Consider the following 230,001-nt stretch of genomic DNA (forward strand, 5'->3'; position numbering starts at 1 on the left):
TGGACGTGGTCTACGCCGACTCGATCACGCCGGGCCAGATGGATTATTCGCCCACGCTCACCAAGGTTTCGTCGCTCAAGCCGGACGTGATCTACTACACGGGTTATTTCTCCGAAGCGGGCCTGCTCGTCAAGGAAGCACGCCAGGTGGGCCTGAAAATGACCTTCATGGGCGGCGACGCCACCAACGACCCGACGCTCATGAAGACGGCGGGCCCGGCCGCGGACGGCATGATCATCACGACCTCGCCGCTCGCGCAGTTCCTTTCGGGCGCGCACGACTACGTGGACCAGTACACGAAGACCTATGGGCAAGGGCCGGGACCGTATTCCGTGTATGAATACGACGCCGTGGGCGTGACGGCCAAGGCGATTGCCGACGCGAAATCGACCAAGCCCGCCGATATCGCTGCGGCGCTGCACAAGATCACGAATTATCCGGGCCTCACCGGGCAGATCGGCTTCAATCCGAAGGGCGATCGCAGCCGCGCCGTGTACATCACGATCATCGTGCGCAACGACCAGTTCGAGCCGTATCAGCGGCAGGATGCAAGCGGCAAGTGGGTGGCGATGAAGTAAGCGCCCCGGGCCGCCCATGAGCACCTTTCTCCAGTTCGTCGTCGAGGGGCTGACGATCGGCTCGTTCTACGCGCTCGTCGCCCTCGGCTACACGATGGTCTACGGCATCATCCGGCTCATCAACTTCGCGCACGGCGATCTCTTCATGGTGGGCGCGTTCGTGGGCTGGACCGCGCTCTCCACGCTCGCGGCCGGGCGCCTGCCGCTCGCGCTGGCGCTGTTCGTGGCTTTCGCGGCGGCCATGCTGGCCACGGGCGTGCTGGGCGTGGCGATCGCACGGGTGGCCTACCAGCCGCTCTTGCGCGCGCCGCGCCTGTCCATTCTCATCACCGCGCTAGGCATTTCACTGCTGCTGGAGAACGGCGTGTTGATCGCCTATGGCGCGGGCTTTCGCACCTATCCGCATCTGCTCACGCATACGGGCTTCGACGTGATGCAGGTGCACGTGACCTTCGCGCAGATCGGCATCGTCGCGGCGAGCTTCGCGCTCATGATCGCGCTCTATTTGTTCGTACACCATACGTTTATCGGCACGGCCATGCGCGCGCTCGCGATCGACCAGGACGCGGCGCGCCTCATGGGCATCGACGTCGAGCGGCTCATCCAGCTCACGTTCTTCATCGGCTCGGCGCTGGCCGCCGTGGCGGGCGTGATGGAAGGTCTCTTCTACACGCAGATCAACTTCTTCATGGGCTTCGTGCTCGGGCTGCGTGCGTTCACGGCGGCGGTGCTGGGCGGTATCGGCAACATTCCGGGCGCGATGGTGGGCGGCTTCCTGATCGGGCTGCTGGAGGCGTTCGGCGCGGGCTATGTGTCCTCGCAATGGACCGACGTGTTCGTGTTCGGCGTATTGATCGCCGTGCTCGTGGTGAAGCCGACGGGGTTGTTCGGCGAGCGCGTTGTCGAGAGGATGTGAGCGATGCGCGCGCGGGCTTCGCAGACCTCATGGGTCGCCGCCATCGTGCTGATCGCGGCGGCGATCGCGATTCCCTCGTTCGCGAGCGGCTATATCGTCGATGTCGGGCTCACCATCATCACGTATGCGATCCTCGGCCTCGGGCTCAATATCGTGGTGGGCTATGCGGGGTTGCTCGACCTCGGCTACGCGGCCTTCTTCGCTATCGGCGCGTACACCACCGCACTGCTCGAAACGCTGCTGCATTTCACGTTCTGGGAAACGCTGCCGTTCAGCATCGCGTTCGCGGGCGTTTCGGGCATCGTGATCGGCTATCCCACGCTGCGGCTGCGCAGCGACTATCTCGCCATCGTCACGCTCGGTTTTGGCGAGATCACGCGTATCGTCGCGACCAATCTCGACATCACGGGCGGACCGAACGGCATTTACGGCATCGAGCCGCCCAGCCTGTTCGGCTACGAGATCAGTTCGCCGCGCGCGGTGTATCTGCTCGGCATGGCGTTTTTCATCGTGGTGCTGGTGTTCGCGGTGCGCCTTGGGCGCTCGCGCCTGGGGCGCGCGTGGACCAGCATTCGCGAAGACGAGGCCGCAGCGGAAGCGGTGGGCGTCGCGACGCTGCGCGCGAAAATGCTCGCCTACGTGATGGGCGCGCTGATCGGCGGGCTGGCGGGCAGTCTCTTCGCCGCGCGCTTCGGCACCATCGATCCCACGGCGTTCACCTATCTCCAGTCGGTCACGATTCTCATCGTCGTGGTGATGGGCGGGCGCGGCAGCATTCCCGGCGTGATACTCGGCGCGGTGATCGTGGCGGGGCTGCCGGAGCTGCTGCGCTTCCTGAACCTGTGGCGCATTTTCGGCTTCGCCGTGGCGCTCGTCGTGCTCATGTTGTTGCGCCCGCAAGGATTGTGGCCCGCGCACGTGCGGCGCGCGGCGCCCCGGCCCGAGGAGGAGAGGGTGGCCCACGAGGCGGAGGCGGCGGAAGCGGCGGGGCACGAAAGCGCGCCGGCCGTCGCCATTGCCGACACCAGCGCGATCGACGCCGCCACCGCGCGCGAAACGCTGCTCGAAGTGCACGGTCTCGAACGCCGCTTTGGCGGCGTGCGCGCCATAGGCGGCATCAGCTTCGAGGTACGCAGCGGCGAGATCCTCGCGCTGATCGGCCCGAACGGCGCGGGCAAGACCACGGTGTTCAATTGTCTGACCGGCGTGATCCGGCCCACCGGCGGACGCCTTGTCTGGCGCGGCGAGCCGCTTGTGGGCGGCGCGCCGCACCGCAACGTGCATCGCGGCATCGCGCGCACGTTTCAGGGCATCCGCTTGTTCAACCACATGAGCGCGTTCGAGAACGTGCTGATCGGCATGGATCACCGTCTGCACACGCCCTTCGTGGCGGAACTGCTGGGCACGCGCGCCGCGCGCAACGAAGCGGCGGAGCACGGGGCGCTGGGCCAGCGCTGGCTCGATCTAGTGGGGCTCGGCGCGCGCGCGAGCGAATATGCTTCGGACCTGCCGTATGGCGATCAGCGCAGGCTCGAAATTGCGCGTGCGCTGGCGAGCCAGCCGCGCCTGCTGCTGCTCGACGAACCGGCCGCGGGCATGAATCCCACTGAAAAGCACGCGTTGATGGCGCAGATCCGCCGCATTCGCGACCTGGGCGTGACGGTGCTGCTGATCGAGCACGACATGGCGCTCGTGATGGGTGTGTCGGACCGCATCATCGTGATGGACCACGGCGAGATCATCGCCGAGGGCGCGCCCGCGCAGATCCAGAACGATCCCGTGGTCATCGACGCCTATCTGGGTACAGCCGAGGAAGACGACGGGCCCGATGCCACCGGCGGGGAGAAGTCGCTATGGAGCTAGGCGCGGGCAACCCGCTCCTCGACGTTCGCGACCTGCGCGTGAACTACGGCAACATCGAAGCGCTGCACGGCATCTCGCTCGATGTCGGGCCGGGCGAGATCGTCGCGCTGCTCGGGGCCAACGGCGCGGGCAAGACGACGACGCTGCGCACGATCTCCGGGCTGCTGCGCCCGCGTGGCGGCACGATCGCGTTCGAGGGGCAGGCGCTCGTCGGGTTGCCGTCGCATCGCGTCGTCGCGCTCGGCATCGGGCACGTGCCCGAGGGGCGGCGTATTTTCGGCGGCCTCACCGTGGAGGAGAATTTGCGCCTGGGCGGCTACCTGCTGCGGCGCGACGCTGCCGCGCTCGATCAAGGGATTGCACAGGCCTACGAAACATTTTCACGACTGCACGAGCGCAAGGACCAGCTTGCCGGCACGCTGAGCGGCGGCGAACAGCAAATGCTCGCCATTGCGCGGGCGCTCATGCTCAAGCCGAAGCTCGTGCTGCTCGACGAGCCATCCATGGGCCTGGCGCCCAAGCTCGTGCGCGGCATTTTCGAGGTGATCGCGCGCATCAGCAGCGCGGGCACAGCCGTTCTGCTCGTGGAGCAGAACGCACGCCAGGCGCTGCGCATCGCGAGCCGGGCTTACGTGCTGGAGGGCGGCCGTGTGGCGCTTTCGGGTTCGTCGAGCGAGCTGGCGGGCGACAACCGCGTGCGCGCGACGTATCTGGGCGGCAGTGCGTTACCGCCGGGGCAGGCGTAGCGCATCGCGCCCAAAGCCGCTCACATCTGCTCACATCTGCCGGAACAAATGCGCGTACTGGCGGCTCACCGCGAGCGCGCCGGCGTGGCCGCGCAGGCGCAGCGTCATCTTCCCGAGCGCGCTGACCGAGGCGCTTTCCACCTGATCCACGTTGACCACGGTGCTGCGGTGCACCTGCCAGAAGCGCGCGGGGTCCAGTTGCTCGCACAACTCGCGCAGGCTCGTGCGGATCAGCAGCTCGCCGCCGTGCGTCGTGACCACGACATATTTGTCGGCGGCTTCGAAGTACAGAACATCTTCCACCGGAACCATGCGGATGTCGTTGCCGCTGGAGGCGCGCAGATAACGCAGCGGCGCCGGGCCTGAACGAGCCTGCGCGCCCGCACGCGCTTCGCGCACGTCCTGCGTGATCGTTTCCAGTTGGCGCAGCACGCGCTGAAGGTCGGCTTGCATCTGCGGAGCGGTTCCCGGCTCGCCCGCCGCGCTCCCGGAAGATCGCGCGAGCCGCTCTCGCAGCCGCTCCACCGTGCGCGCGAGCCGCGCCGCCTCGACGGGCTTGAGCAGATAGTCGATGGCCGCGGCGTCGAAGGCTTCCAGCGCGTAGGCGTCGAAGGCCGTCACGAACACGATTTGCGGCGGCGCGGCGAGTTGCGCGCACGCGCGCGCGACGTCGAGGCCGCTCGCGCCCGGCATGGCGATGTCAAGGAAGGCCACATCGGGCGCGAGCGCGCCAATGCGCTCGATGGCGTCATGGCCGTTGCCGACGCTCGCCGCGATATGCAGATCCGGCCACGCGTGCGCCAGTTCGCGTTCGAGCGCGGCGGCGATCAGCGGCTCGTCTTCGGCGATCAGCGCGGTGGGCGCGGTGGGCGCGGCATGGGCGGGCGCGCGGCGTTTCATGGCGTGGTTCCCGTGGCTCCCGCGTTGCCGGGCGCGCCGGAGTTGCCCGCGTCGTCCGCATCGTGAGCGGGCAGCCGCACGCGCGCAATGAGTCCGTGCGGCGCGTTCTCGATCAGCGTGAGCGAGGCGTTCTCGCCATAGAGCGCCGCGAGCCGCTCGCGCACGTTCGCGAGGCCGACGCCCGCGCCCTGCGTGCCGGGCGTCGCGCCAAAGCCCGCGCCCGTGTCCGCGACGCTCAGTTCGACATGCGAGCCGTCGCGCCGGGCGCTCACGTCGATCCGTCCGCCCTGGACCGCGCCCTGAATGCCGTGCTTGAGCGCGTTCTCCACCAGCGGCTGCAACAGCATGGGCGGCACCGCGAGCTTCACGCAATCGCGTGGCAAATCGAAGGCGTAGGCGAGGCGCGGGCCGAGCCGCATGGCATGCACGGCGAGCATCGATTCGAGCACCGCGAACTGGAGCGCGAGCGTTTCGCTTTGCGTGCGGGAGGCCTCCAGCGTCGCGCGTAGAAAGCGGTTGAGGCTCGCGAGCAATTCGCGGGCGCGCGGCGGGTCGGAGGCGATCAGGCTGTCGAGCGTCGCCAGCGTGTTGAACAGAAAGTGTGGTTCGATCTGCGCCTGAAGCGCTTGCAGGCGCGCGCCGAGCGCGGTGCGCTCGGCGGCTTCCTTCTGCCAGGCGGTGCGCGCGACCTGCTCGCTCAGCTCCGCGATGCGCGTGCGCGACCAGCCGTACCACGTGGCGATCAGTGTGGCGCTGAGCGCGATCCAGCCGGTCAGGGCGAGATCCTTCGCCGCGAACGTCCGGCGCACGTCGAGCCCCAGCAAGAGGCTGGCGATGCCGCGCCCGAGCGCGGCGCCGAACACGATGGCGAGCACCATCACCAGGGCGAGGCGCGGGACCGTGAGCGCATTGCGGCGCTGTAAAACGAAGCGGCCGACGCCGAGCAGCAGCATGATCGAGATCCCGATCGCCTCGCTGAACACGAAGTTGTCGAAGAAGCCTTTGCCTTTGCCGATGCCGGCGGCCGTGAGCGCGAAGGCGATCAGCGCGTTGCCGATCACGACGATCACGCCTTCGCGCGCGAACCCGGCGAGCAGGACATGGGCGGCCGGCGGGCTCAGGCGGGCGGCGGCATTCGGAAACTCGACGTGCGTGCCAGGCATCATGCAATCCAGCCGGTGACGATGAGGTTGAGCAGCCGGTGCGGCGTCGCGACGGCGGCGACCCCGGCCGCGACGAGGGCGAAGAACGAACCGCGCATGGCCCGGCGATGGCCGCGCACGTTGCCGTGGCGGATCGCCCAGATCGCACGCGCGAGGCTCGCGAACGTGAGCAGCGACAGCCCGTGTACCCAGGACAAATGCCCCGGATGCAGCTCGCGGATGTCGAACGAAATGAGCGCGGTGGCGCACATCGTCAGCGCCCAGAGGCGGCCGAGCCATTTGTGCCGTGCGCCGCCTTTTTCGGTCAGCATCACGGCGGTTCCGAGTATGACAGAAAGTGTCGCGGTGACGACGTGTGCGGCAACGATGACAGGCATGCTGGCCCTCCGTTTGCAGGTCGAGGAGACTCGATGGCCGCAGTGTGGAGGGCGGGGGAAGGGCGGGCGAGCGGTTTGCGACGAAGCGCGGGAAAGGCGGCGCGAAGGGTGGGCGGCAGGGCGCGAGTGGATCGATGAAGCGAGTCAGGCGGGCGGATAGGCGTCGAGCGCCTTTGCCATCTCGGTCGTCCCGCTCCACCCGAGACCTTGATAAAGCGGCCGCCCCTGCTCGGTGGCATGCAATATCGCGTACGTCACTCCGCGTTGCGCGAACGCTTCGTCGGCGAGTGTCATCAGCGTGCGCGCAAGGCCGCGGCGCCTCGCCTCGGGCTCCACGTAGACGTTGAGCACATACCCGCGCTGATCCGTTTCGGGATGCAGAGGATGCGGCGGCCAGTCGATCAACATGAGCCCGATGCCCGCGAGCGCCGCGCCGCGCTCGCTCAGCACATAGCCGAAATACGCGCCGCTGGCCAGACGCGGCGCGAGCCATGCGCGAAAGTGCGTGGTCATCGAGCGCAGTGCGGCCTCGTCGCGGCCCGCCTCGCGGAACATCGCTTCGCGGTGCCGGCAAATCAGTTCGAGGTCTTGAACGTCGATCGGGCGCACATCCATGCGGTCTTCCCCGGAAGAAGGAAACTCAGGAAACGGACCGCACAGCGTACCTCAGCTAGACCGGCGCTCTGCCGATTTCGCGCAGGATTTCGTCGAACGACGCCGGTTTGACGAGATGCCGGTCGAAACCCGCCTCGCTCGCGGCCTCGCGGTCGCGCGCCTGGCCATAGCCCGTGAGCGCGATCAGCAGCACGCGCGCGGTGGCGGGCGCGGCGCGCAGCGCCTTGGCGACGGCGTGGCCGTCCATGCCTGGCAGGCCGATGTCGAGTATCGCCACGTGGGGCAGGAAGCTTTGCGCGAGCGCGAGCGCGGCCGGGCCGTCGTGGGCCACGCGCACGTCGTGGCCTTCGAGTTCGAGCAGCATGAGCAGCGACGCCGCCGAGTCGATGTTGTCGTCGGCGATCAGCACGCGGCGGCGCGGCGGCTCGGGTTGCGCGGCGGTCTGGGGCGACTGGGTGTTTGCCGACGCGCATTGCGGCGCTTGCGCGATCGGCAGGCGCACGACGAACTCCGAGCCGCGGTCGATGCCGTCGGAATGCGCGCGCACCGAGCCGCCATGCAGCTCGGCCAGCTCGCGCACGAGCGCGAGACCGATGCCGAGGCCGCCGTCGGCGCGCTTGAGCGCGTCGCGCGACTGCATGAAGAGCTCGAACACGTAGGGCAGCTCGTCGGGCGCGATGCCGATGCCGTTGTCGCGCACGTGGATCGCCACCTCGAACGCGTCCGATTCGAGCCGCAGCGTGATCGCGCCGCCTTCGGCCGTGTACTTCGCGGCGTTCGAGAGCAGATTGCTGATGATCTGCGCCACGCGGATCGCGTCGCCCGTCACGTGGCAAGGCTGGCAGTCGATCTCGACCGTGAGTTGCTGCGACTTCGCGTCGAGGAACGGGCGGCTCGTTTCCACGGCGATATCCACGATCTCGCGCAGGTCGAGCGTGCTCATTTGCAGCGCGATCTTGCCGTGCGAAATGCGCGACACGTCGAGCAGGTCGTCGACGAGACGGCCGAGGTGCTGGACCTGGCGGCTTGCGATCTGCCGCGCGTCGGCGCGCATGGCGTCGTTCGCGCCGTGGCGCGGGTCGAGCAGCTCGATCGCGTTGCGAATGGGCGCGAGCGGGTTGCGCAACTCGTGCGCGAGGGTCGCGAGAAAGCTGTCCTTGCGGCGGTCGGCGTCGCGCAGCGCCTTTTCGGCGGCGTAAAGGCGCAGCAGCGCGCGCACGTTGGCCACCAGCTCGGCGGGATCGACGGGCTCGGTGAGGTAGCTGTCCGCGCCGCCGTCGAGCGCCAGGATCTTGTCGCGCGTTTGCACCGCCGCAGCCGAGGTTTGCAGCACGAGCGTCGAGTTGGTCAGCGGGTCGGACTTGATGAGGCGGCACACTTCGATGCCGCTGACGTCGGGCAGCTTCACGTCGAGCAGCACGAGCGCCGGCGCCTGCTCGCGCACGGCTTCGAGCGCGCCCTGGCCGGTGGCGGCCTCGATCACGGCGAAGCCCGCGTGACGCAGCACGCGCGACTTCACGTAGCGTGCGCCCTCGTTGTCGTCGACGTTGAGGATCAGCGTGGTAGGCGCGTTCATGGCGTGGCGCCGTCCGACGTTTCAGGTTCGTCTTCGACCGGCGCGGCAAGGTGCACCGGCACGCTCACGCGAAACGTCGAGCCAACGCCTGGCTCGCTGTCCACGCCCACTTCGCCGCCCAGCAGCGCGGCGAGCTTGCGGCACAGCGGCAGCCCGAGGCCCGTGCCCTTCACGCGTTGCTGGAGAAGATTCTGCACCTGGCCGAATTCCTCGAAGATGATCTGGTGGTGTTCCGGAGCAATTCCGATGCCCGTGTCCGCCACGAAGAACGTGATGTGCTCGCCAGGCGCTCCGCCGGGTTCGCCAGATTCGCACTGCGCGCCCACGCGGATATGGCCGCGCTCGGTGTACTTGAGCGCGTTCGAGACGAAGTTGCGCAGGATCTGCGTGAGCTTCGGTTCGTCGGTGTAAAGGAGCGGCAGGCCTGCCGTGGCGGCGAATTCGAGCGTCACGTGGGGCGTGTCGAGCAACGGCGTGAGCATCGTGCGCAACGCGGCGAAGAGGTCGGCGGGGTCGAACCACGCGGGCGAAACTTCGGTCTTGCCCGCTTCGATCTTGGCCAGGTCGAGCAGGTCGTTCACGGTTTCGCCGAGCGTTTCCGCAGACGAAAGGATCAGCCGGACCTGGCGGTCCTGCTCCACGCTCAGCTCGCCGTCGAGCCGGTTGAGCAGCAGGTTGGCGAGCGCGCGGATCGAGCTGAGCGGCGTGCGCAGCTCGTGGCTCATGTTGGAGAGAAAGCGCGTTTTCATCAGGTCCGCGCGGCGCAGTTCCTCGGCGCGCTCGTCGAGCTCCGCATAGAGCGCGACCACGCCGCGATTGGTCGCCTCCAGCTCCTGGGTGAGGCGCGCGAGTTCGTCCTGGCGCTCGCGCAGTTCGTCGAGCGTCGAGACCAGTTCGCGGTTCTGCTGCTGGACTTCGGCCAGCGAATCGTCCCGTGGATCGCGCTCGCAGACTTCGCGCAGGATACGCTCCAGCTCCGCGCCGCGCACTTCGGCCCGCTCGGCGGGCAAGAGGCGCGCCATCGCGACCGTCGTGCCCGCGCCCGGCTCGGAACGGATGTCGAAGCGGTCCATGAGACGGCGGCTGCCCGTAATGCCGAGGCCCGGGCCCGGACCGTTCATCGGCGTGCACGCTTGCGTGCCGTCGAGCACGGCCGCGAGGTCGCGCACGCCGGGGCCGCGATCGCGCACTTCCACGCCGAGCGCTTGCCGCGGCCCCTCGCCTTCGAGTGCGAAGGTCGCTTCGCCGCCGCCCGCGTATTCGAAGGCATTGCGGGCGATCTCGGAAACGGCGCTGGCAATACGGGTCTGGTCGAGCGGCGAAAAGCCGAGCCCGGCCGCGAGCTCGCGCGCGCGGCGGCGCGCGACCACGACGTCCTGGGCGGTGTCAAGCCGGATGCGCAGCAGGGGCGTATTCATGGGTCAACTGTACTCCGGGGCGGGCGCGCACCACGACGACGGTGGCGTCGTCGCGGCGGCGCGCGAAGTCTCGGTAGAGGACGGCCGCGATCACGACCGCCGGCTGGTTGGCGAGGCCGGGCCACGCTGCGAGGTCCCAGCGCGTGCCGATGCCGTCCGAGTGCAGGATGAGGAGCGCGTTCGCACCCCAGGCAACCTCGAACTCCTGGGTGCCGCGCATCGTATGGCCGACGATGCCGTTGCGCGACACGAGCTGGTAGCTTTCGCGCGCGGCGGCGTTCGCACCGGCGCTGCCGCTCGCGGAACGCGCCGCGCGGCTTTCCACGGGGTGGCTCGTGCCGTACGCGACGGCCGAGATGTTGCCGGTGCCGCAAAACGCAAGCGCGCCGCGCGCGAGATCGAGGCGCACGAGCGCGAGCGCCGCGCCGCGCGTGGGGCGCAGCGCAGCGTGCGAAAGCTCCATGAGCGCCGCGGGCGCGAGGCCCGCGCGGCGGCGCAGCACGTCGAGCGCGGCGGCTGCGGCCTCGTGCGCTTGCGCGCCGTGGCCGAGGCCGTCGGCGACGGCAAGCGTGAAGCCGCTCTGGTCGGCCTGCGCCTGCCAGCCGTCGCCGCAGACTTCCTCGCCGGGGTAGGGCACGCACACGGCGCCGATCTCGGGGCTGGCGCGCGCGGCATGCGTCGCGCCCGCGCCGCTCGCGTGCACGAGGGCGCGCAGCACGACGCCCGCGCCCGGCTGCGAGTAAAGCGCGAACTGGCTGGAGAGCCGCCGGATCGCGCCGAGCCCCGTGCCCGCCGTGCCGGCCGTGGAGTGGCCGTCGGTGAGCGCGGCGCCCAGGTCGGTCATGCCGGGGCCCCGGTCGAGCGCGATCAGTTCGACCGCGCCTTCGAGCGCGCGCACGAGCAACTCGCCGTGCCCGGCGTGCTTGAGGATGTTGGTGGCCGCTTCGGTCAGCACGATCGCGAGACGTCCGGCATCGGTCTCGTTGAGCGCGGCGCTGCGCGCGGCCTCGGCCGCGCCGCGCCGCGCATAGGCCACGCTGCTCGCGTCGCTGATCTCGAAGGATCGATGCATGCCGCCGCCGGAGCCGGCCGCAGTGTCTAGCGTACTTTCCATTTCGTGATGGTGACTGTCGTGCCGTTGCCCGGCGCCGATTCGATCGTGAACTCATCGCACAGGCGCCGCGAGCCGCCTAAACCGAGGCCGAGGCCATTGCCGCTCGTGAAGCCGTCCTTCAGCGCGCGCTCGATGTCGGCGATACCGGGGCCCTGATCGACGAAGGTGAGCCGCAGCCCCACGCGCACGCCGCTCGCGAGCACTTCGAGCCGCGCGTCGCCGCCGCCGCCGTGCTGCAACGTGTTGCGCGCAAGCTCGCTTGCCGCGGTCACAAACTTGGTTTGCTCGATGAGCGAGAAGCCCTGCTCGATCGCGGCGTCGCGCACGATCTGCCGCAGCCGCACGATTTCCTCATCGGAGCGCAGGCTCACTTGCGCCGCGAGCCGTTCGTTCATGTCGTTGCTATTCATGATCGAATGCAAGAGACGTGCTAACGCTAACGCGGCTGGCGCTGCTTGAGCAGCGCCATGCCTTTCTCGACGTTCAGTGCCGTGCGCACGCCCGTGAGCGTGAGGCCGAGTTCGACCAGCGTGATCGCCACCGAAGGCTGCATGCCGACGACCACTGTTTGCGCGTCGAGCACCATGGCCATGGCGGCCGTGTTGCTGATCATGCGGCCTATGAACGAGTCGACCACGTCGAGCGCCGAGATGTCGATGAGCACGCCCTTGGCCGACTCCTTCACGATGCGCTCGGTCAGGTCGTCCTGGAGCGCGATCGCGAGGCGGTCGTGCATGTCCACCTGAATCGCGACGATCAGGCAGTCGCCAAGGCGCAGAATCGGAATGCGTTCCATCGTGGGCGTTCCGGGTTCGTCAAGCCGCGGCCTTCGGCGTGCTGATGGTCGCGCCGATGCGTTGCAGCGCGATCACGAAGGCGTCGGCGAGCGTGGACTTGGTGGTGACGTTGGTGAGATCGACGCCCAGATGCACGATGGTCTGCGCGATCTGCGGGCGAATGCCGCTGATGATGCAGTCCGCGCCCATGAGGCGCGCGGCGGCCACGGTCTTGAGCAGATGCTGCGCGACGAGCGTGTCCACGGTGGGCACGCCCGTGATGTCGATGATCGCGAGGCCCGCGCCCGTGTCGACGATCTTTTGCAGCAGGCTTTCCATCACGACCTGGGTGCGCGAGGAGTCGAGCGTGCCGATGAGCGGCAGCGCGAGGATGCCTTCCCATAGCTGCACGACCGGCGTGGAAAGCTCGAGCAGTTCCTCCTGCTGGCGCGCGATGATCGCTTCGCGGCTGCGCTGGAAAACGTCGGTGGTGTAGAGGCCGAAGCCGTCGAGCAGCAGGTTCACCTGCCAGCTCAGCTCGGCGAGTTCGCCTGGCCTGCCGGCATACGCCTCGCGCAGGCGCGCGTAGACCGGCTCCTTGAGCGAGAACACGAAGGTGGCCGTCTCCACTGGCGTGTAGCCCTGGCGCGCGCGGTGCGCCGACATTTCCGCGAGGAACGCGCGCACCGGCTCCCACTCGGGGCGGCTTGCATCGAAGGTGTCGGCGTTCGGCAGGGTGTCGAGGAAGACAGCGAGGAAGGTGGTGAACTGCTCGCGCACTTCCCCTTCCATCGCGAGGCCGCGGCGCAGCGCGTTGGGTAGATGCAGGCGCAGCCAGTCGGTGAGAAGCGTGTCGCGCTGCTGGCCGAGTACGTCTGCAATGCGGGCTTGTTCCGGTGTGTCCATGCGATCTCCTGGGCGATGAGCCTGGGCAACGAGCCTGGGCAATGAGCCGCGCCTCTCGCTGCGAGACGAACCGCTGAACCTTACACCATCGTATCGATTGAAGCGATTACGTGGGCAAAAAGCGAATGCGGGCGAGCGCGTGTGCGACCGTGTGCTTTTTGCGTGCCCGGGGGGTGTCCGGCGCTCCGCGCAACCGCCGCCGGGCCGCGCGGCACACGGATGCGCCGCTTTGCCGTGGCGCGCTTGTAGTTTTTACACGCGCTATGCATGCCGGGTACGCGGGTTGCGGTTGCCGTCGCGACCGCTGGCGCGGGTTCGACGGGTGGTATGCGACTTGCTTCACAGCGTGCGTCAACAACGATCCGATCGACAATGAGGAGCACCGCAACCATGGAGCCCGAACCCGCTTCGACCCAGCCATCGCCATCGACCTTCCCCGCTTTGCTCTCGCGCCTGTCGTTTTGCCTCGCCTGGCTGTTCGGCCTGGAGGCGTTCCTCGCGGACGACGACCCTTCGCACGCCGGCCGTCCGGGCTAAGGCGCGCGCCGCGCACGACCGCACAACGATTCGCCGGTCGGCCCGCCGACCCGTTAGACTGACCTCTGGCGTGCGCTTCGCGCCGCGCCGGCGTGCCGCGCGTGGCGCATCCCCGCGTTCGTGCCCGCTTTTTGCCAATCCTCAGAGAATTCGATGACCAGGTCATTCCGCTTTGGCGCGCTGCTTGCGTGCTGCCTGTCGTTTTTGCCCGCCACGGCGGCGTTCGCCGACGTCGACCAGTCCGACCCGCAGGCGCTCATCAAGACCGCCACGCAGCAGGTGCTCGACGAAGTGCGCGCGAAGTCGATCGCGCCCGACGATATCGGGCGCATTCAGGACATCGTCAATCGCGACATCCTGCCTTACGTCGATTTCAGCCGCACCACGCGCCTCGCCATGGGGCCGCACTGGCGCACGGCCACGCCCGAGCAGCGCACGCAGATCGAGCAACAGTTCCAGTTGCTGCTGATCCATCTCTACTCGGGCGCGATCGCGCAGCTGAAACCCGACCAGAAGATCGACTACCCGCCCGTGCGCAGCTCGCCCGGCGACACCGACATCGTGGTGCGCACGCTCGCGCAAACGAGCACCAATCCGGTTGAAATCGATTACCGCCTTTACAAGGCGCCGCAGGGCTGGCGGCTTTACGACCTGAACGTGCTCGGCGCGTGGCTGATCCAGACCTACCGCCAGCAGTTCAATGAAAAGATCCAGCAGGGCGGCGTGGACGGGCTCATCCAGTTCCTCACCGCGCGCAACCAGGAGCTCGTGTCGGGCAAGGCGCAGTGACGCCGTGATCCGATGATGCGCGACGGCGGCTTCGCCTGCCGGCGCGCATGAGTGTGGCCCCGGCACGCGTGCAACGGCGTTTGCCGCGCGCGCGCCATCTGCGCGCAGTACCATTTCGAGGCGCGTTTTGTGCGCGTGAATGGGTCGCGCGTTTGCCTTTGCCGTTCGTTACCTATTTTTCCGATTCGATCCGACATGAATTTCCCGCTGCCGCCGCAGGGCCGACGCAACCGGGTGTTTCCGCCAAGCCCGCCGACGCTGCACAGCCTCGCCTCCGTCATTACCGGCGTGGTCGTGGTGTGCGGCCTGTACTTCGGGCGCGCGGTGCTGATTCCCATCACGCTCTCCGTGCTGCTGAGCTTCCTGCTCGCGCCGCTCGTGACGACGCTGCGGCGCTTTCATCTGCCGCAGTTCCTCGCCATCCTCGTCGCGGTGCTTTCCACCGTGCTGGCGCTCGCCGGTGTGGGCGCGCTGATCGCCGCGCAGATCTACCAGCTTTCCGCCTCGCTGCCGCAGTACCAGGAGGAGATCGAGCAGAAAGTCGAAACGGTGCAGCAAAAGACCGTGGGCCGCGCCGACTCGCTGATGTCGCGCGCCGCCGCCACGCTGCAACGCGTGACGCCGACGCCGCCGCCCGCGCCGCCGCAGCCGCGCGGGCGCGCGGCGCGCAACCAGCCGCAGCAGCCCATGCCGGTGGAAGTGCACACGCCCGCGCCCACGCCGTTGCAGCTCGCGCAAAAGGCGCTCGCGCCGGCGGTCGCGCCGCTCGAAACGGGCTTTATCGTGCTCGTGGTGACGATCTTCATCCTGTTCCAGCGCGAGGATCTGCGCGACCGGCTCATCAGCGTGTTCGGCTCCAACGACCTGCACCGCACCACCACGGCCATCAACGACGCCTCGCAGCGGCTCTCGCGTTACTTCGTCGCCCAGCTCGGCGTGAACGTGACGGTGGGGGGCGTGATCGCGCTGGGGCTGGCGGGCATCGGCGTGCCGGGCGCGCTGCTGTTCGGCGCGGTGGCGGCGCTCATGCGCTTCGTGCCCTACATCGGCATCTGGATCGCCGCGATCATGGCCACGCTCGTTGCCGCGGCCACGCAGCCGCAATGGACCATGGGCGTCACGACGCTGATTTTCTTCATCGTCGTGGACGTGGTGGCCGGGCAGTTCGCCGAGCCGATGCTCTATGGCCGCCGCTCGGGGCTCTCGCCGCTCGCGGTGGTGGTGGCGGCGATCTTCTGGAGCTGGCTGTGGGGGCCGATCGGGCTCGTGCTGTCCACGCCGCTTACGCTGTGCATCGTCACGCTCGGCCGCTACGTGGACCGCCTGAATTTCCTCACGATCCTGCTTGGCGACCAGCCCGCGCTCACGCCCGCGCAAACCTGCTATCAGCGCCTGCTCGCCGACGACCCGCACGAGGCGCTGCTCCAGGCCGACCGGTTGCTGGCGACCATGCCGCTCATCGACTACTACGAGCAAGTGGTGTTCGAGGGGCTGCGCTTCGCGCGCAACGACGCCTTGCGCGGCGTGCTGCCCGCCGAGCAGGTCGCGCGCATCAACCAGGCGCTGCTCGACATCGTGGAAGACCTCGAAGCCGTCGACGATTCGCGCCACGCGAGGGTCGCGGAGTCGAGCGCACACAAGGCGCTCAGGAGCGGTGGCGACAGGCCGGCGGAGTTCAAGCTGGCGCCTGATGCGGGCGAGGTGCTTTGCGTGCCGGGGCGCGGCGCGTTCGACGACGTGGCGGTGGCGATCGTCGGACAGTTGCTCCTGCGCCATGAGATTCCCTGCACGGCCACGACTTACGACGAAGTGCGCGCCACGCGCGCGGCGATGGTGGACGGGCAGCGTTCTCCGGCCATCTGCGTGGTCTCGCTCGACGCGCCCGAGTCGGCGCCTTACCTGCGCAATCTCGTGCGGCGGCTGCGCGAGCGCGCGCCCGTCGCCACCATCGTGGTGGGCATCGGCGCGATGCTGCGCGACGACGGCGCGGGCATTGCCGACGACCCCGACACGCTCTTTCCGGCTTCGCTGCGCGAGCTCATCGCGCAATGCGGCGCGGCGCTCTCGCCCGAGCGCGAACCGCCGTCGGAAAAGAGGGAGGCAACGCAAGATATGCAGGATCAATACAGCGCCGGGGCGAAATTGTGACAGTCATGCGCGCGTCACATTGAACCCCGAAGATATGCGGCCCTGTGCCCCCTGGTTGCGGCATTCGAGTTACTAGGAGACAACGATGCTGAGTCCGCATGAATTCGCCACGCTGATGCTGGTCCGCCATTCGCCGGACCAGATCGACATGAACCGCCATGAACTGGATACGCTGCTCGAGCGCCAGCTGGTCGCGCTCGAACACTGGACGGAAGGCCATCGCCAGCTCTCGCTCACGAGCGCCGGACGCTCGCTGCTCGAAGCGGTGGGGCGGCTCGACTACGTGACCGGCTTGCCCGGCGCGCTGGGCGGCGAGCCGCTCGCGGCCGGCCTTTGATTGACCCTTCGCGCGCCGACGTCCGCTCCGGCGCGCTGCTGCATTACCGGTTTTCTCGCCGCCGCGACATGCGCCACGCATCGTCTGCTTAAGCATTTATTGAGTAATGCCAGGTAATGGTGCGATGGATCACGTCCAGCGTATTTGAGCGTCTTGTGTCCCTCGTCAGAGGCTGATACGCTCCCTTATTACAGCCGCGCGATCAAGGGATCGCCGCTACGCCCCTTCCTATGGAATGCGAATGATCGTGCCAATCTTGGGACGCGGTATTCAGCACGCATCGAACGTGCATCAAGTGAGCATCAAGCGCGGCAGGGTGCTCGCGGCGCGCGTCTTTCATTCGGCCGACTGGCGTTTTCCTTTACGGGTTTATCCCCATCGCACCGCTTTATGGTGCTCGTCAAACTGACTCCGTCCTCCAGAGTCTCCTCAACTCACCTACCCCCCTAAAGTAAAAGGAGGATCTATGGCTAAGCGTATCGCCTACGTGACCGGCGGCATGGGCGGCATCGGTACCGCCATCTGCCAGCGCCTGCATAAGGACGGCTTCACGGTGGTCGCGGGCTGCGGCCCGAATTCGCAGCGTAAAACGCGCTGGCTCGATGAGCAGAAGGCGCTCGGCTACGACTTTGTCGCATCCGAAGGCAACGTGGCCGACTGGGACTCCACGGCCGTGGCGTTCGAGAAAGTGAAGAAAGACGTGGGCGAGATCGACGTGCTGGTCAACAACGCGGGCATCACGCGCGACGTCGTGTTCCGCAAGATGACGCACGAAGACTGGACCGCCGTGATGGACACCAACCTCACGAGTCTCTTCAACGTCACGAAGCAGGTGATCGACGGCATGATCGAGCGCGGCTTCGGGCGCGTGATCAACATCTCGTCGGTGAACGGGCAGAAAGGCCAGTTCGGTCAGACCAACTACTCGACGGCCAAGGCCGGCATTCACGGCTTCACGATGGCCCTGGCGCAGGAAGTCGCGACCAAGGGCGTGACGGTCAACACCGTTTCGCCGGGCTATATCGGCACGGACATGGTGAAGGCGGTGAAACCCGAGGTGCTCTCGAAGATCGTCGACAGCATTCCGGTGCGGCGCCTGGGCGAACCGCTGGAAATCGCCTCGATCGTCGCCTGGCTCGCCTCCGACGAAGCCGGCTTCTCCACCGGCGCCGACTTCTCGCTCAACGGCGGCTTGCACATGAGCTGAGCGTGCAGGGTGCTTGCGCACCCAACGAGGTTCCGGAAGCGGGAGCGGCGTCATGCCGGCTCCCGCTTCGTGTTTTGGGGCGGCCGCGCATGGTTTGCGCGATTGACGTGAGCGGCGAGGGCGTCGAAAGAAAAACGCGCCGGAAGCGGACTTCCGGCGCTCAAGTTCGACTCTGCGTGGTCCCTGACAGTGAGGGACAGGGTATGGGGCGTGGCGGCGGGCCTGCAAGTCGTTGGGCCCGCCGTCTTGCTCCATAAGTGAATTATCGGCTGGACGCGCCACAAGTTGAGTGCGTGGAAACGCCTATATCAAGGCTTGTTTCAAGGCCTGTTTCCAGGCCTATCCCGCGCTTCACCAGTCGATGCGGTGGCGTGCCTCGGTCTCGCGGTGGCGGCGGTCGTCGTCGCTGTGCAGGTAGAGGCTCGTCGTGGTGAGCGAAGCGTGGCCCAGGTTGTCGCGCACGAGGCGCAGGTCGAGATCGCCGTCGGCCATGTGGGAGCCCGCGCTGTGGCGCAGCCAGTGCGCCGACGCGCGTTCGAGTTGCGCCGCGCGCGCCGCGAAGTCGCTACCCGCGCCCGCTTGCGCGCCGCGCTGGCGCAACCGTTCGGCTGCACCCGCGAAGATGTCTTTCACGATCGCATGGAGCGCCGCGCGTGTGAGCGGCTTCGGCGGTTGGGCTGCCTGGGTTCCCGCTTTTGTGCCGATCGGCAGCACGAGCGGCGTGGTTTCGAGCGCCATGGGCAACGCGGGCAAACCGCGCTCGCGCCGGTAGCGCACGAGTTCCTCCATCAATTCGGCGGTGGCGGGCACGAGACGGCGGCGCTCGCCTTTGCCGAGCACGTCGAGCCACCAGCGCTCCTTGCCTGCCGCGTCGCGGCGCGAGAAGAAGTCGCCCATCGTGTTCGTCCCCACTTCCGAGATCCGCAGGCCGCCCAGATAGAGCAGCGTGAGGAGCCAGCGCGTGCGGCCGTGGTGCTCGCGCTCGCGCGTGCTGTCGCGCGGCAGGCTGTCGACATAGGCCTTCACCTCGTCCCAGAGTTCGCGCTCCAGGTAGCGCGTGATGCGCGGCTGCGCGCGGCGCGCGCGCTGGCGCGAGAGCGAAAGCGGATTGCCCGCGAGATAGCCCGCGCTCACGAGCCACGAGAACAGTGCGTTGAGGATCACCATGGCCTGGCGTTGGCTCGTTGGCGAAAGCGGCCCGTAGAACGGACGCCAGCGCGCGTCGCTGCGCGGGTGCTTGCGCCCGCCGCCCGCCACCCAGCGCGCCGCGGGCTGCGGATCGGCGATAAAGCGCTGATACGCGAGCAGATCCTCGTGCGTGAGCGACGAGAGCGGTTTGCCGAGTTGCACGATGGCCCAGAGCATCAGGCGCTCGGCTTCCTTGCGGTAGTTCTCGAAGGTGGACTTCGAATCGGCCACGCGCGCGAGCCAGGCGCGCACGGCGTCGAGATCGTTCGCGGCGGCGATCTGCATGCGCCCCGGCGCGCGATTCACGCCGTCGTGGCCGTCGAGGTCGGCGGGGAGTTCGAGCGCCTCGATGGGGCGCGGGGCAAGCAGGGCGGTTTGCATGGCGAAGCGGGAAAGCGAAGGCGGCAAAAAGTGTTACAGACTATAGCGGATGAGGCGGGGATGCGGCGGCACGGTTCACACCGTCGCCACCAGAATCGATTCCCCGCTCGCGGGCCGCAATCCATCGCTACGTCCTGCGAAATAACGCGCGGTGAGGTCCGCCGTCGAAACATGCCGCGCCTCGCGCAGCCCCGCTTCGCGCGCGAGCGCGAGCATCTCGTCGGGCGCGAAGAAGCTCACGAACGGCGTGCCCGCCGCGCGGGCGCGCTCGTAGATGGCCGCGTGCTGCGAGCGCTCGGGTTCGTCGATGAGTTCGAGCGGCAACAGGAAGGTCTTGGCAAGCGTCGAGCCCGGCGCAAGCTGTGCGATCTGCCGCAGCGTCGCGAGATTCGCCGCGCGCGTGAGGTACATGGAGACGCCCGTGGACGCGATCACCGCCGCGCGCGCAACGTCGAAGCCGTTGGCGCTCAGTTGCTCCCACCACGATTCACCGCCTTCGAAATCGACCGGCACGAAGCGCTGCCAGTTCTGTTCGCGAAAGCCGAGTTCGTCGAGGCGCTGGCGCTTCCACGCCTGGGTGCCCGGCTTGTCCACTTCGTACACGTGCAGGCGCGAGGCGGTTTCGGGGCGGCGCTGTGCAAACGTGTCGAGGCCCGCGCCGAGAATCGCGTACTGCGCGACGCCCTGCGCCGCCTGCTCGATCACGAGATCTTCGACAAAGCGCGCACGGCCGACGATAGCGGCGCGGTAGCCGCGCGTGCCTGCCGGGTGCATGTCGGGGCGCTCGCGCCAGTTCGCGTCGGGCGCGGCGATCTGCATGCCGATTTCGTCTTCGAGCACATGGGGCGCGTCGTCGACCTGGACGTGCAGCGCGCGCCAGAGCGCGACGCGAATGGCGGTGGAATCGGGAGCGGTGGCGCTTGCGGGCATGGTTCGATCCTCCGGGGTGGCTTTCGTCGGGCGATTATCGCGCGCCGGGCCGCGCCTGGCCCGCACCTGGCCGGCCTGACTTTTGGCCGCGCTGGCCGTAGATATCGGCGCTCACCTGGCGCAACGTCTCGATCATCACGCTCGCGGCCGGCGTGAGCAGCCCGTCCGCGCGCGTGATGATGCCGAAGTCGTCCATCTGGCAGTCCATCGGCACGGGCAGGATCGCGACCATGCCGTGCGCCGCGTAATAGTGCGCCACGTCTTCGGTGAGCACGGCGATCATGTCGCTCTGCTCCAGCACGCGCGTGATGAAAAGGAGCGCGGGCGTTTCCACCACGTTCGAAGGCGGCGCGAGGCTCTCGCGCTGGAACATCAGTTCGAAGCGGTGGCGCAGCACGCTGCCCACGGGCGGCACGACCCACGTGGCGCGCGCGATGTCGGCAAGCGCGATCGGCGCGGCCGGTTTGCCTTCCGGGTCGCCCAGCATGGGATGCCCCGGCTGCACCACGGCGCACACGGGCTCGCCCGCGAGCGGCTCGTAGCGCAACTGGAGCTTGTCGTGCTCGGCGGAAAGGCGGCCCAGCACCACGTCGAGTTTGTCCTGTGCGAGGTGTTCCAGCAGCACGTTGCTCGCGTCGATCTCCACGCTCACGCGCAGGTTCGCATGCGTGCGCTTGACCGCCGCCACCGCGGCCGGCAGCACGCGCACGCCGGGCGAGGTGATCGCGCCCACCGCCACGTGGCCGAGCCGCCCGGCCTTCAGCGCGTTCAGTTCCTCCTGCGCCTGGTCGAGGCTGCCGAGCACGGCGCGCGCGTGGCGAATGAGGGCGTCGCCATAGTGCGTGGGCCGCATGCCGCGCGGCATGCGCTCGAACAGCACCGCGCCGAGCATGTCCTCGAGCTCGCGCAGCAACTTCGAGGCCGCGGGCTGCGTGATGTTGAGCGCCGCCGCCGCGCGGTGAATGTTGCCTTCTTCGGCCAGCGCCACGACCAGCAGCAGTTGCCGCGTTTTCAGCCGCGTGCGCACGTACCAGGGGCTCGTATCGAGCATGTTTTTGCCTGATTTCCCAAATAGTTTTAGGTGTTTATACCAATGCTGATTTCGGTATCGGAAGCGTCCATTTTTTCATTAGAAGGTTATCAGAGTTCTCCATAGACTGTGCCGGACCAATCGCTCGAACTCCTTGCTCTCCAAGACGAACACGATGTCGGATACCAAACCCAAACTGCGCTCCCAACAGTGGTTCGGCACCACGGACAAGAACGGCTTCATGTACCGAAGCTGGATGAAAAACCAGGGCATTCCCGATCACGAATTCGACGGCCGCCCGATTATCGGCATCTGCAACACCTGGTCGGAACTCACGCCCTGCAACGCGCACTTCCGCAAGCTCGCGGAGCACGTGAAGCGCGGCATTTATGAAGCGGGCGGCTTCCCGGTCGAGTTCCCGGTGTTCTCGAACGGCGAATCGAATCTGCGTCCCTCGGCCATGCTCACGCGCAATCTCGCTTCCATGGACGTGGAAGAGGCGATTCGCGGCAACCCCATCGACGCCGTCGTGCTGCTGTGCGGCTGCGACAAGACTACGCCCGCGCTGCTGATGGGCGCGGCGAGCGTGGACGTGCCCGCCATCGTCGTGACGGGCGGCCCGATGCTCAACGGCAAGCACGAAGGCAAGGATATCGGCTCCGGCACCGTGGTCTGGCGTCTGCACGAGGAACTGAAGGCGGGCGAGATCAACCTGCATCAGTTCCTGTCGGCCGAAGCGGGCATGTCGCGTTCGGCGGGCACCTGCAACACCATGGGCACCGCCTCGACCATGGCCTGCATGGCCGAGTCGCTCGGCGTTTCGCTGCCGCACAACGCTGCGATTCCGGCGGTGGATTCGCGCCGCTACGTGCTTGCGCACATGTCGGGCATCCGCATCGTGCAGATGGCGCTGGAAGACCTGAAGCTTTCGAAGATCCTCACGCGCGAAGCGTTCGAGAACGCCATTCGCACCAACGCGGCCATCGGCGGCTCGACCAACGCCGTGATCCACCTGAAGGCGATTGCCGGCCGCATCGGCGTGGATCTCGAACTGGAAGACTGGCAGCGCATTGGCCGCAACACGCCGACCATCGTCGACCTTCAGCCCTCGGGCCGCTTCCTGATGGAAGAGTTTTATTACGCGGGCGGTTTGCCTGCGGTGCTGCGGCGCCTGGGCGAAGCGAACCTGCTGCCGCATCCGGATGCGCTCACCGTGAACGGCAAGTCCATGTGGGACAACGTGCGCGAAGCGCCCAACTACAACGACGAAGTGATCCGTCCGCTGGACAAGCCGTTGATCGAAGATGGCGGCATCTGTATCCTGCGCGGCAATCTCGCGCCGCGCGGCGCCGTGCTCAAGCCTTCGGCGGCCACGCCCGAATTGCTCAAGCATCGCGGCCGCGCCGTGGTGTTCGAGAACTTCGACCATTACAAGGCGACCATCGGCGACGAATCGCTCGACGTGGACAAGGACTCGATCCTCGTGATGAAGAACTGCGGCCCGCGCGGCTACCCCGGCATGGCCGAGGTCGGCAACATGGGCCTGCCGCCCAAGCTGCTGCGCCAGGGCGTGAAGGACATGGTGCGTATTTCGGATGCGCGCATGAGCGGCACCGCGTACGGCACGGTGGTGCTGCACGTGGCGCCCGAAGCGGCGGCGGGCGGCCCGCTGGCGGCCGTGCGCAACGGCGACTGGATCGAACTCGACTGCGAATCGGGCCGCCTGCATCTGGACATCAGCGACGAGGAACTGCAACGCCGCTTGAGCGATGTCGATCCGGCTGCCGCGCCGGGCGTGGCCGAGCAACTGGGCAAGGGCGGCTACGCGCGCCTTTATGTCGATCACGTGCTTCAGGCCGACGAAGGCTGCGATCTCGACTTCCTCGTGGGCAAGCGCGGGGCGGCGGTGCCGCGGCATTCGCACTGACACCATGATCGCGGGCCGGCCGGTGCCCGAAACGCGCGAATGATGCAAACGACGCGAACCGGCCGGCAGCAACACGACAAAAGCTGGGAAGGAGACAGAGACGATGACGAACCCGCAGGTGCTGCAACCCGATAGCCTCGCGTCGAGCGCGAGCGTGGGCGCTGAGGAAAAGCATATCGTCGGCCACATCGCGCGCCGGCTCGTGCCGTTTCTCGCGCTGATTTACGTGGTCGCGTACGTCGACCGCACCGTGGTCGGCTTCGCCAAGCTGCACATGAACGCGGCCGTGGGCCTTTCCGACGCCGCCTACGGCCTCGGCGCAGGCCTTTTCTTCATTGGCTATTTTCTGTGCGAGGTGCCGAGCAACCTCGCGCTCTCGCGCTTCGGCGCGCGCGTGTGGTTCGCGCGCATCCTCTTCACGTGGGGCGTGATCACGATGGCGATGGCGCTCGTGAGCGGCCCGAAAAGCTTCTACGCGCTGCGCTTCTTGCTGGGGGCGGCGGAGGCCGGGCTCTATCCCGGCATTCTGTACTTCCTCACGCACTGGTTTCCCATGCGCCACCGCGCGCGCGTGATCGGGCTGCTCGTGCTTGCACAGCCCATTGCGGGCATCGTCACCGGACCGATTGCGGGCGCGCTGCTCGAAACGCACGGCTTTCTCGGCATGTCGAACTGGCAGACGCTGTTCGTCGTGAGCGGCCTGCCCGCCGTGCTGCTGTGCATTCCCACCTTGCGCCTCCTGCCCGAGTCGCCCGCGCATGCGAAGTGGCTCGGCGACACCGAACGCCGCTGGATCGAGCGCGAACTCGCCGCCGACCGGCGCGCCTACCAGCTCGACACGCATCGCAACCCGTTCAGCGCGCTCAAGGACCGCCGCGTGCTGCTGCTGGCGTTGCTGTTCCTGCCGTTTCCGCTGTGCATCTATGGTTTGTCGCTCTGGTTGCCTACCATTATCAAGGCGTTCGGCGTGAGCGATTCCACGGCGGGCCTGCTTTCCGCGGTGCCGTATCTGTTCGCGGTGGTGGGCTTGCTGACCGTGCCGCGCCATTCGGACAAGCATCGCGAACGCTATGGCCACATCGCCGTGGTCTCGGCCGCCGCGGCGCTGACGATGGCCGCGAGCGCGTGGTTCCACGCGCCGGCGCTGCAATTGCTGTTCATCTGCCTGACTGCTTTCTCGATCTACTCGATTCAGGCCGTGGTCTGGGCGCTGCCCGGCGAGTTCCTCACCGGCGCGAGCGCGGCCGTGGGGATCGCGACGATCAACTCGCTCGCGAATCTCGGCGGCTATCTCGGCCCCTATGGCATCGGGCTCATCAAGGACGCAACGGGCAGCCTGGCGGCCGGGCTTTACTTTCTCGCGGCCACGCTGGTGTTCGCGGTGCTCGTGACGTTCGCTGTGCGCGCCGTATTGCGCACGCCGCAGCGCGCCCCGCAGGAAGAACTGGCGAGCGAATCGTGAGGCGCGGCCTGACACCTTTTCTCAAGCAGGACTGAAGACATGACTACGAGCCGTACGCCCCGCTACCGGGGCATTTTCCCTGTGGTGCCGACCACCTTCACCGAAACCGGCGAGCTGGATCTGGCCAGCCAGAAGCGCGCCGTCGATTTCATGATCGACGCGGGCTCGGACGGGCTGTGCATCCTCGCGAACTTCTCGGAGCAATTCTCGCTCTCCGACGACGAGCGCGAACTCATCACCCGCACCGTGCTCGAACACGTGGCGGGCCGCGTGCCCGTGATCGTGACGACCACGCACTACGGCACGTCGATTGCCGCCGCGCGCAGCAAACGCGCGCAGGAGCAGGGCGCGGCGATGGTGATGCTGATGCCGCCGTATCACGGCGCGACCTTCCGCGTGCCCGAGCAGCAGATTTACGACTTCTACGCGCGCGTGTCCGACGCGATCGACATTCCGATCATGATCCAGGACGCGCCCGCGAGCGGCACGGTGCTGAGTGCGCCGTTCCTCGCGCGCATGGCGCGCGAGATCGAGCAAGTGTCGTACTTCAAGATCGAAACGCCGGGCGCGGCGAACAAGCTGCGCGAGCTCATCAAGCTGGCGGGCGACGCGGCCGAAGGCCCGTGGGACGGCGAAGAAGCGATCACGCTGCTCGCGGACCTGAACGCCGGCGCAACCGGCTCGATGACGGGCGGCGGCTTTCCGGACGGCATTCGCCCGATCATCGAAGCCCATCGCGAAGGCCGCGCCGACGACGCGTTCGCGCTCTACCAGAAGTGGCTGCCGCTCATCAATCACGAAAACCGCCAGGCGGGCCTGCTCGCCTGCAAGTCGCTGATGAAGGAAGGCGGCGTGATCGACTGCGAGCTGCCGCGCCACCCGCTGCCCGCGATGCATCCGGAAACGCGCAAGGAACTCATCGGCATTGCGCGCCGCCTCGATCCGCTCGTGCTGCGCTGGGGCAAGTAAATCATTCGTCATCCATAACAAAAAAATCTCCTCATATGAAGGGGCGGAGGTCGTCATGAAAGCGTCGTATACGTTGGGCATCGTCGGCGTGGGCAAGATCGCGCGCGACCAGCACTTGCCCGCCATCGCGGGCAATCCGGGCTTCGAGCTCGTGGCGAGCGCGAGCCGCAACGCGCAGGTTGAGAACGTGCGCAATTACACCGGCATCGACGCGCTGCTCGCCGCCGAGCGCGACCTCGACGCCGTTTCGCTGTGCGCGCCGCCGCAGGTGCGCTACGCACAGGCGCGCGCTGCGCTCGAAGCGGGCAAGCATGTGATGCTCGAAAAGCCGCCGGGCGCGAGCGTGAGCGAAGTCGAAGCACTGCGCGAGCTTGCGCAAAGGCGCGGGCGCACGCTGTTCGCCACGTGGCATTCGCGCTGCGCGAGCGCCGTGGAACCGGCGCGCACATGGCTTGCCGAGCGCACCATTCGCGCGGTGCACGTGCGCTGGAAGGAAGACGTGCGCCGCTGGCATCCGGGCCAGCAGTGGATCTGGGAGCCGGGCGGCCTCGGCGTGTTCGATCCGGGCATCAACGCGCTTTCCATTGTCACGCGCATCCTGCCGCGCGAAGTCCTGCTGCGCGGCGCGACGCTGCACGTGCCGAGCGATTGCGCCACGCCGATCGCCGCGGAACTCGACTGCATCGACACCGACGGCGTGCCCGTGCGCGCTGAGTTCGACTGGCGTCATGGTCCGGTCGAGCAGTGGGAAATCGACGTCGAAACCACGGACGGCCTGCTTTCGATTTCGGAGGGCGGCAAGCGCCTCGCAATCGCGGGCGAGCCCGTCGCGCTCGAAGCCGAGCGCGAGTATGGGGCGCTCTACGAGCGCTTTCACTGGCTCATCGCCCACGGCACCGACGACGTGGACGTGCGCCCGCTGCGCCTCGTGGCGGACGCCTTCCTGCTCGGCAAGCATGTCGAAGTCGAGGCCTTCGGCCACTAATAACGCTTTGCGCACGCATCAATTCAGCACGACACACACGTAGCAAAACCACACCTGAGGAGACAGGAGCATGACCAGCAAGATTCGCCGCTTGACCCTTCGTGCCGCATTCGCGGCGATGTGCATCGCCCCGCTCGGCATGAACGTGGCGGCGCACGCCGACTCGCCCGTGAAGATCGGCTTCCTCGTGAAGATGCCGGAGCAGGCATGGTTCATCAACGAGCAGAAGGCCGCCACGGCGCTGGGCCAGAAGGAGAACTTCTCGGTGGTGAACATCGGCACGCCGGACGGCGAGAAGGTGCTCGCCGCCATCGACAACCTCGGCGCGCAAGGCGCACAGGGCTTCGTGATCTGCGCGCCCGACGTGCGTCTCGGACCGGCGATTCAGGCGCGCGCGAAGCGCTACAACATGAAGTTCGTGACGGTGGACGACCAGCTCGTGGACTCGTCGGGCAAGCCGCTCGGCAGCGTGCCGCACCTGGGCATGTCGGCGTTCAAGATCGGCAATCAGGTGGGTCAGGCGATCAGCGACGAAATGAAGCGTCGCGGCTGGAAGCCGGAAGAAGTGGGCGCGCTGCGCATTACCGACTATGAGCTGCCCACGGCGAAGCTGCGCACGGACGGCGCGACGCAGTCGCTGCTGGCCGGCGGCTTCAAGAAGGAAAACATCTTCGACGCCCCGCAAAAGACCACCGACGACGAAGGCGGCTTCAACGCGGCTTCGCCGGTGCTGGCCCAACACCCGAACATCAAGAAGTGGGTGGTGTTCGCGCTCAACGAAGAAAGCGTGCTGGGCGCCGTGCGCGCGACCGAGCAACTGCATATTCCTTCGGCCGACGTGATCGGCGTGGGCATCAACGGCGCGGGCGAAGCGTTCGCCGAGTTCCAGAAGAAGCAGCCCACGGGCTTCTACGGCACGATCGCCGTGAGCTCGACGAACCACGGCAAGGAAAGTGCCGAGAATCTCGTCGACTGGATCCGCAACGGCAAGCAACCCGCCGCCGACACGCAGACCACGGGCAAGCTGATGACGCGCGAGAACTGGACGGCCGTGCGCAGCGAGCTGGGTATCTAAGGACTGCGTAAAAGCGCACAGGAAAGGGCAGGGATGCAATGACTGAAACCATGATGGACGCGGGCACAGGGGCACACGTAAAGGCGAGCGCTCAACAGGGGAAACGCGCGTATCTGGAGCTCGACGGCATTACCGTGAGCTTTCCGGGCGTGCGTGCGCTCGACCGCGTGGCGCTGGAAGTGCGTGCCGGCGAGGTGCATGGCTTGATGGGCGAGAACGGCGCGGGGAAATCCACGCTGCTCAAGGTGCTCTCGGGCGTGAACCAGCCGCAGGAAGGCACGCTCAAGCTGGGTGGCGTGGAGCATCGCTTCACGACCACGAAGGCGGCGCTCGAAGCGGGTATCGCGATCATCTATCAGGAACTGCATCTCGTGCCCGAGCTGACGGTGGCGGAAAACCTGATGCTCGGGCAGTTGCCCAACCGCTTCGGTGTGCTCGACGAAGGCACGCTCGTCCAGCGCGCGATGGATGAACTCAAGCGCCTTGGCGAGCGCATCGATCCGCGCATGCCGGTGAAGAATCTCTCGATCGGCCAGCGTCAGATGATCGAGATCGGCAAGGCGCTCATGCGCGACGCGCGCGTGATCGCTTTCGACGAACCGACCAGTTCGCTCTCGGCGCGCGAGACGGAGAACCTCTTTCGCATCATCAACGCGCTGCGCGCCGATGGCCGCGCGATCATCTACGTGACGCACCGCATGGACGAAGTCTATGAGCTGTGCGACCGCGTGACGGTGTTCCGTGACGGCAAGCGCATCGAAACCTTCGACTCGGTGGCCGACCTCGACCGCAATCGCCTGATCGCCGCGATGGTGGGCCGCTCGATCGAGGACGTGTACGGCTATCGTCCGCGCGAAGCGGGCGAGGTGTTGATCGAGGCGAAGGGGCTGCTCGGGCCCGGTCTTGTCGAACCGGTGTCGTTCGCGGCGCGGCGCGGCGAGATCGTCGGCTTCTTCGGCCTCGTGGGCGCGGGGCGCTCGGAACTCATGAAGCTGATTTACGGCGCGACGCGCGCCACGGCCGGTCACGTCGAACTCGACGGCAAGCGCGTGAATTTCGCGAGTCCGCGCGACGCCGTGCGCGCGGGCCTGGCGTTATGCCCCGAGGACCGCAAGCAGGAGGGCATCGTCGCGATCGCCTCGGTGGCCGACAACCTCAACATCAGCGCGCGCCGCCACTTCAGCCCCGCGCGCTTCCTGCTCGACGCGCGGCGCGAGCGCGACCTCGCGCAGGACTACATCAAGAAGCTCGCGATCAAGACGCGCAACGGCGACACGGCCATCGGCACGCTCTCGGGCGGCAACCAGCAGAAGGTGATTTTGTCGCGCTGGCTGGCCGAACGCATCGAGGTGTTCCTGATGGACGAGCCCACGCGCGGTATCGACGTGGGCGCGCGCGCCGAGATCTACAACCTGCTCTACGAGCTCGCGGAAGCGGGCAAGACCGTGATCATGGTGTCGAGCGATCTCGCCGAAGTGATCGGCGTATCCGACCGCATCATCGTCATGCGCGAAGGGCGCATTGCGGGCAGCCTGCCGAAAGCCGAGGCCTCGCCCGACGAATTGATCAAGATGGCGCTGCCGCGCTAACGCGGACGCTTTTTGCCTTGCCGGTTTCGCACGAAGCGTATTCAAGCGACGTTGCGCGACCGATCCGAAACGATGAACCAGAAATGAGTGAAGCCATGCAGCCACAGGGCACGCCTACCGTCAACGAAGCCGCCGCGCCGCTTACCCCGCAGCGCGCGCGGGCGTGGGACATGATCAACAAATCGGGCATCGTGGTGGTGTTCGTGGTGCTGTTCGCGGTGCTATCCGCCACGGTCCCCGACTTCCTCACGACCCGCAACATCCAGGGCCTGCTGCTCTCCGTCACGCTGATCGGCTCGATTGCCGTCACGATGATGTTCGTGCTCGCGCTCGGCGAGGTCGATCTTTCGGTCGCCTCGATCGTGGCGTTCTCGGGCGTGGTGGCGTCCACGGTCATCACGCAGTCGCATAGCGTGCTGCTCGGCATTGCCGCGGGCGTGCTCGCGGGCGGGGCGGTGGGCCTCGTGAACGGCGTGCTGATCGCGCGCTTCAAGATCAACTCGCTGATCGCCACGCTGGCAATGATGGAAGCGGTGCGCGGCCTCGCGTTCCTCACCTCGAACGGCGACGCGGTGATGATCTCGGAGGAACGCTTCTTCGACCTGGGCGGCGGCTCGTTCCTCGGTATTTCGTTCCCGATCTGGAGCAACATCATCGGGTTCGTGGTGTTCGGGTTCCTGCTCAAGAAGACCGTGTTCGGCAAGAATGTGCTCGCCGTGGGCGGCAACAGCGAAGCGGCGCGGCTTGCGGGCCTGCCCGTCACGCGCATCAAGATCACGGTGTTCGTGCTGCAAGGGCTCATTACGGGCTTTGCGGGCGTGATGCTGGCCTCGCGCATGAGCCTGGGCGACCCGAAAACTTCGGTGGGGCTTGAGCTTGGCGTGATTTCGGCCTGTGTGCTGGGCGGCGTGTCGCTCACGGGCGGCGTCGCGACGATCTCGGGCGTGCTGGTGGGCGTGCTCATCATGGGCGCGGTGCAGGACGCCATGAGCCTCATGAACGTGCCGACGTTCTACCAGTACCTGATTCGCGGCGGCATTCTGTTGCTGGCGGTGCTGTTCGACCAGTTCCGTCGCAGCAAGCGGGCGGTGTGAGCGGGCGGCTTTGATCGACTTCAACCTCGGGCAAGACTTCACAATTCCGGAAGGTTGATCTGTCGGCGCAGCGTTTCCTGGAGCCGGCGGCGGGGCTAGTATTTCAGGCTGCCGTAAGCCACAGCTTTACGCTCCAGGGAACCCGTCCGATGCAGACAAATGCGAACCCGCCGGTGGAATTGCGCAATGTGACGCTGTGCGCGGTCGATACGATCAACGCGGGGCTCGCCGCCCGCGCGCTCGACCTCTCGATGGCGCAATGCGCCTTCGGCGACGCCATCCTCTTCACGGACGACAGCGTGCCGACGCAAGCGCGCATCGTGACCATCGACCGCCTGCGCTCCCGCGAGGCCTACTCCACCTTTTTGCTCAAGCAGCTTGCGCAACATATCACCACGCCCTGGCTGCTGGTCGTGCAATGGGACGGCTACGTGGTGGACGGGTCGCGCTGGAGCGACCGGTTCCTTGAGTACGACTATATCGGCGCGCATTGGCCGCACCGCAACGACGGCATGTCGGTCGGCAACGGCGGCTTTTCGCTGCGCTCCATGCGCTTGCTGCGCGCGTTCGCGGACGAGCGCTTCGCGATTCCCGAGAGCCCTGTCGAAGACGATCTGATCTGCCGGACCTGGCGCCCAACGCTCGAAGCGGAGTACGGCATTCGTTTTGCCCCCGTCGACGTGGCGGCGCGCTTCTCGTACGAGGGCGATCCCCCCGCCAGGCCGACGTTCGGATTTCACGCCGTGTTCAACATGTGGCGGCACGTCGACGACACCGTGCTCATGAACATCCTGCGTGAAATCGACATCCGGACATTCGCCTCGAACGAGACGCTGTTTCTCCTGGTGGCCTTTTGGCAGCAGGGCAAATTCGCCTGTCTGAAGTCGATGTACGCACGCTACCGCGACCACTGGAGCGCCGAGGAATTCATCGGCGCGCTGGTGAATAACGGGGTGAAGGAAATCGCGGCGCGGCGATTTCAGGCCATCTGCGAGAATGCGTGACCCCGTGCAATCCTGCGCAATCCCACGCAACTCCGCGTGCCTCAAGTTTCCAGCGCCGCTCCGCCAAGAATGGAATTCGCGTCGGCCCGCGCGTTGTCGAGCTGCACCACGCTCGCCTGGCGCGCCGCCAGCGCGTCGCGATGCTCGATCGCCGTGAGAATCGCCTTGTGGCGCGGCAACGAGAGCGCGTGCGTGTTGGGATGGCGGCTCGTGAGCTTGATCGACTCGGAAAGCGCGAGCGAAAGCATGTTGCCGATATACGCGAGCATGTCGTTGTGCGTGGCGGCCATGATCGCGCGGTGGAATTCCAGATCGGGCTCGAGCAGGTCGGCGGCCGTCCTGGCCTGTTCCATGCGCGCAAACGCGGCCGCAATGCGTGCGCGGTCCTCGTCGCTCGCGGAAATCGCCGCGAGCGCGGCGGCGGCGGGTTCGATGATCTGCCGCACGGTCATGAGCGCGCGGAAAAATTCGCCTTCGGGAATGCTGTTGACGGTCCAGTACAGGACGTCAGGGTCGAGCATGTGCCATTCTTCGCGAGGGCGCACCACACTGCCCACGCGCGGCTTCGACACGACGAGGCCCTTGGCGACGAGCACCCGCGTGGCCTCGCGCAGCACGGGGCGGCTCACGCCGTAGGCTTCGCACAGCGTGGGCTCGGCGGGCAGGCGTTGCCCCGGCGCGAGCGCGCCGCTCACGATCTGCATGCCGAGCTCCTGCACGATGCGCGCGTGCATGCTCTTGCGTTTCTCTAGATTACGGTAATCCATGATGGTCCGGCCGGAGGCAACCCGGTCAGAGCGTCCCCCCTGTAGTGGGCTCAGTTCGCGCTGGTGGCGCGCATTGCCCGGTATTCCCGCCGCACGATGTCCATCAGCTCAGCCACCGATGTGTTGGCGCTGTGCTGCTCGTATGTCACGCGGCCTCGCTGCATCAACATGATGCGATCCGCAATGTCGAGCGTCTGCGCATAGTTGTGCATGATCATGATAATCGATAGCCCGCCCTTTTCCTTCAAGCGCATGACGAGATCGATAATCAGGCCGGCTTCGCGCGCGCCCATGGCGGCGAGCGGTTCGTCGAGCAAGAGTATCCTGGCGTTCGAATGCACCGCGCGTGCCACGGCGATGGCCTGGCGCTGCCCGCCCGAAAGCCGCTCCACGGGCAGATCCACCGAAGGCACGTGCACGCCGATGTCGTCGAGAAGCTGGGCGGCGCGCTCGCGCATTTGCTTGTGGTCTAGCAGCTTGAATGGCCCGCGCCGCACGATCTCGCGGTTCAGGAACATGTTGTGATAGATCGAGAGCGAGTTCGCGAGCGCGAGGTCCTGATAAACGCATTCGATGCCGAGCGAGCGCGCATGATCGACCGAACGCAGCAGCGTGTCGTTGCCGTCTATCTGTAGCGTGCCGCCCGTCTGCTGGTGAAAGCCCGTGAGGATCTTCACGAGCGTGGACTTGCCCGCGCCGTTGTCGCCCAGGATGCCGAGAATCTCGCCGCGCCCGAGCGTGAGCGAAACCCCGTCGAGCGCCGTGACCGCGCCGAAGCGCTTGACCAGCTTGTCGCCGCGCAGCGCGAGCGGGGCGTCGGCGGCAGCGGTTGCGCCGCCCAGGGCGCCTTGCGGTTCGTCCATCATCGGCCTGCCTTGCGGCGCAGCCGCCCAACGTGAATATTGAAGACCATGGCGGCGAGAATCGCGGCGCCCAGGATGATGTTGAAGGTGAACGCGTTGATGCCGATGAGCGTGAAGCCGTCGTTGAGAATGCCGAGCACGGCCGCGCCGATCAGGCCGCCCACGATCGTGCCCGAGCCGCCCGTGAGCGGTGTGCCGCCGATCACGGCCGAAGCCACGGCGAGGAACATGATCTGGTTGCCGCCCGCTTGCGGGTCGATCGAGGTGATGCGAAAGCCTTCCAGAATGCCCGTGAAGCCCGCGAGCACGGCGGCGATGATGAAGTTGCCGAGACGCAGCCGGTTCACGTGAATGCCGGCCTCGCTCGCGCCTACCGGATTCGCGCCCGCCGCCTGCGTATGCAAGCCCCAGCGCGTGTGCCGCAGCAGCACGTGCATGGCGAACGCGATCACCACGGTCCAGAGAATCTCGCTATAGCCCCAGGCGCCCATGAAAGCCGCGAACTCGGGCGAGCCGGGCGTTTGCACCGGCGTGCCGCGCGAGACCGTGAGCGTGATGCCGTTGATGAGAAAGAGCGTGCCGAGCGTCGTGACGAACGAGGGCAGGCGCAGCCACACGGTCACGGCCCCGTTCACGAAGCCCACGATCGCGGCCGCCACGAGCCCCGCGATCACGGCGAGCCACATGGGCGCGCCCGCGTCGTTGGCGAACACCATCATGAACGGCGCGAAGGCGAACACCATGCCCGCCGACAGATCGATGTCGCCGCCGATCATCAGCATGATTTCGCCGAACGCGATGATCGCCACCGGCGCGATGAACTGCGAGAGGTTGACGAGACTCGCGTTGGTGAGCAGGAAGTCGCGGTTGGAAAATTCGAAGTACGCCGCGAGCAGTACCGCCACGAGCAGAATGCGCAGCTCGGGCGCCCACGCGGAGAGCCATTGCCCGCGCGGGCGGGCAGCCGCCCGCGCGGAGACTTCAGCCTTGCCGGTTTCGTTCACGGAGTTCATTCAGGCGCAGTTGGTCATGACTTGATTCCACCGCTCATCGGCACGATTTGCGGCTTGGTGGTCTTGCCTTCAAAGCGCGTCGACGTATTGAGGTACGGCTCCACCGTGTCCTTCGTCACGAACTTCAGGCCCGTGTTGGTATCGGCCGGGCCGACCAGACCGCCCGAAGCGAGCGTGACGAACGCCTGCATGACCGTATAGAAGCCTTGCACGTACGGCTGCTGGTCGATCGTGAAGTCAAGGAAGCCTTCGTGAATGAGCTGGACCGTGGTGGGCAGCAGGTCGAAGCCGCCGCCGTGCACGCCCTTGGCGGGCAGGTTCGACTCCTTCATCACCTGGGCGACGCCCTGGGTGCTGCCCGCATCCACGGCGAACATGCCTTTCACGTCCTGGTGGCCGAGATAGAACGACTTGATCTTCGAAAGCTCCTCGTTGACGGTCGCGCCCGTGGCCACGGTCTGGATGTCGATCTTCTTGCCGGACTTCTTGATGGCGTCGCTCGCGCCGTCCAGGCGCGGCTGGATATTGAGCTGGCCGGGCGTGGCGATGAAAAGCGCCACCATGCCGCTGTCGATCAGGCTCACGATGCGCTCGCCCATCTGGTAGCCCGAGAGATACAGGTCCTGGCCGATATAGGCGAGGCGCGGATTCTTCTTGCCGCGCGGCGCGTCGGCGTTATAGGCGAACACCGGAATGCCCGCGTCGAGCGCCGCCTGAATGGGCTTGTCGAAAGCGGTGGGGTCGACGATCGGCACCGCGATCGCGTCGGCCTTCGCGGCGATCGCCGAGTTCACGGCGCGCACCATTTCGCCCGCGTCGGAGGTGGCCGAGCCGGTCCACTGGTAGTCCATGTTCAGCAGCGAGCAGGCGTCCTGAATGCCGTATTGCGTCGGCACGAAGAACGGATTCGTGGTGACGTGGTTCACGAACACGATTTTCCACTTCTTGTGCGAGGGGAATCCCGCTTCGGCCGCCTGCGCCGTGGAGATCAATCCGCCGCCGCCCACCGCGCCGAGCAGCGACAGCGCCGCGCCCAACCCCGCACCCTGCATCAGGCCGCGCCGGCCCGTGTCGATCAAGCTCTTGCCGTCTTTTGCGTCATCCCGATCCTGCGCCATGTCTTCCTCCGGTCTTGTCTTCGTGGTCGATATCGTCGACTTTTCGTCGAAAAGCGTGCAGATGCTGGACAGTACCGGGGGGTCGCGTGCGCGCTGCAATCGTTGGCAAACAGTCGCGTGACGAGGGCGACCGCAGCGAACGCGCGTTCGCCCGGCGCCGACGGTACCGCAAAAAGCTTAGTGCAGCGTGATGAGGCCTCCTAATCCATGTATACCCGTAACGCTTATGCGCCCTTCGCGCCGTGCATGCGCGGCGGCGGCGAGGCGAGCTTTGCCTGGTCCATCGGCGCGGCCGCCTGCGTGCCCGGGCGTGCCGCGCGCGGTGCGCCGCGCCCGCTGCCGGTGGACTTGCGGCGCGCCGCATGGCGCTCGGTTGCGCGCTGCATGAGGCAGAACGCGCAGAGCAGCGCGCCGATCACGATGCGCGTCCACCACGAGCTGAGCGTGCCGTCGAAGGTGATGAGCGTCTGGATCGTGCCGAGGATGCCCACGCCGAACACCGAGCCGATCACATAGCCCACGCCGCCCGTGAGCAGCGTGCCGCCGATCACGGTCGCGGCAATGGCGTCCAGCTCCATGCCTTGTGCCTGCAAGCCGTAGCCCGACAGCACGTAGAGCGTAAACACCACGCCGCCCAGCGCCGAGCAAAAGCCCGAGAGCGCGTAGACGCCGATCTTGGTGCGCGCCACCGGCAGACCCATGAGCAGCGCGGAGCGCTCGTTGCCGCCGATCGCATAGACGTTGCGCCCGAATCGCGTGAAGTGCGCGATCACGATGCCCGCGATCAGCATGGCGATGGCCGTGAGCGAGCCCGTGGTGAGCGAGCCGCTGCCCACCGGTATGCTGAATTCGGACAGCGCGTGAAAGCCGGGATCGTTGATCTGAATGGATTGGGTGGTGATGAGAAAGCAGGTGCCGCGCGCGAGGAACATGCCCGCGAGCGTGATGATGAACGGCTGCAAGCGGAAGAAGTGGATCAGCGCGCCCATGCCCGCGCCATAGAGCGCGCCGCACAGCAGGACGAGCGGCACGACCACGGCCACGGGCCAATGCAGCTTCTCGGTGCCCACGGCGCACAGGATGGTGGTGAGCGCAACGACCGCGCCCACCGAAAGATCGATGCCGCCCGAGATGATCACGAAGGTCATGCCGATGGCGACGATCAGCAGGAACGCGTTGTCCACGAGCAGCCCGAAGGCCACCTGGAGCGAGAAGAACCCCGTGTACATGACCGAACCGAAGCTGAACAGCACGGCGAACAACACGACGGTCACGACAATGGGCAGCACGCGCGGATCGACGATGCGAATGGCGCCGCGCCGGCACGCGGCGAGCGTGTTCGCGAGTGTGTCCGATAAGGACAGGGCAGGGCGGTTCATCCTTGGCTTCCCCCGTATGGGTGGGCTGGCGGTTCAGGCGCGCGCACGGCGTGCGAGCGCAAGACGCTTGAGTTGCTGGAACGCGAAGGTGCGCGCGGCGGGCGACTGGATCAGGCACACGAGCAGCACGACCACGGCCTTCACGACGAGCGTGGCCTCGGGCGGCACGCCGATCGAATAGGTGGTGTAAGTGAGCGTCTGGATGATGAGCGCGCCGAGCACCGTGCCCGCAAGACTGAAGCGCCCGCCCAGCAGCGAAGTGCCGCCCAGCGTCACGGCGAGAATGGCGTCGAGTTCCAGCAGCAGGCCTGCGTTGTTGCCGTCCGCGCTGCGCACGTTCGAGCTGATGAGAATGCCCGCGATGGCGGCGGTCACGCCGCAAAACGCGTAAGCGCCGAACACCACCGCCTGCGACGAAAGTCCGGCCAGGCGCGCGGCCACGGGATTCACGCCGATCGAGCGAATGAACAGACCGAGCGCCGTGCGATTGACGATCAGCGCGGTGAGCAAGGTGACGGCGATCGCGATCCACACCGCGCACGGGATGAGCGCGAAATAGCCGCCGCCCGCAAAGAGATAGCCCGGCGCGCCGATGGGGATGATCTGCCCGCCCGTGAGCAACTGCGCCACGCCGCGCCCCGCCACCATCAGAATGAGCGTGGCGATGATCGGCTGCATGCCCACGAAAGCCACGAGGAGGCCATTCCAGATACCCGCGAGCAGGCCCACGGCGAGCGCCGCGCCGAATGCCAGGCCCACGCGCGAAGGGTCGGCGGCGAGCACGGTGGCCGCCGCCGCGCCCGCGATCGCCACCACCGCGCCCACCGAAATGTCGATGCCGCGCGTGGCGATCACGAGCGTCATGCCGAGCGACACCACGACGAGCGGCGCGGCGCGCATGAGAATGTCGACCGGCGCGCCGAACAGATGACCGCCCAGCATCGTGATGGAGAGAAAGTTGCCGCGATGCGCGACATCCACGACGAACAGCGCGATCAGCGTGACGGCAGGCCACACCAGCGGATGCCGGATGACGAGCGAAAGCCACACGGGAAGAGCGGGGCGCGTCATCGGCGGTCTCCGGCAATGAGGTCGTAGACTTCGTGTTCGGAGCGCGCCGCGCCCGAAAGCTCGGCCACCTTGCGGCGGTCGCGCAGCACGGCGATGCGGTCGCTCACGCGCACCACTTCGCTGATCTCCGACGAAATGAACAGAATGCCGAGGCCTTTGGCGCAAAGCGCGCGCACGCGGTCCATGATCTCGAACTTGGCCGCCACGTCGATGCCGCGCGTGGGCTCGTCGAGGATCAACAGGCGCGGCTTGGTCGCGAGCCAGCGCGCGAGCAGCACCTTCTGCTGGTTGCCGCCCGAGAGCAGGCCGATGGGCTGCTCCGCGTCGCGCGCCTTGATGCCGAGTTGCTCGATATATTCGTTGGCCAGTTCGCGCTGACGCGAGCGGCGGATCATGCGCCACCAGCCCAGTTGCGCCTGGAGCGCGAGCACGATGTTCTCGCGTATCGACAGATCCGCGACGATGCCTTCCTTCTTGCGGTCCTCGGGGCAATACGCCATGCCGTGGCGCACGGCGTCGCGTGGCGACGTCAGCTTCACGGCCCGGCCATTGATGTGAACCGTGCCCGCGTCGGCTTTGTCCGCACCGAACAGGAGGCGCGCGGTTTCCGTGCGGCCCGAGCCAAGCAAACCGGCGAGGCCGAGAATCTGGCCCGGCTGCACTTCGAGGTCGAGCGGATTGAGCACGCCGCGACGCGCCACGCCTTGCGCGGCGAGATAAGGCTCGGTGTCAGCAGTAGCGGTTTCGCCGTGCGCGGCTTCCGCTTGCGTGAGTCTTTCTCCCGCGTTCTGCAAGCCCACCATTTTGGCGACCAGCGTTTGCACCGGCAATTCGGACGCGAGATATTCGCCTTCGCGCTCGCCATTGCGCATGACCGTGATGCGATCGGAAATCGCGTAGGTCTGCTCCAGGAAATGCGTGACGAAGAGAATCGCGATGCCCGACGCTTTCAGCTTGCGCAGCACGTCGAAAAGACGCGCGACTTCGCCTTCGTCGAGGCTGGAGGTCGGTTCGTCGAGAATCAGAATGCGCGCATCGACGGACACGGCGCGCGCAATCGCCACCATCTGCTGCATGGCGATCGGGTAGGTGTCGAGCGATTGCGTGACGTCGAGCGAGAGGTTCAGTTCAGCGAGCGCGGCTTCGGCGCGGCGGTGAATCGCTTTCCAGTCGATCAGGCCGAGACCGCGTTTGCGCGGCTGGCGGCCCGCGAAGATGTTCTCCGCCACCGAAAGATTCGGGCAGAGATTGACTTCCTGATAGAGCGTCTGGATGCCGGCGGCCTCCGCCATCTGCGGCGTCGCGAAGTGCACGGGTTCGCCCGCGACGCGGATCTCGCCGGCCTCGGGCTGGTGCACGCCGGTCAGCACGTTGATGAGCGTGGACTTGCCGGCGCCGTTCTGCCCCATCAGCGTGTGAATCTCGCCGGGAAACAGACGAAAATTGACCCGGTCGAGCGCGCGCACGCCGGGGAAGGTTCGGGTAAGACCGACGGTTTCGAGTATCGGGGAAACGCTCATGGGCAACCGTATAAGAGGCCAGAGCGCGCGGCGCGCCCCGTCAGCCCTCTGAATCGATCAGGGCTACGAAGCAGGCCGCGCCGCTTGCAGCGAGTTTAGTACTTGCGCGACGGCAGCACCTGCGCCGCCACGTCCATCGGGAACACCGTTTCGTTCGTCACGATGCGCTTGGGCAACTGCTTGCCCGCCACGACGTCCTTCACGGCGCTCATGAGCTGCGGCCCGAGCAGCGGGCTGCACTCCACATCGACATTCATCTTGCCCGCAATCATCGCTTCGAAGCCGCCCTTGGTGGCGTCGAACGACACCACGCTGATATCCTTGCCCGGCTTCATGCCCGCTTCTTCCATGGCCTGGATCGCGCCGAGCGCCATGTCGTCGTTATGCGCGTAGACCACGTTGATCTTGTTTCCATACGTCTTCGCGAACGCTTCCATGACCTGCTTGCCGCCGGCCAGCGTGAAGTCGCCGCTTTGCGACGCAATGATCTTGAACTTCGGATCGTTCTTGATCACTTCCATGAGGCCCGAGTGACGGTCATTGGCCGGCGCGGAGCCCACGGTGCCTTGCAACTCGACGATATTGATCGGGCCGGGGTTGCTCTTGTAGTGGTCTTCAAGCCACTTGCCCGCGCGGCGGCCTTCTTCCATGAAGTCCGAGCCGATCATCGTCACGTAGAGCGACTGGTCCTTCACGTCGATATTGCGGTCCGTGAGAATCACGGGAATCTTGGCGCGCTTGGCTTCCTGGAGCACCGGCTCCCAGCCCGATTCCACCACGGGCGAGAATGCAATCACGTCCACCTTTTGCGCGATATATGAGCGGATCGCCTTGATCTGGTTTTCCTGCTTTTGCTGGGCGTCAGAGAACTTGAGGTTGATGCCGGCGTCCTTGGCGGCCGCCTTGACCGATACCGTGTTTGCCGTGCGCCAGGCGCTTTCCGCGCCGACCTGGGCGAAGCCCAACGTGATCTGCTTGTCTTCGGCGTGGGCGACGCCCGCCGCCAATGAAAAAGCGGCCGCCGCAGCGACGATTCCGCTTACCATGCGTGTTGCCAGTTTCATGCGTGTCTCCGATGTAGCCTGATCGTTGTATTTCTTTAATTCATGGCGCTACACCCGCGTCCATCACGGCCGGACAGTATCACGAGAAATTTCGCGCCATCCCAGACCTCCGGCGCGCCTTTCGGTTTGCCTTCGATCGCTCGCCTGCTGACCACAATAGACAAACTATATGCAACCCTTCGAGCCGTATCGATTAGCGTTTTCCCGATCATCCAGACTCATATAGTCATGCTATTTATTGGACTTTCTCACTAAGTGGGCAAAGCCATGAACACCCGTAAGCCCAAGCTTCGCTCGGCCGCGTGGTTCGGCACCACGGACAAAAACGGCTTCATGTATCGGAGCTGGATGAAGAATCAGGGCATTCCCGATCACGAGTTTGCCGGCAAGCCGATTATCGGCATTTGCAATACGTGGTCGGAGCTCACGCCCTGCAACGCGCATTTTCGCAAGCTCGCCGAACACGTCAAGCGCGGCGTATACGAGGCGGGCGGTTTTCCGGTCGAGTTTCCCGTGTTTTCGAACGGCGAATCGAACCTGCGTCCCACGGCCATGTTCACGCGCAACCTCGCTTCGATGGATGTTGAGGAATCCATACGAGGTAATCCCGTGGATGCGGTCGTGCTGCTCGTGGGCTGCGACAAGACCACGCCCGCGCTGTTGATGGGCGCGGCCAGTTGCGATGTGCCCGCCATCGCCGTGACGGGCGGCCCGATGCTCAACGGCAAGCACGAAGGGCGAGATATCGGCTCGGGCACGGTGGTGTGGCAACTGAGCGAGCAGGTGAAAGCGGGCAAGATCTCGATACACGAGTTCATGTCGGCGGAGGCGGGCATGTCGCGCTCGGCGGGCACCTGCAACACCATGGGCACCGCTTCGACCATGGCTTGCATGGCCGAGGCGCTTGGCGTGACGCTCCCGCACAATGCGGCGATTCCCGCCGTGGACTCGCGCCGCTACGTGCTCGCGCATCTGTCGGGCATGCGCATCGTGGAGATGGCGCTCGAAGACCTGCGGTTGTCGAAACTGCTCACGCGCGCGGCATTCGAAAACGCGATCCGCACGAACGCGGCGATCGGCGGTTCGACCAACGCGGCGATCCACCTCAAGGCGATCGCGGGGCGCATAGGCGTGCCGCTCGAACTCGACGACTGGACGCGCATTGGACGCGGCACGCCGACCATCGTCGACCTCCAGCCTTCGGGGCGCTTCCTGATGGAGGAGTTCTATTACGCGGGCGGCCTGCCCGCCGTGCTGCGGCGCCTGGGCGAAGCGAACCTGCTGCCGCATCCCGACGCGCTCACGGCCAATGGCAAGACGCTCTGGGAGAACGTGCGCGAAGCGCCCATTCATAACGCCGAGGTGATCCGTCCGCTCGACAATCCGCTCGTGAAGGACGGCGCGCTGTGCGTGCTGCGCGGCAATCTCGCGCCCAACGGCGCGGTGCTCAAGCCTTCGGCAGCCACGCAAAGGCTGCTCAAGCATCGCGGTCCGGCCGTGGTGTTCGAGAACTTCGACGACTACAAGGCGCGCATCGGCGACCCCGATCTCAATGTTACGGCGGACTCCGTGCTCGTGATGAAGAACTGTGGCCCGAAGGGGTATCCGGGCATGGCCGAGGTGGGCAACATGGGCCTGCCGCCTAAACTGCTCGCGCAAGGCGTGACCGACATGGTGCGCGTGTCGGACGCGCGCATGAGCGGCACCGCCTATGGCACGGTGGTGCTGCACGTGGCCCCCGAGGCGCGCGCGGGCGGGCCGCTCGCGATCGTGCGCGATGGCGACTGGATCGAACTCGACTGCGAGAAGGGCACGTTGCGCGTGGATATCAGCGACGAAGCCATCGTCGCGCGGCTGGACGAATGGGCCGCGAATCAGCATCCGATACCCGCCGATCGCAGCGGCTACCGCAAGCTCTACGTCGAGCACGTGCTCCAGGCCGACGAGGGTTGCGATTTCGACTTTCTGGTGGGGTGTCGCGGGGCGGACGTGCCGAGTCATTCGCATTGACATGACGTCTGGGGAGCCCGCGGCCGCGCGTTCTGGCACGGCCGCGGGCTTCTTTTTTTTCCGATATTTAACGTTCAAATAGCGTTCTTTCGGCATTCCCCTACCTTCGGTTTCCTTATTGTTTAGGCTTTTGCGCAAGGTTTGATGGGGTGCAGTCAAAGGTTTGTCGTGGGTCATTACAGGCGGTCAACGCGGGGGCACGGCTCGCGTTAAGCGGATGCCAGTCGGCAGGCTGGCCAGAGTTCCATTCAGCATCCGCGGAGATTCGCCATGAAACAACGTTGCACCCAAACCGGCTTTCGCTCGTGGGGATGGCGCGCCCTTGGCATGGGCGCGTGCTTCACGCTGGCCTTGCTTTCCGGTTGCGCCACCCGATCGCCATTCGACATGCCCAACTTCACCGTCAACGCCTGCGTGAGTGCGTCCGCCGGTTACTACTGTGTGCAGCCCGGCGATTCCCTCGACACGATCGCGGCCTCGTTCGGACGCCAGCGCAGCGAGCTTGTGCAATGGAACGGCTTGGGCGCGGCCGCGACGGTGAGCGCGGGGCAAATGCTGCGTGTGGGGCCGCCCTCGGGCGTGGCGAGCGTGCCTCATGCGCCTCAATTCGCGGCCCACGCGCCCGCGAACCGTTTTGTCTGGCCGGCGAGCGGCACAGTGGTGCAGGAATTCGGCACGCAGGGCTCTCGCGGCATCGAAATCGCCGGTCGCCTGGGCGCGCCGGTCAAGGCCGTGGATGGCGGGCGGGTTGTCTATGCCGGTAACAAGCTCAAGCAGTTCGGCCTGATGGTCATCGTGAAGCACGACAATCATTTCGTGACCGCCTACGGCAACAACAGTCGTCTTACCGTGGCGGAGGGCGCAACGGTGCAACGCGGCGCGACCATTGCCGAAATGGGCGCGCGCGGCGGCGAATCCGCGCTGTTGCAGTTCGAAATGCGCGAGGACGGACGACCGGTGGATCCGCTGGCGTATCTGCCGGCGGATTCCGGTCCGGTCATGCCGTGATGATAAAACGCCTGTCGCGATCAATCTGAATTCGATTCGATATCCGAATCAAGTTGAATGCCGCGACGAAACGGTTGCCGCTTTCTGCATGGGCTCGCGTGTGCCGAGGCAGTCGAGTCCCAGGAGCGTCGCCTCGACGGCTTCGTCGAGCGGCGTATGAGGCTCGCGCCCGAGTTCGGCCACGAGTCGCGCATTCACGAGTTGCAGCGGCTCGCGCCACAAATAGCGCATCTCCATCAGTTCGCGCAACGTCGTCACGAAGGGCGACATCATGCGTACGAGCCCCCACGAAAAGCGCTTGCGTTGCGGCTCCAGTCCGTGACGCCGCGCGACGCGACAGATGGCTTCGGTGATTTGCGTGCCGTCGGCGTCCCAGTGCCCGGCCATGTGGTAGGTCGCAAACGGCGGTAGCGTGTCGCGCCGCGCGATCAGTTCGAGCATCGTGCGCGCCACGTCGGGCACGTACGACCACGCGTGGCCCACGCCGGGGCTAGCGGGTTCGCGCACGACGCACACCGGTACGCCAGGCTTGACGAGACCCTGCGCGAACCAGCTATTGGCCACGCGCGGCCCGAAAAAGTCCCCCGCTCGCACCACGATCGAGCGCACGCCGCGCTCGCTCGCGGCTTGCATGCGCCGCTCCAGTGCCACGCGAATCGCACCCTTGCGCGTGAGCGGTTGCTGCGGCGAGTCTTCGCGCAACAGCGGAAACGTCTCGGGCCCGTAGTTGTACACGGTGCCGGGCAGCACGACGGTCGCGCCGACTTTGGCCGCCGCGGCGAGCGTGTTGTCGATCATCGGCAGCACGACTTGCGCCCAGCGCTTGTAGCCCGGCGGGTTCACGGCGTGCACGATCACAGCGCACCCTTGGGCCGCGCGCAGTACGTCATCGCGCGAGAGCGCGTCGCCGTCGAGCCATTCGATACCGTCGGCGCGGCGGGCGGAATGTTCCTGTGCGGCGGGCGCGCCGCCGCGCCGCAGCGCGCGCACCTGCCAGCCGGCGTCGCGCAACTGGCGCGCGACTTCGCCGCCAATGCCTCCGCTCGCGCCGAGCACGAGCGCGTGGTCTTGCTGGTTCAGGGGAAGGGCGTTCATGTCGGTTCTCCTTGCGGGTGATCTGTCATGAAGGCCATTCTGCGCCCGGTGCCGGCAATTAAAAATTGCTGAAAACCGATGATCGACTATACATTTATGTATAGCCGTCTCCGGTCCCGATCCGAATGGTTCGGATCGGGATGACGGGTGGCCACAGGAGCATGCCTGTCATGACCGAAAGGGAACCGAGCTGGGAGTGGTACCGGAGCTTTCTCCATGTGCTGGAGACGGGCTCGCTTTCCGGGGCCGCGCGCGCGCTGGGTCTCACGCAGCCGACCGTCGGCCGCCACATCGAAAGTCTCGAAGCGGCATTGGCCGTGACGCTCTTTACACGCTCGTTCGACGGCTTTTCGCCCACCGACGCCGCCAATGAGTTGAGGCCATACGCCGTGGCCCTTGCGTCGACCACGGCCGCGTTGCGGCGGGTGGCGAGCGGTCACGGTTCCGGCGTGCGCGGCACAGTGAGGCTGACGACGAGCGAGATCATCGGCGTCGAGGTTCTGCCGCCCATCCTGGCCGGGCTGCGCAACGACTATCCGGAACTGACGATAGAACTCGTGTTGTCGAACGAGCCGGATGATCTCCTGCGCCGCGAGGCGGATATCGCGGTGCGCATGTTTCGCCCCGTGCAGGAGGCGCTGGTGGCGAAGCGCATCGGCGGGATCGAAGTCGGGCTGCACGCTCACGAACGTTATCTCGCGCAGCATGGCGTGCCTAAGTCGATGAGCGAATTGCCCCGGCACACGATCATTGGCTTCGACCGGGAGACGGCGTACATTCGCTCGCTTCAGGACAGATTCGAGGCATTCAATCGCACCAACTTCGCATTTCGGGCTGACAGCGACGTTGCGCAATTGGGCGCGATACGCGCCGGATTTGGCATCGGCGCGTGCCAGGCGCCATTGGCGGCGAGAGATGCCCGGCTGGTGCGGGTGCTCCGGCGAGAGTTCTCGCTGACGCTGGATACGTGGTTGGCCATGCACGAAGATTTGCGCGGGAGCGCGCGCTGCGCCGTGACGTTCGCGGCGCTTGCCGCCGGGCTGAAGGCGTATATCGGCGGCGATAGCCGGTTGTCGGCGCAGCGATCGGCTGCCCGTTAAAGCGTTTGTAAGAATTGCCGTTATTCCGTGCGCGGCAGGACCGCGTTCCCCGCAACGAAAAGACGACTCTGACAAGGCTTCGACATGGCGAAATTCCTCGGACCCGAGGGCCGCGAGCGCTTGCAGGCTCAGTGGAGAGCAGGTTGGTACCGGGCGAAGGCACTGACCGGGAAGCGGAGCAGATGGCCTGGCTGCTGAAAAGCACCAACGCCTTCGTCCATGTCGTGCGTCCGCGTCTCGCGGTTGCTACGGTCTGAGCGCCAGCAAGCCTTCGTCGCGAACAACGGATGCATCGACAGCAACGCAAGGCGCTTTCGGCATCATGTGGCTAAGGGGTGCGCGTGGAGGGCTTGCTGCTGTGCGGCCCGCTCCTGCGCATGCTGCTTCGCAATGTGATGTCCGACGATGCAGCCACCGACTGCGCCAACGACTGCGTGGTGGCCGGCATAGTGTCCGGCTACGCCGCCCACGACTGCGCCCTTGAGGCAGCCGGCGGCACTGGCTGGTCCGGTCGCGGCCAGTCCCAGGGCGGCAGCCGCAACGAGCGCGCTGATTCGATAATTCAGTTTCATGATGAGTACCTGCCTCGTATTACACGTTGAACCCGCTTAATAGCGCCAATCGCCACGGTCGTGCCACTGGCCTTCACGCCATTGATGCTCGCGACGTTCGTGTTCGCGCCATTCATGTTGGCGCCACTCGCGCGCGCGCCAGTCATCGTTGTCGCGATAGGCCACTGCGACCGGAGCCGGAGGAGGGGCAACGTACGCGGGTTGAACCGGAGCGTAGGCGACGCCTGGGACGCCAATCCCCAAAGCGACATCCACGTGCGCGCTTGCCGCCGTCGACGCGGCAAATGCGGCCGCGCCCAATATCACGCCGAGAACCGTCTTGTTCATTTCCGTCACTCCTTTGCACGTTGTGTGCGTTGCTGGTAAGCACGGTCTGGAGTGTAGAAGGCGGTTCAGGACACAGGTGAAACGGCGTTGCGAGATTGGTAACAGCAAATTAACGAGGCGCTTGTCTGCCGTTGTTCAACGTCGTGCGCGCCTGGAGCGGCGTGAGGTGCGGCGTGCTTATTCGAAGTCGGCCAGTTCGATAACCGGCTCGCACAAGATCGGAAAATTCACCGAATTCGCGATATAGCACTGCTCGTGCGCCGCGTGATGAAGCCGCTCGGCAACGCTGCGGTCGTCGCTCGCGCGGATCGTCACGCGCGGGCGCAGCACGATCTTCGTGAAAGCGCCGCGCTGTGGCGTATCGGCCATCGTGCCTTCGGCGTTGTCTTCATAGGCCAGCACCGCGATGCCCGCGTCGGCGCACAGGTGCAGGTACCAGAGCTTGTGGCAAGCCGACGCCGACGCCACGAGCAGGTCCTCGGGGTTCCAGCGCGCGGCGTCGCCGCGAAAGGCCGGGTCCGACGAACCGGGAATGTCCGGTTTGCCGTTCGCGCGAATGATGTGATCGCGGCCGTACTCGCGATAGCCCGAGGTGCCGGTGCCGCGGTTGCCCGTCCATTGCACCGAAACGCGGTAGGTGTGTTCGCCGTGCGCCATTTCCACTCTCCGTTTGATTGAACCTGATCGCGACCGTTTCGGCGCATTATGACAGCGTGTGGCATTTTGGTATACCATTATGCCGAAATGACCTGAGCGATACCCGCATGGAAACAAAATTCGACTCCACGGCCGACGCGGTCGCCGCTGCGCTGCGCGAGCTGATCGTAGGCGGCGAGCTGGGCGGCGGCGAGCGCCTTGTCGAGCGCGACCTGGCCGAGCGTTTCGAGGTGAGCCGCATTCCGCTGCGCGAAGCGATCCAGCAACTCGCGCGCGAGGGGCTCGTCGAGGTCTTCCGCAATCGCGGCGCGGTCGTGCGCACGCTCACGGCGCAGGACGTGGAGGAGATTTATGGCCTGCGCGTACTGCTGGAAGGCGACGCGATCTTTCGCAGCGTGAAGCGTCTCGACGAGGAAACGCTCGCGCGCGCCGAACTCGTGCATCGCCTGCTCGGCGAGGCCGCGACCACGCAAAAGCAGGGCGAACTCAACCGCGAGTTTCACGCGCTGCTCTACGGCGCATGCGGCAACGCCCGGCAGCTTGCCTCCATCCGCGAATTGCGCGCACAGGTGGAGCGCTACGAGCGTTTGCAGAACACGCTGCTGGCCGATACGCCCTCGTTTCAGGACGAGCACGTGGCGATCCTGCAAGCGTGTCATGAGCGCAATGCGCGTCGCGCGCGCGCCTTGACGGCGGCGCATCTCGACTCGGCCAGACGCATCGTGCTCGAAGTCGTGGAGCGCCTGGCGGCGTAGGCGGCGGTTGCGCGGGCAACGCCGCATGCACGCGGATTGCGCCGGTTTTTACGACATTTTTTCTTGTTGACCTGGCTGCACAACCCTAGACTGGGTGCATCGAAACGAGTGGAGACGCCATGTCGATCTCGCGTGCACCCCAGCGCCCGGGCGAGCGGGTCAACTGCATTCAGCCCGGCATGGGCCGGCTCGTGCTGCGGCGCTTCGATCCGCGCCACGACTCGTGGGAGGCGCTCACGCGGCTGCTGCATCGGGCGTTTGCGCGGCTGGCCGTGCTCGGGTTGCACTGCTCGTGCGCCGACCAGGCAGCGAGCCTCACGCGTGAACGGGCGCTGGCCGGCGACTGCTTCGTCGCCGTCTGCAACGGCAAGATCATCGGCACGCTCACCCTGGAAGGCCGCGATATCGATTCGCAATGCGAACATTATCGGCAGCGCAGCGTGGCTTCGGTTCATCAGTTCGGCATCGAGCCGAAATGGCAGAACCACGGCATTGGCCGCGCGCTGCTCGCTTTCGCGGGGCATTGGGCCGCGGCGCGCGGCTATACGCAAATCGCGCTCGACACGCCGTTCCCCGCCGCACACCTGATCGCGTTTTATCGCGCGCAGGGCTTCGGCCTTGTCGATGTCGTGCGCTTTGCCGGTCGTGGCTACGACAGCGCCGTGCTGAGCAAAGCCGCGGCGGCACGCGGCGCACAAGGGCCCGCGCACCTGCACGGCGCGTTTGCGCACGTCCCCGCGCCGAGCCCGTTTGCATGAAGGCGCGTCGTGCTCACGCCTCACGTGCCCGGGCGCTCTCGCGCTCCAGGTAGCGCAGGAATTCGTCGGCGGGCATGGCTTTCGCATAGAGCCAGCCCTGCGCATATTGCACGCCGTGCTCGCGCAGATAATCGGCCTGCGCCCGCGTTTCCACGCCCTCGGCGACCATCGCCAGGTCGAGGCTGCGCGCCATCTCGATGACATGCGGCACGATCTTGTTCATCTCCTCGCCCTTCGCGTACGAACGTATGAACGACCTGTCGATCTTGATGCCGTCCACGGGCAGGTCCTGGAGATAGGAAAGGCTCGAATAGCCGGTGCCGAAATCATCGATGAAAATGCGGTGCCCGGCCGCACGATACGCCGCGAGCGCGGGTGTGGAGCGGGCCGTGTCGATGAGCATGCGCTCGATGACTTCGAACCAGATCTGCTCGGGGCGCACCGCGTATTTTCTGAAGCAGTCCTTCAAGGTGTCGAGCACGCGCGTGCCCACGAGGTCCTCGCCCGCCAGGTTGATGGAGACGTGCAAGTCACGGCGGCGCGCCAGCACGGAGCCGGCGCCGTCGAACACGGAGTGCACGACCTGGTCGGTAATGGGCTCGATGAGGCCGAGCGATTCGGCCATGGCAATGAAGGTGTCGGGTGCAATCACGGAGCCGTCTTCGAGCTTCCAGCGCACGAGCGCTTCCGCGCCGACGCAGCGGCCGCTTTCGAGCGAAACGATGGGCTGGAGCCAGGCCACGAACTGGCGCTGCCGGATGCCCTGGAGGATCGCGTTGCGCGGCGTACGCAGCTTGCGCCGCCAGCGCATGACGAACCAGGTGCCGAGCAGGCTCGCGACGAGCGCGGGCGCGAGTACGTGTCTGAGTTGCGCGAGCGGGTTGCGGCGCACGCGGTCCTCGGGCTCGTAGGCGACCACGGCGATCGGATAGCGGTGGGAGCGCTCGACCGTGTAATAGCGCCGCTCGAAGTACGCGTTGTTGGTGTTGCGCTGTAGCGCCGCGCGCAAGAGTTCATGGTCCGCGCCTGGTGAGCGCGAGATGATCGTGCCGTCCTGCGTTTCGAGCACGGCAAGCTCGATGGTGTTGTCGAGCGGCACGATGTCGAGATAGAAGCGCGGGTCGATCACCACCACGTGATCGCCCAGGCGCACGTTGAACATGGGCCGCTCGTTGCCGCGCTTGCCCGTTTCGGTCTGCCAGGCGGTGAAGCCGGCGGCGGAGGTCCATTCGGGCGCTGGCAGCGCGGTGTCGACGCGACCGCGCGCCGAGGTGCAGCGCAGCTTGACGCCATCGGTCCAGCCGACTTCGCGGACGTATCGAAACTGTTCCTCGGTCTGGCGCAGTTGCTTCAGGTGGTCGTCCGAACACGGCGTGCCGTCGTAGCGTACAAGCTGACGCAATGCCGTTTCGGCTTCGGAGCTCACCAGTTCCGCGCGCAGCAGTGCGCGATTCGAAAACTCGTCGACCTGCTGGCGTTGCTGGCGCTCCGATACGGCGTCCGAAGCATAGACGGCGAGCGCGAGCGTGCCCAGCACGGCGAGCGCCACGATACAGAACGTCGTCAGGACGGTGAAGCGGCTGTTCATGGCGTACGATGGCGCTCCGGCTGCGCGAACGAAGACGACGCGCAACGCGAAGCCTTTGTCGATCGCCGTGGCCGATGGTAGCGTTTTTCGCGCGCCGGCGACGCGCCGCTGTCCGGCGCGGGTGAGCAAGTGCAGTGCCCGCCGGGGTTTGATTTATGCGCGCGGCATGAATGGATGGGCTTCGGCCATCATGCGCGCGCGGGGTCGATCGATCGGGAATCCTCTGCAACGACGCGGTTGCGGCCGCCTTCCTTCGCGGCATAGAGCCGCCGGTCGGCCACCGACATCAGCGTGTCGTAGTTGGCGGGGCAGTCGGCGGGACTGGCCGCCACGCCCACCGAGATCGTGAAGGCGATGTCGTCGGGATGCGCGGCGTCGCCGGGTGCGGCAGCATTTGCCGCGTGCGTCTCCACCGCGCGGCGTATGCGCTCGGCCACGTCTGCCGCCGTCGCTAGGTCCGCGCCGGGCAGCAGCGCCGCGAATTCCTCGCCGCCCACGCGCGCGGGGATGTCCACGCTGCGCAGGTTCTTGCTCAGGATGTCCGCGAAGATCACCAGCACGCGGTCGCCGGCTGCGTGGCCATAGCGGTCGTTCACGCGCTTGAAGAAGTCGATGTCGAGCATCAGCATGGCCATGGCGGGCGCCGCGCTGTCGTCGCGGCTCGCGCGTTCGAGCGTTTCGCCGAACACCTCCAGGAAGCGCCGCCGGTTCGCAAGGCCCGTGAGCGGGTCGTTGCGCGCGAGCGTTTCGAGCCGCGAGCTGGCTTCGACGTAGCGGCCGAAGATATGCGTGACGATGCGCAGCGTGCCCACGAGCAGCACGGCGATCGCCACCCATGCGACGATCAGCGGGCTGCTGAACACGCGGCGCGCGGCGGCGAGCGTGAGTTCGGTGTCGTCCGTATTGGTGAGCAGGATCCAGTGCGATTCGCCCACATGCTGATAGAGCAGATAGCGGCCGTTGTGCTGCACATAACCCTGTTCGCGCTCCATCCACGCGGGCGCCGAACGGCGCGCGAGGTCGAGCAGTGGCGCATCGAAGTTTGCCGGGCGCTGGGCGGTGATTTTGCCATCGACGAAGTAGACGAGGTCGCCGTTACTGTTCAGCAGTCCGAATTCGGTAGGCTCATTGTCCTCGGGCAGGGTTGCCGAAACGAGCTGCAACGCGAGCAGGCGAGACGGCGCGACGTCCATCACCACCGCGCCGCGAAAGCGGCCGTCCGCGTAGACGGGCGCGCTGAGCGTGGCGATCGACCCGGTCTGCTTCTCTTCCGTATAGATCGGTGTCCAGACGATCTCGCGGTTCGGGTTGTGTTCGGGAAGCTGCAAACGGTAGTACGGCATGGTGCTGAAGCGCCGCAGCAGGTCGGTCACGTGTGCGTCGCGGCGCTCGGGCGAGAGCACATACACGCCGTTGGTGGAGATATAGGCAACCGTGCTCTGGACCGTGTCGGCGTGCTGGCTGATCGCCACGAGCGGACTGATCGCGCGCGTGAGCGCGATGTCGGCCGCGAGCGTGGCGGTGTCGCGGTGAAAGCCCTCCAGTCCCGCGAGCCCTTGCGCATTGGTGCCGAACACGGGCGGGCCGTCCAATGCACCAGGCGTCTCCCATACCGGCTGGCCGCTCGCGTGCAGCGCGGCCTGCACGGCCGGGTCACCAAGCGCCGCGCGCTGCTGGCTGGGCGAGGCGAGCACGTGCTCCGCATAGTCGCGCAGGAACAAAAGGCGCCGGCGTTCCGCCGAGATCAGCGCATCCACGCCCACGGCGCGCACCTCCAGGTCGCGCTGGCGGCTTTGGAGGTCGTAGCGGGTCATGTTGTAGAGCTGCCGCAGGCCCACGAGCGTCACCAGCACCATGGCGGCGAGAAAGCACACCGTCACCACGAGGTGCGGCCGTTTCATGACCATGCTGGAGAAGCCGTGCGGCCGCGTGCGGCCTGGCGTGTGCTGCATGAAGCCCCCGGACACCGGATGAGCGCGCGCATGACGGTGCGGCGTGGCCCGGTGGCGCGGGCCGGGCATCGCGAAAAAGGATAGCATCGCGCGGCGTACGGGGGCGCGTCGCGCGCCGCGCGAACAGGGCGCGCGAATGGGCTGCGTTCAGGCGAGGGCGACGAACTCGCGCACCGTGGCCGCCGTTTCGCCCGCGCGCCAGCCGAGTGCAAGGCGCGCGCGCATGCGTACGCCGGTCACGTCGAGATAGCGCACGCCCTTCACCTGGACCTGCGCGATCGCGGCGGGCACGATCGACACGCCGAGCCCGGCCGCCACGAGGTTCACGACCGAGGCGAGTTGCGGCGCGGGCTGGGCGAGCCGGGGCGTGAAGCCCGCCTCGGCGCAGGCGCGCACGATTTCGTCGTGCATGGCGATGCCGGCGGGCGAGGGCACGAGCACGAACGCCTCGTGCGCGAGCGCGCTGAGCGGCAGGCGCCGCCGCGCGGCCAGCGCGTGGCTGGAGGGCAGCACGATCTTCATCGGCTCGTCGGGCAGCGCGTGGACTTCCACGCCCTCGGGCGGCGTGGCGCCAGGGCGGAAGAACACCGCGTCGAGCCGGCCTTGCACGAGGCCGAGCAACAACGCCGGCGTGTTCGCCTCGTCGAGCGTCAGCGCCACGTCGGGAAAGCGGGTGGTGTAGCGCTGGATCAGCGCGGGCACGACGGGGTTGAACGCAGCCGAGCCGGTAAAGCCCACGCGTATTTGCCCAGACTCGCCGCGCGCCGCGCGCTGCGCCGCCTGCTGCGCGCGTTCGGCACCCTCCAGCACGCGCCGCGCTTCCACGAGGAAGGCCGCGCCCGCCGGCGTGAGGTCGGCGCCTTGCGGCGTGCGCACGAAAAGCTCGACACCTAGTTCGCGCTCGAGCGACTTGATCTGCTGGCTGAGCGGCGGCTGGCCGATGCCGAGCTGTTCGGCCGCTCTCGTGAAATTGCGTTCGGCCGCAACGGCGGCGAAATAGCGGAGATGGCGGAGTTCCATGCTAGTGCTGAAATGTATGGCGTGGGCTGGTTCCATATATTGGACAGTATAGCGTTGCGAGCAGGACAATCGGACGCATTCCAGTCGCTCCCAACAAGGTTGACAGCATGAACTCTCCCATTTCGGCCCCCGCGCGCGACGCTTCAGGCGTGCTGCCGGGCTCCTCCGCTTATCGCCGCATTGGCGTGGCGCTCTTTCTCGCCGGCTTTTCCACGTTTTCGCTGCTCTATTGCGTGCAGCCGCTCATGCCCGTGTTCGCGAGCGAGTTCCACGTGGGCGCCGCGCAAAGCTCGCTTGCGCTCTCGCTTTCCACGGGCTTTCTCGCCGTCGCGATTCTCTGCGCGGGCGCGCTTTCGGAACGGCTCGGCCGGCGCGGCCTGATTTTCGCCTCCATGATCCTCGCCGCGCTTTTCAACGTGCTCGCCGCGCTGGAGCCGGGCTGGCACGGCGTGCTCGTCGCGCGCGCGCTGGAGGGGCTTGCGCTCGGCGGCGTGCCCGCCGTGGCGATGGCGTATCTCGCGGAGGAAATCGAGGCGGGCGGGCTGGGCCTCGCGATGGGTCTTTACGTGGGCGGCACGGCCTTCGGCGGCATGATCGGCCGCGTGGGCATGAGCTATATGAGCGACCATGTTTCATGGCGCGCGGCCATGCTGACGATCGGCGTGATCGACGTGATCGCGGCTGTCGTGTTCCTCTTGCTGCTGCCGCCCTCGCGCCGCTTCGTGCGCCGCGCGGACCTGAGTCCGGCGCATCACGTGGCGCTGTGGCGCAAGCATCTTTCATCGTCCACGCTCGCCGCCGTGTTCGCCACGGGCTGCCTCGCCATGGGCGTGTTCGTGACGATCTACAACTACGCGGGCTTTCGCCTGCTCGCGCCGCCGTTCGCGCTGGACGCCACGCAAACCGGCTTGATCTTCTGCGCGTATCTGTTCGGCATCGTGGCGGCGTCGGTCTCCGGCGCGCTCGCGGACCGCTGGGGGCGCGCGCTGGTGCTCGGCAGCGGCGTCGCCATCGCGGCGATCGGCGTGGCGCTCACGCTCTTTCATACGCTCGCGCCGGTCGTGCTCGGCATCGTCGTGCTAACTGTGGGCTTCTTCACGACGCATTCGGTCGCGAGCGGCTGGGTCGGGCAACTCGCCGACGGCGCAAAAGGCCACGCCACCTCGCTCTATCTGCTCGCGTATTACCTCGGCTCCAGCGTGCTCGGCTCGTGGGGCGGGTGGTTCTGGCAAAACGGACAGTGGACGGCGGTGGCGGGCTTTTCGTTCGCACTGCTTGCGGGTTGCGGCGCGCTCGCGATCGTCATCGCACGCGCGCAGGCGGGCCGGGCGAAGGCCAGTGCCTCATGAGCGTCTGATCTTCGCCTGCCCGGTGCGCCCTAGCCGCGCCACGCGGAATGGCGGATCACGCTACAGAAGTTGCCCGCGTGGAAATGCGGTTCCTTGTCGGCGAGCACGTCGGCCTTCACGTTGCCGAAAGTCGTTGCGGGCTTGTGCTTGATGCCGTCGTAGAAGGTCTGGATGATGTCCTCCTTGAAGTGCTCGGTGCGCGGATGCGCGTGCACCACGGCCTCGCGCTGGGCGTCGCTGAACTGGTCGTAGGCCATGCCGAGCACGTCCATTTCCACGCCCGCGGTCACGAGCGCGACCACTGGATGCATGTGCTGCGGAATACCCGGCGTCGTATGCAGCGCGATGGCGGTCCACACGAGGTCGATGTCCTGCTGCGAAATGCCGTGGCTGCGCAGGAAGTCGCGCGCGGCGTTCGCGCCGTCCACTTCGAAGCGTTCGTGCTCGCTGCTGTGAGCGTGCGTGAGGCCCATGTCGTGGAACATCGCGCCCGCGTAGAGCAGTTCGCGGTCGAATTTCAGGCCGCGCCGCTGGCCCGTGAGCGCGCCGAAGTAGTAGACGCGGCTCGAATGGTGGAACAGCAGCGGCGACTCGGTGTCGCGCACGAGTTCGGTGATTTCGCGGGCCAGCTTGCTGTCGGGGATGGCGACATCGGCGAGGGTCGGGCTCATGATGATGCTCCGTCGTGGTGGGGATGAGCTTCATTCTGGTCCGCGCGGGCGCTGTCCTCAATCGACGCATACCGTCGTTTCCTGCCAAATCGGCCGCAATACGTGCACCGAACCGGCGCACGCAAACGTTCACTTGATCCGCCGCGCATCGAAGGGCGCCGCGAACGGTAAAATTTCTCCGCTGCACCGTATTAGCGGCGATAATCGGCAAAATCGATTCGATCGGCGCGCAATTACGATGCGCCATGCATGGGCCGTGAGGGGTTCCGGCCTGCGAATAAATCGGGCGGTCGAGTCGTTTTGGCCGTACGGGGACGTCCGGGCCGGGGCAATCCGGTCACGGGCATGCGGCAGACGGCGCTTTGGCGCGCAATGGCATCATCACTTCGCGTCGTTGCGTGTCTTTGCGTGTCTTTGCGTGTCGTTGCAGGGCGCGCTGCGCCAACCAGCTCGGTAAAACAAGAAACCACGCGACAGACTATGTATTCGATCCTGCCAGCGTTCGTATCCGCATTATTTCTCGGATTCGGCGTCTACGTGCTCTTGACCGAGGGCCTCACGCGCCTTTCGGTGCCGTTCGCCCTGATGTGCGCGACCACGTTCTTCTGGCAAGGCACGTGGGCCTTCCTGTTCCAGACTTCCGATCCGGAACTCTCCGGCGTGCTGGTCAAGGTCGGCTACTTCTTTATTCTCTTTTTGCCCACCACGTTTTATCACTTCGTGACCGAAGTGAGCGCGCGGCGTGGCGAACGCCCGCTGCTGATTGCCTCGTATGCGCTGAGCGTGCTGCTCGCGGTGCTGCTGCTCGCGAGCGACGCCGTCGTGGACGGCTACGGCACGTTCTTCTTCGGCAAGTATCCGAAGGCCGGCATGCTGCATCCCGTGCATGTGGCGCAAACGGTGCTGCTCGCGTGCCGCAGCGCCTGGCTGCTGTTCGCCGCGCGCCGCCAGACGCAGGCGCACGACCGCCGCACGCTGCTCGACCTCTGCGTGTTGAGCCTCGGCCTCTACGCGCTCGCCGCCACCGACTACGCCGTGAATTACGGCTTCGCGTTCTATCCCGCGGGCGCCGTGTTCATCGCCATCAGTCTCGGCATACTCGCGGTCACGATCGTGCGCTATGGGCTCATGCGCCCTTACCTCATCGCGGCCACCGTGGCGCACGAGGTCGCCACGCCGCTCGCGGCCATCGGCATGCATGCCGAGGAAATCGGCAACGTGTTGCCCGAACTGATGCGCGGCTACCAGCTGGCCGTGCAGCACCAGCTATGCGTGGACGGGCTGTATCCGGGGCAGTCCGAGCGGCTCTCGTCGCTGGCCACCTCCATCCGCCGCCAGGTGGACAGCACGAGCACCGTGGTCGAGATGTCGCTTGCCTCGTTCACGCTCGACCGGCTCGACCGGCGCAGCTTCGAGACCTACCCGGTGCGCTCCTGCGTGAACGCCGCGCTGGAGCGTTTTCCGTTTCGCCCCGGCGAGCGCGACATGGTGGAGGTCGCGCCCATGGACGCGCAACTGAGCTTCTCGGGTTCGGATTCGCTCGTGGTATTCGTGCTGTTCAATCTGCTGAAAAACGCGCTGTTCGCCATTCACGCGGAAAGCGCGGAACGCCCAGGCGATTACGCGGGTCGTGTGGAGATCAGCGCGACGAGCGAAGCCGGCTTTTGCGTGCTGCGCTTTGCCGATAACGGTTGCGGCATTCCCGCCGATATTCTGCCGCGCGTTTTCGATCCGTTTTATTCGACGAAGTCGCATGGGCGCGGCACCGGCATGGGTCTCACGTTCTGCCGCCGCGTGGCCGAGGCGCTGGGCGGCACGATCACCTGCGAATCGCAGGCGCATGTTCATACGACCTTCACGATCCGGCTGCCGGAGCCGGGCACGAGCGCCGACCGCGCGCTGCACGACGCACCGGCGAAACCCCGCCGTTGGCCAGCGGGGCAGGATTTCGCCGGTTGATTCATGCAGCCAGTCTCATGTGATGGCCATCACATGTGCTGGATCATGCCGCCTAGTTGGAACCGGCGGGCAGAATCAATTCGTACTCTTTCACGCGCTCGATGATGCCGGGCGGAAAACGGCGAATACGTTTGTCGGTACCGGCAAACAGAATTTGCTGATAACCGAGCGAGACGGGCCGCCCGTCCACGCAAAAGCGGAACACGAGATACGCCGAGCACTGACGCACCTGGAAGGTGTTGAGATAGCAATCGACGCGCTGGAACGGAAAGGTTTCCTGCACGTACTCCTGGTGCGCGCGTTTGGTGACGAACACACCGCCCGCGGCGAGCAGGTTGTTGTGAATGCACTCATGAAACCAGCGCTCCCGGCAAATGCCTTGCCATTCGAAATAACGGGCGAAATACGTATTCATGAAGGCGTTCGAATCCTTCAGGTAGATATCGATGACATGGTGAAACGTTTTGCTCGGCGTAGCTTCCATGAATTCGTCGGAGAATCCGGCGGTGCCACGGGAAAGGACGGCGGGAATGGATTCGCGTGCGTACATCAGAATGACTCCAGATAGGAACTGCATGCGGCAGTCGCGCATGCCTTCTGAAAGAGAAGGCATACCGGCATTCTCTTCGCCTTCCCCTGAGTTCAATACCGTGCGGCCCACATACGTAAAGCGCTCCATGCGCGCCGGGTGCGATAAACGTTTGCGCGGCGTTTTCAGGTTCGCGCGGCCCGCCTGGCGTTTGCAACGGACGCGGGTTCGGGTTGCTGTGTCCAGGCGTCACGCCTCATAATCGACATGTTTACCTCGCGGCGCGGCAGGCACACAGCGCGCCGCAGCAGGCGCGGCGCGCTTACCGAGATCCAGCATGAGTTCCATCGTCAGACAGCCGGTTTATCATCCCGTCTCCGTCGTATTCATCGACGACAGCCCCGATTTTCTTTACGCGCTGCGCGGCCTCTTTCCCGGCGCGGGCACGGACCGCTATTTCACGAGCACCCGCGAAGCCCTGGCCTACGTCGCCGCGCACGAGTCCCGCCAGGCGGCGCACAACCCCACGGCGGGCGCCGCGTGGTCGGCATTCGAGAAGCGGGGCGGCAACGCGCTGGGCGAAGACGTGATGGCCGACGCGCAGCGCTTTCGCGATATCGCCGCGCTCGTGGTGGACTACGAAATGCCGGACATGACCGGCGTGGAGTTTCTGGCTTCCGTGAAAGACGTGGCGTGCACGCGCATCCTGCTCACGGCCACGGCCGACGAATCGCATGCGGTCGAGGCCTTCAACGCGGGCCTCATCGACTTCTACGTGAAGAAGTCCGATCCCGCCATGACGCGCAAGCTGCGCGGTGCGATCGACGATGCAAAACGCAAGTTCTGCGCGCGGCGCGGGCATATCGGCGTGCATGGCGTGGGTGCGATCTACGCGAACCGGCGCACGGCCGACGTGCTGCACGAACTCGCGCTGCGCGAGCGCATTGTCGAATACTACTGGCGGCCCGAACAGAATGCCGTGCTGACCTTCGACGCCGAAGGCAATGCGGGCGTGTTTCTCGCGTGGGACAGCCGCGACTGGGCGGCGCAATGCGATGTGGTGACCGACGAGGGCGGCCCCGCGGCGTTGCGCGAGGAGATGGCGGCGCGCCGCATCATGCCGGTGTACTGGCCCAACGAAGCGTACCGGCCGGGCATGGCGCGCGTGGAGTTCGCCACGCCCGAGCCGGTGCCGGGCCTTGACGACGCGCATACGAGCTGGACCCGCATCGACGACGCGGGCCTTGCGCCCGAACTGATCACGTTCGCAGCCTGGCGGGCTGCGCAAGGCGCGCAGGATGAGGGCGGCCACCTTGCGTGAACGGAGTTTTCAAATCCGCGAATTAGCGTGGATTTAAAGCCGCTTTAAAGCCACTTTAAAGTCGATTTAAAGTGGCTTTTATCACCGCAATCAGAACGTTTCCCAATCCGCGTTATCGTTCGATGCCGTAACGGCGGGTGCAGCCGTGGCGGTCGCAGGGGCCACTGTTGTGGCCTTGTGCGCGGGGCCCGGTTTTGCACTGGAAAGCGCCGGGCGCTTGAGCGGCGCGGCAGGCGCGGCGGGGCGCACGGCGCGCGCGCTTTGCGCCGGAATCGATGCCGCCGGTTTGGCCGACGCCGACGCCGCCGCTGCCACCGCCATCGGTGCGGACTGCGCCCCGATCCGGAACACCGTCACGACCTCGCGCAAACCGTTCGACTGCGCGGCCATCGACTGCGCCGCCGCCGAAGCTTCCTCCACGAGCGCCGCGTTCTGTTGTGTCACTTCGTCCATCTGCGCGACGGCGCGGTTCACCTGCTCGATGCCGGTGTGCTGCTCCGCCGAAGCGGCTGCGATCTCGCCCATCAGGTCCGCCACGCGGCGCGCCGAGATCACCACTTCGTCGATCGTGCGGCCTGCTTCGTCTACGAGCCTCGTGCCTTCCGACACCTGCGACACCGACTGCCCGATCAGCTCCTTGATCTCCTTGGCGGCGGTCGCGCTGCGCTGCGCGAGGCTGCGCACCTCGCCCGCCACGACCGCGAAACCGCGTCCCTGGTCGCCCGCGCGCGCCGCTTCCACGGCGGCGTTGAGCGCGAGAATGTTGGTCTGGAAAGCAATGCCGTCGATCACGCCGATGATCTGCTCAACGCGCTGCGAGCTGCTCGAAATCTCGTTCATCGTTTCGACCACGCGGCGCACGACCTCGCCGCCGCGCGCGGCCACTTCCGATGCGTTGACGGCGAGCGTATTGCCCTGGCGTGCGTTGTCGGTGTTGTGCTTGACGGTGGCCGTGAGTTCTTCCATGCTCGCCGCCGTTTCCTCCAGCGAGGCGGCCTGTTCCTCGGTGCGCGAGGAAAGGTCCATGTTGCCGGCCGCGATTTCCTTCGCGCCGGTCGTGATCGACTCGGCCGAGGTCTGGATGCGCTGCACGGTCTCGACGAGCTGGCGCTGCATCTGCCGCATCGCGTGGAGCAGGCTGCGCTGATCGCCCGCCGCGAGATCCACGTGGGCCGTGAGATCGCCCTCGGCGATGCGCTGGCAGATTTGCGCGGCATACTCGGGCTCGCCGCCCAGGCTCGCGCGAATGCTGCGGATGAGCCACAGCAGCCCGAGCATCACCGCCACGCCAATCACGGCGACGAGCGCGAGATTGCGGAGCAGTGCGCCTTCGAACGCGTCGTCGATGTCATCGGAATAGACGCCCGTGAAGACGTGCCAGTCCCAGCCCGGCACGACGGCCGCATAGGTGATCTTTTCGACCGGCGCGCTCTTGCCCGGCTTCGGCCACCAGTAGCTGCTGTAGCCGTCGCCGCCTGCCGACGAGCTCTTGATGATTTCGAGCGCGATATGCGTGCCGCGCGGGTCCGTCAGGTCCGCCTGGCTCTTGCCTTCCAGGTCGGGCTTGGGCGGCACGAGCAGGGCCACGGTGTTGCTGTCGTAAATGCCGAAGTAGCCGCTCTGGTCGTCGCCGTAGCGCATGCCGCGCAGCGTGGCGATGGCCAGACGCTTCGCGTCGTCGGCGCTCATGCGGCCGGCCTCCGCTTCTTTCTTGTAATACGTGATCGCGCCCATGGCCGTTTGCGTTTCCTGCTCGAGCAGGGCCTTGCGGTCCTCCAGCATGCCCGTGCGCGTCATGAAGGCGTTCACCACCACCAGTACGACGAGTGCCACCCACAGGAGCGCGACGATGCTCCAGGCTTTCTGATTCAACGTTATCCGCTTCACGTTCGCTTTTCTCCTGCCTTCCTCGATAGTGTTCTCGCGGCGGCCCGGAGCCGCGCCGCCGTCATGTTTAACGGACGTTTTGAGCGGAACCTTAACGTTTGCGCAGGGGTTCTTTGCGGCGGGTGGGGGTTTGCGGCCTGAATGCTTGCGTTTTGCTTACTTCCGGGGTGGCGCCGTCGATGCCCGCACGACCAGCCGCGGCGCGGAAACCACGCACACGCGCGCAGCCGACTGTGCCGGCGTCGTCGGCGCTGCGGGCGTCTCGACCAGCTCCGTCAGCAACGCCACAGCCAGTTCCGCCGCCTCGACCGTTGCGACCGCAACGGTCGTGAGCGCGGGCCGCGATTCGCGCGCCAGCTGGATGTCGGTGATCCCGACCACGGATAGCTCGCGCGGCACGTCGAGCCCGAGATCGGCGGCTGCCTGCATCGCGCCGAGCGCGGGCAGGTCGTTGGTCGCGAAGAGGGCGGTGAGATCGGGGTGCCGCGCAAGCAACTCGCTGGCCGCGGCGTAGCCGCCTTGTGTCGTATCCGGCGCGTAGCGCACGGGCGCGAGCGCGCCGTCCAGCCCGGCCGCCTGCATGGCGGCGACGAAGCCGTCATAGCGCGCCGCGTGGATGCCCGACACCTTGCTGCCGACGATCGCGCCAATGCGTCGGTGCCCGAGTGCGAGCAGATGCTGCGCGGCGAGCTCCCCCGCGAGCCGGAAATCCACGGCCACGCAGGGCAGGCCGGGCGGATCGAGCGGGCGCTCCCACATGCACAGCACCACGGGCGCGCCGCGCCGCTCGGTGGCGCGCAGGTCGGCAAAGTCGAGATTGGCGTTCATCACGAGCACGCCCGCCGAGAGCGTGCCGGCGATCTGCTCCAGGTAGGCGCGCCCCGTTTGCGGATCGCCTGCGGTATTGCAGATGATGAGGAAGCGCCCGCTGCGGCGCAGCGCGTTTTCCACGGCGAGCGCGAACTCGGGGTAGAACGGGTTCGCAATGCTCGACACCATGAGCGCGATGGTGGGCGGCCGTCCTTCGGCAAGCGCGCGCGCCGACAAATGCGGCCGATACCCCAGCGCCTCGATCGCTTCGAGCACGCGCAACCGCGTGGCCTCGCCCACCCGCCCGCGATTGCGCAGGACGTTCGAGACGGTGGCCGGTGTGACGCCGGCGCGGCGCGCGACTTCGCTCAGGGTCGGCATGCGATCTCAAAATATGGGAAGGTGATTCAACATTTGCCTGATCGTGCGCGGGCGCTGCACCATTGGCCCCACTATCAGAACGAGTACCGGAGACACCGCAGCCTGGATCGCAACACGCGATCGCTTTTTACGGCCCGCGGATTAAGCGCTTAATCTCCGCTCCGCGCTGATTAGAACATGGAGGCGGGACGATGGCGAGCATTTCGTTACGCGGCGTTCAGAAGGCATACGGCGAGAATGCGCCGGTGATTCGCAACGTCGATCTGGAAATCGGCAAGAACGAGTTCTGTGTGTTTCTCGGCCCTTCGGGCTGCGGCAAGTCCACCTTGTTGCGCATGATCGCGGGCCTGGAGGACGTGACCGACGGCGATATCTCGATCGGCGGCAAGCTCGTGAACGACGTGCCCGCCGCGCAGCGCGGCGTGGCCATGGTGTTTCAGAGCTACGCGCTCTTTCCGCACATGACCGTGTACGAGAACATGGCGTTTGGCCTGAAGCTCGCGAAAACGCCCAAGGCCGAGATCGACCGCAAGGTGCGTGAAGCGGCGCGCATTCTCCAGCTCGAAGCGTTGCTCGAACGCCATCCCAAGGCGCTTTCGGGCGGCCAGCGCCAGCGCGTGGCGATCGGACGCGCGATCGTGCGCGAACCGGGCGTGTTTCTGTTCGACGAGCCGCTTTCCAATCTCGACGCCACCCTGCGCGGCCAGACGCGCATCGAGATCGCACGCCTGCATCGCCAGTTCGAGCAGGCGAGCGTGGTGTACGTGACGCACGACCAGATCGAAGCGATGACGCTCGCCGACAAGATCGTGCTGTTGCATAGCGGTAAGGATACCGAACGATATGGCAGCATCGCCCAGGTGGGCGCGCCGCTCGACCTGTATCACCGGCCGTCGAGCCGTTTCGTGGCGGGCTTCATCGGCTCGCCGCGCATGAATTTTCTGCCGGCGCGCGTGGCGGCCATCGACCCGAACGGCGTGAGCGTCACGCTCGACGCAAGCGGCGAAACGGTGCGCCTGGCGGTGCAGGGCTCGCGGCTTGCCGTGGGCGCGCCGGTCACGTTCGGCGTGCGGCCCGAGCATCTCGAACCAGTGGAAGAGGGTGCGGCGTCGCGAGATGCCAGGGACACCTTGACGATCACGCGCGCCATCACGCTCATCGAGGAACTGGGCGAGCACAGCTATGTGCACCTGGAGCAGCCGGGCGGCGCGGTGCTCATCGCCAAGGCTCCGGGCGACGCGCGCCTGCAACGCGGCGGCACCGCGCGCTTTCGCGCGAACGCGGGGGCGTGCCATCTGTTCGCGGAGGACGGCTTCGCCGTCGCGCCGTTCGCCACCGTCGATCAACCCGCGTAAGCACACCATGAGAACAGCAAGCGAGGACATTGGGATGCGTCTTGGAGTCTGCTATTACCCCGAGCACTGGCCGGAGGCCATGTGGAAAGACGACGCCGCGCGCATGAAGGCGCTTGGCATCGCGCAGGTGCGTATCGGCGAATTTGCGTGGAGCCGCATCGAGCCCTCGCCCGGCGAATACGACTGGGCCTGGCTCGATCGCGCCATCGACACGCTTGGTGCGGCCGGCCTGCAAGTGGTGATGTGCACGCCCACGGCCACGCCGCCCAAGTGGCTGATCGACCGGCACCCGGACATCCTGCCCGTGGATGCCGATGGCCGCGTGCGCGCGTTCGGCTCGCGGCGCCACTACGATTTTTCGTCGCCCGCGTACTTCGAGGCGTCGCGGCGCATTTGCGAAGCGGTCGCCGCGCGTTACGGCCGGCATCCCGCCGTTGCGTACTGGCAAACGGACAACGAATACGGCTGCCATCAAACCGTGGTCAGCTACTCGCCCGCGGCCGTGCAACGCTTTCGCGAATGGCTCAAGGCGCGCTACGGCAGCATCGACGCGCTCAACACCGCGTGGGGCACCGTGTTCTGGAGCATGGAGTATCGTGGCTTCGACGAGATCGATGCGCCCGTCGGCACCGTGACCGAGGCGCATCCCTCGCACCGGCTCGACTACCGGCGCTTCGCCTCCGACGAAGTGCAGCGCTACAACCGCATGCAGGTGGACATTCTGCGCGCGCATTCGCCGGGCCGCCCCATCGCGCACAACTTCATGCAGCTATTCCTGGAGTTCGACCACTACAAGGTCGCCGCCGATCTCGACGTGGCCAGCTGGGACAGCTATCCGCTCGGCGCGCTCGACCAGCAGTGGTATGCGCCCGAGGTCAAGGCGCGCTATCTGCGCACGGGGCACCCGGACTTCGCTTCGTTCAATCACGACGTGTATCGCGGCATGTCGAAGCTGCCGTTCTGGGTCATGGAGCAGCAGCCCGGCCCCGTGAACTGGGCGCACTGGAACCCCGCGCCGCTGCCCGGCATGGTGCGCCTCTGGAGTTGGGAGGCGTTCGCGCACGGCGCGGGCTGCGTGTCGTATTTCCGCTGGCGGCAGGCGCCGTTCGCGCAGGAGCAGATGCATGCGGGGCTGAACACGCCCGATAACCGGCCCGACATCGGCAGTGCCGAGGCGGCGCGCGTGGCGAGCGAAATCGAGGCCGTGCTCGCGGCGGCCGCAGCCCAAAAGGGCGACCCCGACTTCGACGTGAAGACACCCGTTGCGCTCGTGTTCGACTACGAGGCGAAGTGGCTCTTCGAGATTCATCCACAAGGCGCCGATTTCCACTATCCGCGCTTTGCTGTGGAGTACTACTCGGCGCTGCGCGCGCTCGGCTTCGACGTGGATATCGTTTCGGCGCATGCGCCGCTCGACGGCTACCGGCTCGTGGTGGTGCCGCCGCTGCCCATCGTGCCCGACGACTTCGCGCAGCGTCTCGCGAATTCGGGCGCGCAGGTCGTGATCGGGCCGCGCACGGGTTCCAAGACCGTCGATCTCCAGATTCCCGCCAATCTGCCGCCGGGGCCGCTCGCGGCGCTGCTGCCGCTGCGCGTGTGGCGCGTGGAGTCGCTGCGACCCGACATCAGCGAGCCGGTGAAGTTCGCGGCCGATGGCGCGCGCGCGGGCCACGCGCGCCACTGGCGCGACCTGATCGAGCTTGGTGCGAGCGCGGGCGAAAACGAATCGGCCGCGCCGGAAGTGCGCGCCAGCTTCGAGGACGGCCACCCAGCATGGGTGCAGTGCGGCGCGGTCCACTACCTGGCGAGCCTTTTCGACGACGAAACCACGCAGGCGCTTTTCGCGCGCGTCGCGCGTGAAGCGGGCCTCGCGCCGCAGCCGCTTGGCGACGCCGTGCGCGTGAGCCGCCGCGGCGGCTTCACGTGGGTGTTCAACTACGGGCCGGGCGCGCACACGCTTTCTGCGGATATTCCCGACGAGGCATTCGTGATCGGCTCGCGTACGATAGAAGCGCAGGGCGTGGCGGCTTACCGCTCGACATAAGCGCATTGCGCAATGCCTTCCGATGCAGCATCGACAACGACGTAAAACCAAGGAGACACGCATGATCGGCAAGACCTTCAGACCACGCACCCTGTTCGTTGCCGTCACGCTGGCGGCGGGCGCGTTGGCAGGCGCATTCGCCGGCGCGGCGCAGGCCGGCACGCTCGAAATGAATATCGCGTTCAAGGGCGCGAGCCAGCGCGCCGTGTGGGAGCAAGTCGTCGACGAGTTCAAGAAGACGCACCCCGGCACCGACGTGAAGGTGTCGTTCGTCGATGAAGAAGCCTACAAGGTGCAACTGCCGAACTGGCTCACGACCGCGCCGCCCGACATCGTGAACTGGCACGACGGCGAGCGCATGGCGTATTACGCGAAGCGCGGCCTGTTCGAGGACCTGTCGGGCGACTGGAAGAAGAACGGCTGGGACAACACGTATGCCTCGACGAAGGAGGCTTCCTCGTTCCAGGGCAAGCAGTACGCGGCGCCCACGGTGTATTACTCGTGGGGCATGTTCTATCGGAAGGACCTGTTCGACAAGGCGGGCATCAAGAGCGAGCCGAAAACCTGGAATGAATTCCTCGACGCCTGCAAGAAGCTCAAGGCCGCGGGCATTACGCCGATCGCCGTGGGCGGGCGCGACGCGTGGACGCTCGCGGGCTGGTTCGACTATCTCGACCTGCGCCTGAACGGCAACGCGTTCCACCAGAAACTGATGGCGGGCGAAGTGCCGTACACCGACCCGCGCGTGAAGAAGGTCTACGTCACGTGGAAGCAGTTGCTCGACGACGGCGACTTCATTCCCAATTCGCTTTCCTACGATCTCGACGCGGCGCAGCCGTTCCTGTTCCAGGGCAAGGCCGCGATGATGCTGATGGGCACGTTCATCACGGGCGGTTTCAACCCGACGGTCAAGCAGCAGATGGGCTATTTCCAGTTCCCGATCATCGACTCGAACGTGCCGACCGCTGAAGACGGGCCGGTCGAATCGCTGCATATTCCGGCGAAGGCGAAGAACAAGGCCGACGCGCGCGCGTTCCTCGCGTTCGCTGAGACCCCCGACATCGGCGCGCAGCTTGCCAAGGGGCTGGGCTCGCTGTCGGCCAACAGCAAGTCGCCGGAACCCGAGGACCCAATTTCGAAGATCGGCTTCCAGATCCTCTCGAACACCAAGGGCGGCATTGCGCAGTTCTACGATCGCGACATGACCAAGGAGATGGCCGATGAAGGCATGAAGGGCATGCAGCAGTTCATGTCCGACCCGACGAAGATCGACGCGATCCTGGCGCAGCTGGAGCAGTCGCGCCAGCGCATCTACAAGAAGTAAGCAGTTCGAAGCAGCGGCGGGCGGTGCGGCGTATGCGCCGCCGCCCGCCGTGCAGTCCAGCCACTTTGCATGGGACCGGAGGTTTCGCCGTGAGACAGGCAGTGACCCACTCCGTTGCGCACCGCGTGGACGGCGCCGCGTCGCCGGGCGACGAAGGTGATGCCGGTGGTGATGCCGCAGGCGCGGGCGGCATGCCGCAAGCGAGCGGCCGTGGCATTAGACCGCGCCGCCGCGTGTCGCCCACCGCGCGCCGCCAGCGCCGCGCCGCATGCCTTTTTCTCGCACCCGCGTGCATCATGTTCGCGGTCTACGTGATCTGGCCGATTCTCTCCACGCTGCGCCTCTCGTTCTACAACTGGGACGGCATGAGCGACGCGAGCTTCGTGGGCCTCGCGAACTACACCGAACTGTTTCAGTCGCCCACGTTTTACACGGCGCTGAAGAACAACGTGATCTGGCTCGTGCTGTTCCTGCTCGCGCCGCCCATGGGGCTTGCGATCGCGCTGTACCTGAACCAGGCCGTGAGCGGCATTCGCATCGTCAAGTCGCTGTTCTTCGCGCCGTTCGTGCTTTCGGGCGTGGTGGTGGGCCTCATCTACTCTTGGTTCTACGACCCCACGTTCGGGTTGCTCGCGATGATCGTGGGGCACGGCATCCCCGTGCTCGGCGACCCGCACTACGCCACGCCCGGCATCATTTTCGCGGCGCTGTGGCCGCAAACCGCGTACTGCATGATCCTTTACCTCACGGGCCTCACCACGCTCAACAGCGAGCAGATCGAAGCCGCGCGCATGGAAGGAGCGAAGGGCTGGACCATGCTCTGGCACGTGATCCTGCCGCAACTTCGGCCTGTCACCTTCATGGCCGTGGTGGTCACGGTGATTGGCGCGCTGCGCAGCTTCGACCTCATCTCCGTGATGACGGGCGGCGGACCGTTCGAAAGCTCGACCGTGCTCGCTTACTACATGTACGACCAGGCGATCAAATATTACCGGCTCGGCTATTCGGCCTCGATTGCCGTCGTGCTGTTCGCGATCATGCTGCTCTATATCGTCTATCACCTGCGCCGCCTGCTGCGCAGCGAACACTGACCGCGCCGCGAGGAGCCGACCATGTTCCCGATTCCGCTCGACAAATGGAAGCCCGCGTCGCGCCGCCTGTACAAGCTCTCGCTGCCGCTGGCGCTCGTGATCTGGCTGTTGCCGCTCATCGCCGTGCTCATCACCTCGGTGCGCTCCACCGACGAACTGAGCGAAGGCAACTACTGGGGCTGGCCGAGGCACTTCGCGATGGTCGAGAACTATCGCGACGCGCTCACGACCTCGCCCATGCTGCACTACTTCTGGAACAGCGTGCAGATCACGATTCCAGCCGTGGCGGGGGCCATCGCGCTGGCGGCGCTGGCGGGCTATGCGCTGGCGATCTACCGCTTTCCGGGCAACCCGGCGTTGTTCGCGACCTTCGTTGCGGGCAACTTCGTGCCGATCCAGGTGCTCATGATTCCCGTGCGCGATCTGACGCTCAAGCTCGGCCTCTACAACACCGTGGGCGGTCTGATTCTCTTTCATCTGTCGTTTCAGACCGGCTTTTGCGCGCTATTCCTGCGCAATTTCATCAAGCAATTGCCGTTCGAACTGGTCGAGGCGGCGCGTATCGAGGGCGCGAACGAGTGGACCGTGTTCGTGCGCATCGTGCTGCCGCTCATTCGCCCGGCGCTGGCCGCGCTGGCCATTCTCGTGTTCACGTTCGTCTGGAACGACTATTTCTGGGCGCTGTGCCTGACCCAGGGCGACGAGGCCGCGCCGATCACCGTGGGAGTCGCGGCGCTCAAGGGGCAGTGGACGACGGCGTGGAATCTCGTTTCGGCGGGCTCGGTGCTTGCCGCCTTGCCTTCGGTGATGATGTTCTTCGCCATGCAGAAGCACTTCGTGGCCGGGCTCACGTTCGGCGCGACCAAAGGCTGAGCCTGGGCACGAGCGTGGCGGTTTGACTTCGGCGCGGCGCTACGGTCCAATTCAAGGCCTGTGACGCAAGCAAGGAACGCCTCATGCAACACGATGAACCCGCCGCCGCGCCGGCGGCTTCGACCACGCAGTCGCCAGATCGGTTGCCCGCCGCAATCGTGCGCGATTTCGACGGCGAGCACCTCGAAGCGCGTCTTTCGGACGCGATCCGCCTCTCCACCGTGAGCGAGGACGGCTGGCCGCACGCGGCGCAACTGAGCGCGGGCGAGATCCTGGCCGTGAATGCGAGCACGCTGCTGATCGCGGTCTGGCCGCAGTCGAGCACCACACGCAATCTCTCGCGCGACGGCCGCCTCACGCTCTCGCTCGTGCACGACGGCGCGCTGCTGGAAATCCGCGCGCGGGCGCACGCTCTGGCGCAAAAGCAGACGGCGCTCGAACTGAGCGTGTTTCGCGTGGCGATCGAAGCCGTGACCGAGCATCGCGCAAAATATGCCGAGGTGCTGAGCGGCGTGACGTTCCGGCTCTACGAGCCCGAGCGCGTGATCGCGCGCTGGCGCGAGCAGATCGCGATGCTGCGCGCGCTTGCCTGAGCGAAGCGGCGCCCGCTTCGCGCGGTTGTCATCGTGGATGTGCTAGCGTGTACTGCAACGCACACAAGCGCAACATGCAAGCGCAAACCCGGCACGCAAGCCAACGGAATCACGATGCAGACCACCGAACTCTCGGACTGGCAGCAGTTCATGGCGCTGACCACGCAACTGGACGGCTGGGCCTTTCGCGGCCAGCAAAACGCGCAGTGGCGGCTGGAGAGCTCGCTCACGCGCTACATGCGCGACTACGTGGGCGACCGGCTGCAATGGCGCCAGCGCGAGGAGCGCGCGATCCGCGTGTTCCGCCGCAAGGCGCACAACTTTCTCGCGCACCCGGAGATGCTCCGGGACGACCTGCGGTGTCTCGCGCTCATGCAGCACCACGGCGCGCCCACGCGGCTGCTCGACTTCACCAAGAGCCCGTTCGTCGCGGCCTTTTTCGCGCTCGAACGCGCGACCGGCGACGCGGCCGTCTACGCGCTCAACACGCCCGCGCTCTGGAACAGCCGCGCATTGCCGCGCGCGAACCCTTCGCTCACGCGCGACGTGATCGACCCGCGCGTGCAGGACAACTTCGAACGCTATTTCTTTAGCAACACGAACGAAATTCTCTGGTCGGGCGAGCCCACGGAAATGGATGACCGGCTCGTTGCGCAATCGGGCACCTTCGTCGTGCCGGGCGTGATCGACAAGCCGTTGCAGGCGATTCTCGACGGTTACGAGAGCAACGAGGAACTGCTGCATAAAATCGTGCTGCCCGCGCGCATTCGCATGGACGCGATGAAGTGGCTCTACCGCATGAACGTCACGAATGCGTCGCTGTTTCCAGGGCTTGACGGACTCGCGCGCTCCATTGCCGTGGAGCTGGAGATCGTGTGGTCGGGCATGATCGCACCAGGCAGCGGCTCGACGAATTGAGGCGCCGTACGTTCGATGCCAGGCGGGGTCAGCTTCCGAAATCCGGCGGCGGACCCGCCGCCTGGCGCCTGGCACCTCGCGTATCAGAAGCGATGCCGCAGCCCTGCGTGCACCGCGACCTGGGTTGCGCCCCCCGAAGCAGAAAGCGAAACGATCTGCGCGCGCTCCGCGTCTCCCGCCGCTTTCTGATAAACGGCGAACAGATAAACGTCCGTGCGTTTCGAAAGCCAATAGTCGCCCCCGAGATCGGCCTGATGGTATTTGGGCACGGCGCCCGTGCTGTCGATCTTGCCGCGCGTGTATGTATAGAGCGCGGAAAGCTGCAAAGCCGGCGTGAGCAGATAGCGCGCATTGATTTCGGCGTTTTGCCAGAGCGAATTGCCTGAAACGGCCGCGCTCTGCGTGAACTTCACGCGCGTGTAGACGGCGCCGATGGTGGCGGACCCGAGCGCGTACGAGGCCCCGGCCGCCACCGTTTCGAGCTTTTGCGCGGACTGTAGCGGCACGCTGCCGATAATCGCGCTGTCGATCGTGCCGCGTCCGTCGTACACGGCGGTGAGCGGGTCGTCAATGTGGATATAGCCCGCGCCGAGCGTCAGCCCGCCAAGCGCATAACCCGCGCCGACACTCCAGACGCGGTTCTGTGCAAAGTCGCCAGGCGTGCCGCCGAAGCTGAACAAGCCCTCGAACGAAAAGCCCGCATACTTCGCGCTGCGGAACTTGACCGAGCGATCCACGCGGTACGTGTCGAGCAGATTGTCGAGATCGCCGAAATGCGCGCCATAGGAGCCGAATGCGACAACGCCCGAAAGCGGCGTGACGTAGTCGACGATCGGATCGTACTGGCGCCCGAACATCAACGTGCCGTACGGCGAGTCGAGCCCGACCCACGCCTGGCGCCCGAACAGGCGTCCTCCCTGACCGAGGCTGCCGTTGAACGAATCGAAGCCGCTTTCGAGCACGAACAACGTCTGCCAGCCGCCACCGAGCGACTCCTGGCCACGCAAGCCCCAGCGGTTGTTCTGGTTCACGCCGCCTTGCGTGAGCCAGGCGGAATGGCCGGCTTCGTTGCTCACATAGGTGAGGCCGCTGTCGATGATGCCATATAGCGTGACGCCATCGGCCGCGTGAGCGAGCGCAGGCAGCGCGGCGAGTGGGGCCAGTGAAGCGAGGAGGGTTTTGCGCAGAAGCGAAGCCATGATCGAGGGTCTCCGGTCGAAGTCTTGTTTTGAGTGAGAGGGGGAAACGTCAGGCGCGTTTGCCGTTCCCCGGCGACAGCGCAAGCGTCATTGCGACGCCACCGAGGCACAGCAGCAGGCTCATCAGGTGCCAGCCGTGATCGAGATTGCCGAAGTGCGTCTTGATGAGGCCGATCGCGTAGGGGCTCGCGAAGCCGCCGATCTGCCCGACGCTGCTGATGAACGCGATGCCGCCCGCCGCCGCGGCCCCCGAGAGGTGGGCGGGCGGAATCGCCCAGAACACGGGCATGGCCGCATAGACGCACACCACGGCGATCGAAAGAATCGCGATCATCAGGGCGATGTTCGAGAAGTGCAGCGTGAGGGCGGCGAGCGCGAGCCCTGCGCCGAACGCGCAGAAGGCAAAGTGCCAGCGCCGCTCCATGAGGCGGTCCGAGCGCCGCGCGATCGTGATGATGCCGATGGCGCCGATGCCATAGGGAATCGCGCTATAGAGGCCGACGCTCAGGACGTCGGTGACGCCCAGTTCCTTGATGAGCGTCGGCACCCAGAAGCTGATGGCGAAGGAGCCGGCCGCGAGCGCGAAGTACACGAACGAGAACACGTAGACGAGCGGCTTGCGCAACGCCGCGCCAAACGAATGCGGTGCGGCGGCGGGCAGCGCGGCGCGCTCGGCGGCGAGCGTTTCGGTGACGAAGCGTTTTTCGTCGTCGCTGAGCCAGTCGACTTCGTCGGGCGAGTCGACGAGCGCGAAGTAGCAGACGAGCCCGAGCAGGGCGGCGGGCGTGCCTTCGATGAAGAACATCCATTGCCAGCCCGCGAGACCCGCCACGCCGGCCATGTCCTTCATGATCCAGCCGGACAGCAGGCCGCCGATGAGTCCCGCGAACGCAACGCCCGCGAAGAACCACGACACGACGGTCGCGCGCCGTTCGGCGGGATACCAGAGTGTCAGATACAGCACGATGCCCGGAAAGAAGCCCGCCTCGAAGGCGCCGAGCAGGAAGCGCATGAGATAGAACTGCCACGGCGCGCTCACGAACATCATGCCGGCCGACACGACGCCCCAGCACAGCATGATGCGCGAGAACGTGCGCCGTGCTCCGATGCGCGCGAGCAGCAGATTGCTCGGCACTTCGAAGATCACGTAGCCGATGAAGAAAATGCCTGCACCGAGGCCGTAAATCGCATCGGTGAAACCGAGGTCCTGCTTCATCTGCAACTGCGCGAAGCCGATGTTGATGCGGTCGAGAAATGCGACCACGTACGAAATGAACAGCAGCGGCACGATGCGCCAGGAAATCTTGCGGTAGATCGCGGCGGGCGTGGCGGCCGCTGCGGGTCGAACGGCGCTGACGTGTGACATGGGTCGCCTCAGGAATGCCGGTGAACAAAAAGGGGCCGCACGCCTGCGTTCTTCGCGCGGCTCGCGTGCGGCCCCGGACGTGGCGCGTCGTCGACGCGCTAGCGGGTGATGTGGCGGCCGATCCAGTCGGCCATCGCGTCGGCGGAAAGCGTGACCAGATCGGGCTGGCCCGCGAGATAGTGATTGCCGCCCGGCACCGCGATTTCGGTGAGGCGCGCGCCGGCCGCGTCGCGCCACGCGCGCGCGGTGCTCGGGAAGGTCGAGCCGTCGGCGGTGTGCGTCATGAGCAGTACGGGCACCGAGGTGCGAGCGAGGCTCGCGGGACCGTCGGCCTGCGAGCGCGACGACCACTGCGAGAGCCACGAACGCAGCGTGTTGAGCCGGCCCATGGCGTTGGCGCCGTAGTTCACGGCGCGCGGGTCGCCCCAGATCGAGCCGGCCTTGCGGTCGTTGGTGTCGAGCGCGAGGTCGAGAAAGCGAGGATCGCTATGCGTGCGATAGACGAGAAAGGTCTGGTCCTGCGGACCCTGCGGATTCGCGCGCAACTGGCGCAGGCGCGCGAGCACCCACGCTTCGATGCGATCGCGCCGGGCCAGTTGGGCCGCGCGAAACGCGTCCACGAACGCGGGCTCGAACGGCGCGCGGCGCGTACCGTCGTAGAGATCCCATGCGGGGTCGGTCGCGAGCGCATCGGACTCGTCGATCACGGAGGGGTCGAGCCATTCGGCGATCAAGCGCGCGCGGCCCGCATGCGCGGCCGACAGCACGATGCCGTCGACGGGCGGCAGGTCGGCCGCGCACAGCGCGGTGGGCAGATCATCGGCATAATGCGTCGCGCTGAAGTGCTCGGCCTGGCCCTGATAGAAGCTCGACAGCGCCGCGCCGCCCGAATTGCCGATCAGCACGACCTTGCGATAGCCGCGCGCGCGCAGATGGCGCACGCCCGCCGCGAGGTCGAGCAACACCTGCTCCATCAGCAACATCGTGTCGTTGCCGGCGTAGCGCGAATTGAGGCCCATGCATGCAATGCCGCGCGCCGCGAGCGGTTGCAGCAGATAGTGGCCCATGTAATTCGAGGTCGGATGCATCACGATGGCAGCCACGTCGCGCACCCCGCCTGCGGGCTCGACCAGTGCGCCGTAAATGCGCGGCCGCAGGTTTTGCAGGCCGGACTGGCTTTCCATCGCCACGCCAGGTGGCACCTCGATATCGACGAACGTGACCGGCAGCGTGCTCATGCGCGGCCCTCCGCGTGATCGGCGCGGCGCGCGGCCTTCTCCGCGTTCCAGCCGGCGAGCAGCGCGTGAGCCTCTTGCGCGTGCGCGGCCATGTCGGCGTCGCTCGCGGTTGGCGTGGTCAGCTCCAGCCGGAAGCCATTGGGATCGAAGAAGTAGATCGAGCGAATGATGTGGTGATCGGTGATGCCGAGCACCTCGACGCCGTGCGCTTCGAGGCGCGCGCGCATGGCTTCGAGCGCCGCCACCGAGTCCACGCGCAGCGCGATGTGATTGACCCATGCGGGCGTATTGGGCGAGGGCAGCGCGGCCGTGTCGTCGCCGAGGTCGAAGAACGCGAGCGACGAGCCGTCGGTCATCTGGAAGAAGATGTGCACGTAGGGGCAGTATTCGCCCGTGGAAGGCACGTGGTCGAGCTTGATCAGATGCACGAGCGGCAAGCCGAGGATGTCCTCATAGAAGTGGCGCGTGGCTTCGGCGTCGCGGCAGCGCCACGCGAAGTGATGCAGGCCGCGAATCGGCTCGGGTGGTTTCATGTTGCCTCCGGGGGCCCGGCTGTGCGGGTACGGTTTCTGGATACGGCCGGATGATGGCAAAGCGCACCGCGCAACGTCTGTCCTGATTGCTGATGACGGCGCCGCGAAAGCGGGTTAACACGGATAGGTACGCGCGCGTCGCGCGCGCTCTAATGCTGGACGCCAAGCGAAAGACTGATGAAAGAAAGGTAGGGAGACACCGGTGCGAAGCTATCCACTGCAAGCGGTCCAGAGCGCGCCGCAGATCGCTGCCGCGGATGCCGCGGCCCTGATCGATCACCTCGGCGAAGCGCGCTTTGCCCACACCGTGCTGGGCATCATCGGCGCGCATCTGGCCGCGAGCCATTGCTCGATCCTGCTGCGCTCGCCGGCCGGCGACACCTGCGCGCTCGAAGCCGCGAGCCTGGAAGGCGACGGTGCGCGCCTCGCGGGCGACGCTTATGTGAGCGCGGGTTTCTACGCTCACGATCGCGCGTTCGCCGATCCGTCGCTCTCGGTCAGCGGCGGCGTGCTCACGCTGCAAACGCGCGACGAGGTCTCGTCTTCCGATCACCGCAAGCTCTGCTACGACCGGCTCGGCATCGCGCAGCGCGTGTCGTTCGCGGCGCGTCTGGACGACGGCGCGATCGTCGCGACCAACTTCTATCGCTGCGCCACGAGCGGCGCGCTGGACGAGCGCGCGCTCGAAGCCGCGCAGGCGCTTGCGCAGCCGCTGCTCGCCGCCGTGCGCAAGCACAGCCGTTTGCGCGCGCCGCGCGCAGAAGCGCGCGGGGCTATGTGCACTACCGCGCCCACGGACTGGGCGCGCCTGAGCGAACGCGAGCGCGACGTGGCCCAGCTGTGCGTGCGCGGCTTCAGTGCGAAGGAGATCGCGCGTGCGCTCGACATCGCCGTCACGACCGTCAATACGCTCAAGCAGCGCGCCTATCAGAAGCTCGGCATTCGCCGCCAGAGCGAGCTTGTCGCGTTGCTGAGCGGCACGCGCGTCGCGCCGCTCGACGCCTGACGCGTTACGCCTGACGCACGACGTCATCACACATCGGGACAGACGGCCCACCGCTTCGCTTCGTATCCTTGCACGGCGTAACACAACGTCCAGCAAGGAGACAGCATGGTCCGAGCCAGCACGGACAAGAGCGGGGGCTACGCGCTGCCCGTTTTTCCCTTTAAACGCCCGCCGGAACTCGACGGCCGGCACCGGCGCTATCGCGTTGTCGTGATCGGCGCGGGCCTCGCCGGCCTCACGGCGGCGGTCGATCTCGCGCAGCACGGCATCGACGTCGTGGTGCTAGACGAGGACAACACGGTCGGCGTGCGCGGCGCGTCGAGCCGCGGCATCTGCTACGCACAACGTAGCCTCGAAATTTTCGCGCGGCTAGGCATTGCGCAGCGCGTGCTCGCCAAGGGCGTCACGTGGTCGGTCACGAAAGTGCTCTCCGGCGAGAAGGTGCTCTACGAATACGATCTCGCGCGCACGCACACCTCGTTGCAGCCGCCGTTCGTGAACCTCCAGCAGTTCTACATCGAATGGTTTCTCGCGGATCGCTTCGAAGAACTGAATACCGGCGAGATCCGCTGGTCGTCGCGCGTGACGGGCGTGGCCGCCCACGACGATCACACGGTGCTCGACGTCACGACGCCCGAGGGTGACTATCGGCTCGAAGCCGACTGGGTGCTCGACGCCGAAGGCGCCGGCAGCTTCGTGCGCGAGACGCTCGGCCTCCAGGTGAGCGGCGAGCGCACGCCCGACCGCTGGTGCATCACCGACGTGCGCGTGAGTGCGCCGCTGCCGCACGAACGCTGGACCTGGGTCGACGCGCCATTCAACGAAGGGCGGGGCGTCTGGCAACACCTGATGGCCGACGACGTGTGGCGTCTCGACTTCCAGATGGACGAGCACTGCGACCCCGCCGAAGTGAGCCGTACCGAAGTGGCCGAAGCGCGCGTGCGCAAAATGCTTGGCGACGTGCCATTCGAACTCGTGTGGGTCGGGCCGTACTTCTACCGTACGCAACTGCTCGACTCGTTCCGGCACCGGCGCATTCTCTTCCTGGGCGACGCCGCCCACGTGAAAAGCCCGTTCGGCGCGCGCGGCGGCAACAGCGGCATTCAGGACGCCGACAATCTCGTGTGGAAGCTTGCACTCATATTGCGCGGCGAGGCAGGCGAAGCGCTGCTTGCGACTTATGACGAAGAGCGCCGCGCGGCCGCGCAAACGAATATCCGCGTCACGCAGCGCTCGGGCCGCTTCATGCGCCCGGCCAACGAAGCCGAGCATGTGTTCCGTCGCGCTGTGCTCTCGCTGGCGGGCGAGCACGTGTTCGCCCGCGGCCTGCTCAATACGGGGCGCCTGTGCACGCCGCACGATTATCGAGGCATGTCGGCGTTCGGCGCGCCGGGCGAGGGCGTTGGCGCGAGCGTGCCCAACGTCGAGTTGAACGTGCGCGGTGAAACGTGCTCGCTGATGACACTCGCGGCGCGCTCGCATGGCCGGTTGATGCTGTTCGTCGATGACGCTTGCCCGGACCTCGAAGCGTTGCGTGCGGCACTTGTCGCGCTGCCGGTCGACGTGTACGTGCTCGGTGGCGATATCGCGGCCGACGAACCGGCGCGCACGCATCTTTGCGTGCCGCATGCAGGCGCGGCGCTCATCCGGCCCGACTCGCACCTTGCCGCGATCGTCGCATGCGCCGACGTCACGCAAGTGCGCGCCGCCGTCGCGTGCGCGCTGGGACAACCCACACTCGAACCGGAGAGGCTCGCATGAGTGCCGCCCGACTTCTCGCCACGACCGACGATCGCTATGAAGCGCTGCTCGATCTGCATCAGGACCTCGACGCCGAGGCGAGCGCCTTGCTCAACGCGCGCCTCGTGCTCTTGCTCATGAATGAAATCGACGATGGCGCGCGTCTTGCCGGATTGCTCGACGCCGCACGCCTCGTTTCGCCTTGCCTCCCGGGAGAACTGACATGACCACCGTTTCCTTCGCCTCGGCCGCCGACACGCGCGCGCAACAGGCACGCCTCGTCGAACTGGCCGATCGTGTCTACGGATTCGTTTCGGACTTCGATCCAAATTGCGGCTTCATTGTGGGCGACGACGGCGTGCTCGTCATCGACACGCGCGCGACGCCCACGCTCGCGCGCGAGTTGCGCGACGCGATTGCGAGCGTCACCGACAAGCCCGTGAAATATGTGTTTCTCACGCACTATCACGCCGTGCGCGTGCTGGGCGCGAGCGTGTTCGACGGCGCGACCGTCATCAGCAGCGCGGGGACGCTCGACTGGATCCGCACGCGGGGCGAGGCCGATTTCGCCTCCGAGGCCGGGCGCTTTCCGCGGCTCTTTCAAGGCATCGACGAGATTCCGGGCCTTACCTACCCGCACATGGTGTTCGAGGACACGCTGACGTTGTGGTTCGGCGGCCGCGAGATCCAGTTGCGCCACTTCGGCGCGGGCCACTCGTTCGGCGATTCGGTTTGCTGGCTGCCGGCGGAGCGCGTGCTGTTTTCGGGCGATCTCGTCGAGAATCGTTGCGGCGTCTATGCGGGCGACGGCTATCTTCGTGCATGGTCGAAGACGCTCGCGAAGTTGCGCGCGCTCGACGCCGATGTGCTGCTTCCGGGCCGCGGTGCGGCGCTCAATGGCCGCGCGCAGGTCGAACAGGCGATCGACGGCACCCAGCGTTTCGTCGACACGGTGCTCGACTGCGTGGGCGCCGCGATCGCGCGCGGCGCCTCGCTCAAGGAGTGCTATTTCCAGACGCTCGAAACGATGAAGCCCGTGTTCGGCGACTGGCCGGTGTTTCAGCACGTATTGCCGTTCGACGTTTGCCGCGCCTTCGAAGAACTCAATGGCACCGAGCATCCGCGCATCTGGACTGCCGAACGCGACGTCGAGTTGTGGAAGCTGCTGCACGAGTAAGCGGGAAGTCATACGTTCGTGATGGCCGGGCATGAATGCCACCGTCGCTGCCGTGCCCGTCAACATCACGGCAATTGACGCGGCCTGCTGAAGTGATTTATCGTGGAGCCATGCAACATCATCCGCTATTCCTCGCGAGCCTCACCACCACCACGACCACCGGTAACGGCGGGTCGTCTGGAGGGTGCGCGCGGTAATACCGTGGTTGCTACCACCAAGGGCACCGCCGGCAACGGACGGGGCCCTTGGCGTTTACGGCGCTCCGTGTGTTGTCGAAACACACTGACATGGAGTTATCGTGAACGACATCGATCATCGCATTCTGGGAAGCAGGCTGGATCTGTTCCACCAGCAACAGGAAGGTCCCGGCATGGTGTTCTGGCATCCGCGCGGCTGGGCGCTGTACCGTGTGCTGGAAGAGTATGTGCGCAAGCACATGCGTCGCGCGGGCTTTCGCGAGATCCGCACGCCGCAACTGCTCGCGCGTTCGCTGTGGGAGCGCAGTGGACATTGGGACAAATTCGGCGCGCAGATGTATGCGCTGCCTGAGCGGTCGATGAATGAGCGGTCGATGAATGAGCGCCTGGCCGAGAGCGATCATGAAGACGCGCAGGCCCTTTGCCTGAAGCCGATGAGTTGCCCGTGTCACGTGCAGGTCTTCAATCAGGGGATTCGTTCCTGGCGCGAGTTGCCCGTTCGTTACAGCGAATTCGGCGCGTGTCACCGCGACGAGCCATCGGGTTCGCTGGAAGGGCTCAAGCGCACGCGTGCGTTCGTGCAAGACGACGCGCACGTGTTCTGTACGGAATCGCAGATCGAAAATGAAGTGGCGCGCTTTTGCGCATTGCTGCGTGCCGTCTATGCGGACCTCGGATTTTCGTCGATCGCGGTCGCGCTGGCCACGCGGCCCGCGCAACGGGCGGGCGAAGAGGCCGTGTGGGATCGGGCGGAAGCCTCGCTCGCGGCGGCGGCACGGGCGGCGGGTCTTGAATTCGATATTTCCGGGGGCGAGGGCGCGTTTTACGGACCGAAGCTCGAATTCAAACTGGCGGATAGCCGAGGCCGGCAGTGGCAATGCGGAACGATTCAGCTCGATTTCGTGCTGCCTCAGCGATTGGGCGCGAGTTTCGTCAACGAATCGAGCGCGCGCGAGACGCCCGTGATGGTGCATCACGCGGTGCTCGGCAGCATGGAGCGTTTCATTGCGATACTGCTTGAGCACTACGAAGGCGGGTTGCCTTTATGGCTCGCGCCGGAACAGATCGTGGTGGCGAGTATCAGCGATGCCTATGCGCCTTATGCCATGCGCGTGGTGCAGAGGCTCGATGACGCGGGATTGCGCGTGGTTGCCGATTGCCGGGCCGAGCGACTGGAGCGGAAGATCGTCGATGCGCGGGAATTGCAGATACCCCTGCTGATCGCGGTCGGCGCACGCGACGAACGCGATGGCACGGTCAGTCTCCGCAGGCGCAATGGCGATCAGGCCACGTTGCCGCTTGATGAGGCGATCGCGATGCTGTTGCGCGAAGCCAGCTTGCCGGAGCGGTGATTGCACGTTGCTGCCTGTTGGCCGTCTGTGGCGTGAGATCGCGCCTGGCGGCGACTCAATGCATTCCGGCGTTGTCGGCGCGCAGCGTGGCGAGTATGAAGTCCGAGCGCTCGGCAACGCCGGTTTTCGGCAATGGCGTGAGCGTGTAACCCAACGCCGGGTACGCGGCGCGCAGGCGCTCGTATTCGGCGTTCGCGCTGGCGAGATCGTGGCGGCGCGCGTCGTCCTGAACGTAGATCTCCGGCCAGGGCGGCGCGACAAATACGCGGCGATAAAAGCGCGGCGCGTGCTCCAGCGTCTCTTGCAGCGGTGTGCCTTGCAGATGTGCGAGTGCAACCGCGGCGTCGATCAGACCGCGATCGAAGAATACCCAGCCCGAGGCAGGCGCCGAGGCGAGATCGTCGCGCGCGACGTCGATCACGTGATGGAGGAACGCCGCCAGGTCGAGCCACGGCAGCGCGCGCCCGTACGCGAGCATTTGCGCTTGCACGACACGCCGCCCCGGCTCCGCCACGACGGCGTGACCACGTCGCGCCAGCTCGGCGAGGACCGTGGACTTGCCGCCCCCTGAGCAGCCGGTGAGCACGACGAAGCGGCCGGGCGCGTCACCGGGGACTGCGCTCACGGCGTTTCGGGCCGCGGCAGATTCAGGTCGGGTGCGAGCCGCGTGGCCTTGAATTCCGTGACGTCGTAGGCGGCCAGCTCCTGCTGCGCGAAAGGATCGGCGGCGAGGAGCGCGTCGAGCCGCGCGCGCGGCATATGCGAGGCGATGATCACGCCGCCGTCGCGCGGCATTTTCGGTCCCGCCGCAATGAAATTACCGGCTTCGAATTGCGCGTCGAGGTATTCGCGGTGCGCGGGCAGGGCGTCGTCGATGCGTTCGAGCGAAGCGGTATAGATCAGCGAAACGATATACATGGTCGTGCGAGGTGGTTGGCGACAGACGTGTATGTTAGCCGCACGGCGCGCGCTTGTGGGTCAGGCTGCGCCGCGCCGCGTCGCTCGGCCTCGGAAAGCGGCGGCAGGTGAAGGTGAGCGCGTCGTGCCGTTCGCCGCATTTCACATTGATATCGATTGATGCCACACTGACGCTGCACGCGATCGTTTCACCCATGCGCACGCGGCATGCACATCCGTGGTCGAGGAACGGACGTATGAAAACGGCTGTCGTTGCGACGCGTCGTGACACGACTGTCGTTCTGCCCCTAACCCAGGATATCGAGGAACTCAAATGGAATCGAGGATCCAGAACGCGTTGTTCGCTTCGAAAGTGATGCCGGCCAGTGCGGCTGCGCGGCTGATTCAGCCGGGCATGACGGTGGGCATGAGCGGCTTCACAGGCGCAGGCTATCCGAAAGCTGTTCCTCTCGAACTCGCGCACCTGATCGAGAACGCGCATGGCCGGGGCGAACGGTTCGCCATTCGCGTGCTCACGGGGGCATCCACGGCGCCGGAGCTCGACGGGGCGCTCGCCAAAGTCGGCGGAATCGATTTTCGCCTGCCTTACCAGAGCGATCCGGAACTGCGCGCGCGCATCAATCGGGGCGAGATTGAGTACATGGATATTCACCTCGGCCAGGTGGCCCAGTATGCCTGGTTCGGCTTTCTCGGCAAGATCGACATGGCGGTGATCGAGGTCGCGGGCATCCTCCCCGACGGTCGCCTGATTCCATCGACTTCGGTGGGTAACAACAAGACGTGGATTGATCTGGCGAGTCAGGTGATCCTGGAGGTGAATTCGAATCAGCCCGCGGGTCTCGACGGCATGCACGACATCTACTATGGCACGGCGCTGCCGCCCGAGCGCAAACCGATACCGTTGGTCTCGCCCGGCGACCGGATTGGCGAGCCGTATCTGCGGATCGATCCCGCGAAGGTCGTCGCCGTCGTCGAAACCCACGCGCCCGACCGCCTCGGCCGTTTCGCGGCGCCCGACGAGATCAGCGCGCGCATTGCCGGACATCTGGTCGAGTTCTTCCGGCACGAGATCGCACGCGGGCGGCTGCGTCCGGAGTTGCTGCCGCTGCAATCGGGGGTGGGCAATATCGCCAACGCGGTGCTCGGCGGCCTGCGCGACGGAGGCTTCGAGGGTCTCAGCGCCTTCACCGAAGTGATCCAGGACGGCATGCTCGACCTGATCCGCACAGACACGCTGCGTGTGGCTTCGGCCACGGCCCTCTCGCTGAGCCCCGAGGGCGTCGACGAATTCCAGCGCAACATCGACCACTACCGTAGCCGTATCGTGCTGCGTCCGCAGGAAATCTCGAACCACGCCGAACTGGTGAGGCGTCTGGGCTGTATCGCCATTAACGGCATGGTGGAGGCGGACATTTATGGCAACGTCAATTCCACGCATGTCGCGGGAACGTCGATCATCAATGGCATCGGCGGGTCGGGCGATTTTGCGCGCAACGGGTTTTTGTCGTGCTTCGTGACGCCGAGCATTGCGAAGAACGGCGCGATTTCGTGCATCGTGCCCATGGCAAGCCACGTTGACCACACCGAGCACGACGTGACCGTGGTCGTGACTGAACAAGGGCTCGCGGATTTGCGCGGTCTCTCGCCCAAGCAGCGCGCGCGGGCCATCATCGCGCAGTGTGCGCATCCCGATTATCGTCCGCTTCTCGAAGACTATTTCGAGCGCGCCTGCCGCGAGAGCGCGGGCAAACACACACCGCACCTTCTCGACGAGGCGTTGTCGTGGCACCGGCGCTTCGTGGAGAACGGCGGCATGCGTTGAGGCATCACGCCGCCCGTGTGCGCGCTCATGCGTTCGCCTTCGTGCGCTGAGTGCGGCGGTATCTTGCCATCCCGATAGCCGTTGCGGCGATACCCTCGTCGCGACGTTGCCTCCTCCGGTTCATTGCGCGAATACAGCCAGGGCGCTCGACGAGCGTTTTGGTGACTGGCCGCGAATCGGCCGCGTCCAGGGCAATGGCCGGCAAGCTGCGACCCGTGCGGCGCCACCCCATCGAATATCGTCGGCATGTTAAACGTGACGGCTCGCTCGCGGCCATGCTGAGTGAATTTATTAATTGGTTATTCGGCCACGCGATAAAGGCGTTTCACACGATGCCCGAACACGCACGGTACGACGCAGCCAAATCTCGCCATCGAGCAGGGCGAAATCGTGATGTAGTTTCTCGCGCAACGAATTTCAATATTCGATAAAGGGGAAGTGCCATCGCGGGCGCACTGCATAAAATGCCTTGTCGAATCCAACGGTGACGCGCACCGCAAGACGCTGCATCGTCGTGCCAGGGTCAGCGCCCGCTATTCTCTTCAGTGCGAATCGTATACATTGAGTGATGCGCACATCGTGCGCAACGCTCCGCTTGCCCTGGCGTTTCGCCAAGGGAAAGTCATTCAAAACAATCAAAGAGGAATCGATGCACCCAACCATTGGCAAACTGACTCTCGCCGCTGCAACCACGGCGTTTTTGATCGGCGCCGCCGCGCCCGTGCTTGCACAAACGGAAGCGAGTGCGCCGGCCGTCGCCCAGGCCGCAGCTTCACAGCCGCTTACCAAGGAACAGAAAAAGCAAGCGAAGGCACAGGCGAAGGCGCAGCACAAAGCGGAGCGCAAAGCCGCGCGCGCGAAGAACACCGCGGAACTCAAGAAGCTTGAAGACGCCGGCTACAAGCCCGCACAGATCGATCCGAACTATCCGCAGAACCTGCAAGACGCGCAGAAGAAGGCAGGTGCGGCTGCCGCCGCCAGTCAGTAACGCGCGGCTGCTTGATTGAAATGACCTCCGGGCATTTGGGCGCGTTGCCGTGCAGGCCCAAATGCTCCTTCATCGTGATTTCGAGCGTCTTTCGTGCGCGGCGACTTCTCCGATCACACGAAACCGGATGAATTGTCGAAATCGCAAACGAAAGTATTCAGGAATACTGAAAACAGAAAAAGCTCGTGCGAGCGAGCTTTTTCATTTGCTGCCAAAACGACGGCTTAAATATTCGTAAAGGTGATTCCGCCGTCGACGGCCATCCACTGTGCGGTCACGAAATCCGCATCATCGGAGGCCAGATACACGATGGCCTTGGCGATATCATCGACGTTGCCCAGGCGGCCCAGCGGGGTCGTGGCCACGCGCCTTGCATCACGTTCTTCATTGCGATTTCGAACCGTGCCTTCGGTCGGAACGGCGGAAGGGCAAACCGCATTGACGCGGATATTTCGGGCGCCCAGTTCCGCCGCCGCCGCGCGCGTGATCCCCAGGATACCGGACTTGATGCCCGAGTACACGATGGAGTTCGCGGCTGAGCGCAGCGCCGCCGTCGATGCCACATTGACGATGGCGCCGCCGCGTTGAGGGTCCATGACGGCCGTCGCGGCCTGAATGCCCCAGATCACCGCTTTGAAACCGATGTCGAGCATACGATCGACGGTCTCGGGCGCGATTTCCAGTACCGATTGATAGCGAACCCATGCCGCGTTGCTAATCAGGATATCGAAACGACCGCCCTTTTCGTAGACCGCATTCACGGCCTCGGTGATGCCTTCGCGGGTCGAGACGTTCTTCACGACCGGAAATGCCTGGCCGCCGGCGGCGATCACGGCTTCGACGGTATCGTTGACCAGTTCTTCCTTCAGATCGTTGACACCGACAATAGCGCCACGTGCTGCCAGCCTGAGAGCGGTCGCTTTACCAATGCCGGCGCCTGCTCCGGTCACGAGGGCGTAACGCCCAGCCAAATCTTGTTGCATAGTAGCTTTCTGTTCCCGGTTAATAGATTAACGACCCTTGAAGACCGGCGCGCGCTTTTCCAGGAACGCCATGCGGGCTTCCTTGGCGTCTTCGGTCCTGGCCAGCATCATCGTGATGTCCTGCTCGTGACGGTAGGCTTCACGCTGGGGCATCTGGTCGGTGAAGTTGGCCGCCTTCTTGGCCTGGACGAGCGCGATGGGGGACTTGCTGGCAATGCGGCGAGCCAGTTCCATGGCGTGAGGCAGAAGCTGGTCGGGGGGCAGCACGTCTTCCAGCACGTTACGGCGAAGGAGATCTTGAGCCGTCAACTTATCGCCGGTAAAGAACATGCGACGCACGGTCGAGCGACCGAACAACGTACGCAGCATCGACGCCCCGCCGGCCAGGCCGACGTTGATTTCCGGCATGGCGAACACCGCATTTTCCGAGGCGTACATGATGTCGCACGAGGCCATCAAGCCCAGACCGGCACCCAGCGCCGGGCCGTTGACGGCGGCGATCACGGGCTTTGCGCACTCTTTGATCGAATTGCCGGTTTCGCGCGTCCAACGGTTGTGATCGAGAAAGTCACCGGGGACGTCAGGGTCCGGGCGGTCGCGCAGGTCCGCGCCAGCACAAAAGGCAGACCCGGCACCGGTCAGAACCGCGCAGCGAATATCGTCGCGAAGACTGATCTCGTCAAATACGGCAATGAGACGACGACGCATGGCCCGCGACAGCGCGTTCTTGACCTCGGGGCGATTGAGCGTGACCAGGGCCACGCCGTCCTGAACCTCCAGGGTCACCGTATTTTGGGCGGTTTCTTGCACGTCTGCGCTCATGCGTCTACTCCAGTAATTGATCTTGATTTATGGCCTCTAGGGCACAAGTGATTCTACCGCGGCCGGATTGGCCGATTTTCAACGAAAATCCAAGGCTGAATCATCAAAACCAGGGGTAGTGCAGGGCGCCTGGCCGGTCTTATCATTGCCCGTTCGTAGCGGTCCTCACTTCGTGGGACTCGTAAGCGGAGAACCTGAGTTCCGAGCCGGAGACGCGGGAAGCGACGAAGTCCAGAAACAGGCGGATCTTGGTCGGGATGGACGGAGAATCGATAATCGTCGCGTACATACCGTCTTCGAATGAGGAATTGGTGACCTGATATTCGGGGAGCAGACGCACCAGCCTTCCGCTCATGAGGTCCTTATGCACGGTGTAGTCATCCAGAAGAACAATGCCTTCACCCATGCGCGCGAATTCGAGCAGGGCAATACCGTTATTGCTCACATGACAGGGCTGAAACGCGACTTCGGTTTCAACATTGTCTTTACGGAATCGCCAGGAATAGCCATTTCCCGGTTTGGAATAGGCGACACATCGGTGAAGTTTCAGTTCTTCCGGTGAGGCGGGCTTGTTCCGGCCAAAGAAGTAACCAGGAGACACGACCAGATAGCGGTCACTCCTGAAGAGAATTCTGCGCTTGATCCCCGATTCAACGGGCGGTGCAATCCGGAAATCAATATCGATCTGATCCTTGCTCAGATCGGCGGGGCTTTCACTCAGCACCAATTCGACTTGAATGTCCGGGTACAGCTTGGAGAATTCGCTGATCAGCGTAGGCAGCACGCCCAGGCCGAACATCACGCGCGAGTGAACGCGCAGCGTTCCCGAGGGGGCGGTGGTGATGGAAGTGATGCTCCGATGCGCATCTTCAATGCGCCGCAGAATACCTTCGACATGCTTTGCATATTCGAGCCCCGCTTCGGTCAAAGCGACATTGCGGGTAGTGCGGGTGAACAGTTTGACCTTCAGATCATTCTCGAGATCCAGAACCATTCTCGAAACAGAGGCAGGGGCGATGCCGAATTGACGCGCAGTCTCTGAAAAACTTTTATTTCTGGAGATGGAAAGGAAGAATTCCATCGCACGAAGTCGGTCCACGACGACTCACCTTTTGACTTTCGATAAAGACTGATTATTGCACATTTCGGAATAACGTAACCAGAAAAAACACAAATCCGCCGTCGAGGAACAGCGGATTTGTCGGTAGTGCAAAACAGATCTTCTATTGATCAGTGGAAAGACGCAGCAGCGCCTTGATAGCGACGCAGGAGCGTTGGAATCTTGATCCCGATGAAGATGATCGAGAGCGAAGCCAGCACTGCCGGAACCGCAACCCATGCGACGATTGCGGTCATGGTCCAACCCATGCTCAGCAGAACCGGGCCGAGGAACGTACCGGCGACACCGCCGAAACGGCCAATCGTGAGCATCCAGGCGGCGCCGGTCACGCGCGACGACGTCGGGTACATCTGGGTTGCCAGCGTCGACATCGAGGAACAGGCGCCGTTGTTGGTCATCGCAACCAGCATCAGGAGCATGACCAGGCTGCTACCGTGCGCGCCGGTAATACCGACCACGAGAGCGGCCAGCGTGCAGATCGCGAAGTAACCGGAGATCACGCGCAGCGGGCCAAAGCGGTCCATCAGGATACCGGACAGGAAGATGCCGACCGCCGAGACCAGGTTGAAGTTCATCATCATGTCGGCCATGTCCGCCAGCGCGTGGCCGTCTGCCTGCATGATCGACGGGAGCCACATCTGGAACACGTAGAGCGTGACCAGCGAGCAGAAATAAGCGATCCAGATCAGGATCGTGGGCATGGCCAACTGGCTGCTGAACAGTTCGCTAACCGGCAGACCTTTGCGCTTGACCTGAACGGCCTGGTCGGTCACGAACTTGACGCCGGTGAAATCGGTGCCAGGTGCGAGCTTCATCAGCGCCTTGGCAATACGGTCGTCATTATTGCCTTTGGCGGCCAGGTAGCGAACCGATTCGGGCAGGGTCAGGGCGAGCAGGACCGCGACAACGATCGGTGCGATACCGCCGACGATCAGATAGCCTTGCCAGCCATGGGCCGGAATCACGGCTTTGGCCAACGGGCCCGTGACCGCGCCGCCAAAGGCGAAACCGCAGAGCATGAAGTTCACGGCCATCGAGCGCATGCGCGTCGGCACATATTCCGACATCAAGGTCGCGCAGTTCGGGATCGCCGCACCCAGCCCCACGCCGGTCAGGAGGCGCGCCCACAGAAGTTCAGTGACGTTGGTGCTGTAACCGGCGGCGAGGCTGAAAACGCCGAAGAAGGCCACGCTGGCCACCAGCACGGAACGACGACCGATACGGTCTGCGACAGGAGCGGCAAAGGCAGCACCGATGCCAATACCGATCAGTGCCGCCGAAAGTACCGGGGCCAAATCAGATTTGGTCACGCCCCATTCTTTAATCAGCGCCGGCGCGATCAGGCCCATCGCGCTCGTGTCCAGACCATCGAGAACAATAGTCAGGAAACACAGTACAAACAAAATCAGGTGGAAGAGGTTAAGTGGCCGTTCGTCAATGAACGACTGTACGTCAAGGGTTTTCATGTCCTAATCCCGTTTTACCTACGAATGAGAAGCGCGAATAGCGGCGTGGTCATTGGCTCCATGACCACGCTGCTAATTCTTTATGTTGAACGGTGCCTGTTTAAGGGCTTCCCGGTTCTACAAAATGTGGATGGCCTTTTTAAATTGACTTGTTTTCGGCCAGATAACAGTTACTTTCAGTGAGGGGGCGGTAAATATCTTCGGCGTTCAGCGGGCCGCCAATCTTGTAATAATCGTATTTGGATTTCGACTCGGCGGGTGACTTCACCACGACGGTATACATCGGGAATGCGACTTGGCCGTCAGCACGAACCGATGCGTTTTTAATCGAGAAGTCGTTCACAGGAATCGCCTTCATTTTGCCTATCACTGCGGGGCCGTCGAGCGTGCCTGCGGCCGTGACGGCCTTCAGGTAGTGCGACATGGCGGAGTAGGCCTCGATCTGCATATACGTTGGAATCACGCCGTTGTTGCGAGCCTGGAAGCGTTTCGAAAAAGCTCGCGTTTGCGCATTCTCATCCCAGTAGGCGGGCACCGGGAACGTCAGGTCCTTCGTTTCTTCCAGACCCATCGCCATCAGGTCATGTTCCGTCATGCCGAAGATCGCGATCTTCTGGCCGTTCTTGGTGATGCGGTATTCCGCGGCTTGCTTCAGTTCGTTGTCCAGATCCGAACCCGCACTCAGCAGCACAATGGCCTGTGCGCCCGAAGCTTGCGCCTGCATCAAATACGACGAGAAGTCGGTCGTGCCAAGCGGATGCTTGACCGAGCCAAGAACTTTGCCGCCGAACTGGGTCACGTACTTTTCGGCGTCGGCCTGCATGTCAGACCCAAACTTATAATCGACAGTGATGAAGAAAAACGTCTTCAGGCCCTGCGAAGTCAGATTTTTGACGCCCGCTTTCGCCATCGTGTACGTGTCGAACGTGAACTGGACGTTCATCGGCGAGCATGCCTTGTTCGTCAAGTCCGGCGTGCGCGGACCGATCAGAAGCAGGGGCGTCTGATATTTCTTCGTCAGACTGGACGTGGCCAACGCGATGGCCGAGCCGGAGCCGGAGAGCACCGCATTCACGTGATCGTGTTCGATCCACTCACGCACAATGCCCGTGCCGACGTCGGGCTTGTTCTGGTCGTCCGCGACGCGCAGGTCGATGGGCTTGCCCAGCAGTTTGCCGCCGAAGTCTTCGATCGCCATGCGGATCGCGATAGCGGCGCCCGGCCCGCCGTTACCCGCGTACGGGCCGGTCTGGTCTGCGATGTAGCCGATACGGATCGGTGCTTGATCGGCCTGCGCCAGTCCGGCAGCGCCAACGCCGAACAGCGTTGTGACGCCCACACAAATCGCCTTCTTCAAACTCATCCTGTGTCTCCAACCAGATTTTGTAAATGATGTCCTGTACTTTAATCAGCGCAGGAATTTATATTATTAGTAATGCGAACATACTAGCGTTTGGCCGGTTATGGCGCAATTCAATTTGGCTAGGGATTTCCACTGCCAGCCTCGACAAAAGCGACTTCTTTGATCGTCTCAGTTTGACGTTCGCGACGCCGATCACGCCAGGCGTAAAACGTCCCGACAATGCCCTTGCGAAAAAGCATGGCAATGACGATGAATACAGCACCCTGGATGACGGGCACCCACTCCGAGGCAAACGCCAGATAGTGCTGAATCGAAACGATCACGATGCTGCCGATCACCGGCCCCACCAAAGTCTGGAGACCGCCGACAACGCAAATCAAGAGCGCGTCACCCGAGGTCGCCCAGCTGACGTCGGTGAGGGTTGCCAACTGAAGCGCCATGACCTTGATCGACCCGGCGAGACCGGCTAGCGCGGCAGAAATAGTGAGCGCAATCAGCTTGAAGCGATTGACGTGATAGCCGAGCGACGCGGCTCGCGGTTCGTTATCGCGAATGGCTTTCAGCACCTGCCCGAACGGGGAGTGCACGATCCGATAGATGAACCACATGGCGAGGACGACAAGGCCTAGCGCCACATAGTACATGCGCAGGTTGGAGGTCGTGTCGATGAGCCCGAACAACGGCGAACGAGGCACGTCCTGAAGACCGTTGTCACCACCGAGATCCGGAATGCGGAGCGCGACGAAATAGATCAATTGGGCGAATGCCAATGTGATCATCGAAAAATAGATACCTTGACAGCGAATCGCCAGTACGCCGGTAAGAAAGCCCAGCACAGCGGCCACCGCCACACCGAGCAGGATCGCAGGTACCGCATCCAGACCCCAGAACTTCAAGGCATAGGCCGTGATATAGCAGGACGTGCCATAAAACATGGCTTGACCGAATGCCAAAAGCCCAACGTAGCCGATCAGCAAGTTCAAGGACGCGGCCAGCAGCGTTGCAGTGAGCAGGTCGATCAGGAAGACCGGATAGGCCACGAACGGCGCGCCCAGCAAGACGATGGCCGCGAGCACAAACACAACAGGTGAATATTTTTTCATGGCGATCCTTAGGCTCGGCGGCCGAACAGACCATCTGGACGCAGCAACAGCGTCAGAATCATGAGCACGAACAGAATGACGCCGGCTGCGCTCGGGAAGAAAAGCTTGGTCATACCTTCGATCAGCCCGAACAAGAAGCCCGTGATGATGGCGCCGCCCAACGAACCCATGCCGCCGGTCACGACAACCGCGAAGACGACGATCAGCAGGCTCTCGCCCATCTCGGGGCCAACCTGATAGATGGGCGCGGCCATCACGCCGGAGAAACCGGCCAATGCGGCGCCCAATCCATAGGTCAGGGTCAGGATGATCGGCACATTGACGCCAAAGGTTCGGAGCAGGGCCGGGTTCTCATTCGCGGCGCGCATGTACGAGCCGATCTTGGTGCGTTCAATGAAGAACCAGGTGGCGAAACACACGACCGCTGCCGCGACCACAACCCATACGCGATAGGCCGGGAGATAGCTGATGCCGATGTCGAAGCCGCCCGACATCGGATTCGGATACGGATTGCCGCTCACGCCATAGCGAACGCGATACAAGCCTTCAACGATCTGTGCGATGCCGATTGTCAAGAGCAGCGAATAGACGTGATCGAATTTGTACAGGTGTTGCAGGAATACGCGCTCGATCAAGATGCCGAAGAGGCCGACAACGACCGGAGCGGCGACAAGCGCCCACCAATAGCTGATCTCGAAGCGGTCGAGCATGAACCACGCGAGGAAGGCCCCCAGCATGTATTGCGCACCGTGAGCAAAGTTGACGATGCGCAGGATGCCGAAAATAATCGCCAGGCCGAGACTCAGCATGGCGTAGAACGCCCCGTTAATCAGGCTGACCAGCGTTTGACCCGCCAATGCGGCAGTGGGCACACCGAAGATCATGTCCACAGCGAAATCTCCAATATTTTACTTTTGGCCATGCTTAGACGCCGAGCAGCGCTTCAACGCGTGACGGATCTTTTTCGATTGCCTGGCGGCTGAATTCGTCAACGACGTGACCTTCTTCTATCACGTAGAAACGATCCGCGAGTTTCGAAGCGAAGCGGAAATTCTGCTCCACCATCAAAACCGTGAAACCGCGCTCACGAAGGCCACGAATCGTTTCGCCAATGCGTTTGACGATTACCGGCGCCAGGCCTTCCGTGCACTCGTCCAGGAGCAGGAACTTCGCACCTGTTCGCAGAATCCGGCCCATGGCCAGCATCTGCTGCTCGCCGCCTGAGAGCTGGGTGCCGATACTGTTTTCCCGGGCCTTCAGGTTCGGGAACAATGCGTAGATCTCGGCCACGGAAAGGCCGCCAGGTTTCAGAACCGGCGGCAACAGCAGATTTTCTTTCGTGGTGAGCGATGAATAGATCCCGCGCTCCTCGGGGCAGTAGGCGGCCCCGAGTTTGGCGCATCCGTCGGAGGTCAATTTCGCGCTTTCGACGCCGTTGATCTTGATCGAGCCTTCCCGACGTACCTGGATGCCCATAATCGAGCGCAGGATACTGGTCTTGCCGGCCCCATTGCGGCCCAACAGGCACACGATTTCGCCTTCGCGGACTTCGAGCGACACGCCGTGGAGCGCGCGGGTTTCGCCATAGAATGCCGCGAGATTCTCAATCTTGAGCGTCAGTTTTGGGTCACTCATCGGCGCCCCCCACATAAGCTTCCACAACTGCGGGGTTCGTGGACACTTCATCGTAAGTGCCTTCGGCCAATATCTCGCCAGATTGCAGAACGGTCACGCGGTCGCACAGTTGCGCAATCACTTTCATGTTGTGCTCAACCATCAGAATCGTGCGGCCCTGGGCTACGCGCTGAATCAGTTGCGTCACGGGTTCGATGTCCTCATGCCCGAGGCCGGCCATCGGCTCGTCCAGGAGAATCAATTCCGGATCGAGCGCAATCGTGGTCACGAGTTCGAGTGCCCGTTTGCGGCCGTAGGACAGATTCGCAGCCTTGACGTCGAGCCAGGGCGTCAACTCGACCAGGTCGATCAATTCGCGGGCGCGCTGGTCCAGCGCGCGGAGCACATGCTGACTGCGCCAGAATTGATAGCTCCAGCGTGTCTTTCGTTGCTGCAACGCGATTCGTACGTTTTCCAGCACCGTCATGGTGCCAAACACGGCACTGATCTGGAAGCTGCGCACGAGGCCCATATTGGAGACCTGAGCAGGATTGCTTTTCTCGATGGAGCGGCCGTTAAAACGGATCACACCCGTAGTGGGTCTAAGAAACGTCGTCAACAGGTTGAAGCACGTCGTCTTACCGGCCCCGTTCGGACCGATCAATGCGTGAATCGAGTGTCGTTTGATATTCAAATCGACTTCTTTCACCGCATGAAACCCACGAAATTCCTTCGAGAGGCCTCGCGCTTCGAGGATGTTATCGCTGCTCATGTATCTCCAATATCGCTCTAATTATTTTTTTGACTCGTGGTCATGACCTGCATGACCACCGGTGCTTCATTACAGCGCGGAACAGCGGGAGAGAACGGTTATCGCTTACAGGTAGGCAATTGCCGATCCGCCGTCAACGCGGACGCATTCGCCGTTCACGAACGCGCTTTGGTCCGAAGCCAGGAAGCAGGCAGCGTTCGCGATGTCTTCGGGTTTGCCCAAACGCGGCATTGGCGTCTTGGCCTGGCGGATTTTGCGCGTTTCTTCGCTGACGTTCTTGACCACGCCCTCCGTTTCCGTATAGCCAGGCGCAACCGAATTGACGCGAATGCCACGCGGACCCAATTCGGCAGCGGCGCTGCGCATCAGGCCCAGAACACCGGCTTTGACGCCGCAGTAGATCAGGGCCTTGGGCAATCCGATAAAGCCCGACGAGGACGCGATATTGACGACTGATCCGCCTTCCTTCATGTATTCAGCCGCCGCCTGGATGCCCCAGACAACGGAGTTAAACCCCGTGCCGGTCATCATCGACACGTCTTTCTCCGTGATCTCCAATACCGGGGCATAACGAACCCACATGGCATTGCTGACCATGACGTCGAAACGGCCCGCTTGTTCGACCAGACCACCCGCGGCATTGAAAATGGTTTCGCGTTTTGCCACATCGCCACCGAAAGCATAGGCTTGGCCGCCTTGCGCCTTGATTTCATCGACGGCGGCCTGCGCTTTTTCCAGATCGCGATCCAGAATGCCGACGACCGCGCCTTCGGCGATGAATTTGTCGACAATGCCGCGACCGATACCCTGTGCGCCGCCTGTTACGAGTGCGACTTTGCCTTCCAGTTGCTTCGTCATTTCAATTCCTGATTAAAGATCGTTAAACCGGCATTCGGCCAGGCCACGTGCACCCGTACCCGTAATCGCAACCACAGCGCCTGCGTTCGGGTTCTCGCTCTTCAACGCATTGCCGCTGTTGCTGATGGAGGTGACGAAGATCGTGTCGAAATCCGGACCGCCAATAGCGGGGCAGGTCGGATAGACCGTAGGCAGATCGATCAGCAGATCCAGCCGGCCGTCAGGAGAAAACCGGGCCAACTGGCCCGAGATGACCATTGCCGCCCAAAGGTTGCCCTGTGTGTCGATCGTGGCGCCGTCTGGGCCCGACTTCAGTGACGTCGTGTCCACGAACAGCGTCCGTTCGCTAATGGCGCCGGACGCCGAGTCATAGCGATAACGGCGCAATTGGTGGCTCAGGCTGTCCGAGAAGTAAAGATGCTTGCCATCGGGACTAAAGCAGGTGGAATTGGTGACGCAAATCCCCGTTTCCAGAACCTTCAGATTGCCTTGGCCGTCGAGTTGATACAGTTCGCCCACCGGCTCCCGGCGCCCGAGCGCCATCGAGCCAACAACAAAGCGGCCTGCACGATCAACACGACCGTCGTTGAGCCGCATGTTCGGAGCGGGATGCGCCACATCCACAAAGTGCGTGACGTCGCCGGTTTCGGGATTGAGAAAGCAGAACCTGTCGGCGAGTGCGACGAGAAGACGACCGCTTTCGCACAAGGCTATGGAGCCGATCTGTGAAGGCAGTTCCCATTCGCGCAGGGATTCGGCTTTCAGATCACGCGCTTTCACGAGGCGTGCGTGGGAATCGATCCAGTACAAAATCTGCTTGCGATCGTCCCACAGCGGGCACTCGCCCAGGGCGTCGCGGGAAGTTCCGATAACGTCAATAGAATGATTTGTCATGATGCTTTCTTGCCGGTGCCTTCTACTTCAGCCGCATTCAGCGCCAGAATATCGGCGCGAACTTCATAGAGCGTATCCGTCGGGTAGCGGGAGCCCAACGGACGACGAGCCGTCCCAAACATTTCGGTTTCGGTAGTGGCTTCGATGGGCGTCGAGCGGCTCCAGTCGTAGACGACGGTGCGCGCCGCGACTTTCCATTCGCCGCCGCGCTTCTCGAAACGGTCGATATAGCGCCCATAGAGAACAACTTCCGTGGGCGTATTCGCGATTTTTCGGTCTTCCTGAACAGCGTGGAAATAGCTTTCGGCCAGTGCACGGTCGCCGTGTAATTCGATCATGATGTTGCCGATCATATGAATCATGCGGCCGGCGGTTTTGAGCGATTCCATCGCCCAGTCGCAGAATCCCGAAGCCGTACCTTGATAGGGGCCGTGGCGGTCCGTGGCGTCCTTCCAGTAGGTCGCGCGCAGCGCAATCTCGTCGCCTCGATCCACGCCACGGCAATAGCGATAGAGGCATTCGCGAATCGCTTCGCGGTCAAGCAGGTCTTGCATGGCTTGATTCGGAATTTCAGATTGGCTCATGTCATTCCTGGCGTGGGTGGGATGGTGGCCGGGTCGCCCGGCCACGTACACGGCTTAAAGCGCCGCTTCAGGATGCTTGATGATCACAGCGTCGAGCACTGCGGCACTGGCTTCACGCACGACAAGCGGATTGACGTCCACACTCATGACTTCCGGATGATTCATCGCGAAGTCCGAGAGTTTGACCATTGCCGTGACCAGTGCGTCCATGTCCTTGGGCGCTGAACCACGCCAGCCTTTCAGGAGTGCCGTAGCCTTCACCTTGTCGATCGCCTGACGCGCGCGCGCTTGCGTGAGGGGAGCGGAGACCAGGGACACGTCCTTGTACAGTTCGGTATTGACACCACCGGCGCCCACGAGAATCATCGGGCCAAAGGTTGCGTCGTTGTTCACCCCGAGGATCATTTCGGTGCCGCCTACGATCATCGGGCACACGAGGATGCCGTCGATCTGTGCGTCAGGTACGTGGACATGCACGCTGTCCAGGATCTGCTGGTGGGCTGCACGTACGGCGTCGGCGTTCTTGACGTTCAGAATGACGCCGCCCACCTCGGTCTTGTGCACGATTTGCGGGCTCACGATCTTGAGCACCACGGGGTAGCCCATTGCATCGGCAGCGGCAACCGCAGCATCGGCGTTGATGGCCAGGACATCTTGCGGCACCGGCAGACCGGCTTCGGCCAATGCTTCCTTGGCCAGGGCTTCGGTGCTCACGTCGCCCAGCTTATACGCCTCGCGCTTTGCTTCGGCCGGTTCGTAGAGGTTCGCCCAACGTGCGCGGATCGTTGCGGCCGCACCCAGTGCCAGCGTGGCGCGCGTTGCGTCGTTGAAGACCGGAATGCCGATTTTTTCAAGCTCGCGGTCAACTTCGGGCACGGAGAGCGTGACCACGATGACGTCGCGTTCCGGGTGCCGGGCCTTGAGCTCGGTAAACGGCTGCTCGTAATTGGTCTTGAACGATGCAGGCGCCAGGCCCGCCGACGCCAGATACGCCAGCGTGGTGCCATAGCTGCTGTTCGAGAGCATGATGTCCAGAGCGCGGACCGTGCCGTTCTTGACCGATGTGATTTGGGCGGTCACGTCCAGCGGATTCGCCGCGACGGCGAACGGCAGCAGTTCAAGCATCGCCGTTCTGGCGGCTTCAGGCAGGGCCGGCATCGTGAGGCCGGAATCGCCGCATGCGTCTGCGACCATCACGCCAATGCCACCCGACGACGTGAGAACGCCCAGTTCGTTGTTGACCGGCAGATGACCTGTGGTCGAGATCAGGTACGCGACGTCCAGCATTGCTTCCTGCGACTGGGCGCGATACGCGCCGCACTCGGCGAAAACGGCGTCGTAGGCCGCGTCGTTGCCGGCCAGCGAACCCGTGTGGGTTGCCGCAGCGGCGGCGCCGAGTTCGGAGCGACCGACCTTCATGATAATGACCGGCTTTTGAGCCTTGGCGGCTTTCAGCAGGGCACGACGCAGTTTCTGACCGTCCTTGGCCGATTCAAGCGCGGCCATGATGACCTTGGTGCCCGGATCTTCAGCCAGATAGTCGATGGCTTCGGCGACATCGACGTCGGCTTCGTTGCCCGTGGCCACGATCTTGCTGAAGCCCATGCCGCGCAGCGTGGCCGCGCCGTACAAAGCCGAACCGAAGGCGCCCGACTGCGTAGCCAGCGCGATATTGCCGGCCTTCGGGCTGATGCCGTAGAGCACGACCGAGAACGTCGAGAACAGGCGCGATTCAACGTTTAGCAGACCGAGCGAGTTCGGACCGACCATGCGAACGCCCGAGGCCTTGCACATCGCGGCCATACGGTCTTGAACGGCGCGGCCTTCCGCGTTGATTTCGGCAAAACCCGCGGTCAGGACGACCACGGACTTGACACCCTTCTGGATTGCATCGCGCAATGCCGATTCCACGCCGCCGGTGGGTACCACGATGATCGCTTGATCCGGAACTTCGGGCGTGTCGAGGATCGACGGGTACGCGGGGAGCCCCTGAATTTCCGAACCGCTGCGGTTAATCGGGAACAATGTGCCCTGATAGCCGGATTCGCGAAGGAACCGCAGTACGCGACCGCCGATACGGTCGGGATCCGACGAGGCGCCGATAACGGCCACCGATTTTGCGTCAAACAATGCGCTGAGAGTAGAAGAGGTCATGGTATTCGAATAAGGTCGAGTGCTCCCCGGTCACGCCGGGGAGCCTGAATCAAGTCGGGCTCAGACTTGTGCGACGAGCCAATCGAGACATTGGCTACGGTTGCCGAACCGCTCCGCTGCGGTGCGCGACTGCATGCAGAGCTGGGTTGCAGGCATTTCGACCGTCATACCCATGCCGCCGTGCATCTGGATAACCGCGTGGCCAACGTCCTTGGCAACGCCCGCGCAGAACATCTTGGTCAGCACGACCAGGCGGTCGATCGCGCAGTCATCGCTACCGTTGAAGCCTTCGATCAGGCGAGCGACTTGACCCTTGATGCCTTCGTAGGCCACATAGCAATCCACGACGCTGTGTTGAAGCACCTGGTGGACAGCCAGCGGCTTGCCGAACTGCACGCGGTCGTTGAGGTACTGGATCGTCTGTTCGACCTTGGCGCCGACTGCGCCGACGATCTGGACGCATGACAGCAGTGCGCCGATTTGCAGCGCCTGGTTGACCGCGACGTTAGCCGCCGCGCCGACCAGAACGATTTCGTCGTCGCTGACTTCGAGGCCGTCCACCGCGTAATCGACGATCACCGTACCGTCGATGCCACCGAAGAACCGGGCGCGATCAGCCAGACGCGAACGCGCGATCAGCACCAAAGCCTGACCGTCTGCGGTAGACGCGTTGAAGACGAGGTGCGTTGCAGGTTCGCTTTCGTTCGAACCGCGGATCGCGCCGCGCAGCACGTTGCCTTCCAGGCTGACCGTAGCCGCCTGGAGAGGCGCGCCCGACTTCGATTGCAGAACCGGCGACACCGAAGCTTCGCCGCTCAGCAGTTGCTCAAGCACCGGACCGACGATCGGTGCCGCGGCCGCTGCTTCGAGAAGAACCGGCGCCACGGCACAACGCTCGACCAACGGCGTCACGTTCGTGTAACGCGAGGCCGCTTCAACGATGCCTGCGAGGTCCGTGAGCGTCGCGCCGACGCCACCGTTGTCTTCCGAAACCAGAACCGACTGCCAGCCCAGTCCGAGGGCTTGTTGCCACTTGCCCGAGGCTTTGCCTTCGACGGCGTTGCCCTTCTGCGTTTCAGCCGCAGCGGCGAGGCGCGCCGACGAGTCGAACATGTCGCCCTGGAACATGTTGCTCACCGCATAGCCCGCGCCCATGATCGACTTGGCGATGATGTTCTTCTGGACTTCGGTCGAGCCGCCCGCGAGCGTACGCGAACGGTAGAACAGGTACGTATGGACAAAGTTGCGTTCGAGGTTCAACTCGTCTTCCGTCGTTGCCAGCGGCAGCAGCGGGAGGAGGCGAGCAGCGTACTCGGGCCCGAGCACGTCCATTGCAATCGACGTCACTTCCTGGCTCTGCTTCGAGCACGCCATTTTCAGCGCGGAAGACTTGGACGACTGAAGCGTGCCGGCCATGTCCTCCTTGATTGCCGACAGCAGGATTTCACGCGTACCGTATGTACCGGCTTCGACTTCGAGCAAGCGGTCGAGTGCCTTCAGCAGCGACGGGGTGGCGCCCTTTTCCTTGATCTTGTCCTGAACCAGTTCGGTCACTTGCTGAACGTGACGGAGCAGGCGCGGCATCAGTGCCGGGCTCAGACGTTCGCGGTCGAGCAGGAACTTGCCGTACGACCAGCCCTGGCCTTCGGCGCCGATGCGATTGAACACCGGCACCTTGACGTCCTTCAGGAACACTTCGTTGACGTGGTGCCACTGGTCAATCGTGTGAATCGGGCGAACTTCGATGCCCGGCGTGTTCATCGGGATCAGGAGCAGGGTGATGCCTTCCTGACGCTTGCCTTCGTTGCTCGTGCGCACGAGCGTGTACATGATGTCCGCTTCCTGGGCGTGCGACGTCCAGATCTTCTGGCCGTTGACGATGTAATGCTCACCGGCTTCGTCCAGCACAGCAGCGGTCTTGAGGGAGGCCAGATCGGAGCCGGCGCCCGGTTCCGAATAGCCCTGGCACCACCATTCCGAACCGTCGATGATCGGCGGCAGGAAGCGTGCTTTCTGCTCGTCGGTGCCGAATGCCTGGATCACGGGACCAATGTGGCCAATGCCGTGGTGATACAACTGCGGACAGTCCATTGCCGCCGTCACTTCTTCGAAGATCAGGCGCTGCATGACATCCCAACCCGGACCGCCGAACGCTTTGCTCCAGCCCGGCGCGGAATAGCCGAGGCCGCCCTTGGCCATCGCCGCCGTGTATTGGCTCAGGAGCTTGCGGCCCAGCTTCTTGTTTGCGCGCGTTGCGGCGCGCACTTCGGCGGGCACATTGGCTTCGATATAGTCGGCGATTTCCTTGCGAAACACAGCATAGAATGCTTCGTCCCGCGCTTGATCCATTTCACTCATGATTAACTCTATGCAATCGAATAGGACGACTAAACCAGATTTGGTTTCGTCGCCACAGATCGTTTAACTGTCCGGTTGATTAGCGGCCCACGTACACCGGAGCGCGTTTTTCGAGGAAGGCGCGTTGCGCTTCCTTCGAGTCTTCGGTTTTCGACAGGAATTCGGTGTTGCCCTGCTCGTAGCGATAGGCTTCACGCAGCGGCATGTTTTCGGTCATGCGCGCCGCTTCCTTCGCGAGACGCAACGCGATGGGCGACTTCGAAGCGATTTCGCGGGCGATTTCCATCGCGAAGGGCAGCAGTTCTTCCTTCGTCGTGCACGCTTCCACGAGGCCGAGGCGAAACAGTTCACGACCCGTGACTTTCATGCCCGTGTAGAACATGCGGCGGGCGCGCGATTGGCCAAAAATGCGGTTCAGGAACGAGACGCCGCCCGCCAGGCCGACGTTGATCTCCGGCATCGAGACATATGCGTCTTCCGACGCAACCCAGATGTCCGAGTTCATCACGATGCCGAAGCCGGCGCCCATGGCCGCGCCGTTGATGGCGGCAATGATGGGCTTCGGGCATTCGCGGATCGCATACGCCGATTCACGGACGACACGGTGATGTTTCGGGAACGCGCCAGGCTGCGAGAGGTCCTTGCGATCGCTGATGTCGGCGCCCGCCGAGAACGCGGAACCCGCACCCGTCACAACGATGACCGACACGTCGTCACGCGCGCCGAGCACGTCGAAACAGTCGATGATGTCATTGCGCATTTCGGCGTTCTGGGCGTTGCGCTTTTCCGGACGGTTGAGCGTAACGAGTGCGATCTTGTCCTTGATCTCAACGAGGAGGGTATTGAATTCCATTTTCCTAATTCCTTTGTTAAGTGCGGGTACTGCGCATACGATGAATCAGACGCGCGGAATGTTTGCCATGACAACCTGGCTCAAACCGCCATCGATCAATAGATCCTCGCCATTGACGTAACTGGATCGATCGCTGGCCAAAAAGAGAATCGCCTCTGCCATGTCAATTGAGGTGGCAATCCGGCCACTGGGTACGGCCTCATTGCGTGCGCGCAAACGGCTTTCGTCCTGGTAATAAGCCTCGCTCATTGGCGTGCGTACCAGGCCAGGACTCACGCAATTACTGCGAATGCCATATTGGGCGAGCTCCAGGCAAAGCTGTTTGGAGAGCATCAGGACGCCGGCTTTGCTCACGCTATAGGCAATGCCCTTCGGAATGGCGATGTCCCCGCCAATCGATGCAACATGCACCATGGTTCCGCCTTTGCCCGCATCGCGCATTTGAGCGCCGAATGCCTGTGCGCAGAGGAAAGCGCCCGTCAGATTGATTGACAGCAGACGCTGCCATTCTTCGAGCGACGCATCGAGCAGGGCGACACGGCCACCGCCGCCGATACCTGCGTTGTTGACCAGAACTTGAGCGGGGCCGAGTTCGCGCAACACCGTCTCGGCGGCAAGCGCAACAGAAGCGGCGTCAGATACATCACAGCCGACGGCGATCGCGGTGCCGCCAGCCAGCAGAATGTCGTTGAGGACGTCAGCGCAGATTTCGCTGGTCCGATCCAGGATCGCGACTTTCGCGCCCGCAGCCGCCATTTGCCTCGCCGTTTCCGAGCCGATACCGCCCGCACCGCCGGTGACTACGCAAGTCCGTCCGGAGAAGCCCAGCCAGGACATGGAATTTTCACTGTGACTCATGACCTTGCCCCTCGGCGGATTCGATGATTTCGTTAAGTGAGATTGCGCCCAAGGCAGTGCCATGCACGGAAAGATGCGCGCCAAGCTGAATAACCTGGAGAATCTCCGATGCAGGAATGCCCTTGTTCAAAGCGGCGCGAATATGGAGGCGCACAGCTTCGGGATTAAACGCGGTGAAGCATGCATTCAATGCGATCTGAACGAGCAGGCGTTCGTTATCGCTCAAACCTTTGCCCGTGCCGCCAAATTCAATAAAGTCCATTACCACCTGCGCGTACTCTGCATCGAACCGCGCGAGGTCTTCGATCAATGAGGCAGCGACCGGATGAGCGGCCTTGAATTCGTCACCAATCGGAACGCCGTTGGATTGGCTGTTGTCCGGCTTCTGGGCGCCAAGTTCCTCGGCAAGAATCGCAGTGCCGGCATAAACGGCCTCCAGCCCCTGCATGGCCACCAGATGCAGCACGTCGAGCACATCAAAAGGTGTTGCACCCGCATTCAATGCCCCCTTGAGATGGGTCGTCAGACCCGGCCCGTACATGTGAGCCGATGAAGCGTCGAGCGCCACATAAACAAGTTCCACCATCCGGGGGCTGAGCGGGCCTTTCCTTGCAGGCTGACCCGCATAATCCGCATACCGCTCAAGGAAGGCGGGATGGAGATTCAGAATGGTATCGGTCCAGGGGCGCCAGTATCCGCGTGCGGCAATGAACTTGTCCTTGATCCGTTTTTGTTCCACCGACTGCTCCATCCGCGTCTCCATTTTTTATTGAATACCCGCGATTTAGCGCGCTATCGTCCACGACTGGCCGGTCAGGAATTGCGCCGCCGCGCTCGCCATGTAGCAGGCGATGGGCTGCACCTCGGCGACCGGGGTATGCGCGTGGACTTCGAGCGAGTTGATGCGCAAACCCTTCGAGCCCCATTCGCAAGCCTGTGCCGCGACGAACATGCGTGCTGCCGCTTCGTCACCGCAGGTCGCCCAGTCGTTGGTCTGCGTGGGGAGCAGGAGCGTCAGGCTTGCGTTTTGCGTATGGGATTGAGCGAATCGCTTTGCCGCTTCATGTGCCGCGTTCAGGCGCTGGCCATCCGGTGCGTTCAGCACGGATGCGTCAATAACCGATTGGTACCTGGCGTCCTTATTTTCGGTCTGTAGCGACATCCAGTTTTGGCTGGAGTCCGGGGCATTACCCACGACGGCGATGGTCGTTTCCGTATCCATGGCCAGGACGTCATATTCGGCCGGAGCGCATTGGACGGACCCTCCGTACACCGAAGCCGCACCGTCCACCGACACAGCGGAACCGGAGAGCGGGCGAGCGCCTTCGCTGCCCAGGAAGAACAGGGCTTCGGCCAGTTCGACCGGCTCGGCAATACGACCGAGCGGGGTCTTGCCAGCGGCGCGAGCGGGATCGAGACGGCCCGATTCAATCAGGCGGCGCACGATTTCCGTGCGGACAAAACCCGGGCACAGGGCCGTCACGCCGAGATCCGGACGAGCATGGGCGAGCGCTTTCGTGAATGCGATAACGCCGGTCTTCGTGGGCGAGTAGGCGCCACGGAACGGGATCGCATGCAGCCCGGCGCCCGACGAGACATTGACGACGCGGCCATGCGGCTTGAGCTTCGCTTCCAGCGCCTGGAAAATCAGGCGGGGCGCATCCAGATTCAGACGGACGAGGGGCGCAAACTGTTCTTGCGTCATTGCCGTGAGCGGCAATTGCGTGCTGTCCGACATGCCCGCATTGTTGATGATCGCGTCGAGATGCGGCATATCCGCGGCCAGTGCCGCGATTTCGGTGGACTCCATCAGATTGACGACGCGAATCAAGTGCGGCTCACCCGCCTGCGGTATCTTTTCGATCAAACCCTGCAACGCTTCAGCCTGGTAATCCACCAGCACACAGCGCCAGCCATCTTTGGCGAAGCGCATGGCGGTCGCATAACCGATACCGGAAGCGGATCCCGTAACAAGAACAGTTTTCTGGGCCTGCATAGCCATATCCTTAAGCATTTTCGACATCGGTCGAGAACCTGAAACTCTCGAATTGCTTGCGCAGCGGAAGCTTGTAGAGCTTCCCGGTTGCTGTGTGCGGGAGGGCATCCACGAAGACCACGTCATCGGGAAGCCACCACTTCGCAACGTGATTACGCATGTGCTCCAGCATGGCTTCAGCCGTCACATCCATGCCGTTGCGCTTCACCGCGATGAGCAGCGGGCGCTCCTGCCAGTGCGAGTGGCGCAGACCGATAACAGCCGCCTCTTCAATTGCAGGATGGCTGAGCGCCGCGCTTTCCAGGTCCAGCGACGAAATCCATTCACCCCCCGACTTGATGACGTCTTTCGCGCGATCCGTGATCTTGAGGTAGCCGTCGGCGTTCAACGTTGCCATGTCGCCGGTTGCGAACCAGTCGTTCGCGTCCCATGCGTCGTCCTCGCGGTTGTAATAGGCGCGGGCAATCCAGGGGCCGCGCACTTTCAATTGACCGGTGGTGTGACCGTCATGGGGAAGGCGGTTGCCCTCGTCGTCGAAGATCGCGATTTCGGTGCCGGGCAGCGGACGACCAGCAAGCATTTGAAGGTCGAAGCGCTCATCGAGCGTCAGGTTGTCGTGCCTGGATAGCGGAACGTTCACGGTCACGACAGGACTCGTTTCGGTCATACCCCATGCCTGACACAAGTAGACACCGAAATACTGCTCGAACTTTTCGATAATGCGTCGGGGCGCGGCAGACCCTCCCGAGAGGACGCGGGTCGCTACGATGTCGCGACGACGCTGGTCCGGGTCCACATTCTCCGCGTACTCGAGCAGCGACAGCCAGACGGTGGGGACGCCGCAGGAAACGGTGCACTTCTCGTCGCGAAGCATCGAGTACACGTTCTCGCCAGACAGTTGCGAGCCCGGCAGAATGAGTTTGGCACCGGCCATTGCCGACGAATGCGGGATGCCCCAACCGTTCACATGGAACATGGGGACGATCAGAAGGATGCTGTCGCGGGCACTGATGGCAAAGCTGTCGGCCATGCAGGTGGCCATCGCATGGAGTACGGTTGACCGATGGCTATACAGAACACCCTTGGGCTTGCCCGTCGTGCCCGACGTATAGCACATGGACGACGCGCTATTTTCGTCGAGTTGCGGCCAGGCATAGACGTCACTGCACCCGGCCATCAGCGACTCGTAGCAGGCGAGGCCGGGAACAGCGAGGTCAGGCATCTGGCCGGCTTCGCACAGCGCAATGAAGCCTTTGATATTCGGGCACTGCGGCGCGATCTCCGCCACGAGCTTTGCCAGGCTCACGTCGAAGAACACATGCGTGCTCCCGGAATGATTCAGGATGTAGACGATCTGTTCCGTGAACAGGCGCGGGTTCACGGTCGTCAGGACTGCGCCAGTGCCGCAAACCCCATAGTAGAGTTCGAGGTGGCGGTGCGTATTCCAGGCGAGCGTAGCGACACGCTGACCTACGGCCACACCCAGTGACTGGACGAGATTTGCAACCTGCTTCGCGCGGCCACGAGCGGCAGACCAGGTATAGCGATGGATATTGCCGTCGCCCAGGCTGGATACGATCTCTTGATCGCCATGGTTGCTGGCCGCGTGCTCGATCAAATCGGAGATCAGGAGCTGCCGTTGTTGCATCAGTCCGTTCATTGTCGTCCTGTTTTATCTGTCTAAAGTCTCACTCCATGAGCCCGTTTGCCGAATCAGGCAAACCGGGCCGCAACGTGCCATATACAGGAAGCGCACTGCTCAACCATTGGGGTTAATGCCGAATCTGGATCGGATATATCCCTCCATGGGCGAGGCTACTTTACTACACAGAAGCGCCGCAATCGCGTGAGTATTGATGTCAAATCCGCAATACAGAACGAGACATTCTCTGGGTTGTGTGAGGGTTGCTGAACTGCTTAGAATCCGCTCCAGATTAAGCTCCAGCCAGTAATCCACCTATCATTACAACGGAGATGCCATCGTGGAATTCGGCGTATTTCTTCTCGCGCAGCAGCGCAGCTACGCTCAGACATCGCAGAGCGTCATTCACAATACGATCGAGCAAACGGTCGTGGCCGAGCAAGCGGGCTTCGACGCCGCCTGGTATGCCGAGCACCATTTCAACAACTACTCGCTCTCGCCGTCGCCCCTGATGACGATTGCGCACGCAGCGGCCAAGACGACGAAGATCCGTCTGGGCTCGGCAGTTTGCATCCTGCCCCTGTATCATCCGGCGCGCCTGCTCGCCGAAATCGGGCTGGCAGACACGCTTTCCGAAGGGCGTCTCGAACTGGGCATCGGCTCGGGCTACCAGCAATTCGAATTCGAGCGTTTCGGCTGCAACCTCGCAAACAGCGGTGAGATATTCCACGAGATCTGGGACATCCTCAACAAGGGTCTGAACGAGAAGGTGTTCGACTACAAGGGGAAGCACTTCGAAATGCTGCCGACGTCGGTTGCGATCCGTACGGTGCAGGAAAAGGTGCCGCTCTGGATCACGTCGATGAATCCCGGCACGCTGGGTCGCGCATTCAACGAAAACGTGAACCTGTTCACCACGGTTCTGCACGGCGGCCCCGACGCCCTGCGCGGTTTGCGCGCTCGCCTGGAAGGGCTGGCCTCGGAACTGGGCAAGGATCTCGGCAAGACCAAGATCGGCTTCCTGCGCTGCGGCTTCGCTTCGGACAGCAAGGCCGAAGTCGATGCGTATCTGGATTCGGCACGCTGGGCGCGTCGTATTTCGGAATCGCTCAAGGATCGTCGCATGGACATGGACGACGGTTACCTCGTCAAGGAAACGCCGTGCGCCGCCGACATGACGCTCGACCAGCTCCGCGCCAATCTGCCGGTCGGCTCGGTGAATGAAGTGATCGACAAGCTGCTCACGGAAATCGACATCCTGAAGCCGAACCACATTGCGCTGCAAACGCAGCTTGGTGACTGCGACCAGAAGACGATGCTCAAGCAGATCGAGCTCTGGGGCGACAAGATCATCCCGGCAGTGCGCAAGGAACTGGCGCGCAACGACAAGCTCGCGGCTTAAAAGAACGGAATAGAAAGACTACGGCTATGCGTCTACATTTGACGAACAGTGGTGCGATTACTCTGATTGCGCCGTCGCACTTCAAGCAATTCGAAGTCTTGGTAGACGAGCAGCCTGACTCCCTGCTGAATCAGGCGATTGCGCGAGTTGGCGAACGTGCTGACGACGAGCACGTCTGGGTCAATCCCCAGGTGATTCGATTCCTGTCCGGTAAGGCCGGGGACGCTGAATGGGAAGCCGGCTTCGAAGCCATGGTGGGTTTCGCCACGAAATTCAACTGGGTCAACGAAGACGGCCTGATTCGCGCTCACATCGTGCGCAACGAGACCTCGGCCGGTAGTTCTGTCGACGATTTCAAGGCGGCCATGCGCATGCTACCGGCGGGCGTGTCCGCGATCACGACGGGAGATATCGCCAATCCGAACGGTATGGTGGTATCGAGCTTGACGGCGATTTCGGCTGAGCCGCCGTTGGTCGGCTTCTTCGTGCACCGCGATTCATCCATGCTCGAGCCGCTGAAATCCAATGGCAGGTTCGTCGCCAACATCCTGGGCCAGGCGCACCACGACGTGGTGACGAAGTTCCTGAAGGAGCCGCAGGGTTGCCCGCGCTTTGCCAACGGGCAGTGGGATTCGGGTCTGGACGGCCTTCCCATCCTGGTTGACGCGTTGGCCAATGTCGAGTGTGACGTCATCCACACGACGACCTTGGGCACACATGAGATGTTCGTGGGCAAGATCCGCAAGACGACTACCGACGATGCAGGGTCGCCGATGGTGAACTTCAACGCGGGGATTCGCGGTCTGGCGCAGTAATCGGCGCAGCTGGTTTCCAGAAAACCCTGATTGGGGCGCGCTGAAACGCTGCTTTTTCGAAGCGAGACATGTTCGCGGCCATAGGAAGGGGCAGCGGAGGCGAAAAGCGCCTGATGCGGCATGCGAACCGCTCGAGCGAGAACACCGAAGTCGTCAAGGACCTGCCGCGCATTGAGAGAAGCGTCGCGAACATCGATCATACTTTTTTGTTAATTTTTGAGTTTTAAAAAATTAATGGCGTGAAAAATAGATTCAAGCGCTCGGTTTGCTTTTTGTAGTGCTGTTGTCCAGAGGTTGAAAAAAGCTCGCTTTTTCAAACTCTTTGCCTCTTGCAGATGAGTATCGGTTGTGTTCGATAATTCAATTAATAGAAATAAATTGGAGACATTCAATGAAAAAGACTTTCGCTGCTGCCGCATTGGCAACGTTTGCCGCTGCGGCACACGCACAAAGCTCGGTGATGGTGTACGGTATTCTCGACCAGGCTCTTACGTACACGAACAACACCGGCACGACGAATGCAAACGGCACCGTTACGCCGGCCGGCTCGAAGTTCGCCATGGATTCGCTCTCCGGTACGGCGGGGTCGCGCTGGGGTATCCGTGGTGACGAAGATCTGGGCGGCGGTCTTCACACGATCTTTACCTTGGAATCGGGCATCAACCTGCCGACCGGTGGCTTGGGCCAAGGCGGTCTGACGTGGGGTCGTCAGATTTTCGTCGGCCTGCGAAGCGCACAATACGGTCAGGTGACGATGGGCCGTCAGTACGATTCGGTCTACAACTTCACGATGGTGCTGGATGCCGGTTCGCTGGCCTCGAACGGCGCCTCCATGCATGCGGGCGACCTGGACAACGCCGCAATCAACCTGCGCGAAAACAATTCGATCCGCTACCTGAGCCCGAACATCAAGGGGCTGACGTTCGGCGGCGGGCTTGCCCTTGGCGGCGTCGCGGGTGACATAACCAATGGCCTGCAATACAACTTCGGCGCGCAATACGATACGGGCGTGGGCCTGAAGGTCGGTGCGGCCTATGAGTTCTTCAAGAATCCGACCGGCCCGACGAGCAGCACGGGCTGGTTCACGTCGAATGGCTCGGGCACGCTGCTGAGCCATCAACTGGACGCCGGCTACACCAGCGCGAAGTCATACCAGATCGCGATGGTGGCCGCGCAGTACACGAAGGGCGCGTGGACGTTCGCCGGCTCGTGGTCGAATGCCCAGTTCGGCAATATGACCGCATTCAACGGTGCAGCGGTCACGTTCAACACCTTCGATCTGGGTGCCCAGTACATGTGGACGCCTTTCTTCTCGACGGCAGTGGGCTGGAACTACCAGACTTCGGCTGGCGTGACGAAGACCGACGGCACGAAGGTCGGCAACCAGCACTCGAACCAGTTCTACATGCGTACTTCGTACGATCTCTCGAAGCGCACGATGCTGTACGTTGCGGTTGGCTACCAGGACGCGCGAGGCGTGAACTCGCAAGGCGGCAGCGCCGTGGCCGACATCGACAACATCGTGGATAGCTCGACGGGCAAGCAGGTTGTCGCGCGACTTGGCATTCGTCACAGCTTTTAAGCACCGTAGCCACGCAGTCTGGTGGTTCACGAAGTATCAATCTGTTTAGTTGTACATGTGAATCAATATCCATGACCGTACGTCTGAACAAGACCTCCGGTCATGGACCATTTCCAGCCTTTGCTACCGACGTACAGGCAAAGGCCGATAACCGCGGCACGGCGACACGCATGAGCCAATGAGGAACAACGCAATGTTTAGCTACGACGTCATCGAACATGGAAAGCCGCTACAGGCGAAGCTGCGTGAGACCCCGGTACCGAAAGGTCGGGAAGTCCTCGTCAAGATCACGCATGCCGGCCTGTGCCATTCGGACATCCACCTGTGGGAAGGCTACTTCGATATGGGCGGTGGCAAGAAGGCCATGCTGAGCGACCGTGGCGTGCGCCCGCCGCTTACGCTCGGCCACGAACCGCTCGGTATCGTCGTTGCGTGTGGCGAAGCGGTGACCGAGGTCGCCGTCGGCCAGAAGAAGCTGGTGTTTCCGTGGATCGGTTGCGGCGCGTGCTGGGCATGCGAATCCGGCCGAGCGAACCTCTGCGCGCAGCCGCGCAACATCGGGATTGCCGCACCGGGCGCGTTCGCTTCACATCTGCTGGTTCCGGACGAAAAGTATCTCGTTGACGTCGAAGGCATCGACGACGCGTTTGCGGCAACGCTGGCCTGCTCGGGGCTGACTTCGTATGCGGCGGTGGCGAAACTGCCGCAGACCTGTGCCGGTGACTGGGTCGCCGTGATTGGTTGCGGAGGCGTGGGCATGTCCGCCATCTCGATCCTGCGCGCGCGTGGCGTTGAGAACGTGATCGCCTGCGATGTCGACGAAGAAAAGCTCGCCGCAGCGCGCAAGCTGGGTGCCACGAAGACGTTGCGTTCGAATCACGACCAGGCGGGGGCGGAACTGCTGGAATTGACGGGCGGCCGTCTGGCCGGCGCGATCGATTTCGTCGGCATGCCGCGTACCTTCGCCCTTGCGAATACGGCTCTGCGCAAGGGGGGCACGTACGTGATCGTTGGATTGCACGGGGGCGAGCTTTCCCTGCCCATGCCGCCGATCGCACAGCGATCGCTAGCCATCGTCGGCTCGTTCGTCGGCACGCTCGCGGACCTGAAGGAGACCGTTCAGCTTGCGAGAAGCGGCAAGCTGTTGCCTCCGCCGTTGAGTATGCGCAGTGCGAAAGACATCAACGACGCGTTCGAAGACCTGAACAACGGCCGCGTGGTTGGCCGCACGGTGCTGGATTTTGCCAACATTGAAGCAGCCGGGGCGTAAGCAGATGGACAACGCGTATTGCGAACCCGTCCAGCTTCTGATTGCTGGCGAATGGTGTCCGGGTAGTCAGGACCGGACGATCGACGTTGTCAATCCGGCTACGGGCCGCGTGATCGGAACCGTGGCACGTGCCGGGAAAGAAGACCTCCAGCGAGCAGTCGCGGCGGCTGTACGCGGTTTCAACGTGTGGAAGAACACACCCGCAATCGAGCGTGCTGCCATCATGCGCAAGGCCGCTTCGCTCATGAAAGAGCGTTGTGAGCCCATCGCGCGACTGATGACGCTCGAACAGGGGAAGCCGCTAAACGAGTCGCGCGCCGAGGTGCTGAATGCCGCGGACATCATCGAGTGGTTTGCCGATGAGGGACGCAGAACGTACGGCCGGATCGTGCCGCCGCGCCATATCGGCGTCCAGCAGTGGGTCGTGCGTGATCCCGTGGGACCGGTCGCGGCATTCACGCCGTGGAATTTCCCGATCAATCAGGTCGTGCGGAAGCTGAGCGCGGCGCTGGCATGCGGCTGTTCTGTTCTCGTGAAAGCGCCCGAGGAGACGCCTGCGTCTCCTGCCGCGCTCGTGCGGGCATTTGTCGACGCGGGCGTGCCGGCCGGCGTGGTCGGACTCGTCTACGGCGATCCGGCTGAGGTCTCGCAGTATCTGATTTCGCACCCGGACATCCGCAAAGTCACGTTCACCGGATCGACTGCGGTTGGCAAGCAACTGGCAGCGCTCGCGGGCGCCCACATGAAGCGGGCAACGATGGAACTCGGCGGGCATGCGCCCGTGATCGTGGCTGAGGATGCCGACATCGAACTGGCTGTCCGGGCAGCGGGCGCGGCCAAGTTCCGCAACGCAGGCCAGGTCTGCATTTCGCCGACCCGTTTCCTTGTGCAGAAGAACGTCGTGGAAGCGTTCTCCGTTGCGATGGCAAACTTCGCGAAGGAAATAACGGTTGGCGACGGCTTGAAGAGCGATACCACCATGGGGCCGCTCGCCAACAGCCGACGTCTTGCGGCGATCGAATCGTTTGTCAGCGATGCGCGCGAAAAAGGTGCCACCGTGCTCGCGGGCGGAGAACGATGCGGAAGTGACGGCTACTTCTTCGCGCCGACGGTGCTTGCCGACGTACCTCGTGACGCTGCGGTTTTCAACGATGAACCGTTCGGGCCGCTCGTGGCCATTACGAGTTTCGATTCGCTTGATGAGGCAATCGAGGAAGCAAACCGGCTGCCGTACGGACTGGCGGGTTATGCGTTCAGCCAGTCGTTCAAGACGATTCACGCGCTTTCGCGCTCACTCGAACTGGGCATGCTGTGGGTCAACCAGCCGGCAGCACCGTTCGTCGAACTGCCGTTCGGCGGCGTGAAAGATTCAGGCTATGGGTCTGAAGGCGGCCCCGAGGCGCTGGACGCGTATCTCGTATCGAAAACTGTTTCGGTGCGAGCAGTCTGACCGCCGGTACGCGCGATCACGGTCATTTTCCATGCAATGAGGAACGATTCAATGGCTTCAGAAAACAGGGCGTTGCCGCTTGCCGGCGTGCGCGTGCTCGATCTTTCTCGTGTGCTGGCCGGCCCGTGGTGCGCCATGGTGCTCGGTGACCTGGGCGCGGAGGTCATCAAGGTCGAGCATCCTGGGCGCGGCGACGACACGCGCGACTGGGGCTTGCGCATCGGCCGCACGGAAACGGCCTATTTCAATAGCGTGAACCGCAACAAGCGTTCGCTCACGCTTGATCTGCAAACGCCGGAAGGACAGCAGATCGCGCGCGATATTGCCAGGAATTCCGATGTCGTCATCCAGAATTTCAAATTCGGCGGCGCGGAGAAACTCGGCCTCGGCTACGAGCAATTGAAACGCGAAAACAGCAAGCTCGTTTATTGCTCGATTTCCGGCTATGATCGCGCCGGCCCGGAAGCGGAGCGCCCCGGCTACGATTTGCTCGTGCAGGGCGAAGCCGGATTGATGGCGTTGAATGGCGAAGCCGAACGGCCGCCGCTCAAGTTCGGCATTGCCGCCGTGGATCTTTTCACCGGCATGTACTCGGCGCAGGCGATTCTCGCCGCGCTCTACGAACGCGAGCGCACCGAGCGCGGGCGTCACATCGAAATGGCGCTGTTCGACTGCGGGCTCATGATCACGGCCTATTACGGACTCGAAGCGCTCGTGGCCGGCGAGGACCCGCCGCGCTTTGGCAACGAGCATCCGTCGATCGTACCGTATGGCGTATTCGAAGCCGCCGATGGCCCGCTCGTGGTCGCGGTGGGCAACAACGGCCAGTACGAACGCTTTTGCCGCGAAGTGCTGCTGCGCCCGGATCTGGCCGACGACGCGCGCTTCAAGACCAATATCCTGCGCTCGCAGAACCGCGCCGCGCTGCTGCCCGAAGTCCGCCAGGCCATTGCCGCCGAAAAGCGCGTTGCGCTGCTCGACAAGCTCGCGAGTGCGGGCATTCCATGCGGCGAGGTGGCCGGCCTGCGCGAAGCGCTGCTTTCGCCGCGCGCGACGCAAGCGGGGCTTCTGACCACGCAGCCGCACCCGCATACGGAATCGGGCACGACGCCGGTGCTCGCGCCGCCCTGGCGCTTCGACGGCGAGCGCATGCCCGTGCGGCGCGCGCCGCCGCAACTGGGCGAGGGCACGCACGACGTGCTGCAAGGCGTGCTGGGCTACAGCGCGGAGCGTATCGCCGACCTGGCGAGCCGGGGCGTGGTGTGACCTGACTTGACGCGGCGCGAGCCCCAACGGGGCGACGCGCTGTTCATTCCGCCAGCTCGAAGTCCGAACGCCGCGCATCACGTTGACCTACCGCCGCGTGGCGCTTGTCGAGTCCGATTGGCCATAACGTTCAGCGGTTTCACGCTGCTGTTCGAGGCGATGGCGTTGACGCGCGGCCGCCCGATGCCGCCGCCATCAAGCCGTTCTCCACTCACTCGCGAGCACACCGCACAGCATCTGAACCGATTAGCTCGGTCAGCATCGACATGTCGCCTGCTTCCCGCGAAGTGATCAGCCAACGTCTGCTGAAAGCGCGCATCACCGTCGCGAAACTTCACAACATCGATTTCTTCGCGCTCCAGGATCGTGTGCTGCGCATCGCGACTCGTTCATGGAACGATTGAAGGTATGCCAATTCCCTTCTGGGCCAGCGCCCCAGAACTGAAATCTCTCCTTTTTGGCAAACGTACTTTACTACGTACAAGAAACGCAATCTGAAGAGTATTGATGTCAAATTCTTAATTCAGAAAGCGAGATTCTTGGATTGTGCTGGATTCGTCGAACTACTTAGAATCGATTCCAGTGGAGATCCAGCCAGTAATCGACCATCCAGCTAACCATTACAACGGAGACGTCATCATGGAATTCGGTGTATTTCTTTTGGGCCAGCAACGCTCGTACGCGCAGACTTCGCAGAGCGTGATTCACAATACGATCGAGCAGACGGTTGTCGCCGAACAGGCCGGTTTCGATGCCGCGTGGTACGCAGAGCACCACTTCAACAACTACTCGCTCTCGCCGTCGCCCCTGATGACGATCGCCCACGCAGCGGCCAAGACGACAAAGATCCGTCTGGGCTCGGCGGTTTGCATTCTGCCCCTGTATCACCCGGCACGTCTGCTCGCTGAAATCGGTCTCGCAGACACGCTCTCCGAAGGCCGTCTCGAACTGGGCATCGGCTCGGGCTACCAGCAATTCGAATTTGAGCGCTTCGGCTGCAACCTCGCAAACAGCGGTGAGATCTTCCACGAAATGTGGGACATGATTAACCACGGCCTGGGCCAGAAGGTCTTCGACTACAAGGGGAAGCATTTCGAAATGCTGCCGACGTCGGTTGCGATCCGCACCGTGCAGAAAAAGGTGCCGCTCTGGATCACGTCGATGAACCCGGGCACGCTGGGCCGCGCATTCAAGGAAAACGTGAACCTCTTCACTACGGTCCTGCACGGCGGCGACGACGCGCTGCGCGGTTTGCGCGCTCGCCTTGAGGGGCTGGCCACGGAACTGGGCAAGGATCTCAGCAAGACCAAGATCGGCTTCCTGCGCTGTGGATTTGCATCGGATAACGAATCGGACATCACGGCGTATCTCGATTCGGCACGCTGGGCGCGTCGTATTTCGGAATCGCTGAAGGATCGTCGCATGGACATGGACGACGGCTACCTCGTGAGGGAAACGCCGTGCGCCGCCGACATGACCCTCGACCAGTTGCGCGCCAATCTGCCGGTCGGCTCAGTGAATGAAGTGATCGACAAACTGCTCACTGAAATCGAAATCCTGAAGCCGAACCACATTGCGCTGCAAACGCAGCTTGGTGACTGTGACCAGAAGACGATGCTCAAGCAGATCGAGCTCTGGGGCGACAAGATCATCCCGGCAGTGCGCAAGGAACTGGCGCGCAACGAAGCGGCAGTGTTCGCTTGATCAATCAGTAAGCAAGAAATACGGAGACCTGTCATGCGTCTACATTTGACGAATAGTGGTGCGATTACTCTGATTGCGCCGTCGCACTTCAAACAATTCGAGCTTTTGGTAGACGAGCAGTGTGGCTCCTCGTTGGATGCAGCGATTGCGCGAATCGGTGAGCGTGCCGATGAAGAGCATGTGTGGGTCAATCCCCAGGTCATTCGATTCCTGTCCGGTAAGGCCGGGGATGCTGAATGGGAATCCGGCTTTGGCGCTATGGTGGGTTTCGCCAGGAAGTTCAACTGGGTCAACGAAGAAGGCCTGATTCGGGCTCACATTGTGCGCAATGAGAGCCCGGCCGGCAGTTCTGTTGACGATTTCAAGGCGGCCATGCGCATGCTCCCGGCGGGCGTGTCCGCGATCACGACGGGAGATATCGCCAATCCGAACGGTATGGTGGTATCGAGCCTGACGGCGATCTCGGCTGAGCCGCCGTTGGTCGGCTTCTTCGTGCACCGCGATTCATCCATGCTCGAACCGCTGAAAACCAATGGCAAGTTCGTGGCCAACATCCTGGGCCAGGCGCACCACGACGTGGTGACGAAGTTCCTGAAGGAACCGCAGGGCTGCTCCCGTTTTGCTAACGGGCAATGGGGTTCGGGTCTGGACGGCCTTCCGGTCCTGGTTGACGCGTTGGCCAATGTCGAGTGTGACATCATCCACACGACGGCTTTGGGCACACACGAGATGTTCGTGGGCAAGATCCGCAAGACGACCACCGACGATGCAGGATCGCCGATGGTGAACTTCAACGCGGGGATTCGCGGTCTGATGCAGTAATCGGAGGTGCAGATGGTCACGCAAGACAGGAATTTCAATGCGGCCCAGCAAGGGGCGAACGCAATCACCGAAGGGTTCCGGCACGCGGTCGTCTCTGCGTTCGCGAGCCCCAGAGATTACGGGTTCGAGTTGTCCAGCCATTTCGGTGACGGTGCTGTGGAACTGGTGAATTTCCGGGTGCAAGGAAAGGCCTGATTCCCGAACCATCGTTCCTCTTCAAGCCCTCCTGGACGCAAATCCAGGAGGGCTTTTTCATCACGAGTCTATCGACCTGACCCTCATCTCGTGGCTTGTCCGGGAATGTCAAATCAATTGCGTGCGGCCCGTCGTGGAATGGCAAAAAGAACATCGCTTTTCCACGTTGGAACCGGGTCTGAATCGTTACGCCAAGAAGGGAAGTCTGACTATGACTATTGCGAGTCCGAAGGACGAAATCCGGCGCCTCGCGTGCAGCGGCGAAAAATATACGGTCTTCTGGGGAACCATACCCGTCGTGTGGCGGAAATTCGGTTCGGGCTCACCGCTGGTGCTCATTCACGGCGGGTATGGAAACTGGCTGCACTGGGTCAAGAATATCGAACCTCTCTCGTGGAAGCACACTGTCTGGGTACCGGATCTTCCTTCGATGGGCGAATCAGGCACCATGGTCGAGAATGAGGATCCGATGGCCGCATTGAAGGACATGGCAGCAGCGCTAGTCGCTACGTTTTCCCAATTGGTTGATCCGGAGACGGAAATTGATATCGCGGGCTTTTCATTGGGCGGCGTTATCACTGCCTTGTTTGCACAGCAGTGGACCACGATTCGACGGATGGCTCTCCTCGGGACCAGCGGCCACGGTCAGGGGCGCCGCCAAACGAAAGACATGATTTCCTGGCGCAAGCTCGACGGCCGGGCACAGCAAGACGCATTCCGGCATAACCTCATGTCGTTGATGCTTCAACGCTCCGCCTGCGCCGATGACCTGGCGCTCGAAGTTTATGAAGCGACCTGCCGCGAGTGCCGCTTTCGTGGTGGGAAGCTTACGCGCCAAAGTATCGTACATGACATGCTGGAGACGTTCAGGAGTCCAATTCTATTCATCTGGGGTGAGGGCGACGTGACCGCGAATTACCCGGCCAAGGTCGCAGACTGGCTCTCACGAGGTCGTCGCGGCCGCAAGTGGGCGGTTCTCCCCGGCGGACACTGGATTCAATATGAGAACGCCGATACGGTGAACCAGATGCTTCTCTGCTGGTTCAGTGATTTCGCCAGCTCTTGTGCTTCCGTCAATGTCGACGGAGCCGGGGAAAGCGGTAGCGGCGAGGGCGACGAACAATGAAAACCCAGCCTTGAGCCGGGTTTGCTACTCGTGGTTCACTTCTTGCCGAAGCTTGCAATAATCGCTTTCGATTCAGCGGAATCGAGCAGCGTTTCGAACTCGTACAGTTCAGATCTGAACAACGCGTTCATGCCTTCGAAGGCATGGCTCTTGAGCAGCGCCTTGGTTTTGGCAACCGAGGCTTTGGGCATCGTTGCCAATTTCTCTGCGCGCTCGCGAGCATAGGAGAAAAGCTGTTCCGTCGGGAGCACGCGGTTGACGAGGCCGGTGCGGAGTGCATGCTCGGCGTCGAACGTCTCGGCAAACAACATCGCTTCGGCGGCCAGTCGGTAGCCAGCGGTCATCGGTGCCAGTCGGCTGGACCCGAATTCCGGGCTCACACCGATTTTGGTGAACGGCATGCCGAATTTCGCATTGGCCGCCGCGTACACGACGTCGCAGTGATACAGGAGTGTCGTACCGATACCCATCGCCGGGCCCGCGACAGCGGCGATCAGGGGTTTCGTCAGGGCATTGACCGTATCCATGAAGATCAACACCGGGCGATAACCTTCATGGGTTGCGGATTCGGATTTCAGGTCTTTTCCAGCCGTAAATATATCGGCTTGGCCACGAATGAGAAGCACTCGGACTTCAGGATCGTTCTCGGCTTGGGTAAATGCTTCGCTTAGCCTGGCATAGGCATTGTCGTCCAGGGCGTTCTTGCGCTCGCGTCGATTGATTTCGATTTCGGCAACACCATTGGAAACGGAATAGAGAACGGGAAGTTGCACTGCCTGGCTCCTTGTAGCTTTAAAAATATGCCTGGTCGATGTAATCTCGACTGGGGTTTTGATGTTCAGGTTGATATTTTACGGGCTACGAAGCAGTTTCGATATAGGCGTGGACTTGAGATGTCCGAACGCCGTTGCCGAACGTTGGGGCGTGTCAGTGGCGAGGCGGGGGGGCGAAACGGCATGGGAAGACAGCAAAGAACATTGCCGACGTTCTTTGCTGTCTGAACTTATTGTTGTCTGATTGCGCTACGGATTGACGATGGTGATGGTGCTTCTGATGTTGCAACGCTGGCTCCATTCGGCCTGGCCTCCACCGTTGGCCTGCACGGCTTGCTTGCAGGCCGATCGTCGTTGCGCTTCGAGAACATCGTCGGGGTACAGGATATTGGTGGTGATCTCGGGGCGATACCCGACAGCCTTTAGATCAATCACCTGCTGCCGGACTTCGGCGCGGGTCAGAGGTTGGGGGCCGTCCAGGTAGTTGGGCGACGATTGCGCAAAGGCTGCGGAGCCAGCGAACAGCACACCTAAGCCAGCGATCTTGATGCCGCGTTGCAGATTCATATTCCCTCCGTCGACGTGGGTAATGGTTGACAACGGGACTGCCGAAGGCCAAGGAAGTATAGACCCCTATTCCAAATGAGCAAGGATGGGGGCACGGTGCGATGCGTCAAGGCCCCCGATGCATGATGCGGCGGCCAATCCGTTGCGGCTTCACCTTGTGTGTCCTTGCGGACGTTGAAGGAGCGCGGCGTGCTGCAATAGCATAATCGTCTTGCCATCCACGATCTCGCCACGCTCGATCATGTTGAGCGCTTCGTTCAACGGCACCTCGACCACGTCCAGGTCCTCGCCTTCTTCCGCCACGCCGCCGCCCGCGCCGGGGCGCTCGGCCGGATCGTATTCGCCCATGTAGAAGTAAAGCTTCTCCGTCACCGAACCGGGGCTCATGTATGCCTCGAACACCTTGCGCAGATTCCTCACACGGTAGCCTGTTTCCTCCTCGACCTCGGCGCGGATGCGCTCGTCCGGCGCGGCGTCGTCGAGCAGGCCGGCGGGCGCCTCGATCATCATGCCGTCATGTCCGTTCACGAACGTCGGCATGCGGAATTGCCGCGTGAGCACGACGTTGCCGCTCTTCGGATCGCGCAGCAGGATGGTCGCGCCGTTGCCGCGGTCGTAGGTTTCGCGGCTCTGGCGCTGCCATGTGCCGTTGCTGCGCAGGAAGTCGAAGGTCACTTTTCTCAGCACGTACCAGTCGTCGGACAGCACGGTGGTTTCGATCATCTTCACGCGGTCTTGGGTTGCAATCATGTATTCCTCCTTGGTCAGCTTTCCCTGTTCATGGTATCGTGCAGATTCGTGCAAGATCAAGAAAATTCGTGCAATAGCCATGCTCACAGATCAAAGAAAGAAAGCGATACTCGAAGCGCTCCGGCGCGAGGGTCAGGTGCTCGCGGGCGAATTGAGCGCGAGGTTCGGCGTTTCCGAGGACACGGTGCGGCGCGACCTGCGCGAACTGGCCGCCGAAGGGCTGCTACAGCGTGTGCATGGCGGCGCGCTGCCGGCTTCGCCGGCCGTGGCGCCCATTGCGCAGCGGCGCGGCATGGAGGTGGCGGCGAAGCGGCGCATCGCGCAAAAGGCGGCGGCCATGATCGCGCCGGGGCAGGTCGCGATCGTCGACGGCGGGACGACTTCGGCGCTGCTCGTGGAGAGTCTGCCCGCCGACCTCCAGGCGACCATCGTGACGCATAGCCCAGGCGTTGCGGTGGCGCTCGCGGAGCATCCGTGCATCGAGGTCGTGCTGATCGGCGGGAAGCTCTACAAGCATTCGGTGGTGACGGTCGGGGCGGCGGCCGTGGAGGCCATCTCGCACATTCGCGCGGACCTGTATTTCATGGGCGTGACCGGCGTGCATGCGGAGGCCGGACTGAGCACCGGCGACTTCGAGGAGTCGTACGTCAAGCGCGCACTCGCCGCGCGCGCGGCGGAAACGGTCGTGCTTGCCTCGGCCGCCAAGCTCAATGCCGCTTCGCCATATTGCATCGGGCCCGTCGGCATGGCGCAGACGATCGTGGTCGAGCGTACGGCAGATGCGACGCTGATCGAGCCGATCGAAGCGGCCGGGGTGACGGTGGTGCGCGCTTGAAGGGGCAACTACGCCATATCAGCGACATCGGATGTGGCGCGCGATGAATGGGTTTGCGCAGGTTGCGCCAGCCATTCGATCAGCATGTCCAGCACGGCGGCGCTCGTGAAGATCCCGAAGTGGTTCGTGTCGGGGAGAACCTTGAAGAGGCTCGCAGGAGATTCCCGAGCGAACAGCGTTTGCAGGCGTTCGGCATCGACGGCCTCGTCATGTTCGCCGATCAGCACAATCGCTTTGTCCGCGAGCTTGCGCAAATCGGCAACGTACCGCTGACGAGGGTGATAAGACGTCGTGAGGCGGTATGAATAGGAAAGCGTCTCGGTGCCGTCCCAGAATCGCGCGGGCTTGTTGAAGTCGATGACGGGAAGCGCATTGAATCCGCGAATGCCGAATGCATTCAGAATGACGAGGCCGATCAGGCGCCGCATATGAAGTTGCGCCCAACCTCCGGACGACCCTGTCCTGAGGGTCGGCGAAGCGGGAATGACGGGGCTCGACGCCAGGAACCGCGAAACGAGGTGGCCGTGCGCTCCGCCCGCAAAGCGGACCACGAATCCGCCACCGCTGGAGTGGCCGCCGAGGACGATCGGTCCACGGCGGTTCTGTCTGCGCAGTTCGGCGATCAGGTCGGCAATGTCGTCCTCGAACTGGCCGATGTACTCGACATCGCCCCGATGCCGGCCGGACTGGTAGTGCCCCCGTAGATTCGGCAGGATGACTTTCGCCGCGCCGGATGCGCTCACCGCGCGGGCCAGCGCATGGTAGGAGCGCCCGTGATAGGACGATCCGTGTATGAAGATCAAAATCTGATCGGCTGACGAATCGTAGAAGCGATAGGCGAGTGGCTCGCCGTCCCGCGCGGGGTATCGCAGGAGCGGCGGCAATTCGGCATCGGGCGGCAGTTGCAGCGTCGCAAATCCGAATACGTCGTCGTCCACCGGCGCGCTGCGCGACGTGCTCGCTGCCATCGCAATGGCGGCGAAAATAATCAGGATAACTATAGAAATAAGAATCCCTGCTCCAGGCAATAGTGTCACAAGCGTCTCCAGCGTTCAGTTCAGTTGAGCCATTGCGGAAGCAGGGATTCGCCGCGGCCTGCGCGGTCATTCACCCGTTCCCCGTCACGCCAATGGAATGTAGATGTCGGTCTGCCATTGCTCTTGCGGCGTCTCAGGAGAGATGCTCAGGTAGTGGAAAAACAGCGGGTGATCCCTCAGTTCTTCGCCGCTGCCGGGAAGCCAGTCGCGATAGATCGGGTAGATCGTCTCGCCGACATGGTCGGTCGATCCCGTATGGCGGACCACCGCGCACCGGCCGCCGGGAATGACGAGTTCGTGCACGTTCCACGCATTGGGCCTGACCGGCTCCTCGATCTCGCCGCAAATGTCGAAGCGGAATTCGTCGCCAGGCGTCGTGTCGGGATTGCTGCGCGGAATGCCGAAGGTCCGGCTCGCGGGCAGCGGCGACTGCCCGCTTTGCTTGCGCCAATCGATAAATTTGCGCACGCTTTCATTGATGAGCCCGATCGGCCCGTGATGGCCGAGCGCGGCGACCCGGGTTTCGACGAAATCGACAATTTGTACCTGCATGTTCATTTTCCTTGAAAGATAAGGGACGACAAAAGTCGCACCCCAGACCTGCCAGTTTGGTTGCTGCCGGAATGCACTGGGCGTCATGCCGAACGAGCGCTTGAACGCGCGACTGAACGCTTCGGGGCTGTCGAAGCCCGCATCGAACGCGGCGTCGAGTACCGGGTAGGCTTCGTGTGAAGCCAAACGGTGCGCGGCGCGACGTAAGCGCATGAGCTGCACGTAGCGCGCGACCGGCACCCCCACATACGCCGCGAACTGGCGGTGAAAATGGAACTTCGAGAAATGCGCGATCCGGCTGAGCGCATCCACCGACAGGTCGCCCTCGAGGTTCACGTCGATGTAGGCAAGAATGGCGTCGAAGCGCTTCGTGTAGGCGGTTGCGGCGTCAGCATGAACTAGCATGGTTTCGGTCTGGGTTTGGGTCGTGCGATCTGCAATATGGTGGCTGACGGTGCGAACCTGCGCCTAGCCGATCTTGCTCGATCAGGGTTCATGCATTGTCAACGATTCAAGCGGGCGCGTTTCGAGCGGCCGTTCACTGGCCGGCGCGCTTCGTCCGCAAACTCGTCTGCAAACATCCATTCAGGCAATCCGTCCGTGCCCTAAAGACCTGGCGTGAACCGGCCGTTATCGCAGTCAGGGAGTGAAGTCCCTTCACCAGCCAGGGGCGCCCATGAGCCAAACGCCGAACTCTCTGCCGCATTCCGAATTCGATACGAGCGTCCTGCCGCGCGCCCAGCAGTTTTCCGCGTGGCGCGAGGCGGTCGGCGTCATTTTCGACACGCAAACCGCCGAATCGCGCGACGCGGGGTTCGGCACCCGCGTGAGCGGTTACCTGTTTGGCGACGTGGTGCTAGGCTCGATACGCACGGGCGCGCAGCGCTACGATCGCTCGAACGCGAAGATCGGGCGCGACGGCCACGACCAGTATGTCCTTCAGTTCTACCTGGGCGGCAACTGCCGTGTGCGCGACGGCAGCGGCTCGCAAGCGTGCACGCAGCCGGGCGACCTGTTCATCGTGGATGCGGCCCAGCCCCTCGCAACCGAAGCCACGCGCAGCGAATTCCTCAACCTCGCCGTGCCGCGGCGGCTTCTCGCGCCGCTGCTGAGCGCGCCCGACCAGCAGAGCATGCGGGTGCTGCGCGGCAACGACCCCACGGTCGCGCTGCTTCGCGAGCATCTGGGCGCGCTGTACCGGCATGCGCCCGACATGACGTTGGCAAACGCCCAGGCCGTCATGCCCGCCACGCTCCAGCTCGCCGCTTCCGCGCTCAACGCGAGCGTGAGCCCGGAACATATGCCGGCCGTGCAGCAGTGCGTGTTCGTGTCGATTTGCCGTCACGTGGAAAAGCGCCTCACCGATCCGCATTTGAACGCGGAGCAGGTAGTCCAGACCTTCGGCATGTCGCGCGCCACGCTGTACCGGCTGTTCGAGCCGGAGGGCGGCTTCGCGACGTATGTGCGCGAGCGCCGTTTGCGCCGCTGCCGCGAATGGCTCGCCGACCCTGCGCGCCGCGCCTTGCCGATCGCCGACATCGCCGCCGCTCACGGTTTTGCCGACGCCGCCAACTTCACGCGTGCGTTTCGCCGCTCGATCGGCCTGTCGCCGCGCGCCGTGCGCATGCTCGCGCTCAGCGGCGAGGCGGGGCAATCGGAAAGCGCGGTTGCGCAGGACTGGCGCTTCTGGATGGCCTTGATGCGTTGAGCATGTTTTCGCGGCTCCTGTGCTGTGGGCATTTCGCACGTGAGACAGAAATACAAGTATTTGAGACGCACGGACAGATTTCGCCGCGAGTCCGCTCGCATGCATTGCCCCGTGTGCCGCCACCTGCAAAGATGCTGGCGCCTGCGAGATCCAGGCAGACGGGGGAATCATGAAAAAGAACTTGAGAAAGCCGCGCCAAAGCGGTTTGTACCACCACGAGGCGGCCTATTCGGTCGACCTCGCGCGCGGCGCGTCGCACATCGCGAGCATGCTCTCGGCGGCGACGCAGGTGGCCGCCGTGTACGAAGTCATGCAGGAGTTCGTTGCGACGCACGGACAGGTTGACCAGGACGCTTTTGGCTGGCTGCTCGCCGAGCGGCTGGAGCGGCGCGGCTGCGCCGTTGCGGCGCACAAGGCCCGCGACCTGGGCGTGGCCTGCCTCGCGCACGAACTCGTTGGCGTGGGATGAGCGGGGCGCCGTGATTGGCGGACGTAAGGTCGGGCTAAAGTATTCGTAATGGCTGACGATAAAGCAGTAGGCCGCGCCGACACAACGGCGCGCCCGCGCTCACTCGCGAACAACAAGAACGCATCGGGCCATGACCACGCTATCGTCTCTGAACGTTGCCACGAATCTCGCGGCGGACCTTACGCTTGCGGATTCCGTGAATCCCTCTGTGGCGGCCGACGCCACGAATCTCTCGCGCGAAGCGGCGCTTTCCGCTACGGCTTCGCCTTCGAGTATCGTCACGATTCCATCGGGTATCGGCATTTCGGTGCTCGAAACCTATACGCCCGAAGGCGTCCTGAGCGGCGCCGCGCCCACCGTAAGCTGGGCCAGCGACAGCAACGACGCCGTCACGCTGCGCATGAAAGGCGATTACGCCGCCCAGACCATGGCCGGCCACTTCGCCGGGCTCGGCAGCGCGCTGCTCGATCGCTTCAAGACCACGGGCAGCGACTACGCGCAGTCGGTCAGCGTCACGTCCGCGAGCGGCGTTGGCGGCCTGACGCAATCGTCGTCGGGACCGACCGGGAAAATCGGCTTGACGGTTCGCACGGCGAGCGGCACGACGGTGGAAATCGCGCTGGAGAGCGAGGATGGCGGGCTCTCGGTCAGCATCAAGAGCAGTGCCACGCTCAGCGAGAGCGAACGCAACGCGCTGGCCAAACTCTCCGACGGCTTCCAGCAGGCCATCGACGGTCTGGGCGCCGTGCCGCCCAAACTCGATTTGAGCGGCCTTACGCAGTTCGACACCTCGGCGCTCGCCTCCGTGAACTTCCAGTACAGCGTCACGGGTGACGGCGACGCCAGCATTTCGGCGAGTTATGCGCAGGACAGCGCGTCGCGAAGCCTGAGCGTCACGAGCGCCGCGGGCACGATGAGCATGAAGGTCGACACGAGCAACTCGGCGCTCTGGGGCACGGGCGCGCAGCGCGCCGCTTCCGTGGCAAGCTACCTTCAGCAGTTCGATCAGGCCAATTCGCGTGGGCACGGCAATGCGGCGCTGATGTCGATGTTCGAGGACGGCTTCTCGCAGATGAACGACGACTACGGCACGGCTTCGGGGCAGAGCTTGCCCGGCACGGCCTACGCGCCCTGGCTCCAGCAATCGGATGCGGCGCTGCTCACGGGGCTCGGCGACTTCAGTGCATCGATTACCGATGCATCGACTTCACCCAACCCGATGCGCCCAGGCGAAGTCGATTCGTTCTCCTACCAGGTGTCGCAAACCACGCAGCTCGCCGGTACGGACCAGGAAGGCACGATTTCGCAGCGTCAGCAGTCGCATTTGAGCGCGAGCTACCACCAGGCGCTCTCCGGCGGCGGCAAGCCGGTACTCACGGATTCGACGGCGTCGCAGAACTACGATTACATGCGTATCGACGATTCGGCCCAAAGCACGGTGCAATTGGCGACGCAGCGCGGCGTGCTGCTCAACGCCACGCTGAACCAGTCGTCGGAGCAGAAGACTCGCGATTCGAAGTACGAACGCGGCGAGCTTGTTTCCGACGTGACCACGCCAAAAACCGCATCGCGCTCGGTGGATCTGCGCGCGTTGCTCGAACCGCTGATCGACAATGGCGACGCCGCGCGCGACACCGCCGAATGGCAACAGAAGCTCACGAGCGTTCACGCCATGATCCTGCTGAACGCGTCGAGCTGAAGCGGCGCGTACTCGTGACGTCAGCCGCTGCCGCCATTTCCGCCATTCACATTACGGCGCGAGCCTGAACGCGCCCACGGCATCACGCAACGCGTCGGCTTGTTCGCTCAGGGCCATGGCCGCGGCGGCGGCTTCCTCCACGAGCGCGGCGTTCTGCTGCGAGACCTGATCCATCTGCGAAACGGCGAGGTTGACCTGCTCGATGCCGTCGCGCTGTTCCTCGGAGGCGTTCGCGATCTCGCGGACGATGGTCGTCACGCGCGCGATCGACTCGCCGATCTCGGCCATCGTGTCGCCCGCCGAGCGCACATACTGCGAGCCCGAGGCCACGTGTCCCACGGATTCGCCGATCAGCGTCTTGATCTCCTTGGCGGCGGCCGCCGAACGCTGCGCGAGCGAGCGCACCTCGCTCGCCACCACGGCGAAGCCGCGACCCTGCTCGCCCGCGCGTGCGGCCTCGACCGCGGCGTTGAGCGCGAGAATATTGGTCTGGAAGGCAATGCCTTCGATGATGCCCGTGATATCAGCAATCTTCTGCGAGCTGCCGTCGATATGATCCATCGTCTGCACGGCGTGGTTCACCACCTGTGCGCCGCGATCGGCGACTTCCTGCGCGCTGTTGGCGAGCGTTTGCGCCGTGCGCGCGTTCTCGGCATTCTGCTTGACCGTGGCGGTGAGCTGCTCCATGCTCGCGGCCGTTTCCTCAAGCGACGCGGCCTGTTCTTCGGTGCGCTGCGAAAGGTCGTCGTTGCCGGCGGCGATCTGCCTCGTCGCCGTGGAAATCGACTCCGAGCTATGGCTGACCTTGCGTACCGTGTGCGCGAGCGAGTCCTGCATGCCTTTCAGGCCCGCCACGAGGCGGCCCATTTCGTCGCTCGATCGTGCTTCGAGCGGCGCGCTCAGGTCGCCGCCCGCAATGCGCTGCAAGGCCTGCTGAACGTTGTCGAGCGGCGCGGCAATCGCGCGGTGCAGGCCCACGGCGCACACGCCCGCCACGGCGAGCCCGAGCACGATGAGCGCGATGCTGCCCGCGCGCTGCCATTCGTAGCGATCCTGCGCGCGCTCGAAGGCCTGCTGGCCGTGCGTCTTCTGCCACGCTTCGAGCGCTGCGGAAGCCTTGGTCAGCGCGACCGAAAGCGGCGGAATGCGTTTCATGGCGATGTCGTCCTCGGCCTCGCGATCGTTGCGCTTGACGGCGGCCATCAGCGGCGCGATGCCTTGCTCCAGCATGCCGGAAAGGGCGGCCTGAACGCCGTCGGCAAGCGCCTGTTCCTCAGGCGCGTGCGGCAGTGCGCGGTAGCCGTCCCACGCCTTGCTGGAGGTGTCCAGATAAGTTTGCGCCTTGTCCAGCAACTGCGGCGTGTCCGGCGCATCGGGGTGCAGCAGAATGCGGTCGAGCGTCGTGCGCGCGATGGTGAGGTTCAGGTTCGTCTTGCCGATGCCGATGGCGGCGGCAAGCTGGTTCGAATACGCATAGCCGAGCGCCGTGTTGGTGCGTGCCATGCCCGCCAGGCCGGCAACGCCCGCCGCCACGATCAGCAAGGCCAGCACGCCGACCGCGATGCGCAGGCGCGCAGAGATAGAAAGTCGTGCAAACACGAAGATGGCTCCAGAAACGCCAGGGGCAACATTGCGGAAAAAACAGGGGAGGCTTTGCGTGCGCGCATGGCGGCAAAGCACTGAACTCGTTTACGGCGCGCGGCGGGCGAACTGAAGGGGAAGATGCTCGCGCAATCGTGGTTTTCCCCGTGAGCGCGGCGTGCTACTGCGCGAATATGACGGGGCGATGAATGTCGCGTATTTTCATCGCATCAGTGAACGCGTGATAATGATTCGGAAACCTGATTAATCGAGCGATTGGCGATTGACTCCCTGCGGTTCTTGAGCGCTCGTTTGCGGGCAGCGCCTTCAGCGTGCGACGGATTTGAAAACGCGGTTCTTGTCGAGCGTTGCCGCGTCGGGCGTTTTGGCGCCTTCCTCGGCGTTGGCGGCGGCGCCCGTGTCTTCGAGCGCGGGCCCCGTGTAACGGCCGCGCGGGCGGATAACCTTGCCTACCCGGAGTTGCTCGATGCAGTGCGCGAGCAGCCCCACGCTGCGCGCGGTGACGAAGAGGGCGAACGAGGCGTCGCGCGGCAGTTTCAGTTGCGCGGCGAGCGTGGCGAGCGCGACGTCGATATTGGGCTTCAGACCGGTGAGCGCCACGACCTTTTCGATGAACGAGGCGAGTTCGGCAGGCGGATCGAGCACGTCCAGCAAGGCGTCGGCGCGTGGATCGCCATCGGGGTAGAGATGGTGCCCGAATCCGGGGATGGGAATGGCCGACTGCAAATGATGCGCGACCACGTGTTGTGCGCCGAGCCGCCCCACGTCGTCGAATACGGCCCGCACGCGGCCCGATGCGTCGCCGTGAAGCGGGCCGGAGAGCGTGGAGAGGCCCGTGAGCAGGCAGCCCGGCAACGACGCGCCGGTGGAGGCCGTAATGCGCGCGGCGAATGCCGAACTCGTGATCTCGTGATCGGCCACGAGCACGATGGCGCGGCGAATCAATTCGGCGCCCGCGTGGTCCTGGCCCCAGCCGCGCGCGAGCCGTTCGTGCACGGGCTGCGGGGTGGATGGCGCGCGCTCGTCGCAGCGCGCGCCGAACGCATGCGCAATGACGGCCACGAGCCGGCCGGCCTCGACATGCAGCGCCTGGTCGGTGCGCCCCATCGTGGAGTGGCCGTTGGCCGCAATCGCCGCGAGCGACATGAACGCGCATTGGCGGCCGCGCGCCTCGCCCTGCAACGGGATGTCCGCGGCTTCGAAGCTCACGTCCGCGCGCGCGTTCCAGAGCAGGGTGGCCACATCTTCGAGCGTGGCCGTTTGCGCCATGCGGATGCTGTCCCGGCCCCGGTAATAGGGGCGGCCCTTCGAGAACGTGGTGATGCTGCTGTAGATGCAGGGCTCCGCGCCGAAGATCGTGCCCGCGGCGAGCGCCTCGCGCTTGCGGCCCACCTGCTTCTTGCGGCACAGGCTGGCGACGTCTTCGGCGCGGTACAGGCTCTTGCGCGGGTCGTGCGGATCGGGCATGACCGCGATATTGCCGCGGCTTGCATACGCATAGACGGTCTGCGCCTGCACGCCGAGTTGTCGGGCGGCTTCAGTCAGGGTGATCCAGTTTGGCATGGCGGGGCAGGCGAGGCGATACGGAACTCAGCGTCAATATTGACGCCTTTTCAACGAAATGTCATCTCGGCGGGCCGCCGTTCGAGCACTTCGATGAGGATGTCGCCGGGTGCGCGCACGAAGCAGGCCCGCACGCCCGCGCGAATCGGCTTCACCGCTTCGACGATTTCCGCCTCGCAACGCGTGAGGTGGGCAAAGGCCGCGTCGAGGTCGTCCACGAGCACGCCGAAATGATCGATGCCCTGCGCGCGGCCGTCGCGCGTTTGCGACGCGGTGAGCGCATCGGGTTCGTCACGCACATCAGGCAGTTGCGTGATGAAGAGATTGACTTCGCCGATGCGCAAATCCACGCGGCCCGGCCTGCGCACGATTTCGGCGTTCAGACAGCGCGCGAACCAGGCGGCGGTGGCTTCGGCGTCGGCCGAACAGAGCTGGAGATGGTCCCACTTGAATTCGATCATGCTTGTTTCACCACGTATGGGCAGGGGTCAGAGTTCGATGCGCGAGAGCTTGCCGAGCAGCAGCGAATACGAGAGCGCGCCGAGCAGGCACATCGCGCCCATGAGGTTCAGCGCCCAGTAGAAGTGGCCGGTGTGCTGCGTGATATAGCCGATCATGAGCGGCGTGGTCACGCCCGCGATATTCGCCGCGAGGCTCGTGATGCTGCTCGTGAGGCCCACATACTGCCGGGGCGCGATTTCGGACACGGCGGCCCACGACATGGAGCCGATGCCCTGCGCGAAGAACGCCACGGTGAGAATGGCGATCACGACTTCATTCGATTCGACGAAATTCACGAGCACGATGGAGGCGCCGAGCAAGGTGCCGATGATGAGCGGCGCCTTGCGCGCGGCCGAGATCGACACGCCGCGGCGAATGAAGAAGTCCGAAAGAAAGCCCGCGCTGAGAATGCCCACCGTCGCGCCGATAAACGGCATGGCCTGGAAAATGCCCACCTTGATCATCGACATGTGGCGCGCTTCGATCAGATACGTCATGAACCAGGTGGTGAAGAACACGAGCAGCGTGTTGTTGCAGAACTTGCCGAGGCAGATGGCGAGGATCTGGCGATAGCTGAGCAGCTTGAGCGCCATGCGCCAGTCGAACTTCTCGCGCGGCTTGCGCGCCGATGCCGCAACGCCTTCGTTGATGTGCTTGAGTTCGGCGGCGTTCACGGAGCGGTGCTGATGCGGGTCGCGATACACGCGATACCAGATCATGCTGAAGAGAATGCCGAAGCCGCCCGTCACGAAGAACACCGTGCGCCAGCCATAGGCGCTGGAGATCCACAACAGGAGGCCGGTGAACAAGGGCGTGCCGATGTATTGCCCCATCACGTAGACGCTCGTCGCGAAGCCGCGCTCCTGCGCTGGGAACCACAGCGTCACGGCGCGCGTGTTCGACGGAAACGCGGGCGCTTCGAGCGCGCCCATGGTGAGCCGCGAGCCGAGCAGCATGTGATAGCCGCTCGCGAGCCCTTGCGTGAGCGTGGCGATCGACCAGCCGACGAGCGAAAGCGCATAGGCGAGGCGCGAGCCGAGCACGTCGGTGAGGATGCCGCCGGGCAGCAGCGCAATCGAATAGGCAAGGCCGAACGCCGCGAACAGTTCGCCCATCTGCATCTTGTTGAGCGCGAGGTCTTTCGAGAGTCCCGGCGCGACGATGCCCAGCGCCGAGCGATCGACGAAGTTAAGCACGGTCGCCACGAGCAGCATGCCGAGCACGACGTACCGCACGCGGGTGCGTTTGGCGCTTTCGGCATAGGCCGGGGCTTGCGCAGGCAAAGCTTGTTCCTCTACGGCTTTCATCGGTGTCTCCATGTCTGTTGCCTGTTTTTTTATTGGCGGCGTTCTGCGGGGCTGCGTTGTGCTTGCGTACGCTACCCGCGCCCGACGAACGGCATGGCGCTCGCCATGATCGTCATGTTGAGCACGTTGGCGTCGAGCGGCAGGCCCGCGATGTGCGCGACCGCATTGGCCACGTGCGAGACGTCCATGCGCGGCTCGGGCGCCATGCGTCCGTCGGCCTGCAACACGCCCTGGTTCATGCGTTCGGTAATCGACGTGGCCGCGTTGCCGATGTCGATCTGGCTGCATGCGATGTTGTATGCGCGGCCGTCCAGCGCGATCGATTTCGTGATGCCCGTGACGGCGTGCTTGGTCGCCGAATAGGCGATCGTGTGCGGGCGCGGCGAGTGCGCCGAGATCGAGCCGTTGTTGATGATGCGTCCGCCTTGCGGCGACTGCGCCTTCATCAGACGATACGCGGCGCGCGCGCACAGAAACACGCCGGTCAGGTTGGTCGCGACCACGTCGTTCCAGAAGTCCACTTCGTAGTCTTCCAGCGGCACGGCCCCGGCGTTGCGGCCCGCGTTGTTGAACAGCACGTCGAGCCGGCCGAAGGTGTGCTCGATCTGCGAGAACGCGTGTTCGACCGACGCGGCGTCGCCCACGTCGGCGGGGAACGCCTGAGCTTCGCCACCGGCGCTGCGGATAATCTCCTGCGTTTCGAGCAGCGGCTCGATCCTGCGCCCGATGAGCGCGAGCGCGAACCCGGCTTGGGCGAGCGCGACGGCGGCGGCGCGGCCGATGCCGGAGCCGGCGCCTGTCACAGCGGCGATTTTTTTCGTTGCAGGCATATCCCGTTCTCCCGTTCTTTTCGCAATGGCATTGAACACGGGAAAAAGAATTGCATTCGTGTAAGGCGGCCAGCAATCTTGATTCGTTGAATCAATATCCGAGGCCTTGATGGCCGGGCGTCGCATCAGGGTTTTCCTGATCCGGCCGTCGCGCGCAGCGAGGCGGGTCAAGGCGGGTAAAGGCTGGCGACGGCGCTCGCGCGCAACGCACGCGCTCTCGCGCGCACGCGAAAAGCATTACGGGGACACACCATTCGCCAGAGGTTGATTCGGCGAATCAATATTGACCGGCCGGCGGGCGCTTTCGTAGTCTCTCGACGTCTGTCGATACCCAAAGGAAAAAACCATGCCGGAAAACAATCGCACCAGGCTCCTGATCGCGCGGAAGGTGCCCGCTGCCGTGGCGAAGCGCGCCGAGACCGAATTTCACGCGTTCGTGACCGACGCCGACATGGACTCGCAGTCCGTGGTCGAGTTCTGCAAGCAGCACGACGTGCCCGCCGTGCTCATCGGCAAGAAGTCGGGCTTGCAGGCGGAGCACATCGCGGCGCTGCCTGCGTCGGTCAAGATCATCGCGAATGCGAGCGCGGGCGTCGATCACATGGACGTGGCCTTCGCGAAGGCGCGCGGCATCGTCGTCACGAACGCGCCCGACGCGCTGACCGAATGCACGGCCGACTTTTCCATGCTGCTTGTGCTGGCCGCTTGCCGCCGTGCGTCGGAGTACGAGCGGATCATGCGCCAGGGCTGGGGCAAATCGTTCGGCATGACCGAAATGCTCGGCATGCGCGTGAACGGCAAGACGCTCGGCATTGTCGGGTTTGGGCGCATCGGCCGCGCGGTGGCGAGGCGTGCGCAGGGCTTCGGCATGCGCGTGATCTACACCGACATTCAGCGCGCCGCGCCCGAGGTGGAGAACGGCGCGACGTTTTATTCGAGCTTCGAGGACATGCTGCCGCATTGCCAGGTGCTCACGTTGCACGTGCCGGGCGGCGGCGTGCCGCTGATGACAAAAAAGGAGTTTGGACTCCTGCCGAAGGGCGCCGTGTTCGTGAACGCCGCGCGCGGCGGTCTCGTGGACGAAGACGCGCTATACGAAGCCTTGACCTCGGGGCATCTGTTCGGCGCCGGGCTCGACGTGTACCGCAACGAGCCCAATGTCGACCCGCGTTTCGCGGGCCTCGACAACGTCTTCCTCACGCCGCACATGGCGAGCGCCACGGTGGAAACTCGCGACCAGATGGGCTTTACGGCGCTGGATAACGTTGCGGCGGTGCTCGATGGCCGGCCCGCGCTGAACCGGGTTTGACGGCTGCGGGTTTGACGGCGGCCTTCAGCTTCGGCCCGAATGGCCGAAGCGCTTGATCATGAGCACGCATAGCGTCGGCAGATGAACGACGCCCATGCCGCCCGCGATCACCACCCAGGGCGGCGCGATCGTCCCCGAGAGCATCGCGCCGATCACGCCGAAGCAAAGACCGGCCAGCGACAGGATGGTGTGGGCGAGGAGGCGCTTCGGGCCGGGGACGGTGAAGCGCGGAATATTCGCGTGCACATAGACCACGATCAGCAGGGCGACGGTGGCGACGGCGGGATACAGCATGTTCGAGTCCTCAAATCCTCCAAAGTCTTCGACTGTAGTGGAGGAACGCTTCGGCGTCGATGCCCGCGCGCGGTTTGCGCGTTGTTTCTGCCGTGTCCTGGCCCGAGCGTCAGCGCGCGAGGCTCAGCACCACACCACGTTGTCGTACGCGACCGTGCGTCGATAAACGTTTTTGCCGCGCCAGCTGGAAAACTCCATATACGCGCATTCCAGCACCAGAATCCAGTTCGTGACTCGCATCGCCATCCCCGTTTGTTCGTTCGACTGCGAGACCAGTCTACGGCGCGGGGAGCGCCGCCAATGCCGCGAGCAGGGCGCGATTAAGCGTCCAGTTCGCGGCTTCGGCGGCGGTGGCGCAATCGGGCCGAATCGGGTGCACTCGGGCACGGACAAAGCCCCTCAACCCCGCTCGTCACGCGGCGGCGTAACCGGCTCGACCGCGGCCCAGTACGGCTCGGCGCCGTAGTACGCGTGCAGCGTGCTGCCCCACGTGGCGTCGGCCATGGCGGGCCAGCTGTCCTTGTCGAAGCCCGGCGCTTCCTTCACGCGCTCCGACGACACATTGAGCAGGAAGCACTTGCGGCTCGTGTCGAGCATGAGCGCGCCCCAGGGAATGGCGAGCAGCTTGTCGCCGATGCCGAGAAACCCGCCGCTCGACATCACCGCATAGGCCACGCGCCCGCTTTGCACGTCGAGCATGATCTCCTTGATCTTGCCGACTTCCTCGCCGTCGGAGTTGAGTACGCGGTCACTGTCGAGCGTGCTGGCCGCCATGACGTCGGGGCCTGGGCCCGCGGCGCTCACGCGGCCCTTGCCGACGATGCGCGCGCCGTGGCCCGTTGGCATGGGGGGAGGAGGGAAGGTGGGCATGATGGTCTCCTTCATGGAGCGAACTACGTTGCGAACCAGGTTGAGTCGGCCGGACTCCCGACGATTCCCGTGTCAGGCGGCAGGCGATGCCGCGGCGGTTCCGGCCGCCATGCCCGGCATACAGCAAGCGGCGTACCGCGCGCCGCCGCCTGACGTTCACGAACCGCTCACGCCATGCTCACCAGGCGCTCACGCCGCGCTCACGACCCGCTCGCCGTGCCCTTCTGCGGACTCGCGACGTCATAACGCTTCGCCTGCTCGAAGAACGCGCGCTCCGTGGCCTTGTTCATCACCAGAATGCTGATGCGGCGGTTGAGCGGGCTGTCCGTGCTGTCGCGGTCGAGCGGCAGCACGTCGGCGAGGCCGCGCACCTGGAGCAGCTTGTCTTCGCGCAGGTGCCCGGCCACGAGCGCGCGGCGCGCGGCGTTGGCGCGCTCGCTCGAAAGCTCCCAGTTCGAGTAGCCCGCAAGACCGCCCGAATAGGGCACCGAGTCGGTGTGGCCCGCGATCGACACGCCGCGGTCCACGTCGTTGAGCGCGCTGCCGATCTGCACCAGGATCTCGTACGCGTAGTCTTCGAGCTTCGCGCTGCCGGTGGCGAACATCGGCCGCTTGAGCGAGTCGACGAGCTCGATGCGCAGGCCCTCGTCCGTGATCGACAGGCGGATCTGGTCCTTGTAGGCGCGCAGCTGCGGTTTTTGCTCGATGAGCGTGGAGAGCCTTTCCTTGAGCTGCGAAAGGCGGGTTTTGTCGGCGGCCTCCACCGGCACCGCGTGCGAGAGCGTGGGCCGCGCGTTCGATCCTCCCACGGCGGGCGTCTTGCTCGAAAGATCGTGGCCGCCGCCTTGCACCACGCTCGGGCTCGGGTTCGCCGAATCGGGCTGGCCGCCCAGCATGCTGGAAAGCGGCGTGTTGAAGTACTTCTCGATGCCGTCGCGGTCGTACTGCGAGGTCGAGCCGAGCAGCCACATCAGGAGAAAAAACGCCATCATCGCCGTGACGAAGTCGGCATAGGCGATCTTCCACGCGCCGCCATGATGGGCGTCGTGGGCGCCTTTCTTCACGCGGCGCACCACGAGCGTGGTCTTGCTGCTCTCGCTGTCTCTCGCGGCGCGCCCGCCGGGTATGCGCTCGGCCATGTCGGGACTCCTAAGCGGCTTTCGGCGTTTTGGTGGCGCGCACGGCCTCGTCGAGCTCCTGGAAGCTCGGCCGGTCGGCGGTGAACAGCACCTTGCGGCCGAACTCCACGGCCACGGGCGGCGCGTAGCCGGCGAGCGAGGCGAGCAGCACCGCCTTCACGCACTGGAACGGCTTGCCGGCCGCACGGCCCTTGGCGTTGAGCAGGTCGGCGATCGGACCGACAAAGCCATAGGCGAGCAGAATGCCGAGAAAGGTACCCACCAGCGCGCCCGCGATCATCTCGCCGAGCACGGCGGGCGGCTTGCCGACCGAACCCATCGTGTGCACCACGCCCATCACGGCGGCCACGATGCCGAAGGCGGGCAGGCCGTCGGCCATCTTCTGGATCGCGTTGGGCGCGATCGAGACTTCGGAGTGGTGTGTGTCGAGCTCTTCGTCCATGAGGTCCTGCATTTCCATGGGATTCACGTTGCCGCTCGACATCATGCGCAGATAGTCGACGATAAAGTCGAGCAGATGATGGTCGCCGAGCACGCGCGCGTACTTCTGGAAGATCGGGCTGTTCTCCGGCGCTTCGACGTCGGCTTCGAGCGCCATCATGCCTTCCTTGCGGGCCTTTTGCAGCAGCTCGTAGAGCAGCGCGATCAGCTCCAGGTATTGCGCCTTCGTGTAGCCCCCGCCCTTGAAGCAGGTGGGCAGCGCCTTGAGCGTCTTGCCGAGCGTGGCCGTGGGGTTGCTCACCACGAACGCGCCGAGCGCCGCGCCGAAAATACACAGGAGTTCGAACGGTTGAACGAGTGCGGGCAGATGTCCGCCCACGCCCACGAAGCTCCCGATCACCGAGCCGAGTACCACGATCCAGCCAATTGCAACAAACATGATGTCTACCTTCTCTTTCTCAAAGTCCTGCGGGTCAATCGGTTCAGCGCGGCCGCACGAGGCATTGCAGGCGCGCCTCGTTCGCGGCGCGGTCGACGTCGAGCAAGGCGTCGATTTCGCGCGCCGCCATCGCCTTGCCGAAGAAGTAGCCCTGCGCGTAGTCGCAGCCCTTGGCGGCGAGCGTGCGCGCGAGCTCCGCCGTTTCCACGCCTTCGGCGACCGTGGTCATGCCGAGGCTGGAGGAGAGCGCGATGATCGCGTCGACGATCTTGGCGCTTTCGTTGCACGATGTCATGGAGAGCACGAACGAGCGGTCGATCTTCAGCTTGTCGACCTTCAGCTCGCGCAGGTGCTGCAAGCTCGAATAGCCGGTGCCGAAGTCGTCCAGCGACATGCGCAGGCCCGCGCGGCGGAAATCCTCCAGCACCGCGCGTGCGATGTCGAAATCGCCCATGAGCGCCGACTCCGTGATCTCGATCTCCAGGCGCTCGGGCGGCATGCCTTCGTCGGCGAGGATCGTGAGGAGCAGCGCCGCGAGTTGCGTGTCCTTGAACTGCGCGGGCGAGAGATTGAGCGCCAGGTGATAGCGCGCGGGCCAGCACAGTGCGTCGCGACAGGCGCGCCGCAGGATCGACGCCGTGAATGCGGGCGAGATGCCCATCTGCTCGATGAGCGGCACGAACACGTCGGGCGGGATCCAGCCGCGCTGGTCGTGGTGCCAGCGCGCGAGAATCTCGAAGCCCGTGGTCTGGCCGTCGGCGAGGCGCACGAGCGGCTGGTAGAACGGCCGGATCTCGCCGCCCGCGAGCGCGCGGCGCAGGTCGGTTTCGAGCGTGGCTTGCAGGCGCAGCTCGTCGTCCATCTTCTGCTCGAAAAAGCGGTAAGTGCCCTTGCCCTCGCACTTGGCGCGATACATGGCGATGTCGGCGGCGCGCAGCAGCGCGTCGGGGTCGCCGCCGTCGCGCGGGCAGCATGCAATGCCAATGCTCGCGTCCACGTTGATGCGCACCTTGCCGATGTCGATGGGCGCGCGGGTGGCGGCCAGCAGGCGCTGCGCCAGCTCGCTCGCGGCTTCCACGTGGTCGTCGCGATGCACGCGCGCGAGCACGGCGAACTCGTCGCCGCCCAGGCGCGCAACCGTGTCGCCGTCGCGCACCACGCGGCGCAGACGCACCGCGATCTCGCACAGCACGGTGTCGCCCGCGGCGTGGCCGTGCAGGTCGTTCACGGGCTTGAAACGGTCGAGGTCGATCACGAACACGAGGTAGTCGGGCGAGCGCAGCTGCGTGCGCTCCAGCGCCGCGCTCATCTCGGCCGCGAGCAGGCGCCGGTTGGGCAGGCCGGTGAGCGGGTCGTGGCGCGCGAGCGCTTGCGCATGGGCCTCGGCGGCGCGCGTGGCCTCGTGGGCGATCTTCAATTCATGCGACGTTTCGCATAACGTAGCGAACGCGTGCGCCATCGCGCCGATCTCGTCGGTACGCCGCATGTTCGGCAACGCACGCATGTCCTCGCCATGCGCGAGCCGCACGAGCGAATCGGTCAGCGTTTGCAGCGGGCGCAGCAGGGTGCGCTCCAGGTGGCGCAGCAACGCAAGCCCGAAGGCGAGCGTCGCGAAGGCGATGGCGAAGGCGGCTTCGATCGTGTGGCGAATGCGCAGGCGTGCACGCCCGGCTCGCGCATGCAATGGCCCGGCGGCGAGTTCGGGCGGCGAGACACGGGTGCGCGGCGCTTCGTTGGCGAAGGTGTCAGACGTCTTGCCCAACGTGGCCTCCACGCGCTCGAAGGCGTGATCGAACGCGATCAACTGCCCCGCGAGCAGCGTGGTTTGCATGGTGAACAGCGCGAAGAACAGGCCGATGTAAAGCTTCGTGCGCGCACGGATCGAGGCGCGCAATGCGGCGGGCACGCGGCCATACCAGGGGAGCGCCGCTGCGGTTTCCGGAGTCATGGTGCAGGTTCCGTGTGGCGTCAGAGCCGGCGCGTGCGCGACTGCGCCGCAAGGCGGCGCACCGCGTAATGGCGTGCCGTGACAGCGGGCGTGTGGTGTGCCGGTGCGCGCCGGGCGCGCGGCGCGGCGCTCGTGCGTTCGCAGGTGCCGCGTCCCGCGGCAATGCGCGCCGCCGTGGCGATACGAGTGGACGGCTTCAGTCCCAGGGTTTGCGAAGGGGTTCTCATGATGGCTTGGAACGGGTGGAGCTTTGCCCTCTTTACGGCGGCGCAAAAGCGTTGCTGAAGTCGTCAGGCATCTTTTTTTTGAGGGTTTGATCGATTGCGCCACGGAGTGCGCGACGGCTTGGGAAGCGCGTGAATCAGCCGGTTAAAAACGGCCTATATTTCGGATGCCGAAAGAATAGAAGAACGAAAGGGAATTCGAAGTAATTCAGGGTATGATGCGCGCTGCCCGCACAGGGGGCAGGCCGGCGGCCAATGAGCGTGGCCGCGGCATCCACACCGAACGTTCGTGCCTTTCAGTTTTCACCATGCGCTGCCGTTAACCAGCCAAGGCGCGCCGGGTGCGGGAAGCGCCGCGCAATCGTTTTCCGTTCTGGCGAGACCCACGCGATGATCACTGCTCCGCTTCCTCTGGATGAGGACGCCCGCCTTCGGGCGTTGCGGCAACTCGACATACTCGACACCGATCCCGAGGAGGCGTTCGACCGCATCGCGCGGCTCGCCGCCTTTGCATTCGCCATGCCGATCGTGCTGGTCTCGCTCGTCGACGAAGAGCGCCAGTGGTTCAAGTCGCACCACGGGCTCGCGGCCTGCGAAACGCCGCGCAGCGTGTCGTTCTGCGCGCACGCCGTGCTCAGCAAGCGCTTGCTCGTGGTGGAAGACGCGCTCGACGACGAGCGCTTTCTCGACAATCCGCTCGTGACGGGCGCGCCGAATATCCGCTTTTATGCAGGCTCGCCGCTGTGCCTCGCCGACGGCCAGGTGGTCGGCACGCTCTGTCTGATCGACGCGAAACCGCGCGCCTTCGACGACGCCCAGGCGGCCATGCTGGCCGAGTTCGCGTTGCTCGTGGAGCGCGAGCTGGAATTGCGCCGGCAACTGATCCGCTCGCGCACGGAGCACGAGCGCGACCGCCGCTCGCTCGCCATCAGCGAGGCGCGCTTTCGCACCGTGTTCCAGCAAACGCCGATCGGCAAGGCCGTGGTCGATCTCGACGGCCGCTTTCTCGACGTGAACCAGAAGTTCACGCAGATCATCGGCTACGAGGAAAGCGAGCTGCGCAAGCTCACGTTCGCCTCGGTCACGCACCCGGCCGATGTCGCGGCCGACCTGACCCACGTGGCGGAACTGCTGGCGGGCCGCCAGGCGTCGTACGCCATGGAAAAGCGTTACCTGCGCCCGGACGGCACGTCCGTGTGGGTCAATCTCGCCGTCTCGCTCGTGCGCGATGTGTCGGGCGCGCCGCTGCATTTCATCGCGGCCGTGCAGGACATCAGCAGCCGCAAAAAGAGCGAGGAGGCGCTGCGCAACTATCACGTGGAGCTCGAAGAGCGCGTGCGCGAGCGCACGGCGGAACTGCGCCGCAGCCGCGACGCCTTGCAGACCATTACCGACAATTTGCCCGCGCTGATCGCCGTGGTCGATCGCAACCTGTGCTACCAGTTCAACAACCAGGCGTTCCAGCGCGTGTTCGCCGCCGCGCCCGCCACGCTGCGCGGGCGCAGCCTGCGCGAAACGCTGCGCCCGGACGTGTTCGAGCAGTTGCAGCCGCTCTTCGCGCGCGCGCTCGCCGGCGAGCGCGTGACCTGTGATGACGTGCGCTATGCGGTGGACGCCGAGCGCGTGTGGCAGGCCACTTATATTCCGGTCGAGCGCGACGGCCAGGTAACCGGCTTCTACGTGATGTCGCACGACGTGACCGAGCAGCGCCGCACCGAGCAGCGCCTGCGCGAGAGCGCGCTCGTCGACCCGCTCACCGGGCTTGCGAACCGGCGCGCATTGCAGGACGCGCTCACGGACCTGCGCTCGGGCGAGGACCCGTTCGCGCTTTTCTTCATCGACATGGACGGCTTCAAGGACATCAACGACCGCTATGGCCACGACACCGGCGACGCCTTGCTCAAGGAGGTCGCGAGCCGGCTCACGGCCACGGTGCGTGCGGGCGACGTGGTGAGCCGGCTGGGCGGCGACGAGTTCGTCGTGGCGAGCCAGGGCGTGAGCGACGCGCGCACCGGCGAGCGTATTGCGGCGGCCATTTGCCGAGAGGTGTCGAAGCCGTTCGAGGTGGCGGGGCGCGTGGTGGAGACGAGCGCGAGCGTGGGCGTCGTGCTTGCCGGGGCGACCGGAGCGGCGGGCGTTGCGGGCGCAACGAGCGCATCGAGCGCATCGAGCGCGGGGCTCTCGCTCGAGGCGGAGGGCCGGGCGCTCGCCGACGACCCGCTGTGTCTCGCCGACGCCGCGATGTACGAGGCCAAGCGCGCCGGTCGCAACACGTGGCGCGTGGCGCCGGGGGCGGACGAACTGGCGCCGGTGGCGTCGGCCGGGGCCTGATGGCTCGCGCGAAAGACCGCTAGCGCAATGCTGGCGGCAATCCCGGCTCGCTCTGTCTTGCCGGGAATCCACGTTGCATGGCCTCGCTCCGAGGCGATGCTTCTCCAGCGGCTTCTGCCGCCTTCTCCTTCCAGGATCACGTAAAAGCTGCGGGACGGCGCGCATCATGCGTCGTCGCGTGCGTGCCTGTGCGCGTTCTGGCTAATCCAAGTCCGAATTTCGCCCGAATAGGGTAAACCCCCGGCGCGATGAAAATTAATTTTCACTAAGATCCGGTCATGTAAGTTAATTTACGCATTCACCTCACCGCAACCCGCCGCATGACAACCCGTCCGTCACCTCACGACACTCCCGAAGCGGAGATCGTCGCGCGCATCAACGCCGCGCTGCCCGAACTCACGCCGGGCCACCGGCGCATGGCCGAATACGTGCTCGCCAACCTGTTCCATGCGGCGACCATGCGTATCGACGAACTGGCCAACGCGGTGGGCGCTTCGGTGGCCACGGCCAACCGCTTTGCGCGCGCGCTCGGCTTCGACGGCTATCCGCAGTTTCGCGAGGCGCTCGTGCGTGGCTTCGAGGCCACGCTTGCACCGGTGGAGCGCTTGCGCACGGCGCAGGAGTCGCCCACGAGCGGCGCGGACCTGTTCGGCGCGTCGCTCGAGCAGGCCGAGCTGAATCTGCGCCTGTCGCGCCAGTCGATCGACAGCACTGCGGCCGCGGCGGCCGTGGACGCGATTCTCTCGGCGCGCCGCGTGTTCGTGATCGGCTCCGGCACGAGCGCGTTTCTCGCCGGGCTGATGGAAAACGCGCTGCTGCCGTATCTGGACAACGTCCAGGCGCTGCCCTCGATGGGCGGCGCGACGCACTCGGCGCGGCGGCTCTTTGGCGCGAACCAGGACGACCTCGTGATCGGCATTGCGTTTCCGCGCTACGTGGACGACACCATCAAGCTCTCGCGCCACGCCGCGAACCAGGGCGCGCGCGTGCTCGCGCTGACCGACAGCATCGACTCGCCGCTCGCGCGCTTTGCGGACCTCACGCTGCTGATTCGCGCCGAACGCCGTCTTGCCGCGAACTCCGAGGCCGCCGTGCTGGCCGTAATCGAAGCGCTCTGCGACGCCGTGGCGTTGCGCGCGAAGCATTCCGTCGAGGCCGCGGCGGCCATTACCGAAGCGGTGCTGCCCTGGCTCAGCTCCACTTCGGCGCAAGCGGGCGTTACGCCTTCGACTCCGTCTTCCTCAACGAAAAAGAAGTCATGAAATCCAACGCAGTCATTGCCATTCACGGCGGCGCGGGCACGATCGTGCGCGCTTCGATGGCGCCCGAAATCGAAGCGCGCTATCTCGAAGCGCTGAACGACATCCTCGCGGCGGGTCAGCGCGTGCTGGCGCAAGGCGGCAGCGCGCTCGACGCCGTGGAGGAGGCCGTGCGCCTGCTCGAAGACTGCGCGTTCTTCAACGCGGGCCACGGTGCCGTTTTCACGGCCGCGGGCACGCACGAACTGGACGCCTCGATCATGGACGGCCGCACGCTCGAAGCGGGCGCGGTGTGCTGCGTGAAGCGCGTGCGCAATCCCGTGGTGGCGGCGCGCCGCGTGCTTGAAAAGAGCGAACACGTGCTGTTCACGGGCGAAGGCGCGGAAGCCTTCGCGGCGGCGCAGGGGCTCGAATTCGTCGAACCCGGCTATTTCCATACCGACGCACGCTACCGCCAGTGGCAGCTCGCACGCACTGAAGCACGCGCAATGCTCGACCACGACGGCGCGACGCTCGAAGCGAACATGGCCGCACAGTCGCCCGAGGCCGCCGGGCAAGACAGCCTGCCGCACGAGCCGATCGATCCGAACCGCAAGTACGGCACGGTGGGCGCGGTGGCGCTCGACGCTCACGGGCATCTCGCGGCGGCGACCTCCACGGGCGGCATCACGAACAAGCAGGTGGGCCGCGTGGGCGACGCGCCGCTGATCGGCGCGGGCTGCTATGCCGACGACGCGACGTGCGCCGTGTCCACCACCGGCTCGGGCGAAATGTTCATGCGCATGGTCGCGGCCTACGACGTGGCCGCGCAAATGAAATATCGCGGTGTTTCGCTCTCCGAAGCGGCTACGAATGTCGTGATGGAGCAATTGCCCCGCATCGACGGCCGTGGCGGTCTGGTCGCCGTGGATGCGCAAGGCAATGTCGTCCTGCCGTTCAATACCGAAGGCATGTATCGCGGCTACGCGCGCGTGGGCGAAGCCCCCGTCGCGTCGATCTATCGCTGAGCGGCGCATTCATTTTGCGCTATAAACGAAGGAATCCTCATCGTGCAGATGTCGTCGATCTCTCTTGATACCGCGCATGCCGCGACGTCGGCACACAAGGCGGCCGTCGCATTGCCGTCGAACCGCGTGATCGACGTACGCGATCTGTGCGTGTCGTTCAAGCGCGGCTCGGGCACGTTCGAAGCCGTGCGCAATCTGTCGTTCCATGTCGATCGCGGCGAAACGCTCGCCATCGTCGGCGAGTCGGGCTCGGGCAAATCGGTGACGTCGCTTGCGCTCATGCGCCTCGTCGAACATGGCGGCGGGCGTGTCGCGGGCGGCAGCATCGAACTGCGCCGCCGCAACGGCAATGTGCTCGACCTCACGCGGGCGAGCGCATCGGCCATGCGCTCGGTGCGTGGCGCGGACATCGCCATGATCTTCCAGGAGCCGATGACCTCGCTGAACCCCGTGTTCACCGTGGGCAACCAGATCAGCGAGGCGATTGCGCTGCACCAGCAGATGGGCGGCAGCGAGGCGCGCGCGCAAACGCTGCGTCTGCTCGATCTCGTGCGCATTCCCGAGGCGCGCCGCGTGATGGACCGCTTCCCGCATCAGCTTTCGGGCGGCATGCGCCAGCGCGTGATGATCGCCATGGCGCTGTCGTGCAAGCCCGCGCTGCTGATCGCCGACGAACCGACCACGGCGCTCGACGTGACGATCCAGGCGCAGATCCTGCAACTGATTCGCGGCCTCCAGGAAGAGATGGACATGGGCGTGGTGTTCATCACGCACGACATGGGGGTGGTGGCCGAAGTGGCGGACCGCATTCTCGTGATGTACCACGGCGAAAAGGTCGAGGAGGGCGCAGCCGACACGCTGTTCGCCGCGCCTTCGCATTGCTATACGCAGGCGTTGCTGGCGGCCGTGCCCAAGCTCGGTGCGATGCGGGGCACCGATCTGCCCGAGAAGTTTCCGCTGTTGTCGGTGCGCGAAGGGGCGAACGCGAACGGTAGCGCCGCGCGCAACGCACCAGCGAATCTGGCAGCGAAGGTACCCACCAACGCGCCTGACGCGAGTGCGCCGCCCATCCTGAGCGTGCGCGATCTCGTCACGCGTTTTCCCGTGCGCAGCGGAATGTTCGGCAAACTCACGGGCCGCGTGCATGCGGTCGAAAAGGTGAGCTTCGACCTGCGCGCCGGGGAAACGCTCGCGCTCGTGGGCGAGTCCGGCTGCGGTAAATCCACCACGGGCCGCTCGCTGCTGCGCCTCGTGGAAAGCCAGAGCGGCACGATCGAGTTCGGCGGCACGAACATCAGCGCGCTTACGGGCCCCGCGTTGCAGGCGCTGCGCCGCGATATCCAGTTCATCTTCCAGGACCCGTTCGCCTCGCTCAATCCGCGCCTCACGGTGGGCTTTTCCATCATGGAGCCGCTGCTCGTGCACGGCATCGCCAAAGGGGCCGAGGCACAGGCACGAGTGGAATGGCTGCTCGATCGCGTGGGGCTGCCGAAGTCGGCGGCGCGCCGCTATCCGCACGAGTTCTCGGGCGGCCAGCGGCAGCGCATTGCCATTGCACGCGCGCTGTCGATGAACCCGAAGGTCGTGATCGCCGACGAATCGGTTTCGGCGCTGGACGTTTCAGTGCAGGCGCAGATCGTCAACCTCATGCTCGACCTGCAACGCGAGCTGGGCGTGGCCTACCTCTTCATCTCGCACGACATGGCCGTGGTGGAGCGCGTGAGCCATCGCGTCGCGGTGATGTACCTGGGACAGATCGTCGAGATCGGGCCGCGCCGCGCCGTGTTCGAGAACCCGCAGCACGCGTACACGAAAAAGCTCATGGGCGCGGTGCCGATTGCCGACCCGGCGCGCCGCCATGCAAAACGCGTGCTCGCCGCCGACGAACTGCCCAGCCCCATTCGCGCGCCCGGCGACGAGCCCCAGGTATTGCCGTTGGTGGCAGTGGGCCCCGATCACTTCGTCGCGAAGCATCGGGTGGGCGGCGCGTACTGAAACCGCTTTGCGGCGGGCAACGCCGCGCAACCGCTTGTTAACTGGCTGAACCATTTCGCCGAACCGGCAGATTCATTGCTTTGGAGACCTGATTGATGAAAGAAGTCAAAACGTGGATGAAAGGCAGTGCGCTCGCGCTTGCCATGCTGGCCGCCGCGAGTGGGGCGACCGTCGCGCAGGCGGCGCCGCAGCGCGCCGTGATGGCGGTCGACTCGACCTTCTCGACGCTCGACCCGTACGACGCCAACGACACGCTTTCGCAGGCCGTGTCGAAATCGTTCTACCAGGGCCTGTTCGGCTTCGACAAGGACCTGAAGCTCATCAACGTGCTGGCCACGAGCTACGACGTGAGCGCGGACGGCCTCGTCTACACGTTCAAGCTGCGGCAGGGCGTGAAGTTCCAGGACGGCACCGACTTCAACGCGGCGGCCGTGAAGGCCAACTTCGACCGCGTGACGGACCCGGCGAATCACCTGAAGCGCTACAACATGTTCCGCCGCATCGCGAAGACGGACGTGGTCGATCCGTACACGGTGAAGGTCACGCTCAATGCGCCGTTCTCGGCCTTCGTGAACGTGCTCGCGCATCCTTCGGCCGTGATGATCTCGCCCACGGCCATGAAGAAGTGGGGCAAGGATATCGGCTTCCATCCGGTGGGCACGGGCCCGTTCGCGTTCGTGAAGTGGGACCCGGCGGGCGACCTCGTCGTGCACAAGTTCGACGGCTACTGGAAGAAGGGCTACCCGAAGATCGACGAGATCGACTGGAAGCCCGTGGCCGACAACAACACGCGCGCCGCGCTCATGCGCACCGGCGAAGCGGACTTTGCGTTCCGCATTCCGTTCGAGCAGGCGAGCGCCTTCCAGTCGAACCCGAAGGTCGACCTGATCGCCACACCCTCGATCATTCAGCGCTACATCAGCCTGAACACCACGAAGAAGCCGTTCGACAATCCGCTCGTGCGCCAGGCGCTCAACTACGCGATCAACAAGGACGCGCTCGCGAAGGTGGCGTTCTCGGGCTATGCGCTGCCTTCGGACGGCGTGCTGCCCCAGGGCGTGGACTACTCGGTCAAGCTCGGCCCGTGGCCTTACGATCCCGCCAAGGCGCGCGACCTGCTCAAGCAGGCCGGCTACCCGAACGGCTTCGAAACGACGCTGTGGTCCGCGTATAACAACTCGACCGCGCAAAAGGCCATTCAGTTCGTGCAGCAGCAACTCGCGCAGGTGGGTGTGAAGGCCAACGTCGAAGCGCTGGAAACGGGCCAGGCCGTGGCGCGCGTGGAAAGCGCGCAGGACCCGGAAAAGGCGGGCGTGCGCATGTACTACATCGGCTGGTCGTCGTCGACGGGCGAAGCGGATTGGGGCATCTCGCCGCTGCTCGCCACCGCCTCGTGGCCGCCCAAGCTGATGAACACGGCGTACTACAAGAACCCGGCCGTGGACGAGGACCTCTCGAAGGCGCTCGAAACCACGGACCGCGCGCAAAAGACGGCGCTCTACACCGACGCGCAAAAACGCATCTGGGCCGACGCGCCGTGGGTTTTCCTCGTCAAGGAGAAGATCGTCTACGCACGCAGCAAGCGCCTTGCCGGCGCGTATGTCGCGCCCGACGGCTCGTTCAACTTCGAGGACATCTCGATCCGCTAATGCGTAACGTACCGTACCACGCCGCTTCCATGCGGCGCGGCGCGGTACGCACGCCCCGATGCAGTCACGCGCTCATGCTGAATTTCCTTGTCAAACGCTCGCTGGGTCTCCTGCCGACGCTTTTCATCGTCGCGATCCTGGTGTTCCTGTTCGTGCATCTGCTGCCGGGCGACCCGGCGCGCCTCGCGGCCGGCCCAGAAGCGGACGACGCCACGGTTGCGCTCGTGCGCGCCGACCTGGGACTCGACCAGTCGCTGCCGCAGCAGTTCGTCCACTTCTTCGTGCGCATCGCCCACGGCGACTTCGGCGTCTCGATGCGCAGCAAGCGCCCCGTGATCACCGAAATCGGCGAGCGCTTCATGCCCACGCTGCTGCTCACTCTCACCAGCATGGTCTGGGCAGTGGTGTTCGGCATGGCGATCGGCATTGTCTCGGCCGTGTGGCGCAACCGCTGGCCCGACCGCATCGGCATGGCGCTCGCCGTGTCGGGTATTTCGTTTCCGGCCTTCGCGCTCGGCATGGCGCTCATGGAACTGTTCTCGGTGTACCTGGGCTGGCTGCCGGTGGTGAGCGACGGCACGTGGCGCAGTTACGTGCTGCCGTCCATCACGCTCGGCGCCGCGGTGGCGGCGGTGATGGCGCGCTTCACGCGGGCTTCGTTCGTCGAAGTGCTGCACGAGGACTTCGTGCGCACGGCGCGCGCCAAGGGCGTGGCCGAGCAATGGGTGGTCATCAAGCACTGCCTGCGCAACGCGATGATTCCCGTCGTCACGATGATGGGCCTGCAATTCGGTTTTCTGCTGGGCGGCTCGATCGTCGTGGAAGTGGTGTTCAACTGGCCGGGGCTCGGACGCCTGCTCGTCGATTCGGTGGCGATGCGCGACTACCCCGTGATCCAGGCCGAAGTGCTGCTGTTCTCGTTCGAGTTCATCGTCATCAATCTGATCGTGGACGTGCTGTACGCGGTCATCAATCCGACCATTCGATTCAGGTGAGCCCGTCATGAGCACGACCCTAAACGTTGACGCCCGCGCCCAGGACGAGGCGATCCGCACGCCGTGGCGCGAATTCTGGCGCAAGTTCCGCAAGCAGCACGTCGCGCTCGGCGCGGGCGCATTCGTGCTGCTGCTCGTGGTGATCGCGGTGTTCGCCCCGCACCTCACGCCCTACGATCCGGAAAATTACTTCGACTACGACGCCCTCAATGCGGGGCCATCGGCAGCACACTGGTTCGGCGTGGACGCGCTCGGCCGCGACATCTTCAGCCGCATTCTGGCGGGCACGCGCATTTCGCTCGCGGCGGGCTTTCTTTCGGTGGCGCTGGGCGCCGTGGTCGGCACGTTCTTCGGGCTGCTCGCCGGCTACTACGAGGGCTGGTGGGATCGCGTCACCATGCGTGTGGCCGACGTGCTGTTCGCATTCCCAGGCATTCTGCTCGCCATCGGCGTGGTGGCGATACTTGGCAACGGCATGAGCAACGTGATTTGCGCGGTGGCGGTGTTCAGCATCCCGGCCTTCGCGCGCCTCGTGCGCGGCAACACGCTCATGCTCAAGCATCTCACCTATGTGGAGGCGGCGCGCAGCATCGGCGCATCGGACTGGACCATCATCATGCGGCATATCCTGCCGGGCACGGTGTCGTCTGTGATCGTGTATCTGACCATGCGTATCGGCACCTCGATCATCACGGCGGCGAGCCTCTCGTTCATCGGCCTCGGTGCGCAGCCGCCCACGCCCGAGTGGGGCGCCATGCTCAACGAGGCGCGCGCGGACATGGTCACCGCGCCGCATATCGCGCTGTTCCCGAGCCTCGCCATCTTCCTCACGGTGCTCGCGTTCAATCTGCTCGGCGATGGCCTGCGCGACGCACTCGACCCGAAACTGGACCGCGCATGAACGTGAATCATGGACATGGCGCGCCGCACATCGGCACCTTGCCGCGCGGCGCAACAGGAACGATTGCCGATGTCGGCGGCGTGCGCGTCGGGCATTGCACGCTCGACGCGGGCAGCGTGCAAACGGGCGTGTCGGTGCTGCTGCCGCATGCGGGCGATCTCTTTCGCGAGAAAGTGCCGGCCGCCGCTGCGGTGATCAACGGCTTCGGCAAGAGCATCGGACTCATGCAGCTCGAAGAACTCGGCGTGCTCGAAACGCCGATCGCGCTCACCAACACCTTCGGCGTGGGCGTGCTCGCGCAGGCGCAGATTCGCGCGGCGGTCGCGGCGAATCCGACAATCGGGCGCGCGCTGCCTACGGTCAACCCGCTCGTGTTCGAATGCAATGACGGCTATCTGAACGATATCCAGGCGTTCTCGATCACCGAGGCGCATTATCGCGCGGCATGCGAAGCCGCGAGCGTGGATTTCGCGAGCGGCAGCGTGGGCGCGGGGCGCGGCATGTCGAGCTTCGATCTGAAGGGCGGCATCGGCACGGCTTCGCGCGTGGTGCAGGCAGCGCTTGCGCCGTACACGGTGGGCGCGCTCGTGCTGGCCAACTTCGGCCGCTTGCCGATGCTCACGATCGACGGCGCGCCGGTCGGCCGCACGCTCGCGGCGCGCGCGGCGTCCAGCCGTGCGGCGCAGGAACCCGAGAAGGGGTCGATCATCATGCTGATCGCCGTCGATGCGCCGCTCGACGCGCGGCAGTTGCGCCGCGTGGCGACGCGCGCGGCGGCGGGCCTGGCGCGCACGGGCTCGGTGTACGGACATGGCAGCGGCGATATCGCCCTGGCCTTCAGCACCGCCTACACGCTGGCTCACGACGCGCCGGTTCACGCATTGCCGCCCCTGCTCGCGGACTCGCAACTCGACCCGCTGTTTCAGGCGGCCGCGGATTGCGTCGAACAGGCGATCCTCGACGCCTTGTGGAGCGCGAGCAGCGTGACGGGGCGCGACGGCCATGCGCGGCTCGCGCTGCGCGAAGCGGCGCCCGACCTCGCCGACCTGCTGGCGGGAGGCGCGCGGCCGTGAAAGTCCTGATCTCCGTGGATATCGAAGGCATAGGCGGCGTGTTCAGCGTGCAGCAAACGCGCGCGGGCAATCCCGAGTACGAACGGGCCCGCCGCTGGATGACGCTGGAGGCGAACGCGGCCGTGGAGGGCGCGTTCGACGGTGGCGCGAGCGAGGTGTGGGTCAACGACTCGCATGGCGGCTACAACAATCTGCTGATCGACGAACTCGATGCGCGCACCCGCGTGATTCTCGGCAAGCCGCGCACGCTGGGCATGATGGCGGGGCTGGAGCAGGCGCCCGCGCTCGTGTTCATGATCGGCTATCACGCCATGGCGAAAAGCCGCGGCATGCTCGCGCACACGATCAACAGCTTCGCGTTTGCGCGCGTGCTCGTGGACGGCGTGGAGATCGGCGAGGCCGGGCTGTGTGGCGCACTTGCACAGGAGTACGGAGCGAGTGTGGCGCTGCTGAGCGGCGACGACGTGTTCGAGCGCGAAACGCAGCCCGCCTTTCCCGAGGCGAAGTTCGTGGTCGTGAAGCGCGCCGGCGGACAGGCGAGCGGCGACATGCTGACGCCGGCGGCGAGCCGCGAGCGCATCCGTGAGGCGGCGCGCGAGGCCGTGGCGCAGGCCGCGCGCGACGGTGCGTGGCGCGACCGCGGGTGCGCGCCGCCGCGAGAGCGCGTGTGCGAATTGCATACGCAAACTAGCGCGCTGGCCGATCTGTTCGCCCAATGGCCGGGCGTGGAGCGCGTGGCGGGTTGCGCGATCCGCTTCGTCGCGCCGACTGCCGAGCATCTCGTGCGCACGCTCAACAGTTTGTCGGCGATGTCGGCCGTGTTGAGGTGAGGGGCGCGAGCGTTGCGCTGGAAGTGCAACTAACCGCCTGTCCCGACAAACGCTGCCAGACGCAGTGGCGTCAAAGCCGCCGCTGCGGCAGGTAAAGCACATCGCTTTCAGCCCGTGAGATTTTCCTCCAGCCGCTGGAACACGCGCTGCGTCGCGCCGCGCGCGTGCAGCGCGAACAACAGCAACGAGCGGCCCGTCACCTGATAGATGTCACCGGCCTCGAACTCCGGCAACTCGTCGCGCACGGGCATGTTCGTGTCGATCAGGCAACTCCACTGATCGTTGCCCGGCACCGAGGGCAGCGTGAAATCCACCACGTCGTGATAGGCGTTGAGCACGATGAGCATGGTCGCGTCGGAGGCGAGACGCATGATGCCGCTCGTCTGCGACCGGCCATCGATCAGCATGCCGAAGCAACGCATGGCAGTGTCGTCCCATTGCCCGCTTTCGAGCGGCACGCCCGCGGGCGAGAGCCATTCGACATCGGTCACGTCGAGCGTGGTATTGTGCTCGCCGATCAGAAAACGATTGCGCCGCAGCACCGGCAGCGCATGGCGCAGCGTGGTGAGCTTGCGCACGAACTCGGCGAGGGCGCGGCCCGATTCGTCGATGCCCTCCCAGTCCACCCAGCTCACCTCGTTGTCCTGGCAATACGCGTTATTGTTGCCACGCTGCGTGCGGCCGAATTCGTCGCCGGCCAGCAGCATCGGCGTGCCCTGCGAAAGCAGGAGCGTCGCGAGGAAGTTGCGTTTCTGGCGCTCGCGCAGCGCGTGGATTTCAGGGGCGTCCGTGGGGCCTTCCACGCCGCAGTTCCATGAGAGGTTGTCGCCGTGGCCGTCGCGGTTGTCTTCGCCGTTGGCTTCGTTGTGGCGCTCGTTGTACGAAACGAGATCGTGCAGCGTGAAGCCGTCGTGGGCGGTCACGAAATTCACGCTCGACCACGGCCGCCGCCCGCGCCGGTTGAAGCTGTCGCCCGAGGCGCACAGCCGCGTGGCGAGATCGGGCGCCTTGCCTTCGTCGCCTTTCCACCAGGCGCGCACGGTGTCGCGAAAGCGGTCGTTCCATTCCATCCAGCCGGGCGGGAAGCCGCCCACCTGGTAGCCGCCCGGCCCGCAATCCCACGGCTCGGCAATCAGCTTCACGCTCGACAGAATCGGGTCCTGGCGGCAACTGTCGAGAAAGCCGCCGCCTTCGTCAAAGCCATAGGGCTCGCGCCCGAGGATCGTCGCGAGGTCGAAGCGAAAGCCGTCCACGCCCATTTCCAGCACCCAGTAGCGCAGGCTGTCGGTGACCATCTGGAGCACGCGCGGGTGGGAGAGATTGAGCGTGTTGCCCGTGCCGGTGTCGTTGATGTAGTAGCGCCGGTCGTCGGGCAGCCGGTAGTACGACGCGTTGTCGATGCCGCGAAACGAGAGCGTGGGGCCCAGTTCGCTGCCTTCGGCCGTGTGGTTGTAGACCACGTCGAGAATCACTTCGAGCCCGGCCTGGTGGAAGCGGTCCACCATGTTCTTGAATTCGTCGATCGAGCCGTGCGCGCCCACCGAGTAACGCGGATCGGGCGCGAAGAAGCCGATCGTGTTGTAGCCCCAGTAGTTCGACAGGCCGCGTTCGAGCAGGTGCGAGTCGTTCACGAAGGTATGCACGGGCAGCAACTCGACGGACGTCACGCCCAAGCCGCGAATATGTTCGAGCACGGGCGTCTGCGCGAGGCCCGCGAAAGTGCCGCGTTCTTCGGGCGGCACGTCCGGATGGCGGATCGTGTAGCCGCGCACGTGCGTCTCGTAGACGATCGTGCGCTCGCGCGCCACGCGCTCGCGCAGCGGGTGGTGCCAGGCGAAGGTCTGATCGACCACGCGGCAGCGCGGCACGTAGCGTGCGCTGTCACGCGTGTCGAAAGAGAGGTCGCCATCGGGGCTGCCGATCGTGTAGCCGAATACGGCGGGATGCCAGCGCATCGCGCCTACGTGCGCTTTGGCATAGGGATCGAGCAGCAGCTTGTTCGCGTTGAAGCGCTGGCCGGCCTGTGGATCGTAGGGGCCATGCACGCGATAGCCGTAGATCGCGCCCGGTTCGAGTTCGGGCAGGTAGACGTGCCAGACCTCGTCGGTGTACTCGGGCAGGTCGATGCGTTCGACCTCGCGCACGCCGTTCTTGTCGAAGAGGCACAACTCGACTTTCGTGGCGTTGGCCGAAAAGAGCGCGAAATTCACGCCGCGCCCGTTCCAGGTGGCGCCAAGCGGATACGGCTGTCCTTCAACGATGCGGGTTGTGGTTTTCTTCTTCATGGGCTCGATTGCTCGCGAAGGCGTGAGTGACATTGAAGCAAGCTTCGAGCCTATGTCGTGAAACCGGGCGTGGTGGCGGCTGAGCGGAAGGGGCGGGGAAAGAGCGCGGCCCGATGCGCGGGGCCTGGCGGCATGTTTTACGTCGCCCTGAGCGGCGCGTGGAAGGCGCCGTGTGACGCGGCGCGCGGCAAGAAGGCGCGCCGCGCCTGTGTAGCTTTGGCGCAGCGCGTGTGCAGTTTTACCGATGGGCTTTGGGCTACGGTGGCCCGGTGCGGTGCTTACTTCACCGTCTGCACGACTTCGAAACCTTCGAACTCGGGGTGGCTCAAGTAGACGGGACGGTTCGCGCCGCCGGCGTTACCCGCATTACCCGCGTTACGATGCGCGGCGCGAAATGCGTCGGAGCGCGTCCAGTCTTCGAAGTGCGCGTGGCTCGCCCAGATCGTGTGGCTCGCATAGAGCACATGATCTTCGCGCTGCGGCCCTTTGAGCAGATGAAATTCGATGAAGCCCGGCACTTCCTTCAAGTGCGTGTCGCGGGTGGCCCAGACTTCCTCGAATGCGGCCTCGGAGCCCGGTGCGACCTTGAAGCGGTTCATGGCGATATACATGCGGCGTTCCTCTTCGCTGACGAAAACCTCAAAAGCGCGGCGGCGCGCGACGTGTCACGCTGCGCGCCGCCGCTTAGGTTCCCGATTATAAGAGGCCGCCCGCCACCATGCGCCGGGGTCTGCGCGAGGCGGGCGATCAGGCGACGCGGAATACCTGCACGGTGCCCGCAAGTTTGGTGGACTGCGTGTCGAGCGCCTGGGCGGCGGCCGTCACCTGCTCCACGAGCGCGGCGTTTTGCTGCGTGACTTCGTCCATCTGCGTGACGGCCGTGTCGACCTGCTCGATGCCGCTTTGCTGCTGCTCCGAAGCGGAAGCGATCTCGTTCATGATCGCCGTCACGCGCTGCACGGCCGAGTGCAATTCGGACATCGTCGAGCCCGCCGTGGAAACGAGCTCGGTGCCGTGCGCGACGGTTTCCACCGAACTCGCGATGAGATCCTTGATCTCCTTGGCCGCCGCCGCCGAGCGTTGCGCGAGCGAGCGCACCTCGCTCGCCACCACGGCGAAGCCGCGGCCTTGCTCGCCCGCGCGCGCCGCTTCCACTGCGGCATTGAGCGCGAGGATATTGGTCTGGAACGCAATGCCTTCGATGATCGCCGTGATCTCGGAGATCTTGTGCGAACTGCCTTCGATCTCGCCCATCGTGCTCACGACGTTCTCCACGACCTCGCTGCCGCGCGTGGCGACGCTCGCCGCCGTCTGGGCGAGCGTGCTGCCCTGGCGCGCGTTGTCGGTGTTCTGCTTCACGGCCGAGGTGAGCTCGTTCATGCTTGCGGCCGTTTCCTGGAGCGAGGCGGCCTGTTCCTCGGTGCGCGCCGAGAGGTCGATCATGCCTGCCGCGATCTGGCGCGTGGCGACCGAGACCGATTCGCTGCCCGAGCGCACCGCGCCCGTCACGGAGCCGAGCTCCATACGGGTTTTTTCGATGCTTTCCAGCAGCAGGCCCATCTCGTCGCGGCGCTGCGCGCGCACGCTGCGGCTCAGGTTGCCCGAGGAGATGTCATTGAGGCTCGTGAGCGCGTAATTGAGCGGCACCATGATCGCGCGGCGCAGCACCACCCAGCCGATGCCCGCGCCCAGCAGGCCGAGCACGACCATCGCCGCGCTCACGCCCGAGAACAGGTGGAAATTGGCTTCGGCTTCCTCATAACGCACTTTCGCGTTGTCGTAGAGATGCTTCTTGACCTCGTTGTTCGCGGCGCTCATGGCGCTGTAGAGGTCGGAGAGCTGCGTCATCGCGATGTTGTCGGCGCTGGTCCGGTCGCCCGACTCGAGCGCTTTCGTGAAGTCCGCCACCCCGTTGCGCATGGCCGTGCGGCGCTCGGTGGTCGCCGCAATGAGCGGCAGCTCGTCGCTTTCGTGCGGCATCTGCGTGAACTTCGTCCACCAGGCGTCGGACTCCTTGAAGAAGCCGGCGGCGCGCTGCAACTGGTCGGGCACCGTGGGCGCGTCGGGGTGCAGCGCCACGCGGTCGAGCACGAGGCGCGTGCGCGCGATGTAGATCTCGGCGTTGTCGATGGCCGTGGAGGCGGCGAGTTTGTTGCGATAGGTATCGCGGTTGGCGCTGTTGGCCTTCTGCGTGCTGATGAAGCCAAGCACGCCGGAAACCGCGAGCAGGAGGGCGAGGAGCGCGAACGTAAGTGCGATGCGCGCTCGAATGGTGAGTGTCATGCGTCTGTACCGTTTTGACCAAGGGCGACGCGAGCGGGGCTGGCCCGCCATCGGACTGCCGCCGTCGGGCGTCACCTTACATATCGACAGCTGGCGGCCGGGATTTAGGGGAAACCCTGAATATTTTTAAGAGACTACAGAATTCGCGTCTCTTGTTAGTGGTTGAGGGCAATCGGGAGGCGCTTGAGCCGGATGGAATCGTCGATGGCGCATCCCGTTGTGTCCGTCTGACAGGATGGGGAATAAGCGCCCGCCGTTCCGCATGCAAGTGATTTGCGATTAGCGCGCAAGTTCGCGTAATTTCAGTGTTTATTGGCCGATTTTTGGCGACGTTCTTCGGCGCGCCACGAAGGTGTGCACGAAACCCTCCCTGAAATCTTCTTCACATTTAGTAATGTTATAACGTAACATTCGCGTCGAGCTATAGCCGCACCGACCTGCGCGGCGGGCGTCCACCCTGGGCCCCGGACGTTCGCCGCCGATTACTCCAACGACGCAAACAAGAATCCATCGTGGCGACCATCCCTTTTACGTCTTTGCCCGCGCTGCTGGCACGCCTGCGCTTCGCGCGCGTTCTGCCGCTCGCACCCCTGCCGCTGGCGCTTTGCGGCGCTCTCGCGCATGCCCAATCGACAGGAGCGAACGCTGGCGATGCAGCGAGCGGCGAAACCCAGCAGAGCGTCGCGACGCTCGCGCCCGTTTTCGTCACCGCGAACCTGCTCGGCAATACCGATCTCACCGCGCCCTCCACGGCGCTCTCCGGCGACGCACTCGTTCTGCGCAGCGCCAATTCGCTCGGCGAGACGCTCAACGGCCTGCCGGGCGTTTCCACGACGACTTATGGCCCGATGGTCGGGCGGCCCATCATTCGCGGCATGGACGGCGACCGTATCCGCCTGCTGCAAAATGGCGTGGCCGCGTTCGACGCTTCGTCGCTCTCGTACGATCACGCGGTGCCGCAGGACCCGCTTTCGATCGAGCGCGTCGAGATCGTGCGCGGGCCGGCCGCGCTGCTGTATGGCGGCAACGCCATAGGCGGCGTCGTGAACACCATCGACAACCGCATTCCCCGCGAGCCGATCTCGGGCGTCACGGGCACCGTTGACGCAAGCTACGGCGGCGCAAACGACGCGCGCGCGGGCGCGGCGCAGGTGGAAGGCGGCAACGGCGGTTTCGCGTTCCACGTGGACGCCTTCGCGCGCGACACGAGCAACCAGCGCATTCCCGGCTACGCGCACTCCGCGCAGCAACGCGCGCTCGACGGCCCGGACGCCGAGCAGCCCTACGGCAGCATCCCGAACAGCGACGGCCGCTGGCACGGCGGCTCGGTCGGCACCTCGTACACGTGGGCCGACGGCTACGCGGGCATCTCGTACAACGGCTTCGACGCGAACTACGGCTCGGTGGCCGAGGACGACGTGCGCCTGCGCATGCATCAGGATCACGTGGCCGTGGCGTCGGAAGTGCGCAATTTGCAGGGGCCGATCAGCCAGCTCAAGTTCGATTTCGGTTATACGGACTACGAACATCGCGAGATCGACAACGGCGAAACCAGCACCACGTTCCGCAATCACGGTTATGAAGCGCGGATCGAGGCGCGCCACGCGAAGATCGGCCCGCTGGAGGGCGCGTTCGGCGTGCAGGTGAGCCAGAACACGTTTTCAGCGCTGGGCGACGAGGCGCTCGTGCCCACCACGCAAACGACCAACGTCGCGCTGTTCGGGCTGGAAGAGTGGAACGTGACCCCGGCGCTCAAGCTGAGCGTGGGCGGGCGTATCGAGCATGTGAAGCTCGACCCGGTGGCGGGGGAAGAGGGCACGAAGTTCGCGGGCGCGGCCTCGCGCGACTTCAACGCGGGCAGCCTTTCGGCGGGCGCGCTCTACAAGCTCACGCCGGTGTGGTCGGTGGTCGGCAACGTGGCGTACACGGAGCGCGCGCCCACCTTCTACGAGCTGTATGCGAACGGCCCGCACGACGCGACCGGCCAGTATCTGATCGGCAACCCCGACGCGCAGAAGGAAAAGGCCATCTCGACCGATCTTTCGTTGCGCTACGCGAGCGGCCCGAACAAGGCGAGCGCGGGCGTGTTCTACAGCCGCTTTCGCAACTACCTCACGGAGTACAACACGGGCCGTCTCGTGGATGACGACGACACGCCCGTACCGGCCGGCACCGCGGACGCGCTCAACGAAGCCGTCTATCGCGGTGTGCCCGCCGAATTTTACGGCGTGGAACTGGAAGGGCGCTGGCGCGTGCTGGAGAAGGGCGCGCACCGGCTCGACCTGGGTTTGACCGGCGATTACACGCACGCGCGCAATGCCGATACGGGCGCGCCGCTGCCGCGCATCGCGCCGTTGCGCGTGACGCTCGACGCCGACTACGGCTATGGCCCGTTCGGCGCGAACGCCGAACTCGTGCATGCCTGGGCGCAACACCGCGTGCCCGAGGACGATTTTCCGACCGCCGGCTATACGACCCTTGCGATTGCGCTCACCTACAAATTCCATGTGGGCGCAACGAACTGGCTCGCGTACCTGCGCGGCGACAATCTCACGAACCAGGACGTGCGCTATGCAAGCTCCGTGGTGCGCGATATTGCGCCCGAAGGCGGGCGCAGCGTGATGGTGGGGTTGCGCACGACGTTCTAGCGCGGCTCCCGGCTCACGCCGTCGCGGTTGCAGGCCGCGACGCCGCGCTCGGCGGCTGGCCGGTCTGCTGCCGCGAGCGGCCCGAGCTCAGATAGTCGGCGATCGAGTCCTGCGTGATCTCGCCCACATAGCCGCCGTCGGCGTCGAGCACCGGCATCCACGAAGCGCGGAACTGGTACATCTTCGAGAGCACGATGCGCAGGTTGTCGTCCACCGAAACCGTTGCCGGGAACGGTGTGATGCGCTCGCCGCACGCGCCCTCGGCACCGCGCGCGGCGCGCCGTCCGACGAAGCCGAGCGCATGGCGCGCGTCGTCTAGCACGGTGAGGTAGCGCGAGTCGCCTTCGTCCATCACGGCGAACGCCTGAGCGAGCGGGGTTTCCACGCGCGCGGTTTCGGGCTGCGTGGCGGCGTCGCCGGCCTTCACGAGCAACAGGCGCTTGAGCGTGCTGTCCTGGCCCACGAACTGCGCGACGAAGTCGTCGTGCGGGCGCGCGAGCAGCGTGTCGGGATGGTCGTATTGCACGAGCTTGCCGCGCCGGAACACGGCAATGCGGTCGCCGAGCTTGATCGCCTCGTCGATGTCGTGGCTCACCATGATGACGGTCTTCTTCAGTTGCCGCTGCATCTGGAAGAACTCGTTCTGGATGGTCTCGCGATTGATCGGATCGACCGCGCCGAACGGCTCGTCCATGAGCAGTACGGGCGGGTCGGCGGCCAGCGCGCGAATCACGCCGATGCGCTGCTGCTGCCCGCCCGAAAGCTCGCGCGGGTAGCGCTTCAAATACAGCTTCGGGTCGAGCGCGACCATCGACATGAGTTCCGCCGCGCGCTCGGCGCAACGCTTCTTGTCCCAGCCGAGCAGGCGCGGCACGACCGTGATGTTTTCCGCGATCGTCATGTTCGGAAAGAGGCCGATCTGCTGGATCACGTAGCCGATATGGCGGCGCAGGTCCACTTCGTTCAGGCCCGTGGTGTCTTCGCCGTTGATGAGCACGCGGCCCGAGGTGGGCTCGATCAACCGGTTGATCATCTTGAGCGTGGTGGTCTTGCCGCAGCCCGAGGGGCCGAGGAACACGCAGATCTCGCCTTCGGCCACCGAAAGGCTCACCGAATCGACGGCGCGCACGGGCTGCCCGTCCTTCTGCGTGAAGGTCTTCGTGAGTTGGTCGAGTTCGATCATGTCTTCTGCACTCCTTTCGGTGTCAAGGCACGCTGCAACATCTGCAACAAGAGGTCGGCGACGATGGCGAGCACGCTCACGAGCACGGCGCCCACCAGCAGCTTCATCAAGCTGCTCTGGCCGATGGCGCGAATGATGAGGGTGCCGAGGCCGCCCGCGCCGATCACGGCGGCAATCGTCATCACGCCAATGTTCATCACGACCGCGGTGCGCACGCCCGCGACAATCACGGGCACGGCGAGCGGCAAATCCACGAGCCGCAGCCGTTGCCACGACGTCATGCCGATGCCGGTGCCCGCTTCCTTGATGCCCGCGTCGACGTTGCTCAACGCGAGATAGGTGTTGCGCATGATCGGCAGCAGCGAGTAGAGGAACACGGCCGTGATGGCGGGCACGGCGCCGATGCCCTGGCCAAAGCGCGAGAACACCGGAATCATGAGGCCGAAAAGCGCGATGGAGGGCAGCGTGAGGACCACGGTGGCGAGGCCGAGCAGGGGCGCGGCGAGCCAGTTGTGGCGGCTGATGAGCACGCCGAGCGGCACGCCCGCGATGATCGCGCAGCCCACCGCGATGCCCACGAGGTAGATGTGTTGCAGCGTGAGCTGCAACAGTTCGGGCCAGTTCGCCGCGAGGTAGTCGAATACGTTCATGCGTCCTCCTTCAAGGCAGCGGATGCGTGCGCAGGAAGTCGGCGGCGACTGCCTCCGCGGACTTGCCGTCGAGATCCACGGCCTTGTTCATGTCCTGCATCACGTCGTTGTTGAGGGCGGCGGAAAGCGCATTGAGCTGCGCGGCCAGCTTCGGATTGTGTTCGAGCGCTTCCTTGCGCACCACGGGCGTGGCGTTGTACGGCGGGAAGAAGTGCTTGTCGTCTTCGAGCGGCACGATGCCGAAGCCCTTCACGCGGCCGTCCGTCGTGTAGACGAGGCCGATCTTGAGCTGGTTGTTGTGCAGCGCCGTGTAGACGAGGCCGGGGTCCATCTGCTTCATCTGCGAGCGGCGAAAGCTCATGCCGTAGGTGGCGAGCAGCGGCTTCAGGCCGTCCGGGCGATTGGCGAACTCGGCGTCCATGCCGAACACGTAGCGTTTCGCGTCGGGGTCGGTCTTCAGTCTCTCGGCCAGTTGCGAGATCGTGGTGATGCCCGTTTCCTGCGCGAACTTGCTTGGCAGACCTAACGCATAGGTGTCGTTGAGCGGAGACGCGTCGAGCCAGACGAGGCCGCGCGGCGCGTCGAGCGCCTTCACGCGTTCGTACATGGCCTCGGGCGAGAGCTTCTCCGTGAGCTTGTCATAGACCAGCGCCGCGGTGCCCGTGTAATCCCACACGAGGTCGAACTGGCCGTTCTCGAGCGCGCTGCGCATGAGCGTGCTGCCAAGCCCCGAGCGCACTTCCACGGTGTAGCCGCGCGAGCGCAGGTATTGCGCCGTGACTTCGGCAAGCACGTATTGCTCGGTGAAGTTCTTCGCGCCGAGCACGAGCTTTTGCTGCGCCAGCGCGGTGGCGGGCGCAGCGGCGGCCACGAGCGCGGTGCCGAGCACGCACGCCTGCACGAAGCGGCGCAGCCGTTTGAATGGCGATGTGAGCATCATGCGAGTCCCCCGTTGCGCGCGAGCCAATGGCGGCTGCCCGTAGCGACCACGCCGTCGAGCACCAGCGCGAGCGCGGCCGTAAACGCGGCGCCGAGCAGCAGCAAGGGCTGATCGTTCAGATAGATGCCGGGGAAAATGAGGGAACCGAGACTGTCCGCGCCAATCAGATAAGCGAGCGGCGCTGTGCCCACGTTGATGGCGAGCGCGGTGCGCACGCCGCCCACGATAATGGGCAACGCATTGGGCAACTCCACGCGCGTGAGCGACTGCCAGCCCGTCATGCCGATGCCGCGCGCCGCTTCGCGCAGCGCCGCGGGCACGTTTTTCACGCCTTCATAGGTGTTGCGCGTGATCGGCAGAAGCGAGGCGAGAAAGAGCGCGACGATGGCGGGAATGTCCCCGATGCCGAACACGCCAAGCGCAATGGCGAGCACCGCGAGCGAGGGAATCGTGTTGCCGATGTTGAAAATCTGCATGAAGCGTTCGGCCTGGCGCGTGAAGCGCGGCCGGCTGAGCAGCACGCCCGCAGGCACGCCGACCACGATGGCGAGCACCATCGAATAGCCGACGAGCAGCAGGTGCCGCCCGGTGTAGTACGCGAGATCGCCTGCGTGGTTGTGCCACGTGTCGGCGCCGATGGCGCGTGAGAGCGCCCACGCAAGCACGGCAAGGGCGATAAGGCTGCCCGCGAGCAGGGCAGAGCGTCGAGTCATGAAGATGCGCCTCCTGGTTTCGGTGCCGCGGGCGCAGGGCCGCGCAGCGGGGACGCCTGTGCGCATGCACAGGGCGCCGCGAAGGGAGTTCGTGATCCCGGCGTGGCCGCGATTTGAACTGACGGAAACACTGGGCCGCCAGCGCACGATCAGTGCGTGGCAGCAGTCGCATGAACGCGCGTGGGCGTTCTTCGGGTTGTCATGTTCAGCCCAACGGTACCGAGCAAATCGATACGCGCTGAAGCAGTGCACCGTCTCACGACGGCATGGATGCGCAAGGGCCAGAGCCGCTACGCGGGGGCCGGAGGCCCGCTTGAATGGCGATTGCGATGCGGTGGCCATGCATACGGGCCTTGCATCTCAATGCGCACGAGAACGTCTTCGTTGTGATCGAAACGAGATCAGTATAGATCATTCGATTAGGTGCGTCTACCTTGGGGAACGATCGCGCTTTGACGTATGACGGGTCGAATGCAATGGAGTATGTCATTTCGGGAAATTAATCAGGTATGCAGATGAAAATAAGGCGGTAGCATTTCCCGTTTCTGGAAAACGATAAAAAGTGCCATACAGGTACGCGTTTTTCTCATGTGGCCGCTGTAGCAATTCACGTTCCCGGTGTTGCGCGATCGCTTGAGGAAAATTATTCCGCTTCTTGACCTGTCTTAAGTTTCGTTTAAGAAAGGCCATTTACTTTCAGGCGTTCCGCGCATCGGCTTTCGCGTGCTGGACGAACCGCGTGTCGATGTCATCTTCGCTGTCACCTCGAAAGGCGCCGTATTTGCGCGTGCCTTTCCTGCTCTGCAATCCGGCATTCCATTCATGGCTTTTCGTGCAATCGCGGCGTCTCCCGGCTTCGCGGGAAAAATTATCGTTGTGTCCGCAATCGGTTTGACGAGCGCCGTGGTGCTCGTCAAACGGCCTCTCACCGAAACGCCCGATGATCCGCTCTCCGCAGCGGTGAGCGCGGCCCCGGCCACGCCGTCGGCCTCGCAGCCCGTCGCGGCCAGCGCCGCTGCGGCGAGCGAACCCGAACCGGTGTTTCGCGTGGAGTCCGCCGTGGTTCAGCACAGTTTTTCGGAGGCGGCGCAACGGCTGGGCGTCGATGCGGCGACGACCGCGCGGCTCGCGCGCGCGTTCTCGGGACGGCTCGATTTTCGTCGCGATCTGCAACGAGGCAGCGAAATCCGCTTCGTGTTCCGCAAGGACGCAGATGATGCGAGCGAAGCGAACGGCGCGAGTGCTGCAAATGGTGCAAGCGCTGCAAGTGGTGCAAGCGTTCCGGTCGTCGCCGGTGACGCGCCCGCGTCCGATGACACGCCCGTCGCGATCCGCATTTCCACCGGCAACGCCTCGCACGATCTCTTCCTCTACCGCAATCTGGCGGGCAAGGCCTTCTACTATTCGGCGGACGGCCACGCGGCCATGCCGTCGTTCCTGCGCTACCCGGTGAAGTTCACGCGCATTTCCTCGCACTTCTCCATGCGCCGCCTCGACCCGGTCACACACCGCATCCAGCCGCACGAAGGCGTCGATCTCGCCGCGCCGGCGGGCACGCCGGTTCACGCCACCGCGCGCGGCACCGTGAGTTTCGTGGGCTGGCAAACGGGCTACGGCAAGGTCGTGAAGCTCGATAACTTCGGTCCATACTCGACGACCTTCGCGCACCTCTCGCGCTTCGCGAAGCACCTGAGGCCCGGCCAGTCGGTGCAGAAAGGCGAGGTGATCGGCTATGTGGGCGCGACGGGCTGGGCGACCGGTCCGCACCTGCACTACGAGGTGCACGTGGATCAGGTCGCGCAGGATCCGCTTACCGTGGACCTGCCGCATCGCGACCCGCTCCAGGGCGAGGACAAGCAGCGTTTCGCGCAGCAGGTCGAGCGCATGGACGCGCTGCTGTAGGTTCGCCGCAGCCGCATGCTGCGCTGCGTGCAAAGTTTGCCGATTTTCGATAACGCGTCGATTAATGACCCAATAGCATGGTTCCACTCACCCGAGGCGGCCAGGGACGGCGGCCCGGGCTATCCAGAGGGGAAAAACCATGCAAAGCGAGTCGAACGCAAGTCCCGCCGCAGTGGGGAAGGCAGGCGGCAAGGCAGGCGAGCCCGCGCTCAAGCAAACGCTCGGCACGTGGCAGTTGTGGGGCATCGCGGTCGGCCTCGTGATTTCAGGCGAATATTTCGGCTGGAGCTACGGCTGGGCCACGGCCGGCACGCTCGGCTTCGTCGTCACCGCGCTGTTCGTCGCGGCGATGTACACCACGTTCATTTTCAGCTTCACCGAACTCACCACCTCCATCCCGCACGCGGGCGGCCCGTTCGCCTACGCGCGCCGGGCATTCGGCCCGCTGGGCGGCTATCTCGCGGGCGCGGCCACGCTGGTTGAATTCGTGTTCGCGCCGCCCGCCATCGCGCTGGCGATCGGCGCTTATCTGCACGTGCAGTTCCCCGGCCTCGAACCGAAGCACGCGGCCATGGGCGCGTATCTCGTGTTCATGGCGCTCAATATCGTGGGCGTGCAGATTGCCGCGACCTTCGAACTGATCGTCACGCTATTCGCCATTTTCGAACTGCTCGTGTTCATGGGTGTGGTGTCGCCGGGCTTTGCCTGGTCCAATTTCCTCAAGGGCGGCTGGTCGGGTAACGATCACTTCTCGCTCGGCTCGTTTCACGGCATGTTCGCGGCGATCCCGTTCGCCATCTGGTTCTTCCTCGCGATCGAAGGCGTGGCCATGGCCGCCGAAGAAGCGAAGAACCCGCGCCGCTCGATCCCCATCGCCTACGTGGCCGGCATTCTCACGCTCGTGGCGCTCGCCGTGGGCGTGATGGTGTTTGCGGGCGGCGCGGGCGACTGGACCAAGCTTTCCAATATCAACGACCCGCTGCCGCAAGCCATGAAGTTCATCGTGGGCGAGCATAGCGGCTGGATGCATATGCTCGTGTGGCTCGGCCTCTTCGGTCTCGTGGCATCGTTTCACGGCATCATCCTCGGCTACTCGCGGCAAATTTTCGCGCTTGCCCGGGAAGGCTACCTGCCCGCGTGGCTCGCGAAGATCCACCCGCGTTTCAAGACGCCTTATCGCGCGATTCTCGCGGGCGGCGTGGTGGGCATCGCTGCGATCTACAGCGACGAGCTGATCCAGTTCGGCGGCCAGACGCTCACGGCCAACATCGTCACGATGTCGGTGTTCGGCGCGATCGTGATGTACATTGTGAGCATGGCGGCGCTCTTCAAGCTGCGCCGCGCGCAGCCGGCGATGGACCGCCCGTTCCGCGCGCCGCTGTACCCGTATTTCCCGGCGTTCGCGCTCGTGGCCGCGCTCGTTTGCCTTGGCACGATGGTGTATTTCAACGCGCTCGTGGCGGGAGTGTTCGTCGTCTTTCTCGCGCTGGGCTACGGTTATTTCCTCGCCACGCGCACCCAGCGCGACGCCGTGCCGGGCGAGGCGCTGCTCGAGGAGTGAGCCGCAAGATTTGCAGGAGTCCATCGCATGAACCATACGGAGACGATCGGCGCGCGCACCTACCGTTTCGCCGACCTCAAGACGCTGCTCGCGAAAGCGAGTCCGCTGCGCTCGGGCGACCAGCTTGCGGGCGTGGCGGCGGCGAGCGAGGAGGAGCGCGTGGCCGCCAAAATGGCGCTGGCGGCGGTGCCGCTCAAGGCGTTTCTTGCCGAGGCGCTCGTGCCCTACGAAGACGACGAGGTTACGCGCCTGATCGTCGACGATCACGACCAGGGCGCCTTCGCCGCGGTCTCGCACCTCACGGTGGGCGACTTCCGCGACTGGCTGCTCTCGGGCGAGGCGAGCACCGAAGCGCTCGAACGCCTCGCGCCCGGTCTCACGCCGGAGATGGTCGCGGCGGTGTCCAAGCTCATGCGCAATCAGGACCTCATCGCCGTGGCGAAGAAGCGTCCCGTGGTTACGCGTTTTCGCAATACCGTGGGGCTGCCGGGGCGCATGTCGGTGCGCCTTCAGCCCAACCATCCCACCGACGACGTGAAGGGCATTGCCGCCTCGATGCTCGACGGCCTCATGTACGGCTGCGGCGACGCGATGATCGGCATCAATCCCGCCACGGACAGCCTCGCGGCCATCGTGAAGCTGCTCGCCATGATCGACGGCTTTCGCGAGCGCTACCGCGTGCCCACGCAAGCGTGCGTGCTCACCCACGTGACCAACACGATCGCGGCGATCGAAAAGGGCGCGCCCGTCGATCTCGTGTTCCAGTCGATAGCCGGCACCGAGAAGGCCAACGCGAGCTTCGGCATATCGCTCGCGCTCTTGCAGGAAGCGCGCGAGGCGGCGCTTTCGCTCAAGCGCGGCACGGTCGGCAATAACCTCATGTACTTCGAGACGGGGCAGGGCAGCGCACTGTCGGCCAATGCGCACTACGGCGTGGACCAGCAAACCTGCGAGGTGCGCGCCTACGCCGTCGCGCGCAAGTTCGAACCGTTTCTCGTCAACACGGTGGTGGGCTTTATCGGCCCCGAATATTTGTACGACGGAAAGCAGATTATTCGCGCGGGCCTCGAAGACCACTTTTGCGGCAAGCTGCTCGGCGTGCCGATGGGTTGCGACATCTGCTACACGAATCACGCGGAAGCCGACCAGGACGACATGGACACCCTGCTCACGCTGCTGGGCGCGGCCGGCATCAACTTCATCATGGGCATACCGGGCGCCGACGACGTGATGCTCAACTACCAGAGCACCTCGTTTCACGACGCACTCTACGTGCGCGATCTGCTCGGCCTGCGCCGCGCGCCCGAGTTCGAAGAGTGGCTGGAGACGATGGAGATCATCGACGCGAAAGGCGCGCTCCTGCCCGGCTCCGCGCGCGTGCCGCTGCTCGCGGGCGCACACGAGTGGATGGGGATCGACGCATGAGCGACCCCGTCGAAAAGAACCCCTGGGGCGGCCTCAAGGCGTTCACGAACGCGCGCATCGCGCTCGGGCGCGCGGGCAACGGGCTGCCTACCGCTCCGCTGCTGGCGTTCAATCTTTCGCATGCACAGGCGCGCGACGCCGTGCATCAGCCGCTCGACGCCGAAGCGTTGCGCCGCACGCTCGAAGCCGAGGGCTTTGCCACGCTCGGTGCGGAAAGCGCCGCGCCCGACCGGCAGCATTACTTGCGCAGGCCCGATCTCGGGCGGCGCTTGTCGGAGGCAAGCCGGGTCGCTTTGGCTGAGGTCGCTGCCTCTGGCGCGGCTGCGCCAGGCGGCGAAGCGCCCGAAGTGGTGTTCGTGATTGGCGACGGGCTTTCCGCGTTTGCCGCCGCGAAGCAGGCGGTGCCGTTGCTGCTCGCCGCGCGCGAGCGTTTGGCGGGCTGGCGTATCGGCCCCGTGGTCGTCGCACGCCAGGCGCGCGTGGCCCTTGGCGACGAGATCGGCGAGCTGCTTGGCGCAAAGCTCGTTGCGATGTTGATTGGCGAGCGGCCAGGACTCAGTTCGCCTGACAGCCTGGGCGTTTATCTCACGTACGCGCCGAAGGTGGGGTGCCACGACGCGCAACGCAACTGCATTTCGAACGTGCGGCCCGAAGGGCTGCCGTATGAGGCTGCCGCGCACAAGCTGCATTACCTCCTCACCCATGCGCGGCGGCTTGGCCTGACGGGCGTTGGACTGAAGGACGATAGTGACGCCGCGTTGCCTGGCGGCGTCGAGGCTGTGCGCATCACATCCGAATGAGTCTCATCGCGGACCGTGTCGTGTCCCGTGTTGCGCGCCTCGCTGCGTACGCTCAGTGCATTTAGCGGGATGCACCGCGCCGGTGCGCGACGCGCGTGGCGCAGCGTTTGCGCCACTGGTGAGCACCCGCGTGACAGAACGCTGCGCCGCGATGGAGCAGCCGCGCGCACGATCTGGCCATTCGGCCAGGTATTCGCGTTGGCGCGACTCTTGCATGATGGAGTGATTGGATTGATGCAGGCGCGTGCAAGGAGCCACCCATGAACGACACGGTTGAGCGTACCGAAGCCACGGCCGAGGACACGCAGCGCAACGCGCAGGGCGCGGCGTTTCCGGCCGGGCGCCCCGTGGTGAGCGTCGCGCACGACGCCGACGAACAGGCGCGCAACCTCGTGGGCTGGCGTCAGACTTACGACCAGTTGGCGGCGGGCCGCTTCGTCGGCAGCCTGACCGAATTGCCGCTCGACATGATGAAGGTATTTCGCGAAACCACGAGCCACACGCTGCGTCAGGCGTGCGAGGTGCGGGGCGACGCATACTGGTTCGGCATTCCGGTTGCGCGCGAAGGCCATGCGCGCATCGACGCGCAGCCCATCGGGGCGGACGCCTTCGCGCTGCGGCCCGGCAACATCGAGTTCGAACTGCTCACTCCGGCGCAATTCTCCATCTACGGCGTGGTCGTGCGCGGCGACGTGCTGCGCCACCATGCGGCTACGGTCGAGCACACGTCGCTCGACGAACGCCTGCCGCGCACGCCGATCGTGCAGGCCGGCGCGGCACGCGTCGAGCGGTTGTGCGCACTGCTCGCGAAGCATCTGGACAGCGGAGATGGCTCCGCGCAAGCGGGCGCGCCCAATGTGCCGCTATCCGGTTTCGAGCGCGATGAAGTTCAGGCCGAGGTGCTCGCCGCGTTGTTCGACGTGTGCGCGGGCGACGGCGGCGACGTTGCCGAGCCCGCTTCGCGGCGGCGCTGGATCGTCGAGCAGGCGCGCGACTACGTGCTCGCGCATCGCGCGCGGCCCGTTGGCGTGCCCGAGCTTTGCGAGCAACTGCACGTGAGCCGCCGCACGTTGCAATACTGCTTTCAGGACGTGCTCGGCATGGCGCCCGCAACCTATTTGCGTGCGCTGCGCCTGAACGGCGCGCGGCGCGACCTGTGCGGGCGGGCGGCCGGTTCGGTGCAGGACGTGGCCGCCGCATGGGGCTTCTGGCATTTGAGCCAGTTTTCCGCCGACTATCGGCGCATGTTCGGCATGCGCCCTTCGGAAGCGCTGCGCACGAATTAATCGAGTTGCTTGTGATAGAACGTCGTGCCGCAAAACGCGCCATCGGGCATCAGCGCGTAATTGGGCACGGCGCCCACGCGCTGCCAACCGGCGCGCACGTAGAGGCGCTCGGCCGCGCCGCCCGTCACCGTGTCGAGCACGAGCACGGACTTGCCATTGGCGCGCGCCGCGCCGTCAATGGCTTGCATCAAGCGCAGACCTACGCCGCAACCACGCGCGGCGCGGTGCACCAGCACCTTCGCGACATCGGCGCGATGCGGCTGGTTTTCGGGCTGCGCTGTCACGAGTTGCGCGGTGCCCACCACGCGCCGCTGCGCGTCCTCGGCCACGAGCAGCACGCGCTCCCCGCGCGCCACGCCTTGCGCGACCTCGCGCCAGAACGCGAGCGCCGTGTCGAGCGAGAGGGGCAGCATGAAGCTCACCGAGGCGCCGCCTTCCACGCAATCGATCAGCACGTCGGCCAAGGCCTGTGCGCAAGCCTGCGCTTCGTCGCCGGTCAGCCGGCGCACCCTGATATCGTCGGTCATCTGGAATCAGCCATTTAGTTAGTGATCCTGCACAGTGAGACGAGGTAACGCGCGGGCTCGCTCGTGGGATTGCGATAGACAATAGGGCAATCAAGACGCATGGCGAGACAGTCGCCGGTTTCGAGCCGCCATAGCCGCTCGCCCACCCGCATCTCCATGACGCCTTCGATGACCCAAACCTGCTGATGAATTTCCGCGTCGCGCAGGCTCGTGTCGTACGCCACCCGCTGGCCCGGCGGAAAGCGCACCTCCACGAGCTGGATGGGCGACCACGCGGGCGGTGAGAGATTGCGCCGCACATAGCCCGATTCCGGGTCGGTCCAGACGGTCTGATCGCGCTCGGCGACGTGAGGCGAGGGTGCCTGCTGCGCTTCGTTGCCAGGCGCCTCGAATAGCGAGGCCAGCGAAACGCCCAGCGCCGTGGCCAGTTTGTCGAGCACGACGGCCGTGGGGCTGCTTTCGCCGCGCTCGATAAGCGAGATGTTCGAGCGGCTCACCGCGCTGCGCTCGGCGAGGGCCTCCAGCGACCAGCCTTTCGTGTCGCGCAGTTCGCGCAAGCGGCGGGCGATGTTTGTGTGGATATCCATATTATCCAGTTTAGTGGATCTGATTATCCAGTAAACTAGATTTCGACAAAATCTTTGTCAAGTTTTATGCGCACAAAGTTTTGTCGGTTCCACGCGACGTTTCATGCGTGGTGCATTTTTGACCGATCGTGCTATCCGTGTTGCAAACGTTTGCACAACCATGTCCTGCAAGTAACTTGATTTAAATCATGTGATTGCCCTGCACCGGCTGTTAGCGTCTGCCTATCTCATAAAGACAAGCAGTGCGGTTCGGGGCGCAACATGCAACACCACACGCTAGACCTGGAAATCGGTCAGCTTCTTTCGGGACCGCCGCTCGCGTGCGGACCCGACGTGCCAATTCGCGAAGCGGCACGCATGATGGCCGAGCGGCGCTACAGCGCCATAGTGATTACTGAAATGGGCCGGCCGATCGGCATCTGGACCGAGCACGACGCGCTCGCGCTGGGCGACGACGCCGCCGCGCTCGCGCGGCCCATCCGTCTCGCGATGAGCCATCCCGTGCGTGCGCTGCCGGCCAGCACGCGTCTGCGCGACGCCGCGCTGCGCTTCAAGCGCGAGGGCATCCGTCATTGCCTCGTCGTGGATGCGGCGGGCCGCTCGCTCGGCATCGTCACGCAAACCGACCTCGTGATGAACCAGGGGCTCGAGTGCTTCCTGCGGCTCAAGACGGTCGGTTCCGTGAACGCGGCGATGCCGCTCGTGGTCGATGCACGCACGCCCATGCACGACGCCATGCAACGCATGCGCGCGCGCCGGTTGAGCGCGCTCGTCGTGAGCTATCCGGAAGGCGACTACGGCATCGTGACCGAGCGCGACGTGGTGCGCTTCGCCGCCGCGGGCGCGCTCGACGGCGCGGTGGGCGCACGCGCGAGCCGGCCGCTGCGCTCGCTCGCGCATTCGCAAAGCCTCTATGCCGCGCGTCAGTATCTCGTCGAGCACCGCATGCGCCATGTGGGCGTGATCGGCGAAGACGGGCGTCTTGCGGGCCTGCTCGACCTCTCGCATATCCTGCACGACATCGAAGACGAATTCGTGCGCGAGTTGCAGGTCGCGCTGCGCGAGCGCGACGACGCGCTGCTTGCCTCGCGCGCGAATCTGCGTCTTGCCGATCAGGTGGTGGAGTCGACGCTCGACGGCGTGATGATCACCGACCTCGACGGCACCATCGAGCGCGTGAATCCCGCCTTCACGCGTTTGACCGGCTATACGCAGCAAGAGGCGGTCGGGCGCAACGCGCGCCTGCTCAGTTCGGGCCGCCAGGGCCCCGGCTTCTATGGCGCGCTGTGGCGCAGCCTCCAGCAAAACGGCCACTGGAAGGGCGAAATCTGGAATCGCCGCAAGGACGGCACGCTTTACCTGGAATTCCTGACGATTTCCAGCATCTGCGACCCGGGCGGGCGCTGCACGCACTATGCGGCGATCTTCGCCGACATCACGCAGCGCCGCGAGACCGAGGAGCGCCTGAGCTATCTCGCGACCCACGACGCCTTGACGGGTCTGCCCAACCGCACGCTCTTCACCGAACGGCTCTCGCTCTCGCTCGCGCGTGCGCGCCGCTCGGGCAAGCGCGTGGCGGTGATGTTCCTCGACCTCGACCGCTTCAAGCTTATCAACGACACGATGGGCCACGGCGTGGGTGACGAAGCGCTCACCGTGATCGCCACGCGCTTGCGCGAGGCGGTGCGCGAAACCGATACGGTCGCGCGTCTGGGCGGCGACGAGTTCACGCTGCTCATCGAGGATATCGAGGACATTCGCCACGTCGGCCAGATCGCGCAAGGGTTGCTCGTGCGCGTGGGCGCGGCGATGCATATCGGCGAGCAGTTGCTGTTCGTTACGCCAAGCATCGGCATCAGCATGTATCCGGACGACGCGCGCGACCCGCGCCAGTTGCTCATGCAGGCCGACCGCGCGATGTACGAAGCCAAGGACGCGGGCAAGAACAATTTCCGCTTCTTCGCCGCGCCGATGACGTCATCGGCGATGGAGCGCATCGTGCTCGAAAGCGAGTTGCATCACGCGCTGGAAGCGGACGAGCTCGTGCTGCATTACCAGCCCGAGTTCGACGTGGCGAGCGGGGCGCTCGTCAACATCGAGGCGCTGGTGCGCTGGCAGCATCCGCGCCGCGGCCTCGTGCCGCCCGACCAGTTCATTCCGATTGCCGAGGAATCCTCACTGATCGTGCCGATGGGCGCGTGGGTGCTGCGCGAGGCCTGCCGCCAGGCGCGCGAGTGGCTGGACGAGGGCTTCGACTTCGGCCGCATGAGCGTGAATCTTTCCGCGCGGCAGTGCCTGCACGACGGCTTCCTGCATCAACTCACGACCATCCTCAGCGAAACGGGCCTGCCGGCCACGCGTTTGCAACTCGAACTCGTGGAGAGCATGGCGATGATGACCGGTCGCGGCGGCATCGAAGCGCTGCTGCACGAACTGGCGACGCGCGGCATCAGCCTCGCGATCGACGACTTCGGCACCGGCTATTCGTCGTTCAAGTATTTGCAGTCCCTGCCGGTCGACACGCTCAAGGTGGACCGCTCGTTCCTCGCGGAGATGGCCGCGCCGCAGGCGGGCATGCCGCAGCCGAGCGTCGAGCGAAGCGCGGCGCGCGACCGCTCGATCGTGCGCGCGATCGTGGCGATGGCGCGCTCGCTCGGCGTGACCGTCGTGGCCGAGGGTGTCGAGACGCCACGGCAACTGGCGTTCCTGCGCGAGATCGGCTGCGATCGCGCGCAAGGCTTCCTGCTCGCGCGTCCCGCGCCGGCCGAGTTGATGCCGCGTGCGTTCGATCTGTGCGAGGCCGGCTGAAGGCCGTCCTGACTTTTCCCCTTTAGCCGAAGTATCTGGAGAATCCCGTGACGACCAACGACGAGATGCTGCTGCATTCGATGACCGCGCTAGTGAGCGCCCATGGCAAGGCCATCTCGCGCTTCGGCGCGAGCGTGGTCGTGATGACGAAGTTCGTCGAAGCGGTGCTGCCGCAACTGTCCACGCCGCAGATCGAGCGCACGATCCAGGCGTTTCGCGCGCAACTGGGCGAGGCGATGGCCGTGGCCGACGATGTGCGGCTGCCCGGCGAGTACCGCACCACGCTGATCGAACAGGCGAACGTGCTGCTGGCGAGGCTTGGCGGCGAGCCCGCCGGATCACACTGAGGCGCCGAGGCGCGAACACGCGATGATGAGCAATCTGACGATTCGAAAAGGGCTGCTGCTCGTGCTGTGCACGTTCGCGGCGATGCTGGTGGTGGGCGCCGCCGTGGGCGTGCTGATGATCGGCCGCGCCGACGACTCCGCGCGCTTCATTCATGAAGTCGCGCGCCAGGACGCGCTCGCGCTCGCGTTGCGCGAAGACGCGGCGCTCGCGCAAGGGGCGCTTGCGCGCGGTTATCAGGCCGCGAAGGAAAACAGCGATGCGAGCGCGCGCGAGGCGGCGCAGCAGGACGCGCACGATCTCTTCGAGCAGGGCGCGAAGCACGGCGCCGCGCTGCGCGAGAGCGCGCCGTTCGATGCGCAGGCGGCCGTGCAACGCGACGCCTTGCTCGGCGCGTGGGCCGCGCTCACGGACTCGCTGCAACGCTCAGCCACGGCGCTCCAGAGCGGCGACACGGCGGCCTACGCCGCGCTCGCGGCCGGCGACGTGACGCAGGCGAACACGCGCTTCTCGGCGGCCGTGGCCACGTTGCGCGCCAATGCCGACGCGGCCACGCGCGCCGCGCTCGACCAGGGCGCACGCGAGCACGACTGGGTGATGGCGATGGTGGCCGTGGGCCTGATCGGCGCGCTGGCGCTCGTCGTCGCCACCCACCTGGCGCTGCGCCGCCTCGTGAGCGCGCCGCTCGCCCAGGCCGTGAACGTGCTGAACCAGATCGCGGCGAATGACCTCTCGGTACCGATAGAAGGTGGCGGGCGCAACGAAATTGGCCAGTTGCTCGGCGCGATGCGGCGCATGCAGGGCGGCCTGAGCCACACGGTGCACAGCGTGCGCACGAGTTGCGACGCGATCAACACGGGTGCGCGAGAAATCGCGGCCGGCAATCTCGATCTGTCGAGCCGCACCGAGCAGCAGTCGGCGTCGCTCGAGCAGACGGCGTCGAGCATGGAGCAGCTCACGTCGAGCGTGCGCCAGAACGCGCAGCACGCCAACGACGCAAGCGCGCTCGCGACGGGCGCGGCCGAAGTCGCCCAGCGCGGCGGCCGCGTGGTGGAGCAGGTGATCGAAACGATGGAGGTGATCAGCCGCAGCTCGGGCAAGATCGCGGACATCACGGGCATCATCGACGGCATCGCGTTTCAGACCAACATTCTCGCGCTCAACGCCTCGGTCGAGGCCGCGCGCGCGGGCGAGCAGGGGCGCGGCTTCGCCGTGGTGGCGGGCGAGGTGCGCATGCTCGCGCAGCGCAGCGCGGCGGCCGCACGTGAGATCAAGTCGCTCATCGACGCCTCGGTGCACGACGTGCGCAACGGTCGCGCGCTCGTGGGCGATGCGGGCGCGACAATGGCCGAGATCGTTTCCTCCGTGGACAAGGTGTCGGCGCTCATGAAGGAGATCGCCTCGGCAACCGAGGAGCAGAGCGCGGGCATCGAGCAGGTCGAGACCGCCGTGAGCCAGATGGATCAGGTGACGCAGCAGAACGCGGCGCTCGTGGAAGAGGCGGCGGCGGCGGCCGAGTCGCTGGAGCAGCAGGCGAGCCAGATGGCCGAGGCCGTCGCGACGTTCCGCGTGAGCGAAGCGCTGGCGGCTCAAGCGGTGGCGCAGCAGAGTGTGGAAGCGGCGCGCAATGAGGGCATGCTGTCTGCGCACGCCATGCCGGCGGCCGCCTGAACTACTTGAAGTACGTGAGGCAGTCCGTGAGGCGCGCGCAGCCGATCACGCGCGCGCCTCAGTCCACTCAGTCGGTTTTCGCCGCGGCGGCGAGCTTGTTCGCGGCCTCCTGCGCCGACATGGCAGGGTCGCTCCAGAACTTGCCGATCACGTCGTAGAACGCGCCTTCCACGGCGGGCGTGACGAGCATGTCATGCGCCCATGAAGGCACGAGCGCGCCCTCCGCGCCCGCCGCCTTGAAGTCAGCCGACGACTTCTTCGCGCAGGCGTCGAACTTCGAGAGATCGAGGTCCTGGCGCACGGGGATGGAGCCCTTGTTGAGGTTGAAGGTCTCCTGGAACTGCGGGCTCATCAGGAGGCTCGCCATGTCTTTTTGCCCCTTCTCCACGCCCGGCGTCTTCACCTTGAAGAACACAAAGCTGTCCACGTTGAACGTGTACGCCTTGCCCGAGCCCGGCGCCGCCACGCACAGATAGTCCTTGCCCGGCGCTTTGCCCGCCACTGTGAACTCGCCCTTGGCCCAGTCGCCCATGAACTGCATCGCGGCTTTGCCGTTGATGACCATCGCCGTGGCGAGGTTCCAGTCGCGGCCGGTCTGGGCGTCGTCGGTATAGGGCTTGATGCGGCGGAAGGTTTCGAGCGCCTTCACCATCGTCGGGCCCTTGAGCGTGGCGGGGTCGAGTTGCACGAAGGCCTTCTTGTAGAAGTCGGGGCCGCCCACGCCGAGCGCGACGGTCTCGAACGTTTCGGCCTCCTGCCACGGCTGGCCGCCGATCGCCACCGGCGTGATGCCGGCTTTCTTCAGCGCGTCGGCGACCTTGAAGAAGTCGTCCCACGTGGCGGGTGGCTGCGCGTTGACCTTCTTGAGCGCGTCCGCATTGATCCACAGCCAGTTCACGCGGTGCACGTTCACCGGTGCGCCCACGTACTGGCCTTTGTACTTCATGATCGTCGCGATTTCGGGCGGCAGCACGTGATCCCAGTTGTCCTGCTTCGCGACATCGTCGATCGGCAGCAGCACGCCTTCGTCGCCCCATTGCTGAATCGCCGGGCCCTTGATCTGCGCGGCCGCGGGCGGGTTGCCCGCCACCACGCGCGTTTTCAGCGCCGTCATGGCATTGCCGCCGCCGCCGCCCGCCACCGCGAAATCGACCCACGTATCGCCCTTTTTCTCCAGCATCTGCTTGAGCACCTGCGCCGACTTCGCTTCGCCGCCCGAGGTCCAGTAGTGCAGCACCTCGACCTGCGCGGCGGGCGCCGCCGTGGCGGCCAGGGCGAGCGCGGCGGCCGCGCTTGCCGTCAACAGGGCGCGCGGCGTACCGCGCAAAGTGTGGGACGTAACTCGATGGGAACGCATGGCAGTCTCCGGTAGGGCGCGGCGCGGGGCGCCGGGTTGTTCTTGAACGGCTGCGGGCGGGCGCATGAGCGCCGCGCACGAAGCCGTGGATTATCCCGCGTTGCATGTTAGCGGTCACACGAACGCCGCCCACCAGGAGGAACCCTGCATTGCGTCCGCTCACGCCACCGGAATGGGCGCGGCTTCGAGCATCTGGTTGAATTGCTCCACGAAGACATGCTCGTTCGGACCCGCGTTGTCGCGCAATGGCCGCGCCGCGTCCACGAGCACTTCGGTGCTCGCGGTTTCGAGCGCGGTCATGGTTTCGGCGATGAAGGCGTCGAGCGGCATGGCGCGCGGGTCGCCGCTCTTGTGCACGAGGTCGGTGTCCACCCAGGGCGGCGCGATTTCCAGCACGCGCACGCTCGTGTTGCGCAGCATGAAGCGCTGCGAGAGCGTGTACGAGTGAATCGCGGCCTTGGTCGCCGAATAGAGCGCCGTTTGCGCGAGCGGCACGAACGCGAGCACCGAGCTGTTGTTGATGATCGTCGCTTCGCGCCGGCTTTTCAGGTGCTCGACGAACGCAGCGCTCACGCGCACCGGGCCGAGCAGGTTGGTCTCCACGAGGCGCACGGCCGCTGCATCGTCTAGCGGGCCGCTCGCATCGTCGAACGGCATGATGCCCGCGTTGTTGATGACCACGTTCAGCGACGGATGCCGTGCGATCACCTCGTTGGCGACGCGCCGGATATCGTCCGCGTTGGTGATGTCGAGCACGACGGTGTCGATGCCGGGATGCTCGCGCGCGATGGTGTCGAGCAGCGCGCGGCGGCGTCCCGCGACGATCACCTTATTGCCGCGCCGGTGAAACGCCTGCGCGAGCCCGAGGCCGATGCCCGATGTGCCGCCCGTGATGAAGATCGTATTGCCGGTGATTTTCATGATGCGTGTTCCAGAGTTAGAAAACATCAGTCATGCGAAGTTACTGTGCGACGCGATAGCGCGGCGCGGGCGTATTGCTGGAAAGCTGCATGGACATCGCGCGGCGGGCGGTCTCGAACGCATTCCATTGCTCCACGTCGTGCAGCGAAGGAATCGTCACGGTTTCGCCGCGCTCGAAGCCGGTGAGGGCGGCGCTCACCAGGTCCTCGGCGGACATGACAATCGCACTGTCGAGATGTTCGAGCGGCAGACCGCCCGTTTCCCAGAAGTCGGTGGCGGTCGCGCCGGGCAGCACCGCCTGCACGCGGATACCCTTCGCGGCCAGTTCGTGTTGCAGCGACTGGCTGAACGCGAGCACGAACGCCTTGGTGCCGCCATACACGCCGTTGAGGATCTCGGGCGCGACGCTCACGATGGAAGCGATATTGATGATGGCGCCCTGGCCGCGCGCGACGAAACCGGGCACGGCCGCGTAGGTGAGCCGCGTGAGTGCGGTGACGTTCAGATCGATCATGCGCGTCATGTGCTCCACGTCGCTTTCGACGAGCGGCGTATGCGTGCCGATGCCCGCGTTGTTCACGAGCAGCGTGAGGCTCGCGTCGTCGCGCAGGCGTGCTTCGACGGCTGCGAGGTCGCCGCGCGCGTTGAGGTCGGCCGCGAGCACTTCCACGTCGCGCTGCGTTTCGTTGGTGATGCGCTCGGCGAGCTTCGCGAGCCGCTCGCGGTTGCGCGCGACGAGGACGAGGTCGTAGCCGAGGCGGGCGAGTTGCGCGGCGTACACGGCGCCGATGCCGGATGACGCGCCGGTGATGAGCGCCGTGCCGCGATGCGTTTGCTGGGTCATGACTGCACTCCTTGCCACAAAAGGGGCGGGTGGTTGAAGAACGCCGGAGCGGCGTTGTCGTGAGTGCATTCTGGGCGCGATTGACGGCGGCGCAAATGACGTATAGGGTCGTGTTTTAGGACATGCAGTGACGGGAGAAGGACATGCACCGCATCGGCTACCTGCTGGGCGACGGCTTTCAGGTCATGGCCATCGCCACGCAAAGCGTTTTCGAATACGCCAACGTGGTGGCGGGCGCGCCGTTCTACGCGATCGAAAACTATTCGGTGGCGGGTGGCGACGTGCGCTCGTCGCTCGCCATGAGCGTGGGGACGCGGCGCGCGCCTGCGCCCGCGCGCAGCCGCGTGGACACCTGGATCGTGGCGGGTGTGAACGACCCGCTCAGCGTGGGGGCGCCCCAGGAAACGCTCGCGTTCCTGCGCCGCGCGGGCGGCCGCGCGCGGCGCGTGGCGGGCATCTGCACGGGCGGCTTCGTGCTGGCCGAGGCGGGGCTGCTCGACGGCCGCCGCGCGACCACGCACTGGTTCTACGCGCGCGAGTTACAGCAGCGCTTTCCCGGCGTGCAGGTGGAGGATGACCGCATCTATATCGTCGACGGGCCGATCTGGACGTCGGCGGGCATGACGGCGGGTCTCGATCTCGCGCTCGCCATGGTCGAGCGCGATCTGGGCGCGGAGGTGGCGCGCTCCGTGGCGCACAAGCTCGTCATGTACCAGCGCCGCTCGGGCGGCCAGTCGCAACATTCCGAAATGCTCGCGCTCGCGCCGAAGTCCGACCGCATCCAGACCGCGCTCGACTACGCGCGCCGCAACCTCAATCGCGCGCTCACCGTGGAGCAGCTTGCCGAGGCCGTGCACCTGAGCCCGCGCCAGTTCAGCCGCGTGTTCACGGCCGAGACGGGGCAGTCGCCCGCGCGCGCCGTGGAGGGCCTGCGCCTCGAGGCGGCGCGGCTCATGATCGAACAAAGCACACATCCGCTCGACGTAGTGGCGCGCGAAACCGGGTTTCGGGACCGGCGGCATATGCGCGAGGCGTTCGTGCGCGGCTTCGGCGTGCCGCCGCAGGCGGTGCGCCGCGACGCGCGCGCGGCGGGCTAGCCGGCGCGACCACGGCAGTTATCAAACTCGTAATCTGCGCGACACTTTCCGGCAAGCAACGACGATCAAGAATAAGAGGGCTCCGAACTCCCGCGAGGAACATCATGCCCTCCACTCATTCGCGTCTCGCCACCGTTATCGGAACGGCGGCGGCGTTGCTCGTGTTGCCCGCAGGCGCCGCGTTCGCCTGGCTGCATGCCGGGCTTTACGACGTTTCCGCAAGCTCGAAAGACAATCCGCTCGTCGCGAAGATGCTGCATTCGACCTACGAAGCCTCGCTGCATCACTACGGCGGCCACGACGCGCCGCCCGCCGACCTGATGTCGCTCGACAACATTCGCGCGGGCGCACACACGTATGACGCGAATTGCGCGCTTTGCCACGGCGCGCCGAACCGGCCGCTGAGCGCGGTGGGCGCGGGCATTCAGCCCGCCGCGCCCGCGCTGCTGGCGGCGAGCCGCCGCAACAACCCCGCGCTGATGTTCTGGGTCATCAAGCACGGCGTGAACATGACGGCAATGCCGTCGTTCGGCAAGACGCAGTCGGATCAGACACTCTGGCAGGTCGCCGCGTTTCTTTACGCGAAGCGAGGCCTGTCGAAAACCGACTATGACCGGCTGGTGAGCGCGCCCGGCGTTGGCAACGTTTCACAAGGCGCAGCGGCGGCTGGCGCGCATTGAAGGCGCGGTTACGAATCGGCTTTCGCGTTGCGTCCGGTTTTCGCGGTGATCGCGCCGAAGTGGCTCCGGTATTGTTGCGGCGTGGTGCCGAGCTTGCGCCGGAAGGCCACGCGCAGATGGTCGGCGTCCCGCATGCCGCAGCGGAACGCCACGGTCTTGAGCGGCAGCGCGCTGTTTTCGAGCATCACGCGCGCCGCGTCGATGCGTGCGCTCTCGACGAATTCGGCGGGTGTCACGTTGGTGTCGCGCACGAAGATGCGCGCGAAATTACGCTTGCTCATTCTGGCGACCGACGCCAGCACGTCCACGCTCAAGTCCTCGTCCAGATGCCCGAGCACATATTGCTGCACCTGGGCAATGGGCGACGACGCTTCGGCATAGGGCGTGAGATACGGACTGAACTGCGACTGGCCGCCCGCGCGCTGCACGAACACCACGAGCCGGCGCGCCACGTTCAGCGCGACCTCGGGGCCGTGATCCTGCGCGAGCAAATACAGCGAAAGATCGATGCCCGCCGTCACGCCCGCCGAGGTATAGAGGTTGCCGTCCTGAATGAAGATGCGGTCGTATTCGACGTTCGTGCCCGGACACATGGCCGCGAGCGCGCCCGCGTCGTTCCAGTGTGTCGTCACGGTGCGGTTTTCGAGCAGCCCTGCCCGCCCGAGCGTGAGCGAGCCGTTGCAGATGGCCCCGAAGCGCCGTGCGCGCCCGCTGGCCTCGCGCAGCCACGCGTGCACGTCGTCCGGCAGCGCTTGATCCACGAGCGAGGGGCCGCCCGCCGCGAGCAGCAGATCGTAGTGGTCGAGGGCATCCCCGAAATGGCAGTCCGCGGCGATACGCACGCCGCTGGAGCAGGGGATCGCGCCGTGCGTGGTCGCGATCAGTTCCAGCCGATAGTGGGATTCGGGCGGCAGGAAGCGGTTGGCCTCCGAGAAAACGTCGGTGGGCCCGAACACGTCGAGCGCCTGCACGCCGGGGAACACGAGGAGGGCTACGCTGAGCATCGGTGTGGAGGGCGCGCGCGGTTGCGGGTGGGGGCGGCTATAGGATAACGGCATCGCCTGCCGGATTGGCGGCTTTTATTCGTTTGCGTTGCCGTCTCGCTAAAGCACTTGCATTGTAGGTGATATGACCTTGATCAGATATTTCTGGGAGGGCGGAGGTTTAAAATCACCCCGTTATTTTGAACGGATCCAGGAAAATGACGAGCGACACGCATTGTTCAGCTTCGATTGAGTTTCCCGTGCAACAGCAGCTCCACGCCTACAATGCTCGTGATGTCGATTCGTTCATGCAATGGTGGGCCAATGATTGCGAATACTATGAGTTTCCGGCTCGCCTTCTCGCACGCGGCGCTGCGGAAATTCGACGGCGCCACATTGCGCGCTTCAAGGAGCCGAACCTGTTCGGTCGCCTGATTCACCGCACTGTCGTCGGGAATATCGTCGTCGATGAGGAGCGTGTAACGCGCACGTTTCCCGAGGGGCCGGGTGAAGTCGACGTGCTCGCGATCTATGAGATCACCGATGGCAAGATCACGAAAGCCTGGTTCAAGATGGGTAGTCCGCGCCTGTTCAACTGATTACCCGATTGCGAGGGCTGTGATGATAATTCGTACTGCGACGCTTGTGGATGCATATCAGCTTGCCGAGTTGAAACGCGACACCTTTCGCGAAACCTTTCTCTCCGATGGGTACGGAATCGACTACTCTCCGAGCGATTTGGCCCGGTACGAGTCCGAAAATTACTCGCCGGAAACGGTGATGGATCAACTTCGCGATCATCGGAATCGAACGTGGGTGGTCGAGAGTGACGACGGCGCACTGGCTGGCTATGCACAGGTGGGGCCGTGCAAGCTTCCACATCCGGAGGTTACAGAGGGATCGGCGGAGATATATCAAATCTACATTCGGCGCAGTGCACAGGGAACCGGCGTGGGACGCGCATTGTTCGGCGCGGCGCTCGAATACCTCGCCTTGGAACGGCCCGGTCCTGTATGGCTTGGCGTGTGGTCCGGCAACACGAGGGCCATTGCGTTCTATGAAAAGGCGGGTTTCAGGCGTGTCGGCACCTACGATTTCAAGGTGGGAGAAGCGATCGATCTGGAGTTTATTTACTGCCGCTGACGCGTAAGATCGAGCATGCGCGGATTCGGCTGGACAAATCGCAGCCCGTCGCCGATTGCATGCACTTACTCAATTTTCGCAACTAGCGCCGCGCCAGAATATGCGCGCCGGCGCTGCGCGGCAGCAGGACGCTGTCCACCACGCCCAGTGCCGCGAGCGCGGTGATCATCCAGAACGCGAGATGAAAGTCGGCCGCGCCCGCCGTGCCCGCGTGCGTGCCGCGCAGCGCTTCGGCCACGGAAAGCGCGAGTGCGCCCACGGCGATGCCCATGCCGCCGTTCATTTGTTGCAGCACCGAGAACAGCGTGGTCGCGTCGCGCATCTGCGGTTGGGGGACGTCGGCGAAACCGATCGTGTTCAGCGCGGTGAATTGCATCGAGCGGGTGAGGCCGCTGAAGAACAGCAACGCCGCCACCGCCACGCGCGGCGTATCCGGGCCGAGCAGCGTGAAACCCGCGAAGCCGAGCGCGACCAGCGTGCCGTTGACGACGAGCACGGTACGAAAGCCGAAGCGCTGCATGATCCACGTGGTGCCCGGTTTCATGCACAGATTACCCGCGAACAGCCACAGCAGGAGCGCGCCTGACGCCACCGCGCTCCACCCGAACGCCACCTGGAACATCAGCGGCAGCAGGAATGGCGCGGTGCTGATGGCGGTGCGAAACAGCGAGCCGCCGAACACGGTAACGCGAAACGTCGTGATCTTCAGCGGCGCGAGATCGAACAGCGGGTGCGGCACGCGGCGCAAGTGCGCGATGGCGGCGGCGAGCAGCGCGACGCCCGCCGCGCACGTGCCGGCCGATACCGGCACGCTCACGTCGGCGCGGCTTGCCATCTCGATGCCGCTCATCAGGCACGCGAAGCCCAGGCCGCTGAGCACGAAGCCTGACGTATCGAAGCGGCGCGCCTGCCGCTCGGTGTCGCGCATGAGGCACAGCGCGGCGGCGAACGCGGCCACGCCGAGCGGCAGATTGAGCAGGAAGATCCAGGGCCAGCTCCAGTGCGTGCTGATCCAGCCGCCCAGCGGCGGCCCGAGTATGGGTGCGACGAGCGCGGGCCACGTGAGAATGGCGATGGCGCGCACGATCTCGTGCTTGGGCGTGTCGCGCAGCACCACCAGCCGGCCCACCGGCACCATCATCGCGCCGCCCAGTCCTTGCAGCACACGCGCGGCCGTGAAGGCGAACAGCCCCGTGCTGAGCGCGCAAAGCAGCGAAGCGACGGTGAACACCGTGATAGCCGAGGCGAACACGCGCCGCGCGCCAAAGCGCTCGGCGAGCCACCCGCTCACGGGAATGAACATGGTGAGCGCGACCAGGTACGCGGATACGCCGATCGAGAGGTAGGCGGGGGCGGTGTGGAAGTCGCGCGCCATGACGGGCAGCGAGGTGGTGATGACCGTGGCGTCGAGGTTCTCCATGAAGAACGTTGCGGCCACAAGGAAGGCGACAGCGGTGCGGCGTTCGAGGCGGTGCGGCATCAGGCGTGTTCCTTGGTGACAGCCAGAGCGGGCATGCGCCGACGTGGCCTTCAGGCGGATATTGTCGCCAATTCTACTCAAGTTGATAATGACCCGCAGCCGTACGCCATTCCACGCGGCCAGGGGAATCTCAAGCCATGCGTCTGTCCAGGATCGATCTGAATCTCTTCATCGTGTTCGAAGCCGTGTATCGAACGCGCAATCTCACGCGCGCGGCGGAACTGCTGTTCATCACGCAGCCCGCCGTGAGCAACGCGCTCGCGCGCATGCGCAAGACCTTCGACGATCCGCTGTTCGTGAGCACGCCGGCGGGCATGATGCCGACCCCCGTTTCGGAGAACATCATCGTGCGGGTGCGTGAGGCGCTGCAACTGCTCGATTCGAGCACGCATGCGGGCGAGCGCTTCGATCCGGCGGCGTCGCAGCGCACCTTCCGGCTCAGCATGAACGACCTGACCGAAGCATTGCTGCTTCCCGCGCTCGAAGAAGTGCTCCAGCGCCACGCGCCCGGCATTCGCATCGAGAGCTACTTCACGACGCGCCGCGACGTGCCCGAAGCACTCGCGAGCGGCGCGGTCCACCTCGCGATCGACGCGCCCCTGATCGACGACCCCTATCTCGAGCAGGAGCCGCTCGGCCGCGACCGTTACGCGTGCATGCTGCGCCAGGACCATCCGTTCGCGAAGAAGAAGCTGACGATCGACGACTACCTGCGCTTCGGCCATATTCACGTGTCGAGCCGCCGCCAGGGGCCTGGCCTCGTCGATACGGAACTCAACAAGCTGGGCGTGCGGCGCACCATCCAGACGCGCGTTCAACATTATCTGGTCGCGCCCTTGATCGCCATGCGCACCGACCTCATGCTGACGGCGCCGCTCATGCTGCTCAAGCGCTACGACGCGCGCATCCTGGCGCTGCCGTTCGCGCTGCCCGATCTGGAGACGCACGGCTACTGGCATCGCAGCGTTTCCGCCGACCCCGCGCACCGCTGGCTGCGCGAACAGATCGGCCGCCTGATGCGCAAGACGCGGCAGTAGCGGGGTGTCACTGTTCGTTATGGCAAGGTATCACGAGAATCAATTTCCTGAATGCCTTGGCGCCCGGTATCGTTCCAGCCATATTCCAGTGAGGATGGCATGGCGGAACTCTATCTGGTGCGGCACGGCCAGGCGTCTTTTGGCGCTGAAAACTACGACGAGCTTTCATCTTCGGGCCGCATGCAGTCGCGCTGGCTCGGCGAATACTTCGCGCAGGCGAATCTGACGTTCGATCGCATCGTCACGGGCACGATGCGCAGGCACGCGCAAACCGCCGACGCCCTGCTCACCGCCATGGGCGGCCAGCCCGCGCAGATCGTGCAGGACGCCGACCTGAACGAATACGACTTTCGCGCCCTGTTTTCGGCGCTCGGCGAGAGCGACGCCGCGCCGGGCCTCGCGGCCGAAAGCTCGATGAAACACTTCTACAAGGGCCTCAAGCAGGTGCTGCACCTGTGGTCCGAAGATCGCTTGCCGGGCCGCGTTCCCGAGACCTGGGCGCAGTTCCAGGCGCGCGTGGAGCGCGCACGCCTCGCCATTGCGCGCATGGGCGGCAAGCGGGTGCTGGTGGTGAGTTCGGGCGGCCCGATTGCCGTGATCGCACAGCAGGTGCTCCAGGCGCCCGCCGCCGCGGCTATCGCGCTCAACATGCAGATTCGCAACAGCAGCGTGAGCCAGTACGTGTTCAACGAAAACGCGATGTCACTGGTCAGCTTCAACGCGTTGCCCCATCTCGAACGGGCCGAAAGGCGCGAGCTCGTCACCTACGGTTGATTCGATTCCTGGTATCCGCAGCCAACATGAATAGCACTCTTGAATTCGACGTCGAAGCGCTCACGCGTTATCTGGTGGCCCACGTGGCCGGCTTTCAGGGACCCATGTCCGTCGAGAAGTTCGCGGGCGGCCAATCGAACCCGACGTTTCTCATCGAAGCGCAAAGCGGCCGCTATGTGCTGCGGCGTCAGCCGCCTGGCGCGCTGCTCAAGTCCGCGCATGCCGTGGACCGCGAATTTCGCGTGCTGAGCGCGCTGAGCGGCACGCCCGTTCCGGTCGCACGCGCCTTGCACCTTTGCGAAGACCGCGACGTGATTGGCAGTCTGTTCTACGTGATGAGCTTCGAAGAAGGCGAGATCCACTGGGACCCGGCCTTGCCCTCGTTGCCCGCAGGCGGTCGCGCCGCCGTGTACGACGCGCTGATCGGCACGATGGCGGCGCTGCACGACGTGGATGTCGAGGCCGTCGGTCTCGCGGACTATGGACGCGCCGGCAATTACTTCGCACGCCAGATCGATGTCTGGACGAGGCAATACCGCGCGGCGCAAACGGATGAGCTTGCCGCCATGGAAGCGCTGATCGCGTGGCTGCCCGCGCACTGTCCGGCCGAGGCGGGCAAGCCCGCGCTGGTGCATGGCGACTTCCGCATCGACAACCTGATCTTTCACCGGGGCATGCCGCAGGTGCGTGCCGTACTCGATTGGGAACTCTCCACGCTCGGCAATCCGCTGGCCGACCTGGCGTACTTCTGCATGTGCCTGAGGTTGCCCCCCAAAGGTCATATCGTCGGGCTGGCGGGGCTGGATCGCGCGGCGCTCGGCGTGCCGGATGAGGCCACGATCGTCGAACAATATTGCCGCTTGCGCGGAATCGGCGCCATCGAGAACTGGCATTTTTACCTGGCTTTCAGTTTCTTCCGGCTGGCTGCCATCGCCCAGGGGGTGAAAAAGCGGGCGCTCGGCGGCAATGCGTCGAACGACAAGGCGCGCCAGGTCGGCGAAATGGCGGGTGCGCTGGCGAGCATGGGCGTCGAGTTGATCTGAAGCCGCGCGAGCAATGTGCGAAACGAGACATATCGGAGGAATGATGGGGACTACTGATTTATTCGATCTTGACGGAAAAATTGCGCTGGTCACGGGCGCGAGCCGTGGCATTGGCGAGGAGATTGCCCGGTTGCTCGCGCAGCAAGGCGCCCATGTGATCGTGTCGAGCCGCAAGCGCGAAGACTGCGAAGCCGTGGCGCACGCCATCCGGGAGGCAGGCGGCAGCGCCGAGGCGCATGCGTGCCACGTGGGCCGTCTCGACGACATTCACGCGATCTTCGAGCATGTGCGCGCGCGCCACGGGCGGCTCGATATTCTCGTGAACAACGCGGCGGCGAATCCGTATTTCGGTCACATTCTCGACACCGATCTCACGTCCTTCGAAAAGACCGTGGAAGTCAATTTGCGCGGCTACTTCTTCATGTCGGTGGAGGCGGGCAAATTGATGCGCGAGCACGGCGGCGGCGCGATCGTCAACACCGCGTCCGTCAACGCGCTGCAACCCGGCGACAGGCAGGGCATCTACTCGATCACGAAGGCTGCCGTCGTCAACATGACGCGGGCGTTCGCCAAGGAGTGCGGGCCGCTCGGCATCCGCGTGAACGCCTTGCTGCCAGGCCTCACCAAAACGAAATTCGCCGGAGCCTTGTTCGAGGACGAGGCGCTGTACCAAAGCTGGATGGCCCAGATTCCGCTGCGCCGCCACGCCGAGCCTCGCGAGATGGCGGGCACGGTGCTGTACCTCGTGTCCGATGCGTCGAGCTATACCAACGGCGAGTGCATTGTCGTTGACGGCGGCCTGACGATCTGAAAATCCCCTCTATCACGTTTGAAGGAAGAGCACGATGGACTTCGCCTATAGCCCCAAAGTGGAAGCGCTGCGCGCCCAACTGAGCGCGTTCATGGAAACGCATATCGTGCCGCGCATGCGCCAATGGCACGAGGAGGTGAGCGCCGGCCAGTATCCGGTTTCGTTCATGGAGGAACTCAAGGACAAGGCGCGCGCGGAGGGACTCTGGAACCTTTTCCTGCCGCATCTGCATGACGACGAACCTGGGACTCGGCTGACCAACCTGGACTATGCGCCGCTTGCCGAGATCATGGGGCGCGTTGCCTGGGCCTCCGAAGTGTTCAACTGCAACGCGCCGGACACGGGCAACATGGAACTGCTGCATATGTTCGCGACACCCGCGCAGCGCAAGCGCTGGCTCGAACCGCTCCTCGAAGGCAAGATCCGCTCGGCCTTCGCGATGACGGAGCCCGCGGTGGCTTCGTCGGACGCGACCAACATCACCACGTCGATTCGCCTGGATGGCGACGACTATGTGATCGACGGCCGCAAATGGTTCATCACGAACGCCGCGCACCCGCACTGCGAAATCTTTATCGTGATGGGCAAGACGGATACGCAGGCGCCGAGCCATCGTCAGCAGAGCATGATCCTCGTGCCGCGCGACACGCCGGGCGTCAAGGTGATCCGCAATATCACCGTGGTCAATCACACGGCGCCGGAGGGCCACTGCGAGATCGAGTTCAAGGGCGTGCGTGTGCCGCGCTCGAATCTGCTCGGCGAGGAAGGCAGCGGTTTCGAACTCGCTCAGGCGCGCCTGGGGCCGGGGCGCATTCACCACTGCATGCGCTCCATCGGCGCGGCCGAACTCGCGCTCGAACTGATGATCGAACGGGCCCAGGCGCGCACGGCGTTCGGCAAGAAGCTCTACGAGCATGGCTCGGTTGCGGAAGGCGTCGCCCGGTCGCGCATTGAAATCGACCAGGCGAGGCTCCTCGTGCTGAAGGCCGCGTGGATGATCGATAACGTGGGTGCGAAGGCGGCGCGCAAGGAGATCGCGATGATCAAGGCGCTGGTTCCCAGCGTGCATACGGCCGTGTGCGAGCGCGCCATCCAGGTGTTCGGCGCGATGGGCCTGAGCCCCGACACGCCGCTCGCGGACAGCTGGACCTGGGGCCGCGCGCTGCGCTTCGCCGATGGTCCCGACGAAGTGCATCTTCAGAGCATTGCGCGCATGGAGATCAAGGCGCGGCCGCACGAGCCGGGCCGTGACAATCCTTACCTCGCTGCGGCCCGGTAATAGACGGCAGGGTTTACGTGCAGCGGCAACGGCGCACGCGGGCTAGAGGCCCGCGTGCGCCGTTGTCGTTTACCCAGCGGGTTTTCTCGACCTTGTAACCGTGCAAATCTCGTTGAAGGACCGCTTGAGGCGGAAGGGTAATGCTCCTCCCGAGGGGGGCGGTGGGAAAGCGCGCATAGCGGTCAGATGCGCGTGCGGGTTGGCGGGGATCAAGGCGAGATGGATGGACGAGGGCTATAACGTGGACGGGTCGCGCGATTTTCCTCCGCCTGGCGTGCGGCCTAAGGTGGCTTCGGAAAATCCGTCGGCCCTGGTGACAGCTTGAAACAGCCTCAAACGCGCCCCACATGCGGGCGCGTCTTTTTTGCCACGTTCAGCAGGCGGCAAGGAATCCCCCCGATGCTTCCGTATCGTCCGCACTTCCTCAGGAACCGTGAGCACGAGTGGCTTACGCACCACTTCTGGCGCAGCCTCAATCAATCGATCGGCCTAAGTTTGACGAGTCCCGGCATGTTCTGGCCGGATAGCTACTACACCTTCGGAACGAACCGGCACCATACTGTGATGCCCCGCGACGAAGCGGAAGATGTCAGGGAGGCGCTGGAGGTTGCGCGCGTCGCCTTCCTTCAAAGCGGTTTAATGCCTGCCATGCGCTCGCCGAGCGAAAGCGAACTGCGATCCGTGCTTGGACGCATCGGCGGCTTTCATGGCGAACGGCTGTATGGCATCCCTGATCTTTGCAGTGCTGTGCGGGAAGCCGTCAAACGAGGCGCACTGGTTTTCGTCCCGAGTCGTGAGGATTTGCGCGCGTGCGTCAAGGCGATACAGGAGGTCAAACAACGGCACGCCGCTGCTGCACCCGCGCCGCAAGGCGACAGGCTTAACCCGCGCGCGGAAGCGGCCCGCATGATGGGCAAGACGCCGCGTATGCCACAGAATCCGGTCAGGCCATCATGGATGACCGAGCCGACGCCGCTCAGCGATGCACAGTCGTTCGCGTACATGCCGGATTCCATCGCTGGCGATCTTGAGCAGGACGCGGGAGTATTCCTTACTCCTGCGGAGGAGGCCGATTGCGAAGCGGGGCTCCACGCTGACCTGGCAGAGTGCAGCGCTTACGCAGCAATGGACAAATCATATTGGTGGGCGTGTCATGCCCGTTCGATGCAACGGTATAGCAATTGCCTTAGGGGGCAAGGGACACTCCGATGAACAAGCGAAATCCACGCTGCGTTTTCATAGCCTACGACGAAGATAATCAGCAGCTCGAAACGTACACCATTGATAGGGATGCAGTTGCAAAGCTCAAAGAGGCGGCATTAGTCATGCCTTGGCCGCTGGCAGAGCACAAGTTAGATGATGAATTTGCTCGTAAGCTCGGAGGGGCGATATTCAATTTGCTTGCAATTTATCAGCCGGCACTCAAGCCGCTTATATCCGTAACGCCTGATCCTGATTCATCGGAGCTGCCGCCTTCCAGCGACTAATCGACGTAGGCGCGATCATCGCGCGGCCAGGTTTGGCGCGTTTCTGGCGCACTGCCGGAGGCTGACGCGTATCCTGTAGCTTTATGGGTTGGGAGGCGGTGTTGTCCGTGGCTGGTGCAGCCTTCTCGGCGCGCCTCGAGATCCTACGGGAACGGGGCGGTGCTCAAACTCCGTAATCCAGGGAGGGTAGCATTCCAACTTGGGATATTGTTAGATTGAGTACGTTGCGCCGATCTTGCCGGTGCATAATATTCGAACCGCCGATGCAGTCGATGGCTACCCCTCAAGGAGTCCGTCATGCTAGCGAGAAACGAAGAATTCGTTGCCCATCTGCTCTCCGACGTCACGGAATTCGCGCGGGCGCGCCTGCCCGAGCCGACCTTCCGGATCGTCGAACCCTTCCTGCGGCATTACTACGATTTCGTTGACGCGGAAGACCTGCGCAGCCGCAGCATCGCCGACCTCTACGGTGCCGCCATGGCGCACTGGCGCACCGCGCAGCGCTTCGTGCCGGGCAGCGAGCGCATGCAGGTCTACAACCCGATCCTCGAACAGCACGGCTGGCACTCGGACCACACGGTCATCGAGATCGTCAACGACGACATGCCGTTCCTCGTCGATTCGGTCTCCATGGCCGTCAACCGGCTCGGGCTCGCGCTGCACTCGGCCATGCACCCGGTGTTCCGGATCTGGCGCGGCAAGGAGGGCGCGATCGAGCGCGTCGAGGAAGGCGTGGCGAGCGCCGACGACGGGCAGTCGCAACTCGCCTCGTTCATCCATTTCGAGGTGGACCGCTGCGGCGATGCAGCAAAACTCGAAACCTTGCGCAGCGATATCGCCAAGGTGCTCGGTGACGTGCGCGCTTCGGTGGAAGACTGGCCGAAGATTCTGGAGGTCGCGCGCACCACCATCAAGAACATGAAAGCGCGCGAGGCGAGCGCCGAGGACATCGAGGCGCGCGCGTTTCTCGAATGGATGGTGGCCGACCATTTCACCTTCCTCGGCCAGCGCGACTACGCGCTCGTCGCGCACGACGGCGGCCACGCGCTGCGCGGCGTGGAAGGCTCGGGGCTCGGCATCCTGCGCGAATCGCTGCGCGCACCGGGCACGCCCGATGTCACGCCGCTGCCGGCCGCCGCCGAGGAAATCATCGGCGGCGCATGGCCCATCTTCATCACCAAGGCCAATTCGCGCGCCACGGTGCACCGGCCGGGCTATCTCGACTACGTGGGCGTGAAGCTGGTCGGCGCGGACGGCAAGGTGTGCGGCGAGCGCCGCTTCGTCGGGCTCTACACCTCGACCGCGTATATGGTGCCCGCCGCCGACATTCCGATCGTGCGGCGCAAATGCGCGAACATCGTGCGGCGCGCGGGCTTTTTGCCCAAGGGACATCTCGGCAAGTCGCTGGTGACGGTGCTGGAGACCTATCCGCGCGACGAGCTGCTTCAGGCGAGCGAGGACGAGCTGTTCGACATCGCGCTCGGCGTGCTGCGCTTGCAGGAGCATCAGCGCACGCGCCTTTTCGTGCGGCGCGACCGCTTCAACCGCTTCGTGTCGTGCCTCGTGTATGTCTCGCGCGACAAGTACAACACCGACTTGCGGCGGCGCATCGCCAGGCTGCTGGTGGAGGCGTTCAACGGCGTTTCCGTGGAGTTCACGCCGCTGCTTTCGGAGTCGGCCATCGCGCGTATTCATTTCGTGGTGCACGCCGAACCCGGCACGATGCCCGAGGTCGACACGCGCGAGCTGGAGGCGCGGCTCGTGCAGGTCACGCGGCGCTGGCAGGACGATCTTGCCGACGCGCTGCTCGACGCCTTCGGCGAGGAGCAGGGCACGCGCCTGCTGCATCGCTACGCCGACTCGTTCCCGGCCGGCTATCGCGACGACTATCCGGCGCGCACGGCGGTGCGCGATATCGAGTTGATCGAGCGGGTGCAGGGCACGGGGCGCATCGCCATGAATCTGTACCGGCCCATCGAGGCCGGGGCGCGCACCTTCCGCTTCAAGGTGTACTGCGCGGGCGAGGCGATCGCGCTTTCGCGCAGCCTGCCCATGCTCGAACATCTCGGCGTGCGCGTGGACGAGGAACGCCCGTACGTGATCGAAACGCCGTCCTGCGCGCCCGCATGGGTCCACGACTTCGGCCTTGAACTCGCCGACGACGCCGAATTCGACATCGAGCGCGTGAAGGCGCTGTTCGAAGACGCGTTCGAAGGCGTCTGGACCGCGCGCATCGAGAACGACGACTTCAACCGGCTCGTGCTGCGCGCGTACCTGAGCGCGCGTGAAGTCACCATCCTGCGCGCCTATGCGAAGTATCTGCGCCAGGTGGGCTCGACCTTCAGCGACGCCTATATCGAGCGCGCGCTCACCGGCAATCCGGCCATTGCGCGACAACTCGTGGAATTGTTCGTAGTCCGTTTCGATCCGCATGATACGCAGGCGCGCGAGGAGCGCACGTCGCTCATGCTCAAGGCCATCGAAAGCGCGCTCGACCAGGTGCCGAATCTCGACGAGGACCGCATCCTGCGCCAGTTCCTCGGCGTGATCAAGGCGACTGTGCGCACGAACTACTTCCGCCGCGACGCGAACGGCGGGGAGCGCCCCGCGCTTTCGTTCAAGTTCGATCCGTCGAAAGTGCCGGGCCTGCCCGAACCGAAACCGATGTTCGAGATCTGGGTGTACTCGCCGCGCGTGGAAGGCGTGCACCTGCGCGGCGGGCGTGTCGCGCGCGGCGGCCTGCGCTGGTCGGACCGCCGCGAGGACTTCCGCACGGAAGTGCTCGGCCTCATGAAAGCGCAGATGGTGAAGAATGTCGTGATCGTGCCGGTGGGCTCGAAAGGCGGCTTCGTCGTGAAGAATCCGCCTCCTCCGGGCGACCGCGAGACGTGGATGCGCGAGGGCGTGGCGTGCTACCAGACTTTCCTGCGCGGCCTGCTCGATCTCACCGACAATCTCGTGAACAACGCGATCGTGCCGCCGCCCGACGTGGTGCGCCACGATCCCGACGATCCCTACCTCGTGGTGGCCGCCGACAAGGGCACGGCCACGTTCTCCGACTACGCGAACGCCATTTCGGCCGAATACGGCTTCTGGCTGGACGACGCGTTCGCGTCGGGCGGCTCGGTGGGCTACGACCACAAGAAGATGGCGATCACGGCGCGCGGCGCGTGGGAGTCGGTCAAGCGGCACTTCCGCGAAATGGGCGTGGACACGCAGGCCACCGACTTTACCGTGGTCGGCGTTGGCGACATGTCGGGCGACGTGTTCGGCAACGGCATGTTGCTCTCGCCGCATATCAAGCTGCTCGCCGCGTTCGATCACCGGCATATCTTCCTCGACCCGAATCCCGATACCGCCGCGAGCCTCGCGGAGCGCACGCGCCTGTTCGCGCTGGAGCGCTCCAGTTGGGCCGACTACGACCCCGCCGCGATTTCGGCGGGCGGCGGCGTGTTCGCGCGCACCGTGAAGACGATTCCGCTTTCGGCCGCAGTGCAGGCGGCGCTCGGCATCGAGGCGTCCGCGCTCACGCCGACCGAGTTGATTCGCGCGATCCTGCACGCGCCGGTCGATCTGCTCTACAACGGCGGCATCGGCACGTACGTGAAGGCGGCGCGCGAAACGCACGCGCAAGTGGGCGACCGCGCCAACGACGCGGTGCGCGTGAACGGTTCGGACTTGCGCTGCAAGGTGGTGGGCGAGGGCGGCAACCTGGGCGTGACGCAACTCGGGCGCATCGAATTCGCCCAGCACGGCGGCCACATCAACACCGACGCGATCGACAACTCGGCAGGCGTGGATTGTTCGGACCACGAAGTGAACATCAAAATCCTGCTGGGTCTCGTGGTGGCCGACGGCGAGATGACGACGAAGCAGCGCAACACCTTGCTCGCGGAAATGACCGACGAAGTCGGGCTGCTGGTGCTGAGCGACAACTACTACCAGACTCAGGCGCTCTCGATCGCGGGCCGCTACGCCGAGCCGCTGCTCGACGCCGAAGCGCGCCTCATGCGTTGGCTCGAACGCGCGGGGCGGCTTAACCGCGTGATTGAATTCCTGCCGACCGACGAGGAAGTGGCCGAGCGCCAGGCCGCGAAGCTCGGCCTCACCTCGCCTGAGCGCGCCGTGCTGCTCGCCTACAGCAAGATGTGGCTCTACGACGCGCTGCTCGACTCGGACGTGCCCGAAGATCCGCTCGTGGCCGGCTTGCTGATCGACTATTTCCCGCAGCCGCTGCAACAGCGCTTCAGCGAGCCGATGCATCGGCATCCGCTGCGCCGCGAGATTCTGGCCACGCACCTCACGAATGCGCTGGTGAATCGCGTGGGCTGCGCGTTCGTCCATCGTCTGATGGAGGAAACCGACGCGCAGCCGGGCGAGATCGTGCGCGCCTGCATGATGGCGCGCGACGTGTTCGATCTGAACGACATCTGGCGCGCCATCGACGCGCTCGACAACCGCGCGCCCGACGACGTGCAGGCGCGCATGTTCGTGGACGTCGCGCGCCTGCTCGAACGCGCGGCGCTGTGGTTCCTGCGGCACTTGCAGGCGGGCGCCGTCGATGCGGTCGGCGTGAGTTCGCTGCTCGCGCGCTGCCGCGACGCGGCGCAGCGTCTCGCGCCGCAGTTGCCGGCGCTGTTGCCCGAGCCGGATCTCGAAGCGCTTTCGGCGCGTCAGGGCGAACTCGTGAACTCGGGCGTGGAAAGCGCGCTCGCGGTGCGCGTGGCGAGCGGCGAAATCTCGGTGTCGCTGCTCGATATCGCCGATGTGGCGGCCGCGCGCGATCTGCCGCTCGAACGGGTCGCGGCGGTCTACTTCGCCTTGGGCACGCGGCTGAACTACGGCTGGATCAGCGAGCGCGCGGCGGCGCTGCCCACGCCCACGCACTGGGACACCATGGCGCGCGCGGCGGCGCTGGCGGAAGTGGCGCGCCTCAAGCGCGCGCTCACGACGAGCGTGCTGGCCCAGGACGGCGACACGGCGGACGCGCAAGCGCTCGTCGACACCTGGTGCGGCCAGCACGAAGCCGCACTGGAGCGCTATGGTCAACTGCTGACGGAGTTGCGCGCTTCGAGCGGCGCGAGCCTTTCGGTGCTGCTCGTGATCGTGAGGGCCATGGCGGCCCTGGAAAGGGCCTGAAGACCGGCGTCCCGCTTTGCGGGATGCAAGCGCCAGCGCGTGCAATCCGGGAGATATGAAGGTAAACTGCAAAGATTACCTTCATATCTCCCGGATTGCGTTCATGACCGATCATCTTCACGCGCCACCCTCCGAACTGGCCGCCGGGCTCGCCGGCGACCTGCGCGCGCTGGTCGCGCAATTGCGCCGGCGCTTTCGCGAGCAGGCCATCCTCGGAGAATTCACGCCGTCGCAGATCGCCGTGCTGCTGCGCCTGGAACGTGAAGGCCCGGCCACGGTGTCGAGCCTCGCGCGCGCGGAGGGCATGCGCCCGCAGTCCATGGGCACGCTGATCGCGCCGCTCGAAGCGGCGGGCCACATCAGCGGCGCGGCCGACCCCAGCGACGGCCGACAGACCCTCTGGTCGCTCACCGAGGCGTTCCGCGACTGGCTCAAGGAGGGGCGCGCCGCGCGCCAGGACTGGCTCTCGCGCACGATCGAGGCGCGCCTCACCGGCGCCGAGCAACAGCAGCTTGCCGCCGCCGTCGAGCTGCTCAAGCGGCTCGTGGCCGACTGAGGCGAGGCAACCGCATGGGCGCTCCAGCTTCTTCCGGGTACTTCCGCTCGCTCAAGAGCTACAACTATCGGGTGTGGGCGGCCGGTGCGCTCGTCTCGAACGTCGGCACGTGGATGCAGCGCACGGCGCAGGACTGGCTCGTGCTCACGGGCCTCACGCATCACAGCGCGGCGGCGGTGGGCATCGTCATGGGCTTGCAGTTCGGCCCGCAAATGCTGTTCATGCCGTGGTCGGGCTTCGCCGCCGATCATTTCGACCAGCGCAAGCTGCTCATGATCACGCAGGCCTTGCTCGGCGCGCTCTCCATCGGGCTCGGCGTGCTCACGGCTACGGGGCTCGTGCAGCTTTGGCACGTGTATGTATTCGCATTCCTGTTCGGCTGCACCACGGCCTTCGATTCGCCGGTGCGGCAAACCTTCGTTTCCGAACTGGTGGGCGACGCCGATCTGTCCAACGCCGTCGCGCTCAACTCCACCTCGTTCAACGCGGCGCGCATGATCGGGCCGGCCGTGGCGGGCATCGTCATCGCTTCGGTGGGGGTGGGCTGGGCCTTTCTGCTCAACGGGCTGTCGTTCGTCGCCGTGCTGATCTCGCTCACGCGGCTGCGCGTGGGCGAGTTGCGCGCGGCGCGGCTCAAGCAGCCCGCGAAAGGCGGCATTTCCGCCGGGTTTCGCTATGTGTGGTCGCGCCCGGACCTGAAGTCCATCCTCATCATGCTGTTCCTGATCGGCACTTTCGGGCTGAATTTTCCGATCTTCATCTCGACCATGGCCGTGAGCGTGTTCCATGCCGACGCGGGACGCTACGGACTCCTCTCTTCATTGATGGCCGTGGGCACCATGAGCGGCGCGTTCTTCGGCGCGGGCCGCAGCCACCCGCGTTTCACTTCGCTGCTGTTCGCGGCGGCGGCGTTCGGCGTGGGCTGCGTGCTGGCGGCCGTCGCGCCCGGCTACTGGTGGTTTGGCGGCGCGCTCGTGGTGATCGGCATCGCGGCGCTCACGTTCACCACGGAGACCAACAGCCTCATGCAGCTTTCCACGGAGCCCGGCATGCGCGGGCGCGTGCTGGCGATACGCCTCGCCGTGGCGCTGGGCGGCACGCCGCTCGGCGCGCCCGTGGTGGGGTGGGTGGCCGACCATTGGGGGCCGCGCTGGGCCCTGCTGGTCGGCGCGGCTTCGGGGTTCGCGGCGGCTGTCGTCGCGGCGCGCACGCTTGCTCGCCGCGAGCATGAAACGCCCTGAATTCAGGCGCTTTTCAACTCCACGCGCTTGATGTCCTTCACGATCACGAGATAGCTGATCACCGTAACGATGGCGTTGACGCCAACGAAAGCGAGCGCGCCGTTGAACGAGCCCGTGGTCGCCACGAGATAGCCGATCACGATCGGCGTGACGATGCCGGCCACGTTGCCGAACATGTTGAAGATCGAGCCCGAAAGGCCGATGGCTTCGCGCGGCGCGGTGTCGGCGATCACGGCCCAGCCCAGCGCGCCCAGCCCCTTGCCGAAGAACGCGAGCGACATGAGCGCCACCACGAGCCAGTCGCTGTTCACGTAGTTGCAGCCGATGATGCACGACGACAGCACCATGCCGCCGACGATGGGCACCTTGCGCGCCACCGTGAGCGAGCGGCCCGAACGGATGAGCGCGTCCGACGCGATGCCGCCGAGCACGCCGCCGAGAAAGCCGCAGATGGCGGGCAGCGAGGCGACGAGACCCGCCTTCAGGATGGTCATGTGGCGCGCCTGCACGAGGTAGATGGGAAACCACGTGAGGAAGAAGTACGTGAGCACGTTGATGCAGTACTGCGCGAGATACACGCCCACGAGCATGCGGTTGCTGAGCAGTTGACGAATCACCGCCCAGTTCGCGCCCTTGCGCTCGCCGCGCGGCGAACGCTGGTGCCCGTTCACGATGCCGCCGCCTTCCTCGATATAGTCGAGCTCCTGGCGATTCACGCCCGGATGGTCGGCGGGATACTTCATGAAGCGCACCCACACGCAGGCGAGCAGCAGGCCGCCGATCCCCATCACGATATACACGTGATGCCAGCCATACGCGTGCGTGAGCCACGCCATGAGCGGCGTGAACACCACGGCCGCGAAATACTGCGCCGAATTGAAGATGGCCGAGGCCGTGCCGCGCTCCTTCGCCGGGAACCAGCTCGCCACCACTTTCGCGTTGGCGGGGAATGCGGGCGCTTCGGCCGCGCCCATCGCGAAGCGCAGCGCAAAGAGGCCCGCAATCGCGGCGCCCGCGCCGCCGAGCAGGCCGATCGAGCTTTGCAGCAACGTGAATAGCGACCACAGGAAGATGCTGCCCGCGTACACGCGGCGCGCGCCGAAACGGTCGAGCACCCAGCCCGCGGGGATCTGCGAGAGCACATAGGCCCAACTGAAGGCCGAGAAGATATAGCCCATGCGGATCGCGTCGAGGCCGAATTCGGCGCGCATGGCCGAGCCCGTGACCGAGAGCGTGGCGCGGTCCGCGTAGTTGAGCGTGGTGATGATGAAGATCAGCGAGAGGATCAGATAACGCACCCGGGTGCGCTTCGCGACATCGGATTGCGTGGCGGTGCGGCTCAACGACATGTGGATCGGCCTCTAACGTCTAACGTGCGCGAGACACGGGCCCGCGCTCGCGAACGAGGCGGCGGCCCGTATCTGCTGTCTCCAGACGGCGCGCCGGGTGCGCGCCGCATTTACCTACGCGGGAACGCGCCCGAAGCGCGTTCCGTTCGCGGCCTTCGTGCGCCGCATGGTCGGCCAGTTGTCGGAAAGTTGTTTGACATCATGGCCGGTTGTCAGAGGCAATCGTACAACGCGCCGGAGCCCGAGGCAACCGGGCTGTGCGCAGTTCGAGCCACCCTCAGGGTAAACTCGAATTTCAGGATAACCGTGTTGCCGTGGGATGATGCGCCAAGTTGTTGGACAACATAAAACGCACACCCTCAAGACTCCGGCGTTCGAGCCGTAAAGAAGAACACCATGAAAACCGGGGATTGAAGCAACATGCGCAACACGACGGTACGAGCCAGCCTGCTAGCGGTGCTGGTGATTTTTGGGGTGATGATCCTGATCGGCGGTCTCGCGGGCGTGCTCTCGCTCAGACAGGCGAACGCGAACGCCCAGCGGCTGCACGAAATCGCACGCCAGACCATCCTGGTGAACGACGCCTACAAGGACACCACGCGCACGCGCTCGGCGCTGGTGCGCGCCTATAGCGCGCTCAAGGAGCGCAACGACACGGCCACGCGCGATTCTGCGCTGCAAAGCGCGAGCCACAGCTTCGAGCTTTCAGCGAGCGAGACGCAGGCTTTCGCCAATGCGCCCGCGTTCGAAGGCATGGATGCGGACCTCAAGCGCCAGTTGATCGACTCGGCGGCGCAGCTCGCCGGCGTGCTCACGCGCGCCACCGATGCATTGCGCAGCGGCGACACCGCGGCCTACGTCGCGGTCAACGACCGCGACGTGACCAACGCGGGCGCGGCGTACTCGGTGAACGTCGAGAAGTTCCAGAAGCTCGCCAACCAGCTGGCCGAAGCGACGCTCGAAGAGGGCAACGCGCGCTACGCCGCGATCATGACGCTCGTGGGTGTGGGCCTTGCGCTCGCGCTGGGCCTGATCGTCGCCACGTATTTCGCCTTGCAGCGCATCGTTTCGCGGCCGCTTGCCGAAGCGGCGGCCGTGCTCGATCGCATCGCCTCGAACGATCTCACGGTGCGCGTGCCCGAAGCGGGGCGCAACGAAATCGGCCTGCTGTTCGCCGCGATGCGCCGCATGCAGGCGGGGCTCTCGCGCACCGTGGCGGGCGTGCGCGACAGTTGCGACGCGATCCACGTGGCCGCGCGCGAGATTGCGGCGGGCAATCTCGACCTGTCGAGCCGCACGGAGGAGCAATCGGCCTCGCTCGAAGAAACGGCGGCCAGCATGGAGGAACTGACCTCCACGGTGAAACAGAACTCGTCGAACGCCTCGCAGGCCAGCTCGCTCGCAACGGGCGCGGCCGAACTCGCGCAGCGCGGCGGCGACGTGGTGGGGCGCGCCGTGCAGACCATGCACGACATCAGCGCGAGCTCGCAGAAGATCGCCGAGATCACGAGCATGATCGACAGCATCGCGTTCCAGACCAACATTCTCGCGCTCAACGCGGCCGTGGAATCGGCGCGCGCGGGCGAACAGGGACGCGGCTTCGCCGTGGTGGCGGGCGAGGTGCGCACGCTCGCACAACGCAGCGCGGGCGCGGCGCGCGAGATCAAGGAGCTGATCGGCGCCTCGATCGAGGACGTGCGCAACGGCAATGCGCTGGTGGCGCAGGCCGGCGAGGCGATGAACGAGATCGTGGGTGCGGTGCGCAACGTCGCCACCATCATGACCGAGATCACCACGGCCACCGCCGAGCAAAGCACGGGCATCCAGCAGGTGGGCATGGCCGTGAGCCAGATGGATCAGGTCACGCAGCAGAACGCGGCGCTCGTGGAGCAGGCCGCCGCCGCCGCGAGCGCGCTGGAGCATCAGGCGCAATCGATGAAGGAAGCCGTTTCGGTGTTTCGCGTGGGTGCGATCGCCTGAAGCCGTGCAATTCGATAACACTTAATATAACTAACGAATCAGAAGGGAATACATGAAGAAGACAATCCTGCGCAGCGTGGTCGGTGCGGTTTTTGGGCTCGCGGCATCGGTGGCCGTGCATGCAGCGACGTACGTGTATGTGTCGAACGCCGATAGCCAGGACATCTCGGTGTTGCGCCTCGATGCGCAAAGCGGCGCGCTCGCGGCCGTGGAAACCGTGCCCGTGGGCGGCACGGTCATGCCGATGGCGCTCTCGCCCGACCATCACCGTCTGTATGCGGCGCTGCGCTCGAAGCCATATAGCGTGGTGAGCTTCGCGATCAATCCGCTGGACGGCCGACTTGTCGAACTCGGCCGCGCACCGCTCGCCGAAAGCATGGCGTATGTCTCCACCGACGGCACGGGCCGCTATCTGTTCTCCGCTTCGTATGGCGGCAACCTGCTGGCCGTGAACCGCATCGGCGAAAACGGCGTGGCGGGCGACGTGCAGCAGACCGTGAAGACGGGCCCGATGGCGCACGCCATTCGCACCTCGGCGGACAACCGTTACGCGTTCGCTTCGGTGCTCGGCGCGGACGCCTGGCTGCGCCTGAAGTTCGACGCCGCCACGGGCGCGCTGACCGAAGACGCCCAGCCCGCCTATTCGCCGCCCAAGGGCTCCGGCCCGCGCCACTTCCAGTTTTCGGCGGACCAGCGCTTCGTGTATCTGATCGACGAACTCGACGGCAAACTGCACGTGCTCGCGTTCAACGCGGCCACCGACACCGTCAAGCCGGTGCAGACCGTTTCGATCCTGCCCGCGGGCTTTTCCGGCGACAAGCCGTGGGGCGCCGACGTGCATCTCACGCCCGACGGCCGCCATCTGTACATTTCCGAGCGCACGTCGAGCACGCTGGGCGCGTATCGCGTGAACCAGGAAACGGGCAAGCTCACGCGTATCGGGACTTACGCCACGGAAAAGCAGCCGCGCGGCTTCAACATCGACCTCTCGGGCCAGTATCTGTTCGCCGTGGGCCAGCTTTCGCCCACGCTGAGCGCCTACCGCATCGACGCAAAGAGCGGCGCGCTGCATGAGATCGGCAAGTACCCGGTGGGCAAGGGCGCGAACTGGATCGAAGTGGTGGACTTCAACGGTTCGAACGAGTAAGTCACAGGCGGCTTCGGCCGCCTTACTCTTGCCGGTTCCCGGTCGCGAGGCGCATCGCCGATGCGGCGTCGCGCTGCCCGGCTCGCGCCGCTTCCAGGCTTTCGATCGAGCGCAGCCGCGCGGGCGCCGAGAGCACGATGATCGCAAGCTGCGCGGCGAAGCCGCATGCCGCGCCCACGAGGCAGCTCGTCATGCCGAAGCGCGTGCTCAGGAACGCGCCGAGCATCGCGCCCAGCGGGCGGGCGCCAAACGTCGCCATCATGATGACCGAGGAAACGCGCGCGATCAGATCGCGCGGCGTGACGACCTGGCGCAACGCCGTGGTCGAGATGGTCCAGACGATCGGTCCGAAGCCGAACAGGAAGAACGCAAGAAACACGGTCGCGCGCGAATGCGTGAAAACCGTGCTGGCCATGAGCACCGAGGCCAGCGCGGCGCTCAGCGGCCCGAGCAGGATTTGCCGGCCGAATACGAGTCGCTTTGCGATGGCCTGGTAGAGAAACGCGCCGCCCACCATGCCGAAGCCATACACACCGAGCGCCACGCCCACGGCCGACGGCGCGAACGCGAGCCGGTGTATCGCGTACCAGGCGAAGACCGCGAGCAGCAAATACCACGAGGTATTGAACACGAACGCGGTGGCCACGATAGGCCGCAAATGCGTGCTGCGCGCGATGAACTGCACGCCGTCGAAGAGTTCGTGCACGAGCGCGCGCCGCGCTCGCGGGCGTGGCGTTTCGGCGGGCAGGCGCGCGAGACACCACGCGCTCGCGAGCGACAAGGCGAACGCCGCGAGAAACGCGAATACGCCCGAGGCCCAGCCCGCGAATACGCCGCCCACGGCCGGGCCTGCCGTATAGGCGATGCTGCGCGCGATTTCGAGCCGCCGGTTGGCCGTGAGCAAGTCGCCCGTTTCGACCATGGCCGCGACCAGCGAAGGCGCGGTAACGCTGAACACGACGGTGCCGGTGGCGATGGCAAAGCCAAGCGTGCCTAACGTGACGAGCGAAAGCACGCGCGCATGAAACAGCGCGAACAACACGAAAAGGGCGGCGGCGCGCAGCAGTTCGGTCGCGATCATGAGCGGCTTGCGCCGGCTGCGATCGGCGACGAGCCCGGCAGGCAGCGAGAGCAGCAGGAACGGCAGCGTGTTGACGGCCTGCAACGTGGCGGACTGTTGGGCCGAAGCGCCGAGCGCCACGACCGCCACGATCGGAATGACCGCAATGGCCATCTGCTCGCTGAATTGCGCCGCGAGACTCGCATGCGAAAGATTGACGATGACTCGCTGCGCGTTGGCGGGCGCTTGCGCGTTTCCTGGTGTGCCTCTCATTGCAGATATCCCGAAGATCGATCCGGCGTGCGCCGGATGCGTGGGTTGGAGCTTCGGGATCGAGTCTACGGAGCGCGCCTGGGCGGGGCTATCCGGATCTTGTGGTGAAATTCGCCACGCCGCATTTTCGCGGCGGCATGCGGATCAGCATGGGTATCATGCATGCGTATCAATCGGCTTCGATACGATTGGCGTCGCGCGCGTTGCGGTGACTTTGCGAACGCGACGCATGCGCGTGGCGCGAAACATCCACGTCACGCACCGCCCGACTGCCCGCGAAACCCACCGCAAGCGTGGCGATCACTAGCACGCCGAGCGCGAGCGGCAAGCCGACCACACCCGCGCCAAAGCCGATCAACGGCGGCCCCACCAGAAAGCCCGCATAACCCGCGGTCGCGGCCATCGACACGCCCGTGACGGGCGGATTCGTCGTGCGCCCGGCGGCGCTGAAGATCACCGGCACGACATTCGCAAGCCCGATGCCCACGCAGATAAAGCCAATCACCGCCGTACTGAGCGCGGGCGCGGCGAGCACGGCGGTGAGCCCCGCCGCCGAAAGCAGCCCGCCCAGCGCGACCACGCGCACCGCGCCCAGACGCCGCACGAACGCGTCGCCGACCATGCGGCACGCCGCCATGGCGAAGGCGAACGCCGTGTAGCCAATGCCCGCGCTATCCGCATGCGACGGCAGCGCGGCGCGCAGGAATACGGCGCTCCAGTCCGCAATCGCGCCCTCGGCCATCATGCACAGGAACGCGAGCGCGGCGAGTTTCATGACACCCGCGCGCGGCAGCGCGAAGCCGCCCGGCGCGGCGGCGGGCCGCTCGCCCACGTCGCGCAGCGAGAGCCACGCCGCGCCCACGATCAGCGCGGCGATAGGCAGATCGGGCAGCGCGAGGCCGCTCAGCACGCCAAAGCCCGCGCGCTGCAACAGCGTGCCGAAGGCCGCCCCCGCGAGGCCGCCCGCGCTCCATGCCGCATGGAACGACGACATGATCGGCGCGCCCCATGTCGCTTCGATGGCGCTGGCGTGGCCGTTCATGGAGACGTCGAGCGCGCCGTTGATCGCGCCGAGCAGCAGCAGCGCCGCGCACAACAGCGGCGCGTTCGGTGCGAGCGCGGGCAAGGGAAACGCGGCGACGAACAGCACGCCGAGCAGCGCGGTTGCGCGGCCGCTGCCGAACCTCGGCGCGAGCCGCCCGGCCAGCGGCATGGCGATGATGGCGCCGAGCGCAAAGGCGAAGAGGGCGACGCCCAGCATCGAATCGCCGAGCAGCAGCTTGTCTTTCACGCGCGGCACCTCGACGGCCCACGCGCCAATGCCGAAGCCGTTGGCGAGAAAGACGGCCTTGGTGGCGTAGCGTTCGCGTACGGACTTCATCGCGCGACCGTCACGTCGCCGCAGGCGGCTTTCAGTTGCTTCAGATGCGGTTTGGGCACGTCGGCGTCGACCACCAGATAGTCGAGCGCGGCGCAGGGCGCGATGACGAACGGCGCGGACGTCATCAGCTTTTCGGTGGTGACGGCCGCCGCGATTTGTCCGCTTGCCGCGACCATCGCGCGTTTCAGTTCGGCATCCTCAGCATCGAAGGCGGCAATGCCTTCGGAAGGATCGAGCGCGCAGGCGCCGAGAAAGCATAGGTCGGCCTTGATCTGCTGGATTTGCACGAGCGCCGTCGCACCCATCGAACCGGCCGCCTGCGCGCTCACGCGCCCGCCGATCAGGATTACGTCGATGCCGGGCCGCTCCAGCAGTCGCACGCAGGCTTGCGGTGAAGTCGTGACGACCGTGAGGCCCGCATGCTCGGGCAGCGCCGCCGCGATTTCCACATTGGTCGAGCCCGCGTCGAGCAGGATCACCTGGTTGGGCTGCACGAGCGCCGCCGCGGCGCGCGCGAGGCGCGCCTTGGCGTCCACCTGTTCGCGCATGCGCACCGAAGCGGGTTTGTTGGCGGGCGAGGTGAGCAGCGCGCCGCCGTACACGCGTTTGCAATGCCCCGCCTCGGCGAGGTCGCGCAAATGGCGGCGAATCGTGTGCTCGGACGTCTCGAACTGCGCGGCGAGTTCGGCCGCGATCACGCGGCCCTCGGCGCGCAGCTTTTCGAGAATCAGGCGCTCGCGTTCATCGGGAAGCAGGCCTTCCAAGGCTTCCTGGCGTGTTCGTTGCATGCTGGCTCGCTCCCGCTGGTCGGCTCAATCGATCAAAAACGAGCATAAAGTAGCGTAAACGGGCAATGCATGCAACTGCCGGAATCCGTGGCCGGTATCGGGGCCGGAAGGCCGCGCCCATGCCGGCGCATGGGCGTCACACGGTGGTTACACGGTAGTCACATCGCGCTGGCGCGGTCGCTTCGCGCGGCGTGCGCCGCACCGAGCGCCGGCAGCGGTTCTACTTTGCCCACGAGAAACAGATAGGACAACGCACCGACCACGCACAGCACGCCTGCGGCCACGAGCGGTACGACGAACGAGCCTTGCGTGACCGAGAGCATCACGCCGGTGAAGGTGGTGATGAAGATGCCCGCGAGATTGCCCGCGAAATTCTGGATGCCGCCCAGCGAGGCCACGTGCGCGGGCGTGGGCGCGACTTCGCCCACCAGCGTCCAGACGTTGGCGCCCGCGAACGAGAGGCCTGCATACGAGAGCGAGAACAGCGCGAGACACAGGCCGACGTCATGCACGAGCGCGGAGAGCGCGATCGACGATGAAGCGAGCATGCCGCCCACGAGGCAGGTTTTGCGCGCCGCCGTGGCGCTCCAGCCGCGCTTGAAAAGGCTGTCCGAAACCCAGCCGCCGAGCCAGCCGCCGGGGATGGCGAGCAGCGCGGGCAGCATGCCGAGGGTGCCCAGCGAAGCGAGCGAGAAGCCGCGCGATTGCAGCAGGTAGCTCGGAAACCAGGTGATGAAGAAGTAGATCGCGAAGTTCAGGCAGAAGAGGCCGATCATCATGCCCCACACCGTGCGGTAGCGGAACAGGTCGAGCCACGACACGCGCGGCGCGTCGGCGTCGGTTGGCTCGTTGGCCGGGTTGTTGACCGAAGCGCCGGCGCTTGCTGCGGGTGCGGCGCCGCGTTGGGCGAGCAGCGCATCGACGGCTTGCGGTGCGATTGCGCGGTAGCGCTCCGGGTCGCGATAGATGAACCACCAGGCAAGCGCCCAGATGACGCCCAGGCTCCCCGTCACGGCAAACGAGCCGCGCCAGCCGATGAGCGAGATGAGCCACGCGACGAGCGGCAGCGAGAGCGCGGAGCCCACGCGCGAGCCGCTGTCGAAGATGCTGCTGGCGAGGCCGCGCTCGCTGCGTGGAAACCAGTTGAACGAGACCTTCGCGAACGAGGGAATCGCCGCGGCTTCGCCCACGCCCAGCATCAGGCGCATGCCCACGAGTTGCGCGAGGCCGCGCGCCGCGCCCGTGGCGATCGTGAACACGGACCACCAGCCCACCGCGAGCGCCAGCGCCACGCGCACGCCCACCTTGTCGATGAACCAGCCCGCGGGCAGTTGCAGGAACGCGTAGGTCCAGAAGAACGCGCTCAGCACGAGGCCCATGCCCACGGCGTCGAGGCCGAGATCCGCGCGGATGCTCGGGGCCGCGATCGCGAGGTTCGCGCGATCGACGAAATTGATGACGTTGGCGAGGAAACACATAAAGATCATCGCCCATCGAATTTTTGGCATCGAAGGTCTCCGCTTCGCTGGGGTTGCCGGTGCGCCCGCTTCGTGGGGCGGGCGCTCTTGTTCGTGCAGGTTTCGTGTGCGCGGTCCGGTTTTACGGTTCAACCGCGCACGGGATTCAAACCGTCAGGCCAGCTTGTCCATCGCTTCCCACAGGCCGTTCAGGTAGACCGCGCCGAGCGCGCGATCGTACAGGCCATAGCCGGGCTTGCCCGTCTCGCCCCAGATCATGCGGCCGTGGTCGGGGCGCACATAGCCCGTGAAACCCGTGTCGTGATAGGCCTTCACGATGGCGGCGATGTCGAGCGAGCCGCAACTCGAAAGATGTGCGGACTCCTCAAAATCGCCTTCGGGCGTGATCTTCACGTTGCGGATATGCGCGAAATGAATGCGCCCCATGCCGCCGAACTCGCGCACGAGTGCTTCCACGTTGTTCTGCGGGCCTGCGCCGAGCGAGCCCGAGCAGAGCGTGAGACCGTTGGCCGGATCGTCGACGATCTTCACGATGCGCGCGAGGTCGTCGCGATTCTTCACGATGCGCGGCAGCCCGAAGATGGGGCGCGGCGGATCGTCGGGATGGATCGCCATCTTGACGCCGCATTCGGCGGCCACGGGCACGATTGCCTTCAGAAAATATTCGAGGTTGGCCCAGAGCCCGGCCTCGTCCACGTCGCGGTATTCGGCGAGCAGCGCTTGCAGTTGCTCGGGCCGGTAGCTCGAATCCCAGCCCGGCAGCGAAATGCCCTTGGCCGGATCGATGCGCTCGACTTCGTCCACACTGAAGGCGAGGCAGGTGGAACCGTCTTCGAGCGTCTTCGCGAGTTCGGTGCGGGTCCAGTCGAACACGGGCATGAAGTTGTAGCAGATCACGCGGATGCCGGCCGCCGCGAGATGGCGGATCGTCTGCTGATAGTTGGCGATCAGGCGATCGCGCGAGGGCTTGCCGAGCTTGATGTCCTCGTGCACCGGCACCGACTCCACCACCTCGAAGCGCAGGCCCGCGGCTTCGATGGTGGCCTTGAGCGCGGCGATCTTGTGCTCGGGCCAGACCTCGCCCACCGGCTCGTCGTAGACGGCCGAGACGATTTGCGTCACGCCGGGGATCTGGCGGATGTACTGCAACGAGACCGGATCGGACTCGCCATACCAACGGAAAGACATCTTCACAGCGGACTCCTTCTTCGAGCGTCGATGACGGCGTGGTCGCGCCTGGCGCGGGCCGCGTGCCGTCTGGTCGGCCAGATTATGATTGGTCAACCAGTGTGAAGGGATAGTGGTTTACCAGTGGTCGGAGAGGCTGGAGAGCCTTGTCATGTGGCTCGGACGCGGTTTTCGTGCCACGCGAAGCGGGCGCGATTCGCCCGTGGGGCAAACTGGTGTACCATTTTGAGCGTTTCAGGCCATGCCGGCCTTTAGCAATTCATCGAGAGCAACTGGATGGCCGAAGTCTCATCTACGCCCGCCAACCGCGCCGCCGAGGCGGACGCGGCCGACCGTTCCTATGTCGGGCTGGCGAAGCAGATCTACGAACTGATTGCCTCGGGCGATTTCGGCCCGGGTGCGCGCCTGCCTTCGGAGCGCACGCTGGCGGAGCGCTTCGCGGTGAGCCGCACGCAGGTGCGCGAGGCGATCATTGCGCTGGAGGTACGCGGCGCGGTGGAGGTGCGCGTGGGCTCGGGCATTTACGTGACCGAGGTTCGCGAAGCGCCCGCCGCGACGTTCGAGCTGCCGCGCGGTCCGGGCCCGATCGAGACGTTGCGCGCGCGTGCGCTGATCGAAGCCGAGATTGCCGCGCTTGCCGCCACCGAGCGCAAGGACGCCGATCTCGACCGGTTGTTCGCGGCCTTGCGCGCGATGCGCGAGAACATGGACGACAAGTCGGCCAACGAATCCGCCGACCGCGAGTTTCACCTGGGCATTGCTGAGGCAACGGGCAACGCGGTGCTCCGGCACATGGTCGCGGCGATGTGGGACGGCTCGCGCAGCGACCCGCTATGGAAGAAGATCGAGGAGCACTTTCATACGCCGGGATTGCGCGCGGCCTCGCAGGAGGACCATCAGCGCATTTTCTCGGCGATCATGGCGCGCGACGCGCAAGGCGCGCGCGAGGCGATGCAGGCGCATCTCGCGCGTGTGATCGGCGAGTTTACGCAGGCCTGGAGATAGCGGTCCGCTTGCGCTGCGCAAGCCTTGGCATGACTTAGTACAACGAATAGCGCGAATACGTTTCGATCGGCACGAGCGCCTGCGCGGGTGACGCTACGCCGTCAAATGCGTTGCGCATCTGCTCGACGGCCGTGCGCAGCAGCAGGCGCAGGTCCTGCGAAAGCAGATAGTCGATCACGTCCGCGCGCAACAGCGGTTCGGTCACGCTGTTCACCTCATGGGTCACGTAGAGCGTGCGGCCCGCGAGAGCGCGCTCGCGCAGCGCCGCAGCGAGCCCTTCGTTGCCGCCCGCCACGTTGTAGATACCGTCGAGCGCGCCGTGCAGCTCCATGCAGCGCCGCGTGGCTTCGTAAGTGGCCGCGCCCGAATCGGCGCCCTTGATCACCTCGACCAGATTCACATGCGCAAAGCGCTGGCGCAGGAGCGAGCGAAAGCCGATTTCGCGATCTTCATGGCACGTGTACGAGAACGTCGCGACGACCACGGCGACCGACGGCGAGGGCCGCCCCTCCAGATGCCTGCCCACCAGGAACGCCGCGGCCTGGCCCGCTGCGCGGTTGTTCACGCCCACGTAGGTGTGGCGCGCGTCGGCGTCGACGTCGGTGATGAGCGTCGCCACCGCGAGCCCGCGCGCCATGCACTCGCGCAGCGCCGCCGTAATGGGCGGCGTGTTCGTGCAGACGATGCCGATGGCGTCGGCCGCTTGCGACGCTTCGCGCACGCGCTGTGCGACCGCTTCGTCGTTCGCCCCCACGCAGTTGACCACCTGCACCTGCACGCCCGCCGCGCCGAACTCGGCTTCGAGGCTCGCCGCCGTGCGCGTGAGTTCTTCGGTGAAGGCGTCGCCGGCTTGCAGCAGCAGACGCACGCGCAGCGTCTGCTTTTGCGATTGGGCGCGCGCATGCGGCGCGGCGGACAGCGCCTCGGCTTCGCCCATGCCCAGTTGCCGCAGCGCGGCTTCCACGGCGGTGCGTGTGCGCGGGTGGACGCCAGGCCGGTCATTGAGCGCGCGGTCGATGGTCGCGCGGCTCAACTGCGTGAGTTCCATTAACTGCTTGAGGGTGGGGCGGCCTTTCATGGCGTCTCCGCTGCCGGTGGATGTGAAGTTGCGGACTCATTTTGCCTCAAAATGAGTCGATTATCACGCTTAGATAATATAAATCTCCACGTGGAGATCGCTCTCATCCAGGTGAAAACCCTTTAAGACTCAATATGAGTCATTTTAGTCTTTGACCTTGGCTCATTTGGAGCATGTAATTCGACTCACGGATGAGCGCAAGCAAACCGGCTCATCCACCGTTCAACGTCATGCACGGGAGTTCGATTCATGTCCGCACAGCAAGGCTTGCCGCCGGTCATCACCATGGACGACTGGTACCGGAGTCCGCTCGAGCGCAAGGTGCTCAAGGAGGTCACGCGGCGCAACGACCGGGTCGCCTTGCTGTATTTCGGCGGCTTCATGGCGCTCGTGCTCGGCAGCGGCGCGCTCGCCTGGTTGGCGCTGGGCACGCTCTGGTGCATCCCGGCTTTCCTGCTCTACGGCACGATCTACGCGTTCGCCGAAGCGATGGAGCATGAGTTGCGCCATCGCACGCCGTTCAGGAGCGAATGGCTCAACGAGACGGTGCACTGGGTCATCTGTTTCATGACGTGGCGCGAGCAGGTCTACAGCCGCTGGTCGCACGCGCAGCATCACACCTATACGCACCTCACGGCCAGCGTTCCCGCCGACGCCGAAATCGCCGTCAAGCGCCCGCCCAGTTACCTCAAGCTGGCCACCGATTTTCTGCGCGTCTCGCATGGCATTCACCATCTCGGCAATGTCGTGCTGCACAGCGTCGGCATCGTGTCGACGAGCGCGAAGGCGGTCGTGCCCGTGGTCGAGTATCGGGCGATGTGCCGCAATTCGCGCGTGATACTCGCGCTGTATGTGGCCGTGGGCGCGTGGGCGATCGTCGCGCATAGCTGGCTGCCCGTGGTGTTCCTGTTGCTGCCGCGTGCCTACGGCGCGTGGCTTCACGAACTGCTCGCCATCACGCAGCACACGGGCCTGCGCGAAAACGAACTCGATCATCGCTTCTCCACGCGTACGCTGCGTCTGAATCCCGTGCTGCAATTCCTCTACTGGAACATGAACTATCACATTGAGCATCACATGTTCCCCAATGTGCCGTTCCATGCGCTGCCCAAACTGCGCAAGGCGATCGAAGCCGATTTGCCACCCGCTTATGACGGACTGCTCGATGCGTGGGGCGAAATCCTGCACGTGCTGCGCATGCAGCGCCACGATCCCGATTTCATGATGACTCCGGCGGTGCCCGGCAAGACGGCGAACGTGGCGCGCGAGCGGGCTGACGCGCATGCTTTCGCAGTCGATGCACAGTAATCATTCGGAAAACTGATTAATACGCAAAGGAGGAGGCAGCCATGAACATTCTTCAATGGCACGAAGTGTGCGCGAGCGACGAGCTGGAGGAAGAGGACGTGATGGAGTTCGAGCACGAAGGCGAGCTTTACGCGATCTATCACACGCCCACGGGCTACTACGCTTCCGCAGGCGTGTGCACGCACGAAACGACGCGCCTCGCGCAAGGCCTCGTGTTCGGCGACATCATCGAATGTCCCATGCATATGGGGCGCTTTCATATTCCCTCGGGTGCGGCCAAAGGCGCGCCGGTGTGCGTGAATCTCGCCACGCATCCGGTCAAGATCGAGGGCGGCGCGATCTATATCGGTCTCGCGTCGCAGTAAGCCGGCCAGCAAGGTTTTGCGCTTGACATAACGAAGCGACACAGGAGACAGCCGTGAACGTTCCCTTCCTCAAGGCGCGCAAGGAGTGAGCATGAAACCGGGCGAAGCGATGGTGGTGGTGGGCGGCGGCCAGTGCGGCGCACGCGCCGTGCAGGTGTTGCGCGAAGGCGGCTGGGCAGGCGCGATCACGCTCATAGCGGAAGAAACCGAACTGCCTTACGAACGGCCGCCGCTTTCCAAGGCGGTCTTGCTGGGCGAGCGCACGCCCGCGCAAGGCGCGATACACAGCGAGGCGTTCTACCGCGAGCAGGGCGTCGATTTGCGCAGCGGTTGCCAGGCGAAGGCGATCGATCGCGCCGCACACACGGTCACGCTTGCGAATGGCGAAACGCTCGCTTACGGGCGTCTGCTGATCGCGACGGGTGCGCAGCCGCGCCGCATGCAGGTACCCGGCGCGGATCTCGCGGGCGTGCACATGCTGCGCAATGCCGGCGACGCGCTTGCGATGGCAGCCGAATTCGCGCCGGGACGCCGCATTGCGGTAATCGGCGCGGGCTTCATCGGACTGGAAGTCGCGGCTTCGGCGGTGCAGCGCGGCTGCGAGGTCGTCGTGCTCGAAGCCGCGCCGCGTGCGTTGATGCGTGCCGTGCCGGCGGAGGTGGCGCAATGCCTCGTGGCGCACCATCGTGAGCGGGGCGCGGACGTGCGCCTGAACGTGCAGGTCGAGCGTTTCGAAGGCGAAGGGCGCGTGCGCGCCGTCGTGCTCGCCGATGGGAGCGTCGTGCCGTGCGATGCGGCCGTGGTCGGCGTGGGCGTCGCGCCGCGCGTGGCGCTCGCGCAGGAGGCGGGGCTCGAAATCGACAACGGCATCGCCGTCGATCCCGCGCTGCGCACGAGCGATGCGGATATCTACGCGGCGGGCGATGTGTGCTCGTTCGTGCATCCGCTGTATGGGCGGCGCATGCGCCTCGAGTGCTGGCGCAATGCCGAGGACCAGGCGCGCACCGCCGCGCTCAACATGCTCGGTCAAGACGAGACGCACAGCGCGGTGCCGTGGTTCTGGTCCGATCAATACGATATGACGATCCAGATCGCGGGTCTGCCCGCGTTCGGCACAACCACGGTCGTGCGCGAGACGGGCGCGGCCTCGAAGGTGTTCTTCGCGCTGAACGGCGAAGGCGAACTGGTGGGCGCAAGCGGCGTCGGGCAAACGGGCGAGATCGCGCGCGACGTGCGCATCGCCCAGGCGTTGATCGAGCGCCGCGCGCGCATCGATCCCGCATGCCTTGCCGACCGCGCGACGAAGCTCAAGGCGCTGCTCGCGCAGCAAGCTTGACGACGCGCCGAATGGCTCTGCTCGGCCGGCGACTCCACCCGCCGGCTTTTTCCACTGTGGCTGGAGTGGGACGATATGGGCCGCACGTGCTCATATCGTTTTCTTTTTACGCTTCGTCGGCGTTGTAGACGCTCAGGCCTTCTATCGGGTCCATCGGCGCTTCCCACGGGCGCGCAGCGATCGCACGCATGGCGGCCTCGTAGCCCGCGCGCCTGCGCGCGGCGATGCCGGAGGGCGTGAAGTCGATGTCCTTCAACTGGTCGTCGCCATCGAGCCGCGGCGCCGCGAGCTTGATGAGACGCATGGTGGTCTGGCAGCCCCACGCGGCCAGGTCCTGCACTTCGGCTGTGGCGCGCTCGGCTTCGGGCAGACGCTTCACGAGTTCGCGGATCACGTGGCGCAACCGGTGGATCTGCTGTTGGCGCGCGATATGGCTGTCGGTTCGGCTCGCGTACTGAATGTCCTTTTGCCGCTCCGAAATTTGCCAGATGCTGTCCGGTTCGGGGCCGGCCGGGTTCCACACCTGCACCGAGAAAATCACCGAGCTATTGCGCGGCTTGTCGTCGAGCACGACCTCGACCGGCGTATTGGAGTAGATGCCGCCGTCCCAGTACGGCTCGCCTTCGATACGCACCGCCGGGAAGGCCGGCGGCAGCGCGCCCGAACTCATGATGTGCGCCACATCGAGGCGCTGCTCGCGCGTATCGAAGTAACGCATCGCGCCGCTGCGCGCGTTCACGGCGCCCACCGTGAGGCGCGGATGCCCCGCGTTCAGCCGGTCGAAATCGACCAGTGACATGAGCGTTTCGCGCAGCGGCGCGATCATGTAATACGACGCGCGATCCACGCCGAAGTGCGCGAGCGGTCCGAACCACGAGGCCGGATTGGGCTGGAAGAATCCCTCGATGCCGCCGCCGATGATCATGAGTTTTGCAAACGTCTTGTCCCAGCCGGGCCACGCGGCCGCCACGTCGAGCCGCGTGCGATCGCTCACGCGATGCCAGAATTCGGCGAGCCGTTCAGAACGGCGCTCCGGCGGATTGCCTGCGATCAGCGCGGCGTTGATCGCGCCGATGGATGTGCCGATCACCCAGTCCACTTGAATGCCGGCTTCGTCCAGCGCCTCGTAGACGCCGAGTTGATAGGCGCCCAGCGCGCCGCCGCCCTGCAAAACGAGTACGATTTGCCCTGGCAATTCCAGGCGTGCCGGCCGCTTCGCTGTCATTGATTGTCTCGCTCATGGGTTCTGCCGACGCTACACACCGGGCGCTATCCGGTTTCATCATTGTAGGGCGCTCATGGCTTGCGCTTACTGCTTACTATTATCCAAAGAGAAAAAGGCAACCCAGCATGAACAAGCGTCATTTCCTCACCACCGCCGTTGCGCTCGGGGCGGCGTCATCGGCATTCGCGGCCAAACGCGAAACGAACGGCGCATGCGCGGCGGCGCCCGCGATCCTGACGATATCCGGCGCCATCAAGCGGCACAATCGCGGTGCAACCGATCCGGCGCTCGACCAGTTGTTCCACAAGCAACTCGTGACGTTTCCCGAAGCGTACACGCACAGCTTTCAATCGCTTGCGAGCCTGCCAGCCGTCACGATCCGCCCCACGCTCGAATACGATGCGCAGCCGCACACGCTGTCGGGTCCCCTACTGAGTGAAGTGCTTCAAGGCGTGGGCGCGCCCGACGCGGGCGCGACGAAGATCATGCTGCGCGCCATCGACGGCTACGCGGTGATGGTGCCGCTCGACACCGTGCGCGCGTACCGCTTCATCGTGGCCACGCATCTGGACGGCAAGCCGATGCCGCTTGGCGGGCTGGGGCCGCTGTGGGCCGTCTACGACGCCGACCGCATTCCCGAACTCGCGAGCAAGCCGCTCAAGGAGCGTTTCGTGTCGTGCCCGTGGGCGGTCTACCACGTGCAGGTGAGCGAAGCTTGAGCGCGCGGCGGGCCGCCTTTTACTCCGCTTGCGCGAGGGGGCCTTCGTACGCCACGCAGTTGCGCCCGCCGCGCTTGGCCGCGTAGAGGGCGGAGTCGGCAAGGCCGTAGGCGGTGTCGAAATCCGTGCCGGCCGGATTATCGCTCACGCCGAAGCTCGCCGTGATGGCGCGGCTCACCGGCGCGGGGAACGTGTGATTGGCGATGGCCAGGCGCATGCGTTCCGCCAGTTTCAGCGCCTCGCCGATATCGAAGCCCGGCAGCACGACCGTGAACTCCTCGCCGCCCACGCGGCCGATGATGCCCGCGTCGCCCAGAATGCGGCGCAGACAGTTCACGATGCCGAGAATCACGGCGTCGCCGGCGGGGTGGCCGAAGTCGTCGTTGACCTTCTTGAAGTCGTCGATGTCGAGCAGGATCATCACGGCCCGGTTCGCGCGCAGCGCCTTCACCGTGCGCTCGATTACGGCGCTGCGATTGAGCACGCTCGTGAGCGCGTCGTGCGTCGCGCGATATTGCAACTGCTGCGCGAGCGCCTGCATTTCGCGCTCGGCGCGATCGCTGCGGCCGATCAGGCGGCGCGTCTCGCGCATCAGGCGCTCGTAATGCCGGATCAGCTCGGCCAGCGCCTCGTGGTAGTCCTGCGCGCTCGCGTGCGGATCGGCGGCGCTCGCTCGCGCGCGCTCCAGCGCCTCGCTCTCGTTGCGGAACAGGTCCAGGGAATGATCCTTCGTTGCGTCCCGCAAGGCAGTCGTTTCCACGCGCGTAGTCCTCAAAGCGCCACTCAAGTGGCAACCGGGCAATCGTTGAACTTGATCGCCGTGAAGTCGGTTTGCAGTTCCTCGCCGAACTCGAGGATCGTTTCGTCTTCTTCGTCGCGATACCAGTTCACCTGCACCGGGTTGCCCGAGGAAGCGGCGCGGTCCAGCGCGTCGAATACGCTGAACAGCATTTTCGTGCTCGAACTATTGAAGTAGGTGAGCGTGACTTCGACCGTGATGGGGGTGTCCGTGCACGTCGCGAGCCAGCCGTTGAGCCGCTCGATGACGGGCGCATAGAACGCGGCCGCGTTCTCGGGGTACGACTCGCCGCGCAGGGAAAGCACATGCTCGTCGAAGCGGAAGTCGATTTCCGGCGAGGTTGCCGTGGCGGCGATAAAGAGGTTATCCATGCTGTGCGCGTGCCCTGGTCAGATGATGGTCTTGAGACAAAACAGTGTGGTGTCCGTATCGTCTTCGCGCGGATGGAACGCGAAATCGAGCGGAGCGCTCGCGTCGCGCGCCATCGTCAGAAAACCCAGTCCCGCTCCCTTGCTGTCGGCGGGCGTGTCGGCGCGCAGCGACATCTTGTATGCCTGCTTGATCTCATCGATCGACATGTTGCGCAGCGGTTCGAGCTTCTCGCGCAATTCGGCCACGGCCGCCGTGGCAATGGGGTTCACGCAAACCATGAGGTGGCGCTCGCCCTCGGCCGAAATGCACATGGCGCCTTCGCGGATCGCGCCGCCCGTTCCCTGGCCCTCGGTGATCGCATCGGACGAGTAGTGCACGATGTTCTGCGAAAGTTCGATGAACGAAGAGAAGATCTTGCGGCGCGTGGCCGTGCTCAGTCCCGCCACTTCGAGTTGCAGCTTCACAACCTCGCTCATGGCGGCGACGATGCTGTGCGAGAAATACCCTTTGTGATAGAAAAGCAAATTGCGCTTCTGGGCAATTTCAAAAAAGCAGCAGTTCTGATCCAGAATTCCAGACATATGGTTGGACTACCTTAAACACGTGCAAAGAAAAGCGTGACATCGTCGCGGCGCGCCTGCTTGCCTTGCCAGTCGGCCAGCGCGTCGAGCAGGCTCGCGCAAATGGAAGAGGCGGCGTTGTCGCGCCGTTCGAGAATCTGGTCAAGCGCGCGGCGCTTGCCGAATGCGATCTTGCGCGGGCCGCCGATCTGGTCGGTCAAGCCGTCGGTCGAAACGAACAGCAGGCTGCCTTGCGGCGCATCGACGGCGTGCTGGGCCCACGCATAATCGGCCAGGCTGTCCACGTAGCCCACGCCCATGCGGTCGCCGGCAATGCTTTCGAACTGCGGCGCAGCGGGGCGCAGCACATGCAGCGCGACACGCGCGCCCGCGAATTGCAGTTGCTGGCGGGCCGCGTCGAACCAGAAGAACGCGGCGTCGAGCCCGTCGTTGGACTGCGGGGCGTCGCCCGCGCCGTGGATCTGGCCGAGCAGCGCCTTGACGTTGCGATTGACCGCCGCGAGCAGCGCGCACGGGTTGCGCGGGCCGAGTTGTTCGAGCGCCTGCGAGAGCGAGGCCGAAGCGAGCAGGGTCATGAACGCGCCGGGCACGCCGTGCCCCGTGCAGTCGGCCACCGCGCCGAACCAGCCGTCGGGGAACGCGGCGAAGTGATAGAAGTCGCCGCCCACCACGTCGCGCGGCTCCCATAGCAGCGCCGCGTCGGGCAGCATGCTGCCGAGCGTTTCGCGCGAGGCGCGCAGCATGGCTTGCTGGATCACGCTCGCATACTCGATGCTCTGCATGATCTGGCGATTCTTCTCCGCCTGCATTTCCGCCACGATGGAAAGCAGCCGCAGGCCATTGCCCACGCCCGCGAAACGGCCTTCGCGCGTCACGATGAAGCCGTCGACCAGCGCCTTTTCGCCCACTTCCACCGTTTTGAAGGTGAGCGCTTCGATGCTCATTTCCGCATCGACGATCAACGGCTCCTTGTCCATGAACGCGATGCAACTCTTCTTGTCGTAGAGCTCGCGATGAAACGGCTTGCTCATTTGCGAGAGGAAGATGTCGCGATTGATCAGGCCGATGGGGCGATCGTTGTCGATCACCGCGAGGCTCGCCATGTCGCGGCGCGAATAGAAAATCTCCATGACGAGCGAATTGGAATCCGCCGCGTCGATGGCCGGCACTTCCTGAGCCAGTTCCCCGGCGCTGCGAGGGCCCATGGAAGGCCCCGGACGACGAAACTGCGCGAGCGCGGGATGCATGGCTATCCATTCCGATTAATATGGAGAACCAGCACGCTAATGACTATTTATGTCATTCTCGTTACATGGGCGCGAGAGAGTGCTCAATTTTTTCTGTTTAATACACCGTAACGATCGGCGCGCCCCACGCTAACGTTTGCGTGGTTTTTCAGCGATTCGCATCGGCCGGGTGCGCCGCTTCATCGCTCATACCTCGATGAAGATCCTCCCGCCTTCCACCTTGGCCGGATAGGTCGCGAGCTTTTCGCATACCGGCGCGCACAGCGGACGGCCGTCGCGCACGTCGAAGCGGCCATTGTGCTTGGGGCATTCGATCACATGGCCCATCACGAGTCCGTCGCTCAGGTGCACGTGCTCGTGCGTGCAGAGCCCGTCGCTTGCGTACACCTGGTCTTCCACGCGGTAGATCGCAAAGGTGCGTCCGCCGTGGTCAAAGCGCATGACGTCCTCGTCTTCGATATCGTCGAATGCCGCTGCCTCGATCCATTGCGTCATGTGTCGTCTCCTGTTCTGAATCTTTTGTCGAATGGTTGCGCGCGCAAGGGTTCAGGCTTCCGCGTGGCCCGGCACCGGGCGCGCCACGTAATACGAGGGGTCGCGCGTTTGCCGCACGAGCGCCGGAATGATTTCCGCGTAGGCGGCGAGGCTGCTGCGATAAGGCGGCGGCATGTCGGTCTTCACGACTTCGTGCAGGCGCGGCAGCGCATGAAACGGCACCATCGGAAACATGTGATGCTCGACGTGATAGTTCATGTTCCAGTAGAGAAAGCGGAACACGGGATTCATCATCACCGTGCGGCAGTTGCGCCGGTGGTCGAGCACGTTCTCGGGCATGCCCGCGTGCTGCGTGAGGCCGAAGTAGAGATACAGCCACGCGCCGTAGAGGCTCGGCAAGCCGATATAGAGCAGCGGCAGGATGGTGCGGTAGCCGACGCACAGGCCGATCACGATCGCATAGACGAGCAGGCTCAGGCGCGCTTCGCGTATCGCCTTCGGCCATTCGGAGGCGGGCACGAAGCTCTGGTCCTCCGCACTCAAACGCCCGCACGCGGCGCGAACCATGCGCGGCAGTTCGTTCGAGGCGTGCTTGAGCGCGCAGAGGTTGAGCGCGAGCGAGAGCCAGTCGGTGGGGCGCGGTGCGGCGATCTCGGGATCGCGGCCGACGACGAGCGTGTCGGTGTGATGGCGCGCGTGGCTCCAGCGCCAGATCGTCGCGCAGCGCAACACCTGGAACGAGGCGACCTGATAGAGCGCGTCGTTCATCCAGCGTGTCTTGAACGCTGTGCCGTGACCGCATTCATGCCAGCGCGAATCGGCGGGACTGCAATAGAGCGTGCCGTAGAGCAGGAAGGCGGGCACGGCCCACCAGGAATGCGCATGCCAGAGCAACCCGGCCAGCACGCCGCTCGCGATGATCGCCGCGTACCAGATCGCCGTGTCGCGGATCGCGCGCGCGTCGCCGCGCTGCATGAGTTGCTTCATCACCGGGCGCGGCACCGCGCAGCGGTACCAGTCCGCGTTGACGAGGCCCGCGGCGCGCGCGCGTTCGCCCGCGCCGCCGATGAGCCGGTAATCCGCGTGATGCGGCGCGTAGTCTTGAGTCTCCTGGTCGGCCACGGGTGTCTCCTTGGTGGGATGCCGTTGCGCGGCGTGCAATGCGCTGCGCGTGTCATCACCAAAATAGGTGACCCAAGGCCGTGGCTCAACCGGAAGATTGACGATATTTCGTCAACGAGCGCGGGGCGGGCTTGTGTGTGGCCGTCAGGCGGCCACGCTCTCGCCTTGTGCCTGTGTGGCGAGCGCGTGCTCCGTGTTGTCGGTCACGACGACCGGCACGCGCCGCGCGAGCGCGCACATGAGTTCATAGCCGATCGTGCCCGACGCCTCGGCCACGTCGTCCACGCTCACCTGGTCGCCCCACAGCTCGACGCTCGAACCGATGCCCGCCTGCGGGCAGGGCGTGAGGTCGACGGTGAGCATGTCCATGGAGACGCGGCCCACCACGCGCGTGCGCACGCCGCCCACGACGATGGGCGTGCCGCTGCGGGCATGGCGCGGGTAGCCGTCCGCATAGCCGCACGCGACCACCCCGACGCGCATGGGCCGGTCGGCCTCGAACGTGCGCCCATAGCCGATGGTCTCCTGCGGCGCGAGCGTCTGCACGCCGATGATGCGGCTCGTGAGCGTCATGGCCGCGCGCAGCCCGATGCCCGCCACATGACGCGCCACGCCCGTGGGCGACGCGCCGTAGAGGATCGTGCCGGGCCGCACCCAGTCGCGATGCGCGCGCGGGTGCCAAAGGACGCCCGCCGAATTCGACACCGACTGCTCGCCGGGCAGGTCCTGCACGGCGGCGTCGAAGGTGTCGAGCTGCCAGTCGATCTGGCCGTCGTCGGCGTTCGCGAAGTGCGTCATGAGGCCGATCGCGCCGACCGAAGGCAGGGTGCGCGCGCGTTCCCACGCGGCGCGATACGCATGCGGGCGAAAGCCCAGGCGATTCATGCCCGAGTTCATCTTCAACTGGATGTCGACGGGGCCACGCGACGATTCGGGCCTGGCGGCCGCGAGCAGGTCGAGTTGCTCGTCGCAATGCACGGCCACCGTGAGGCGGTGCGCGATAGCCAGTTCGACGTCGGCGGGCTCGAAAACGCCTTCGAGCAGCAGCAGCGGCTTGGTCCAGCCCAGCTCGCGCACGCGCACGGCTTCATCGAGGTCGAGCAGGGCGATGCCGTCCGCCCCGGCCAGCGCCGGGTAAATCCGCTCGATGCCATGACCGTACCCATTGGCCTTGATGACCGCAAAGGCGCGCGAGCCGGAAGCGGTCTGCTTCGCGAGTTGCAGGTTGTGGCGGATGGCGTCGGGCTGGATGCGGGCGGCGATGGGGCGCGGCATGGGCGTTCCTGTGGTCGGGGGCGGTTCAGTCGATAGGCGGTGATCGCGCCTGGGTAACTGCACGCGATCCAGTGATTTCCGCAATCGTATTGATTTTCGTCCAGTTATTTCTAATGTATTTGTGGACGTATTTGGTTGAAACGACTGATCGCGCCCCTGCTGCCCGGCGGCGCTGCGGGCTCAGCGCGCCAGCAAATGGGCGTCCACGAGCGGCGCCAGCGCCTCGGCGTGGACGCTGCCGAGATCGTGTTCGCCGCCGCGCACCACGTGCAGCGTGGCGTTCCCGAGCAGGGCGTTGAGCCGCTCGCCCACCGCAAGCGGACTCAACGGATCGCTGTCGCCCCATAGCAGCAGCGCCGGCTGCGTGAGGCGCGCAATGTCGTCCGAGAGGTCGGCGTGGTACGAGACGAACCAGCTTGGGAAGGCGCTTGTGTCGCCCGCGCGCCAGTTCTGCGCGCCGAGCGCGGCGGTGTCGATGCCGCCCGAGGTGACCGTCAGCACGAGATGCGTGACGAGTTGCGGCTTGTCGAGCGCCGCGCGCACGGCGATCACGCCGCCCATCGACTGCGCGACCAACGCCGTGGGCCGATCGATGCGGGCCACCACGCGCCGGACGATGTCGTCGATACTGGCAACGGCCGGGTCCGCCGGTTCGCCGCCAAAGCCCGGATAGCCCACGAACTCGCGCGCCGCGCGCGTGGCGAGGCGCTCGGACAGCGGTTGCCAGAAAGCCTTGTTGCCCGATGCGCCGGGCAGGAAAAGCAGTTGTTCGGGAGTGCTCAAGTCTGTTGCTCCAGCGTGGGGAAAGGGGAGGACGGATTCATTGCGGCGCGCCCGCAAGCTGCTCGCGGGCGCACGATTCGATTAGCTGGATCAAGAGGCGCGCCGGTTCGCCCAGCGTGCCCGGTGCGCGATGCACGAGGCCGATGTCACGATGAAACGTGTGCTGCCCGAGATCGAGCGCACGCACCTTCGCGGGCCAACGCCGCCACGCCACGGTTTGCGGCACCAGCGCGACACCCACGCCGTTCGCCACCAGTTCGACGATGGCTTCCAGCTCGTCCAGCTCGCTCACGTCCTGCACGGTGCAATGCATGCGGCGCAGAAAGCGGTCCACCTGGCGCCCGCCGAACGAGGCCCGATCGTAGCGGATAAAGGGCTGGCTCGCCAGCAGCGCGGCCCAGTCACCGCCTTTCACGTGGCGCGGCGCGATCAGCCGGAAGGGCTCGCGCGCAAGCGAGGTCCAGCGCAAATCGCTTTGTACTGCGAACGGTGGACGGATGATGGCGGCCATGTCGATCTCGCCCGCGTCCACGAGATGGATCAACTCCATGGAGAGCCCCGGAATCACGCGCGTGCGGCAGCCCGCGCAGCGACGATGGAATTCGGCCAGCGCCGCCGGCAACAGCGCGCGCTGCACGGAGGCGATGGCGCCGAGCGTTACGCGCCCCGTGGCCGCGGGCCCGGCCGCGCTCGAACTCAGGTTCTCGTAGAGGCGGATCACCTCGTGGGCCTGCGCGAGGATCTGCTGGCCCATGGCGTTCAGGCGCGCGGCGCGGCCCTCACGGTCGAACAGCGCGAAGCCCAGCTCCGCCTCGAGCCGTTGCATCTGCGCGCTCACGGCCGCCTGGGTCAAGCCGATCTTTTGCCCCGCCGCCGCGAAGGTGCCTTGCTCCGCTACCGCAACGAGGGTTTTGAGCTCGCGTATCATTCATCAAAATAATTTGTGTATCGGAAAATTATATATTGATTTTGTTTTTGCTTGAGTGTGTCTACCATTGCGGCAACCGTTCCCCATACACAGCACACAGTACACAGGAGACTTGCCATGTCGCTGTCGCCGTTTCACCTCGCGATTCCCGTTTTCGACCTGCCCGCCGCGCGCGACTTCTACGGCCGCGTGTTCGGCCTCGCCGAAGGGCGCTCCAGCACGCAATGGGTCGATTTCGACTTCTTCGGCCATCAGCTCGTGATTCACGAGCATCCGAAAACGGCCTCGCAGGAGCACGCCCACACGAACCCCGTGGACGGTCACGACGTGCCCGTGCCGCATTTCGGCGTCGTGCTGGGATGGAGCGAGTGGGAGGCGCTGGCCGAGCGCCTGAAAACCTTCGGCGTGCAGTTCGTGATCGAACCGTACGTGCGTTTTCAGGGTCAGGTGGGCGAACAGGCAACGATGTTCCTGCTCGACCCCTGCGGCAATGCGCTCGAATTCAAGGCGTTCAAGGACATCGGCCAGTTGTTTGCGAAATGAGCGCGGGCGCTTGCGGGGCGAGCGGGAAGGTCATCGCGCTCAAGGCGCGGGCGCGGGCATGAACTTGAACGACGTCGTGGCCACGAAATTGCCCGACACCTCGCCCGAATAAACCTGGCCCGAGTCGATGGTGAGCTTCATCACGGGGGCGCCTGGCTTGAGGTCGAGCTTGCGCAGCGAGATCCAGAAAGTGTCGGGGCGCGTGGCGGAGTCGAAGTAGTAGACGAGATCGGTCTGGTCCGCGACCGTGCGCCAGATCGTGGACGAAAGATTCGGCATGTTGGGCGTGGTGATGCCGAGCGGCACGCTCACCGAGCGCATGAGGCTCATCACGCTCGCCACCGCCTGGTAAGCGGGATTTTGCTGCGGCACGCCCGCCATATAGGCGGGATCGGGCTTCTTGGGAATCGCGTCGAGCAGGAACGAGGCGCGCACGAAGCGGTCGGCCGCGCGATTCGTGCCGGGCAGGAACGCGAGGCCGCCCACGCCTTTCCAGTACGCATCGAGTGCGAGCTGCTCGGGGTAGATCGGCGAATTCGTCATCACCTTATAGGCCTTGTCGTGCATGATGACGAGCTTGCCGTCGATGTATTCGAGAATCGCCGAGTCGCCTTGCGAGTCGGAAAGTGAGAGGTGGATCGAGATCGGCTTGCCGTCGGGCAGCGGCGGCGCAATGATCTGGAACGGGTCGCGGCCGAGCGCGGCCACGGCTTCGCCAACCGTGGCGAAGTTATCGAGTACGTATTGCGCCCACAGGCTGATGGACAGCGGTGGATGGCCCGAATCGGGCTTGCCGTAATCGGTCTCGGCCAGGTAAAGCGCATTGGCGACGAGGCCGCGCTCGTTCATGCCGTCCACGCTGCCGATGTCGTAGCCCGAGACCACGACGCTCCCATACTTCGAGCGCCAGCGCGGCGAGCGCGGCCCCGCGTTGCCCGTGCGCTCGATGCCGGCCGGAAACACCCACAGGTTCGAGCGCATGTCCTCGGACCAGTCCATCGAACGCCCCGTGATGACCAGACCGCTGTCGCCGACATAGAGTGTGCGCGTGCAGGCGTCGGCGGGGGAAATGGCGAGCGGCGCGGCCGCGAGTGCGAGCGTGGCGGCGATCGCGCCGGCTTTCAGACAGGCAAGAGCGTGGGGCAGACGGGGCATGGTCGCGTTCCGGTTGCAGGACGCGCCGATCATGTCATAGAAGCCGTTTCGGGCCGCTCGAACGTGGCCAGGCACAACCGGGCACGCGCGCCGCGTTATGCGGTGCGTATCACGTTCTTGACGGTTGAGGCGAAAATCTACAGGCGCTGTGAATACCGGATTCAACGCGTCCCGCTTAACTGCTCCTCGATGGTCTTCGTCAACGGCGAGTCCACATCACCCGTGTGCTTCGTCTGCACGGGCTCGATCAGCACGAGCCAGCATTCTTCGTCGGCAACGGGGTTGTGCAGGGTGCCGCGCCGTACCACGTGCATCGAACCCGCGGGCAGATCGACGACGCGCCCGCCCTCGTACTGGATCTTCAGATGTCCGCGCACGACGAAGAACAGTTCGTCCTCGTGCGCGTGGTCGTGCCACACGAGTTGACCGCGCACCTTGGCGATCTTCACGTATTGATCGTTGACCTGGGCGACGACTTTCGGCGACCAGTATTCGGACACCTCGGCGAACGCGGCTTCAAGGTCGAATGAATCGGCAAACGGATAATCAGGCATCCTTATCTCCAGGTTGGAATGATGGAAGCGGCGAGCAGAACGCCCATCGCGAGATTGAGCATGCGCCAGTGGCGCGGCGTGCGAAAGAGCCGGGCGAACAGCACGCCGAGCGCGCACCATAGCGCAAGCGAAGCGCACGCGGCCACGCCGAATGTCGCGCCAAGCAGCAGCGCGAGCCGGTTCGGACTGCTGGCAAGCAACGCGAACGAGGCGGCCGCGCCCACCGTCATCGCCCAGCTTTTGGGGTTCAGCCACAGGAGCAGCAGGCCGTTGACGAGCGTAACCGGCCGTGCGGGGCCCGCGCTCGCGTTGGGCGGCCCGCTGCGCGCGATGCGCCACGCCAGCCACAGCAGATACGCCGAGCCAAGCGCTTTCACGGCCGTTTGCAGGGACGGCAGCGCGAGCAGCAGGCCGCCAAGCCCGAGCGCGGCGACGGCGGCGAGCAAGGCGAGGCCGATGGCGATGCCGAGCATCAGCGGCATCGAGCGAGCGAAGCCGAAGCGCGCGCCCGAAGCGGTGGCGAGCGTGGTCGCGCCGCCGGGCGTGATGGTCGCGACGGCGACGAACAGCAGAAGCGGGAGGATCGAGGTCATCGGTGCAGGTCCGCGTGAATGATCTTTGCACTGTACGGATCGCCCATGCATCATCAAAGGCAATAATCTTGATGCAATCCATTACGTTGCATAATGTGTCGATGACCCGAAACTTCGACCTCGACCTGATCCGGACCTTTGTTGCCGTCGCCGAAAGCGGCAGCATGACGGTTGCCGCGAATCGGCTGCACATGACCCAGGGCGCCGTGAGCCAGCAGGTGAAGCGGCTTGAAGACCTGCTCGATTGCCTGCTGTTCGTGCGCAAGGCGCGCAAGCTGGAACTGTCGCGTCACGGCGAGCAGTTTCTCGTGAAAGCGCGCCAACTGCTGAAGTTGAACGACGAAATCTGGGCCGACATGACCGGCCGCCCGCTGCATGGCAGCCTGCGCGTGGGCGTGCCCTACGACCTCGTGACGCCGCTCGCGCCCGCGATGAAGGCGTTCGCCGAGGCGCATCCTCACGTCGAGATTTCGCTCGTGTGCGGCGCGTCGCCGGAACTGAGCGAGGCGGTCAATAGCGGCCGCGTGGACGTGTCGCTGGTCGAGTCCATTGCGAGCGAAGCCCAGGGCGAAGTGGTTCGCATCGAGCCGCTGGTGTGGGTGAAGGGGCGCGACAGCGACGCGTGGCAGAAGCGGCCGCTGCCGCTTTCGATGGTGGACGAGCGTTGCGCGTTCCGGCCGGTGGTGCTCGGGGCGCTCGCGGACGCGGGCATTGCGTGGCGCACGGTGTTCGAGAGCGGCAATATCGAGGCGACCGCCGCCACGGTGCGCGCGGGGCTTGCGATCACGACGTGGCTTGTCTCGACCGTGCCGGCCGATCTGGAGACGCTCGCGCCGCAAGCGTATGGCTTGCCCGCGTTGCCGCCGTTCGCGATCTGTCTGCGCTTGCCTGCGACGGTTCAGCCGGCCGCGCAGGAGTTTGCGCGCTGTGTGCGCGAGTCGATGGCGGGGGACGCCGCTGGGAGCGGGATGCGGGCGCGGCGGGCGGCGTAGGGGCGCGGCTGGGTCGTAGAGGCAGGGCGGTGGGGGCGAGGGCGTGCTGTTGGTGTCCGATTTTGATGAGCCTCGTGGGTATTCGAGGAAAATCACGCGATAGGACTTCTTCTGAATGTTCTGAAATCATCCAGGACGCAGACTTGGTGCCACACGGGAGCCTCGGTCGCGAACCGATATTGCGTACGTTGTAGCTGACGCCGCGCAAATTCGCGAGCCTTCAGGCCGCTCGCACCGGCACTTGGTATCGTCGCCTCCGAAGCATTGGTGGCCCAGGCTTGGCGGTCAGGCAATCTCAGCACCGATACGCCTGCGAAACCCGGCCGTGTCTCCCTGATGCGCGCCTATGCAATGGGCCGGCCTTGTCGGAGAGGCGTTCGAGGCTGCTGGTAACGTAGTTTCCTTCCGGGTTGCCAACTCTTCTTAATTGCTTTCTGGAACGTCTGGTTTTCCTGCACTGGCTATCCGGGTAGGTGCGCAGGGCGGACAACGACCACGAGCGCGCTCGTTGCGTCGTCTGGATTGTGGTGCACTTTAAGCCCAAGCGTAGACGATGTGCAGGCGGAATCTTTTTACGCAATTTATTAAGGATTGCTCCATTATTTTTAAGAGGCTGATATGGATGCCGATGCGCGTGACGCTTTCCGGGTCGAAGAAGTTCTAGGGCGTCGAGGTGTTCCAGAGTGATTACTCACCTGATGACCTGATCCGATACGTGATAGCGCTTGAAGCCCGGCGTATGCCGACGGGACATGATCGCAACGCTGGAGGTGCATATGCATATGCATGAGCTTGAAAGAGTTGACCTTGCTGTCTATCACCCTGAGAGGAATTTATCCAATTTGCATGTGTGTTTCGGACCTTTCCGATATTGATGGCGGGAACGACGTGGTGGTATCGGCAACACAGATTCGATATGGGAGAGCGCATGGTCAGGCTTGACGGAGGCAACAGCAGATGAAGGATGCAGCAACCGGACACGAAGTTGCCCGCCAGGGCGATACAACGGACCACGGTGGCACGGTTGTCGAAGCCGCGCCGAATCTCAGTCATAAGGGTATCCGCGTGGCGCTCGACGGACACATGGTTGACTGCCCGAAGTGCGGCGGCAGGTTTCCCATCAAGGCGGAGGGCGCGCGAACACACAATGGCGTGCGCGTGGCGTTCCTCGGGAACAGGACCGCGTGCGGAGCCATGCTCATCGCTGCCGGGGAGGGTGCGTGAGGAATCACAAGCACAATCAACCGAAGCGATATGAGGCACCCGAAAGACCCATGTCGATAGACGGGCCTGCGCTGCCCCGCTTTACACCGCCAGGCCCCCGACCGGACTGGTATTACCGCGTCCAGCCGTCTGCCACATCTGAGGGCGTGACGCAGTGCGTTCTCGTTCCCATCCATCTGCATGGCAGGGAAGCCCTTGGCGAACGCTACCGCTACACCGTTCGTATGAGGACCGATGTCAGGGTTCCGTCCGTTCCCGACATCATCACGCTCGACCTGGACAAGGTGGTGGGGACGGAAGTCACGGTATCGATTGACGTTCCGGGCCGGGGCACATTTGTTCCCGGCATGCCGGGCGACACCGGGCGCGGCAATATTGGTTTCCATGTGCGCGAGATTTCAGGACGTATCGGCGCTGCCCGCTTCATCCGGCGCGATAACCGGTCGATGGTGTACGAGTTTGATATCGAACCGGCACTGGCCAAGGCTGCAAAAGGCCAAAGCTACCGGATTTTCCAGAACCGCACCATCATCGAAGCGATTGGCGAACTGCTTCACCCGTACCCGATCTCGATTGACTGGCGTATTGCGGGACCGCTTCATGGCGATCACTACCCGAGGCGTGACCTGCAACGGCAATACTTCGAATCCGACTGGACGTGCTTCAGGCGCTGGTGTGAACGTGCCGGGTTGTTCTTCTGGTTCGAGCACAGCGAAGGGTTTCACCGGCTCGTCATTGCCGACACGATGGGCGCGTTCCATCCGCACGGCGAGGCTTACGAGACGCTGCGCTATGCGCCGGGTGAGAACCGTATCGATGAGGAACACATCGAGCGACTGGAGTTCGCGAGCGGCTGGACCGAAGGCAAGGCGACGGCGGTTGACCACGACCCCATGCAGCCACGCATGCGCCGCTCGAACATGCCGCTGCGCGAGAGTGACGAGAACCCCCGCGACACGGCGGAGGCCGATCAGGAGTTCTACGAGTATGCCAATGTGAGCCAGCCGCTCCAGGGATCAATGGGACTTCATGGCCGTCCCCTTGACCTGGACGAGCAGGCGCGGCAGGTGGCGACGGTGCGCATGCAGTCGATGCGTAGCCAGGGGTTTCGTGCGAATGGCTTCGGCCACTTGCGCGGCCTGCGCCCCGGTTACACGTTTGAACTGGTGAACCATCCGATGAAGAAGGCCAACCAGGAATGGGTAGTCCTCTCCACGACGCTGACCATCGAGTGCAATGACCAGGCGAGCGGTACGGACCAGGCCTTCCGTTGTGACTGCGAGTTCGAAATCCAGCCGGCGAACAACTGCCATTACCGTCTGCCGATCATCACGCCGTGGCCTGTGATCGGTTCGGAGCGGGCTGTCGTGACCGGCCCGGACGATCACGAACTCTGGGTCGACGAGCAGGGCCGCGTTTGCTGCCAGCTCGTCCCCGACCGTGAGGGGAAGTTCGACCACAAATCATTCATCTGGCTGTGGGTCGTGCAGCCCTGGCAGAACCGGCAGATGGGGTCGGCGTTTGTACCGCGCATCGGCAGCGAAGTGGTGGTGGAGCACGTCAACGGAAACCCCGACATGCCCTACATCGCAGGGAGCATAGGCGGAAAGAACAATCCGCCGCCCTGGGCGCTGTCGCGCAACATGTGGGTGTCAGGGCTGCGCAGCAGGGAGGCCGATGGCCGTGGATCAAACCATCTCGCGCTGGACGACACCCATGGCAGGCAGCAGGTTCAGCTTGCGAGCGACCATGCGAAATCGAGCCTGAGCCTTGGCTACATCACGCGCATCGACGGCAACGAGGGACGGCAGGAGGAGCGCGGTATCGGGGCCGAGATACGCACGGACGGACAGGCGACGATGCGGGGCGCGGACGGCGTGTTTCTCACCACCGATGGCCGCCCCAATGCGCAGGGCAAGGTCAAGGAGAACGGTGAGACCGTGGCGCGGCTAACGCGTGCTCGCGATGTGCACGAAAGTGCGGCGCAGCTTGCGCAGCAACGCGGCGCACAGGATGCGACCGGCGATCAGGCTGATGTCGTCCAGTCGGTCAAGCAGGCGAACGCAGAAGTGCGCGGTAAGGCCAGCACGGGAGCCAGCGACTTCCCCGAGTTCGAGCGGCCGCATCTCACACTGGCGAGCGCGGCAGGCCTTCAGGCCGTCGCCGAAGACGATGCCCACTTCGTCAGCGGCAGGCATACCGCGCTCACGGCGGGCGGTAGCCTCGGAGTCGCAACCGGGAAGTCGTTCTTCGCGTCGGCGCTCGAAAAGATCGCTTTCTATGCGCAGAAGGTGATGCGGCTGATTGCAACCGGGCCGGTGTACATCGAATCCCGCGACAGCACGATGGACCTGATCGCGCAGCGCGTCATCAACATGCTGTGCACACAGGGCGAGATTCGCATCAAGGGCAAACGTATTGTCCTGGAAGCCGACAATGCGCAACTCGTGCTGGGTCTGGGGATCACCGGCCATACAAACGGCGCGTTTCTTGTCCATGCGGCCAACCACGCGACAGCGGACCCGCAGGCAAAGCCGGTCGATTACCCCGTGACGCAGGATACCCCCGGCAGGCTGGCCGCGCATCACGTGCTGGTCGAGAACCAGGGCGGCTTTGCCATACCCAATCAGCCGTACCGGTTGACGCTGGATGATGGTCAGGTCATTCAGGGTGTGACGAACGACTTGGGCGAAATGCAGATGGCCACGAGTAACGTGGCAACGTTCGGCTTGATCGAGCTGATGTCGCAGAGCGAGCCGGGGAACGTGATTGGTCTGGTGAACACGACCGTCTATCACGATGCAACAACCGAGCCACCGCCACCGTCTGCCGTCATGAGGAGGACGACCCAAGTTGGCGGAAAGACGGCTTCTACACCGGAAAGCGGTGCGACTTCGAAGGGCCAGTCGCCGGATTTTCTGACGTGTGATCCGATGAATTTCGGCTTGCGCACCTATCGCTATGTCGGCAACGCAGCGCCAAGTCCTGCGAGCGAACATACGCGGAGCGATGTCGAATACCCAGTGGCAAAGACTTATACGGCCGCGGTGAAAAAGGCGCTGACCTCGCTCGATTGGGCGGGGTTGCGGTCGAAGCCCGCTGCGGTGATTCAGGATTCAATTGCGGGAGCAGTTAGGAAACCTCTGTTGGCTGCGTTGTGCTCGGGGGCATTCGGTTTGCCCGATGATGCGATGCCATCAATTAAGGTTGTTACATCGGACGACGCTCCACAATATGGGATCGCGCTTGATGGGGTCATGCTGGCGGGTTTTGTGGCGAAACAGTGGTTGATGGGTATCGTCAAGTCAACGAGCATTGAAAGGGTGTTCCGGGATCTTAATGCGATTGATATGAGTGAGGATGAAACGAAGAAGAAAATCTCACGCATGCTCTTTGACGATCACTTGCGAGACCTCGCGGAAACGATTTACCACGAATCTCGGCACTGCCAGCAGACGTTCTGGATGATGTCGCTGTATGGCACTTATCCAAAGGACTACGTGCAGTTTCCGGGGATCGCGACGATGTTCGAAAGTGCTGTGCTTGAATCCGTCAGAAAGATGGCCGAAGCAACGCCATTTCCCAACAACGATCTTGTAAAAATCGGTGTGCACCGGATGCTTATCTTCTACTACTGGTGGTTCATCGTTGATGCGAGAACCAGTGCAAAGGGATACAAGCCATATGAACCTATCCTTGCAGACGCCGACAAGGTACAGGCAGAGGTTTGCAAGTTGCGGGGCGTGACACCAGAGCAGGCGCTGCTGATGGGGCAGCGTAAAGAGCCGGGATATCGTAGTCATTATCACGAGGAAGATGCATATGCGACAGAGGATGCTGTTAAACAGTATTGGGGTGATGCTGACCATGCTTTTGTGCTCAATCCCGGCATATGCACAAAGCAATACGAGAGTGTCCTCACCCAGCTCGGAGTCAGCGGAAATGGCTAGTCAGATAACGCCTGAGCAGGAGAAATCAGTAATGGACACTCTGAAAGAGGCCATGTTGATATTGCGAGATGACAAACCATTCCGGGGACGTGACGCTGAATTTGGTAAAATTAGATTGGTCGATAAATATCGACAATCGGGTATTGGCGAGGAGTATTCGTTCGATAACAGCACTATTCCTTCGTCGGATATTACGATTCGGATAACAGATGATCCACTCGACTACTCAGAAGATCGTTCACGAGTTGCAATTGTCCCGTCAACTTTTCGCCTTTACTTCTATGCTGCGGTTCGCGGTATCACGCCCTCCATTCTGCGAAAGCAGCTTGACCTGGCGGACTACTGGATAAAGGACGATGGTTCCCGCTCCGAAGG

207 protein-coding genes and 1 pseudogene (2 of these 208 running past the window's edge) are annotated in these 230,001 nt (G+C 64.8%); 99 read left to right on the top strand and 109 right to left on the bottom strand.

Going from position 1 to position 230,001, the window contains the following annotated elements; genetic code table 11:
• The 4 genes in view from C7402_RS09950 to C7402_RS09965 are tightly spaced (at most 16 nt apart) and all read left to right on the top strand, a layout consistent with a single transcriptional unit that may run on beyond the window.
• Positions 1–578 carry the end of a branched-chain amino acid ABC transporter substrate-binding protein gene (locus C7402_RS09950; protein ID WP_116610528.1) on the top strand. 628 nt of this gene lie to the left of the window's left edge, so 578 of the gene's 1,206 nt are visible here — the last part of the coding sequence; its start codon lies off the left edge, out of view; its stop codon occupies positions 576–578.
• 16 nt (positions 579–594) lie between these two features.
• The gene (locus tag C7402_RS09955; protein WP_112170616.1) at positions 595–1,494 is read left to right on the top strand and encodes a branched-chain amino acid ABC transporter permease; all 900 of its coding nucleotides are present in this window, start codon (positions 595–597) and stop codon (positions 1,492–1,494) included.
• A gap of 3 nt (positions 1,495–1,497) precedes the next feature.
• Complete coding sequence (locus C7402_RS09960; RefSeq protein ID WP_116610529.1) at positions 1,498–3,357, top strand: branched-chain amino acid ABC transporter ATP-binding protein/permease; 1,860 nt, start codon at positions 1,498–1,500, stop codon at positions 3,355–3,357.
• Complete coding sequence (locus C7402_RS09965; RefSeq protein WP_116610530.1) at positions 3,348–4,103, top strand: ABC transporter ATP-binding protein; 756 nt, start codon at positions 3,348–3,350, stop codon at positions 4,101–4,103. The genes C7402_RS09960 and C7402_RS09965 overlap by 10 nt, the downstream gene beginning before the upstream one ends.
• Positions 4,104–4,133: 30 nt before the next feature.
• Here the strand turns inward: C7402_RS09965 and C7402_RS09970 are convergent, their stop codons facing one another.
• The 10 genes from C7402_RS09970 to C7402_RS10015 form a co-directional block, all read right to left on the bottom strand.
• Complete coding sequence (locus tag C7402_RS09970) at positions 4,134–5,003, bottom strand: LytR/AlgR family response regulator transcription factor (RefSeq protein WP_112170613.1); 870 nt, start codon at positions 5,001–5,003, stop codon at positions 4,134–4,136.
• Positions 5,000–6,166 (bottom strand): sensor histidine kinase, encoded by a 1,167-nt coding sequence (locus C7402_RS09975; protein ID WP_165841854.1) that lies wholly within the window; start codon positions 6,164–6,166, stop codon positions 5,000–5,002. Before C7402_RS09975 ends, C7402_RS09970 begins: the two co-directional genes overlap by 4 nt.
• Positions 6,166–6,543 (bottom strand): DUF2306 domain-containing protein, encoded by a 378-nt coding sequence (locus C7402_RS09980; protein WP_112170611.1) that lies wholly within the window; start codon positions 6,541–6,543, stop codon positions 6,166–6,168. The genes C7402_RS09975 and C7402_RS09980 overlap by 1 nt, the downstream gene beginning before the upstream one ends.
• Positions 6,544–6,687: 144 nt before the next feature.
• Complete coding sequence (locus C7402_RS09985; protein ID WP_116610532.1) at positions 6,688–7,158, bottom strand: GNAT family N-acetyltransferase; 471 nt, start codon at positions 7,156–7,158, stop codon at positions 6,688–6,690.
• 55 nt (positions 7,159–7,213) lie between these two features.
• Entirely contained in the window at positions 7,214–8,734 is a 1,521-nt protein-coding gene (locus C7402_RS09990; RefSeq protein WP_116610533.1) for an ATP-binding response regulator, read from the bottom strand.
• Positions 8,731–10,152: a sensor histidine kinase gene (locus C7402_RS09995; protein ID WP_116610534.1), complete on the bottom strand. Its 1,422-nt coding sequence runs from the start codon at positions 10,150–10,152 to the stop codon at positions 8,731–8,733. Before C7402_RS09995 ends, C7402_RS09990 begins: the two co-directional genes overlap by 4 nt.
• Positions 10,121–11,224, bottom strand: a complete 1,104-nt coding sequence (locus tag C7402_RS10000; RefSeq protein WP_244314807.1) for an ATP-binding protein — start codon at positions 11,222–11,224, stop codon at positions 10,121–10,123. The genes C7402_RS09995 and C7402_RS10000 overlap by 32 nt, the downstream gene beginning before the upstream one ends.
• 26 nt (positions 11,225–11,250) lie before the next feature.
• Positions 11,251–11,676 carry an anti-sigma regulatory factor gene (locus C7402_RS10005; protein WP_224043408.1) on the bottom strand — a complete coding sequence of 142 codons (426 nt, stop codon included), beginning with the start codon at positions 11,674–11,676 and terminating at the stop codon, positions 11,251–11,253.
• A 26-nt stretch (positions 11,677–11,702) separates the two neighbouring features.
• Positions 11,703–12,062: an STAS domain-containing protein gene (locus C7402_RS10010; RefSeq protein WP_112170606.1), complete on the bottom strand. Its 360-nt coding sequence runs from the start codon at positions 12,060–12,062 to the stop codon at positions 11,703–11,705.
• A gap of 19 nt (positions 12,063–12,081) precedes the next feature.
• The gene (locus tag C7402_RS10015; protein WP_116610536.1) at positions 12,082–12,948 is read right to left on the bottom strand and encodes an STAS domain-containing protein; all 867 of its coding nucleotides are present in this window, start codon (positions 12,946–12,948) and stop codon (positions 12,082–12,084) included.
• A 390-nt stretch (positions 12,949–13,338) separates the two neighbouring features.
• Here C7402_RS10015 and C7402_RS46885 point away from each other — a divergent pair, with 390 nt between their 5' ends.
• The 5 genes from C7402_RS46885 (at position 13,339) to C7402_RS10035 (ending at position 17,966) form a co-directional block, all read left to right on the top strand.
• Complete coding sequence (locus C7402_RS46885; RefSeq protein ID WP_165841855.1) at positions 13,339–13,485, top strand: hypothetical protein; 147 nt, start codon at positions 13,339–13,341, stop codon at positions 13,483–13,485.
• A 153-nt stretch (positions 13,486–13,638) separates the two neighbouring features.
• The gene (locus C7402_RS10020) at positions 13,639–14,274 is read left to right on the top strand and encodes an MlaC/ttg2D family ABC transporter substrate-binding protein (protein ID WP_116610537.1); all 636 of its coding nucleotides are present in this window, start codon (positions 13,639–13,641) and stop codon (positions 14,272–14,274) included.
• A 195-nt stretch (positions 14,275–14,469) separates the two neighbouring features.
• The gene (locus tag C7402_RS10025) at positions 14,470–16,422 is read left to right on the top strand and encodes an AI-2E family transporter (protein ID WP_116610538.1); all 1,953 of its coding nucleotides are present in this window, start codon (positions 14,470–14,472) and stop codon (positions 16,420–16,422) included.
• A gap of 85 nt (positions 16,423–16,507) precedes the next feature.
• Positions 16,508–16,759, top strand: coding sequence for a hypothetical protein (locus C7402_RS10030; RefSeq protein ID WP_165841856.1), 252 nt, complete (start codon positions 16,508–16,510; stop codon positions 16,757–16,759).
• Between the two features lie 466 nt (positions 16,760–17,225).
• On the top strand, positions 17,226–17,966 hold the full coding sequence (locus tag C7402_RS10035; protein WP_112170602.1) for a 3-ketoacyl-ACP reductase: 741 nt from the start codon (positions 17,226–17,228) through the stop codon (positions 17,964–17,966).
• A gap of 351 nt (positions 17,967–18,317) precedes the next feature.
• On the opposite strand, the gene C7402_RS10040 is transcribed toward C7402_RS10035, so the two are convergent.
• From C7402_RS10040 to C7402_RS10050, 3 genes are all read right to left on the bottom strand, one after another.
• The gene (locus tag C7402_RS10040; RefSeq protein ID WP_116610539.1) at positions 18,318–19,535 is read right to left on the bottom strand and encodes a tyrosine-type recombinase/integrase; all 1,218 of its coding nucleotides are present in this window, start codon (positions 19,533–19,535) and stop codon (positions 18,318–18,320) included.
• A 75-nt stretch (positions 19,536–19,610) separates the two neighbouring features.
• Positions 19,611–20,465 carry a class I SAM-dependent methyltransferase gene (locus C7402_RS10045; protein WP_116610540.1) on the bottom strand — a complete coding sequence of 285 codons (855 nt, stop codon included), beginning with the start codon at positions 20,463–20,465 and terminating at the stop codon, positions 19,611–19,613.
• Positions 20,466–20,499: 34 nt separating this feature from the next.
• Positions 20,500–21,516, bottom strand: a complete 1,017-nt coding sequence (locus tag C7402_RS10050) for a LysR substrate-binding domain-containing protein (RefSeq protein WP_116610541.1) — start codon at positions 21,514–21,516, stop codon at positions 20,500–20,502.
• 154 nt (positions 21,517–21,670) lie between these two features.
• Here C7402_RS10050 and C7402_RS10055 point away from each other — a divergent pair, with 154 nt between their 5' ends.
• The 8 genes from C7402_RS10055 to C7402_RS10090 all read left to right on the top strand — a co-directional run bounded on the left by C7402_RS10055 (position 21,671) and on the right by C7402_RS10090 (position 31,600).
• Positions 21,671–23,422, top strand: a complete 1,752-nt coding sequence (locus tag C7402_RS10055; protein ID WP_116610760.1) for an IlvD/Edd family dehydratase — start codon at positions 21,671–21,673, stop codon at positions 23,420–23,422.
• A gap of 103 nt (positions 23,423–23,525) precedes the next feature.
• On the top strand, positions 23,526–24,884 hold the full coding sequence (locus C7402_RS10060; RefSeq protein ID WP_116610542.1) for an MFS transporter: 1,359 nt from the start codon (positions 23,526–23,528) through the stop codon (positions 24,882–24,884).
• Positions 24,885–24,923: 39 nt separating this feature from the next.
• The gene (locus tag C7402_RS10065) at positions 24,924–25,853 is read left to right on the top strand and encodes a dihydrodipicolinate synthase family protein (protein ID WP_116610543.1); all 930 of its coding nucleotides are present in this window, start codon (positions 24,924–24,926) and stop codon (positions 25,851–25,853) included.
• A 55-nt stretch (positions 25,854–25,908) separates the two neighbouring features.
• The gene (locus C7402_RS10070) at positions 25,909–26,838 is read left to right on the top strand and encodes a Gfo/Idh/MocA family protein (RefSeq protein WP_116610544.1); all 930 of its coding nucleotides are present in this window, start codon (positions 25,909–25,911) and stop codon (positions 26,836–26,838) included.
• A 70-nt stretch (positions 26,839–26,908) separates the two neighbouring features.
• Positions 26,909–27,913 (top strand): arabinose ABC transporter substrate-binding protein, encoded by a 1,005-nt coding sequence (locus C7402_RS10075; protein ID WP_112170595.1) that lies wholly within the window; start codon positions 26,909–26,911, stop codon positions 27,911–27,913.
• Between the two features lie 53 nt (positions 27,914–27,966).
• Complete coding sequence (araG, locus tag C7402_RS10080; protein ID WP_425273776.1) at positions 27,967–29,502, top strand: L-arabinose ABC transporter ATP-binding protein AraG; 1,536 nt, start codon at positions 27,967–27,969, stop codon at positions 29,500–29,502.
• Positions 29,503–29,585: 83 nt separating this feature from the next.
• Complete coding sequence (araH, locus tag C7402_RS10085) at positions 29,586–30,596, top strand: L-arabinose ABC transporter permease AraH (protein WP_112170593.1); 1,011 nt, start codon at positions 29,586–29,588, stop codon at positions 30,594–30,596.
• 149 nt (positions 30,597–30,745) lie between these two features.
• Positions 30,746–31,600 (top strand): DUF5672 family protein, encoded by an 855-nt coding sequence (locus C7402_RS10090; protein ID WP_116610545.1) that lies wholly within the window; start codon positions 30,746–30,748, stop codon positions 31,598–31,600.
• A gap of 41 nt (positions 31,601–31,641) precedes the next feature.
• Here the strand turns inward: C7402_RS10090 and C7402_RS10095 are convergent, their stop codons facing one another.
• The 8 genes from C7402_RS10095 to C7402_RS10130 all read right to left on the bottom strand — a co-directional run bounded on the left by C7402_RS10095 (position 31,642) and on the right by C7402_RS10130 (position 40,377).
• Positions 31,642–32,367: a FadR/GntR family transcriptional regulator gene (locus tag C7402_RS10095; RefSeq protein ID WP_116610546.1), complete on the bottom strand. Its 726-nt coding sequence runs from the start codon at positions 32,365–32,367 to the stop codon at positions 31,642–31,644.
• A 50-nt stretch (positions 32,368–32,417) separates the two neighbouring features.
• On the bottom strand, positions 32,418–33,233 hold the full coding sequence (locus tag C7402_RS10100; protein WP_372460476.1) for an ATP-binding cassette domain-containing protein: 816 nt from the start codon (positions 33,231–33,233) through the stop codon (positions 32,418–32,420).
• Positions 33,230–34,243: an ABC transporter permease gene (locus C7402_RS10105; RefSeq protein WP_116610548.1), complete on the bottom strand. Its 1,014-nt coding sequence runs from the start codon at positions 34,241–34,243 to the stop codon at positions 33,230–33,232. Before C7402_RS10105 ends, C7402_RS10100 begins: the two co-directional genes overlap by 4 nt.
• 14 nt (positions 34,244–34,257) lie before the next feature.
• Positions 34,258–35,361: a sugar ABC transporter substrate-binding protein gene (locus tag C7402_RS10110; protein ID WP_112170588.1), complete on the bottom strand. Its 1,104-nt coding sequence runs from the start codon at positions 35,359–35,361 to the stop codon at positions 34,258–34,260.
• A 224-nt stretch (positions 35,362–35,585) separates the two neighbouring features.
• Complete coding sequence (gene yjfF, locus C7402_RS10115; protein ID WP_116610549.1) at positions 35,586–36,740, bottom strand: galactofuranose ABC transporter, permease protein YjfF; 1,155 nt, start codon at positions 36,738–36,740, stop codon at positions 35,586–35,588.
• Between the two features lie 33 nt (positions 36,741–36,773).
• On the bottom strand, positions 36,774–37,811 hold the full coding sequence (locus C7402_RS10120; protein WP_112170586.1) for an ABC transporter permease: 1,038 nt from the start codon (positions 37,809–37,811) through the stop codon (positions 36,774–36,776).
• The gene (locus C7402_RS10125) at positions 37,808–39,331 is read right to left on the bottom strand and encodes a sugar ABC transporter ATP-binding protein (protein WP_112170585.1); all 1,524 of its coding nucleotides are present in this window, start codon (positions 39,329–39,331) and stop codon (positions 37,808–37,810) included. Before C7402_RS10125 ends, C7402_RS10120 begins: the two co-directional genes overlap by 4 nt.
• 95 nt (positions 39,332–39,426) lie before the next feature.
• A complete protein-coding gene (locus C7402_RS10130) occupies positions 39,427–40,377 on the bottom strand; it encodes an ABC transporter substrate-binding protein (RefSeq protein ID WP_372460478.1) in 951 nt (316 codons plus the stop codon).
• A 285-nt stretch (positions 40,378–40,662) separates the two neighbouring features.
• Between C7402_RS10130 and C7402_RS10135 the strand changes: the two genes are divergently transcribed.
• Together C7402_RS10135 and C7402_RS10140 are read left to right on the top strand one after the other, a co-directional pair.
• Positions 40,663–42,405 carry an IlvD/Edd family dehydratase gene (locus C7402_RS10135; RefSeq protein ID WP_116610550.1) on the top strand — a complete coding sequence of 581 codons (1,743 nt, stop codon included), beginning with the start codon at positions 40,663–40,665 and terminating at the stop codon, positions 42,403–42,405.
• 270 nt (positions 42,406–42,675) lie between these two features.
• On the top strand, positions 42,676–43,413 hold the full coding sequence (locus tag C7402_RS10140; protein ID WP_116610551.1) for a peptidoglycan DD-metalloendopeptidase family protein: 738 nt from the start codon (positions 42,676–42,678) through the stop codon (positions 43,411–43,413).
• A gap of 48 nt (positions 43,414–43,461) precedes the next feature.
• Here C7402_RS10140 and C7402_RS10145 read toward each other — a convergent pair whose 3' ends face one another.
• A complete protein-coding gene (locus C7402_RS10145; protein WP_116610552.1) occupies positions 43,462–44,508 on the bottom strand; it encodes an NAD-dependent epimerase/dehydratase family protein in 1,047 nt (348 codons plus the stop codon).
• A 170-nt stretch (positions 44,509–44,678) separates the two neighbouring features.
• On the opposite strand from C7402_RS10145, the gene C7402_RS10150 reads away from it, so the two are divergent.
• Positions 44,679–45,608, top strand: a complete 930-nt coding sequence (locus tag C7402_RS10150) for a LysR family transcriptional regulator (RefSeq protein ID WP_112170580.1) — start codon at positions 44,679–44,681, stop codon at positions 45,606–45,608.
• A 320-nt stretch (positions 45,609–45,928) separates the two neighbouring features.
• Here the strand turns inward: C7402_RS10150 and C7402_RS47650 are convergent, their stop codons facing one another.
• The 3 genes from C7402_RS47650 to C7402_RS10165 form a co-directional block, all read right to left on the bottom strand.
• Positions 45,929–46,180 carry a hypothetical protein gene (locus C7402_RS47650; RefSeq protein WP_112170579.1) on the bottom strand — a complete coding sequence of 84 codons (252 nt, stop codon included), beginning with the start codon at positions 46,178–46,180 and terminating at the stop codon, positions 45,929–45,931.
• Between the two features lie 36 nt (positions 46,181–46,216).
• On the bottom strand, positions 46,217–46,507 hold the full coding sequence (locus C7402_RS10160; protein ID WP_116610553.1) for a hypothetical protein: 291 nt from the start codon (positions 46,505–46,507) through the stop codon (positions 46,217–46,219).
• Positions 46,508–46,684: 177 nt separating this feature from the next.
• A complete protein-coding gene (locus tag C7402_RS10165) occupies positions 46,685–47,164 on the bottom strand; it encodes an OsmC family protein (RefSeq protein ID WP_116610554.1) in 480 nt (159 codons plus the stop codon).
• 107 nt (positions 47,165–47,271) lie between these two features.
• On the opposite strand from C7402_RS10165, the gene C7402_RS10170 reads away from it, so the two are divergent.
• Complete coding sequence (locus C7402_RS10170) at positions 47,272–47,919, top strand: GntR family transcriptional regulator (RefSeq protein WP_112170576.1); 648 nt, start codon at positions 47,272–47,274, stop codon at positions 47,917–47,919.
• Between the two features lie 179 nt (positions 47,920–48,098).
• Positions 48,099–48,677, top strand: a complete 579-nt coding sequence (locus C7402_RS10175; protein ID WP_244314818.1) for a GNAT family N-acetyltransferase — start codon at positions 48,099–48,101, stop codon at positions 48,675–48,677.
• 13 nt (positions 48,678–48,690) lie between these two features.
• Here the strand turns inward: C7402_RS10175 and C7402_RS10180 are convergent, their stop codons facing one another.
• From C7402_RS10180 to C7402_RS10190, 3 genes are all read right to left on the bottom strand, one after another.
• Positions 48,691–50,265, bottom strand: a complete 1,575-nt coding sequence (locus tag C7402_RS10180; protein ID WP_133254453.1) for an EAL domain-containing protein — start codon at positions 50,263–50,265, stop codon at positions 48,691–48,693.
• Positions 50,266–50,453: 188 nt separating this feature from the next.
• Positions 50,454–52,166, bottom strand: a complete 1,713-nt coding sequence (locus C7402_RS10185) for a diguanylate cyclase (protein WP_165841857.1) — start codon at positions 52,164–52,166, stop codon at positions 50,454–50,456.
• A gap of 198 nt (positions 52,167–52,364) precedes the next feature.
• The gene (locus tag C7402_RS10190; RefSeq protein ID WP_116610557.1) at positions 52,365–53,237 is read right to left on the bottom strand and encodes a LysR substrate-binding domain-containing protein; all 873 of its coding nucleotides are present in this window, start codon (positions 53,235–53,237) and stop codon (positions 52,365–52,367) included.
• Between the two features lie 107 nt (positions 53,238–53,344).
• Between C7402_RS10190 and C7402_RS10195 the strand changes: the two genes are divergently transcribed.
• Positions 53,345–54,586, top strand: coding sequence for an MFS transporter (locus C7402_RS10195; RefSeq protein ID WP_112170571.1), 1,242 nt, complete (start codon positions 53,345–53,347; stop codon positions 54,584–54,586).
• A gap of 29 nt (positions 54,587–54,615) precedes the next feature.
• Here the strand turns inward: C7402_RS10195 and C7402_RS10200 are convergent, their stop codons facing one another.
• Positions 54,616–55,257 (bottom strand): HD domain-containing protein, encoded by a 642-nt coding sequence (locus tag C7402_RS10200; protein ID WP_112170570.1) that lies wholly within the window; start codon positions 55,255–55,257, stop codon positions 54,616–54,618.
• A 480-nt stretch (positions 55,258–55,737) separates the two neighbouring features.
• On the opposite strand from C7402_RS10200, the gene C7402_RS10205 reads away from it, so the two are divergent.
• The gene (locus C7402_RS10205) at positions 55,738–57,216 is read left to right on the top strand and encodes a sensor histidine kinase (protein WP_116610558.1); all 1,479 of its coding nucleotides are present in this window, start codon (positions 55,738–55,740) and stop codon (positions 57,214–57,216) included.
• Positions 57,217–57,268: 52 nt separating this feature from the next.
• On the opposite strand, the gene C7402_RS10210 is transcribed toward C7402_RS10205, so the two are convergent.
• Positions 57,269–57,766: an acyl-CoA thioesterase gene (locus C7402_RS10210; RefSeq protein ID WP_112170568.1), complete on the bottom strand. Its 498-nt coding sequence runs from the start codon at positions 57,764–57,766 to the stop codon at positions 57,269–57,271.
• A 316-nt stretch (positions 57,767–58,082) separates the two neighbouring features.
• Here C7402_RS10210 and C7402_RS10215 point away from each other — a divergent pair, with 316 nt between their 5' ends.
• A complete protein-coding gene (locus C7402_RS10215) occupies positions 58,083–59,066 on the top strand; it encodes a response regulator (protein ID WP_112170567.1) in 984 nt (327 codons plus the stop codon).
• Between the two features lie 90 nt (positions 59,067–59,156).
• Here C7402_RS10215 and C7402_RS10220 read toward each other — a convergent pair whose 3' ends face one another.
• The gene (locus C7402_RS10220) at positions 59,157–60,953 is read right to left on the bottom strand and encodes a methyl-accepting chemotaxis protein (protein WP_244314808.1); all 1,797 of its coding nucleotides are present in this window, start codon (positions 60,951–60,953) and stop codon (positions 59,157–59,159) included.
• Positions 60,954–61,109: 156 nt separating this feature from the next.
• The gene (locus C7402_RS10225; protein WP_112170566.1) at positions 61,110–62,144 is read right to left on the bottom strand and encodes a LacI family DNA-binding transcriptional regulator; all 1,035 of its coding nucleotides are present in this window, start codon (positions 62,142–62,144) and stop codon (positions 61,110–61,112) included.
• A 191-nt stretch (positions 62,145–62,335) separates the two neighbouring features.
• Here C7402_RS10225 and C7402_RS10230 point away from each other — a divergent pair, with 191 nt between their 5' ends.
• From C7402_RS10230 to C7402_RS10260, 7 genes are all read left to right on the top strand, one after another.
• Positions 62,336–63,499 carry an ABC transporter ATP-binding protein gene (locus C7402_RS10230; protein WP_116610559.1) on the top strand — a complete coding sequence of 388 codons (1,164 nt, stop codon included), beginning with the start codon at positions 62,336–62,338 and terminating at the stop codon, positions 63,497–63,499.
• A 34-nt stretch (positions 63,500–63,533) separates the two neighbouring features.
• Entirely contained in the window at positions 63,534–65,543 is a 2,010-nt protein-coding gene (locus tag C7402_RS10235) for a beta-galactosidase (protein ID WP_116610560.1), read from the top strand.
• Positions 65,544–65,604: 61 nt separating this feature from the next.
• Positions 65,605–66,867 (top strand): ABC transporter substrate-binding protein, encoded by a 1,263-nt coding sequence (locus tag C7402_RS10240; RefSeq protein ID WP_116610561.1) that lies wholly within the window; start codon positions 65,605–65,607, stop codon positions 66,865–66,867.
• A gap of 101 nt (positions 66,868–66,968) precedes the next feature.
• Entirely contained in the window at positions 66,969–67,958 is a 990-nt protein-coding gene (locus tag C7402_RS10245) for a carbohydrate ABC transporter permease (protein WP_116610562.1), read from the top strand.
• A 21-nt stretch (positions 67,959–67,979) separates the two neighbouring features.
• Positions 67,980–68,831, top strand: a complete 852-nt coding sequence (locus C7402_RS10250) for a carbohydrate ABC transporter permease (protein WP_116610563.1) — start codon at positions 67,980–67,982, stop codon at positions 68,829–68,831.
• An 83-nt stretch (positions 68,832–68,914) separates the two neighbouring features.
• A complete protein-coding gene (locus C7402_RS10255) occupies positions 68,915–69,424 on the top strand; it encodes a pyridoxamine 5'-phosphate oxidase family protein (protein ID WP_116610564.1) in 510 nt (169 codons plus the stop codon).
• 114 nt (positions 69,425–69,538) lie between these two features.
• On the top strand, positions 69,539–70,342 hold the full coding sequence (locus C7402_RS10260) for an FRG domain-containing protein (protein ID WP_116610565.1): 804 nt from the start codon (positions 69,539–69,541) through the stop codon (positions 70,340–70,342).
• Positions 70,343–70,425: 83 nt separating this feature from the next.
• Here the strand turns inward: C7402_RS10260 and C7402_RS10265 are convergent, their stop codons facing one another.
• The 4 genes from C7402_RS10265 to C7402_RS10280 form a co-directional block, all read right to left on the bottom strand.
• A complete protein-coding gene (locus C7402_RS10265) occupies positions 70,426–71,541 on the bottom strand; it encodes a porin (RefSeq protein ID WP_244314809.1) in 1,116 nt (371 codons plus the stop codon).
• A gap of 49 nt (positions 71,542–71,590) precedes the next feature.
• Positions 71,591–72,907, bottom strand: coding sequence for an MFS transporter (locus C7402_RS10270; protein WP_116610566.1), 1,317 nt, complete (start codon positions 72,905–72,907; stop codon positions 71,591–71,593).
• A 98-nt stretch (positions 72,908–73,005) separates the two neighbouring features.
• A complete protein-coding gene (locus C7402_RS10275; RefSeq protein WP_116610567.1) occupies positions 73,006–74,145 on the bottom strand; it encodes an alpha/beta hydrolase family protein in 1,140 nt (379 codons plus the stop codon).
• On the bottom strand, positions 74,142–74,678 hold the full coding sequence (locus C7402_RS10280) for a VOC family protein (RefSeq protein ID WP_116610568.1): 537 nt from the start codon (positions 74,676–74,678) through the stop codon (positions 74,142–74,144). The genes C7402_RS10275 and C7402_RS10280 overlap by 4 nt, the downstream gene beginning before the upstream one ends.
• Before the next feature lie 202 nt (positions 74,679–74,880).
• On the opposite strand from C7402_RS10280, the gene C7402_RS10285 reads away from it, so the two are divergent.
• From C7402_RS10285 to thrS, 5 genes are all read left to right on the top strand, one after another.
• Entirely contained in the window at positions 74,881–75,684 is an 804-nt protein-coding gene (locus C7402_RS10285; RefSeq protein ID WP_116610569.1) for a helix-turn-helix transcriptional regulator, read from the top strand.
• Between the two features lie 105 nt (positions 75,685–75,789).
• Positions 75,790–77,445: an FAD-dependent oxidoreductase gene (locus tag C7402_RS10290; protein WP_116610570.1), complete on the top strand. Its 1,656-nt coding sequence runs from the start codon at positions 75,790–75,792 to the stop codon at positions 77,443–77,445.
• Entirely contained in the window at positions 77,442–77,651 is a 210-nt protein-coding gene (locus C7402_RS10295) for a DUF2783 domain-containing protein (protein WP_112170555.1), read from the top strand. Before C7402_RS10290 ends, C7402_RS10295 begins: the two co-directional genes overlap by 4 nt.
• A complete protein-coding gene (locus C7402_RS10300; RefSeq protein WP_112170554.1) occupies positions 77,648–78,601 on the top strand; it encodes an MBL fold metallo-hydrolase in 954 nt (317 codons plus the stop codon). Before C7402_RS10295 ends, C7402_RS10300 begins: the two co-directional genes overlap by 4 nt.
• A 298-nt stretch (positions 78,602–78,899) precedes the next feature.
• Positions 78,900–80,150 carry a threonine--tRNA ligase gene (gene thrS, locus C7402_RS10305; RefSeq protein WP_112170553.1) on the top strand — a complete coding sequence of 417 codons (1,251 nt, stop codon included), beginning with the start codon at positions 78,900–78,902 and terminating at the stop codon, positions 80,148–80,150.
• Positions 80,151–80,205: 55 nt separating this feature from the next.
• Here the strand turns inward: thrS and C7402_RS10310 are convergent, their stop codons facing one another.
• Genes C7402_RS10310 through C7402_RS46890 form a run of 3 tightly spaced genes read right to left on the bottom strand, consistent with a single transcriptional unit; the run spans position 80,206 to position 81,264 of the window.
• The gene (locus C7402_RS10310; RefSeq protein WP_112170552.1) at positions 80,206–80,775 is read right to left on the bottom strand and encodes an AAA family ATPase; all 570 of its coding nucleotides are present in this window, start codon (positions 80,773–80,775) and stop codon (positions 80,206–80,208) included.
• Complete coding sequence (locus tag C7402_RS10315) at positions 80,772–81,068, bottom strand: YciI family protein (protein ID WP_112170551.1); 297 nt, start codon at positions 81,066–81,068, stop codon at positions 80,772–80,774. The genes C7402_RS10310 and C7402_RS10315 overlap by 4 nt, the downstream gene beginning before the upstream one ends.
• A gap of 34 nt (positions 81,069–81,102) precedes the next feature.
• Positions 81,103–81,264: a hypothetical protein gene (locus tag C7402_RS46890; RefSeq protein ID WP_165841858.1), complete on the bottom strand. Its 162-nt coding sequence runs from the start codon at positions 81,262–81,264 to the stop codon at positions 81,103–81,105.
• A 117-nt stretch (positions 81,265–81,381) separates the two neighbouring features.
• Here C7402_RS46890 and C7402_RS10320 point away from each other — a divergent pair, with 117 nt between their 5' ends.
• Together C7402_RS10320 and C7402_RS10325 are read left to right on the top strand one after the other, a co-directional pair.
• Positions 81,382–82,890 carry an acetyl-CoA hydrolase/transferase family protein gene (locus tag C7402_RS10320; protein ID WP_116610571.1) on the top strand — a complete coding sequence of 503 codons (1,509 nt, stop codon included), beginning with the start codon at positions 81,382–81,384 and terminating at the stop codon, positions 82,888–82,890.
• Between the two features lie 649 nt (positions 82,891–83,539).
• The gene (locus tag C7402_RS10325) at positions 83,540–83,878 is read left to right on the top strand and encodes a DUF4148 domain-containing protein (RefSeq protein ID WP_116610763.1); all 339 of its coding nucleotides are present in this window, start codon (positions 83,540–83,542) and stop codon (positions 83,876–83,878) included.
• A 224-nt stretch (positions 83,879–84,102) separates the two neighbouring features.
• Here C7402_RS10325 and C7402_RS10330 read toward each other — a convergent pair whose 3' ends face one another.
• The 20 genes and pseudogenes from C7402_RS10330 to C7402_RS10420 all read right to left on the bottom strand — a co-directional run bounded on the left by C7402_RS10330 (position 84,103) and on the right by C7402_RS10420 (position 105,336).
• The gene (locus C7402_RS10330; RefSeq protein WP_116610572.1) at positions 84,103–84,861 is read right to left on the bottom strand and encodes an SDR family NAD(P)-dependent oxidoreductase; all 759 of its coding nucleotides are present in this window, start codon (positions 84,859–84,861) and stop codon (positions 84,103–84,105) included.
• A gap of 27 nt (positions 84,862–84,888) precedes the next feature.
• Entirely contained in the window at positions 84,889–85,683 is a 795-nt protein-coding gene (locus C7402_RS10335; protein ID WP_116610573.1) for an enoyl-CoA hydratase/isomerase family protein, read from the bottom strand.
• A gap of 142 nt (positions 85,684–85,825) precedes the next feature.
• Positions 85,826–86,782 carry a LysR family transcriptional regulator gene (locus C7402_RS10340; RefSeq protein WP_116610574.1) on the bottom strand — a complete coding sequence of 319 codons (957 nt, stop codon included), beginning with the start codon at positions 86,780–86,782 and terminating at the stop codon, positions 85,826–85,828.
• A 131-nt stretch (positions 86,783–86,913) separates the two neighbouring features.
• The gene (locus C7402_RS10345) at positions 86,914–88,269 is read right to left on the bottom strand and encodes an MFS transporter (protein WP_116610575.1); all 1,356 of its coding nucleotides are present in this window, start codon (positions 88,267–88,269) and stop codon (positions 86,914–86,916) included.
• A 139-nt stretch (positions 88,270–88,408) separates the two neighbouring features.
• On the bottom strand, positions 88,409–89,632 hold the full coding sequence (locus C7402_RS10350) for an ABC transporter substrate-binding protein (protein WP_116610576.1): 1,224 nt from the start codon (positions 89,630–89,632) through the stop codon (positions 88,409–88,411).
• A 119-nt stretch (positions 89,633–89,751) separates the two neighbouring features.
• On the bottom strand, positions 89,752–90,735 hold the full coding sequence (locus C7402_RS10355) for a branched-chain amino acid ABC transporter permease (RefSeq protein WP_116610577.1): 984 nt from the start codon (positions 90,733–90,735) through the stop codon (positions 89,752–89,754).
• Positions 90,736–90,743: 8 nt separating this feature from the next.
• The gene (locus C7402_RS10360) at positions 90,744–91,619 is read right to left on the bottom strand and encodes a branched-chain amino acid ABC transporter permease (RefSeq protein ID WP_372460479.1); all 876 of its coding nucleotides are present in this window, start codon (positions 91,617–91,619) and stop codon (positions 90,744–90,746) included.
• A 40-nt stretch (positions 91,620–91,659) separates the two neighbouring features.
• Entirely contained in the window at positions 91,660–92,370 is a 711-nt protein-coding gene (locus tag C7402_RS10365; protein ID WP_112170717.1) for an ABC transporter ATP-binding protein, read from the bottom strand.
• The gene (locus C7402_RS10370; protein WP_116610579.1) at positions 92,363–93,121 is read right to left on the bottom strand and encodes an ABC transporter ATP-binding protein; all 759 of its coding nucleotides are present in this window, start codon (positions 93,119–93,121) and stop codon (positions 92,363–92,365) included. The genes C7402_RS10365 and C7402_RS10370 overlap by 8 nt, the downstream gene beginning before the upstream one ends.
• Before the next feature lie 105 nt (positions 93,122–93,226).
• A complete protein-coding gene (locus C7402_RS10375) occupies positions 93,227–93,979 on the bottom strand; it encodes an SDR family NAD(P)-dependent oxidoreductase (RefSeq protein ID WP_116610580.1) in 753 nt (250 codons plus the stop codon).
• A 12-nt stretch (positions 93,980–93,991) separates the two neighbouring features.
• Complete coding sequence (locus tag C7402_RS10380) at positions 93,992–94,873, bottom strand: SMP-30/gluconolactonase/LRE family protein (protein WP_116610581.1); 882 nt, start codon at positions 94,871–94,873, stop codon at positions 93,992–93,994.
• Entirely contained in the window at positions 94,870–95,457 is a 588-nt protein-coding gene (locus C7402_RS10385) for a nuclear transport factor 2 family protein (protein ID WP_112170539.1), read from the bottom strand. Before C7402_RS10385 ends, C7402_RS10380 begins: the two co-directional genes overlap by 4 nt.
• Positions 95,458–95,511: 54 nt before the next feature.
• Positions 95,512–97,611, bottom strand: coding sequence for an acetate--CoA ligase family protein (locus tag C7402_RS10390; protein WP_244314810.1), 2,100 nt, complete (start codon positions 97,609–97,611; stop codon positions 95,512–95,514).
• A 60-nt stretch (positions 97,612–97,671) separates the two neighbouring features.
• A complete protein-coding gene (locus C7402_RS48405) occupies positions 97,672–98,766 on the bottom strand; it encodes an acyl-CoA dehydrogenase family protein (RefSeq protein ID WP_482811988.1) in 1,095 nt (364 codons plus the stop codon).
• Positions 98,758–99,960: pseudogene (locus C7402_RS48410) on the bottom strand (acyl-CoA dehydrogenase family protein); the annotation flags it as partial. The gene C7402_RS48405 and the pseudogene C7402_RS48410, both read right to left, overlap by 9 nt.
• Positions 99,961–100,048: 88 nt before the next feature.
• The gene (locus C7402_RS10400) at positions 100,049–100,822 is read right to left on the bottom strand and encodes an enoyl-CoA hydratase/isomerase family protein (protein ID WP_112170538.1); all 774 of its coding nucleotides are present in this window, start codon (positions 100,820–100,822) and stop codon (positions 100,049–100,051) included.
• Between the two features lie 45 nt (positions 100,823–100,867).
• Entirely contained in the window at positions 100,868–101,680 is an 813-nt protein-coding gene (locus tag C7402_RS10405) for an SDR family NAD(P)-dependent oxidoreductase (protein ID WP_208948924.1), read from the bottom strand.
• Positions 101,667–102,431 (bottom strand): carboxymuconolactone decarboxylase family protein, encoded by a 765-nt coding sequence (locus tag C7402_RS10410; protein WP_116610584.1) that lies wholly within the window; start codon positions 102,429–102,431, stop codon positions 101,667–101,669. Before C7402_RS10410 ends, C7402_RS10405 begins: the two co-directional genes overlap by 14 nt.
• A gap of 33 nt (positions 102,432–102,464) precedes the next feature.
• Entirely contained in the window at positions 102,465–103,676 is a 1,212-nt protein-coding gene (locus C7402_RS10415) for an SDR family NAD(P)-dependent oxidoreductase (protein WP_116610585.1), read from the bottom strand.
• 10 nt (positions 103,677–103,686) lie between these two features.
• Positions 103,687–105,336, bottom strand: coding sequence for a long-chain fatty acid--CoA ligase (locus C7402_RS10420; RefSeq protein WP_116610586.1), 1,650 nt, complete (start codon positions 105,334–105,336; stop codon positions 103,687–103,689).
• A 322-nt stretch (positions 105,337–105,658) separates the two neighbouring features.
• Between C7402_RS10420 and C7402_RS10425 the strand changes: the two genes are divergently transcribed.
• The 11 genes from C7402_RS10425 to C7402_RS10470 all read left to right on the top strand — a co-directional run bounded on the left by C7402_RS10425 (position 105,659) and on the right by C7402_RS10470 (position 116,950).
• A complete protein-coding gene (locus C7402_RS10425; RefSeq protein WP_116610587.1) occupies positions 105,659–106,720 on the top strand; it encodes an LLM class flavin-dependent oxidoreductase in 1,062 nt (353 codons plus the stop codon).
• Positions 106,721–106,746: 26 nt separating this feature from the next.
• Positions 106,747–107,535, top strand: coding sequence for a flavin reductase family protein (locus tag C7402_RS10430; protein ID WP_112170532.1), 789 nt, complete (start codon positions 106,747–106,749; stop codon positions 107,533–107,535).
• Between the two features lie 391 nt (positions 107,536–107,926).
• Complete coding sequence (locus C7402_RS10435) at positions 107,927–109,117, top strand: porin (protein WP_112170531.1); 1,191 nt, start codon at positions 107,927–107,929, stop codon at positions 109,115–109,117.
• A 193-nt stretch (positions 109,118–109,310) separates the two neighbouring features.
• On the top strand, positions 109,311–110,387 hold the full coding sequence (locus tag C7402_RS10440; protein WP_165841859.1) for an alcohol dehydrogenase: 1,077 nt from the start codon (positions 109,311–109,313) through the stop codon (positions 110,385–110,387).
• Positions 110,388–110,391: 4 nt separating this feature from the next.
• Positions 110,392–111,837 (top strand): NAD-dependent succinate-semialdehyde dehydrogenase, encoded by a 1,446-nt coding sequence (locus C7402_RS10445; RefSeq protein ID WP_116610589.1) that lies wholly within the window; start codon positions 110,392–110,394, stop codon positions 111,835–111,837.
• Between the two features lie 51 nt (positions 111,838–111,888).
• Entirely contained in the window at positions 111,889–113,103 is a 1,215-nt protein-coding gene (locus C7402_RS10450; RefSeq protein ID WP_116610590.1) for a CaiB/BaiF CoA transferase family protein, read from the top strand.
• A gap of 104 nt (positions 113,104–113,207) precedes the next feature.
• The gene (locus tag C7402_RS46250; RefSeq protein WP_133254455.1) at positions 113,208–113,507 is read left to right on the top strand and encodes a hypothetical protein; all 300 of its coding nucleotides are present in this window, start codon (positions 113,208–113,210) and stop codon (positions 113,505–113,507) included.
• A 142-nt stretch (positions 113,508–113,649) separates the two neighbouring features.
• Positions 113,650–114,807 (top strand): LLM class flavin-dependent oxidoreductase, encoded by a 1,158-nt coding sequence (locus tag C7402_RS10455; RefSeq protein ID WP_224043507.1) that lies wholly within the window; start codon positions 113,650–113,652, stop codon positions 114,805–114,807.
• Between the two features lie 33 nt (positions 114,808–114,840).
• Positions 114,841–115,629, top strand: coding sequence for a flavin reductase family protein (locus C7402_RS10460; protein WP_112170526.1), 789 nt, complete (start codon positions 114,841–114,843; stop codon positions 115,627–115,629).
• 12 nt (positions 115,630–115,641) lie between these two features.
• The gene (locus tag C7402_RS10465; RefSeq protein ID WP_112170525.1) at positions 115,642–115,824 is read left to right on the top strand and encodes a hypothetical protein; all 183 of its coding nucleotides are present in this window, start codon (positions 115,642–115,644) and stop codon (positions 115,822–115,824) included.
• Between the two features lie 133 nt (positions 115,825–115,957).
• Complete coding sequence (locus tag C7402_RS10470; protein WP_133254456.1) at positions 115,958–116,950, top strand: alpha/beta fold hydrolase; 993 nt, start codon at positions 115,958–115,960, stop codon at positions 116,948–116,950.
• A gap of 35 nt (positions 116,951–116,985) precedes the next feature.
• On the opposite strand, the gene C7402_RS10475 is transcribed toward C7402_RS10470, so the two are convergent.
• From C7402_RS10475 to C7402_RS10485, 3 genes are all read right to left on the bottom strand, one after another.
• A complete protein-coding gene (locus tag C7402_RS10475; protein ID WP_165841860.1) occupies positions 116,986–117,723 on the bottom strand; it encodes an enoyl-CoA hydratase-related protein in 738 nt (245 codons plus the stop codon).
• Positions 117,724–117,972: 249 nt separating this feature from the next.
• Positions 117,973–118,290 carry a DUF4148 domain-containing protein gene (locus C7402_RS10480; protein WP_116610594.1) on the bottom strand — a complete coding sequence of 106 codons (318 nt, stop codon included), beginning with the start codon at positions 118,288–118,290 and terminating at the stop codon, positions 117,973–117,975.
• 150 nt (positions 118,291–118,440) lie between these two features.
• Positions 118,441–119,040 carry an NUDIX domain-containing protein gene (locus tag C7402_RS10485; RefSeq protein ID WP_116610595.1) on the bottom strand — a complete coding sequence of 200 codons (600 nt, stop codon included), beginning with the start codon at positions 119,038–119,040 and terminating at the stop codon, positions 118,441–118,443.
• A gap of 79 nt (positions 119,041–119,119) precedes the next feature.
• On the opposite strand from C7402_RS10485, the gene C7402_RS10490 reads away from it, so the two are divergent.
• Complete coding sequence (locus C7402_RS10490; RefSeq protein ID WP_116610596.1) at positions 119,120–119,875, top strand: DeoR/GlpR family DNA-binding transcription regulator; 756 nt, start codon at positions 119,120–119,122, stop codon at positions 119,873–119,875.
• An 8-nt stretch (positions 119,876–119,883) separates the two neighbouring features.
• Here the strand turns inward: C7402_RS10490 and C7402_RS10495 are convergent, their stop codons facing one another.
• Complete coding sequence (locus C7402_RS10495) at positions 119,884–120,912, bottom strand: alpha/beta hydrolase (protein WP_133254457.1); 1,029 nt, start codon at positions 120,910–120,912, stop codon at positions 119,884–119,886.
• A gap of 84 nt (positions 120,913–120,996) precedes the next feature.
• On the bottom strand, positions 120,997–121,869 hold the full coding sequence (locus C7402_RS10500; protein ID WP_116610598.1) for an AraC family transcriptional regulator: 873 nt from the start codon (positions 121,867–121,869) through the stop codon (positions 120,997–120,999).
• Between the two features lie 271 nt (positions 121,870–122,140).
• On the opposite strand from C7402_RS10500, the gene C7402_RS10505 reads away from it, so the two are divergent.
• From C7402_RS10505 to C7402_RS10515, 3 genes are all read left to right on the top strand, one after another.
• Positions 122,141–123,172: a helix-turn-helix domain-containing protein gene (locus tag C7402_RS10505; RefSeq protein ID WP_116610599.1), complete on the top strand. Its 1,032-nt coding sequence runs from the start codon at positions 122,141–122,143 to the stop codon at positions 123,170–123,172.
• Between the two features lie 169 nt (positions 123,173–123,341).
• Positions 123,342–123,641, top strand: a complete 300-nt coding sequence (locus C7402_RS10510) for a hypothetical protein (RefSeq protein ID WP_116610600.1) — start codon at positions 123,342–123,344, stop codon at positions 123,639–123,641.
• A gap of 130 nt (positions 123,642–123,771) precedes the next feature.
• Positions 123,772–125,340, top strand: coding sequence for a hypothetical protein (locus tag C7402_RS10515; RefSeq protein WP_116610601.1), 1,569 nt, complete (start codon positions 123,772–123,774; stop codon positions 125,338–125,340).
• A 51-nt stretch (positions 125,341–125,391) separates the two neighbouring features.
• Here the strand turns inward: C7402_RS10515 and C7402_RS10520 are convergent, their stop codons facing one another.
• From C7402_RS10520 to C7402_RS10540, 5 genes are all read right to left on the bottom strand, one after another.
• Positions 125,392–126,939 (bottom strand): methyl-accepting chemotaxis protein, encoded by a 1,548-nt coding sequence (locus C7402_RS10520; protein ID WP_116610602.1) that lies wholly within the window; start codon positions 126,937–126,939, stop codon positions 125,392–125,394.
• Between the two features lie 309 nt (positions 126,940–127,248).
• Entirely contained in the window at positions 127,249–128,505 is a 1,257-nt protein-coding gene (locus C7402_RS10525; protein ID WP_112170513.1) for a citrate synthase, read from the bottom strand.
• Between the two features lie 50 nt (positions 128,506–128,555).
• On the bottom strand, positions 128,556–128,966 hold the full coding sequence (locus C7402_RS10530; RefSeq protein ID WP_116610603.1) for a VOC family protein: 411 nt from the start codon (positions 128,964–128,966) through the stop codon (positions 128,556–128,558).
• A gap of 27 nt (positions 128,967–128,993) precedes the next feature.
• A complete protein-coding gene (locus C7402_RS10535) occupies positions 128,994–130,313 on the bottom strand; it encodes an MFS transporter (RefSeq protein ID WP_116610604.1) in 1,320 nt (439 codons plus the stop codon).
• A gap of 71 nt (positions 130,314–130,384) precedes the next feature.
• Complete coding sequence (locus C7402_RS10540) at positions 130,385–131,143, bottom strand: SDR family oxidoreductase (protein WP_116610765.1); 759 nt, start codon at positions 131,141–131,143, stop codon at positions 130,385–130,387.
• 346 nt (positions 131,144–131,489) lie between these two features.
• On the opposite strand from C7402_RS10540, the gene C7402_RS10545 reads away from it, so the two are divergent.
• Positions 131,490–132,452 carry a 2-hydroxyacid dehydrogenase gene (locus C7402_RS10545; protein WP_116610605.1) on the top strand — a complete coding sequence of 321 codons (963 nt, stop codon included), beginning with the start codon at positions 131,490–131,492 and terminating at the stop codon, positions 132,450–132,452.
• A gap of 24 nt (positions 132,453–132,476) precedes the next feature.
• Here C7402_RS10545 and C7402_RS10550 read toward each other — a convergent pair whose 3' ends face one another.
• The 6 genes from C7402_RS10550 to C7402_RS10575 form a co-directional block, all read right to left on the bottom strand.
• Positions 132,477–132,746, bottom strand: coding sequence for a hypothetical protein (locus C7402_RS10550; protein WP_116610606.1), 270 nt, complete (start codon positions 132,744–132,746; stop codon positions 132,477–132,479).
• Positions 132,747–133,145: 399 nt separating this feature from the next.
• Entirely contained in the window at positions 133,146–133,616 is a 471-nt protein-coding gene (locus C7402_RS10555; RefSeq protein WP_244314811.1) for a PRC-barrel domain-containing protein, read from the bottom strand.
• A gap of 200 nt (positions 133,617–133,816) precedes the next feature.
• Positions 133,817–134,755: a flagellar motor protein MotB gene (gene motB / locus C7402_RS10560; protein WP_116610608.1), complete on the bottom strand. Its 939-nt coding sequence runs from the start codon at positions 134,753–134,755 to the stop codon at positions 133,817–133,819.
• A 10-nt stretch (positions 134,756–134,765) separates the two neighbouring features.
• Complete coding sequence (gene motA / locus C7402_RS10565) at positions 134,766–135,635, bottom strand: flagellar motor stator protein MotA (RefSeq protein ID WP_112170506.1); 870 nt, start codon at positions 135,633–135,635, stop codon at positions 134,766–134,768.
• 43 nt (positions 135,636–135,678) lie between these two features.
• Positions 135,679–137,583, bottom strand: coding sequence for a putative bifunctional diguanylate cyclase/phosphodiesterase (locus tag C7402_RS10570; RefSeq protein ID WP_116610609.1), 1,905 nt, complete (start codon positions 137,581–137,583; stop codon positions 135,679–135,681).
• Between the two features lie 20 nt (positions 137,584–137,603).
• Positions 137,604–137,810, bottom strand: coding sequence for a hypothetical protein (locus C7402_RS10575; protein WP_116610610.1), 207 nt, complete (start codon positions 137,808–137,810; stop codon positions 137,604–137,606).
• Positions 137,811–138,197: 387 nt separating this feature from the next.
• Between C7402_RS10575 and C7402_RS10585 the strand changes: the two genes are divergently transcribed.
• From C7402_RS10585 to C7402_RS10625, 9 genes are all read left to right on the top strand, one after another.
• On the top strand, positions 138,198–140,138 hold the full coding sequence (locus tag C7402_RS10585; RefSeq protein ID WP_116610611.1) for a PAS domain S-box protein: 1,941 nt from the start codon (positions 138,198–138,200) through the stop codon (positions 140,136–140,138).
• Between the two features lie 320 nt (positions 140,139–140,458).
• Positions 140,459–141,400 carry a MurR/RpiR family transcriptional regulator gene (locus C7402_RS10590; protein WP_116610612.1) on the top strand — a complete coding sequence of 314 codons (942 nt, stop codon included), beginning with the start codon at positions 140,459–140,461 and terminating at the stop codon, positions 141,398–141,400.
• Positions 141,397–142,404, top strand: a complete 1,008-nt coding sequence (locus C7402_RS10595) for an isoaspartyl peptidase/L-asparaginase family protein (RefSeq protein ID WP_112170502.1) — start codon at positions 141,397–141,399, stop codon at positions 142,402–142,404. The genes C7402_RS10590 and C7402_RS10595 overlap by 4 nt, the downstream gene beginning before the upstream one ends.
• A 48-nt stretch (positions 142,405–142,452) precedes the next feature.
• Positions 142,453–144,399 carry a dipeptide ABC transporter ATP-binding protein gene (locus C7402_RS10600; RefSeq protein ID WP_116610613.1) on the top strand — a complete coding sequence of 649 codons (1,947 nt, stop codon included), beginning with the start codon at positions 142,453–142,455 and terminating at the stop codon, positions 144,397–144,399.
• Positions 144,400–144,494: 95 nt separating this feature from the next.
• Complete coding sequence (gene gsiB / locus C7402_RS10605; protein ID WP_116610614.1) at positions 144,495–146,048, top strand: glutathione ABC transporter substrate-binding protein GsiB; 1,554 nt, start codon at positions 144,495–144,497, stop codon at positions 146,046–146,048.
• A gap of 74 nt (positions 146,049–146,122) precedes the next feature.
• Positions 146,123–147,043: a glutathione ABC transporter permease GsiC gene (gsiC, locus tag C7402_RS10610; RefSeq protein WP_116610615.1), complete on the top strand. Its 921-nt coding sequence runs from the start codon at positions 146,123–146,125 to the stop codon at positions 147,041–147,043.
• 7 nt (positions 147,044–147,050) lie between these two features.
• A complete protein-coding gene (gene gsiD, locus C7402_RS10615; RefSeq protein ID WP_116610616.1) occupies positions 147,051–147,944 on the top strand; it encodes a glutathione ABC transporter permease GsiD in 894 nt (297 codons plus the stop codon).
• A complete protein-coding gene (locus C7402_RS10620) occupies positions 147,941–149,017 on the top strand; it encodes a DmpA family aminopeptidase (RefSeq protein WP_116610617.1) in 1,077 nt (358 codons plus the stop codon). The genes gsiD and C7402_RS10620 overlap by 4 nt, the downstream gene beginning before the upstream one ends.
• Entirely contained in the window at positions 149,014–149,847 is an 834-nt protein-coding gene (locus C7402_RS10625) for a M55 family metallopeptidase (protein WP_116610618.1), read from the top strand. Before C7402_RS10620 ends, C7402_RS10625 begins: the two co-directional genes overlap by 4 nt.
• A gap of 107 nt (positions 149,848–149,954) precedes the next feature.
• Here C7402_RS10625 and glgX read toward each other — a convergent pair whose 3' ends face one another.
• The 3 genes from glgX to C7402_RS47980 form a co-directional block, all read right to left on the bottom strand.
• Positions 149,955–152,132, bottom strand: a complete 2,178-nt coding sequence (gene glgX / locus C7402_RS10630) for a glycogen debranching protein GlgX (protein ID WP_116610619.1) — start codon at positions 152,130–152,132, stop codon at positions 149,955–149,957.
• A 278-nt stretch (positions 152,133–152,410) separates the two neighbouring features.
• Positions 152,411–152,743, bottom strand: coding sequence for a heme-degrading protein HmuQ (gene hmuQ / locus C7402_RS10635; protein ID WP_112170495.1), 333 nt, complete (start codon positions 152,741–152,743; stop codon positions 152,411–152,413).
• 136 nt (positions 152,744–152,879) lie between these two features.
• Positions 152,880–154,415 carry a methyl-accepting chemotaxis protein gene (locus C7402_RS47980; protein WP_165841861.1) on the bottom strand — a complete coding sequence of 512 codons (1,536 nt, stop codon included), beginning with the start codon at positions 154,413–154,415 and terminating at the stop codon, positions 152,880–152,882.
• A gap of 548 nt (positions 154,416–154,963) precedes the next feature.
• On the opposite strand from C7402_RS47980, the gene C7402_RS10645 reads away from it, so the two are divergent.
• A complete protein-coding gene (locus C7402_RS10645) occupies positions 154,964–157,063 on the top strand; it encodes a TonB-dependent receptor (protein WP_116610766.1) in 2,100 nt (699 codons plus the stop codon).
• Positions 157,064–157,076: 13 nt separating this feature from the next.
• Here C7402_RS10645 and C7402_RS10650 read toward each other — a convergent pair whose 3' ends face one another.
• From C7402_RS10650 to C7402_RS10665, 4 genes are read right to left on the bottom strand one after another with little or no spacing between them, the layout of a single operon-like run.
• The gene (locus C7402_RS10650; RefSeq protein ID WP_116610621.1) at positions 157,077–158,246 is read right to left on the bottom strand and encodes an osmoprotectant ABC transporter ATP-binding protein OsmV; all 1,170 of its coding nucleotides are present in this window, start codon (positions 158,244–158,246) and stop codon (positions 157,077–157,079) included.
• Entirely contained in the window at positions 158,243–158,896 is a 654-nt protein-coding gene (locus tag C7402_RS10655) for an ABC transporter permease (RefSeq protein WP_116610622.1), read from the bottom strand. Before C7402_RS10655 ends, C7402_RS10650 begins: the two co-directional genes overlap by 4 nt.
• Positions 158,897–158,906: 10 nt before the next feature.
• On the bottom strand, positions 158,907–159,833 hold the full coding sequence (locus C7402_RS10660; protein WP_112170711.1) for a glycine betaine ABC transporter substrate-binding protein: 927 nt from the start codon (positions 159,831–159,833) through the stop codon (positions 158,907–158,909).
• Positions 159,833–160,549: an ABC transporter permease gene (locus C7402_RS10665; protein ID WP_112170491.1), complete on the bottom strand. Its 717-nt coding sequence runs from the start codon at positions 160,547–160,549 to the stop codon at positions 159,833–159,835. The genes C7402_RS10660 and C7402_RS10665 overlap by 1 nt, the downstream gene beginning before the upstream one ends.
• Positions 160,550–161,371: 822 nt before the next feature.
• Between C7402_RS10665 and C7402_RS10670 the strand changes: the two genes are divergently transcribed.
• The 5 genes from C7402_RS10670 to C7402_RS10690 all read left to right on the top strand — a co-directional run bounded on the left by C7402_RS10670 (position 161,372) and on the right by C7402_RS10690 (position 167,523).
• Complete coding sequence (locus C7402_RS10670) at positions 161,372–162,451, top strand: M23 family metallopeptidase (protein ID WP_112170710.1); 1,080 nt, start codon at positions 161,372–161,374, stop codon at positions 162,449–162,451.
• Between the two features lie 139 nt (positions 162,452–162,590).
• The gene (gene eat, locus C7402_RS10675; protein WP_116610623.1) at positions 162,591–164,012 is read left to right on the top strand and encodes an ethanolamine permease; all 1,422 of its coding nucleotides are present in this window, start codon (positions 162,591–162,593) and stop codon (positions 164,010–164,012) included.
• A 27-nt stretch (positions 164,013–164,039) separates the two neighbouring features.
• Positions 164,040–165,437: an ethanolamine ammonia-lyase subunit EutB gene (locus C7402_RS10680; protein WP_116610624.1), complete on the top strand. Its 1,398-nt coding sequence runs from the start codon at positions 164,040–164,042 to the stop codon at positions 165,435–165,437.
• A complete protein-coding gene (gene eutC, locus C7402_RS10685; RefSeq protein WP_116610625.1) occupies positions 165,434–166,237 on the top strand; it encodes an ethanolamine ammonia-lyase subunit EutC in 804 nt (267 codons plus the stop codon). Before C7402_RS10680 ends, eutC begins: the two co-directional genes overlap by 4 nt.
• Positions 166,238–166,497: 260 nt before the next feature.
• Positions 166,498–167,523, top strand: a complete 1,026-nt coding sequence (locus C7402_RS10690; protein WP_116610626.1) for a helix-turn-helix domain-containing protein — start codon at positions 166,498–166,500, stop codon at positions 167,521–167,523.
• Here C7402_RS10690 and C7402_RS10695 read toward each other — a convergent pair.
• Together C7402_RS10695 and C7402_RS10700 are read right to left on the bottom strand one after the other, a co-directional pair.
• Entirely contained in the window at positions 167,520–168,050 is a 531-nt protein-coding gene (locus C7402_RS10695) for a GNAT family N-acetyltransferase (protein ID WP_116610627.1), read from the bottom strand. The two genes, C7402_RS10690 and C7402_RS10695, sit on opposite strands and share 4 nt — an antisense overlap.
• A 14-nt stretch (positions 168,051–168,064) precedes the next feature.
• A complete protein-coding gene (locus C7402_RS10700) occupies positions 168,065–168,637 on the bottom strand; it encodes a helix-turn-helix domain-containing protein (protein WP_112170485.1) in 573 nt (190 codons plus the stop codon).
• Between the two features lie 261 nt (positions 168,638–168,898).
• Here C7402_RS10700 and C7402_RS10705 point away from each other — a divergent pair, with 261 nt between their 5' ends.
• From C7402_RS10705 to C7402_RS10715, 3 genes are read left to right on the top strand one after another with little or no spacing between them, the layout of a single operon-like run.
• Positions 168,899–171,445, top strand: a complete 2,547-nt coding sequence (locus tag C7402_RS10705) for an EAL domain-containing protein (protein ID WP_116610628.1) — start codon at positions 168,899–168,901, stop codon at positions 171,443–171,445.
• Positions 171,446–171,492: 47 nt separating this feature from the next.
• Complete coding sequence (locus C7402_RS10710) at positions 171,493–171,792, top strand: hypothetical protein (RefSeq protein WP_112170483.1); 300 nt, start codon at positions 171,493–171,495, stop codon at positions 171,790–171,792.
• Between the two features lie 25 nt (positions 171,793–171,817).
• The gene (locus C7402_RS10715) at positions 171,818–173,461 is read left to right on the top strand and encodes a methyl-accepting chemotaxis protein (RefSeq protein WP_116610767.1); all 1,644 of its coding nucleotides are present in this window, start codon (positions 171,818–171,820) and stop codon (positions 173,459–173,461) included.
• Positions 173,462–173,528: 67 nt separating this feature from the next.
• Here the strand turns inward: C7402_RS10715 and C7402_RS10720 are convergent, their stop codons facing one another.
• The 3 genes from C7402_RS10720 to C7402_RS10730 all read right to left on the bottom strand — a co-directional run bounded on the left by C7402_RS10720 (position 173,529) and on the right by C7402_RS10730 (position 176,583).
• On the bottom strand, positions 173,529–174,818 hold the full coding sequence (locus C7402_RS10720) for an ABC transporter substrate-binding protein (protein ID WP_116610629.1): 1,290 nt from the start codon (positions 174,816–174,818) through the stop codon (positions 173,529–173,531).
• A 159-nt stretch (positions 174,819–174,977) separates the two neighbouring features.
• Positions 174,978–175,739, bottom strand: coding sequence for an SDR family oxidoreductase (locus tag C7402_RS10725; protein ID WP_116610630.1), 762 nt, complete (start codon positions 175,737–175,739; stop codon positions 174,978–174,980).
• Between the two features lie 40 nt (positions 175,740–175,779).
• Entirely contained in the window at positions 175,780–176,583 is an 804-nt protein-coding gene (locus tag C7402_RS10730) for an SDR family NAD(P)-dependent oxidoreductase (protein ID WP_116610631.1), read from the bottom strand.
• A gap of 143 nt (positions 176,584–176,726) precedes the next feature.
• Here C7402_RS10730 and C7402_RS10735 point away from each other — a divergent pair, with 143 nt between their 5' ends.
• Positions 176,727–177,680 (top strand): GlxA family transcriptional regulator, encoded by a 954-nt coding sequence (locus tag C7402_RS10735; RefSeq protein WP_116610632.1) that lies wholly within the window; start codon positions 176,727–176,729, stop codon positions 177,678–177,680.
• A 104-nt stretch (positions 177,681–177,784) separates the two neighbouring features.
• Positions 177,785–178,360, top strand: coding sequence for a c-type cytochrome (locus tag C7402_RS10740; protein ID WP_116610633.1), 576 nt, complete (start codon positions 177,785–177,787; stop codon positions 178,358–178,360).
• An 8-nt stretch (positions 178,361–178,368) separates the two neighbouring features.
• Here the strand turns inward: C7402_RS10740 and C7402_RS10745 are convergent, their stop codons facing one another.
• Positions 178,369–179,364 (bottom strand): GlxA family transcriptional regulator, encoded by a 996-nt coding sequence (locus C7402_RS10745; protein WP_116610634.1) that lies wholly within the window; start codon positions 179,362–179,364, stop codon positions 178,369–178,371.
• A 197-nt stretch (positions 179,365–179,561) separates the two neighbouring features.
• Here C7402_RS10745 and C7402_RS10750 point away from each other — a divergent pair, with 197 nt between their 5' ends.
• Both C7402_RS10750 and C7402_RS10755 read left to right on the top strand, forming a co-directional pair.
• The gene (locus C7402_RS10750) at positions 179,562–179,942 is read left to right on the top strand and encodes a nuclear transport factor 2 family protein (RefSeq protein ID WP_116610635.1); all 381 of its coding nucleotides are present in this window, start codon (positions 179,562–179,564) and stop codon (positions 179,940–179,942) included.
• Between the two features lie 22 nt (positions 179,943–179,964).
• Positions 179,965–180,486 carry a GNAT family N-acetyltransferase gene (locus C7402_RS10755; RefSeq protein WP_116610636.1) on the top strand — a complete coding sequence of 174 codons (522 nt, stop codon included), beginning with the start codon at positions 179,965–179,967 and terminating at the stop codon, positions 180,484–180,486.
• Positions 180,487–180,568: 82 nt separating this feature from the next.
• Here C7402_RS10755 and C7402_RS10760 read toward each other — a convergent pair whose 3' ends face one another.
• On the bottom strand, positions 180,569–181,966 hold the full coding sequence (locus C7402_RS10760) for an MDR family MFS transporter (protein WP_116610637.1): 1,398 nt from the start codon (positions 181,964–181,966) through the stop codon (positions 180,569–180,571).
• A 137-nt stretch (positions 181,967–182,103) separates the two neighbouring features.
• Between C7402_RS10760 and C7402_RS10765 the strand changes: the two genes are divergently transcribed.
• The 10 genes from C7402_RS10765 (at position 182,104) to C7402_RS10805 (ending at position 195,333) form a co-directional block, all read left to right on the top strand.
• Entirely contained in the window at positions 182,104–183,003 is a 900-nt protein-coding gene (locus tag C7402_RS10765; protein WP_112170475.1) for a LysR family transcriptional regulator, read from the top strand.
• Positions 183,004–183,102: 99 nt separating this feature from the next.
• Positions 183,103–183,777 carry a histidine phosphatase family protein gene (locus C7402_RS10770; protein WP_116610638.1) on the top strand — a complete coding sequence of 225 codons (675 nt, stop codon included), beginning with the start codon at positions 183,103–183,105 and terminating at the stop codon, positions 183,775–183,777.
• A gap of 26 nt (positions 183,778–183,803) precedes the next feature.
• Positions 183,804–184,820, top strand: a complete 1,017-nt coding sequence (locus C7402_RS10775; RefSeq protein ID WP_116610639.1) for a phosphotransferase — start codon at positions 183,804–183,806, stop codon at positions 184,818–184,820.
• A gap of 43 nt (positions 184,821–184,863) precedes the next feature.
• The gene (locus C7402_RS10780; protein ID WP_116610768.1) at positions 184,864–185,631 is read left to right on the top strand and encodes an SDR family oxidoreductase; all 768 of its coding nucleotides are present in this window, start codon (positions 184,864–184,866) and stop codon (positions 185,629–185,631) included.
• 34 nt (positions 185,632–185,665) lie between these two features.
• Positions 185,666–186,910, top strand: coding sequence for an acyl-CoA dehydrogenase family protein (locus C7402_RS10785; protein ID WP_112170472.1), 1,245 nt, complete (start codon positions 185,666–185,668; stop codon positions 186,908–186,910).
• Between the two features lie 510 nt (positions 186,911–187,420).
• Positions 187,421–188,122 (top strand): hypothetical protein, encoded by a 702-nt coding sequence (locus C7402_RS10790; RefSeq protein ID WP_133254459.1) that lies wholly within the window; start codon positions 187,421–187,423, stop codon positions 188,120–188,122.
• Positions 188,119–188,397, top strand: a complete 279-nt coding sequence (locus C7402_RS46255; protein ID WP_133254460.1) for a hypothetical protein — start codon at positions 188,119–188,121, stop codon at positions 188,395–188,397. The genes C7402_RS10790 and C7402_RS46255 overlap by 4 nt, the downstream gene beginning before the upstream one ends.
• A gap of 297 nt (positions 188,398–188,694) precedes the next feature.
• A complete protein-coding gene (locus C7402_RS10795; RefSeq protein ID WP_116610641.1) occupies positions 188,695–193,536 on the top strand; it encodes an NAD-glutamate dehydrogenase in 4,842 nt (1,613 codons plus the stop codon).
• Between the two features lie 103 nt (positions 193,537–193,639).
• Positions 193,640–194,092, top strand: a complete 453-nt coding sequence (locus C7402_RS10800) for a MarR family winged helix-turn-helix transcriptional regulator (protein WP_116610642.1) — start codon at positions 193,640–193,642, stop codon at positions 194,090–194,092.
• A 14-nt stretch (positions 194,093–194,106) separates the two neighbouring features.
• Complete coding sequence (locus tag C7402_RS10805) at positions 194,107–195,333, top strand: MFS transporter (protein WP_116610643.1); 1,227 nt, start codon at positions 194,107–194,109, stop codon at positions 195,331–195,333.
• Between the two features lie 2 nt (positions 195,334–195,335).
• On the opposite strand, the gene C7402_RS10810 is transcribed toward C7402_RS10805, so the two are convergent.
• Positions 195,336–196,682: an MFS transporter gene (locus tag C7402_RS10810; RefSeq protein WP_112170468.1), complete on the bottom strand. Its 1,347-nt coding sequence runs from the start codon at positions 196,680–196,682 to the stop codon at positions 195,336–195,338.
• Positions 196,683–197,102: 420 nt separating this feature from the next.
• On the opposite strand from C7402_RS10810, the gene C7402_RS10815 reads away from it, so the two are divergent.
• Both C7402_RS10815 and C7402_RS10820 read left to right on the top strand, forming a co-directional pair.
• The gene (locus C7402_RS10815; RefSeq protein WP_116610644.1) at positions 197,103–198,662 is read left to right on the top strand and encodes a methyl-accepting chemotaxis protein; all 1,560 of its coding nucleotides are present in this window, start codon (positions 197,103–197,105) and stop codon (positions 198,660–198,662) included.
• Positions 198,663–198,714: 52 nt separating this feature from the next.
• Positions 198,715–199,809, top strand: a complete 1,095-nt coding sequence (locus tag C7402_RS10820) for a lactonase family protein (RefSeq protein WP_116610645.1) — start codon at positions 198,715–198,717, stop codon at positions 199,807–199,809.
• A 22-nt stretch (positions 199,810–199,831) separates the two neighbouring features.
• On the opposite strand, the gene C7402_RS10825 is transcribed toward C7402_RS10820, so the two are convergent.
• From C7402_RS10825 to uxuA, 5 genes are all read right to left on the bottom strand, one after another.
• Positions 199,832–201,142: an MFS transporter gene (locus tag C7402_RS10825; RefSeq protein WP_116610646.1), complete on the bottom strand. Its 1,311-nt coding sequence runs from the start codon at positions 201,140–201,142 to the stop codon at positions 199,832–199,834.
• A 169-nt stretch (positions 201,143–201,311) separates the two neighbouring features.
• Positions 201,312–202,523, bottom strand: a complete 1,212-nt coding sequence (locus tag C7402_RS46895; RefSeq protein ID WP_165841862.1) for an MFS transporter — start codon at positions 202,521–202,523, stop codon at positions 201,312–201,314.
• Positions 202,520–203,311 (bottom strand): DeoR/GlpR family DNA-binding transcription regulator, encoded by a 792-nt coding sequence (locus C7402_RS10840; RefSeq protein WP_112170463.1) that lies wholly within the window; start codon positions 203,309–203,311, stop codon positions 202,520–202,522. The genes C7402_RS46895 and C7402_RS10840 overlap by 4 nt, the downstream gene beginning before the upstream one ends.
• A gap of 158 nt (positions 203,312–203,469) precedes the next feature.
• Complete coding sequence (locus tag C7402_RS10845; RefSeq protein ID WP_116610647.1) at positions 203,470–204,819, bottom strand: MFS transporter; 1,350 nt, start codon at positions 204,817–204,819, stop codon at positions 203,470–203,472.
• A gap of 123 nt (positions 204,820–204,942) precedes the next feature.
• Positions 204,943–205,983, bottom strand: a complete 1,041-nt coding sequence (gene uxuA, locus C7402_RS10850) for a mannonate dehydratase (protein WP_181565503.1) — start codon at positions 205,981–205,983, stop codon at positions 204,943–204,945.
• A 270-nt stretch (positions 205,984–206,253) separates the two neighbouring features.
• On the opposite strand from uxuA, the gene C7402_RS10855 reads away from it, so the two are divergent.
• Positions 206,254–206,982: a FadR/GntR family transcriptional regulator gene (locus C7402_RS10855; RefSeq protein WP_116610648.1), complete on the top strand. Its 729-nt coding sequence runs from the start codon at positions 206,254–206,256 to the stop codon at positions 206,980–206,982.
• 34 nt (positions 206,983–207,016) lie between these two features.
• Here the strand turns inward: C7402_RS10855 and C7402_RS10860 are convergent, their stop codons facing one another.
• Positions 207,017–208,060, bottom strand: coding sequence for a LacI family DNA-binding transcriptional regulator (locus tag C7402_RS10860; RefSeq protein WP_116610649.1), 1,044 nt, complete (start codon positions 208,058–208,060; stop codon positions 207,017–207,019).
• Between the two features lie 249 nt (positions 208,061–208,309).
• Between C7402_RS10860 and C7402_RS10865 the strand changes: the two genes are divergently transcribed.
• The 3 genes from C7402_RS10865 (at position 208,310) to C7402_RS10875 (ending at position 211,069) form a co-directional block, all read left to right on the top strand.
• Positions 208,310–209,368, top strand: a complete 1,059-nt coding sequence (locus C7402_RS10865) for a fatty acid desaturase (protein ID WP_116610650.1) — start codon at positions 208,310–208,312, stop codon at positions 209,366–209,368.
• A gap of 41 nt (positions 209,369–209,409) precedes the next feature.
• A complete protein-coding gene (locus C7402_RS10870) occupies positions 209,410–209,733 on the top strand; it encodes a Rieske 2Fe-2S domain-containing protein (RefSeq protein WP_116610651.1) in 324 nt (107 codons plus the stop codon).
• A gap of 91 nt (positions 209,734–209,824) precedes the next feature.
• A complete protein-coding gene (locus C7402_RS10875; protein WP_116610652.1) occupies positions 209,825–211,069 on the top strand; it encodes an NAD(P)/FAD-dependent oxidoreductase in 1,245 nt (414 codons plus the stop codon).
• Positions 211,070–211,175: 106 nt separating this feature from the next.
• Here C7402_RS10875 and C7402_RS10880 read toward each other — a convergent pair whose 3' ends face one another.
• Entirely contained in the window at positions 211,176–212,294 is a 1,119-nt protein-coding gene (locus C7402_RS10880) for a patatin-like phospholipase family protein (protein WP_116610653.1), read from the bottom strand.
• Positions 212,295–212,419: 125 nt separating this feature from the next.
• On the opposite strand from C7402_RS10880, the gene C7402_RS10885 reads away from it, so the two are divergent.
• Complete coding sequence (locus C7402_RS10885; protein ID WP_112170455.1) at positions 212,420–213,013, top strand: putative pterin-binding protein; 594 nt, start codon at positions 212,420–212,422, stop codon at positions 213,011–213,013.
• Positions 213,014–213,032: 19 nt separating this feature from the next.
• Here C7402_RS10885 and C7402_RS10890 read toward each other — a convergent pair whose 3' ends face one another.
• The 9 genes from C7402_RS10890 to C7402_RS10930 form a co-directional block, all read right to left on the bottom strand.
• Positions 213,033–213,773, bottom strand: a complete 741-nt coding sequence (locus C7402_RS10890; protein ID WP_116610654.1) for a GGDEF domain-containing protein — start codon at positions 213,771–213,773, stop codon at positions 213,033–213,035.
• Between the two features lie 23 nt (positions 213,774–213,796).
• Positions 213,797–214,183 carry a DUF1987 domain-containing protein gene (locus C7402_RS10895; RefSeq protein WP_116610655.1) on the bottom strand — a complete coding sequence of 129 codons (387 nt, stop codon included), beginning with the start codon at positions 214,181–214,183 and terminating at the stop codon, positions 213,797–213,799.
• Positions 214,184–214,201: 18 nt separating this feature from the next.
• A complete protein-coding gene (locus C7402_RS10900; protein ID WP_112170452.1) occupies positions 214,202–214,765 on the bottom strand; it encodes a SiaB family protein kinase in 564 nt (187 codons plus the stop codon).
• A gap of 14 nt (positions 214,766–214,779) precedes the next feature.
• Positions 214,780–215,895 (bottom strand): SpoIIE family protein phosphatase, encoded by a 1,116-nt coding sequence (locus tag C7402_RS10905; RefSeq protein WP_112170706.1) that lies wholly within the window; start codon positions 215,893–215,895, stop codon positions 214,780–214,782.
• A gap of 303 nt (positions 215,896–216,198) precedes the next feature.
• Positions 216,199–216,507 (bottom strand): MocE family 2Fe-2S type ferredoxin, encoded by a 309-nt coding sequence (locus tag C7402_RS10910; RefSeq protein ID WP_116610656.1) that lies wholly within the window; start codon positions 216,505–216,507, stop codon positions 216,199–216,201.
• Between the two features lie 51 nt (positions 216,508–216,558).
• Positions 216,559–217,629: a fatty acid desaturase family protein gene (locus tag C7402_RS10915; RefSeq protein WP_116610657.1), complete on the bottom strand. Its 1,071-nt coding sequence runs from the start codon at positions 217,627–217,629 to the stop codon at positions 216,559–216,561.
• A gap of 144 nt (positions 217,630–217,773) precedes the next feature.
• Entirely contained in the window at positions 217,774–218,904 is a 1,131-nt protein-coding gene (gene alr / locus C7402_RS10920) for an alanine racemase (protein WP_116610658.1), read from the bottom strand.
• A 180-nt stretch (positions 218,905–219,084) separates the two neighbouring features.
• Positions 219,085–219,687 (bottom strand): alpha/beta fold hydrolase, encoded by a 603-nt coding sequence (locus C7402_RS10925; protein WP_112170448.1) that lies wholly within the window; start codon positions 219,685–219,687, stop codon positions 219,085–219,087.
• 37 nt (positions 219,688–219,724) lie between these two features.
• Positions 219,725–220,615 carry a LysR family transcriptional regulator gene (locus tag C7402_RS10930; RefSeq protein WP_116610659.1) on the bottom strand — a complete coding sequence of 297 codons (891 nt, stop codon included), beginning with the start codon at positions 220,613–220,615 and terminating at the stop codon, positions 219,725–219,727.
• 117 nt (positions 220,616–220,732) lie between these two features.
• Between C7402_RS10930 and C7402_RS10935 the strand changes: the two genes are divergently transcribed.
• On the top strand, positions 220,733–221,158 hold the full coding sequence (locus C7402_RS10935) for a VOC family protein (protein WP_116610660.1): 426 nt from the start codon (positions 220,733–220,735) through the stop codon (positions 221,156–221,158).
• Positions 221,159–221,197: 39 nt separating this feature from the next.
• Here the strand turns inward: C7402_RS10935 and C7402_RS10940 are convergent, their stop codons facing one another.
• From C7402_RS10940 to C7402_RS10950, 3 genes are all read right to left on the bottom strand, one after another.
• Entirely contained in the window at positions 221,198–222,313 is a 1,116-nt protein-coding gene (locus tag C7402_RS10940) for a linear amide C-N hydrolase (RefSeq protein ID WP_116610769.1), read from the bottom strand.
• Between the two features lie 161 nt (positions 222,314–222,474).
• Complete coding sequence (locus tag C7402_RS10945; RefSeq protein WP_112170445.1) at positions 222,475–222,867, bottom strand: cupin domain-containing protein; 393 nt, start codon at positions 222,865–222,867, stop codon at positions 222,475–222,477.
• 2 nt (positions 222,868–222,869) lie between these two features.
• Positions 222,870–223,460, bottom strand: coding sequence for a LysE family translocator (locus C7402_RS10950; protein WP_112170444.1), 591 nt, complete (start codon positions 223,458–223,460; stop codon positions 222,870–222,872).
• Positions 223,461–223,561: 101 nt separating this feature from the next.
• Between C7402_RS10950 and C7402_RS10955 the strand changes: the two genes are divergently transcribed.
• The 4 genes from C7402_RS10955 to C7402_RS10970 form a co-directional block, all read left to right on the top strand.
• Positions 223,562–224,452: a LysR substrate-binding domain-containing protein gene (locus C7402_RS10955; protein ID WP_116610770.1), complete on the top strand. Its 891-nt coding sequence runs from the start codon at positions 223,562–223,564 to the stop codon at positions 224,450–224,452.
• 957 nt (positions 224,453–225,409) lie between these two features.
• A complete protein-coding gene (locus C7402_RS10960; protein ID WP_116610661.1) occupies positions 225,410–225,676 on the top strand; it encodes a PAAR domain-containing protein in 267 nt (88 codons plus the stop codon).
• 50 nt (positions 225,677–225,726) lie between these two features.
• Positions 225,727–229,626 carry a type VI secretion system Vgr family protein gene (locus tag C7402_RS10965; protein WP_116610662.1) on the top strand — a complete coding sequence of 1,300 codons (3,900 nt, stop codon included), beginning with the start codon at positions 225,727–225,729 and terminating at the stop codon, positions 229,624–229,626.
• Between the two features lie 31 nt (positions 229,627–229,657).
• Positions 229,658–230,001: the 5' portion of a hypothetical protein gene (locus C7402_RS10970; protein WP_116610663.1), read on the top strand. 493 nt of this gene lie beyond the right edge of the window; 344 of the gene's 837 nt are visible here — the first part of the coding sequence; its start codon is at positions 229,658–229,660; the stop codon falls past the right edge of the window.

The sequence above is a fragment of the Paraburkholderia unamae genome (assembly GCF_003096875.1).
GTDB classification, from domain to species: domain Bacteria; phylum Pseudomonadota; class Gammaproteobacteria; order Burkholderiales; family Burkholderiaceae; genus Paraburkholderia; species Paraburkholderia unamae.

Bases quoted from the DNA above. Each gene is read 5' to 3' on its own strand.
- C7402_RS09955 (WP_112170616.1), top strand. From the start codon at position 595: ATGAGCACCTTTCTCCAGTTCGTCGTCGAGGGGCTGACGATCGGCTCG.
- C7402_RS09960 (WP_116610529.1), top strand. From the start codon at position 1,498: ATGCGCGCGCGGGCTTCGCAGACCTCATGGGTCGCCGCCATCGTGCTG.
- C7402_RS09965 (WP_116610530.1), top strand. From the start codon at position 3,348: ATGGAGCTAGGCGCGGGCAACCCGCTCCTCGACGTTCGCGACCTGCGC.
- C7402_RS09970 (WP_112170613.1), bottom strand. From the start codon at position 5,003: ATGAAACGCCGCGCGCCCGCCCATGCCGCGCCCACCGCGCCCACCGCG.
- C7402_RS09975 (WP_165841854.1), bottom strand. From the start codon at position 6,166: ATGCCTGGCACGCACGTCGAGTTTCCGAATGCCGCCGCCCGCCTGAGC.
- C7402_RS09980 (WP_112170611.1), bottom strand. From the start codon at position 6,543: ATGCCTGTCATCGTTGCCGCACACGTCGTCACCGCGACACTTTCTGTC.
- C7402_RS09985 (WP_116610532.1), bottom strand. From the start codon at position 7,158: ATGGATGTGCGCCCGATCGACGTTCAAGACCTCGAACTGATTTGCCGG.
- C7402_RS09990 (WP_116610533.1), bottom strand. From the start codon at position 8,734: ATGAACGCGCCTACCACGCTGATCCTCAACGTCGACGACAACGAGGGC.
- C7402_RS09995 (WP_116610534.1), bottom strand. From the start codon at position 10,152: ATGAATACGCCCCTGCTGCGCATCCGGCTTGACACCGCCCAGGACGTC.
- C7402_RS10000 (WP_244314807.1), bottom strand. From the start codon at position 11,224: ATGCATCGATCCTTCGAGATCAGCGACGCGAGCAGCGTGGCCTATGCG.
- C7402_RS10005 (WP_224043408.1), bottom strand. From the start codon at position 11,676: ATGAATAGCAACGACATGAACGAACGGCTCGCGGCGCAAGTGAGCCTG.
- C7402_RS10010 (WP_112170606.1), bottom strand. From the start codon at position 12,062: ATGGAACGCATTCCGATTCTGCGCCTTGGCGACTGCCTGATCGTCGCG.
- C7402_RS10015 (WP_116610536.1), bottom strand. From the start codon at position 12,948: ATGGACACACCGGAACAAGCCCGCATTGCAGACGTACTCGGCCAGCAG.
- C7402_RS46885 (WP_165841855.1), top strand. From the start codon at position 13,339: ATGGAGCCCGAACCCGCTTCGACCCAGCCATCGCCATCGACCTTCCCC.
- C7402_RS10020 (WP_116610537.1), top strand. From the start codon at position 13,639: ATGACCAGGTCATTCCGCTTTGGCGCGCTGCTTGCGTGCTGCCTGTCG.
- C7402_RS10025 (WP_116610538.1), top strand. From the start codon at position 14,470: ATGAATTTCCCGCTGCCGCCGCAGGGCCGACGCAACCGGGTGTTTCCG.
- C7402_RS10030 (WP_165841856.1), top strand. From the start codon at position 16,508: ATGCTGAGTCCGCATGAATTCGCCACGCTGATGCTGGTCCGCCATTCG.
- C7402_RS10035 (WP_112170602.1), top strand. From the start codon at position 17,226: ATGGCTAAGCGTATCGCCTACGTGACCGGCGGCATGGGCGGCATCGGT.
- C7402_RS10040 (WP_116610539.1), bottom strand. From the start codon at position 19,535: ATGCAAACCGCCCTGCTTGCCCCGCGCCCCATCGAGGCGCTCGAACTC.
- C7402_RS10045 (WP_116610540.1), bottom strand. From the start codon at position 20,465: ATGCCCGCAAGCGCCACCGCTCCCGATTCCACCGCCATTCGCGTCGCG.
- C7402_RS10050 (WP_116610541.1), bottom strand. From the start codon at position 21,516: ATGCTCGATACGAGCCCCTGGTACGTGCGCACGCGGCTGAAAACGCGG.
- C7402_RS10055 (WP_116610760.1), top strand. From the start codon at position 21,671: ATGTCGGATACCAAACCCAAACTGCGCTCCCAACAGTGGTTCGGCACC.
- C7402_RS10060 (WP_116610542.1), top strand. From the start codon at position 23,526: ATGACGAACCCGCAGGTGCTGCAACCCGATAGCCTCGCGTCGAGCGCG.
- C7402_RS10065 (WP_116610543.1), top strand. From the start codon at position 24,924: ATGACTACGAGCCGTACGCCCCGCTACCGGGGCATTTTCCCTGTGGTG.
- C7402_RS10070 (WP_116610544.1), top strand. From the start codon at position 25,909: ATGAAAGCGTCGTATACGTTGGGCATCGTCGGCGTGGGCAAGATCGCG.
- C7402_RS10075 (WP_112170595.1), top strand. From the start codon at position 26,909: ATGACCAGCAAGATTCGCCGCTTGACCCTTCGTGCCGCATTCGCGGCG.
- araG (WP_425273776.1), top strand. From the start codon at position 27,967: ATGGACGCGGGCACAGGGGCACACGTAAAGGCGAGCGCTCAACAGGGG.
- araH (WP_112170593.1), top strand. From the start codon at position 29,586: ATGAGTGAAGCCATGCAGCCACAGGGCACGCCTACCGTCAACGAAGCC.
- C7402_RS10090 (WP_116610545.1), top strand. From the start codon at position 30,746: ATGCAGACAAATGCGAACCCGCCGGTGGAATTGCGCAATGTGACGCTG.
- C7402_RS10095 (WP_116610546.1), bottom strand. From the start codon at position 32,367: ATGGATTACCGTAATCTAGAGAAACGCAAGAGCATGCACGCGCGCATC.
- C7402_RS10100 (WP_372460476.1), bottom strand. From the start codon at position 33,233: ATGATGGACGAACCGCAAGGCGCCCTGGGCGGCGCAACCGCTGCCGCC.
- C7402_RS10105 (WP_116610548.1), bottom strand. From the start codon at position 34,243: ATGAACTCCGTGAACGAAACCGGCAAGGCTGAAGTCTCCGCGCGGGCG.
- C7402_RS10110 (WP_112170588.1), bottom strand. From the start codon at position 35,361: ATGGCGCAGGATCGGGATGACGCAAAAGACGGCAAGAGCTTGATCGAC.
- yjfF (WP_116610549.1), bottom strand. From the start codon at position 36,740: ATGAACCGCCCTGCCCTGTCCTTATCGGACACACTCGCGAACACGCTC.
- C7402_RS10120 (WP_112170586.1), bottom strand. From the start codon at position 37,811: ATGACGCGCCCCGCTCTTCCCGTGTGGCTTTCGCTCGTCATCCGGCAT.
- C7402_RS10125 (WP_112170585.1), bottom strand. From the start codon at position 39,331: ATGAGCGTTTCCCCGATACTCGAAACCGTCGGTCTTACCCGAACCTTC.
- C7402_RS10130 (WP_372460478.1), bottom strand. From the start codon at position 40,377: ATGGTAAGCGGAATCGTCGCTGCGGCGGCCGCTTTTTCATTGGCGGCG.
- C7402_RS10135 (WP_116610550.1), top strand. From the start codon at position 40,663: ATGAACACCCGTAAGCCCAAGCTTCGCTCGGCCGCGTGGTTCGGCACC.
- C7402_RS10140 (WP_116610551.1), top strand. From the start codon at position 42,676: ATGAAACAACGTTGCACCCAAACCGGCTTTCGCTCGTGGGGATGGCGC.
- C7402_RS10145 (WP_116610552.1), bottom strand. From the start codon at position 44,508: ATGAACGCCCTTCCCCTGAACCAGCAAGACCACGCGCTCGTGCTCGGC.
- C7402_RS10150 (WP_112170580.1), top strand. From the start codon at position 44,679: ATGACCGAAAGGGAACCGAGCTGGGAGTGGTACCGGAGCTTTCTCCAT.
- C7402_RS47650 (WP_112170579.1), bottom strand. From the start codon at position 46,180: ATGAAACTGAATTATCGAATCAGCGCGCTCGTTGCGGCTGCCGCCCTG.
- C7402_RS10160 (WP_116610553.1), bottom strand. From the start codon at position 46,507: ATGAACAAGACGGTTCTCGGCGTGATATTGGGCGCGGCCGCATTTGCC.
- C7402_RS10165 (WP_116610554.1), bottom strand. From the start codon at position 47,164: ATGGCGCACGGCGAACACACCTACCGCGTTTCGGTGCAATGGACGGGC.
- C7402_RS10170 (WP_112170576.1), top strand. From the start codon at position 47,272: ATGGAAACAAAATTCGACTCCACGGCCGACGCGGTCGCCGCTGCGCTG.
- C7402_RS10175 (WP_244314818.1), top strand. From the start codon at position 48,099: ATGGGCCGGCTCGTGCTGCGGCGCTTCGATCCGCGCCACGACTCGTGG.
- C7402_RS10180 (WP_133254453.1), bottom strand. From the start codon at position 50,265: ATGAACAGCCGCTTCACCGTCCTGACGACGTTCTGTATCGTGGCGCTC.
- C7402_RS10185 (WP_165841857.1), bottom strand. From the start codon at position 52,166: ATGAAACGGCCGCACCTCGTGGTGACGGTGTGCTTTCTCGCCGCCATG.
- C7402_RS10190 (WP_116610557.1), bottom strand. From the start codon at position 53,237: ATGGAACTCCGCCATCTCCGCTATTTCGCCGCCGTTGCGGCCGAACGC.
- C7402_RS10195 (WP_112170571.1), top strand. From the start codon at position 53,345: ATGAACTCTCCCATTTCGGCCCCCGCGCGCGACGCTTCAGGCGTGCTG.
- C7402_RS10200 (WP_112170570.1), bottom strand. From the start codon at position 55,257: ATGAGCCCGACCCTCGCCGATGTCGCCATCCCCGACAGCAAGCTGGCC.
- C7402_RS10205 (WP_116610558.1), top strand. From the start codon at position 55,738: ATGTATTCGATCCTGCCAGCGTTCGTATCCGCATTATTTCTCGGATTC.
- C7402_RS10210 (WP_112170568.1), bottom strand. From the start codon at position 57,766: ATGTACGCACGCGAATCCATTCCCGCCGTCCTTTCCCGTGGCACCGCC.
- C7402_RS10215 (WP_112170567.1), top strand. From the start codon at position 58,083: ATGAGTTCCATCGTCAGACAGCCGGTTTATCATCCCGTCTCCGTCGTA.
- C7402_RS10225 (WP_112170566.1), bottom strand. From the start codon at position 62,144: ATGCCGACCCTGAGCGAAGTCGCGCGCCGCGCCGGCGTCACACCGGCC.
- C7402_RS10230 (WP_116610559.1), top strand. From the start codon at position 62,336: ATGGCGAGCATTTCGTTACGCGGCGTTCAGAAGGCATACGGCGAGAAT.
- C7402_RS10235 (WP_116610560.1), top strand. From the start codon at position 63,534: ATGCGTCTTGGAGTCTGCTATTACCCCGAGCACTGGCCGGAGGCCATG.
- C7402_RS10240 (WP_116610561.1), top strand. From the start codon at position 65,605: ATGATCGGCAAGACCTTCAGACCACGCACCCTGTTCGTTGCCGTCACG.
- C7402_RS10250 (WP_116610563.1), top strand. From the start codon at position 67,980: ATGTTCCCGATTCCGCTCGACAAATGGAAGCCCGCGTCGCGCCGCCTG.
- C7402_RS10255 (WP_116610564.1), top strand. From the start codon at position 68,915: ATGCAACACGATGAACCCGCCGCCGCGCCGGCGGCTTCGACCACGCAG.
- C7402_RS10260 (WP_116610565.1), top strand. From the start codon at position 69,539: ATGCAGACCACCGAACTCTCGGACTGGCAGCAGTTCATGGCGCTGACC.
- C7402_RS10265 (WP_244314809.1), bottom strand. From the start codon at position 71,541: ATGGCTTCGCTTCTGCGCAAAACCCTCCTCGCTTCACTGGCCCCACTC.
- C7402_RS10270 (WP_116610566.1), bottom strand. From the start codon at position 72,907: ATGTCACACGTCAGCGCCGTTCGACCCGCAGCGGCCGCCACGCCCGCC.
- C7402_RS10275 (WP_116610567.1), bottom strand. From the start codon at position 74,145: ATGAGCACGCTGCCGGTCACGTTCGTCGATATCGAGGTGCCACCTGGC.
- C7402_RS10280 (WP_116610568.1), bottom strand. From the start codon at position 74,678: ATGAAACCACCCGAGCCGATTCGCGGCCTGCATCACTTCGCGTGGCGC.
- C7402_RS10290 (WP_116610570.1), top strand. From the start codon at position 75,790: ATGGTCCGAGCCAGCACGGACAAGAGCGGGGGCTACGCGCTGCCCGTT.
- C7402_RS10295 (WP_112170555.1), top strand. From the start codon at position 77,442: ATGAGTGCCGCCCGACTTCTCGCCACGACCGACGATCGCTATGAAGCG.
- C7402_RS10300 (WP_112170554.1), top strand. From the start codon at position 77,648: ATGACCACCGTTTCCTTCGCCTCGGCCGCCGACACGCGCGCGCAACAG.
- C7402_RS10315 (WP_112170551.1), bottom strand. From the start codon at position 81,068: ATGTATATCGTTTCGCTGATCTATACCGCTTCGCTCGAACGCATCGAC.
- C7402_RS46890 (WP_165841858.1), bottom strand. From the start codon at position 81,264: ATGGGTGAAACGATCGCGTGCAGCGTCAGTGTGGCATCAATCGATATC.
- C7402_RS10320 (WP_116610571.1), top strand. From the start codon at position 81,382: ATGGAATCGAGGATCCAGAACGCGTTGTTCGCTTCGAAAGTGATGCCG.
- C7402_RS10325 (WP_116610763.1), top strand. From the start codon at position 83,540: ATGCACCCAACCATTGGCAAACTGACTCTCGCCGCTGCAACCACGGCG.
- C7402_RS10330 (WP_116610572.1), bottom strand. From the start codon at position 84,861: ATGCAACAAGATTTGGCTGGGCGTTACGCCCTCGTGACCGGAGCAGGC.
- C7402_RS10335 (WP_116610573.1), bottom strand. From the start codon at position 85,683: ATGAGCGCAGACGTGCAAGAAACCGCCCAAAATACGGTGACCCTGGAG.
- C7402_RS10345 (WP_116610575.1), bottom strand. From the start codon at position 88,269: ATGAAAACCCTTGACGTACAGTCGTTCATTGACGAACGGCCACTTAAC.
- C7402_RS10350 (WP_116610576.1), bottom strand. From the start codon at position 89,632: ATGAGTTTGAAGAAGGCGATTTGTGTGGGCGTCACAACGCTGTTCGGC.
- C7402_RS10355 (WP_116610577.1), bottom strand. From the start codon at position 90,735: ATGAAAAAATATTCACCTGTTGTGTTTGTGCTCGCGGCCATCGTCTTG.
- C7402_RS10360 (WP_372460479.1), bottom strand. From the start codon at position 91,619: ATGATCTTCGGTGTGCCCACTGCCGCATTGGCGGGTCAAACGCTGGTC.
- C7402_RS10365 (WP_112170717.1), bottom strand. From the start codon at position 92,370: ATGAGTGACCCAAAACTGACGCTCAAGATTGAGAATCTCGCGGCATTC.
- C7402_RS10370 (WP_116610579.1), bottom strand. From the start codon at position 93,121: ATGAGCAGCGATAACATCCTCGAAGCGCGAGGCCTCTCGAAGGAATTT.
- C7402_RS10375 (WP_116610580.1), bottom strand. From the start codon at position 93,979: ATGACGAAGCAACTGGAAGGCAAAGTCGCACTCGTAACAGGCGGCGCA.
- C7402_RS10380 (WP_116610581.1), bottom strand. From the start codon at position 94,873: ATGACAAATCATTCTATTGACGTTATCGGAACTTCCCGCGACGCCCTG.
- C7402_RS10385 (WP_112170539.1), bottom strand. From the start codon at position 95,457: ATGAGCCAATCTGAAATTCCGAATCAAGCCATGCAAGACCTGCTTGAC.
- C7402_RS10390 (WP_244314810.1), bottom strand. From the start codon at position 97,611: ATGACCTCTTCTACTCTCAGCGCATTGTTTGACGCAAAATCGGTGGCC.
- C7402_RS48405 (WP_482811988.1), bottom strand. From the start codon at position 98,766: ATGGGCGCGGGCTATGCGGTGAGCAACATGTTCCAGGGCGACATGTTC.
- C7402_RS10400 (WP_112170538.1), bottom strand. From the start codon at position 100,822: ATGGAATTCAATACCCTCCTCGTTGAGATCAAGGACAAGATCGCACTC.
- C7402_RS10405 (WP_208948924.1), bottom strand. From the start codon at position 101,680: ATGAGTCACAGTGAAAATTCCATGTCCTGGCTGGGCTTCTCCGGACGG.
- C7402_RS10410 (WP_116610584.1), bottom strand. From the start codon at position 102,431: ATGGAGCAGTCGGTGGAACAAAAACGGATCAAGGACAAGTTCATTGCC.
- C7402_RS10415 (WP_116610585.1), bottom strand. From the start codon at position 103,676: ATGCAGGCCCAGAAAACTGTTCTTGTTACGGGATCCGCTTCCGGTATC.
- C7402_RS10420 (WP_116610586.1), bottom strand. From the start codon at position 105,336: ATGAACGGACTGATGCAACAACGGCAGCTCCTGATCTCCGATTTGATC.
- C7402_RS10430 (WP_112170532.1), top strand. From the start codon at position 106,747: ATGCGTCTACATTTGACGAACAGTGGTGCGATTACTCTGATTGCGCCG.
- C7402_RS10435 (WP_112170531.1), top strand. From the start codon at position 107,927: ATGAAAAAGACTTTCGCTGCTGCCGCATTGGCAACGTTTGCCGCTGCG.
- C7402_RS10440 (WP_165841859.1), top strand. From the start codon at position 109,311: ATGTTTAGCTACGACGTCATCGAACATGGAAAGCCGCTACAGGCGAAG.
- C7402_RS10445 (WP_116610589.1), top strand. From the start codon at position 110,392: ATGGACAACGCGTATTGCGAACCCGTCCAGCTTCTGATTGCTGGCGAA.
- C7402_RS10450 (WP_116610590.1), top strand. From the start codon at position 111,889: ATGGCTTCAGAAAACAGGGCGTTGCCGCTTGCCGGCGTGCGCGTGCTC.
- C7402_RS10460 (WP_112170526.1), top strand. From the start codon at position 114,841: ATGCGTCTACATTTGACGAATAGTGGTGCGATTACTCTGATTGCGCCG.
- C7402_RS10465 (WP_112170525.1), top strand. From the start codon at position 115,642: ATGGTCACGCAAGACAGGAATTTCAATGCGGCCCAGCAAGGGGCGAAC.
- C7402_RS10480 (WP_116610594.1), bottom strand. From the start codon at position 118,290: ATGAATCTGCAACGCGGCATCAAGATCGCTGGCTTAGGTGTGCTGTTC.
- C7402_RS10485 (WP_116610595.1), bottom strand. From the start codon at position 119,040: ATGATTGCAACCCAAGACCGCGTGAAGATGATCGAAACCACCGTGCTG.
- C7402_RS10490 (WP_116610596.1), top strand. From the start codon at position 119,120: ATGCTCACAGATCAAAGAAAGAAAGCGATACTCGAAGCGCTCCGGCGC.
- C7402_RS10500 (WP_116610598.1), bottom strand. From the start codon at position 121,869: ATGCTAGTTCATGCTGACGCCGCAACCGCCTACACGAAGCGCTTCGAC.
- C7402_RS10505 (WP_116610599.1), top strand. From the start codon at position 122,141: ATGAGCCAAACGCCGAACTCTCTGCCGCATTCCGAATTCGATACGAGC.
- C7402_RS10510 (WP_116610600.1), top strand. From the start codon at position 123,342: ATGAAAAAGAACTTGAGAAAGCCGCGCCAAAGCGGTTTGTACCACCAC.
- C7402_RS10515 (WP_116610601.1), top strand. From the start codon at position 123,772: ATGACCACGCTATCGTCTCTGAACGTTGCCACGAATCTCGCGGCGGAC.
- C7402_RS10525 (WP_112170513.1), bottom strand. From the start codon at position 128,505: ATGCCAAACTGGATCACCCTGACTGAAGCCGCCCGACAACTCGGCGTG.
- C7402_RS10530 (WP_116610603.1), bottom strand. From the start codon at position 128,966: ATGATCGAATTCAAGTGGGACCATCTCCAGCTCTGTTCGGCCGACGCC.
- C7402_RS10535 (WP_116610604.1), bottom strand. From the start codon at position 130,313: ATGAAAGCCGTAGAGGAACAAGCTTTGCCTGCGCAAGCCCCGGCCTAT.
- C7402_RS10540 (WP_116610765.1), bottom strand. From the start codon at position 131,143: ATGCCTGCAACGAAAAAAATCGCCGCTGTGACAGGCGCCGGCTCCGGC.
- C7402_RS10545 (WP_116610605.1), top strand. From the start codon at position 131,490: ATGCCGGAAAACAATCGCACCAGGCTCCTGATCGCGCGGAAGGTGCCC.
- C7402_RS10550 (WP_116610606.1), bottom strand. From the start codon at position 132,746: ATGCTGTATCCCGCCGTCGCCACCGTCGCCCTGCTGATCGTGGTCTAT.
- C7402_RS10555 (WP_244314811.1), bottom strand. From the start codon at position 133,616: ATGCCCACCTTCCCTCCTCCCCCCATGCCAACGGGCCACGGCGCGCGC.
- motB (WP_116610608.1), bottom strand. From the start codon at position 134,755: ATGGCCGAGCGCATACCCGGCGGGCGCGCCGCGAGAGACAGCGAGAGC.
- motA (WP_112170506.1), bottom strand. From the start codon at position 135,635: ATGTTTGTTGCAATTGGCTGGATCGTGGTACTCGGCTCGGTGATCGGG.
- C7402_RS10570 (WP_116610609.1), bottom strand. From the start codon at position 137,583: ATGACTCCGGAAACCGCAGCGGCGCTCCCCTGGTATGGCCGCGTGCCC.
- C7402_RS10575 (WP_116610610.1), bottom strand. From the start codon at position 137,810: ATGAGAACCCCTTCGCAAACCCTGGGACTGAAGCCGTCCACTCGTATC.
- C7402_RS10585 (WP_116610611.1), top strand. From the start codon at position 138,198: ATGATCACTGCTCCGCTTCCTCTGGATGAGGACGCCCGCCTTCGGGCG.
- C7402_RS10590 (WP_116610612.1), top strand. From the start codon at position 140,459: ATGACAACCCGTCCGTCACCTCACGACACTCCCGAAGCGGAGATCGTC.
- C7402_RS10595 (WP_112170502.1), top strand. From the start codon at position 141,397: ATGAAATCCAACGCAGTCATTGCCATTCACGGCGGCGCGGGCACGATC.
- C7402_RS10600 (WP_116610613.1), top strand. From the start codon at position 142,453: ATGTCGTCGATCTCTCTTGATACCGCGCATGCCGCGACGTCGGCACAC.
- gsiB (WP_116610614.1), top strand. From the start codon at position 144,495: ATGAAAGAAGTCAAAACGTGGATGAAAGGCAGTGCGCTCGCGCTTGCC.
- gsiC (WP_116610615.1), top strand. From the start codon at position 146,123: ATGCTGAATTTCCTTGTCAAACGCTCGCTGGGTCTCCTGCCGACGCTT.
- gsiD (WP_116610616.1), top strand. From the start codon at position 147,051: ATGAGCACGACCCTAAACGTTGACGCCCGCGCCCAGGACGAGGCGATC.
- C7402_RS10620 (WP_116610617.1), top strand. From the start codon at position 147,941: ATGAACGTGAATCATGGACATGGCGCGCCGCACATCGGCACCTTGCCG.
- glgX (WP_116610619.1), bottom strand. From the start codon at position 152,132: ATGAAGAAGAAAACCACAACCCGCATCGTTGAAGGACAGCCGTATCCG.
- hmuQ (WP_112170495.1), bottom strand. From the start codon at position 152,743: ATGTATATCGCCATGAACCGCTTCAAGGTCGCACCGGGCTCCGAGGCC.
- C7402_RS47980 (WP_165841861.1), bottom strand. From the start codon at position 154,415: ATGACACTCACCATTCGAGCGCGCATCGCACTTACGTTCGCGCTCCTC.
- C7402_RS10650 (WP_116610621.1), bottom strand. From the start codon at position 158,246: ATGATCGAACTCGACCAACTCACGAAGACCTTCACGCAGAAGGACGGG.
- C7402_RS10655 (WP_116610622.1), bottom strand. From the start codon at position 158,896: ATGAACGTATTCGACTACCTCGCGGCGAACTGGCCCGAACTGTTGCAG.
- C7402_RS10660 (WP_112170711.1), bottom strand. From the start codon at position 159,833: ATGCTCACATCGCCATTCAAACGGCTGCGCCGCTTCGTGCAGGCGTGC.
- C7402_RS10665 (WP_112170491.1), bottom strand. From the start codon at position 160,549: ATGACTCGACGCTCTGCCCTGCTCGCGGGCAGCCTTATCGCCCTTGCC.
- C7402_RS10670 (WP_112170710.1), top strand. From the start codon at position 161,372: ATGGCTTTTCGTGCAATCGCGGCGTCTCCCGGCTTCGCGGGAAAAATT.
- eat (WP_116610623.1), top strand. From the start codon at position 162,591: ATGCAAAGCGAGTCGAACGCAAGTCCCGCCGCAGTGGGGAAGGCAGGC.
- C7402_RS10680 (WP_116610624.1), top strand. From the start codon at position 164,040: ATGAACCATACGGAGACGATCGGCGCGCGCACCTACCGTTTCGCCGAC.
- eutC (WP_116610625.1), top strand. From the start codon at position 165,434: ATGAGCGACCCCGTCGAAAAGAACCCCTGGGGCGGCCTCAAGGCGTTC.
- C7402_RS10690 (WP_116610626.1), top strand. From the start codon at position 166,498: ATGAACGACACGGTTGAGCGTACCGAAGCCACGGCCGAGGACACGCAG.
- C7402_RS10695 (WP_116610627.1), bottom strand. From the start codon at position 168,050: ATGACCGACGATATCAGGGTGCGCCGGCTGACCGGCGACGAAGCGCAG.
- C7402_RS10700 (WP_112170485.1), bottom strand. From the start codon at position 168,637: ATGGATATCCACACAAACATCGCCCGCCGCTTGCGCGAACTGCGCGAC.
- C7402_RS10705 (WP_116610628.1), top strand. From the start codon at position 168,899: ATGCAACACCACACGCTAGACCTGGAAATCGGTCAGCTTCTTTCGGGA.
- C7402_RS10715 (WP_116610767.1), top strand. From the start codon at position 171,818: ATGAGCAATCTGACGATTCGAAAAGGGCTGCTGCTCGTGCTGTGCACG.
- C7402_RS10720 (WP_116610629.1), bottom strand. From the start codon at position 174,818: ATGCGTTCCCATCGAGTTACGTCCCACACTTTGCGCGGTACGCCGCGC.
- C7402_RS10725 (WP_116610630.1), bottom strand. From the start codon at position 175,739: ATGAAAATCACCGGCAATACGATCTTCATCACGGGCGGCACATCGGGC.
- C7402_RS10730 (WP_116610631.1), bottom strand. From the start codon at position 176,583: ATGACCCAGCAAACGCATCGCGGCACGGCGCTCATCACCGGCGCGTCA.
- C7402_RS10735 (WP_116610632.1), top strand. From the start codon at position 176,727: ATGCACCGCATCGGCTACCTGCTGGGCGACGGCTTTCAGGTCATGGCC.
- C7402_RS10740 (WP_116610633.1), top strand. From the start codon at position 177,785: ATGCCCTCCACTCATTCGCGTCTCGCCACCGTTATCGGAACGGCGGCG.
- C7402_RS10745 (WP_116610634.1), bottom strand. From the start codon at position 179,364: ATGCTCAGCGTAGCCCTCCTCGTGTTCCCCGGCGTGCAGGCGCTCGAC.
- C7402_RS10750 (WP_116610635.1), top strand. From the start codon at position 179,562: ATGACGAGCGACACGCATTGTTCAGCTTCGATTGAGTTTCCCGTGCAA.
- C7402_RS10755 (WP_116610636.1), top strand. From the start codon at position 179,965: ATGATAATTCGTACTGCGACGCTTGTGGATGCATATCAGCTTGCCGAG.
- C7402_RS10760 (WP_116610637.1), bottom strand. From the start codon at position 181,966: ATGCCGCACCGCCTCGAACGCCGCACCGCTGTCGCCTTCCTTGTGGCC.
- C7402_RS10765 (WP_112170475.1), top strand. From the start codon at position 182,104: ATGCGTCTGTCCAGGATCGATCTGAATCTCTTCATCGTGTTCGAAGCC.
- C7402_RS10770 (WP_116610638.1), top strand. From the start codon at position 183,103: ATGGCGGAACTCTATCTGGTGCGGCACGGCCAGGCGTCTTTTGGCGCT.
- C7402_RS10775 (WP_116610639.1), top strand. From the start codon at position 183,804: ATGAATAGCACTCTTGAATTCGACGTCGAAGCGCTCACGCGTTATCTG.
- C7402_RS10780 (WP_116610768.1), top strand. From the start codon at position 184,864: ATGGGGACTACTGATTTATTCGATCTTGACGGAAAAATTGCGCTGGTC.
- C7402_RS10785 (WP_112170472.1), top strand. From the start codon at position 185,666: ATGGACTTCGCCTATAGCCCCAAAGTGGAAGCGCTGCGCGCCCAACTG.
- C7402_RS10790 (WP_133254459.1), top strand. From the start codon at position 187,421: ATGTTCTGGCCGGATAGCTACTACACCTTCGGAACGAACCGGCACCAT.
- C7402_RS46255 (WP_133254460.1), top strand. From the start codon at position 188,119: ATGAACAAGCGAAATCCACGCTGCGTTTTCATAGCCTACGACGAAGAT.
- C7402_RS10795 (WP_116610641.1), top strand. From the start codon at position 188,695: ATGCTAGCGAGAAACGAAGAATTCGTTGCCCATCTGCTCTCCGACGTC.
- C7402_RS10800 (WP_116610642.1), top strand. From the start codon at position 193,640: ATGACCGATCATCTTCACGCGCCACCCTCCGAACTGGCCGCCGGGCTC.
- C7402_RS10805 (WP_116610643.1), top strand. From the start codon at position 194,107: ATGGGCGCTCCAGCTTCTTCCGGGTACTTCCGCTCGCTCAAGAGCTAC.
- C7402_RS10810 (WP_112170468.1), bottom strand. From the start codon at position 196,682: ATGTCGTTGAGCCGCACCGCCACGCAATCCGATGTCGCGAAGCGCACC.
- C7402_RS10815 (WP_116610644.1), top strand. From the start codon at position 197,103: ATGCGCAACACGACGGTACGAGCCAGCCTGCTAGCGGTGCTGGTGATT.
- C7402_RS10820 (WP_116610645.1), top strand. From the start codon at position 198,715: ATGAAGAAGACAATCCTGCGCAGCGTGGTCGGTGCGGTTTTTGGGCTC.
- C7402_RS10825 (WP_116610646.1), bottom strand. From the start codon at position 201,142: ATGAGAGGCACACCAGGAAACGCGCAAGCGCCCGCCAACGCGCAGCGA.
- C7402_RS46895 (WP_165841862.1), bottom strand. From the start codon at position 202,523: ATGAAGTCCGTACGCGAACGCTACGCCACCAAGGCCGTCTTTCTCGCC.
- C7402_RS10840 (WP_112170463.1), bottom strand. From the start codon at position 203,311: ATGCAACGAACACGCCAGGAAGCCTTGGAAGGCCTGCTTCCCGATGAA.
- C7402_RS10845 (WP_116610647.1), bottom strand. From the start codon at position 204,819: ATGCCAAAAATTCGATGGGCGATGATCTTTATGTGTTTCCTCGCCAAC.
- C7402_RS10855 (WP_116610648.1), top strand. From the start codon at position 206,254: ATGGCCGAAGTCTCATCTACGCCCGCCAACCGCGCCGCCGAGGCGGAC.
- C7402_RS10860 (WP_116610649.1), bottom strand. From the start codon at position 208,060: ATGAAAGGCCGCCCCACCCTCAAGCAGTTAATGGAACTCACGCAGTTG.
- C7402_RS10865 (WP_116610650.1), top strand. From the start codon at position 208,310: ATGTCCGCACAGCAAGGCTTGCCGCCGGTCATCACCATGGACGACTGG.
- C7402_RS10870 (WP_116610651.1), top strand. From the start codon at position 209,410: ATGAACATTCTTCAATGGCACGAAGTGTGCGCGAGCGACGAGCTGGAG.
- C7402_RS10875 (WP_116610652.1), top strand. From the start codon at position 209,825: ATGAAACCGGGCGAAGCGATGGTGGTGGTGGGCGGCGGCCAGTGCGGC.
- C7402_RS10880 (WP_116610653.1), bottom strand. From the start codon at position 212,294: ATGACAGCGAAGCGGCCGGCACGCCTGGAATTGCCAGGGCAAATCGTA.
- C7402_RS10885 (WP_112170455.1), top strand. From the start codon at position 212,420: ATGAACAAGCGTCATTTCCTCACCACCGCCGTTGCGCTCGGGGCGGCG.
- C7402_RS10895 (WP_116610655.1), bottom strand. From the start codon at position 214,183: ATGGATAACCTCTTTATCGCCGCCACGGCAACCTCGCCGGAAATCGAC.
- C7402_RS10900 (WP_112170452.1), bottom strand. From the start codon at position 214,765: ATGTCTGGAATTCTGGATCAGAACTGCTGCTTTTTTGAAATTGCCCAG.
- C7402_RS10905 (WP_112170706.1), bottom strand. From the start codon at position 215,895: ATGGAGATTTTCTATTCGCGCCGCGACATGGCGAGCCTCGCGGTGATC.
- C7402_RS10910 (WP_116610656.1), bottom strand. From the start codon at position 216,507: ATGACGCAATGGATCGAGGCAGCGGCATTCGACGATATCGAAGACGAG.
- alr (WP_116610658.1), bottom strand. From the start codon at position 218,904: ATGCCGCGCCCCATCGCCGCCCGCATCCAGCCCGACGCCATCCGCCAC.
- C7402_RS10930 (WP_116610659.1), bottom strand. From the start codon at position 220,615: ATGATACGCGAGCTCAAAACCCTCGTTGCGGTAGCGGAGCAAGGCACC.
- C7402_RS10935 (WP_116610660.1), top strand. From the start codon at position 220,733: ATGTCGCTGTCGCCGTTTCACCTCGCGATTCCCGTTTTCGACCTGCCC.
- C7402_RS10940 (WP_116610769.1), bottom strand. From the start codon at position 222,313: ATGCCCCGTCTGCCCCACGCTCTTGCCTGTCTGAAAGCCGGCGCGATC.
- C7402_RS10945 (WP_112170445.1), bottom strand. From the start codon at position 222,867: ATGCCTGATTATCCGTTTGCCGATTCATTCGACCTTGAAGCCGCGTTC.
- C7402_RS10950 (WP_112170444.1), bottom strand. From the start codon at position 223,460: ATGACCTCGATCCTCCCGCTTCTGCTGTTCGTCGCCGTCGCGACCATC.
- C7402_RS10955 (WP_116610770.1), top strand. From the start codon at position 223,562: ATGACCCGAAACTTCGACCTCGACCTGATCCGGACCTTTGTTGCCGTC.
- C7402_RS10960 (WP_116610661.1), top strand. From the start codon at position 225,410: ATGAAGGATGCAGCAACCGGACACGAAGTTGCCCGCCAGGGCGATACA.
- C7402_RS10965 (WP_116610662.1), top strand. From the start codon at position 225,727: ATGTCGATAGACGGGCCTGCGCTGCCCCGCTTTACACCGCCAGGCCCC.